A 230,686-nucleotide genomic window follows, 5' to 3' on the forward strand; every position below is an offset into this window, starting at 1 on the left:
AGCGGGCGACCATGCCGAGCAGCGCGGCGGCCTGGGCGGCGTGCAGGGCCGCCGTCGCGCCGCCGCCCGGAGCCGGCCGCCGGTCGGCCAGTTCGGCCAGGAAGTCGACGATCTTCAAGTCGCGCATGGCGGCATTCTGCCACCCCATGCGGTGCTCAATCGCGGTACATCGGCCGTGTGGCGTCCTCGGCGCCGCTCTGCGGCGGCAGGTACGGCGACGGCGCCTCACTGTAGGCGGGCGAGTAGACCGTCGGCTCGGCCATGGAGCGCCAGCGCGACGGGAAGAGCGAGACCACCAGCAGCGACACGCCGAGCACCAGGTGGAGTCCCGTGTAGGCGAGGGTGAGGTAGCCGGGCTCCAGGGAGTTGGGCAGCAAGTTATCCGGCGGCTGCCGCACGCCCAGCGCCGCCAGCAGGGGCAGGACGCCCAGGCCGGTGAACGCCAGGCCGCCGAGGAGTGAGGCGACGGGTGACAGCCGTGAACCGGCCAGGAACGCCAGGCCGATGCCGGTGGCGACCAGGACGCCCACCGCAGGCCAGGAGATCTGGAACGCCCTTGCGGCCTCCAGACGGAGCTCGCCGACGCCGAACCACAGCCCGGCGGCGACCAGGGGAGGAAGGAGCAGCCCGGCGACCACTCCGAGGACATGACGGGCACCGTTTGACATGACAAACCCCGTTTGTGTGGTTACGCCCCAACCTACCGTGCGCGCTCCCTCAGCGTGGGGTGGTCGTCGAGTCCAGCCAGGTGTCGATGAGCTTGGTGAAGTTCCTGCCGGTGTGCTGGTTGATCCACTTGGTGAACGACGCCCGGTCCTGGGTGGTGTTGCGGTGCTCCTGCGGCCACGCCGTGGTCATCGCGAAGAACTTCTTGTCGCCGAGCCGCTCCCTGATCTCGTGCAGCATGATCGCCGGGCAGTAGTAGACGTTGCTCTGCCCGAACGAGTCCCGCCGGTAGCGGGCCGGCGGACCGCTCTCCCGGCGGAGCTCGGCGTCCATGCGGCGGATGTTCGCGATGTAGGTGTCGATCGAGCCGCCCTGGTCGTCGGCGTGCCACTGCATCTCGAAGTACATGGCGAAACCCTCGTTCAGCCACATGTCACGCCAGGTGCGCGGGGTGACGGTGTCGCCGAACCAGTGGTGCGCCAGCTCGTGCGCCACCACCGACGGCTCCATGTAACGCGGGCCGAGCGCGATCATCTGCTGCGTCTCCATGCCGGAGTCGCTCGTCGCCACCAGGCCGGCGCTGGGGAACGGGTACGGGCCGAGCTTCATCTCCAGCCACTTCATGATCGCCGGCATCCGGCGGGCGACGGGGAGGGTCTTGGCCACGTCCTGCGGGCGAATCCAGTACGTGATCGGGATGCCGCGCGGGCCCTTGTCCTTGAACATGCGGAACTTGTCGGCGGCGAACACCGTCAGGTAGCTGGCCACAGGATCGGTCGACTCCCAGCGGAACGTGCTCGACCCGCCCTTCGTGCTCTTGCCCTTGTACGTGCCGTGCGCGACGCCCGACCAGCCCTTGGGCACCGTGATCGCCACGTCGTACAGCGCCTCGTCCGACGGATGGTCGTTGACCGGGAACCAGGTGAACGCCCCGAACGGCTCCTGCAGCGCCCACGCCCGGCCACCTTCGCCGGTGCGGAAGCCGAGGATGCTGATGTCCTTGCGCCGCTGCTTGGCGTCGACGGGCCGGGGCCGGCCGTGGTAGCGCACGGTCACGACGGCGCCTTCGCCGGCCTTCAGCGGTTTGGCCAGCGGGATGGTCAGGTCGTCCCCGGTCCGCCGCGGCCTGGCGCTCGTCCCGTTCACCGTGGCCTCGTCCACCTTCAACGCCCGCCCGAAGTCGACGGTGACGCCGGTGACCGGCTTGACCGCGCGGAGCGTCAGCTTCGCCGTGCCCGACAGCGTGCGGCTCGCCGGCTTCCAGTCCAGCGTCAGATCGTAGTGGAGCACGTCGATCGCCGGGTTGCCGTAGGCCGGGTACACCGGGTCCTTGACGGGCTGCGACCTGCCCTTCTCGTACGCGCTCAGGTCCACCTCGGGACGCGGCGCCTCGGCCACGGGCTTGGCGGACTGCGCCTGCCGCGTGGCGGGCGGGGGCGTGCTACAGCCCGATACGGCCAGCGAAAGGGTCAGAAGTAATAAAAGGGGCCTCCGCATTCGGGCAAAGGTAACGAACCGCCTCGTTACCTACAAGCGCTTTTCGTCAATCAGATCGTTTCTGCAAACTCCCTGTGAAGCGCGCAGCACCTCTTCACCCAGGGGCACGGGCACGGGCATCGTGGGCCGCATGAGATCCGCGATCCTGAAGACCGCAGCAAGCGCCTTAATCGTGCTCCTGCTGGGCACCGTGCCCGCGCAGGCCACGTCGAAGCCGGACCAGTTCGCGCTGCCCAACGGGTTCCAGCCGGAGGGGATCGCGATCGGGGGCGGGCCCTACGCCTACTTCGGCTCCCGCGCGACCGGTGACATCTACCGGGCAGACCTGCGCACCGGTAAGGGGTCGGTCATCAGCAAGGGCCCGGGCACGCCGTCGCTCGGGCTCAAGACCGACGGGCGCGGCCGGCTGTTCGTGGCCGGGGGGACGGGTGGCGACGCCCGCGTGATCGACCTGCGTACCGGGGAGGTCGTCAAGTCGTACAAGCTGACCACCGACCCGGCGTTCGTCAACGACGTCATCCTCACCGGGGGTGCGGCGTACTTCACCGACTCCCGCAACCCCGTCCTGTACAAGCTGGAGCTCGGCCGCGGCGGCGCGCTGCCCGGCGAGGCCGTCAAGATCCCGCTCAGCGGGGCCATTCAGTACACGACCGGCAACAATGCCAACGGCATCGCGATCAGCCCCGACCGCACGTCACTGCTGATCGTCCAGTCGAACACCGGCAAGCTGTTCGAGGCAGACCCGGCCACCGGCGTCACCACAGAGGTGGACCTGGGCGGCAAGCTGCTCACCAACGGCGACGGCCTGCTGCTGTCCGGCAGCACCCTGTACGCCGTGCTCAACCGCGCCAACACCGTCGCCGTCATCGGCCTGGCCGCCGACGGCTCGTCCGGGAAGATCGTCAAGCGACTGACCGATCCGCGCTTCGACGTCCCGACGACGGTCGCCAAGTACGGCCACCGCCTCTACCTGCCCAACGCCCGCTTCACCACCACGCCGACGCCTGACACGGCGTACAACGTGGTAGCGATCAAGCCCTGACCCCGGACGGGGGCGGGCCACCGCCCCCTCGGCCCAACTGCCTGCGCGCCTGCGGCCGGTCGGCCGCGCGCGCCGGCCGGGTGGCGGTGCTCGCGTCGCCCGCGGTGTCACGGTGCCGGGTTGTGGCGCCGGTATTCGGCAAGGCGGTGACGGGTCAGCGGGGCGGGCGGAGGGCGGCGAGCTGGTCCTCGAACGGCACGACCGTCTCCTCCTGGTCGGCCCGCGCGTGCGGCGCGCGGTGCCGGAGCAGGTCGGCCAGCTCCCCGGCGGCGCGTTCGATGCGCTCGCCCAGGCCGTCGGTGAAGGCGTCGCCCGCGCCGCCCCAGTCCTCCGCGGCCGCGTACACGGCGGTCGGGACGACGACGGCCCGCAGGTAGGCGAACAGCGGCCGCAGCGCGTGCTCCAGCGCCAGCGAGTGGCGCGCCGTCCCGCCGGTGGCGGCGATCAGCACGGGCTTGCCCACCAGCGCGGTGTTGTCGACCACGTCGAAGAACGACTTGAACAACCCGCTGTAGGAACCGCTGAAGATCGGCGTGACCGCGATGATCCCGTCGGACTCCGTGACCGCCTCGATCGCCGCGCGCAGCCGGGCGCCGGGGAACCCGGTCACGAACGCGTGCGCGACGTCCACGGCCAGCTCACGCAACTCGATCACCCGCGGCTCGACGGCCGCGAGCTCGGCCGGGCCCGCCGGCGGCGGCACGCGCCCGGCCGCGCGCTCCTCCGGCGCCTCCTGCTCCGCCAGTCGTCGGGTCACGGCCTCGGCGAGGCGGTCGGCGAGCAGGCGGGTCGAGGAGGGCTGGGTCAGCCCCGCCGTGACGACGACCAGCTTCATGATGTCCCCTTCCTCAGGCTTCGACGGTGGTGGCGGAGGCGGTGGTGACGGCGGCGGCCGTCTTGGCCGCGAGCAGGGAGTCGTGCGTGGGCGCGTCCGGCACCTCGGCCGGCCTGCCCTTGGCGAACTCGGCACGCAGCACCGGCACGACCTCCTCGCCGAGGATGTCGAGCTGCTCCAGCACGGTCTTCAGCGGCAGCCCCGCGTGGTCCATGAGGAACAGCTGGCGCTGGTAGTCGCCGAAGAACTCCCTGAACTGCAGCGTCCGGTCGATGACCTGCTGCGGGCTGCCCACGGTGAGCGGCGTCTCGGCCATGAACTCCTCCAGCGACGGCCCGTGGCCGTACACGGGGGCGACGTCGAAGTACGGGCGGAACTCGCGTACCGCGTCCTGGGAGTTCTTGCGCATGAACACCTGGCCGCCGAGCCCCACAATGGCCTGCTCGGGCGTGCCGTGCCCATAGTGGGCGTACCGCTGCCGGTAGAGGTGGATCAGCCGCATGAAGTGCTCCTTCGGCCAGAAGATGTTGTTGGCGAAGAAGCCGTCACCGTAGTAGGCGGCCTGCTCGGCGATCTCCGGGCTGCGGATCGAGCCGTGCCACACGAACGGCGGCACCTCGTCCAGCGGCCGCGGCGTCGAGGTGAAGCCCTGCAGCGGTGTGCGGAAGCGGCCCTCCCAGTCCACCACGTCCTCGCGCCACAGCCGGTGCAGCAGCGCGTAGTTCTCGATGGCGAGCGGGATGCCCTGCCTGATGTCCTGGCCGAACCACGGATAGACGGGCCCGGTGTTGCCCCGGCCCATCATGACGTCCACCCGCCCGCCCGCCAGGTGCTGCAGCATGGCGAAGTCCTCGGCGATCTTCACCGGGTCGTTGGTGGTGATCAGCGTGGTGGCGGTGGAGAGGACGAGGCGCTCGGTCTTGGCCGCGATGTAGCCGAGCATCGTCGTGGGGGAGGACGGCACGAACGGCGGGTTGTGGTGCTCGCCCGTCGCGAACACGTCAAGCCCGACCTCCTCGGCCTTGAGCGCGATCGTCACCATCGCCTTGATCCGCTCGTGCTCCGTCGGCGTCCTGCCGGTCGTGGGGTCCATGGTCACGTCACCCACGCTGAAGATTCCGAACTGCACTTTAGTCACCATCCATGACTGTTGAATCTTTGACGGCTACGGTAGCGCAAGGGCCTTCCGTGTTATTCCATCATCGGGCATGGTGGTCCGTGCGTGGTCAGAGCGCGTTGATGTCCGCCGGGCCGAGGATCCGCTTGGGCGCGCCCCGCTCGGCGACCGTGATCATGGCCTGTCCGATCCGCTCCGTCGTGGTCACCGCGGACGGGAAGAGCAGCCGGAACAGCGGGTACAGCGGCCGGCTCGCGACGTAGGCCAGCCGGTAGAGCCGGGTGCGCGAGGTGATGCCGTGCAGGGGCTGAATGAAGCCGGGCCGGAACATGTACGCCTGCAGCGGCAGCGCCAGCAGCGCGTTCTCGGTCTCCCCCTTCACCCTGGCCCACATCGCCGGCCCGTGGGCGTTCGTCCCGGCGCCCGACACGTACACGAACGTCGAGCCGGGATTGAGCCGCGCCAGGGTGTTCGCCACGGACAGCGTGTAGTCGTAGGTGATGTGCCGGTAGTTCTTTTCGCTCATCCCGGCCGACGAGACGCCCAGGCAGAAGAAACACGCGTCGAAACCCGTCAGGCGCTCCTCGATGGAGGCCAGGTCGAGCAGGTTGCCATGGAGGATGTGCCGCAGCTTGGGGTGGTCGATGCCCGTCGGGGAGCGGCCGACCGCGAGCACGGCCGACACCCGCTCGTCGAGCAGGCACTCCCTGAGCACGCCGCGCCCGACCATGCCGGTCGCCCCAAAGATGATCACGTTCACGCCGGGCTCGCTCCGATCGTCTCGCCGATGCCCTCAGGGAGAGGATATGGACTATGGCTGCATGGCCTTGGTCCGGTGCACGGCCTGGAGCAGCCCGATCGCCAGGAGCCCGGCGACCGTGGCCGAGCCGCCGTACGACACGAACGGCAGCGGCACGCCCACGATGGGCATGAGCCCCACCGTCATGCCCACGTTCACGAACGTCTGGAACGTCAGCCACGACACCACGGCCCCGGCCAGGACGGCCCCGTAGGGCGAGGCGCTGTGCCGCGCGATCGACAACCCCCGCCACAGCAGCACGCCGATGGTCAGCACGATGGCCGCGGCCCCGGCGAAGCCGAACTCCTCGCCCGCGACGGTGAAGATGAAGTCGGTGTGCTGCTCGGGCACGAAGTGCCCGGCGGTCTGCTCGCCGTTGAACAGCCCCTTGCCGGACAGGCCGCCGGAGCCGATCGCGATGCGCGCCTGCGCGGCGTTATACCCCACACCGCCCGGGTCGGCGCCCGGGTTGGCCAGCACGAGCAGCCGCTCCAGCTGGTACGGCCGCACCAGCCCCAGCTTCCACGCCGCCGCCCCCGCGCCCACGGCGCCCGCGACGAGCACCAGCAGCCACCGCTTGGGCGCCCCCGACACCAGCAGCGCCCCGCTCACCATGGCCGCGAACACCAGCATCGTCCCGAGGTCCGGCTGCAACGCGATCAACCCGATCGGCACCGCGGCCAGCACCAGCGCCAGCAGAACCCCGCCGAACCCGGGCCTGCTCTGCCCGTCGCGCAGCTCCGCCAGCGGCACCGCGAACGCCAGCGCCAGCGCCACCTTGGCGAACTCCGACGGCTGGAACTGCACTCCGGGCGCCAGCACGATCCACGAGTGCGCCCCGTTCACCCGAACCCCGAGCGGCGTCAGCACACCCGCCAGCGACACCAGCGCCAGCACGTACGCCAGCGGCACGTACGCCCGCAGCACCCGCAGGTCGCACCGCGACACGAACCACATGAGGACGAGCCCGAGCCCGACGCTCACCGCCTGCCTGATCAGCAGCCCGTAGTCGCCCTCCATCCGCGTGGCCGACCACACCAGCAGCAGCCCCACTACGGACAGGGCCAGGGCCAGCAGTGTCAGCGTCCAGTCCGGCGCGCCCAGCGTCGGCGCCCACACGACCCGCCGCTTCCCGGTCGCCACCGCGATCATCGCCGCTCCTGTGTTGAATGGTCGCGCTCACTCGGCCCTCGCTGGTCACGCAGGCTGCCGCTCTCGGGCCTGACCGTTCGCCGCTCGTGTTGAATGGTCGCGCTCACTCGGCCCTCCCTGGTCACGCAGGCTGCCGCTCTCGGGCCTGACCGTTCGCCGCTCGTGTTGAATGGTCGCGCTCACTCGGCCCTCCCTGGTCACGCAGGCTGCCGCTCTCGGGCCTGACCGTTCGCCGCTCCGCCAACCCGATGATGCCTTCCCATATGTCGCGCGCCGCCGGCGCCGCGCCTTCTGCGCCCCGGCCGCCCTCCGACAGCACGACGACGACGGTGTAGGCGGGATCCGGGGCGAACGAGGCGAACCAGGAGGTGTCCCGGTGCCCGAACGACTCGGCCGTCCCCGTCTTCCCGGCCACCGCGACCTTGCCGAACGGGAACCCCTTGAACGCGCCCTCCGCCGTGCCCTTCTTCGGCACCTGGCTCAGCGCGTTCCTGATGAACCGCAGCGTCTCCGCCGAGGCCGGCAGCCGCCCGGCCACCGGCGGCGTGATGGTGGTGACCGTGGTCCCGTCCGGCCGGACGACCTTCATCCCGACGCGCGGGCTGTGCAGCGTCCCGCCGTTGGCCACGGCCGCGTACGCGCGGGCCAGCTGCAGCGGCGTGACCAGCACGCCGCCCTGCCCGATGGAGAAGTTGGCCGCGTCGCCGCCCCGCCACTCGCCGCCGCCGCGGCAGTTCTCCTTGGCGATCGCGGTCAGGTACGCCGCCCGCCCGCGGTCGGCCATCTCCGGGTACCCCTTGGCGGCCCGGCGGCAGCTCTCCTCGCGGGTGGCCCGCCACAGCGCCTTCTTCGCGGCCCGATCGGGCACCGCGCCGGCCGCCTCACCGGGCAGGTCCACCCCCGTCGGTTTGCCGAAGCCGAACCCGCGCGCGGTCTTCTCCAAGGCCTCGGACCCCCGCTCCCACAGCTGGTCGGCCAGCCGGTAGAAGATCGTGTCGCAGGACTGGACCAGCGCCCCGTGCATGGTCATCAGGCCGAGGTCGGCGCTGGCGAAGTTCCTGAACACCCGGGTGCCCACCGTGTAGCCGCTGGGGCAGTCGTAGAACGCGCCGAGCCCGTACCCGGCGTTCGCGGCCGCCGCGACCGAGGCGACCTTCCACGTCGAGCCAGGCGCCCACTCGCCCTGCACGGCCTGCGACAGCAGCGGCAGCCGCTTGTACTCGCGGGCGGTCACGCCGTCGGTCCACACGGCCGGGTCGTAGGCGGGCAGCCCCGCCAGCGCGACCAGGCGGCCGGTCTGCGACTCCATCACCACGGCCGCGCCCGACTTCGCGCCGCTCGTGGTCAGCGCCCGGGCGACCGCCTGCTCGGCGATGGTCTGGATGCGGGAGTCGAGGCTGGTCACGAGCGTGTTGCCGGGCACGGGCGGGTCCTGGCGGAGCGTCCTGGTGACCTGCCCGGTGTTGTCCACGGCCACGTCGCGCCGCCCGGCGCGGCCGGCCAGCTCCCGGTCGTACACGCCTTCGAGCCCGTCACGGCCCTTGGCGCCCTGCACATACCCGAGGGTGTGCGCCGCCGCCGCGCCGAACGGGTAGACCCGCACCGGCCGCAGCTCCGTGCGCACGCCGGGGAAGTCCTGCTGCCGCTCGCTGATCTGCAGCGCGGTCTGCGCGGTGACGTCCTCGGCGACGGGGATCGGCTCGTACGGAGAGCCCTGCCAGCACGGCTGCGCCACCTCAGGCCCGCACAACCGGACCTTCTCCGCGATCTGCCGGTACGGCTGGTCCAGCACCTCGCCGAGGCGCTCCAGCACCGCCCGCCCGCCGTCGGGCTGGTGGGCTAGCGCCACCGCGTCCACCGTGACCACCGGCCTGGTCCGGTTCGTCACCAGCGGACGCCCGGCCACGTCCACGATCTGCCCGCGCACCGGCGGCACCGGCACGGTCCTGATCCGTACGTCCGCCGCGGCCCGCACGTACTCGGCCCCGCTGACCACCTGCAGGAACCACAGCCGCCCCACCAGCGTGGCCACCATCGCCACCACGACCAGCCGCAATACGAACAATCTGGCCTTAGACACGCCGCATCGCCACCCTCGGCTCGGCCTCCACGGAGTGCCGGCGGCGCAGCAACACGGGGCTCACCAGCGCCCCCAGCGCCACCGTCCACGCGAGCGTCCATGGCAGCGCCGCGAGCGCGGCCCGCCACGGCTCGTCGCCGAGCGCGACCGCCGCGCCGGCCTGCAGCAGCGTGCCGACGGCGGCGCCGGCCGCGCCTGCCAGGAGCGGATTGCGGTCCCGTGTCCGCCCTTCCGGCAGGGCAGCGCCCTCGCGCCAGCGGCCGGCCAGCAGGCCCGTCACCGCCAGCACCAGCGCCGTCCGCCCCACCGTGCCGTCGGCCGGCGGCGTCACGTCGGCGGCGAGCCCGGCGGCGAGCCCGGCCACGCAGCCCCAGACCGGCCCCCTGGACAGCGCCAGCCACACCACGGCGAGCACCACCAGGTCGGGACCGCCCCACGGCGACCTGTTGATCAGCAGCACCTGCAGCAGCGGGGCCAGGATGAGGAACAGCACCAGCACGGCTCACCTCCCTGCGCCGCCAACGGCGAAAGCACCGGCCGCATGGCTCACCTCCCGGTGTCGGGCACGATCACCGCGACCAGGTCGAGCGCGGACAGCCGGGCGGCGGGCCGCACCAGCGCCGTGCGCGTGGCCGCGCCGGGCGCCCGCTCGATCCGCGCGACCGTGCCGATGGGCAGCCCGGCCACGTACGGCCGGCCGCCGGCCGACCCGAGCGTCACCACCTGGTCGCCGACCTCGAGCGGCGCGTTGGGGTCGAACAGGCTCAGCCGCAGCAGGCCGTCGCCCGGCATTCCCGTCACGACGCCTAGCTCGCCGGAGGCCGCCATCCGCGCGCCCACCGACGACCCGGGATCGGTGATCAGCGACACGGACGCGGTGGCCGGGCCGGCCCAGCTGACCTTGCCCACGAGGCCGTCGGCGTTCAGCACCGTCACGTCGCGCGTCACGCCCGCCGCCGATCCCGCGTCGATGGTGACGTTCCTGCCCTGCCCGAAGCCGACCACGTGCGCGGAGACGCCACGATAGGGCGCCGGCGCCGCCGCCGGCGTGCCCTTGGCCCCGCCCGCGGCCAGCTCGGCCCGCAGGCGGGCGTTCTCCTGCTCCAGCGCCCGCAGGCGCCCCTCGCCGCCGACCGATCGGGTGACCGTGCCGATCGCGCTCTCGACCGTGCCGTACACGGTCGAGCCGGCCGCCCGCAGCGGCTCCAGCGGCATCAGCGTCCGGTCCACCACGACGAGCAGGACCGCGGCGAGTAACACGAGCAGGATGAGCGCCCGCTTCACCGCCGCGACCAATCGGGCAGCAGCACGTCCCGCATTGCCTGGAACCGCTCGACGCAGCGGCCCGCGCCCAGCGCCACCGAGTACAGCGGCTTGTCGACGACCCGGATCGGCATGCCGGTGGCCTGGCCCATCCGCTCGGCCAGCCCGCGCAGCAGGGCCCCGCCGCCGGTCAGCACGATGCCGTTGTCCAGCAGGTCGCCGGCCAGCTCGGCCGGGCACTGGTCGAGCGTCGTCTGCACGGCGTCGATGATGGTCTGCACCTGGTCCTCGATGGCCTCGCCGATCTCCTCCGAGGTCATCGTCGCCGTCTTCGGCAGCCCGCTGACCAGGTCGCGGCCGCGTACGGGGGCGCTGGCGTCCGGGGAGATGGCCCGCGGCGCGGCGGCCGGGAGGACGGCCTCCTGCCTGGGCCTGGACCGGAACGGATTCCACCGGCGCGGGGCGGCCGGCGGCTCGGGCTCCTCGTCGTCCACCACGATCGGCGGCACGGAGTCCGCACCGGCGGCCCCCACCCGGTGCCGGCCCCGGGGCGTGATCTCGGCATCCCGGGAGGGCGCGGGCCGCACCATGCCCAGATCGATCTTCAGCCGCTCGGCCGTACGGTCGCCGAGCAGCAGCGCGTGCTCTTTCTTGGCGTAGGTGATGACGGCCTCGTCCAGCTCGTCGCCGCCCACCCGTAGCGACTTGGCGACCACGACGCCGCTCATGGACACGATGGCGACCTCCGTGGTGCCGCCGCCGATGTCGACCACCATGTTGCCCGTGGCCTCGCCGACCTTCAGCCCGGCGCCGATCGCCGCGGCCATCGGCTCCTCGATGATGTGCACCCGCCGCGCGCCCGCCTCGTAGGCGGCCTCCTTGACCGCCCGCTGCTCGATGGAGGTGGTGCCGCTCGGCACCGCCACCACGATCCGGGGTTTGGCGAGGAACCTGCTGGGGTGCGCCTTCTGGATGAACATGCGTAACATGCGCTCCGCCGCGTCCAGATCCGCGATCACGCCGTCCTTGAGCGGCCTGATCGTGGCGATGTGCGGGGGAGTACGCCCCACCATACGTTTGGCCGCCTTGCCGACGGCCACGACGGTGTTCTTGTGAAGGTTGATCGCGATGACGGAGGGCTCGTTGAGCACGATGCCCTTCCTGCGGACGTAGACGAGAGTGTTGGCGGTGCCTAAGTCGACCGCTATGTCATGACCGAGAAGACCCAATGCGAATGCCATGTGCCGCACAGCCCTTTCGACCCGGTGGGGGGCAGGGGGACACTGCCCGCACTCGCGCTGCCCTCAGGGGTTTCACCACAAACGCAATATCTTTGTAGCGGCCCCATGACCGCAGGTCAGTCCCGGTCCTGCTCAGCGGGCGGTGCGCCAGCTCTGCTCCTCGACGAGCTCCGTGCTGCGCCATCCGGCGGGCGTGCGGCGCATGCGGTGGTGATACCAGCCGCCGCCGTGCAGGAAGCCCTCGGTGCCGGCCGCGACCATCTCGCGCGTCGGGGCGAGCGTGTCGGTGAAGGGCGCGCTCACCCGCGCCTGCCCTTCGTGGAAGTCGATCGTGGGGGCGCCGATCAGGTGCAGGCGGCCCGGCCAGTGGGAGAGCACCTCGGCCAGCCAGGCCTTGACCTCCTCCCGTGTGCCCTTGATGCCGCCCGCCGAGGTGTAGTCGATCAGCGCGTCGTCGCTGAACACCTCGTCGAGCAGCTCCCATCGGCCGGAGTCGATGGCGCGGGTGTAGCGGGCCAGCAGGTCCGCGATCTCCAAACGGTCGGCGATCTCCTGAGCGTCCATGGTGTGATCGTCGCGCTAGAAGCGCTCGGTGACCAGCCCGGACAACCGCTCCCGCGAGGCCCGAACGGTGAACGGCTCGCAGCCCGTGCAGAAGTAGCCGCGGCCGAAGGTGAACTCCACCGTGCCCTTGCCCAGGTTGACCAGCAGACGCTCGTTGTCCACGGTCACGGTCCGCGGAATCTGGCGGGCCGGCATGAGGGGCCGCAGCGCGGCGGCCAGCCGCCTCCTGCCCTCCGGGGTGAAGGCGACCGGGGCGAAGATCTCCCGCACGGTGATCGTCCGCCCCTCGGCCACGTCATAGGTGACCGCCCGCCAGTGCTCGCCCGCCAGCAGGTAGCGCACCGAGATCACCTGAGCGTCGCCGCGTACCACGACGTGGGTCCCGGTCACGCTCCCGTGGGCGGCCGGGTTCGCGCGGAGGTCGCGCAGCATGTCCTCGAGGTGGTCCCTGACCGGCGCGAACAACGCCGCGTTGACCCGCCGCGCGTCCCCGCCCGAGGCCCGCGGGTAGGAGATGTCGATCGTGAGCCGCGGCCGCTGCTCCCGCCAGGTGGCCGAGGTGATCATGAACGCGGGCGGGGCCCCTCGCGCCAGGGGCGCCGCCGCCACGGCGACGAGCACGGCGGCCCCGGCCAGCAGGATCTTTCTCGGCGGTCGCGGAGCCGCCACCCCCGCCACGACGAACGGCCCCGCCACGAACCCCGCCTGCAAGCCCGCCACGGGGTCCAGCGGCAGGCTCGCCAGCCCTCCCGCCACCACCGACGACCCCCACACGGCCGTCCACGAACGGAGCCCTTTCGTGTTCGATCGCCCCAGGACGAGGTAGGTCAGCCCGGCGAGCAGGACGACGTAGAGGGCGCCGGCGAGGTTCTCCAGCGGCGCTTGCGCCACGGACACGGCCGGGGCCGTCACGAAGACCCCGCTGTCGTGGACCTCGGCGTGCGGTTCGACGCCGAACCCGCGGACCGCCCCCGCCGCCACCACCACCGCCAGCGCCGCGCCGGCCGCTCGCGCGGCGGCCGCCAGGCGTTCCCGCCGGGCCGGCACGTGCTCGCGGACCTGCTCCTTCCAGGCCCGGTACCGCTCGGCCAGCGTCCCCCAGGTCTCCTCGTCCTCCAGCTCGACGATCCGTACGAATCTGGTCAAGCCGACCTGTGAGTGCACGATGAATAACAGCGCCGCCAACCCCGGCACGACGACTCCCGTGAAGAGCGCCGCCTCCCCGGCCGGGGAGATGCCCTGCAGCCGTTCGCCGGTCACCCCGTACGCGATCACGCTGCCCGCGTTCCAGCCCATCGCCGCCGCCAGCGCCAGCACGCCCACCAGCACCACGTAGTCGGAGGCGGGGAAGAGCCGGACGAGCCGCCCCCGTACCGCGAGATGGACGAGGACCGCCGCCGACGCCGCGAACACCGCCGTCACCGTCCACAACCACACCACGGCCGTCCTGCCCAGCACGGGGTCCGGCGGCGCGAGGAAGGCGAGCGCCCGCACCATCACCGGCGTCCCGTCGTCGTACGTGCGCCGCGTCAGCACGGGATAGCGCGAGGTCACGGCTATGCAGAAGTACGTCAGCGCGAGCGCCGCCCCCGCCACGAGCAGGCTCCACCGCCGATCGGGCCGCACCGGATCCGGCGGCGCGGGCTCGCGATCGTTCCCCGGGAGCAGGATCTGCAGCCCGGTGCCGGCCAGCGCGAGCAGCAGCGGCGGCACCGCGATCTGCGCGGGCTCGGCGACCAGCGCCGCGCCGATGTCGCGGGCGTACTCCACGGCCCAGGCCGGGTTCAGGGGGTCGGCGAGGAGCGGTTCCCGCATGCCGCGGTCGATCGCGACCACGGCCGCGTACACGATCGGGGCCGCGCACAGGGCGATCCACGCCAGGACGAACGCCCGCCCCGGCCGGCCCTCCACCGGTAATCGCCGCCGCAGCGACCCCTCCAGGTAGCTCGCCACGATGGCCGCCAGCACCACGGCCACCTGGTCGAAGTAGCCGGGCGAGAGCGGCAGCCAGGCCAGCAGCGGCTCCTGGTCCCTGATGAGAACGCTCCACACCAGCGCCCAGCCGAGCACCAAGCAGGGCAGCACCCACCGGCGCGGCCAGAACACCCGCTTGGCCGGCGGCGGGGGAGAGGCCGGCAGGGTGCGCGTCACGGCCAGCGCCGCGAGCGCCGCCACCAGCGCCGTCGCCATCCCCCAGGAGGCGGCGTACGGCGCGGGCTCGGCGAACGCCGACCCGCGCGCCCCCGCCCACGCCAGCACCGCGATCACGCCGGCGGGCCCGCCCGCCAGGCACCAGCAGGCCACCAGCCCCACCCTCGACGGCCCGAAGCCGGACCAGCGGAACGCCGCATACGCTCCCGCCGTGAGCGTCACCGAGAAACCCGCCAGCGTGACCAACGCGATCAGCACCGGCCCCTGGCCCAGTCCGGGGAACACCAGCGCCCCCGCGAACGGCCGGCCGAGCAGGAACCCGCCCACGGGCGGCAGGGCGGCCAGGCCCGAGACGGCGAACGCCGAACCCGCGGCCGCTAGCAGGAACATGCCAGTCGACTTCACCACGCCCCGGTAACTGCCCGCCCAGCGCCGACCCGTGCGCGGACCGGACAGCCGCCCACGTCAAAGGCGCTTCGCCCGCTGCCGGAGCAGTCGCGCCAGCCGGAAGGACGCCAGCACGCTCACGCCGCGGCCGGGACGGCGACCGCACGGCGGCGGCCCGCGCCCGAGACGCCGGCCTCGGCACCCCGGGGGCCATTCGGCTCCCGGGCCCTTCCCGGCCACAAAGCGAGAAGCCAGGTTCGTGATCGGCGAACCTGGCTTCTCGATGCAAAACGCGTGGACGATACTGGGATTGAACCAGTGACCTCTTCCGTGTCAGGGAAGCGCTCTCCCGCTGAGCTAATCGTCCTTACGAGGTGGCGACGGGATTTGAACCCGTGTGGACGGCTTTGCAGGCCGCTGCCTCGCCTCTCGGCCACGCCACCGAGCCGGAAGCTCCGAGCGGAAGACGGGATTCGAACCCGCGACCCTCACCTTGGCAAGGTGATGCTCTACCACTGAGCCACTTCCGCCTCCGCCCCGCCCGGGGCGACGAGAGAACTCTAGCGAATCCTGGCCGAGTCCCCAAACTGGAATATGCCCGCGCAGGTCAGCTGTGGCCGCCGTTGACCGTGACCCGCTGCCCGGTGATGAACGCGCCGCCGTCCGAGGCCAGGAACGACACCGCCGCCGCCACGTCCTCCGGCGTGCCCATCCGGCGCAGCGGCACCTCCTCCAGGTAGCCGCTCTGGTCGAGCCCTGTGTGCCGCTCCACGGGGATCCAGCCGGGCGCGACCACGTTGACCGTGACGCCGTACGGGCCCAGCTCGCGTGCCCACGCCTCGGTCAGCGCGTGCTGGGCGCTCTTGGCCGCGATGTACGCCGACATGCCGGGCAGGTTGCGGTCGACGACGTCGGAGCCGATCTGGATGACCCGGCCGCCGCCGCGCTCCCGCATGCCGGGCAGCACCGCCTGCACCAGCAGGGTGGGGCTCTTGACGAAGAAGCGGAGCTGGTCGAGGTGGGCCTCCCAGGTGAGGTCCTCCATCGGGATCAGAGGCTGCGGCCCGGTGGCGTTGGCCACCAGCACATCCACCGGGCCGAGGCGTCCGGCGATCCGCTCGACCAGGCCCGCCACGCCGCTCTCCTCGGTGACGTCGGCGAGGAAGCCCTCCGCGACGCCGCCGGCGGCGCGGAGGGCGTCCACGACCTGCTGGACGCCGTCGGCGTCCTTGCCGGCGTTGACGGCGACGGCCAGGCCGTCCGCGGCGAGCCTGCGCGCGATCACGGCTCCCAGGCCGCGGGAGGCGCCGGTGACAAGGGCTACTAAGGTCATGGAGGAGACCTTAGGTCAGCGGGCGGGCTGCAGATCCGCCGGGTGCGGCCCCTCGGTCTCCAGGCGATATTCCTGGCCGGAGACGGCGCGGTTGTCGTCGATGACCCGCTCCGACGGCGGCTGCTCCCCGCCCATGATGGCCTCCTGCATCCTCGAGAACCGCTCGTGGGCCTCCCGCACGTAGCCCGTCCCCAGCGTGGTCTGGTCGATCTGGGTGGCGATCAGGTCCCGGACGTAGGCCTTGTTCGGCTCGAATGTCACCGGCGGCGGCAGGGCCGGCGCCAGCACCTGGCCGGGCTCGCGGCCGTCGAACCGCTTGAACATCTCGGCCGCCAGCCGCAGGTGCTCCAGCTCCATGCTCAGGTGCAGCTCCCAGATGTGCTTCACCTTCGGGTCGGACTCGGTCTCCATGAACGAGTAGTACAGGTAGCACTCGTTGTACTCGTGGGTGAGCAGCATCTCCCACCAGCTCTCCCCGGGGTCCACGAGCGACTCGTAGTGGGTGACGTGCTCTTCCTCGATGAGCGCGATCTCCTGATAGAGCTGGCGGGCGATCGGCTCCATGTACATCGGGCCGACGTTCATGTAGAAGTTCATGGTCTGCTGCTCGGCCGCCATGATCGTCAGTGCGTGCAGGCGGGACAGCGGCTCGGTCGTGGCGCGGTCGTAGGGCTCCCGCACGTTGTCCACGGGGTCGCGGTGGTGCAGATAGGTGGGCCGTCCCGGCATCACCTCGGTGAGATTGTCGACGATCTTCCCGGCCTTGCGGTGCTCGATCATCTCGTACAGGTTGGCGTACCGGTAGAGGTGGTCGAAGTCCTCCAGCACGCCGAACTGGTAGGCCTGCCGCAGGTACGGGTCCGGCTCCATGCGCGCCACCCACGAGGTCAGGTCCACGGCGACCTGTTCGTAGGCGATGGTGGTCTCCAGCACCGAGGCGACGCCGGGCAGCAGCCAGTTGACCACCTTCTGCTGCTGGGCCTCGAGGTAGCGCACCCGGGCCAGCTGCCGCTTGGCCTCCAGGTCCGGACAGTGGCGGGCCAGCTGGTGACTGAAGAGGATCCCCTCCGTCTCGATGCCGTTCATGGTGATGATCCGGCACCGGGTGTACGGGTCGGCGTGGTCGGGATCGATGGGCGTGACATGGAGCTCACGCCAGTCGCGCAGCTGCTCGTCCAGCGGGATGCCCCGCTCCTGCAACGGGTCGAAGGCCATGTCGCCGCCCGTACCCGGCGCATTCTCCGCGTTAAGTCCTCCAACGGCCCGCGTTCGGTAAGGAAACGCGTGCCGTCCGCGGGCCCCGGGTAGGGCGCTGACGTGGCTGAACATGATGTGATCGACCTGCTGACGGCCCAGCACGCGCAGATCAGGGACCTGTTCGACGAGGTCGAGCAGGCGCCGCCGGACAAGGTGGAGGCGGCCTTCGGCCGGTTGACGCGGATGTTGTGCGTGCACGAGACCGCCGAGGAGGAGATCGTCCACCCGTACGCGCGCAGGAAGCTCGACAACGGCCAGGGCGTGGTCGCCGACCGGCTGCACGAGGAGAACCGCGCCAAGCAACTCCTCCTCGACCTGCACAACGACGGCGTGGACCACCCCCGGTTCTGGGAGCGCCTCGCCGACCTGCGCACCGCCGTCACGGCGCACGCGCGAGGCGAGGAGCGGTACGAGTTCGCGAAGCTGCGCGAGCGCACCTCCACGGCCGAGCGGCGGGCCATGGCGGCGGCGGTGCGGGCGGCCGAGAGCCTCGCCCCGGTGCGCCCGCACCCCGGCACGGAGTCCGCCACCAAGAACCTGCTGCTCGGAACGCCCCTGGCGGTGATGGACCGGGCCCGCGAGCTGATCCGCAAGGCCCTCGGAAAGGGATGACGGCATCCTTCGACGCCGGGCGAAATATCGGCGTACTACCGTCGGGAGCATGGAGCACATCGCCCGAGACGCCGACATCGCGCCCGTCGCCGCGCTCATCGCGGATCCGACCCGGGCGGCCATCCTGACAGCCCTGCTCGACGGGCGGGCGCTGGCGGCCGGCGAGCTGGCCAGAGTGGCGGGCGTGAGCGCGGCCACCGCCAGCGCGCACCTGGCCAGGCTGCTCGACGGCCGGCTGGTGGACGTCGTGCGCCAGGGCCGGCACCGCTACTACCGGCTGGCCGGGCACGAGGTGGCCGAGGTGCTGGAGGTGCTGGCCAGGATCAGCGCTCGCCCGCCCGTGCGCTCCCTGCGCCAGTCCCGGCAGGCCAGGATGCTGGAGGAGGCCCGCACCTGCTACGACCACCTCGCGGGCCGCGCCGGGGTGGGACTGCTCGACGGGCTCAGGGAGGGCGGCTACTACGCGGCGCACGACCTGACCGGCGCGGGCGAGCGGCTGCTCGCCGGGCTCGGCGTGGACGTGGCGGGCGCGCGGGGCTCGCGCCGGAGGTTCGCGCCCGAGTGCCTGGACTGGACCGAGCGCAGGTCCCACCTGGGCGGGGCACTGGGGGCGGCGGTCACCGAGGCGCTGTTCGACCGCGGCTGGTTCCGGCGCGGCAGCGTGCCCAGGGCAGTGATCGTCACCGATGAGGGCAGGGAGGGGCTGTCGGCATTGCTCCCAAGTAAGGAGCTAACATCGCATACGCCGGTTACCTAGCAAGTGAGAGAGACCCACCATGCGCGACAACGGAGTCGTGAACGTCGGCCCGGAACCCCTGACTTTCCATGACGTGATCGAGGTGGCCCGGCACGGGGCCGCCGTCCGGCTCACCGACGACGCGGTGGCCGCCATGTCGGCCGCCCGCCAGCGGGTGGACGAGCTGGCCGAGAGCCCGGTGCCCGCGTACGGCATCTCGACCGGGTTCGGGGCGCTCGCCACCCGCCACATCGACCCGGCGCTGCGCACCCAGCTCCAGCGCTCCCTCGTCCGCTCCCACGCGGCCGGCAGCGGCCCCGAGGTGGAGACCGAGGTCGTGCGCGCGCTCATGCTGCTGCGCCTGCGCACGCTCGCCTCGGGCCACACCGGCATCAGGCCCACCACCGCCAAGACCCTGGCCGCGCTGCTCAGCGCCGGGATCACGCCGATCGTGCACGAGTACGGCAGCCTCGGCTGCTCAGGCGACCTGGCGCCGCTGGCGCACGTGGCGCTCACGTTGATGGGCGAGGGCGTCGTACGGGACAAATCCGGAAATATGCTGCCCGCCGCCGAGGCGCTCAAGCAGGCCCACATCGAGCCTGTCGAACTGGCCGCCAAGGAGGGCCTGGCGCTCATCAACGGCACGGACGGCATGCTCGGCATGCTCGTCCTCGCCATCGAGGACCTCACCAGGCTCGTCAGGACCGCCGACGTGAGCGCCGCGATGAGCGTGGAGGCGCTGCTGGGCACCGACCGGGTGTTCATGCCGGAGCTGCAGGCGCTGCGCCCGCACCCGGGGCAGGCGCGCGCCGCCGCCAACATGATGAAGATCCTCAAGGACTCCGGCGTCATGGCCAGCCACCGCGACCCGGAGGCGTGCACCCGCGTCCAGGACGCCTACTCGCTGCGCTGCGCCCCCCAGGTCGCCGGGGCCGCCCGCGACACGATCGCGCACGCGGCGACCGTGGCCGGGTGGGAGCTGGCCAGCGCCGTCGACAACCCGGCCGTGCTGGCCGACGGCCGCGTGGAGTCCAACGGCAACTTCCACGGCGCGCCGGTCGCCTACGTCCTGGACTTCCTGGCCGTCGTGGCCGCCGACCTGGCCTCGATGTCGGAGCGCCGTACCGACCGGTTCCTGGACGTGGCGCGCAACCACGGGCTGCCCGCGTTCCTGGCCCACGACCCGGGCGTGGACTCCGGGCACATGATCGCCCAGTACACCCAGGCCGCGATCGTCTCCGAGCTGAAGCGGCTGGCGGTGCCCGCCAGTGTGGACTCGATCCCCAGCTCGGCCATGCAGGAGGACCACGTGTCCATGGGCTGGTCGGCCGCGCGCAAGCTGCGCAGGTCGATCGACGGCCTGACCCGGGTGCTGGCCGTCGAGGTCCTCACCGCCGCCCGCGCGCTCGACCTGCGGGCCCCGCTGGAGCCCGCGCCCGCTACGGCGGCCGTGGTCAAGGCGCTGCGCGAGACCGTGCCCGCCCCGGGGCCCGACCGCTTCCTGGCGCCGGAGATCGACTGCGCGGTGCGCCTGGTGGCCGACGGGGGAGTGGTGGCCGCCGCCGAGTCGGTCACCGGCCCTCTGGAGTGAGCGCCACGATCAGGTCCACCTCCAGCAGCAACCCCGGCATGAACAGCTTCGACACCTCCACGGTGGTGCTGGCCGGGGGAGTGCCGGTGATGTACCTGCGGCGCACCGCCCCGTATTCGGCTCGGGCGTCCATGTCCGTGAGGTAGGTCCTGATGAACGCGATGTCCTCGAACGTGGCGCCCTGATCGGCGAGGATGCGCGCGATGACCTCGAAGACGTGCTCGGCCTGGGCCGCCATCGAGCCCTCGCCGACCACCTTCCCGCTCTCGTCGAAGGCCGCCACGCCGGAGACGTAGAGCGTGTCGCCGGCGCGGACGGCGTGCGAGTACATGCCGTTCGTCGCCGGGATCGCCGGCACGGTGACCGGCACGGCACGCGGGGCGCGCCCGCCTCCCACGTGCTCCACGATGGCGGTCAGGTCCCGGTCACCGAACCCGGCCGCCCTCGCCTCCTGCAGCCGCTTGCGTGCCGCCGTGGCCAGCGACCCGCCCTCCCAGGCCCCCAGCTCCAGATCCTTGGCCGCGTGCGCCAGCGAGTAGCGGGTCTGCTCGGCCGGCACGCGTAGCCGCTCGGCCAGCACGCCCAGCGGGGTGCCCGACAACACCTCGATCAGCGCCTCGCGGTCCACGCCGTGCGCCTGGCCGTAGGCGTACGTCTCGGCCAGCAGCACCTGCGCGGGCACGATCGCGCTCATCACGGCGATCTTCATGGCCGCGCCCGCCCCCAGCGGCCCCAGCTCCCGCACGGTCCCGAGCGCCGACAACACCCCCCGGCAGCCCGAAAGTTCGCCACCGGCGAGCACGGTCAGCGTGCCGTCGGCGGCGGGGCCGACGCTGCCCAGCACCGGCGCGTCCACCAGGTTGATCGAGGAGGGCAGCAACGCACGCAACGCGCGCACCGCCTCCGGGCCGATCGTGGACATCTCGACCACCGTCGCGCCGGGCCGCAGCCCCGGCAGCGCCGCCGCCAGCACCTCGCGTACCGCGGCCGGGTCGCTGAGCATGGTGATGACCAGATCCGCGTCCTCCACGGCCGCCGCCGCGGAGATGCCGGTCCCGCGGCGCCACGTCGTCACCTTGTGCCCGGCCGCCAGGAGCCGCCGGGCCATCGGGACGCCCATGCGTCCCTGTCCGAGAAAAGCAATCTGTCCGAGAAAAGTCGCCATGGGGAAAGTACACCTGGATGCGAGGCATTCCACCACCGACTAGATTGCATACCAGCCATGCCTGATGAGAATGCCTTCGACACCGCGGCGCTCCGCCTCCTCGACGAGGTGGCGCGGAACGGGTCGTTCACCGCCGCCGCCGAGCTGCTCGGATACACCCAGTCGGCGGTCTCCCGCCGGGTCGCCGCGCTCGAACGCGCCGCGGGCGGGCCGCTCTTCGAGCGCCTGGCCCGCGGGGTACGCCTGACGCCCGCCGGCGCCGCCCTGCACCGCCACGCCGTCGCCGTGCTGGACCGCCTCGACCGCGCGGGCGAGGAGCTGGCCGCCATCCACGGCGGGCGGGGCGGGACACTGCGCGTCGGCGCGTTCGCCACCGCCAACGTGGACCTCGTCCCCAGCACCTTGAAACGCTTCGCCGCCCGGCGTCCCGATGTCGAGCTGCGCCTGACCGAGGGCCTCACCGCGCGGCTGATGGACCGGCTCAGAGAGGGGGCGCTGGACGTGGCCGTGATCAGCGACTACCCGGCCGGGCTGCCCGCAGGTCCGCCCCGCCCCGTGCCGCTGCTCGAGGACCGCCTGTTCGTGGCGCTGCCCGCCGGCCACCGGCTGGCCGCCGAGGACGAGGTGGATCTGCGGGACCTGGCCGGCGAGACCTGGATCGAGGCGGCCCCGCGCGGCCAGCCCACGCTGCTGGTCACCGCGTGCGCGGCCGCCGGGTTCACCCCACGCAGCGGGCTGCGGGTGGCGGAATGGATGGGCAAGTTCGCCTTCGTGGCTTCCGGGCTCGGGGTGACGCTCGTGCCGGAGCTGGCGGCGCGGGCCGTACCCGCCGATCTGGTGCTGCGGCCGCTGCGCGGGACGGCGCCGGTGCGGAAGGTGTACGCGGCCCTGCCCGGCGAGCCACTGCCCGCGGCGCTGGAGCTCGTCGAATTGCTGGGACAATGGGGGGCGTGTACGACGGCTTTGCCTACCTCGGTCACACCCTCGCCACCGGTCTGCGGGACGTGACCTCCGATCTTGGCGCGCTCGACGGCGAGGGCTGGTGGGCGGTTGTCGTCGACTACGAGGGCAAGGTGACGTGCGCCCGGTTCGACCAGGTCCGCCAGGCGCCCCTGCCCCGGCCGGCCGCCCCTTGGCACGGGCCGCACCCCGGCGAGTGGCGCAGCTCGCTCGACCGGACCGCGTACGAGCGTGGTGTGCGGGCCATCCGCGACTACATCGAGCAGGGCGAGGTCTACCAGGCCAACCTGTGCCGGATCCTGACCGCGCCCGTCCCGCCTGACGCCGACCCGCTCGCCCTGGCCGCGAGGCTCGCCACCGGAAACCCGGCACCCTACGGCGGCGTGATCCAGGTGCCCGGGCTCAGCGTGGTGTCGGCCTCGCCCGAGCTCTACCTGTCGCGCGACGGCGACGTCGTGGAGTCCCGGCCGATCAAGGGCACCGGCGCGACCGCCGGCGACCTGCTCGACAAGGACTACGCGGAAAACGTCATGATCGTCGACCTCGTCCGCAACGACCTGGGCAGGGTCGCGGCCGTCGGCTCCGTCGAGGTGCCGTCGCTGTGCGCGGTCGAGGCGCACCCCGGCCTGGTCCACCTCGTCTCCACCGTGCGCGCCCGGCTGGCGCCGGGGATGGGATGGCCGGAGCTGTTCGCGGCGACGTTCCCGCCCGGGTCCGTCACCGGCGCGCCCAAGTCATCGGCGCTGCGGATCATCAATGAGCTCGAACCAGCCCCCCGCGGGCCGTACTGTGGGGCTCTGGGCTGGGTCGACGCCGACCAGGGCAAGGCGGCGCTGGCCGTCGGCATCAGAACCTTCTGGATCTCGGACGGTCAAGGGGAGATCCGGTTCGGCACGGGAGCGGGCATAACCTGGGGCAGCGACCCCACACGCGAATGGCTCGAGACCGAGCTCAAAGCAGCCAGGCTCATCGCACTGGCGTCCACAGGAGGAAATGTATGAACATCCCTGTCTGGGTCAACGGGGAGCTGATCGACCCCGCACGTGCCACCGTCTCGGTGTTCGACCACGGGCTGATGGTCGGCGACGGCGTCTTCGAGACCATCAAGATCGTGAACGGGAAGTCGTTCGCCCTCACCCGGCACCTCGACCGGCTCAAGCTCTCCGCCCAGCGCATGGACCTGCCCGAGCCCGACCTCGAGGCCATCGCCGACGGCGTGGCCAAGTGCGTGGCGGCCGCGCCCGCCTGGGAGTTGGGCCGCATCCGCGTCACCTACACCAGCGGCCCCGGCCCGCTCGGCTCCGACCGCGGCGACCAAGGCACCACCGCCATCGTCATCGTGGACGAGCAGAAGCCGTTCCCGGCCACGGCCAACGTCGCCGTCGTGCCGTGGCCGCGCAACGAGCGCGGCGCCCTGGCCGGCGTCAAGAGCACCTCCTACGGCGACAACGCCAAGGCACTGCTGCACGCCAAGAAGCGCGGCGGCGGCGAGGCGATCTTCGGCAACCTCGCGGGCAACCTGTGCGAGGGCACCGGCTCCAACATCTTCATCGTCCGCGACGGCCGCCTGCTCACCCCGACCCTGGAGTCCGGCTGCCTGGCCGGCGTCACCCGGGCGCTGGTGCTCGAATGGTGCGGCGGCGAGGAGGCCGACGTGCCGCTGTCGGCTCTCTACGAGGCCGAGGAGGCCTTCCTCACCTCCACCACCCGCGACGTCCAGCCGATCAAGCTGGTGGACGACACCGAGCTGCCGCTCGCCCCCGGCCCGATCACCACCAAGGCGATGCGGGTCTTCGCCGAGCGGTCCGCCGCCGATCTCGACCCCTGATCCCGTCATCCGCGACGCGGCGGCCCGCCCCGGGACCGCCGCGTCGCTACATTTGATCTACATTTCCGCCGCCGGCCTCTGCGAAATCAACCGGCGGCGTTACGATTTCCGCAGAATCGCCTTCCGATCAACGGTGAGTGCACATGAGCGGGGAGGCCGGCGCGCCGCTGCCGCCCATTTCTGAAATGGGCGCGATCCTCACGGTCGAACGCGTGCTCGCCCGCACCCCGGCCCTCGCCGTCCGGCTGCCCATGATCCAGGCGTACGCCACCGGCTGCCTGCTCAACCTCGACGTCGTGGCCCGCAACGCCACCGCGCCCCGCACCCTGGCGTTGCAGCTCGACTCGGCGTTCTCCGGCGAGGAGAGCACGTCGCTGCACGTCATGCTGCGTTATCCGGACGGCGTCGAAGTGGACTCCGGCAAGGACCACGACTGCGCGCCGCCGAGCCTTTCCTGGTTCCCCGGAGGAGTGCGCGGCGACGCGTCGTTCACTCTTTACCAGATGCCCCTGTGGCTGTTTCCCCTGCCGCCGCCCCAGGATTTCCTGCTGACCGTGGAATGGCCGTGGGCCGGCATCGCACCCGAGTACGTCTGGCTCGACGGCGCCGCCATCGCGGGGGCGGCGGCGCGGTCGACGCATGCGTGGCCTCTGTAGGTGTGTCAGTAGCTCTTCTGGGTCTGGACGTTGAAGTCGTCCATCGTGACCTTCTCGGCCGGGTCGGTGAGCGGGTCGTCGATCTTCAGGACGTCCAGGCCCTGCGTGATGTCGCTGGAGTAGATGTAGCCGTTGTAGTAGTAAGCCGACCAGGAGCCGGCGATGACGCTGCCCTTGACCGGGCCGCGCTCGAAGTAGCCGATCTCCTTGGGGTTCGCCGAGTCGGTGAAGTCCCAGATCGACACGCCGCCCTGATACCACGCCTGCACCATGATGTCCTTGCCGGGCACCGGGATCAGCGAGCCGTTGTGCGCCACGCAGTTCTCCTCCCGCTGCTGCTCCCTCGGGATCTTGAAGTAGCCCCGCTTCTGCAGCTGGCCGTCCACCAGGTCGTAGACGGCGTTGGCGCCCTTCGTGTTCGGCGTGTTGCGGTCGCACGTAGCCTGGCCGCCGCCGCCCAGCTCGTCGCTGAACACCACCTTCGTGCCGTCGTTGTTGAACGTCGCCGAGTGCCAGATCTGGAAGTTCTCCCTGTCGGTGAGCTGCTGCAGCACCTTCGGCTTGATCGGGTCGGAGATGTCGAGCAGCACGCCGTCGCCGAAACAGGCGGCCGCGGCCAGCTTCTTCTCCGGGTAGGCGGTGATGTCGTGGCAGCCGGAGGCGAACTCGGAGTGCTGGCGCTCAGGGAAGATATCCGGCTTCGCCACGATTTTTGCGGATTGAGGTGAGGCTAGCGGGACTTCTACGACCTGGATGAGCTCGTGCGGTGCGGGGCAGGTCTCCGAATCGGGTTCAGGGCCGGGGGAGGAGACGTACACGTACAGGCTGTCCTGGCCGGGCACCATCGTGTGGGTGTGCGAGCCGCACTCGGTCTGGACGGCGCCCACGTACTTCGGGCTCTTCTTGTCGCTGACGTCGAAGATCCGCAGGCCTTCCCAGGACGGGTCGTTCTGGCTCGCGTCGCACTCCGGGCCGCCGACCGGCTCGTCGATGGACAAGATCAGCAGATTGTCGTGAATCGTGACATCGTTCTGCTGGGCCGGGCAGGCCACCTGGCTCACGACCTGCGGCTTCGTGGGGTCGGTGATGTCGTAGATGGAGAAACCGCCGAAGTTCCCCACGTACGCGTAGTCGCCCTGGAAGGCCAGGTCGGTGTTGATGTCGTCGGCCCCGGTGAAGGGCGCGGTCTTCGGCACGTGGGCGACGTGCTTGACGTTGTCACTCGTCATGACACCGCCGCCGCCGGCCGTGCCGGAGACGGTGGCGGCTGGAGCGCTGGTCTCCTGCAGTGCGGTCGCGGATGGCGCGGGCGGCTCCTGCGACGCCAGCGGGCCGGCCGCGCACGCGGAGGCCAGCATTAACGCCGTACCCACCACCGCTCCGCGGAACTTTGCAGAGATCAACGCATATCCCCTTTGTCTCGTAGTTCAGTATGGAAGCTATGTCAGCAGGTTCATGGCCGCGCACGGTGTTCGTCATAGTTATGGCGACTTTCGCCGTGGCTGCCTGCTCTCAGCAGCCCGTTCAGCACGTCGCGCCGGTTGGTACGGACGCGCCTGTCCTGGTGCCGGGGAGCCCCGGGGCCACGGCCCGTACGGCGATGCCGGGGGAGCGGATCGGGCAGCCGTCGAAGGCGGCCGTGGCCTCGGACGTGCGCTTCGCGGAGGCCATGATCCCCCACCACCGCCAGGCCCTGGAGATGACGTCCTTAGTGGACGACCGCACCACCACGCCGGCGATCCGCGCGTTCGCCCGCTCCATCACGACCGCCCAGACCCCGGAGATCAACGCCATGACCGGCTGGCTCGCCGAGCTGGGCCGTCAGGCGCCGGCCGGGCACGCGCACGAGCAGGCGGCGGGCTATGGGATGGCGACGACGCAGGAGCTCAACGCGCTGCGGGCCGCCCGAGGGGCCGCGTTCGACCGCCTGTTCCTTCAGCTGATGACCCGGCACCACGAGGGAGCGGTGAAGATGGCCGGCGAGGAGCTGGCCGGCGGGCGTGACCAGCGCATGCGGCTGCTGGCCAAGGACGTGTACTCGGGGCAGACCATCGAGATCGCCCGGATGAAGGAGGTCCTGAATTCCCTGCCGGCTTAGACCCTCTGACAGGGAGACGGTCCCTCCGACGGGAGGACGGTCTCTCCGGCGAGAGGACGGTCCCTCCGGCGGGAGGACGGGCGCCTCAACAGGGAAACGGCCCCGCCCGTCATGCGGGCGAGGCCGTCGGAGTGCCTATGATGTCTGGGCGCTCAAGAAGGCCACAGCATGTTCGTCAGCTCGGCGTCCAGATCCATGAAGTCGGTCTCGCGCCCCGCCGGCACCTTCTCGTAGGTCCGGTGCAGGAACTCGGTCAGCGGCGCCAGGGGCACTTCGAAGAGCGCCTGCCCGAACGGCGACGTGAGACTGATGTGGAGCGTGCGCTCGCCGTCGGCGCGGGCCGGCCACACCTGCACGTCGCCGTCGCCGACACGCCGCACGATGCCCACGGTCAGCAACTCGCGGGCGAAGATCCACTCGACCGGCTCGTCGTTCCCTACGTGGAAGGCCATGCGGATGGCGTACGGATCGTCGGCTGTGTAACTCAGTCCGGCGAGCAGGGGGACGGTAGTACGGTCGGGGACCACAAGCCGAAGGCCAAGCTCGGCGGAGACGGTGGTGCTGTTCATCGTCAGCCAAACCTTTTCGTCGTAGGTCCCCTCTTCGGGGCTTTCACTGCTCTGACGGACTTCGTCCTGAGCTATGACGCGGAACGAAGAAACCTGTAGGAAAGATTCCGCTTCAGGGGCCTTCTGTAACGCACATCACAGCTAGACATTTAGGCATCTACCAGGCTAAACGGCATCAATCGGGTCGTATTTGCAAGGGTTTTGCGTGCTGTGGAGCCTGTCCCGGAGTGGCCGACCATGAACGTTTCTCGCGAAAAGATCGCGATCGGCTCCTTCCGGAACACGACGATGGTATGCCACCGACCCCTGCCGCCGGTGGGCAACCGCCGCCTTTCACCTGAATCCCTCCCATCGCTCTCCCTGCTGCTTCTGTCATGCCCCCGCCGACCGCTTTCACTTCGCCAGCACGTGCCAGAGTGCGGTATGGTTTTCCCCGTCGGCACCGCAAGGGACCGGCAGGCGGGCGATTAGCTCAGCGGGAGAGCGCTTCGTTCACACCGAAGAGGTCACTGGTTCGATCCCAGTATCGCCCACACAGGTCAAGGGCCACACCCCACACGCGGGAGTGGCCCTTTTGATCTTTGTGCAGCAGCAAAGTGCAGCAGTCCCTACCCGTCAAGACTGTCGCCGAGGCGTCTGAGAGCGTTCCTGGTGGCCTCGGACGGAGCCTCACTGTAGATGTCCATCGTTACCGTGATTTTGCTGTGACGGAGGATCTGCATCGCCACACGGGGATGCACGTCAAGCGCGACCAGAAGCGAGGCGCACGTGCGCCGGGTGTCGTGGACCTTGATCGGCCGGACGTTGGCGCGCTTGCATGCGGTGTGGAAGTGCCGGTTGAAGTTGCGCGGCTCGTATGGCGTGCCGTACTTCGTCGTGATCACCAGATCGTTATCGCTCCAGACGTCACCCACAGCGCCTCTGTCGGCGGCCTGCTGTTCAGCGCGCTCCTTCAGCGCCATCACACACACGTCCGGGATCGGCAGTACGGCCGCCGAGCCTGGCGTCTTGGTTTCCCGATGGTGCAGCTGCCGGCCAACCCGTTGCAGTTGCCAGCTGATCGTCACTTCCCGCGCGTCGAGATCCACATCGTCCCAGGTGAGCCCGAGCGCCTCGCCACGGCGCAAGCCAAGAACCAGAATCAGCACGTATGCCACGAACAGCGGATCATGTACTTGCCGAGCAGACTCGAGGAATCGCCGTGCCTCCTCCACCGTCCACCAGCTCCTCTTAGGCTTACGCGGCGTCGGCAGCCTCACGGCGCCGGCCACGTTCTTGGCGATGATCTCTTCCGTGATGGCGATCCCGAGCGCGGCCCTGAGTGTGTCCCGGACGTCCTTGATCGTACGCGCGGCCAAGATCGCCTGGCAGCACTCGCCCAGAGCACAGCACCGCGGGTTACGCCGACTCGCGTCCTTACCGAGCGCGCAGCACTGGCACGTGTGACGCAGCGTGTTGAGCCACTCGCGGACGTGCTTGACCGTCAGCTTGTCCAGCCGCCGGTGGCCGAGTCCAGGGATGAGGTACAGGCGAGCGAAGGTCTCATATCTGGCGTACGTGGCGGGGGCGAGGTTGGGCTCGACGACTTCGCGCAGCCAGTAGGCGAGGAAGTCGGCCAGCTTGGGCACGTTGGAAGCGACCGTTTCCCCGCCTTGCACCTTGGCATGCAGCTCCAGCCAGGCCTTACGGGTCTCCTCGTACGTCTTCCGCTTGACGTACTTACGCTTGCGGCCACCGTCCGGCGTCGTCACCCAGACGAAGGCTCGGTAGCCACCTGGCACGGGGTAGATGGATCCTTCCCCGTTGCCGCGGCGGCTCACTCTGCCTGCCCTTCGGCGATCTTGTTGACGTACTCATCGACCCATTGCGGCAGGATGCGGCGATGCCGGCCGTCCTTGACGCTGCGGATCTGGCCGGACAGCACGAGGAACTTGGTCTTGGTCAAGCCGAAGCCGAGCATGTCAGCCACCTCCTTGGTGGTGTGCCAGCGTTTAGTGATCACAGTCATGGGCTTGCCTCCTTTCCTGGTGTGCCGCTTGGCGGCGCGTTGACGATCGACGTGGCCAGTACCGATTCGCCCGGGGTGTAGCCCTGGCCAGCGAAGCTCCAGTGCGCGAGCACCAGAGTGGTGCCGTCGTGTGGTTCGAGGCCGAGCTGGGCGCGGCGGTGTTCAGCGCGTTCATCGCGGATTGCGCCGAGCGTGGTCGAGTACACGCGGGATCGGGTGGAGAAGTGACCGCGGAAACCGAGCATGTGCGCCCACTTGCGAAGCCGCAGCCCGGTCAGCTCGGGATGCGTTTCGGGGTGGCCCAGCCGCCACGCGGTGCGAATCAGCCGGGCGGCGTGCGGCGTAGCACCGCGCTCGTGCAGGTTGGTCAGGTCGTGTGCGTGGACGCGCCGGTCGAGGGTGCCCGTGGTTTCGGCGGCTTTGGTGGCGTATTTGGCGATGTAGGCGGCCACGGCCTGTTCGGACAGGTGGCCGTCGAGGTCGCCGGTTTGGATGGGTTTGACGTCGACCTGCCGCCCCCAGACCAGCTCTGTGGTGGGTTGGCCGAGGTCTGGTGCTTTCAGTCGCACCGCGGCCACGGCCGAGTCGATCGCGTTCTGGAGCAGTTCCAGGCTGGCCCACGCCGGCGGTTCGGCCACGTCGGCCGGTTCGGTCGTGCGGCCGTCGAGACGGACGACGGCGTGGAAGTGCACGACGCCGCGGGCTTGGTATTCGGCGACCTTGGCGAACGACACCCGCACCGTCTTGTTGAACGCGGCATGGGTCAGCCCCGCGGCGGTGGCCAGGTGCCGGCGGAGGTAGATGGTGAAGCGGCGCCACAGCTCGCCTGCGTGGGCGTTCCACAGCACGTGCCCGATATAGTCGTAGGAGTCGGCATCCAGGGGTTGGCCGAGGCGCGAGTCGTCGGCTTTGTGGCGTTCAAAGCATGCCGGACCCGAGCGGCGGGGATGGCACACCCGGCGCACGCCGTCCTTGTCGGGGCCGCGATGCACCGGCCCGAACGACGGCGCGGTGAGCGTGAGGAACGCCCGCGGGTGAGCGCGCACGGTGGCCGGCACGCCCTTCTCCTCACCCAGGAGCCCGGCGCGGATCAGGTGGAAGGTGTCACGCCGGTACAGCTCCGCGCACGAGGTGCAGCGTGAGGCGCGACGGTTGCCGCACCGGATCAGGAGCTGTCCGTGCGGTTCGCTCGCGGTGCTGTAGCTGGAGAGCACGTGGCCGGTCGTCGCATCCAACGTCATGCTCTCCCCGGCCAGCCGTACCGGTTCGGCGCAGCCGCCGAGGCGGTGAACTTGCTCCAGCCAGCGGGACAGGTCCTTGCCGGAGCGCCGGGCCAAGTCGCGCACGACCGGCCCGACGCAGTCGGCGAGCAGCGTCGGTGTGCTCACTGGCCGCCCACTCCCGTGCCCTCGCAGTTGAAGCAGGCGATCACTTCCTCGTATATCTCGCCCTCGCTGTGACGTTCGCTGACAACGAGCTCGCCGGAGCCTTCACAGACTCGGCAGAAAGCAGGCATGTTCACCCTCGAACCCTCCTCACTTCGACGATCTCCACTCCAGGTCGGCAGGCATCGCATTGCCGGTCCGCAGGAAGACGACGGCCGCAGGCGATCAGTCGGTGTTGGCCCTTGGCCTTGACCTCGATCGGCCGTTGACAAGGCCCCCCGCTGTCAGCCGCCGTGACGTGCCGCGTGACGCTCCAGGGGTGGTCCTGGACACCGTCGGCGTAGGTTTCGGTCACGGCGATCCGGTAGCGGCTCACCGGCTGGCCTCCACCTCGCCTGTACCGCCGCATCGGCCGCAGACGGGATAGGTGCGATAGCCGCGGTCATCCCAGGTCAGCGGAATGGCAAGGTCGCCTTGCCCGTCACATGTGGGACAGGGGATGCGCTCGATGTCGGCCTTCATCGGCGCACCTCCGACGTGCCGGTGCCGTCGCAGCCGTCGCAGGGTCGGTAACCTCTGACGGCGCGCCGATCGAAGACTGAGCAGAGCAGCCACCCCTGGCCCCAGCAGCGTCCGCACTCCTGGGTGATCTTCTTTGTGGTCACTGTCCGCACCTGCGGCAAAACAGCGCCGCGTCGTAGTTCAGCGCGCGGCAGCGGCAGCATTCTCATGTGCCGGGTGTTATCGGCGGCAGCTCCGGCGCCGGGCCCGGTCACAGGTCGAGCCCTTCCAGGTCCTTGCCGGTGACGCGGCCCGTGCCGTGGCAGGTGGAGCACTCGTGCACGTAGATGCGGCCACGTCGCTTGCCGGAGCCGCCGCAGCGGGGGCAGCGCATGCTGGTGGGTTGTGTGTGCTGCATACTGGAACCTCCTTTGCTTGATGCCAGGTGATGGAGGCGCGCCCGGCGGGACGGACGTGAGCGGCCAAGCTGGAGACGTTCCGTGGGCGCGCGCCCTGGTTGATCACGATGTGGTAGCGGCGTTGAGTTCTGCTCGCGTGGAATTTCGGCAAACGGCGTTGAGTACCGCCAGGCAGCGCTCCTGTTCGTGCCGAGATCCGGTCCGTGTCGCTTTGTCGAATTCACGGACCGCCGCTTTGATTTTGTCTACTTGGGATTTCCGGACCATGTTTTCGCTCCCAGTTCTCGACCCGGCCCACCCGGCCTTGATTAGGCGAAGTTGACCCAGAACGAGTAACGGCAGTTGGGGCAGCCGACCTGCAATCCGGCCTCACCCACCAGCAACGCGTCAAAACGTGCGAGTCGGGTCTCGTAGCGGCAGTCGGGGCAGCTCACGCGCCTGTTGTTAATGCCTGTCGTGTTTGACATGCGACGGACCTCAGCATGCCCAACACTGAGAGGCGTGCTGGTTTGCATACCTGCTCAGGCTGTGACCCTTGTCACCGCACCCCTCACACACCCATCGGCCATAGGGTGCGACTTTGGGATCAAAGGCCCAGACGACGGTGCTGCCGCCCGCGGTGCGGTATGTAATTACCTCCTTCATCTTGCCTCCCTTCGCTTTTCTAGCGATCACATTTCGGGCATGTCCTCGTACGCACGTACAGGTAGCCTTTGCATATCGAGCAACGCACCGGTTGCTGCACCAGCGCAGCGTGTTGCGAGTCTTTCGCTCGGCTTCTTCTCGTGTTCCTCACGGCGGCATCGCGCTTTATCGTGCGCGGCATACTCGGGCGTGTTCGTTGGCCGCGCTCACCGGAGCGTGCCCGACTGCTTCCTTGCAGCCGTTACAGGTCCAATAGCCGTACTCGCTGGTCCTGTAGACGAACTCGACCGTGTTGCCGCCGACCGTCTCGAAAATGACTGTTTCGTTTTTCATCCCGGCCATGTCGTGTTCCTCTTCTTTTAGTCGCTCGGGTGGTTGTCGATCCCGGTGCCGTTGCAGTCTCGGCATGTCCGGCTTTCGGAGTCGATTCCGCTGCCGTTGCAAGTGCAGCATTGATATGAACCGAGTGGAATGTGGCGCCTGTTGCTGACCTTCATTTCGTCTTGTCGCCTCCTTTCTTGGGTTTGATGAGTGGCTTTCCGTGAGCCGCCCACCGGCTTTGGTGGGCGGCCGGACGCAATGTCACTCATCGGGTTGGGATAACTCCGTAACCGCCGCACACCTTGCAGGCTCGTCCTTCGTGAACGTAGCCTTTGCCGGTCTTCCACACCTTGTGCTCAAGAAGACCGCGGCCGGAGCACTTGCTGCAGGTCAATGGCTCGTTCGCTGGACTCTTACCGCGACGCAGTTTCATTTTTCACCTCCCATGCCATTCTTGTAGTGCCCGCCTTGTATCTCTTTAGCGCTTGCCTTTGCCTCCGCATCGGCCACAGTAGATATAGGTGCCGTTGGCGTAGGAGAAGCCACCTTCTCCTTTGCACCACCCGCATTCATTTTTGGCGACGGCGCCTTTCCTGTGCTTGCCCAGCATGTTCCCCTCCCTTGCAACCGATCGGACTTTGTCTCTGGTTTCGACCGTGCCCGTTCCGCCACAGATCCGGCACAGCCAGAAGCGCTGCACTTTCCATGACATGAACCAGCGCTTTTTCCTTGCCGCGCTGGAGTGGAGTCCGCGCCCGCCACATGCCGAACACGCCTGCACCGCTTCTGCCGGCATGGACTTCTGCGCCATTACAGGTGGCCTTTGCCTTGGCAGGTGAAGCACTTACGACGGACCTCCACGATGAGGAGCTGGCCGTTTTGCAGCCGCGACCGCATTTCGCCGATCTTGCCGATCCCGCGGCAGGTCCGGCATTGCCCACCTCTTGCCATGTCGAATTCTCCTTTCGAGTTATCCGGCAGAGATTCGGCCGGATTTCGGGTTTCAGGTCAGGACCGCGCTGAAGAAGATGGCCAGCTTGTCCGCGCCCGCCAGCACTCCGTCGAAGACGCCGTTGACGGCATCCGCCGCCTGAGCCGGACGCGTGAACAGGTAGAAGACGACGAACGCGATAGCCGCGTAGCCGAGCCAGCGCCGGAGCCGGAACATCAGCAGCCACCCCCGCTCACGGCGCCGTTGTAGCTGACCAGCGCCTGCCAGGCGTCCATGCACTCCTGGCTGATGGCCAGCGCTTCATAGGTGATCGGCCCGAAGTCGCGCGTGGTCTTGTAGTGCGCGCCACCACTGGCAGCCGAGCCGATCAGCTCGGCGACGCGGTCCACCGTGGCGCGTTCTTTGTCGTCGCTGTCGTCCACCACGTGCACCGTCAAGGTCGCGCCGTTGCTCGGCACGGGCACCCTGGGGTTGTCGGCCAGGAACCGCGCCAGGCTGCGCAAACCGGCGATGAACTCGGCGCGGACCGTGGAATCGGTCGTCATCATGAACTGTTGTCCTTTCGTCTTGACATAGTGGGGGGACTGGCTTTCCATGAGCCGCCCACCCGGGGAAGTGGTGGGCGGCCGGATGCAAGGTCAGTCGTCGTCCACGTGGCCGAGCAGGCTGGCCGCCAGCTCAGAAGTGATGTGCATGCGCGACCGCAGCAACTCCGCCGTGATGGGCCGGCCATGACTGGTGCGGTGCTCGGCGGCCAGGCGCCGTGCGTAGGCCAGCAGCGCAGGCGGCAAAGATGGGTCCACCTCCGCCGTGCTGCCGGCAGATGCAGTGGCGGCCTGTTCCAGCTCCGCAGGCGCCGAACGATCCGCCAGCGGTTCCGCGTGCTGGTCGACCCGGTCAAGCTGCACATGCCGAGTCGGTTGCGGATCGACATCGGCAGGCGCGAGGGACGGGTCTTCCCACACCAGGCCCATCTGTTCTGTGTCGGGTTCGGCCTCGTGCTGACCCGCGCGCCGTTCGATCATGGACATGGCGATCAGGAACGCCGCCGCCGGAGTCGCGGCCAGGATCCAGCCCCACGCGCTGCGCGGTGCTTCGGCCAGGTTCGCCGCCAGCGTCAGCACGATCCCGCCGGCCAGCACCAGCGACGGCCACGACATCAGCCCGCGGCGACGCCGGCCGGTGCGCTTGTCCCGCTGGATCTCCCGCGCGGCCATCACACACACCAGGTCGATACACACCGCCACCGCCCACGCCCGCCAGCCGTGCTGGCCGTACTTACGCGCCAGGCTGGAGATGTGATCGAACGACCCAACTGCCGCGATCAGCGCCAGCACCACCACCGGCCCCGAATCGGCCAGCCATGCCCGCAGTCGTCCCACCTTGCCCACCTCCCTTCGCCCTAACTGCGCACTTTGCAGGAGCAGCCCAGTTGCCGGCACCAGCCCGACGCGTTCGCCCACACCGGGTCATAGATCGCCCAGCCGCCTGGCTTGGCGCCGCCGGTATGCACCGCTCGCTGGTGGCCGCAGCCCCGGCACGCCTTCTCCAGCTCGTTCATGTCGTTCAGCTCCAGGCACCCGGACATCACCGGCCCTTCCGTCGCGACCGCTTCTCGGCATGGCTCCGCTACGGACTGGCGTGATCAGGGCTCACGCCCAGCCCGGGGAACCTCTCAGCCCGAGCTCAGACGGGCAGATCTTCCAGATCGGGATCGCTAAACTCGGCCAGCTCGTCCTCGGCCAGCTCGCCGGCATCACCTACGTCGATGGCGGGACCGCCGGTCAACAGCGCCCACGACGGCGTCAGATCGGCATACCGCTCCGCGGAGGCTTCGGCCTCCTCCTCCAGCACATGCACCGAACGAGCGTGATGCCAGCGGCTATCCGAGCCGATCACCACGGCCGTGCCCGGCCGGTCCGGTGAGATCTGCCGCGCAGCCGCGACCGCCCGCCGGTCCATGTCCCCCAGGCACATCTTGGCCGTCTCATCGTCGTTGACCATGTGGCAGATGCGGCCGGTCAACTGCGCGCGCAGCGCGGTCACGCCCTTACCCAGGTCCGAGCCGACCCGCTGCCCGCACACGAACAGGTAGATGCCGAACGCCCGGCCAAGCTGCGCGATCCGCAACAGCCTCGTGGCGACCGCGGCCACCTCATCCTTCTCGTTGTCCGGATCGGCCATCAAGAACAGCTCGGCCATCTCATCGACCAGCACCACCATCGGAATGGGGCGCGCTTCCTCCGGCAGCCGCGGATGCCAGATGTTCTTCACCCGGTACTGCCGACACAGCGCCATCCGCGACTTGATGATGCCGACCAGGTCAGCCAGCAGCTCGGCGCACTCGCTGCGTTCGGTGGCCAGCGCCGACAGCCGCGCCCGGTACGGCGTGAACTCCACCCCACCCTTCAGATCGAAGCCCACCAGCGCCACCGGTTGCGGAGCCAGCCCCACAATCAGCGCATTGGCCAGGTTCGACTTGCCCGACTGGGTCGCGCCCACGTTCAACCAGTGCGGCACCACCTTGAAGTCGACGACGTACGGATTGCCGTTGTCCAACAGGCCCACCCGCACCCGCAGCAGCCCATCGGCCATCACCTCAAGCCCGGCCACCGTCTCCAGCGGATCCACCAGCGTCGCCGCCAGCGTCACCCGGCCCGGACGCCACGACACCAACCGCACACTATGCACCCGCCACGCATGCGCCAGCTTGTCCAGCACATCCTCGTAATCCTCCGGCGTCTGCCCATCATGCAGCCGAGCCGTCACCTGGAACCCGAGCGGAGTCGGCCGAATCAGCCCCAGCCGCGGAGCCTTCTCCACCTGCACCCGATGCAGCTTGCGACGCTGCTTGACCATCAGCCCATGCATCACTCGCCACCGCCCATCGACCTCAGAGCGTTCTGGAACCCTTCCTCGTCCCAACCCTTGAAGTACGCGAGCATGCGACGCTGCTGCCACTCCGAGAGTGAATCCAGAATCAGGGACATCTCCTCATTGGTGAGCTTCCGCCCCTTCGGCGCCCCCATCACTCAGCCCCCCAACCGGGGAACCCCGGCACACTCCACCGCCAGCGACGCCGACGCTTCGACAACCCGCAGCCCGAGGCCACCGCCCGCCACGTGCCGTACACCATCACGGCCTTGACCGGGAAGCCCAGCACGTACCAGAACGACACCGGCGCCCAGCGCCGCCACGCCCGCAGGCACGCGCACACCGCCAGCACGCCTACGCCCAGCCAGATCAGGAAATCCGCCATACTAGAGCCCGTCTCCTTTCCTCTTGTTGGTGGTTGGAGACCCCGGAGCGGCCCAAGCTGTCCAGGCACAGCCGCTCCGGGACCCGAAACCTCTCACTGCGCACCACCGGCCACAGCCCTGTAGTGGCAGTACGCGCACAGCCACACGACCTCGTTGCGAGTAGCGTCGAACTGCTCGGCCAGGTTCCGCCCCGCGCCGCACTCGACACACCTCGCGGCCATCAGGCAGCCTTCTCCGTTGCCGGCCGAACCTGCTCGCAGCGGAAACCCATCCCCGCGCGGCCATTCATCTGCCAGAAGAAGCAGACCAGCCCCGTCAGGCGGACCTTGCTGCCCAGCGGGATCTGCGGGAACACCGCAGACGGGAACGTCACCGTGATCACCGGGTTGCGCCGGTCATCGTTCGGCATCGGCAGCAGCGGCAGCGTGTACAAGTCACGCCCCTCCGCATCCTTCTTCACCTCACCCGTCGCCCGATCCACGATCTTCGGCTCAGGCTCACCCGCGACCGTGAACGACAGGGACGACGTGTCCACCGGGATGTTTCGCATCGCCATGTGCTCCTTGGCTCGTCCTACCTCGGCATCTCTCAGCGTCCGAGGCTCTTGAGGCAACCATACTGCCTTTCCGATAGAGCAGCAAGGCTTGAGTAGAATGAAGCTGAGGCAATGTCGGATAAGTTCCTTATCGCCTACCCGGTAAGGTAGCTAGGTGAGGATCTTCCGCCACGCGAGCGAGGGACCAGGTGAAGGCCATGTCTGACCCGAACAGGTGGACAAGCACGTCGGCGTCCTATGTGCGCCCGCAAAAGCCGGGCCAAGCGGACCCTTGGGCGGAGGAGGCCGCTCAAGACGGTCGGGTCGGCTCCCACGTCATGCGTGAAGTCGTCGAGATCAGGCCACCCGCGGACATTGCTGCGGCCTTGGGGCTGGCAGACGGCGACACTGCGGTCGTTCGCCGTCGAGTCGTGCTACTCGACGAACAGCCGGTAGAACTCGCCGACTCCTACTACCCAGCCTTCATAGCGCGCGGGACCCGCCTGTCAGAGCCACGAAAGGTGCCAGGTGGCGCGGTCACGTTGCTGGCCAACCTGGGCTATCAACCTGTCCACGTCGAGGAGGACGTGACGGCCAGGCCAGCCTCCGTCGAAGAACAGCGGCTGCTTCAGCTCCCCAATGATGACTGGGTACTGGTACTCACTCGGCGATCAAGGGCCGAGGACGGCACACCGATTGAAGTGATCCAGATGACCATGGTTGCCCATGGTCGCCACCTGCGATACACGCTCACCCTCTAACAGAGAGGAGTTCTGCTTTGCCTAAGCATGCAGACAAACGACCTCGTCATCAGCAGATTGCCGCCGATCTTCGGGCGCTCATCATGGCCGGCACGCTGCCGCGGAACACGCAGATCCCATCCACACAACAGCTCGTCGACAAGTACGACGCTGCGAACGCCACGATTCAACGCGCATTGACGATATTGAAGAACGAGGGATATTTGTACGGCGTCCCTGGCAAAGGTGTTTTTGTGCGGGACAAGCAGCCCTTTGTCATCGATGTTGCTGCCTACTTCGCGCCATCTCCCGAAGGGTTCACCTACAAGCTGATAGACGTCAGGGAGGTACAACCTCCCGTCGAAGTCGTGGACGCCCTTGGGATAGCTCCGAACGAAACAGCGATCTTGAGGCACCGTCTTCTCTTGCATGCTGGCGAACCTATCGAACTGTCATGGTCCTACTACCCGGCAAGTATCGCGGCGGGTACACCGCTGGCCGAGCGAAAGAGGATCCGAGGTGGAGCCCCCCAGGCATTGGCCGATCTTGGTTACCCTCAGCAGAATCTCACCGATCAGATTTCCACTCGACCACCCACGCCAGAGGAAGTCGAGGGTTTGGAGCTACCAGAGGAAGTCCCCGTGATTCGGCAATTCCGGGTCATCTACAGCAACAACATGCAGCCCGTTGAAGCATCGATCCTTGTTAAGGGTGGCCACCTGTACGAACTTAAGTACAAGGTTGCGACGACGTGAGGCCATCGATACATCTACTGCCGATAACAATCTACAGGAGCTAACTATGGTTGAGCTCGACCAGCGCCACTCTGTGAGCGTCGCAGGCGTCGTTGTCGATGACGCTGGTCGAGCTCTGCTGACACGACGAGCCGACAACGGCGAATGGCAGGCACCCGGCGGCATACTCCAGATCGGCGAGACGATCATGCAGGGGGTATGCCGAGAGGTTTCCGAGGAGACGGGGCTCATCGTCGAGCCTTTGGCTCTCACCGGCATCTACAAAAACATGGCCCGCGGCATCGTCGCGCTCGTGTTCCGTTGCACGGCTACTGGCGGCCGGCTCTCGATCAACGACGAAGTCACCGCCTTCCAGTGGGCATCCGAAGACGAGATCCGCGACATGGTGACCGAAGCTTTCGCCGTCCGCATCCTTGACGCCCTCCACGAGGGGACACCCGCCATCCGGCACCACGACGGAGTCCGCCTCATATGACCCCAGGTCCCCCAGGTCGTGACAACACCGATGTCTTGGGACTGACCCGTCAAGCATGTCCCGGGACAGGACATCTGCCCCCAGGTCCCCAGATCGTGTCCCCAGGTCGGCCTGTTACAACTTTCCTCACGTCTTCAAGCCCGCCGCGCAGCGGCGGGCACACCGTGATCACGGGCAGGAGGCGTGTGCTGGACGTTCCCCGCAACGATGAAGATCGAGAAATGGCTGGCATGCAGACGCAGGGCTTTCACCGGAGTTCGGGGGGAGGATCGTCGGAGCTGGGACGGTGTTGCAGCACGGAGGCTCACCCGACCTCCACCAGCGCAGGATGATGACTACCAGGAGGACCAAGCGTCAGCCTGCCCAGCCCATCACCACCGGCCCCGCATTGCAGACACGCACCCCGCCGCGAAGGACAGTCGATCAGGCAGCCCGGCCCCTGCGCGCTCGCTCGCGGCGGGCTGCGGCCTTGGGGGCCGGTCCCGCCGCGGCGGCGCGCGTGCCGCAAGCGGCACCACCCAGGTAGTGATGGCCCAGGTACGGCTTCGCCGCGTCGCTCTCCTCCCAGATCTTTCACCAACCCAGCGCCCACGGTGAAGGCCACGGCACGCCACCCGAACGGCTCAACACGCCCACGACGAGGATGGCGAAAGCCCTCACACTCATAGGCACCGATCAAAAGTGAAGCGGCGAAAGCGCGACCGCGGGGAAGGCGAAAAGAAGGAATGGGGCTCCGCCCCAAACCCCGGCCCTCCTCGGAGATGGCCAAGATCGTGCAAATGTACAGGTCGGGTGGACGTTCCCCGTGGTCATCTCCTCGTCGGCCACCACAAGGGACACCAGACCAGCCACCCCAGGGCAAGCCGCCGCCTGCCGGCAGGACAACCAGCGCGCGAGGAAGCTCACCGGGACACATGTACACGCGAACGACGGCTTGCCCTGGCGCGTCCGGCCCGGTATGGCTACGCCTGCCCGACGAGGAGATGACCATAGCCCAACTCTCGCTAGAGATAACGCTGAGCTGACGCCATAATCCGTCGAACCTGTTCTTGAGAGAGCTCGTTCTCGTAGAAACGACTACTCAATGCCTCTTCTAGCCACGCTGGTCCCTTATGGCTTTGTACAAGGGGAGCTAGTCGTTCGAGTTCACCAGCACGGACCAGCACTATTCCGCACTCTTCAAGAGTGTCCAACATTCTATCCGCTGCTACGGCTGCTTCGCCCTTGAATGCGGCGACTCCGTAAGTCTTAAGCTCTTGCCAGGGACTTGCTTCACTTCGCAATGCTGCTTTTACATGGTCCGAGGTCTCTTTATCGTAAATCCTGTCTGACCTACTTTCTAGGACCAGCCTAACCTGCTCTAGGATGCGCCCACAAGTAACCTGAGCCCGCGGTCTCCTGAAGGGTTCCGTAGACACTCGATAGTCCCGATCAAGTTCGGGAGTCCAGGTGCCTCCTAGAGCGCCGAGCAGTCTTTGCACCTTGCTCTTTTCATTCAGTAGATCTATGTCTGGAACCACGACTACAGGCACGGACACACTATTGAGTGCCCCGACTAGCCGCACAAAGCCATCCTTGCCGCCAGCAGGCACAAACAGCACATCTCCTGGCGGGAACCCTAAAGCTGTAGTGGCATCCACATGGTCCAGAACAGCCTTATAATACCGACAATCTCGATCCCCTTCTGCAAGAACGACAATCCTATGAAATAGACCATCCAAGATATTTGTATATCGCAGAACGGGATCACTCCACAGCTCTTTGATGGCAGCTGGCTTAAGTTGATGAACGCGCGTACCGGACGATCGCCTATCTAGTCGGACAACTGACACTTCGGCTTGAGATTCAAGAAGCCCTATAAGCAGATTGCGATCATGTGTTGCCAAGATAACCTGCACGTCCCGCGCATGAGCCAAGTCGCCGAGAATCTTGCCGAGAATATTCGCTTGTGGTGGATGCAAGAACGCTTCCGGTTCATCAATTATGATGATCTGATACTGGGCTGTGACAATTGGCAGCAATAAACCCATAAAGCTTTTCATGCCGTCGCCTTGGTCGTGGAGAGATGGCAAGGCCGCTAGAGAATCCCGATATTCCTTCGTAATTTCAGTTATTAGCGGGGCGGGCACACTTGTCGTGCCGACTCTGAACTGAAGGTGTCCACCAAGTCGATCCAACGTTAGCGATTCCCTAAAGACCCTATAGTAAAGAGTGCACACCTCTTGCAGCAAGTTGACATCATCGCTCAACTTCTGTATCGGGTTTGTGGCTGGCATGCTAATGTCGCGTCGTTGCTCTTGCGGTTGGACCCAGCCGAGACGATTATGCGCATCCCCTTTATGTACTAGCAATGAGAATAGCGTCCCTATGCTGCCTGGGTATTGATTGTTGGTCCAAAAATGCCCCATTGTCGATTCTGACACCCCGCCGCCCGCAATGCCGCGATATATGGCGCCACCGCTTTCGAACGTCTTTGCGGCATGCTCATCCATCCACGCACGCACATCATCGATGCTGCCTTCTTGTGATATCGATATTTCTTGCACTATATGGAAATTGGTTGGGTTAGATCCTCCGACCCTATCGAGCTGTGCTGCGATCTCATTCAACAATGTTGATTTGCCCACATTGTTTCCTCCGACGACAACGCTCACGCCCCGTGATGGAAGATGTATTTCGGTTCCGTCAGTGGTGATCAGCTTGTCGATAGCAAGCTTAACTCTTTCGCTTCTGCCTTCTCCAGGCATTTAACTCCTTCTAGTGCGATTCGATCGCTAACACAATCTACTTATGGGTGCATTGAAAGCGCAGGACGGGCAGGACAACCAGCGCACGAGGAAGATCACCAGGACACATGTACACGCGAACGGCGGCTTGCCCTGGCGCTTCCCGCCCGGTCTGGCTACGCCTGCCCGACGAGGAGATGACCACAAAGACCACCCTCGCGGCGCAGTTTACGCCCACTACAAAGGTTCGGTGCGTTTCACTCTTCTGCCGACAGGCCGTACCGGCGTAATTGTTCCCCGGCTTCCTGGCCCTGCTCCATCAGGAAGCCAACCAACTGCTCGGCAGCGTGCCAGTCACCAGCATCGACGCGGGCACGCAGCTCCTCCACTCGGCCCTGCTCCACCAGCAGTTCGGCTAACCGGTCGGCAGCGTGCCAATCGCCGACATCAGCACGGGCACGCAGCTCCTCCACTCGCCCCTGCTCCACCAGCAGGTGGGCCGTTCGCTCAAGGTCCGCGTTGAAGGCTGCACGCAGCTCATCCTCTTGATCCTGCTTTCCCTCCAGCCCCACCAACCGCTCGCCTGTCAGGTTGGCGAGGTCGGCGAGGTCGGCGAGGTCGGGGCGGACACGCAACCTTGCTTCCGGGCCCTGCTCCACCAGCAGATTAAGCAACCGCACCTGTGCCAATATCTTTTCATTGGTGACGCGCAACCGCATCTGCGCTCTCCGCTCCTGTTCCACCAGCAGCATATGCAACCGCACGGCAGCTACCACGTCCCCAGCGTTGGCGCGAGCATGCAACTCCTCGTCTCGGCCTTGCTCCGCTAACAAATTAACCAGCCGTATGCTTGCAAGCACTTCATCGGCGGCGGTCCCGGTGTGCAACTCCGCCGCCCCGCCATGCTCGACCAACGGACTTAGCAATCGCAGGACAGCTACCACGTCCCCAGCGTTGGCGCGAGCATGCAACTCTTCCACTCGGCCCTGCTCCACCAACAGTTCAGCTAGCCGCTCGGCGGCATACCAGTCCCCAGCGTTGGCGCGGGCATGTAGATCCTCCTCCCGGCCTTGCTCCTTCAGGAGATCGACCAACCGCCTGTGGGCATAGTGCTCACCGGCATTAGCCCAGGCGCGCAACTCCTCCTCCCGGCCTTGTTCCACCAGGAGATCGACCAACCGCCTCAGGACATGGCGCTCACCGGCATTAGCCCAGGCGCGCAACTCCTCCTCCCGGCCCTGCTCCACCAACAAATCAACCAACCGGTCGACGGCATACTCGTCACCGGCATCAGCGCGAGCACGCAACTCCTCCACCCCGCTCTGCTCCACCAGCCAATCAACCAACCGTATCTGGGCATAAAGGTCGCCGGCATCGACCTGAGCCCGTAAGAGCGTGAGGCCCTCCTCCGTTCGCCCCTGCCGTAGCAGTAGATCGGCCAGCAACAAAGCGGCGTGCTTATTGCCACCATCGGCCGCATTTTGCAGGAGAGGTTCGGCGTAGCGGTACAACAGCCGATTTCTCGCAGCCATAGCAGCGCGAACCTGATCGCCGGGATCAGTCAAGTGCTCGCACAGCGATTGCCAGGTACTCGCTGGCACCTTGGTTGCTCGTCTCTGCCCTTCTGCGTACTGCTGCAGATAGTCGGCGACCAGATAGCCGCTGATTTGCCCCATGGTGTTCGATGTGCCGATTGGAGCCAGCGCTGCGGCGGCGCCTCTCAACCTCTGCGAAGAGTAGGCCAGCGCGGCCTCAAACCAGTTGGGTGGCGCATCCGCACGTTGACGTGGGTTGCAGTAGCCGGGCGCGGCGTCGCGTAGCAGATCCGCGCCCAACGGGGATCGCACACCCAGGCGAGTGATATCGATCGCAGCATTAAGTACTGCCAAGGCATACGGGTCCGCGCTGTGCCACCGCTCAATCAACTGCGGAGCAGCCGCGATCACTTGGGTAAGCCCATAGTCAGTTGACTCAAGGGCCAGAGCAATTCGGCGGTCACCGCACTGGGCTGCGGCGCGGGCTCGCTCGTATTCGGCGTCACTGAAGGAAGAGGCCAGACCCACGACGCTTGCCAAGCCCAGCACCTCGCGTTCAACAGCATACGGGTCGTCTCGGCCTGGGATGGGTTGAGTGGTATAAGCGATGTACCGATCTGGCCAGAGTGTGGCCACCAGCACAGCTCCTGCGTCTAGGAGAGTCCGGACGGTCCCGGCGCGCAACCCGGCTGGGCCGCCGAGGTAACGATGCAGCTCATCCAGCCACACCACCAGCCGTGCGGGTACGGCTGCGGCGGCCCGGTCCACCTGCTCGACATCAGCTGGCTGCAACAGCCACCACTGCGGTACCACCGCGCGGACCGCCTCGTAGGCGCAGCGGGTCTTGCCGACGGAGGAGTCGCCGACCAGGAGCACCAGCCCGCCTTGTTCGGAGGCGGTCTGGATTGACAGCGGCCACGACATACTCCCCATAGGCGGCCATTTAGCGCCCCACTGACGGCCACGGGATTCCCCACGTACGGCCAGATACCTCCCCGGTTCGTCCCGTCCAGACCTGGACGGTGATCATCGTCCGGGTGAAGAACAGCAGGGAGATCATGGAAATCCTTGAGGCATACGACCTCACGGGTAGTTACCGCGCTGCGGCCGAGCTGGCCGGGTGCGACCACCACACGGTGGCCCGGTACGTGAAGATGCGCGCTGCTGGGCAGAACCCGCAGGACAAGCGGTATCGGGAGCGGATGATCGATGCGTTCCTGCCGAAGATCGAGGAACTGGTGGTCCGCTCGAACGGGAAGATCCGCGCCGATGTGGTCCACAAGCGGCTGGTCGCGATGGGGTTCACCGGCGGGGAACGCACGACCCGGCGCACGGTGGCCGAGGCGAAGGCGCAGTACCGCGCGGGGCAGCGGCGGGTCTATCGGCCGTGGATCACCGAGCCGGGGCTGTGGCTGCAGTGGGACTGGGGATGGGGTCCGGTGATCAAGGGGCGGCAGACGATTCTGTGGTGTGCGTGGCTGGCCTGGTCGCGGTTTCGGGTGGTCATCCCGGTCTGGGACAAGACCATGCCGACGATTGCGGCCTGCCTGGATGCGACGTTGCGGCGGATCGGTGGGGTGCCGGCCTATGCGCTGACCGACAACGAGAAGACGGTCACCACTGACCACATCGCGGGGATAGCGGTGCGCAACCCGGAGATCGTGGAGATCGCCCGGCACTACGGCATGACCATCCGCACCTGCGTGCCGGCCGATCCGGAGTCCAAGGGCGGCAGCGAGGCGACGGTGCGCATCGCCAAGGCCGACCTGGTGCCCACCGAGGTCAACCTGCGGGAGGAGTACCGCACGTTCGGCCAGTTGGAGGCGGCCTGTCGGGCCTTCGGCGAGGAGGTCAACGGCCGGGTGCACCGGGTGACCAAGCGCCGCCCGGTCGAGCTGCTGGCCGAGGAACGGCAGCGGCTGCACCCGCTGCCCAAGCAGCCGTTCACTGTCGCCTTCGGCACCACTCGACGGGTCTGCTGGGACTCCACAATTTCGGTGGAGGCGGTGCGCTACTCGGTGCCCCACGAGCTGATCGACTCCCGCGTCTGGGCGCGTTTCCATGGCGATGAACTCGTCGTCACCGCCGTTGCCGCCGACGGCACCGCGCGCGAGGTCGCCCGGCACACCCGCGGCCAGGCTGGAACCCCCGTCATCGACGCCGCGCACTACCCGCCCCGGGAGAACAAGGAAGCCGACCGCACCCCGAAGGCCACCAGCGCTGAGGAGGCCGCGTTCTTGATGATCGGCCCCGGCGCGGCCACGTGGCTGGTGGAGGCCGCGACGGCGGGCACTCGCCGGGTCAAAGCCAAGATGGCCGAGGCCGTCGCCCTGGCCAAGCTCTACTCGACCGCCCAGGTCGACCGGGCACTCGGAACTGCCACGCTGACCGGCCGCTTCGCCGATGCCGATCTGTTGTCCATCCTGGACTACCAGGTCAAACACGCCAGCGACCAGCCCACCCGCGCCAGCGAGACCCATAGCCTGCAACCGGGCACCTCCGCCTGGGCCCACTTCGGCACCACCCCCACCGGCACCGATCTCGACGAGGACACCTTCTGATGGCCACCCCGCTGCGTTCCGTCCACGCCTCGACCGGCGACCCGCTCGCCGAGGCCGTCGAGCTCACCAAGCGGCTGAAGCTACCGCACATCCGCCGGGCGCTCGCTGATCTGATCCCCACCGCCAAGGCCCAGCGCTGGGATCCGGCCGAGGTGGTGCGCGTCCTGCTCGCCGAGGAAGCGGCCGGTCGCGACCGGGCCAACCTGCACACCCGCCGCCGGCGCGCGGGCTTCCCCGCAGGCAAGACCTTCGGCGACTGGGACGAGGGCGCCTCGTCCATCCCGCGCCCCACCCAAGATGCCCTCAAAAGCCTGGAATGGGTGCGAAGGCGGGAGAATCTGTGTGTCTGCGGGCCGTCGGGCACGGGAAAATCGCATTTCAGCGAGGCCCTCGGCCAGGCAGCGGTCGAGGCGGGGATGACGGTGGCCTGGTTCACCATCGAGGACCTCGGCGCCCTGGTCCGCCGTCACCGCGCCGACGACTCCATCGCCCGAGCGCTGGCCCGCGTCATCCGCTCCGATTTGATCATTGTCGATGACATCGGCCTGCTGCCGGTCTCACCAGACGCGGCCGAGGGCTTCTACCGGCTGGTCGACGCCGCCTATGAGCGCCGCTCGCTGGCCGTCAGCTCCAACCTGCACCCATCCGGCTTCGACGAGATCATGCCCAAGACATTGGCCACCGCCACCGTCGACCGACTCATGCATCACGCTCACATCGTGGTTACTCAGGGTGACAGCTTCCGGCTCACCCAGGCCACCTCAGGACAGGGCGTCAAGCCCTTCACCTGACCCACGCATCCATCAACGGCGGGGAGATATCTGGCCGCCGTTGGGGACACCCTCATGGCCACCAGCGTGTGAACTATCTGGCCGCCAGCGGGGAGAGCTCAAAGGCCATTGACACAGGATTAAGGTCCTTACCCCGCGGGACCCGGAGTCGACGTCGCGCTCGATATAGCCCGGCAGTTCGCCGATCGCGCCCAGGGCGTCGATCGCAGCGTGCACCCCCAGTCGGCGCGGATCAGTCCGCTCCACTCGCTTTAGCCCGTCCAACCCCGAAGGCGCCTCGGTCGAGGCACGAATACGCGCCTGCTGCCAGTCCATCCATTGTTCGCGTGGAACACCGCAGGCGCGTAGATAAGTGTCAAGTGTCTCTGCCGTCGGCCGGCCCGTCTTAAGCAGGCCACTGAGCGTGCTGGCTGGCAACCGGTCAGGTCGAGCCGCCTTGTCCAGCGCAGTATAGGGTCGGCCAGCCCGCAGCAAGTTCAGCGCGTCGGCCAGTTCCGCTGCTGTGTGCACGGTCGCAGGATCCACCCGGTCTGCGTCTTGTGCACCACTGGATACCCGCGCTGACTGTGGGACATCGGCATCTTCGTCCTGTCTCACGTTCCTGGCTCCTCACCCGGAGACGACCGTTAATCCGACAGGGTTTTGCGCCCTTCGGCACGGCATCCGAACTAGGCCGAACCTCTCACCCCACTATCCCTCCAAATAGCGACTTCCCGCTGTTCAACCTGCCGCAGCCCAGTTCAGGTCACAGCAGATTCCTTCGGACCACTACGCATCCGTTGCCGGACTCCGCGCCTGTGCGCTGCCATGACTCCATCACACGCGACGTCGGCCGACCCGCATCTCCCGCAACCTGAGGAGTCTGATCAATGCAACACCTGCCCGAGTGGGTCCCCGCCGCCACCGCTCTGATCAACCTCGTCACCGCCCTGATCAACCTCGTCACTGCCCGCCGTACCCAGTCAGATGGCACGAACGCAGACAAATCAACTGGCGGCTACTGACCGCTCCGGCGTGGCGATAGGTAGCGTCATGTAGGAAAGATCTCCCGCGCGAACCACGTTGGTCACCGCCGACGTGGTTCGTCGCTCTTAAGCGGAACCTTGAGGTGCAGCACCATCGTGCAGCAACCCCACCGGCCAAGGCTGACCACTCGCGATCTTCATGGGCGGCCTCACCGCTACAACGACCCTTATTGGCCTCTCTGCCACGAGTTCACACCGAAGAGGTCACTGGTTCGATCCCAGTATCGCCCACCAACGTCAGAGGCCACATCTCCAACACGGGATGTGGCCTCTTGATCTTCTGAGTGACAAAGTGAGTGACTTACGACTCCGGGAAGATCCGGTCCATCACGGTCGCACCCTCCTGGATCACGGGCCGGATCTGCTGTCGATAGACCTTCTCCGTCACGGCCGACCCTCCCGCGTGCCCGACGAGGCGGGCGATGTGCTCGATGGGGACGCCGTCAGCCGACAGTAGCGAGACGAAGCTGTGTCGGAGTTCGCGAGGAGTCCACTCCTTGCCAACCAGACCCGCCCTGGTGATGACGCGCCGAAACTCCCGCCGAACGTTGGCGGCACTGAGCTTGGTGCCCGTCCTAGTGGCGAAGACGAGATCGTTGTCTTCCCAGGCATCCCCCGCCGCTTCCCGGACCTTGGCTTGATGATTCCAGAGCTGCTGAAGCGCAACCACGCATCTCTGCGGGATCTTCAGAGTTCGGCGCGACTTGGCGGTCTTGGTGTCCCCACCGGCACGGTCGGATCTCCAGACGTAGATCCCGAACTCCTCATGCTGCCACCCGATCTCCTTGACAGTCGCCCAGGTCGAAGTCTTTTCATCGAGGGCGACGACGTAGGCCCATGGCAAGTCCCGGACCTCTTCGGTGCGAAGGCCGACGAGCAAGGAGACGAGGATGTAGGCGTGGAGCCAGGGTTTCGCCGTCTCGTTGGCCGCCAGCACCCGTGTGGCCTGGTCCATCGTGAGAGCCTTGGATGGCCGTCCCGTCTTGCCTTTGGGAAGCTCGCAGAGCAACACGACATTCCGCTTGACCTTGTCCCGAGCTTGAGCCCGAACGAGCGAGCGCTTGAGAATCGAGCGAAGCTCTTGGAGGGTCCGCGTACTGACCTCTTTGGACGTGCGAGCCAACCATCGATCTACATCATCGGCGGTGAGTTCCCGGAGCTTGCGCGCCCCAAGTTCCGGAATGATGTGCTTCTCAGCCAGGGTGCGCTTGGTCTTGACGGTGGATTCCGCACGACCGGAGAGACCGAACTCTAGCCAGTTCCGTACTGCTTCGCCGACGGTGTCTCGGCCGGAGGCGACGACAAGACCATCGTCGTGGTCGCGGAGCATCTCCTTGAGTTTGTTCTTGGCTTCGGTCTTAGTACGACCTCCGGCTTTGCGGGTGATGCGTCGGCCTGCCGGGGTGTAGCCGATGGTCACTTCAGCGATCCAGCGTTGCCGAGCTTCGCTCCAGTACAGGCCGCCGTCGCCATGTGCACGTTGCTTGGGCATCAGGCGGCCTGCGCTTCCTGCTCCAGGAGCTTGACGTAGTCAGCGATGGCGTCGGCCGGGACACGTCGAGCACGTCCGGCCTTAACGGTACGCAGGCGTCCAGCGCGAATCTCTTGGTAAAGGTAGCGGCGGGACAGACGCAGAACGACAACGGTTTCGTCGATGTCGTAGAGCGCTTGGCCCGGATAGTGGACGACCTTTCCTCGGGTGGGCATGGCTTGCTCCGTTCGCGGTCTGCGGGTTGGTCAGGCGGCGAGCGGTGTGGACGAGCTCTGTTCCCAGGTGTGGTGGGCGAGTTCTTCGTGTCCTGCTCGGGTGCGTTCGCGGGCTTGTGCCGCTGCCGTGTTGGCGAGGAGTTGGTCACCGGTGGTGTGCCAGCCGGTGCCTGCGTAGGTGAGGAAGCCGATGACGAGGGTGGTTTCGTCGGTTTTGGTGTCAAGGTTTGCTTGACGGTGGAATGGCGTTGTTTCGGGGTGTCCCTCTGGCCTTGGGTGGCCGTCGTTGAGGGCTTGTGCGCGTCTGTAGGCGGCTCGTTCTTCGCGGATGGAGCCGAAGGTGATCGAGTAGCGGCAGGCTTTGGTGAGGAAGTGTCCGCCGAAGCCGAGCATGTGCGCCCACCTGCGCAATCCGGCCCATTCGGGTGTTTGGCCGAGGGTCCAGGCGGCGGCGATGAGGCGTTCGGGGTGGGTGCCGTGGGGGTTGGCGTACAGGTCGATGGTGTCGGGGGTGAGTCGCCGGGAGGTATGGCCGGTGACTTCGGTGCCTTTGGTGGAGTATTTGGCGAGGTATGCAGCGACGGCCTGATCGTCGAGGGCGTCGCCGGAAGCCGACAGGGTGATGGGTCGAATCTCGTGTTGGCCACCCCAGGCAATGGGCCAGCCGTCGAGGCGAGTGGGGTGGGAGTCGGTGGTGTAGGCGATGGTGGTGGCGGCCAGGGTGACGGCGGCGATGATGTCGTCGGTGGTGATGCCGTCTGGGGGTGCGGTGATGGCGTCGGGGTTGTCGGGGTCGATGCCGTCCAGGCGGAGCAGGATGTGGAAGTGAACTGCGCCGCGTGCTTGGTATTCGGCGGCTTTGCCGTGAGAGAGCCGGATTTTGGGCAGGCCGCGTTGCCGAGCGAGCTGGTTGAGGTGGCGTTCGGCGTGTTGTTTGGTGCGGCGCCAGAGTTCTCCGGCGTGGTGGTTCCAGACGACGTGGTGGGCGTGGTCGTAGCAGTCGGCGCAGAGGGGCCGGCCAAGCTGTTCATCACCGGCGGCGTGGCGTTGCCAGCAGACCAGCGGGATCCCGTGCGGGCAGGTCGGGGCGTCGCGGCGGGCGTGGCAAGGGGCCGCTCGGCAGGTGCAGCGGGTTTTGTCGCGGCAGGTGCAGTGGCGCACATTGCGGGTGTGGACGAGGCCGAAGGAGGGGGCGGTGAGGGTGGCGAAGACGGCCGGGTGGGTGCGGACGCTGTCGGGGATGGTTTTTCCGCCGACGAGTCCGGCGCGTACCAGGTGGTAGGCGTCGTGTTGGTAGGTGGTGGCGCAGGCGGGGCAGACGGTGTGGCGTCGGTTGCCGCAGGCTTTGTAGATGACGCCGTCCGGCAGGGTCGTGGTGTGCCGGTGGGCGAGGATCTCACCAGTGTGGGTGTTGACGGTGGCGAGAGTGCCGTGGAGGCGGATCGGGTTCGTGCAGGCGGCGGCTGATTCGACGTGGCGGAGCCAGTCGGGGTAGTCGGGGCGTGCGGCGCGTTCCAGGGCGGTGCGGACGTGCTGGCGGGGTTCGTGCGCGAAGGGGCTGGACAGGTGGAGTTCGGTGTTCGCCCCCACGCCCGGGGCCAGGGAAGCGGTCCCGGGAGTGAGAGCCAGCGCCGAAGCGATGTCGAGCTGGATGGGCATGGGTTAGTGCTGTCCTTCCAGGGCGGGAGTGGGCAAGTGCAAGACCGGCAAAGCCGGGGTCCGCTCCTGGAGGGTGCGGTCGTCGGTGTGCGCATGGTCCTGGCGCTCGTGGCCGAGGGGCGCTACCGCAGGTTGAGGCGTGGTTTCCGGCTCAGCTTCAGGTGTGGTGGCCGTTTGGGGTGTCGCGGGTTCGGTGGTGGTGCGAGAGAGCACCAGCTTGGTGAGAGCGAGAAAGGCCAGAGCGGGGATGGCGGCGATTAGCCATCCGGTGGGGTGGGGTTTAGCAACGGCGATCTGTGCCGCGATGGACAAGATGGCCGACGCGATGAGTACGGCCATCGGGTAGGCGATGGGTTGGCCGTTGCGCTTGCGGCGTCGGACTTCCAGGCCGGAGGCGGTGGGGGTGAGTTCGGAGATGACGGCGTTGGCCCAGCCGAACCATTCGCCAGTTCCTTCGGGGCTGTTGGCCATGGTCCAGTCGTGGACGTGGGTGAAAGAGGCTGCTCCGGCCATGAGGCCGACCAGAAGCAGGATGAGGAGCTGGACGCGCGATTCGAGCTGTTCGCCGCGTTGAGCGTGGTTCAGCTGCATGTGAACCTCCACTGGTCGTGGCAGTCGTTGCATTCGCCCAGGGAACGGGCGATGTAGTAGGGCTTCTCAAGCCCGCAGGTGGAGCAGATCCGCCGGGCTCGCAGTGCCTTGTCGAGGGCGGCGAGCTGTGCCGGGGTGGCAGTGCGCTTGGGTTTGGCGAGGTCTTCGCGGTAGAGATAGGCGACGCGTCTGCCACGACGCCAGATGATCTGTGCGGCGATGTCTTGGCCGCCGGGACGAAGCTGCTTGGCGCGTAGCTGACGGACCGTGAGCAGGCCGGGTGGGGCCCACCGGTAGGGGTAGGTGGGCAAACCACCGTGTCGGATGCCGTCCGGGTCGTAGTTATCCAGGTAGACACCCTTGGTCTGGGTGACGTAGTCGAGCTGCGGAATGCGGATGCCGGTCATCGGTTGTCACCGCCCCAGCGCTGTTGGGCGGCTTGGCGGGTGAGACCGAGGGGACGGGCGATGTCGGCCCAGGAGTAGCCGTGCTCGGCGCGGAGCTGGATGACGGCTTGGGCGATGGCGTGGTCGAGTTCGGCGACGACGCCGGTGAGGTCGGCGAGGGCTTCGATGTCGCCTTCGGCGATGCGCTTGGTGTAGGCGCGGATGATGCGCTTGAGGAAGGCGGCGTAGTCGGGGTTTTCGATGGAGCGGCTCATGATGCGCTCCGCTTGGTGCGACGAGCGCGCAGGGCTTTGTCGAGGGCGTCGAGCTGCTTGCTGGTGGGCTTGCGCTTGGGTAGCGCGCGGGTGATGTCGTAGAGGTAGGCGACGCGGCCGCCTTTGCGCCACAGGATCTTGGCGACGGGGGCTTGTCCGCCGGGGCGCAGGCCGAGGGCGGCGAGTTGGCGTCGGGTCTTCAGGTGCTTGGGGGCCCACTTCCAGGGGTAGGTGGGCAGGCCGTATTGGCTGCCGGTGGGGTCGTAGAAGACGACCCGGGTACCGGGGGTGGCGTTGAGCCGGTCGAGCTGCGGTATCCGGGCAGCCGACGCGGGAATAGAGTGCATGACAGTTCTGCTCCTTTGCTTGGTCGCTGGGAGTGGACTTAGGAGGCGGGGGCCGGAGATCTTTGGCGAGAGGTCCGGCCCTCGCTTGCGTGTGTCAGTCAGTGCCGTCAGGCAGGGTGATGGGGTCGCCGCAGCAGGCGCAGTGCCAGCCGTCGGCGGCCAGATAAGTAGAGCGGCACTCTCCGTCGCACAGGACGAATTCGGCGGTGCCGTGGCTGTCGGTGCCGACGGTGAGTTGCGGAGAGCCGCAGACCGGGCAGGCCACGATCCAGGAGATCAGGCACATGGCGAGCACCTCGGCGCAGGCGGGGCAGTAGCAGCGCGAGTTTTCGCGTCTGCCGATGAGCCAGCCGGAAGATGTCGCGTTCAGGATGGGGATCATGTTGGAGCAGCGGTTGTCGCACTGAACCATCCAGTTGCGAAGGTCGGGGCTGCCGTTGGCGTGGTAGGCCTTGTGGATCACAGCGGCCTCCAGTGGGGGTCGTCGTAGGCGGAGGCCGGCACGGTCATCGCGGTCAGTTCTTCGCCGTTGTCGATGTCGTTCTTGAGCCAGAACATGGGCAGGAGCCAGGTGCAGGGGCGGCTGAGTTCGTCGTACCAGCGGGTGTGGTCGATGATTTCCGGGCTTTCGAGCCAGGTGATTGCGGCGGTGGAGTCAGCGGTCATTGATGTACACCTCCCGGCACCAGGTGCATTCCAGGGCGCTTTCGCGGCCTCGGTCGGTGGTGATGGTGATTTCGATGAAGGTGTCATTGCTGCACTCGACGCAGCACAGGGCGAGCACCTCCAGGTCGTGGGGTGGCTGGTCGGGCCAGGGCACCTCACTCAGGGCCGGGACCGTGTCGTGGTCGTGGGGCATGGTGGTTCTCCGTTCAAGCGGCGAGTTGTATGGGGTGCGGATCGCCGTTGCGGCGGATCCAGGTGACGTAGTCGACGAGCTGGTGGATCTGCGCGTCGGTCAGGTAGGCGGCTTTGACCAGGTGGGGGATGCCGCCTTCGGCGATGAGGTAGAAGACGCCGGGGGTTTCCGGGCTGATGGCTTGGGCGTTGAATCCGGCCGAGGCCCAGCCGTGGCCGAGGATGATGTCGGAGCTGTTGGGGGTGGTGCAGCGGAAGGCTGCCCGGTAGCCGAACAGGTCGCGTAGCGAGGTGGGGATGATGTCCACGCTGGGGCGCTGGGTGGCGGCGATGACCGGCATGGCGCAGGCTCGGCCTCGGGCGACCAGGTCGCGGACGAGGGCGATGAACTCTTTCTGCTGCTCGGGTGTGCCGGTGGTGGCGGTGTAGTAGGCGAGTTCGTCGATGAAGATGCCGATGACTTTGATGAGGTCGCTCGGCAGGAACTTGCGGCGGCCGTTCGCCAGCAGCCAGGAGTAGCGTCGGTCCATCACCTTTTGCAGGCGCCGCAGGACGCGAAGGCCCTTGTCGATGTCGGGGCCGACGAAGACGCCGCCGGTTGCTTCGGCGGCTTCCATCCACATCCCCAGTTCGACCCATTTGGGGTCGAGCAGGACCGGGGTGAAGTCGTGGCACAGGAAGGCGTGCCCGACGAGGTTTTGGATCAGTACGGATTTGCCGCCGCCGGGTTCTCCGGCGTCCAGCAGGTTGTGGTAGACCAGGTCGAGGTAGACCGGGTTGCCGAATTCGTCGATCCCGATGAACACCGGGTCGAACATGGACATGGACGGCGCTACCGGGATCGTGTCCGGGAGTTCGGGAAGAGCCGCGTGCATGGCAGCGTCACCTCTTACGTGTCTGAAGGCGCGATGTGAAGTGCTACCGGGAGGGGCAAAACAAGGGGCTTCTCCCGGTAGCGGACGACGCGTCAGATCCAGTCGAGGTCAGGGTTTTCCGTAGCCGTCTTGGCGGGGATGCCGGTGACGGCCGGGGGTCGGCCGTTCTTCCTGGCCGGACGCTCGGTGGTGTCGGTGTCGTCGGTTTCCGGCACGTCAGCGAGATCGAGCTGAGCCGGAACAGTTGGGACCGGCCGGGGTAGGGCCGGAACGTCGGTCGGCAGGTCCTCGGTGAGGGGGGAGCCGACCAGGCCGCCGAGGACATCGCGGCGTTTGATGTCCAGGTAGATGGCGGCGGAGTTGGAGGTGTGGGCCTTGGTCACGGTGACCGAGGCGGCCCAGCAGGCGACGGCGATTCTGTCGAGCTGGTTTTCGATCTGCTCCAGGGACAGGCCGGGACGCAGCCAGACCCAGACGCGTTCTCCGACCGGGATGGGCTTGGCCAGGCCGATGAAGGGCAGGTGGCCGTGCCGGTCGGCGGGCAGGAAGGAGTTGAAGCAGGTGCGCAGGCGGTGCCGGACGATGAGGCACCACAGCAGCGCCAGCGTGTAGCGGCGCACGGCCGGGACGAGGCCGATGGAGGCGATGGTGCTGGCGTAGATGACGCCTGTGATGATTGGGTTGATCTGGTCTTGGAGGTACACCCAGCCGCCGATCAGCAGCATGGCGAGGGTGATTTCCGGCAGCCACCACCAGATGGCGCGCAGGACGGGCCAGATGGCGATGATGCAGGCGGTGATGCCGCCGATGATGGTGCCGGCTATCAGGCCGAGGGGCACGGCGGCGAGCGGGTGCAGGTGTTGGGTGGCGATGACGGCGGTGAAGGGGCCGACGATGGCCATCACCACGTAGAAGGTGATCTTTGCGGTGCGCAGGTAGCTGTACTGCACGTTCTGTTGGATCACCGTGACGGAGTTACCGCGACGGCCGATGCCGCCTCTGTTGTTGTGGCGCGTGCCGAAGGTACCCTTGGACATGGCTCTCCTCCTGTCGAGGGTGGGGGGTTGAGGCGGGACCGTGGCGTGTGGCAACAGGCACGGTCCCGCTCGTGCGTTCAGGAATCCGTGAGTCCTGACGCGACGGGTGAACGACGCCTACAGGGCGTCAGGTTCGAGGCTGAAGTACAGAATGCTCAGCTCTTGTATGCCGAACTCTCGCTTGATGCGGGTTTCGACGATGTGGGTGAAGACAGCCAGACGGCTAGTTCCCGATTGCGCGTCGATGGTGCCGGTGACAGTCGCTTGGGCAGTACCCAAGACCACGGTCATGAGATACATGTACCGCGTGGTGGTTTGCGTGTTGGCGTTCATGCAGTCTCCGTTTCAACGGACGCTGACTGCTGCTCCCGGGCCGGGATCAGCCTGGATGTGAACATCAGCGCCGATCCCGAATCTCCGGTTGGTTGCCTGGAGATGTGGCAACGAATCTCCAGGTGATCTCTTTGTGCGATCTTCGACGATTCAGCTGACGAAGATCAGGAATGCGGTCTACTTGGTGGCCGAAGCACCAGCGAGCTTGATGTCAGCCGCGCGGAAGGCCACGCCGTTGCGACCGTTGGTCGCCCAAGGCAGTGCCTCCAGCTTGAACAGGGCGACCTGAGAACCAACGGTCACCGTGGGCCTTTCACCGGCCGTAGTGACGTTGATCATCTCGCCGCCCGTCTCGTCCAGCGCCATGACCTGCGTGACCCACATCGGTCGGCCGGTCTCCCGCTCGGACTTCTGACGCCCGTTCTGGTCGGACTTCTCTACCGCTTCCTTCGTCACCATGAACGACTTGCCGGTGACGTCGATGAAGAGCTTCACAGAGCTCACCTCCGGATCGAGGGCTACACCGCCTCTCGGTGCACTCCCCTAATGGACTTGTCCTCTATAGGACTCTTGGAGAGTTACATGTGCCCCACTTCTCGTCAAGTCCTCTATAGGAATATGCTTGGTGTCGGAGGAAATCTGTGACTGACGAACTCGGTGCAAAGGCACCCAAGTACCACCGAATCGCCGATGAGCTGCGACGCGACATCAGAGATGGCGTCTATCGGCCAGGCGACCGCCTACCAGCAGAAACCACACTCCTCGATCGCTTCCGATCCCAGCTGCCAAGCCTGAGCTTGCCGACGCTGCGCCAGGCCATCGCACTACTGCGCGCCGAAGGTCTCATCGAGTCCCGGCACGGTGTGGGAACGTTCGTGAAGGAAAACCGACGCCTGCAACGCCGCTCTCGTTCGCGGTACGGCAGAGCAAGAAGTGACAAGAAGCTTCTGACCTCACACCTTGAGCACGAGATCACGTTCGCCGGTACTGGCCCAGTGCCACCACACATCGCCGAAGCGGCAGGTCTTGACGAAGGCACCCAGATGGTCATCCGGCGCCGGACTCTTCGAGATCGGGAGACCCGGAAACCTGAAGAGCTCGGAGCAAGCTACCTCCCAATGGAGTACGCCAACGGCACCTTCCTTGAGGAGCCTTCGGTCGTGCCCAAAGCGCTCTTTCTCTGCATGGAGGACCTCAGCGGCAAGCAGTACGCGCACGCTCAGGATCAGTGGCTGGTTCGTGTCCCCACCGCCACCGAAAGCGATCTCCTTGACTTGGCCACCGGCAGCCAGGTCATCCATGTAATCCACGTCGCACGAGCCCACGATGGGGCTCTCTTGGAGGTCTCAGAATCCGTCTGGCCTGCCGATCGCATCGTGATCATCGACGAATACCCGATCACGCAAGAACCGGAGCCTCCTGACGTGCCGTCCGACATTTAGAAGGATCATCATGGATCACACCACGATCGAGCGCGTGCCCGAGGTCCGTAACCACTGGTGGTGGCGGCCCGGCTGGCGCGAAGGACGGCACTACTACGCGTGCCATCTTTCTTTTGAAGACCAACCCGAGCTTCACAGCCTGGTTGATCGTTACCAGGAAGCGTTGAAGACCTTCCCTGTTCTAGATCTCATCCCGCGCCCCTGGCTGCATCTCACCATGCAGGGCATCGGATTCACGGACGAGATCAGCAACGAGATGGTGGAGAAGATCGAGGACGCTGTTCGATCGGAGCTACGACGGACAACTCCTCCTGTCGTAACCTTCCATCGGCCAGTCATCGTGCCGGAAGCCATCTACCTACCAGCCGTGCCTGCAACGCAGATCCAGGAACTCCGAGCAGCCTGCCGCACGGCCATCACAACGGCGCAGGCCATAGAACCTGACTCACGCCCGTACCGTCCGCATGTCAGCGTCGCATACGTCAACACGGAGAGCGCGACCGAACACATTGCACAGGCCCTCGACATGATCGACGCGGACCCTGTCGAGGTCACTCTCTCGCACGTGTCGCTCATGGTGTTCCACCGTGATCGACGCATGTATGAGTGGACGAAAGCAATCCACATCCCCATCGGTTCGCCCCGCCTTCCACATCGGGCCATCCATTACCTGTGAGAACTTTCTTCTCATACTTAAAGCGGCCCTGACCGGGCCGCACGCGCCGCCGACGCGACGCGGGCCGGGCACTCCACTTGAGCTCCATGCCCGACCCGCAGAACGCCGGTCGGCTGGCGCGGACGAGAGTCAGGGCCGCATGGGTAGCGCACTACTCGGGTTACGGGGTTGAGCTCATCAGCGCATGCGGCTGCGCGCCACGGGGCTGGCCTTACTGCAAGCCTCCGGCGGGGGCACTCCGGCTCCGGGCAGGCCGCGATTGTTCCGTGTCGGTTGGGTTGCGGTGGAACCTGCCCGCCTGCCGTCGTCCCAGGGGCAAGCCCTAGCAGACCAGCCGCGGGGCCGCCTCCGCTCCATCACGGCCCTGGCGCCGGGCGCACGGCAGGGCAGCCCCGCGGCTGGCCCGCTACCCAACGGGTGGGACGACGGCAGACGGGCAGGACAGGCGTCCACCGTCGGAGGCGGGGACGATGATAGATGGGGAAGACAGACGACGACGCCCAATATAAGCTGGATAGGGTATCTATTGGCCATTAGGCAATCCCCTATCAATCCATTAAAACTCCAAAGGCGCATATTAGTGAATCCTGAAACTATGCTTGCAGAGCAGCAGGCAATCGAAGAGCTCTTAAATCACAACGGGCGGATAATAGAAATTCGCCAAGAACTCAAAAGTGCTCGGACATATCGATTCATCTTCATAACAGTATGGGGTGCTACGGCCGCCCTGCTCCCTGTTGTTATATTGGCCAATATTTTCACATGGGGAAGATATGACATGACACGCATTAACATTGCGTGCGTGCCAACAGTAATAGTGCTGGCGATCATTTCAGGCATACTTCTATACAGAAACAGTGAGTCCGAACTCCCCTCGTGGGAATCGACATATATAAACGATAGGCGTCTCAGGCTCGAAATCGCTGTAGAAAGAAAACGGCTCTATGCTGCGCGAACGAATCTTACGCCTTCAACCTCTAGGCACATCTACCGAGAAGGTGTGTCGCAGATAATTGAACAATATAGAATTGGGCAAAGATACTATCGCCGCGTTCATAATCTCCTGCAATCTCTAATAATTGTTGGCTCTCTGGCGTCGTCTACCGTAGCCGGACTGGCCGAAATTGAAGGTTTTCAGAAATGGGTACTCGTAGGAACCACCTTTGCTGTAGGGATAGCTTCGGGATTCACTGGATACTTTAAATTCCGAGAGCGGGGATTCTATCTTCAGCAGACCGCCGATGCCATTGATGAAGAGAAAAGCAGTCTAGAACTCCGTATTGGCCGATATGGTGGAGAAAGGGATCCCGAAAATGCAATTGGAGAGTTTGCTACACGAGTCGAAGCGCTTAGGAGCGAACAAAGGAAGCGAGAGCAACAGCTGGATCAGCCAACTGAAAACACACAACACTAAAATAACTCAAAACGTGACCCTGACCGAACGAGTGACAAACTGCGTGACATCCGGGACGCTCAACGAGGTCTGGCCGTGCACGTCGGTGCACTCTGATTGCAGCCTCTACCTGCGCACACGCCTGATCATTAAGTCCGGCTGTCTGCTTCACACCGAAGAGGTCACTGGTTCGATCCCAGTATCGCCCACACAGGTCAAGGGCCACACCCCACACGCGGGGAGTGGCCCTTTTGATCTTCCGAGTGACTGTGTGCAGCTCCGCCGCCCGACGGTGGCCGAGCTCCGTCGCTGACGCCGGTGAGGATCGACGACCTCCTGACGGCGCTCTGACCTCGCTCTCGCCCTAGCGGCCGCGCAGGATGAGGCTCACCTGCCTGCGCGGGCGTTTGGCGGCCCACGCCGCCCGCTCGTTCACCTGCGGGAACGGCTCGGCCGGCACGGGCACGCCGAGGAACGCACACAGCGGCTCCCACCCGTCCCGCACATCGAACACCAGCAGCCGCCCGGCCGGCAGCGCCGCCTTGACCTCGGCGGTGTGCCGCTCGTACACGCCGAGCACGTGGTCGCGGTCGTCGACGCGGCCGTCGAAGATCCGGTCGATGACGGTGGCCCTGGCCATGCGCGGGTAGAGCGCGAAGTCCGGCGCCCGCCACGCGATCAGCCGGCGCACCACCCGGCGGCGCAGGGGCAGCCGCTGCCGCTCGGCCAGGGCGCTGCGGAAGATGGTCTCGCTGACGCTGTCGTACCAGCGGCCGGGGTCGCGCACGGTCAGGACGACCTTGGCGTCCGGGTAGTGTGCGGTCAGCTCGCGCCAGTACGCCGAGGCCGGCCAGTCGACCGCCGACTGGAAGCCGCGGAACACCTCGTCCCAGTCCTGTGAGCGCCCCTCGCCGACGTCGAGCCACTGCCGCACCCGGTACGGCTCGGCGATGACCGACGCCATGTGATAGCAGGGACCGTACCCCAGCAGTTCGAGCGCCGCCTTCAGCGACCGCGTGCCCGTCCGGCCGAAACCCGCGCCGATCACCTTCACGGAGTCCTCCCGCGTCTCGCATCTCTGATGCGCCTCTGATCCGCGCCCTCTACCGTGAGTTCAGTTCTACGACGACCCGCCCCGGATGCCCAGAGGAGCCGGCCATGCTCTTCCCGCACCCCCTGTTCGACGCGCTGCGCGCAGCGCCCGGCACCCCCGCCTTCGAGCACGCCGGCCGCACCGTCTCGCGAGGCGAGCTGCTGGACCTCATCCGGCGGCTGACGGGCGCGCTGGCCGACGCGGGGCTGGGTCCCGGCCGGGCGGTGGCCGTGCGCACCTCCGTCACGCCCGAGGCCTTCGCCGCCCACATGGCCGCGCACGCGCTCGGCTGCCGCGTCGTGGGCATCCGCCCCGGATACGCCCCCGGCCAGCTCGCCCACGTGCTCGGCATGGACGTGGACATGGTGCTCGTGGATCCGGCCACCGCGGCGCCCGAGCTGTTCACCAAGCCCGCGCTGTCGCTGGGCCCGTGCGCGGGGGCGGTCGACCTGCTGGCGCACCCCGACGACGGCCGCCCGCTCACGGTGCAGGCCCGGCCGGACGACGTGGCCGCGCTGGTGTTCACCAGCGGCAGCACCGGGCGGCCCAAGGGCTGCTCGATCACCTACCGGGCGCTGAGCGAGCACTGGGCGTGGCAGCCGCGTGCCTGGGGGCCGGTCGCGGCCGCCCTCGCCCGGGACTTCGAGCGTTATCTGCTGTTCGGCACGCTCGCCAGCATGGTCGTGCTCGAGTTCGTCGCGCCGTGCCTGCTGGGCGGCGGCACGGCCGTGATCCCGGAGGAGGACGGGCGGCCGCTGTTCCCGTACGCGATCGAGCGTCACCGCATCACCGGGTCCATCATCACCGTGCCGAGGCTGTTCCAGATGGTGCGCCTGCTGGAGGAGCAGCCGGCGGACGTCGGCAGCCTGCGGGCGCTCATGGTGTCCGGCTCGCCGATCAGCGCCAAGCGGCTGGCCGCGGCGGCCGAACGGCTCGGCCCCGTCGTCTACCAGGGCTACGGGCAGACCGAGGCAGGCAACGTCGCCATGCTCACGCCTGAGCACATCGCCGCGGGCCGCGGGCTGGACTCGGTGGGCCGGCCGCATCCCGGGGTCGAGATCAGCGTGCGTGACGAGGACGGCTGGGAGCTGCCGCCGGGCGAGACGGGCGAGATCCACGTACGCAGCCCGTACGTGATGTCCGGCTACTGGGGCGAGGAGGAGGAGACCCGCGACACGCTGCGGAACGGCTGGCTCAACACCCGCGACCTCGGTCACGTGGACGACGGCGGCTTCCTGCACCTGGCCGGGCGGACCCGCGACGCGATCATGGTCAACGCGATGGTCGTGTACGCGGGACCGATCGAGCGCGCCCTGGCCGCCCACCCCGACGTGGACGAGGCGTACGTGGCCGGCGCTCCCGACGAGGACACCGGTGAGGCCGTGCACGCGTTCGTCGTCCCGGCGCCCGGCCGCGTCCCGGACTCCGCCGTCCTGTCCGCGCTGGTCAGGGCCGAGCTCGGCGACGACAGCGTGCCCAAGACGATCACGATGGTGCCCGCCGTGCCCGTCGCCGCCAGCGGCAAGCCGGACAAGCGCGCCCTGCTGGCCCGGTTTCTCTGAGCAATCTCTGAGAATTGCCCGCCCACACTGATGTTGTCCTTTCAACCACCTTGCCGTGAGCGGAGGCGTCAGTGCCGGACAACGCCCTGGACTACCTGGTGATCGGCGCGGGCCCGGCGGGCCTGCAGCTGGGGTACTTCCTGCACCGGGCAGGTCACTCGTACCGGATCCTCGAGGCGGGGCCGGCGCCGAGCCAGTTCTTCCGGATCTTCCCCCGCCATCGCACGCTCATCTCGATCAACAAGAAGCACACCGGCTGGGACGACCCCGAGCTCAACCTCCGGATGGACTGGAACTCGCTGCTGTCGGACGACCCGGGCCTGCTGTTCACCCGCTACAGCGACCGGTACTTCCCGCACGCCGACGACATGGTCCGCTACCTCGCCGACTTCGCCGAGCGCACCGGGCTGCGGATCTCGTACGACGCCCGCGTGGTCCGCGTCGAGCGGCCCCATGATCAGCGCGGGGCGTTCGTGGTGACCGACGAGCAGGGCCGCAGGTACGAGGCGCGACGGGTGATCGTCGCGACCGGCGTCACCCGCCCCAACCTCCCGCCCATCCCGGGCATCGAGACCGCCGACCGGTACGGCACCGCCTCCACCGACCCGGCGGACTACGTGAACCAGCGGGTGCTCATCATCGGCAAGGGCAACTCCGCGTTCGAGACGGCTGACAACCTCCTCGAGACCGCCGCGGTCATCCACGTCGCCGGCCCTCGTTCCGTCCGCATGGCCTGGCGCACCCACTACGTCGGCCACCTGCGCGCGGTCAACAACGGCCTGCTCGACACCTACCAGCTCAAGTCCCAGAACGCCCTGCTCGACGGCGACGTCAGGAACATCGCGCGCACGCCCGACGGCACCTACCTGGTCACGGTGGCCTTCGCCCGCGTCAACGAGGTCACCAAGGACATCCCGTACGACCGGGTGATCGTCTGCACCGGCTTCCGCTTCGACGCCTCGATCTTCGCCGACGACTGCCGGCCCGAGCTGGTGATCAACAACAGGTTCCCCGCGCTCACCCCCGCCTACGAGTCCGTCAACGTGCCCGGCCTGTACTTCGCCGGCACGATCACCCAGTCCCGCGACTTCAAACGCGGCACCAGCGGCTTCATCCACGGTTTCCGGTACGGCGCCCGCGCCCTCCACCGCATCCTGGAATCCCGCTACCACGGCGTCCCGTGGCCCGCCAGGATCCTCCCGGCCGAGCCAGGGCCGCTCGCGGCCGCCGTCATCGACCGGGTCAACCGCACCTCGGCCCTGTGGCAGCAGTTCGGGCTGCTGGCGGACGTGATCGTCATCGACGGAGCTCGCGGTGACGGCACCGCCCGTTACCTGGAGGAGCTGCCGTACGACCTGCAGGGCCCGCCGATCGGCGACCGCGGCCACTTCACCATCACCCTGGAGTACGGTCCCGACCACGACAAGGTGGACCCGTTCGACATCGAGGTGGCCCGCATCAGCCAGAGCGACGCGGCTCGCGCCCACGAGGGCCACTACCTGCACCCCGTGGTGCGGCACCACCGGCCGGGCAAGCCGCCGCTCGCCCACCACATCACGGAGAACCTGGAGAACGAGTGGACGTCCGAGGAGGTCCACGTCGAGCCGCTCCGGGCCTTCTTCGCCCGCCAGACCGCCTCCGTACCGGTCTGATCATGGACCAGTGGACCCTGCGCGGGTTCGAGGCCGAGGCCCGGGCCCGGCTCGAACCCGCGCACTACGACTACTTCGCCGGCGGCGCCGGGGACGAGGTCACGGTGCGGGCCAACGAGGCCGCCTTCGCCCGGCTCGCCCTGGTGCCGCGGGTGCTGCGCGGCGCCGCGAAGCTCCAGACCGACGTCACCCTGCTGGGCAGCCGCGCGGCCATGCCGGTGCTGGTGGCGCCGACCGCGTTCCACCGGCTCGCCGACCCCGAGGGCGAGCGGGCCACGGCCAGGGCGGTCGCCGCCGCCGAGACCATCATGATCGTCAGCATGGCCGCGACCGTCGCCATCGAGGACGTGGCGGCCGCGGCGCCGGGCGCCGAGCTCTGGTTCCAGCTGTACATCCAGCCCGACCTGGCCTTCACCGAGAAGATCGTGCGGCGTGCCGCGGCGGCCGGCTGCAAGGCGCTGGTCGTCACCGTGGACTCGCCCGTGCTCGGGCGGCGTGAGCGGGATCTGCGCAACGGCTTCCACGACCTGCCCGAGCACCTGTGCTGCGAGAACCTCAGAGACGGGGACCGGGTGCGGCCCATCGTCATGACTCCCGAGCTGTCGTGGGAGCACATCGACCGGCTCAGGGAGATGACGTCGCTGCCGATCGTGCTGAAGGGCATCACGCACCCGGCCGACGCCCGCCTCGCGCTCGACCACCACGCGTCGGCGATCATGGTGTCGAACCACGGCGGCCGCCAGCTCGACACCGCACCGGCCACGATCGACCTGCTGCCCGGCGTCGTCGCGGCCGTCGGCGGCGCCATGCCCGTCCTGCTGGACGGCGGCGTGCGGCGCGGCACCGACGTGCTCAAGGCCCTGGCGCTGGGCGCCGCCGCGGTCGCGGTCGGCCGGCCGGTCATCTGGGGTCTCGCGGCGGACGGACAGCGCGGGGTGTCGCGGGTGCTCGGCCTGCTCCGCGCGGAGATCGAGCACGCGCTCGTCCTGTGCGGCCGCGCGTCCATCCACGAGCTCGGCCCGGACATGGTGCGGCCATGGTGATCGCGATCGCCCTGGCGGTGGCCGTGCTGGCGAGCCTGCCGTGGTGGTTGCCCGGCCGCGTCGTCGCGCTGCGGGTGAAGGTCTTCAACCGCATCAACGGTGACGAGGACATTTCCGTACCTGGCGACCTGGTCGGTGTCGACCGGTTCAAGGAGGTCTACTCGCACCCGATGGCCGGCGGGCGCAGCAGGGGCGCGGCGCTGTCGGACCTGTTCTGGTACTGGCTGTCGCCCGGTCCCGAGATGCACCAGGAGCACCTGGAGGCGGGCGATCGCTACGACGCCGTGGCCAAGACCACCCGCGGGCTGCTCGCGGTGCCGCGCGCCGAGGCCGAGGAGCTCGCCCGCCGCTGCGCCGCCCGCACGCTGGACGGCGTTCAGGGCGAGGTGCGGCTGCGGGACCTGATGATGCCGATCTGGGCGGAGTTCTCCTACGAGCTGGTCTTCGCCGAGCCGTGCCCGCGCGAAGCCAGGGAGCTGATCGTCGGCAACGCCGACGACGTCGTCACCGCGCTCAAGTGCTGCGGCCTGCGCCACATGGAGCGCCGCCACCGCCTCACCCGCTACCTGCTCGGGCGGCTCTCCCGCGTCCGCATCCCGCTGCCGGCCGATCTGTCACCGCAAGAGCAGGCCTTCTATCTGCAGGGCACGTTCTTCAACACCGCCGTCGTGCAGATGTCGGAGGCCATGGCCCACGTGCTGATGGTCCTCGCCCAGCACCGGGAGGTCCAGGAGCGGGCCCGGCACGCCGGCCCCCGCTACCTCGACCACGTGATCGCCGAGACCCTGCGGCTCTACCCGTTGTTCGGCATCGCGCACCGCATCACCACCGGTGACATCGAGCTCGGCGAGCACACCACGATCCCCGCCGGGTCCGTGCTCTGCTTCAACTACCCGGCCTTCCACCAGGCCGGCGTGGCGTACCCGGACCGCTTCGACCCCGGCCGGTTTGAGCAGCCGGCCAAGGAGCTCAACCACATCCCGTTCGGCGTCGCCGCCAACCGTCCGTGTCCCGCGTGGCGGCTGGCGCCGATCATGATGCGCGCCGCCACCCGGGAGGTCCTGGGCAGGTACGCCCTCGCCTCGTCCGCCGCCCACACCCGGTCCCTGCCCAATCGGGGACCGTGCCTGCTCACCCCGTTGAACACTCCCGAACCCGCCCGCCCGAGCCCGGCGGCGCTGGCCTGGATGCGCCTGCGCGACCGCTGGGAGGACGTCTGGCGCAGCCTGGTCCAGCTCGTCCTCGGCACCTACATGGTGTGGGACGCGCGCAGGCGGCGCCTGTGCGAGCGCTACTTCCTCGACCGTTGAGCGGAGAAACCCCTATGCCCCTCCTGGCCCTGGTCACGGCACCCGACCCGAACCTCGCCCTGGTGCTCAAGGTCCTGCCCGCCCTCGTCGTCATCCTGATCACCTCGGCGATCTGCGGCCGGCTGGCGCTCATGGTGATGCAGCCGCGGGTGCTCGGCGAGATGGTCGCCGGCGTGCTGCTCGGGCCGACCCTGTTCGGCTGGCTGTTCCCCGAGGCCCAGGCCGCCCTGTTCCCGCCCGAGGTGCGGCCCGTCCTGTACGTGCTGAGCACCATCGGCCTGACCCTCTACATGTTCCTGGTCGGCGCGGGCCTCGACCACAGCGCCCGCACCCCCGGCGAGGTACGCAAGGCGTCCGTGCTGGCCGCCTCGGGCATCCTGCCCTCGCTGGCGCTCGGCGCCGGCGTGGGGCTGCTCCTCTACGACACGCTCTCGCGCCCGGACGTCAGCCCGTGGCACTTCGCCCTGTTCGTCGGCGGCGCGCTGTCGCTGACCGCGTTCCCCATGCTGGCCAGGATCCTGTACGAGCGGGGCCTGGAGAACTCCCCGATCGGCCGGCTCACCCTGCTGGCGGCCTCCATCGACGACGCCCTGGCCTGGTGCGTCCTGGCCGTCCTGTCCGCCGTGCACCTCGGCACCGGAGCCTCGGGAGCGCTGCCCACCATCGCGCTGACCGCGCTGTTCGCCGTCGTCATGCTCAAAGTCGTCGCCCCGCTGCTGCGGCCCATGGGCAGGACCGTGGCCCGCACCGGCCGGCTCGGCCCCACCGCCATGTACGCCGTCATCCTCATCCCGCTGACGGCCGGCTGGCTGACCGACTGGATCGGCGTGTACGCGGTCTTCGGCGGCTTCTTCGCCGGCCTGGCCATGCCCCGCGACCCGGCCTTCCGCGAGGTGCTGCACGGCCGCATGATGGAGGTCGTCTCCACGCTGCTGCTGCCGACCTTCTTCACCTTCTCCGGGCTCAACACCCACCTCGGCGGCATCGCCGGCGGCACGATGCTGCTGGCGTTCGGGCTGATCCTGGCCGCCGGGTTCTGCGGCAAATACTTCGGCTGCGCACTGGCGATGCGGGCGATCGGATTCGGCCGGCGGGAGTCGTACGCGGTGGGCGGGCTCATGAACGCCCGCGGCCTGATGATCCTCATTTTCATCAACATCGGCCTGGCCCAAGGCATGATCACGCAGGAGCTGTTCGCCATGCTCGTGCTCGTGGCCGTGCTCACCACCGCCGCCGCCCTGCCCCTCTACAAGCTGGCACTGCCGGATCGCCTCGAGCGGACGCTTGAACCTTTCGCGGAAAACGCCGTCCGTCCGGTCCAATCCGGAATGGCCTCGCAGGTCAGCCCCCCTGTGCCGGTTTCCGAACAGAGTGGACCTGGTAATTCCACGACCATGGTGTAAACGTGGTCTGGTGGCTGGGACATCGGGCACGGCCGACCTGCCCTCCCGTCGGCTGCTGCTGATCGAAGATGACCGCGAACTGGGGCACATGCTGGCCGACCTGTTCACCGAGCAGGGATACACGGTCGATCTGGCCTTGGAGGGGCAGCGGGGACTGCACCTGGGCCTGAGCCGCGGCTACGACGTGCTGATCGTCGACCGCGGCCTGCCCGCCCTGGACGGAATCGACCTGCTGCGGCGGCTGCGCCGGCAGGCGGTGACCACGCCCGCGCTCGTGCTCACCGCCTTCGGCACGGTCGCCGACCGGGTCGCCGGACTCGACGCGGGCGCCGAGGACTACCTCGTCAAACCGTTCGACGTCGAGGAGCTGCTGGCCCGGGTGCGGGCCCTGCACCGCAGGCACCTCGACCAGGCCGGCCTGCTGCCGCTCGGCGCGGGCTGGCTGGACTCCGAGGCGCACCTCGTACGGCTGCCGAGCGGGGAGCAGGTGACGCTGTCCGGGCAGGAATGCCGCTTGCTGCGCGCCCTGGCCACCCGGCCGCGGCAGGTGCACACCCGCCGGTCGCTGCGGCAGCGGGTCTTCGACGGCGCCCAGAAGGAATCCATCGTGGACACCTACGTGTACTACCTGCGCAACAAGCTGGGGCAGGGGGTCGTGTGCACCGTGCGCGGCGTGGGGTATCGCCTGGGTGAGCTGTGAGGGGCCGGTGGCGGCCCTTCGTGGCCGACCCGGGCCACGATCCGGAGCGGCGGCTGCTGGGCCGTGCGCGGCGGCGGCTCACCGTGCAGGTCGCCGGCGCGATCTCGGTCGTGCTCGCGCTGGTCGGCGTGCTCGTCCTGTGTTTCATGGAGCATCAGCAGAGCTCCTCCGCGCGGCGCGAGCTGGCCGCCGCGGCCGAGCGCGCCGACGTCGCCCAGCCGCCGTCGTGCGTGTGGTTGTACGAGCAGCGCGGCGGCACCGTACGGGCCTCGCCGGGCGCCCCGGCGGCACTGCCGGTGCACGCGGAGCTGGACCGGGTCGGCCGCGGCGGCCAGCCGCAGGTCACGCAGGCCGAGCTGGCGGGACACACCTACCTGATCCGCACCCAGCGCCGCGGCGACGCCGTCGTCCAGGCCGCGATGGACCTGCGTTACCAGGCCGCGGAACGCAGCAGGCTGCTGCGTACGCTCGCCGCCGCCGAGATCGCCGGCCTGCTGGCCGCCGTACTCGTCGGCCAGGTCATCTCCCGCCGCGCGATCGCCCCGCTCGGCGAGGCCCTGGCCCGGCAGCGGCGCTTCGCCGCCGACGTCAGCCACGAGCTGCGCACTCCGCTGACCCGGCTCAGCACCCGCGCCCAGCTGCTGGCGCGCAGGATGCGCGGCGGCACCGACCCCATCCTGCTCATCGACGAGGTGGACCAGCTCGTCACCGGCTGCAGGCAGCTCGGGGAGGTGGTCGAGGATCTGCTGCGGTCGGCCCAGCACAAGGAGCTGCGCCGGCCGTTCGGGCCGGTGGACCTGGCCGCACTGGCCGCCGAGACGGCCGAGGCCGAGAGCGCCCGCGCCCAGGCGCGGGGCGTGAGCATCGAGGTCAGGTGCGAGGGCTCCGGCGACCACGTCGTGCGCGGCGTGGAGTCCGCGCTGCGGCGGGTGGTCTCGGCGCTGCTGGACAACGCGCTCGGCCACACGAGCCCCGGCGGCCACATCTGGGTGACGCTCTCCAGCGACGCCGGCGTGGTGCGGTTGACGGTCAGGGACGACGGCGTGGGCCTCGACCCTGCCGACGCCGAGCAGCTGTTCACCCGGTTCGTGGGCGGCGGGTACGGGCTCGGGCTCGCGCTCGTCCGGGAAGTGGTGGACGGTCACCACGGCACCATCACCGCGGACGGCCGCCCCGGAGCGGGTGCCGTCTTCGTCGTCCGGCTCCCCGCGGACACCACGGGCCCGCCGCCCCGCCCCGAGCCGGAGCCCGCGCGGAGCTCGCGTAGGGATCCGCTGCCGGGGTAGCCGGAAGCGGATGCGCATCGAGGACTGGTTCCTCACCGCGGAGGAACGGGGTAACCAGGCGACCCGGCTCGAGCCCTGGTCGCCCGGCAACGACGTGCGCCCGCTCGTGCATGGCGCCACCTACTTCGCCGAGCTGAAGTCCCGCCTGGAGGCGCTGGGCAAGGATGACCTGCTGCTGTTCGCCGACTGGCGCGGCGACCCCGACGAGCGCCTCGCCCCCGACGGGCCCACCGTGGGCGCGGCGATGACGGCCGCGGCCGAGCGCGGCGCCGTCGTCCGCGGTCTCATCTGGCGCTCCCACCTGGACCGGCTGCGTTTCAGCTCGGCCGAGAACCGCCACCTGGGCGAGGAGATCGAGGTCGCCGGGGGCCAGGCCCAGTTGGACACGCGCACCAAGCCGGGCGGCTCCCACCACCAGAAGTTCGTCATCCTGCGCCACGACCGCGACCCCGAACGGGACGTGGCCTTCGTCGGCGGCATCGACCTGTGCCACAGCCGCCGCGACGACGCGGGCCACACCGGCGACCCGCAGTCCGCCCCGATGCCCGCCGCGTACGGCCCCCGCCCGCCCTGGCACGACGTCCAGCTCTCCATCAGCGGCCCCGCGGTGGCGCAGGCGGCGGAGGTGTTCTATGAACGCTGGCAGGACCCGGCCCCCGAGACCCGCGATCCGCTGCGTCGCCTGAGGGACCACGTCGAACGCCTCGACGACGCCCCCGCCCTGCCCGCGCCCGGACCGCCACCGCCCCGCGCCGGCCACCACACCGTGCAGCTGCTGCGCACCTACCCGGCGCTGCGCCGCGGTTACCCGTTCGCGCCGCACGGCGAGCGCAGCATCGCCCACGCCTACCTCAAGGTGCTGGCCCGCGCCCGCTCGCTGATCTACCTGGAAGACCAGTACCTGTGGTCGACCGACGTGATCGAGCCGTTCGCGCGGGCACTGGAGCGCCAGCCGGGGCTCCGCATGATCGTCGTCGTGCCGCGCCACCCCGACCAGGACGGCTGGTTGGCCGCTCCCGCCAGCCTGATCGGCCGCGCCGACGCGGTGCGGCGGCTGCGCGCGGCCGGCGGCGACCGGGTGACCGTCTACGACCTGGAGAACCACGCGGGCGCCCCGATCTACGTGCATGCCAAGGTGTGCGTGGTGGACGACGTGTGGGCCGAGGTCGGCTCCGACAACGTCAACCTGCGTTCCTGGACTTACGACTCCGAGCTCAGCTGCGCGGTCCTGGACGAGCATGAGGACCTGCGCCCACCCCGCGGCGCGCTGCGGTTCGCCCGCGACCTGCGGCTGACCCTCATGGCCGAGCACCTGGATCTGCCCTCGGACGAACACGACCGGTTGTGCGATCCGGTCGCCGCCTTCGAGGCGTTCGCGCGTGCCGCGTCCCGCCTGGAGGACTGGCACCGGCGCGGCGGCACAGGGCCGCGACCGCCCGGCCGGCTGCGCCCGCACCCGGCCCCGACCCTGTCGCGGCTCCAGAGACTGCTGGCCCTGCCGATGTACCGGTTCGCCATCGACCCGGACGGCCGCCCCCAGCCTCTGCGCCACTCAGGGCGTTTCTAGCCCGCCGCCCGCATCCGACGCTCCTCCTCCGCCGTCTGCCGGGCCTCCGCCGTCCGCCGCGCCACTGCCGCTCCCTTAGGACGGGCGCCGAAGTGCGGCGTGCGGGGTACGGGATGTGGGACGTCGCCGCCGCCAAAGGGCTCGCACCGGCGTGCGGCCCCGGTCGGGGGGACGTGTCGGGACATGGGCTACTGTGCGGCGGATGAGCGGACGAGGAGTTCTCATCACCGGCGCGTCCAGAGGAATCGGGCGCGCGATCGCGGCGGCGTTCGCCGAGCAGGGCGACCGGGTCGCGATCCACCACCGGGACTCGGCCGCCGAGGCAGGCGACCTGCTCGGCGGGCTGCCCGGCCAGGGCCACGCCGTCGTCCAGGCCGACCTGGCCGACCCCGAGGACGTGCGGCGCATGACAGACGCGGCGGCCGGGGCGCTCGGGCGGATCGACGTCCTCGTCAACAACGCCGGAATCTTCCTCCACCACCCCATCACCGACCTGACCTACGAGCAGTGGCAGGCCGCCTGGCGGCGCACCCTGGACGTCAACCTCGCCGGCGCCGCCAACGTCACCTGGTGCGCGCTCCAGCACATGCCCGCCGGCGGCAGGATCGTCAACGTCTCCTCGCGCGGCGCCTTCCGCGGCGAGCCCGACAGCCCCGCCTACGGCGCCAGCAAGGCCGGGCTGAACGCGTTCGGCCAGTCGCTGGCCATCGCCCTGGCGCCGCGCGGCATCGCGGTCGCCACCGTGGCGCCCGGCTTCGTCGAGACCGACATGACCAACGAGCACCTCAAGGCGCCGCGCGGCGACGCGATCCGGGCGCAGAGCCCGTTCGGCAGGGTGGCGCGGCCGGAGGAGATCGCCGCCGCCGTGCTGTATCTGACCTCGCCGGCCGCCGAATGGGCGAGTGGCGCCGTCCTCGACCTGAACGGCGCCTCCTACCTGCGCTGACCTGAGAAAGCACTGATCTTCGCGGAATCCGCGGCTATTGTGGCACTCAGGGCACTACGCGAACTCGCTCAGAGGGGGACGGTGTGGCCAGAGGCTGCGGCTTGGCGCTGGCGTCGATCGCCGCCTTCAGCGCGGTCGTCGTCACCGGCATCACCCTCTACGTGTGGGTCGGCCCCCCGGACGTGGTCCTCGCCGTGCTGCTCGCTCCGCTCATCCTGTGTGGCATCGTCGTCGGGCACGACGTGTCCCGGCGCAGAGCGTTCGCCGCCGAGGAGCGCCGCCTGCTCGCCAGGGAACGGGACCATGTCAGGCGCACCGTCGATCTCGTCATGGACCCGGCGCTGACCGAGGAGGAACGCCTGGCCGTCCTGGACTGCTTCATCCCCAGGCTCGCCGAGGACCAGCCGGACGCGCCCGGCCCGGAGCGGTGCGTGGTCGTGTCCGAGCTGTCCCTGCCCTCGCGGGCCCTGCTGGAACGCGCCAGGCAGGCCGTGAGCACCGTCTACTCCTCCCAGGTCATGCGCCGCCGCCTGCTGGACGGCCTGGCCAACGAGGTGCTGCTGCCCGGGCAGCTCTGGGAGATCGCGACACTGCTGCGGACACAGACGCACCTGCAGGAAGAGCAGCACCGGGCCAGGCAGGGCGTGGTGACGCCGGAGCTGCTGGCGGTGCTGGAGCCCCAGCAGGAGGCGCTGAACCGGTCCGTCGCCGCCGTCACCGCCAGGGTCGAGGGCCTGGAGCGGTACGCCCGCCGCGTCCAGGAGGCCGACGCCGCCCTGCGGGCCCGCGAGGCCCTGGACAACAACGAGAAATACCGCGCACTGCTGGCCCACACCGACGACGCCGACGGGATGCGCGCGCTGGCCGCCCACGGCGACGCGCTGGAGGAGACCCTGGCCAAGAGCGTCCGCGAGGCCATCGAGGCGGGCCAGACCCTCGCTCCCTGACCCGTACCGGTTGGGTCAAATCATCGTGTTCTGCCTATGCCGGATCATCCGCTCGTGCCTAAAGACGCGGATCAACCGGGTCAAGCGTCATCGACAACGACGAAACGCCCTGGCGACCATGAGAGGGACGGCCCTCGAAAGGAGATCTCCGCACCCCGCACGGCGAAGACCGCACATCCTGGCCACGGGAGAAGGAGACGGCATGAGCGAGAAGCACGGGCTCATGGTGCTCGGCCCGGCATTCCTGGCAGTCCTCGTTTATGGATCGCCGGCACTGGCAGAGGAGGAGCCCACCGAACCGGAATCCACGGTGACGGCTGACGACAGGGAGAAGCCGTACGGCTTCAGGATCCCGCCGCGGCCGCGGGAACGGCAGGAACCGCCCTCCGCACCCATCGAGGAAACGTCCGTCAAGATGAGGAAGGACGAGCGGGACGCGGTTCAGGTGGTGAACGAGTTCTGGGTGCGGAACTGGCCGAAGAACTTCACCGGGCCCTACAAACCGCCCACCGTGGTGGGTCCGTATGATCCCGCCTCCCCTGACCGGCCGACGTGCGGCGGCGAGCCGCTGGGCGCGCAGACCGCAATCTACTGCGGCGGCGAGGCCGACTACATCGCCTGGGACAAGGACTTCATCGAAGGGATCCCGAGCGAGGAGGGGAACACGTTCCCGTACTTGGTGGTCGCCCACGAATGGGGACACGCCATCCAGCAACGCATCCCGGGACAGGTCTGGAGGGGCTACGAGCTGCAGGCGGACTGCCTGGCCGGTGCGACGCTCGCCGGAGCGCACGAGGAGGGCCGGCTCGAGTGGGAGCCTCGAGATCCGGACAAGCTCTCCAGGGCTCTCACCCGGATCGCCGACAGTCATCCCTGGTCGAAGCCGGAGCATCACGGTGACGCCGAGCAGCGCGTCGCCTTCTTCGACCTGGGTCAGGAAGGCGTCCAGGCCTGCGTTCAGGAGCCGTGAACTCACCCACCGAATCCGTGGCGGGCGATGCGAGAGGCGCCGCATCGCCCGCCACTGCGTTGCGCACACCGGGAGGCGGCCGGGCGGACCCTGCAAGCCTTTCGCAAGTCGTCCCTCCTACGCTCGGTGCCCTCGGCAGCCACGGGAGACGAAGCCGGCCGCCGGGCTGTATCTGACGCCCATCAAGACGCTCTGACTCCTTGAGCGACTTGAGGCGACGGGACCAGCGAAACGGGAGACTTCATGTCCGACTCTCCGATGACCGCGGACGACGTGCTGCGCATCGCGGCCTACAAGGACCGCAGCCCGGCGCTCGAGGCCATGGTCATCGCCTACGCCTACCACCGCGTCGCCGGCGACCTGGCCGAGCACCTCGGCAAGGACGCCAACAACTGGTACTGCTACGCCACCTGGACCTCCAAGGCGGTGGGCGAGAGCCTCGACCTCACGCCCGCCTCGCCGTTCATCGAGGACTTCGGCCGCAAGCTGCGGGTGCCGCGCCGGTTCCGCCGGCTCTTCCGCGCCACGCTGCTCACCCTGCTCGGCCCCAGCTACCAGCTCGGCCTGGCGCTGGCCAACCGCGCGATCTTCCTCGAGACCGCGAGCCTCGCGGTCAACCTGTGGAACGACACGCCGGACCGGTTCCTGAAGGTGAGCCCGGAGTCGGACCTGACGCCGACGCCGCCCGAGTTCCTGACGGAGCTGCTGGAGCAGGCCGACGCCCGCTATTTGAAGGACGCGGCGCATCTGCTGCTGGAGGCCAAGGAGGCGACCGACCCGGCGGTGCGGGCCGAGCTGATGCTGGGCGCCAACATCGCGTTGTCGGCGTACGAGCAGAAACGTGCCCAGAAGGCCCTGGAACTGGTGCTCTACCGGCCGGTCAGGTGGCTGACCCGGGTGTCGTGGCGGTCGCTGCGTTCGATGATCATGCGCCGCCCGTTCCCGAGGTTCCGCCTGTACGCCGCCCGGCACGAGGACCAGCCGTGGCTGACCCGCACGCTGGAGGAGCTGTGGGCCGGGCTCTACACCCGCCACCTGTTCGCCGTGCAGACGCCGCTGAGCGACGTCAAGGTCGGCAAGCCGCTGACCGCGCCCGCGGGCGTGGACATGGCGAAGGTGTGGGCGCCGATCCAGCACGAGAAGGTGCGCAAGCTGGCGGAGGAGTTCATCACCGAGGACCAGGAGGCGTCCACGGCCGGGGTGGCCAACTGGGTGTCCTACCCCGACCGCATGCGCTTCATCGTCAGCTATTTCCGCGTCTACCAGCACGTGCGCGCCCTGTACGACGTGCCGTTCGACGACAAGGTCGCCGACGGGCTCGCCGAGGAGATGCGCCGCGGCCTGGTGCCGCAGGCCGTCAGCGAGATGTTCAAGAACGACCCCGCCCTGCCCACCGTCCGGCGCAAGGTCTACCGCTACCCGGCCGAGACGGACCCGGACGCGTACGAGATGGCGCACTTCGACTTCGAGCCGTTCCTGGAGGCGATCCCTCTTGACTCGGCGACCACATAGTTCAGTCCAGGAAGTCCCTGGTGATCTCGCGGGCCTGGAGGAGCCCGCGTAGCTTGGCGAAGCAGCGGGCTCGGGTGGGCCCGATGCTCCCTACCGGCCTGCCCAGCCTGCGGGCCACATCCACGTAGTGCGGCTCGGAGGTTTCCGTGAGCGCCCTGAACAGGACCCGCTGCGCGTCCGGCAGCGCCTCGACCAGCTCGTCCAGCGTGCCGGCCAGCCACGCCCTGGCCAGCTCCTTGTCCACGTCGTCCGTACTGCCCAGCGTGTCCAGGTCCGGGGTGCAGATCTCCTTCGTCTTCTTGGTGAGCTTCAGGCACTCGCGGAAGGCGATCGTGGCCAGCCAGCCGGCCATCCGCTGCCCGTCCGTCACGCTCTTGAGGTTCTGCCAGGCCAGCAGCCAGGTGGTCTGCAGCACGTCCTGGGCGTCCTCGTGGCCGAGCCTGAAGCGGCGGATGCGCGCCTTCAGCATCGGCGTGAACTCCTCGACCAGCCGCTCCCAGGCGAATGCGTCGCCGTCCTGCGCGGCCGACACGAGCGCGCCCGTGTCGAGGCGTTCGATGGTGTCCAACTGCATGTCCGACTCCCTGCCGGTCCGGGTACTCGGGGGGTCACTTCCGGCCGGCTACCCCACAGTCCGCCGGAAGATCGGCCGGGGCTGTTTCGGGCGTGACAGTCTGAATGTGGTCCTCGTCACATTTCGTAGATCGCTTACCGGATACTGTCCGGGCGTCGATTGCGGCCTAAAGTTCTTGCATGAACGGGCGCAGCGGGGCTCCACAGGACATCCAGCCGGTCGCCGCCGTGCTGGCGGAGATCCCGCTGTTCCGCGTACTCGGAGACAGCGGCATCCAGAGCACGGCGCGGGCCGGGCTGGCGCGGAGATACCGGTCCGGGCAGATCATCTTTCATCAGGGGGACCCGGGGGAGTCTCTCTACGTGCTGCTGGACGGCCTGGTGAAGGTCGTGTTCACCACCGAGCACGGCGACGAGATCGTGCTCAACATGCTCGGCCGCGGCGACACCTTCGGGGAGATGGCGCTGCTGGACGGCTCGCCGCGCTCGGCCTCGATCGTCACCGCGCGGCCGTCGTGGGTGTTCGCGCTGCCCAGGGCCCGGCTGCTGGAGCTGATGCGGGAGCATCCGGGGCTGGCCGACGAGTTCCTGCGCATGCTCGGGCACATGGTGCGCAGGCTCACCGGCCAGGCGGCCGATCTGGCCTTCCTGGACCTGGGCGGGCGGCTGGCGAAGCTGCTGCTGCAGCTGGCCGGCAAGCACGGCACCACCGAAGGCGTGGTGGATCTGCCGGGGCTGACGCAGTCGGATCTCGCCGCGCTGATCGGCGCGACGCGGCCGGCGGTCAACCGGGCCCTGCAGTCGCTGGTGTCGAGGCGCCTCATCGCCATCGAGGGCCGGACGATCACGCTGCTGGACGTCGCCGCCCTGCGCAAGCGGGGTGGGCTCTGACCGAATCTGGAGTACGGGGACCATGAACGATCGCAACGACGCCTACGAGCGCTGGCCGGAGGAGAGGTTCCGGCAGCTCAGGAAGCAGGCCGACCCGGCCGTCGACGAGGTGGTGGCCGCCTACCTGAGCGAGCAGCCCGAGGGGAGGGGCCCGCTGGAGCTGGTGCGGGCCGTGATCGAGGAGCTGGGGCGGGCCAAGCGGGAGGCCAGGGCGCCCTCGGGGGAGCCGCCCGCCTCCCGGATCTTCGACGCGCTCGACTTCACCAGTGACCTGCCCGACTGGGGCGACGACAAGGAGCTGCTGGCCAAGGGGCAGGCCGTGTTCGCCGACTACGGGCTCTACCAGTCGGCCGCGCTGTTCTGCAAGTGCCTGCCCATGGCGTACGTCGAGGTGTCCAGCGCCAAGGTGCTGGCCGGCGTGTCCAACCTCGCCACGCACAGCCTCACCCGCCGGGTCGCCGAGACCGGGCAGATGTTAGTCGACGTGATGGGGCTGAAGGCCACCGACAGCCTGCAGCCTGGCCGTCCGGGCCACACCACCGCGATCGGGCTGCGCATCCTGCACTCGTTCGTGCGCGCCCTGGTCGACGAGCGCTTCGGCGACACCTGGGACACCGAGCGGTTCGGGCCGCCGGTCAACCAGGAGCTCCTGCTGGCCACCATCTTCGACTTCTCCGTGGTCACGTGGGAGGCCCTGGAGAGCATGGGCGTGGTGCTGACGGACGAGCAGCGCGCCGCCCACCTCTACACGTGGAGCGTGTTCGGCCACCTCATGGGCGTGGAGGCGTGCCAGGACGGGCCGCTCACGCTCGACGACGTGGTGCCGGTCAGCGAGCGCCTGGGCCGGCTCTACGAGTCCAGCCCCGAGGGCCGCAGGCTGATGGCCAGGCTCCTGGAGGAGATGGAGGAGTTCATGCACCTGGGCTGGCGCAAGCTGCCCCGCAGCCTGGTGCACTGGGTCTTCCGCGACGCCCGATACGGCGCCGACCGGGTGCCGGAGCTGCTCGGCGTGCCACCGGCCGCGTGGTGGTTCACCGCCCTGTTCGCGGCGGCGCGGGCCGCGCACCGGCGTCCGTGGCTGGGCCGGCAGGCGGACTCCGTGGTGCGCTGGCTGGTGCGGCGGGCCGGGCGCGACATCGTGGTCGCCCTGGTCGACCGCCACTCGGGCGGGCAGGCGCCGTTCCGCATCCCCGCGGAGCTGGCCCGCGCCTGGCGGATCAAGCAGTCGAAGACCGCCGTGAAATCCCGCGAGATCCGCCACAGTGTCCGGCACAATATCCGGCAGAAGACAGTCGGGCGGAAGGGACTGCGCGCGTGACCGCCCCGCACGAGCCAGGCACGCTCACCACGGCGACGATCCTGTTCACCGACGTGGTGAGTTCCACCGCGCTGCGGATCAGGCTCGGCGAGGAGCGGGCCAACGTCGTCTTCCGCCGCCTCTATCAGCTGCTGCACTCTGTGGTGACGGCGAGCGGCTCGACGTTCACCAAGAGCCTGGGCGACGGGCTGATGGCCGTGTTCGACTCGGCGACCGCCGGGCTCGACGCCACCATCGCGGTGGAACAGGCGGTGGCGGACGAGAACGAGCGCGCGATGGAGAAGATCTCCATCAAGGCCGCGCTGGCCGCAGGTGATGTGTGCTGGGGACACGACGACGTCAGCGGGCTGCCGACGGTGGAGGCGGCCCGGCTGGTCGCCATCGCCGAAGGCGGCCAGGTGCTCTGCACCGACCTGGTGCGGCGGCTGGCCCAGGGGCGCAGCCGGCACGAGTTCAAGGATCTGGGGCGGCTGCCGGGCAAGGGGCTGCGCGAGCCGCTGCACACCTACGAGCTGCACTGGCAGAACGCCGACCACCACCAGAGCGGCGGGCTGCCCACCTGGCTGGACAGCGGGCACGAGCTGCCGTTCGTGGGCCGGGACGAGGAGCTGCGGGCGCTGGACGGCGAGCTGGCGGCCGCCGAGTTCGGCAGCGGCCTGGTGATCCTGCAGGGCGATCCCGGGGTGGGCAAGACGCGGCTGGCCTCCATGGTGGCCAGGCAGGCGCTCAAGCGGCAGTTCACGGTGCTGGCGGGGCGGTGCACGGATCCGGCGCGGCAGGCCTACGAGCCGATCGCCGGCGCCGTGGAGCGGCTGGCCCGCACCTCGCCCGCGCTGCTCCTGCGGGCCGGGGTCGACCAGCAGTGCGGCCAGCTGGTGCGCCTGGCGCCGTCACTCGGCGCGCCGCCGATGTCGCTGCAGGTGCCGCCCGCCACCGAGCCGGTCTCGGAGCGCTACCAGCTGATGGCGGCGGCCCGCACCCTGATCGAGCGGCTGGCCACCGTGCGGCCGGTGCTGCTGGTGATCGACGACCTGCAGTGGGCGACGCTGGAGTCGCTGCAGATGCTGGGCTCCCTCATGTACGACGCCGAGGCCATGCCGCTGCTCATCCTGGCCACGTCGCGGCCGGTGCCGGTCGAGTCCGCCATGCCGGAGCTGCACAAGCTGACCGCCGACGGCCGCGTCGTGCAGGTCTCGTCATTCGGCCTCGACGAGGTCTCCGACCTGCTGTCGCAGGTCCGCTCCGGTGGCGACCCCGAGCAGCTGCACCGGATCACCGGCGGCAACGCGTTCCTGATCAGCGAGGTGGCCAGAGAGCTGGCCGCGGGCAAGGATCTGGACGCGCTGGCCGTGCCCGACTCGGTCACGAGGATGGTGCTGGCCCGGCTGGCGCAGCTGCACCCGGACGCCAGGGACCTGATCAGCCTGCTGGCGGTCGGCGAGCGCATGGAGTCGGCCGAGTTGCGGCTGGGGCTGGGCCTGGACGAGGCGCGGTTCGTGGCCGCGGTGGAGGAGGCGCTGGGCGCCGGCCTGGTCACCATGTCGGGACGCGGCACCTGCCGGTTCTCCCACGAGCTGACCAGGAACGCTCTCTACGCCACGCTCTCACCGCCGCGTGCCGGGCTGCTGCACGGGCGGGTGGCCGACGCGTTGTGCCAGGCGGACCCGACAGCCATGGAGTCGCGACCCTACGTGGTGGCCGCGCACCTGCTGGCCGCCGCCGAGCACGGCCGCGACCCGGCCCGCGTCGGCGCGGCAGCGGAGGCGGCGGTGCGCGCGGCGCAGCACGCCTTGGCCGGGCTGGCGCACCGCGAGGCGGTCACCTGGTATCAGCGGGTGCTGGAGCTGCTCGAGGACTTCCCCGGCGCCAGCGTGGAGCGGCGCGCGGAGCTGCTGCTGGAGTGCGGCACGGCGATGTGGCTGGCCGGACATCCCGAGGCGCGCCCGACCCTGGTGGCGGCGGCGGACCTGGCCAGGGAGTGCGGCCGGGGCGATCTGATCGTCACGGCGGCGCTCGGCGGCGACCGCGGCTTCACCAGCATCTCGGCCGCCCCCGACGAGCAGCGCATCGCGTTGCTGACCGAGGCCAGGCGGCTGGTCGACTCCACCGACGTGAGCACCAGGGCGCTGCTGGCGGCCCATCTCGCCTCGGAGCTGATCTGGGCGCCCGACGGGGAGCGCCGCTTCGCGCTGAGCGACGAGGCCGTGGCGCTGGCCCGCAAGTCCGGCGACGCGCGCACGCTGGCCCTGGTGCTGTGCCTGCGCAGCCTCACCATCATCCCCGCCGATCCGCTGCACCAGCGCCACCGCGACGGCGACGAGATGCTGCAGGCGGCCCGCAGGACCGGCGACGACCTGGTGTTGTTCCACGGTTACATGCAGCGGACGCCTCCCGTCCTGGACAGCGGCGACGCGGCCCGCGCCGCCACGCTGCTGGACCAGGCAGACGAGCTGGCGCACCGGCTGGCGCAGCCATACCTCCACTGGCTGGTCGGCTACTCCAAGAGCGGGCTGACTCTCATGCAGGGCGATCTGGCGCAGGCGGAGGCGGAGGCGACGGCGGCCATGCGGCTCGGCTCGGAGATCGGCCGCCGCCTGGAGGCCGTGGCGATCTACTCCGAGCAGATCGCCGAGATCCGGCGGCTCCAGGGACGGTTGTGGGAGTTGCGTGACCGGCTGCGCCGCGCCGCCCAGGCGCCCCGCGTGGACCCCGTGCACGCGGTGCTGCGCTATCTCTGCGAGATGGGCGACGAGGAGGCCGGCCCGCTGCTCGATCGCATCCTGGCCGACCAGGGCGCGGTGCCGCCGCGCACCATGGGGCACCGGCCCGCCCTGGACAACCTGGCCGTGGCCGCCTCCCGGCTCGGGCGGGCGGACCTGGCCGCGCAGCTCTACGGCTCGCTGGCCGCCGAGGGCGAGACGTTCGGCCACAGCACGGTGGCGCACCACTGCGGGCACCACTACCTGGCTCACCTGTGCGTGACGATGGGCGACCTGCCGCGGGCCGCGGAGCACTTCGAGGCCGCGGCGGAGGTGCACGAGCGGAGGGAGGTGCCGCTCATGCTCGCCGAATCCCTGCTGGACTGGGCGGACCTCCTGGACGCAGGCCAGGTGAGCGGCCCCAAACCGGCGGACCTGCGCGAATGGTGTGCCTCCCTGCTGTCCGGCCGCGGCGCCCTCCTCCTGGAGCGCCGCCTGCGCTGACCTCATCCGCGGGTCATTCCTTCACCACGATCTTGCTGAGCACCACGAACCCGCCGAGCGCCCCCGCGGTGCCGGCGGCGGTCGTGGTGGTGAGGTTGACCACGAGATCATAGGTACCGGGGGCGAGCTGACCGCGCATCGGGATGGAGGCCGTATATCGGCCCGACCCCGGTGTGAAGGTCATCTCCACGGGGGGCGAAGGATGCCTCGACTCGCCACCGCCCAGCAGATCGGCGATGATCTCCAATTGCCAGCAGCCGGCCAGCCAGTCGATGAGCTCGCCGGTGACCTCCCAGCTCACGTCCACGGTCCACCCCTCGCCGCACCGCACGACGGTCGTGGGCTGCGCGCCCGGATCGACAACCTGGCCGTGGAGAGCACCGGCCAGCTGCTCGGCCGGTACCTTCATCACCTGGAAATCTCCGGTTGCCATCTGTTCTCCCTTCAGTGAGGACCGTGTCCCCGTGTGAAGGAGCAGAGAGCCGGCACCGGCGGTCAGATACGCGTCCTTCGGCGTGATGTCAGGACGGGCGCAGGCGCACGACATCGCGGTCGAGCCCGCCGACGCCGCCCACGCCGCCCACGCCGAGCAACTGCGTCGTCCGTACGAGCTCGGCGTGCAGCAGGTCGAGCACCCGCGTCACCCCTGCCTCGCCGCCGGCCATCAGTCCGTACAGATAGGCCCTGCCGATGAAGCACGCCCGCGCGCCCAGGGCGACCGCGGCGGCCACGTCGGCCCCGCTGCGGACGCCGCCGTCCAGGAAGACCTCCGTGCGGTCCCCGACGGCGTCCACCACCTCGGGGAGCAGCTCCAGCGGCGTGGGGGAGCGGTCGAGCTGCCGCCCGCCGTGGTTGGACACCACCAGGCCGTCCACCCCGACGGCGGCCAGGTCCTTGGCGTCGTCCACCCGCTGCACGCCCTTGACCAGCAGCTGCCCCTGCCACGCCGACCTGATCCACTCCAGGTCCTTGATCGTCACGGACGGGTCGAACATCACGTTCGTGATCCCGGCCAGGTCGTCAGGTGCGCCGTCCACTGTGGCGAACCTGAGCGGCTCGCTGGTGACGAAGTCGAACCACCACGCCGGCCGCCGCAGCGCCTGCAGCACACTGCGCCAGCGCAGTGACGGCGGGACCGTCAGCCCGTGCCGCACATCACGCAGCCGTGCCCCGGCCACCGGCACGTCCACGGTCACCACCAGCACGTCCATGCCTGCGTCCCTGGCCAGGGACAACGTCTCCAGGGTGCGGGCGCGCTCGCGCACGACGTAGAGCTGGAACCAGTTCCACCCGCCGGGCGCCGCGGCCGCCACGTCCTGGGCCGTTGTGGTGCCCATGGTGGACAGCGTGTACGGCACTCCGGCCCGCTCCGCCGCCCTGGCCACCGCCCGCTCGCCCGCCCGGTGCATCATCCTGGTGAACCCGGTGGGCCCGAGCACGACCGGCATCGCGATCCGCCGGCCCAGGATCTCGACCGCCGTCGGGGCCTCGGCGACGTCCCGCAGCACCCGCGGGCGGAACTCCACCCGCCCGAACGCCTCCACCGCCCTGGCCATCGACCGCTCACCCTCGGCGGCGCCGTCGACGTAGTCGAACACCATCCGGGGCGCCCGCTTCATGGCCAGCCGTCGCAGATCCTCGACATCGGCGGCGTCCGCCACCCGCCGCGCCCCGCCCAGCCGCGGCCAGCCGGGCAGAACGGTCCGCAGCTCCCGCCACCGAGGCAGGCGCCGTGGTTCCTTCGGTGCCGTGTCGATGCCCAGGACGCTACCAAAGTACGGTGGAGTGGTGATCGACGCCCCGCTCCCCACACGCCGGGTTCGCGGCACCGCCGACTCACGATCAATGCGTGGGGCCGCGGCCGGGTCAGACCGATCGAAGGCGGTGCGGTGGCGGTGAGTGACGCGGCGGGCCGGATGGGGGAGCCGGGAGCGGTCGCCGGGAGGCGGGATGGACGCGGCCACCGGTGGGCGGCACTGGCTCAGCGGTGGGAGGCGCTCGCGGGTGGCTCGCCGGCCGCGCGGGCCCTCGGCGCCGAGCTGATCGCCCGGTGGGCCGAGCCGCATCGCCGCTACCACGACCTGGCCCACCTGACAGCCGTGCTGGACGCCGTCGACGAACTGGCGGGCGAGGCCGAGGACCCGGCGGCGGTGCGCCTGGCCGCCTGGTTTCACGACGCGGTCTACGACGGCAGGCCGGGCTGGGACGAGGAACGCAGCGCCCAGCTGGCCCAGTCGCGGCTGCCCAGGTGCGGCGTGCCCGCGGCCCGGATCGGCGAGACCGCCAGGCTGGTACGCCTCACCGCCGCCCACGACACCCTGACCGACGGCGACGCCAACGGCGCGGTCCTGTGCGACGCGGACCTGGCCGTCCTGGGCCGCCCCGGGTACGACGCCTACGCGGCCGCCATCCGCCAGGAGTACGCCCACGTGCCCGACGACCTGTTCAGAGCAGGCCGCGCGGAGGTGCTGCGCCGCCTGCTGGCCGCGCCCCGCCTCTACCGCACCGCCCAGGCGGCAGGCCTGTGGGAGGAGCGCGCCCGCGCCAACATGACGGCCGAACTGGCCAGGCTCACGGCGGGTTCAGCGGGGTGAGTGGCGTTTGCGGCGACGCAGGCCCGCGGCGATCAGCCGCCGTAACAGCTCGCGCGAGCTGACCGCCTCGGCCCCCAGCGACACCGCCCGCGCGTGCACGGTCTCCGGCACGTCGTAGTGATCCCGGTCGAACGCCCGCGCCGGCACCCCCAGCCGTGCCGCGAAGTCGTGCAGCTCCTCCAGCGAGCGGTCGCTGACCAGGTGCGACCACATCAGGCCGCGCGGCCCCGGCCAGTGGGGAGGGTCGATGAGAACGGTCACGTCGTCAAGGGTAGGACCCTGCCGCGCACCTCGATCTCGCCCAGCCCCGTCACCACGACATCGGCCCCGCGATCACGTGGCTCGCTCCTGCGGCCGCCTTCCCCGGTCACCCCCACCACCAGCCCGAATCCGCCCTTCCTTCCCGCTTCGATCCCGGGCAGCGCCGCGGCCACCACCGCGATCTTGTCCGCGGGCAGGTCGAGCCGGCGCGCCGCCTCCAGGAACAGGGCGGGCTCCGGCATGCCGGGCAGGTTCATCAGGGCCGCGTCGTTCCCGTCGATCAGCACGTCGAACAGATGGGACAGGCCCGCCGAGTTCACCAGCTTGCGCCCGTGCAGGCTGGGGGACACGGCCCCGGTACGGGCGCCCCGCCGCCGCAGCTCGTGCAGCAGGGCGACCGTGGCCGGGAACGCGGCGACCCCGTACTTGTCCACCTGCGCGACGAAGATCTGATCCTTGGCCAGCCCCAGCCCGTGCACGGTCGGCGCGCCGGGCTCGTCGTCCGCCGACCCCTCGGGCAGCGTGATGCCGCGCGAGGCCAGGAACGTGCGGATGCCGTCCAGCCGCGGCCGCCCGTCCACATGGCGCAGGTAGTCGTCGCGGATGTCGAACGGTCCGGAGCGGCCGCGCAGGAACGCGTCGAAAACGTGCTTCCAGGCGGCCGCGTGCCCCCGCGCGGTATCGGTGACCACCCCGTCGGTGTCGAACACGACGGCGCTGATCCTCGCCAGGTCGATGACAAGCTCGCTCACAGTGCGAACGTAACCGCTCTACCAGGCGACGGGTAGCTCCTTGACGCCGTAGACGATGGCGAGCTCCCTGAACGGCACCTCGCCCTCGATCCGCAGCGTCGGAAACCGGCGCAGCAGGGCGCGGAAGGCGATGCGCATCTCCATCTGCGCCAGCGGCGCGCCGACGCAGCGGTGGATGCCGTGGCCGAACGCCAGGTGCGAGACGTCCCGGCCGGGCCGGATCTCGTCGATGTCCTCGCCCAGGGCCGGGTCGCGGTTGGCGCCGATCAGCGAGCACAGGACCAGCTCGCCCTTCTTGATCGTTACCCCGTGCAGCTCCAGGTCGTCGCGGGCGAAGCGGGGGAAGGCCACCTGCACGACCGACATGTAGCGCAGCAGCTCCTCGACCACGTCGTTGACGTAGCCGTCGACCTCGCGCACCTTCGCGGCCTGCTCCGGGTTCTGCAGCAGCCACAGCGTGCCCAGCGCGAGCATGCTGGTGCTGGTGTCGTGCCCGCCGGTCAGCAGGCCGTCGGCCATGCTGGCCAGCGTGCGGTCGTCCAGCTCGTCGCCGTGGTCGCGCAGGAGCTGCCCCAGCAGGCCCTCGCCGGGGTTCTGCCGCTCCCTGGCGACCAGCTCCGTCAGGTACGTCATCGCGTCGTTGATCGCCTGCAGCGACGCCTCGGGCCCGGCCGTGAAGTCGAAGCGGTCTTTGCTGATCTTGACGAATCCGGCGCGCTCGTCATACGGCACGCCCAGCAGCTCGCACACCACCAGCGACGGGATCGGCAGCGCGAACTCCTCGAACAGGTCCACCGGCATGCTCTCGGCGCCCTTGGCCTCGATGCGGTCCAGCGCCTCTTCGACCATGGCCTCGATGCGCGGCTCCATCCTCCGCAGGCGCCGCATGGTGAACTCGGGGGTGAGGAACTTGCGCAGGCGGGTGTGCTCGGGCGGGTCGCGGAAGCCGAGGCCGCCCGGGTCCTCCTGGTTGGAGCCGAGACCGATGACGCCCGCGAAGTCGTTGCTGAAGCGCTCGTGATCGCCGAGCACGGCGCGGACGTCCTCCCAGCGGGTGACGAGGTAAACCGTCTGATCGCCGGGGATCTCCATCGGGAAGACCGGGTGCTCGGCCCGGATGCGTCCGAGCTCGTCCACCGGGTCCAAGCCGTCGCGCATGAACTGGACGAGCGGGAACTCATTGTCTGACATCGATATCCGTCCTGCTGGATACATCGCACGATCTTGGGATAAATCCCTCGATCGATGGTCCCATCCAGAAGCGCGTTCGGTGCCCTCCGAAAGGACGAATTTTTGTCTCAGACCTGCGACGATCACCGCCTCGTCAGCCGCCGTGACCTCACCCCGACGGCCGGCAGGGCAACGCGACACACCGGTGATGGTGGGAATCAGGAGCAAACTGAGGAAGCCGTTTGCGTTTCGCGTACAAGATGGCGACATTCTGCGATGATCTCGTCGCATAGAGCCGGAGCCACAGCCATCACGGATAGTGACAGATGCCGACATTCGAGGAAATAGCAGGCTTCGTCAGCGAGAAGCCGCTCGCCACCGCTGTCATCGCGCTGCTCGGCCTGGCCGGGCTGGCGCTCGCGTTCCTGGTGCTCAGGGTCGCGTGGAAAGCCGCAGCCTGGCTGCTCGCCAGATACGTCGCCCCGCGTCCGGTCGAGGACGTGCTGACCATCATGGCCGCCTCCATCGCCACGGGCGTGTCCGCGCAGGGTATGTGGCGCTTCTCACAGGATGTGCTGGGGCTCGACGGGCCGCTCAGGTTACTGCTGTTCGCGTTCATTGAGATCGCGATCATCACGAGCGCCGTCCGCGCCCGCCGCAACATGCGCGAGAACTTCTCCGCCGGCATCGACGGCATCGCCGTGTGGGCGCTGACCTGCCTGACCGCGGTGTTGTCCAGCATGGACGCGCGCAGCCTGCCCGAGGCCGTGTTCCGGCTGGCCGCCCCGCTGGTGGCGGCCTGGCTGTGGGAGCGCGGCATGGCCATCGAACGCCACCGCATCCGCGGCACCGGCCGCATCAACTGGCGGCTCACGCCCGAACGGGCGCTGGTCAGGCTCGGGCTGGCCGAGGTCAGCGACCGTACGACCAGCGAGGTCGACGCGCACCGCAGGCTCACCCGGGTCGCGCTGGCCGCCAAGCGGGCCAAGGCGCTGCGCGAGGGCGGGGCTTCCGACCGCAAGATGCGCCACGCGCTGGCCAGACTCGACAAGGCCATGGACCAGGCCGTCGAGCACACCGGCCTGGCCGTGGACCCGGCCCGGCAGGAGGCGCTGCTGGCCCAGATCGCCGCGCTCTACAACACCTCCGCGCTCATCGACGCCGACCCCCGCGTGCCCTGGGAGCCCGAGGCCGACCACCACCCGGTTCCCGCCCGCCCGGCGCTGCCGCCCGCACTGGCCGAGCTCGTCAACGACGAGGACGAGGACGTCGAGGTGCTCGACACCACCCCGCAGGTCGTCTCCACCGCCGAGCGCGCGGCGCAGATCCGGGCCGCCCGCGAGTTCTGGGACCGGCAGATCGCCAAAGGAATCGTGCCGCGTACCGTGGACATCGCTCAGGAGATCGGCATCTCGCTGGCCACGGCGCGCGAGTATCGTGCCCTGTGGAAGCTGGAGCCGCAGGCGCACGCCATCATCGAGGCGCTGTACCAGCAGCACGGCATCGTGGACACCGGCGCCTTCCCCGTGCTCGGAGCCGACGGGAGGGTGCTGACCAAGCACTGAGGGCACCGGGGGAGCACACGCTTGCGGGAGCGCACACTCGATCGCGTCAGGAAACTCCTGGCCAAGGCCGAACGCACCGACAACGACCACGAGCGGGCCACGTTCATGGCGGCGGCTTCGGCGCTCATGGCCAAGCACGGCATCGACGCGCTCCCGCCCGCCGGCACGCGGCAGGTGCCCGGCGACCGGATCGTCACCCTGCCGGGCCCGTGGGCCGGGGAGAAGGCCCGCCTCGTGAGCCTGGTGGCGCAGGCCGTGCGCTGCCGGCCGCTGCTCATCGGGCGGGGGGACGGAGGGCAGCGGGTGCACGTGTTCGGGTTCGCCGCCGACCTGGAGCGCGCCGACCTGCTGGCGACGTCGCTGCTGCTGCAGATGGCCTCCGGGCTGGCGCGCGTACGGGTCCCTGAGGACGTCACGGCCGTGCGGGCGTATCGGCGGTCGTGGCTGCTGGGGTTCACCGACGAGGTTTACAGGCTGCTGTGCGCGGCCGAGTCGCGGGCCGAGGCCGACGCCGCCGGCACGGGCACCGAGCTCGTGCTGGCCGATCGGCGTGGCGAGGTGGAGCGGGCGGTCGCGGCCCACTACCCGAACATCAGGATGAGCGTGCCCCGCACCAGTGGCTCCGGGTACCGCGCCGGCGTGGCCGCCGGTCGCCGCGCCGACCTCGGCCGCACCGGTATGCCGGCCGCCACGGCCCGCGAGCTCACCTGACGAGGGAAATACGTTCTGGCGCCCATGCGCAGCGCCAATCACGAACTGATCGCATTCACTGTGCGCGAATGATCATCCTTGGCGAAGATCCGTCATGCGTTTACGCTGTGATCGTTTTGTCTTCCGCCTACGGAGTGATCATGGGTTTAGCACGGACGAGCATCACCGCCCTGGCCGGCGCTCTCATCGTGGCGTCCGCGGGGCAGGCAGCAGGCGCGAGCCCGGCCGCGGCAGACGCGTGCCCGGCGACCACCGACCAGTGGCAGGCCGTCGATCTGGGAGTGATCGGCCGCGCGCTCGACATCAATGACCAGGGGCAGATCGCCGGTTGGGCAACCAACGCGGCAGGCCGTTCCCAGGCGATGATCTGGGACGACGGCCAGGTCATCGACGTGGGCACCCTCGGAGGTCCCACGAGCAGCGCATCGGCCATCGACGAGGACGGCCGTGTCGTCGGCAACAGCTACACGGCGGACAGCAAGGGCCACGGCTTTCTCTGGCACAACGGGACGATGGAGGATCTGGGCAACTTCGGCGCGCTCACCTTTCCCAGGGACGTCAGCCAGGGCGTCATCGTCGGCGACTACGTCGGCCTGCAGCCCGACGGCACCCGGCGCACTCATGCCTTCGTGATCCGGAACGGTGTCAAGACCGATCTCCATGTGGTCGCCGGCAGCGGGGCCTCAGACGTCAACAAGGCCGGCCAGATCGCCGGCACGCACCGCCGCACTGAAACGGTCGGCCTGCCGGCGGACCAGCAGACGCAGCGCGCCTTCCTCTGGGAGAACGGCGCCGTCACGGAGCTGGGCACGCTGGGCGGAATCTGGAGCCAGGCCAGCGGCCTCAACAATCACGGCCACGTCGTCGGCCAGTCGGCGCTTGGCGCGGACGGCGTGCTCCAGGCCGGATTCGTGTGGAGCCGCGAGACCGGCATGCGCTCCATCGAGGACGGCGACGGCCTGGCATGGCCGGCGGCCATCAACGACAACGGTGTGATCGTCGGAACGCACGCCTGCGACGCGGCCGGCGGCGCCGCCCACCCGGCGGTGTGGACCGACCCTGTGCACGCGCCGGTCCGGCTGCCGGACCCGGCGGGAGGTTCGGGGACGGCCGCCAACGCCATCAACACCAACGGGGAGATCGTCGGGACGGCGATGTACCCCAGCAATCAGCAGCACGCCGTCCTCTGGAGGCCCAACGCCGCCGGCTGACCCCGTGACCCTTCGCCCCGCTGGCCGCGCGGGGCGGAGCACAGGGCCTGGTAAGCCCTTTCCGGAGCTCCGTTTGGGCCGGCGGGGATCGGGCATAAGCGCGCACACGGAACGCCTCACGATGAGGATAGGCATCCCGTGAACGCATCCCCCCGCCTCATCACCGCCGACGACCTCCGCGACCTCGCCCGTGACCTCCTGGTCGCGGCCGGCGCGCCCGCCGGCACCGCGGTGACGGTCGCCGCGTCCCTGGTCGAGGCCGACCTCGCCGGGCACGGCTCGCACGGCGTGCGGCGGCTGACGCCTTACCTCGACGGGATCGAGGCAGGCGTGATCGTGCCCGACGCCCGCCCCGAGGTGGTCTCGCGCCGCGGCGCCACCGCCGTCGTCTCGGGGCGGCGCGGCTTCGGGCAGGCCGCCGCCCGGCTGGCCGCAGGCGAGGCGGCGCGGCTGGCCCGCGAGCACGGCACGGGCGTCGTCGCGATCAGGGAGTGCAACCACGTCGGCAGGCTCGGCGAGTACGCCGAGTCGCTGGCCGCACGGGGCCTGATCGCGCAGGTCGTCGGCAACGCCGACCCCACCGTCGCCCCGTACGGCGGGCGCCGCAGGATGCTCGGCACCAACCCCATGGCCTGGGCCGTGCCCCGGGCCGCCGGCGCGGCCGTGGTCATGGACTGGGCCACCGCCGCCATGGCCGAGGGCAAGCTGGGCCTGCTGCGCGGGACCGGCTCGCCGGCCCCGGAAGGGGTGCTCGTGGACCCTGGCGGCCGTCCCTCCACCGACCCGGACGACTTCTACCGGGGCGGGGCGCTGCTGCCGTTCGGCGGCCACAAGGGGTACGGCCTGAGCGTCCTCATCGAGCTGGTCGGCGGCCTGCTCACGGGCACCGGCACCGCCTGCTCGCCGGAGTACGACGGCACGTTCGGCACGGTGATCAGCGCGGTCGACATCGCCGCCTTCGTCCCCCTGGAGAGCTACATCGCCCAGGTCGAGACCTTCTGCGAGGCCCTGCGTGCCTCCGGCCCCGGCGTGGTCGTGCCGGGCGAGCCCGAGACCGAGGCACGTACGGCGCGGCTGAAGGAGGGGATCCCGGTGCCCGCCCCGGTGTGGGCGGAGCTGGCGGCGCTCGCCTCGCGACTCGGCGTTCCGTAGGCGCAAACCCCGCGGCCTATGGAGGGCCGCTGGACGCGGCCCACCCTGGCCTGACACGCCCCCGGAGGAGGTTAGATGTCCGCCACACCCGAGTTGAAGCGCGTCGTCCTGGGCGCCCTCGTCGGCACCGCCCTGGAGTGGTACGACTTCTTCATCTACGGCACCGCCGCCGCCCTCGTCTTCAACCGGCTGTTCTTCACCCAGGCCGACCCGGCCGCGGGCACGATCGCCGCGTTCGCCACGTTCGGCGTGGGGTTCGTGGTGCGGCCGTTCGGCGGCGTGTTGTTCGGCCACCTCGGCGACAAGATCGGCCGCCGCTCCACGCTGATCATCACGACCGTCATCATGGGCGTGTCCACCGGCCTGATCGGCCTGCTGCCCACCTACCCCGCCATCGGCGTGGCGGCGCCCATCCTCCTCACGCTCCTCCGCGTCTGCCAGGGACTCGGGGCGGGCGCGGAGTTCGGCGGCGCGGCCACGCTGCTGGCCGAGCACGCCCCGCCGGGACCGCGCGGCTACTACGCCTCCTACGCCCAGACCGGCGTGCAGATCGGCCTCGTGCTCGGCACGTCGGCGTTCCTGCTGGTGCGGCTCCTGCCCGAGGAGGACTTCCTGTCCTGGGGCTGGCGGCTGCCGTTCCTGGTGAGCTTCGCGCTCATCGGGGTGGCCCTGTACGTGCGGCTACGGGTGGCCGAGTCGCCGGTGTTCCGCGACATGGAGCGGAGCCGTGAGATCGTCAAACTGCCGATCAGGGACGCGATCGTCCGCTACCCGCGCAACTTCCTCATCGGGGTCGGGGCGCACATCTGCGACACGGCCGTGGTGTACACGCTGTCCACGTTCAGCGTCGCGTACGCCATCGCCGAGCTCGGCCTGTCCAACCGGACGGCGCTGCTGGGCGTCATCCTGTTCGGGCTGACCGTGATCGTGCTCCAGCCCGTGTACGGGCATCTGTCCGACCGGGTGGGGCGGCGGCCGCTCAACCTGTTCAGCGTGGTGTTCGTGGCGCTCTTCGTCTACCCGTACTTCCTCATGGTCGGCACCGGCGTGCCCATGGTGGTGTGGCTCGCCATGATGATCATGGGGGCGTTCGGGTTCGCGCCGCAGGTGGCCGTGCAGCCGGTGTTCTACGCCGAGTTGTTCGGCGCCCGGGTGCGCTACACCGGGTTCGCCGCCTCGCGCGAGCTGGGGGCGGCGCTGGCCGGGTTCTCGCCCCTGATCGGCGCGGCGCTCGCGGCGCGGCTCGACGGGGCTCCGTGGCTGGTCGCGGCGTTCCTGATCGCGACGGCGTTGATCTCGTTCGGGGCGTTCTGGGCCTCGCGGGAAACCAAGGATCTGGACATCGCGGCCGTCGACCCGGTGCGGCGTCCTGTCGTGGAGGAGTAGGTCATGGACATCAACGGCAGCGTCGCCGTGATCACCGGCGGCGGCACCGGCATCGGCGCGGCCGTCGCCGAAAGCCTGGCCAGGAAGGGCGCGGAGGCCGTGGTGGTCAACTACTCGCGCTCGGCGGCGGACGCCCAGGCGACCGTCGCCCGCCTGGCCGGCCTGGGCTGCAAGGCCGAGGCCATGGCCGCCGACGTGGCCGACGACGCCGCCGTGCGGCGCATGGCCGAGCGGGTCCGCGACCGGTACGGGCGCGTCGACGTGCTGGTGTGCAACGCGGGGACGACCAAGTGGGTGCCGTTCCCCGACCTGGAGGGGCTCACCGACGACGTGTGGCGGCACGTCATGGGCGTCAACCTCATGGGGCCCTTCTACTGCGCCCGCGCCTTCGCCTCCGACCTGCGGGCCGCCCACGGCGCCATCGTCAACGTGTCCTCCATCGCCGGGATCCTCGCCACCGGCTCCTCGATGGCGTACGGCGTCAGCAAGGCCGCCCTGATCCAGCTCACCCGTGACCTGGCGGTCGCCCTGGGACCTGAGGTGCGGGTGAACGCGGTCGCGCCCGGCATCGTGGCGACCCGCTGGCACATCGACCGGGTGGGGCAGCAGGGGTTCGCGGAGATGACGGCGCGGGAGGAGGCCAAGGCGCCGCTGCGGCGCACGGCCCAGCCCGAGCACATCGCCCAGATGGTGACCGCCTTACTGGAGGCGGACATGGTGACGGGGGAGGTGCTCGTGGGCGACGGCGGCCGCCACCTGACCTACTGACGCCACTGCCCGTGCTGCGCCGCCCGTGCTGCGCCGCCCGCGCTGCGCCGCCCGTGCTGCGCCGCCCGTGCTGCGCCGCCCGTGCTGCGCCGCCCGTGCTGCGCCGCCCGTGCTGCGCCGCCCGCGCTGCGCCGCCCGCGTTGCGCCGCCCGCGTTGCGCCGCCCGCGTTGCGCTGTGCTGCGTTGCCTCGTCCGTGGCGCCTGGCTGCCCCGCTGCTTTCGTGTGGGACGCAGCCAGCGCCGTGGCGGTGTGCTCCTGGGCGGTGCGGAGGGTCAACGGCGCGTGCGTTCGGCGGAAGCGCCCGGGTGGCCGTCCGAGGCGGTGGGCCATCGGACAACAGGCGAGCCGAACCGCGGGTGTCCGATGGCAGTCGGAAAAGGGGCCAGGGCCGGCGGTCAGCTGAGGGCGGCGGAGACCAGGGAGCGGGCCTCTTCCTGGACCTTGGCCAGATGGTCGGGCCCGCGGAAGGACTCGGCGTAGATCTTGTAGACATCCTCCGTCCCCGAAGGCCGCGCCGCGAACCAGGCGCTCTCCGTCGACACCTTCACCCCGCCCAGCGACGCCCCATTCCCCGGGGCGGCCGTCTGCACCGCCGTGATGGGCTCGCCCGCCAGCGACGACGCCGTCACCTGCTCGGCCGACAGCTTCCCGAGCACGGCCTTCTCCTCACGCGTCGCCGGCGCGTCCACCCGCGCGTACGCCGGCTCGCCGAACCGCCCCACCAGCTCCTTGTAATGTGCGCTCGGCGACTTGCCGGTGACGGCCAGGATCTCCGACGCCAGCAGCGCCAGGATGATCCCGTCCTTGTCGGTCGACCACACCGACCCGTCCCGCCGCAGGAAGGACGCCCCGGCGCTCTCCTCGCCCCCGAACCCGAGCGACCCGTCCAGCAGCCCCGGCACGAACCACTTGAAGCCCACCGGCACCTCGTACAGCCGCCGCCCCAGCGACTGGGCGACCCGGTCGATGATGCCGCTGCTGACCATGGTCTTGCCGATCCCGGCGTCGGACGGCCAGCCGTCACGGTGGGTGTACAGGTAGGAGATGGCGACCGCCAGGTAGTGGTTGGGGTTCAGCAGCCCGCCGTCCGGGGTGACGATGCCGTGGCGGTCCGCATCGGCATCGTTTCCTGTGGAAATATCGTATTTGTCCCGGTTGGCGATCAGCGACGCCATCGCGTACGGCGACGAGCAGTCCATCCGGATCTTGCCGTCCCAGTCGAGCGTCATGAACCGCCACGTGGGATCGACGAGGGGGTTCACCACGGTCAGGTCCAGGCCGTGCCGCTCGGCGATCTCCCCCCAGTACGCCACGCTCGCCCCGCCCAGCGGATCGGCCCCGATCCGCACCCCGGCCGACCTGATCGCGTCCAGGTCCAGCACCGACGGCAGGTCGTCCACGTACGAGCCGAGGAAGTCGTACCGGCCCGCCCTGTCCAAGGCCTTCGTGTACGGGATCCGCCGCACGGCGCTCATGTCGCTCAGCAGCCGGTTGGCCCGATCCTGGATCCACGAGGTCGCGTCGGTGTCGGCGGGCCCGCCGTGCGGCGGGTTGTACTTGAACCCGCCGTCCGCCGGCGGATTGTGCGACGGCGTGATCACGACGCCGTCCGCCAGCCCCGACCTCCGCCCCCGGTTGTGCGCCAGGATGGCGTGCGAGACGGCGGGCGTGGGCGCGTAGCCGTCTCGCGTGTCGATCAGCACCTCGACCTCGTTGGCCGCGAACACCTCCAGCGCCGACACCCGCGCAGGCTCCGACAGCGCGTGCGTGTCGATGCCCAGGAACAGCGGCCCGTCCGACCCCTGCTCGCGCCGGTATTCGCAGATGGCCTGGCTGGTGGCCAGGATGTGGTCCTCGTTGAACGCGGTGTTGAACGACGAACCCCGGTGCCCCGACGTGCCGAACGCGACCCGCTGCCCCACCTCCTCCGGATCGGGACGCAGGGCGTAATAGGACGTCACCAGCCGGGCGACGTCGACCAGGTCGGCAGGCTGAGCGGGCTGTCCGGCGCGTTCGTGGGTCATGTAGGCCACTTTACAAACGTGCTCGGCTCCGGGGGATGACCGTATGGCGGCCGGGGAATGTAGATTCGCGTCAGCCACCAGAACGGAGTTCTGTAACTATGCGTTACGGGTATTATCTCACCGAGCCCAAAGGATCCGACCCTGTCGGCGGCCTCCGCGACCAGATCGCGCAGGCGGCGGAGGACGGTTTCTCCTCGGCCTGGCTCTCCAACATCTTCGGCCTGGACGCGCTCACCGCGCTGGCCGCCGCCGGCGCGCAGGCGCCCCCCATCGAGCTGGGCACCGCGGTCGTGCCGACGTACCCGCGCCACCCGGCCGTGCTCGCCCAGCAGGCCATGACCACCAACGCCGCGCTCGGCGGGCGGCTCGCGCTCGGCATCGGGCTGTCGCACAAGATGGTCATCGAGGGCATGTACGGCTACGACTTCGAGCGCCCGGGCCGGCACATGAAGGAATACCTCGACGTCCTGCTCCCGCTCAGCCGGGGCGAGCACGTCAAATACCAGGGCGAGACCGTCAAGGCGAATCTCAGGCTGACCACGCCGGGAGCGGGCTTCCCCGTGCTGGTGGCCGCGCTGGGGCCGCGCATGCTCAAACTGGCCGGCACCGTGGCCGACGGCACCGTCCTGTGGATGACCGGGCCCAAGACCGTCGCCGAGCACGTCGCGCCCACGATCACGGCGGCCGCGGCCGAGGCGGGCCGCGAGGCGCCGCGCATCGTCTGCGCGCTGCCCGTGTGCGTCACCGACGACCCCGACGCCGCCGTCACCCGGGCGAACGAGATCTTCGCGGTGTACGGGCAATTGCCGTCCTACCGTGCCATGCTCGACAGGGAAGGCGCGGCCAATCCCGGCAACGTGGCCGTCATCGGCGACGAGAAGGCCGTGCTGGCCCAGCTCGAAGAGCTCGAGCGGGCCGGGGTGACCGATTTCGTGGGGTCCGTGTTCAGCAACAAGGAACGCACTCGGAACCTGCTAATCGGCGCGGCGCGGGGCTGATCGGTAGACATCTCAATAAAATCCGGCAAGGTGAAGGGCGTGCTGCAAGGCATCGATGTGTCTAATTGGCAGGGCTCCGTCGACTGGACCGGCCACGCAGAAGCCGGAGTGGCCTTCGCCTTCGCCAAGGCCACCGAGGGCGGCGACTGGACCGACAAGTTGTTCGCGCGCAACTGGAACGGCATGCGCGAGACCTGGTTGGTCTGCGGCGCCTACCACTTCGCCAGGCCCAAGGGCGACCCCATCGAGCAGGCCCGCCACTTCCTGGACACCATCAGGGCGGCCGGTGGGCTGCGCCGCGGTGACCTGATCGCGCTCGACCTGGAGGAGGACGACGGTCTGCGGCCGGAGCGGGTCGCCAGGTTCGCGCGCCGCTGGTGCCACTTCGTCGAGCGGCACGGCCGGGTGCGGCCGTTCGTGTACACGTACTACTCGTTCGCGAACCGCGGAAACTGCGCGGGCCTGGCCGAATACCCGCTCTGGATCGCGCACCCGGAGCGGCCCCGCGGCCAGCCCCTCGTGCCCAGGCCGTGGCGGGACTGGACCATCCACCAATACGTCAACAGCCCGATCGACCGCAACGTCTTCCACGGCACCCGCAAGGAGCTGACAAAGCTGGGCTTTCACCCGCGATAGCATCGGTGTTCACCACTGAAGCAGCCCCGGCGCCGGGCGCCGGGGCGATCCCAAGGGAGTCACCGTGTCAGCCGAGCTACGCATCACCCTCGCCGGAGCCGAGCGTGTGGTCGCGGCCGGCACGACGGCCGGTGAGGCGCTCGAGGCCGACGGCCGCACGGTCGTCGCGGCCAGGGTCAACGGCGAGCCGCGCGACCTGGCCTGCGTTCTGGCCGAGGGCGACGTCGTCGAGGCGATCGAGGCCTCCAGTGAGGAAGGCCGGGCCATCGTCCGCCATTCCACCGCCCACGTCATGGCGCAGGCGGTGCAGGAGCTGTTCCCCGAGGCCAAGCTGGGCATCGGGCCGCCCGTGGACAACGGGTTCTACTACGACTTCGACGTCGAGCAGGCGTTCCACCCCGACGATCTCAAGCGCATCGAGAAGCGCATGCGGGAGATCGTCAAGGAGGGGCAGCTGTTCTCCCGCCGGCCCGTCAGCGACGAGGAAGCGCGTGAGGAGCTGGCCGCGGAGCCTTACAAGCTGGAGCTGATCGGGCTCAAGGGCGGGGCCGCCGATGAGGAGTCGGTCGAGGTCGGCGCGGGGCAGCTGACGATCTACGACAACCTCGACCCCAAGACCGGCGACCTGAAGTGGAAGGATCTGTGCCGCGGCCCGCACGTGCCGTCCACCCGGTCGATCCCGGCGTTCAAGCTCATGCGCGCAGGCGGCGCCTACTGGCGGGGCAGCGAGAAGAACCCGCAGCTGCAGCGCATCTACGGCACCGCGTGGGAGTCTCGCGACAAGCAGGACGAATACCTCAAGCTACTGGAGGAGGCCGAGAAGCGCGACCACCGCAAGCTCGGCGCCGAGCTCGACCTGTTCAGCTTCCCGCCGGAGCTGGGCAGCGGCCTGCCGATCTTCCATCCCAAGGGCGGGATCATCCGCAAGGAGATGGAAGACTACATGCGCCGGCGGCAGGCCGAGGCGGGCTACGAGTTCGTCAACACGCCGCACATCACCAAGTCGTCGCTGTTCGAGACCTCCGGCCACCTGCCGTGGTATGCCGAGGACATGTTCCCGGCATTCGAGCTGGAGGGCATCGAATACCGCGTCAAGCCGATGAACTGCCCGATGCACAACCTGATCTACCGGGCGCGCGGACGCTCCTACCGCGAGCTGCCGCTGCGGTTGTGCGAGTTCGGCTCGGTCTATCGCTACGAGAAGTCGGGCGTGGTGCACGGGCTGACCCGCGTGCGCGGCATGACGCAGGACGACGCGCACATCTACACCACCAGGGAGCAGATGGCCGATGAGATCAAGTCGCTGCTGAGGTTCGTGCTCAGCGTGCTGCGCGACTTCGGTCTGTCGGACTTCTACCTGGAGTTGTCCACCCGCGACGAGTCGGAGAAGTTCATCGGCGACCCGGCGGAGTGGGTGGAGGCCACCGAGGCCCTGCGCCAGGTCGCCACGGAGTCGGGGCTGACGCTGGTGGACGACCCGGGTGGGGCGGCCTTCTACGGGCCGAAGATCTCCGTGCAGGCCAAGGACGCGATCGGCCGCACCTGGCAGCTGTCCACGATCCAGCTCGACCTCAACCAGCCCAAGCGCTTCGGCCTGGAATACCAGGCGGCCGACGGCTCCCGGCAGACCCCGGTCATGATCCATCGGGCGCTGTTCGGCTCCGTCGAGCGCTTCCTCGGCGTGCTCACCGAGCACTATGCCGGCGCGTTCCCGCCCTGGCTGTCGCCGGTGCAGGTGGTGGGCATCCCGATCGCCGAGGCGCACGTGTCCTACCTGCAGGACGTGGCGAAGAAGCTGGCCGAGCGCGGCGTCCGGATCGAGGTGGACACCGCCGACGACCGGATGCAGAAGAAGATCCGCAACGCGCAGAAGGCCAAGATCCCCTTCATGCTGCTGGCCGGTGACGACGACATCGCCAACGGGGCGGTCTCGTTCCGCTACCGCAGCGGGGAGCAGAAGAACGGGGTGCCGGTGGACGAGGCGATCGCCGAGATCGTCGACGCCGTCGAGCGGCGCGTCCAGGTCTGACGACAAGGAATGGCGGAGCAGCCGCGCTGCTCCGCCGCTCCTTCCTGGTCACTTGGCCAGCGGCTGGCCCTGCTTGTCCGTGAACTTGCCGATCAAGATCATGATGAAGTCGATCAGCACCCACACGCCGAGACCGCCGAGCGTGATGAGCTGGAGGATGCCCGTCCCGATCTTGCCGACGTAGAAGCGGTGCACGCCGAGCGCACCCAGGAAGAAGCAGAGCAGGACGGCCACGAGCCATGACTTGGTCATGAGGGATTGCCTTTCGGTTGGGGGGACCCGCCGGGAGCAGGGCATGGCATGGCGCGCCCGACCGGCGGTGCCTGCGGGAAGCATCGACCGCAGGGCATGAAACCTTAGCAAGATCCACGGGCCGTCGCATACGTTTCCGGATTTGTCGAGTTACTGAGGGTAAGTCGCGTTATTGGGTGAATAGGCGGAATATCACGGCCGGGCGGCCGCCGAAGCGCTCCGCCTCCTGGCGGGCGAAGCCCTCGATGAGGGTGCGAGCGTAGGTCTCGGGGTCCTCGTCGGTGAGAGCCTCGATGTACGCACGGTGCTCCATGAGCGACCGCACGCCCCGCTCCAGCCCGTCGGTGACGTCCACGGCGTGGGTGGGGGTGTCGCTGCCGGCGACGGCGACCCAGCGGACGCCGTTCCAGGGGGCTGCGTCGGTGTCCGGAAATATCCACCTATTGCCCGCATCTCCGGCGGCGTCCAGGACCGCCCGCCCCACCGCACGATGATCCGGGGTGTTCCAGTACGTGCCGCCCCACGTGTCGGCCGGGTTCAAGGTGATCACCAGCTCGGGGCGGTGCCTGCGGATGGCGGCGGCGATGTCCCTTCGGAGCGCGGTGCCGTACTCGATGACGCCGTCCCGATGGTCGAGGAACTCCACGCTGCTCACGCCGACCACGGCGGCGCTGGCCCGCTCTTCACGCTCGCGCATCACGCCGCTCTTGCCGGGGTCGAGCGTGTCGATGCCCGCCTCGCCCCTCGTGGCGATCACGTACGCGACCTCCCGCCCGGCGTCGGTCCAGATGGCGACCGCGGACGCGCAGCCGTACTCGAGGTCGTCGGGGTGGGCCACGATGGCCAGGGCGCGTTGCCAGTCGTCCGGCATGGGGTCGAGTTGATCGGTTGTCATGGCTCAACACCATAGGCAGCGCCGGCGTGACGCGGAACGAGGAGCGTCCGACGGCTCGGCGTACGACGCCGTCGCGCCTGCCGGTCGCCGCGCCCACCGGTGGTGGCGCCTGCCGGCGGCGTCTGCCCGTCGCCGCGCCCACCGGCCGTCGTGCCCGCTGGCGGCGTCTGCCGGTCGGCGCGTCCACCGGCCGTCACGCTGCAGGAAGGACCTCGGTCGATGACCGGACGCGCTCTGCGCACGTGTGCGGCGGCCCCGACGTGGGCCGCCCAGGTGTGGCGTGCCGGTTGTGTGGGCCGTCCGGTTGTGTGGGCCGTCCGGTCGTGTGGCGTGCCGGTCGTCGTGTGGTGCGGCGGTCGTGTGGCGTGCCGGTCGTGTGGTGCGGCGGTCGTGTGCTGTGCGGCGGTCGTGTGCTGTGCGGTTGTGTGGTGCGGCGGTCGTGCGGCCGGAGGTGGTCGTCGCCAGGTGTGCGAGGTAACCGTTCCGGCCGCAGGCGGACCGTGGTCTGCGTCGTGGTGGTCAGGGGGCCATGGTGGCGTCGTCGGCCGACGGGTCTTCGGCGCGGGCGGGGCGGCCCTCGCCCGGGAGGCGGACGTCGTCGACCGTCACGTTGACCTCCATGACCCGCATGCCGAGCATCCGGCTCACGCTCCTGGCCACGTTCATCTTGACCTCGGTGGCGACCTCCATCACCACGTGGCCGTACTCCACCACGATCGTCAGGCTCACGGCCACCTGACGGTCCTGGATCTGCGCGCTGACGCCCTGGGTGCCGCGCCGCGAGCCGATGCCGATGCGGTCGCGTACGGACTCGAAGGCGCGCGCCAGATCGCCGCCCATGTCGGCGACCCCGGCCACTTCGAGCGCCGCCAGGGCGGCGACCTTCTCCACCACCTCGTCGGCGACCTTGATCCGCCCCTTCACCATCGCGCCGGACGGATAAGGCGCTGTGGGCTCGGGGATAGGCCCGTCCGCCTGCAGCGCCGAATTGTCGGCGTTGTCGGTGTTCTCGGCTTCGGCGGGCGGTACGGAATGCTCTGCTAAAGCTTCGCTCATCACGGCCTCCTCTAGGCGAATGCTCAGGATTGTGCCGGAAGAGCATCCCGTTTGTCCGTGGTCCTATGCTGCTAGTTATGCACGATCAGGCAGGGGCAGGGGCCCCGGACAACTTCGACCGTCTGTGGACCCCGCATCGTATGGCCTACATCAAGGGTGAGAACAAGCCGACCGGCACCGGCCCCGACGACGGGTGCCCGTTCGACGCGATCCCCAAGATGAGTGACGAGGACGGCCTGATCGTCGCCAGGGGCCAGAGCGTCTACGCGGTGCTCAACCTCTACCCGTACAACTCCGGCCACCTGATGGTCGTCCCCTACCGGCACGTGTCCGACTACGACGAGCTGCGTCCGGACGAGCTGGTCGAGATGGGGGAGTTCACGCAGAAGTCGCTGCGGGCCCTGCGCAAGGCCAGCGGCGCGCAGGGTTTCAACGTCGGCATGAACCTCGGCCACGTGGCAGGCGCGGGCATCGCCGCGCACCTTCACCAGCACGTCGTCCCTCGGTGGGGCGGCGACACGAACTTCATGCCGGTCGTCGGCCAGACCAAGGTCCTGCCTCAGCTACTTCGTGACACGCGCCAGCTGCTCGCCGACGCCTGGGACTGACTGCTCCCGCCGCATGAGCACGCCGATGCCGGTGGCCAGCAGGAGTGGTATGGCCAGCGCCAGCGCCATCGACAGCACGGCCGCGCCCGAGTCGTTGACGAGCATGCCGACCACGCCGCTGACCAGCGTGCCGATCAGGCCGGCCCGCAGTGCGCGGGAGTGCTCGAACGCCGCCGGCACCACTCCGGCCGAGGCCTGCTCGGGCCGCAGGATCGCGTACACGAGGAACGCCACGGCCACGATGACGATCGGCATCAGGTTGGGGTTGAGCAGCGTGCCGAGCATGGCCTGCAGCTTGCGCCAGATGACGTCGAGCGCCTCGCCGGTCAGCACCTGGCCCACGAACCTGCCCAGGTGCGTCTGCTCGTTGGCCGGCCTCAGATAGTTGATCCAGGCGAACGTCATCACGATCACCCCGCCGGCCACGCAGAACAACGCCAGCTTCACCAGCGACACCCGCCGGCCCGACAGGATGAGCGCGGTCACCGCGATGCCCGGCACGAACGCGATGACGCCGCCGAAGTCGCTGCCCAGCCCGGACCCGCCGAGCACCATCGCGGCCGCGCCGAGCCCCACGATCGCAGCCAGGCCGATCTTTCCGGGCCAGCGGTGCGCGATCATCGTCGTGGTCAGCAGCGTGCCGGTCGCGAACAGTGCGAACGGGATGTTGCCGAGCCCGAAGTAGCGGGCGCCCTGCTCGGCGCTGAAGCCCATGAAGCTGTTGAGCTGGAGCGTCGTGCCGGTCAGCAGGTCGCCGGCGAGCGTGAGCGCCGTGACGCCCGCGACCACGGCCAGCGGGCCGAGCGGCCGGCGCCGCCATGGCCCGGCCAGCGCCAGTGCGGTGATCGCCGCCCACCAGGCCAGCATGCCGCCGAACAGCTCCAGGTGGGTGGACCACGGCAGCAGGTTGACCAGGAACGAGGTGACGGGCAGGGCCGCCAGCGCCGTCGCGGCCGCGCGTATCCAGGGCAGTTGCTTGCGGCGGCGCAGCAGCAGGAACGCCAGCACGTAGAACAGGACCTGCAGGACCGCCAGGGCGGTGAAGTATTGTCCCTTCGCCGAGCGCATCGTCTGGGCGGTGGCGTCGGCGCGCTGGAGGTGCTCGAAGGTGGCGCCGTTCTCGCCGGCCTGCACCGGCACGCCCACGACCGTGGTGGGCACCGCCACGCCGAGCTTGGTCAGCGCGGTGGAGGTCAGGTCGGGCAGGATCGAGATGTCCTCGCGGCGGGTGGAGGCGGCGCCGAGCAACCGACCCTGCGCGCCGGGCTCACGCAGCGCGGCCACCCGCAGGTGGGGCACGGAGCCGTGGTCGGACAGGCCCGCGAGCAGCACCGTCGTGTCGGCGGGCAGGACCGACAGCAGCGCGCCCGCCTTGGCGTCGGCCAGGCGCAGTGCCTCGCGCCGCTGGGCCGCGGTGAGCTGGTCGGGCACCTTCGGCAGCCGGTCGCCGGTCAGGTAGGGGCGGATGAGGTCGTCCACGTCCATGGCGATCATCCGGCACTTCTCCAGGTCGGCGGTCCTGACCTGGAGCGGCGAGGCATGGTAGTGCTGAACGGCGCCCTGCCGGTCGGCCAGCCCGAGCGCGGCGCCCGGGCCGATGGCGATCGAGCACTGCCCGGCCGCCTTCAGCGACTCTCCGAGGATGCCGGCGTTACGCTGGCCGGCCACGTCGATGAGGTAGCGGTAGTCGGGGATGACGGCGCCCTCGCCCTGCTGCTCGGGCACCGGCGGCGCGCCGCAGCCGTAGCCGACGGCCGACCTGGTGCCCGCCGAGACGGTCAGCCAGCCGTCGTAGGGGCAGGTCACGTTGCCGACGGTGCGGACCGACAGCGAGCCGATCGCGCTGGATGCGGCCAGCTCCCAGAGGTTGGGGGTGTCGGCCTGGGTGAGGTCGTTCCAGTGCAGCCCGGACACCCCGATGAGCGCCACCCGGCCCGTCTGGCCGCGAGACTGCGCCGTCCGGCCCGCGAGGTCATGGACCGGCGCGGTGCCGTCGTCCACCTGCGCCATCCGACCGGCGCCCTCGTCGGCCCGTGCCGCCCCCGCGAACAGCCCCAAGCCGGTCAGCAGCTGGCCGAGCAGCACGGCCAGCACGACTACCGCGCGCCTCACCCCGATGACCTCCCGCGATCGATGATGTCCGTGGCACGGTAGAGGACGCTCGCCTCCAGGCGCCACAAGCCCGCGACTACCCTCTCACGAACCGAGGGTGTGCCGAGGCGACGTCGGCGTGGGAGCCGCGCTGCTCTGCCGGTCCTCGCACGGCGCGGCCCGCCACCCTGATGGGCGGCGGGCCGGATGGGGCTCGATCAGCTGCGGCGCAGTGGTCAGAACGCGTCGACCTTCACCTTGACCGGCGTGCTCTCGTTGTGCAGGCGGTCGAGCGAGGTGATCAGGTAGGTCCCCGGAGCCTTCACCGCGTACGACGGGTCGGAGACGACCGTGACCAGGTTACGGGCGTCCGCGGCCTGGCAGTCCGCGCCTGACTCCGGCAGCTGGTAGACCGCGTACGCGCGGGCCCCGGCCGACGGCGTCCAGGTCATCGTCGAGCCCGTGGCCTTGGCACCCGCCGGCTGGGCAAGGGCCTTCGCCCCGGCCGGCGCGGCCGGGGCCTGGCCGCCGCGCTCCTTCATGAGCGGCAGCAGGGCGGGGCGGCCGTAGTGCTCCTTGGCGACCCGGTCCATCGCGCCCAGCGGGTTGGTGAGCAGCTGTTTGGCGCTGAAGTAGACGTCACCGTCCACCTGCTTGTGCTTGCGGTTGAGTGTCAGGTGCGCGGCCATCTCCTCGGGCCTGGTCCAGGCCTTGTCGTCCGTGGCGCCGACCCGGTAGAGGGCCTGCCCGATGTACAGGTGCACGTCGGAGCCCTTGACGGCCTGCGCCCACCACGGAGCCAGCACCTTGTAGTCGGCCGCCTTGAAGCCGCGCGGCCAGTAGAGCTGCGGCATGACGTAGTCGACGGTGCCCGACTCGATCCAGGCCTTCGCGTCCGCATAAATCGAGTCATAGGCCGACATGCCGTTGGTGTTGGATCCGGACGGGTCATTCGACTTGTTACGCCAGATACCGAACGGGCTGATGCCGAACTTGACGTGGTTCTTCCGCGTGTGGACGGCCTGGTCCACCTCGGCGACGAGCGTGTTGACGTTGCCGCGCCGCCAGTCGGCCAGGCTCTTGCCCTTGCCGTACCTTGTAAAGGCGGCCTTGTCGTTGAACTGGCCGCCCTCGCCCGGGTACGGGTAGAAGTAGTCGTCGAAGTGCACTCCGTCCACGTCGTAGCGGTCCACCACGTCCGTGATGACCTTGACGACGTGCTGGCGCACCTGCGGCAGACCCGGGTTGAAGTAGAGGCGGTCACCGTATTTGACCGTCCAGTCCGGGTGCTGCCTGGCCGGGTGGTTGGCGGGCAGCTTGGAGACGTCGGCGTCGTAGGAGGCCCGGTAAGGGTTGAACCAGGCGTGGAACTCCAGGCCCCGCTTGTGGGCCTCGTCGATGAGGAACGGCAGCGGGTCCCAGCCGGGATCCTTGCCCGCGGTGCCCGTGAGGAACTGCGACCAGGGCTCGAGCGACGACTTGTAGAGCGCGTCGGAGGCGGGCCGCACCTGGACGAAGACGGCGTTGAAGTTGCGCTTGGCGGCGCTGTCCAGGATCTTGACGTATTCGGCCTTCTGCCGCTCGGCGGACAGCCCGCTCCGCGAGGGCCAGTCGATGTTCTTGACCGTGGCGATCCAGACGCCCCGGAGCTGGCGCTTCGGGTAGCGGGCGTCGGCCGTGCAGGCGGCCACGGGGGTGGCGGCGGTGGTCGTCTTCTTCTTGCTCGCCGCGGGGCTCTCGCTCGCACCGGGGCCGAACGCGTAGGCGGCGGAGGCGGTGACGACGGCGAGGGCTGCGGCGGCTAGGAGTGGGCGTCCAGTTCGCATAATGCCACCCAGTGTGACATCTGCTCAGGGATGGTCGGTACGAAAAACCGAAATGAAGTCGTGATGTCTTTGTGACAATACTCCATGGCTGGGCCGGGAGGGACCACAGCTTTCCCTCCCGGCTCCTCAGCTCATCCGAGCCCTCTCCTCGAGGCTCAGTCCTCGGCCGCCACCTTGGAGGCGAGGTTCGGCGGCAGCGGCTCGTAGCGCAGGAACGAGCGCGTAAAGGTGCCCGTGCCGTGTGACATGGATCTCAGGTCGATGGCGTAGCGCGTTATCTCCAGCTCGGGCACCTCGGCCTTGACCAGGGTGCGTCCGGTGCCGACGGGCTCGGTCCCGAGCACGCGCCCGCGCCGCGACGACAGGTCGGACATCACCGATCCCACGTGGTCGTCGGCCACCAGCACGGAGAGCTCGTCCACCGGCTCGAGCAGCAGGGTCGGCACCTTCGCCGCGGCCTCCTTCAGCGCCAGCTGGCCGGCGATCTGGAAGGCCATGTCGGAGGAGTCCACCGAGTGCGCCTTGCCGTCGTACAGCGTGACGCGCACGTCGACCATTGGATAGCCGGCGACGACGCCCCGCTCCATCTGGGCCCGCACGCCCTTCTCCACCGATGGGATGAACTGCCGGGGCACCACGCCGCCCACGATCTTGTCCACGAACTCGAACCCGCCGCCGGACGGCAGGGGCTCCACCTCGAGGTGGCAGATCGCGTACTGGCCGTGACCGCCGGTCTGCTTGACGTTGCGGCCCATCGCCTGGCACTTGCCGCCGAAGGTCTCGCGCAGCGGCACCCGCAGCTCGATCCGCTCGACCTCCACGCCGTGCCGCTTGGACAGCCGGTCGAGCAGCACGTCGGTGTGCGCCTCGCCCATGCACCACAGGACGAGCTGGCGGGTCTCGGCGTTGTTCTCCAGCCGCAGCGTGGGGTCCTCGGCCACGAGCCGGCCGAGTGCCTGCGACAGCTTGTCCTCGTCGGCCTTGGACTTGGCCCTGATCGCCACGGGCAGCAGCGGGTCGGGCATGGCCCAGGCGGTCATCAGCAGCGGCTGCTCGACGTCTGACAGCGTGTCGCCGGTCTCGGCCCGCGACAGCTTGGCCACCGCCACGATGTCGCCGGCCATGCCCTTGGCGGCGCCGCGCTGCTGTTTGCCCAGCGGGCAGGTCAGGGTGCCGATGCGCTCGTCCACGTCGTGGTCCTCGTGGCCGCGGTCGGCCAGGCCGTGCCCGGACACGTGCACGGTCATGTCGGGGCGCAGTGTGCCGGAGAAGACGCGGACGAGGCTGATGCGGCCCACGTACGGGTCGCTGGTGGTCTTGACGACCTCCGCCACGAGCGGCCCGTCCGGGTCACAGGCGATGCCCTTGACCGGTTTGCCGGACAGGTCGGTGATCTCCGGCATCGGGTGTTCGAGCGGCGACGGGAAGCCCTGGGTGATGACCTCCAGCACCTCCTGCATGCCGACGCCCAGCCCGCTGCAGAGCACCGGGTAGAAGCTGCCGCGTGCGACGGCCTTCTCCAGGTCCTCGATGAGGACCTTGGTGTCCATCGGCTCGCCCTCGAGGTATCTCTCCATGAGCGTCTCGTCTTCGCTCTCCTGGATGATGCCCTCGATCAGGGAGCCGCGGTATTCCTCGATCTGCGTCTCGTACTCCGCGCCGGGCTCCTTCTCGATGCGGGCGCCGGTCGCGTAGTTGTAGAACTTCTGGGTGAGCAGCCCGATCAGCCCGTTGACATGCCCGTTGGTGATCACCGGCAGGTAGAGGGGCGCCACGCCGTCGCCGAAGACGTCCTGGCAGGTGGCGAGCACCTCGTCGAAGTCGGCGCGCTGATGGTCGATCTTGGTGATCACGACCGCCCGCGGCATGCCGACCTGCGCGCACTCTTCCCAGAGCATCTGGGTGAGCCCGTCGATCCCGTCGGATGCCGACACCACGAACAACGCGGCGTCGGCCGCGCGCAGCCCGGCCCGCAGATCGCCCACGAAGTCGGCGTAGCCGGGGGTGTCGAGAAGGTTGATCTTGATTCCGTTGTGCAGCAGGGGGGCCAAGGCGAGATTGACCGACCGCTGTTGCCTGACCTCGACCTCGTCGAAGTCGCTGACCGTGTTGCCGTCCTCAACCCGTCCCGGGCGCTGAATAGTGCCCGTGGCGGCCAGCAGCTGCTCGACGAGAGTCGTCTTACCTGCTCCTGAGTGGCCGACCAGCACGACATTGCGTATCGCATCCGCCCTGTCGGCCGCGGGTGCCCTGCCCGCGGCTCCTGCGGCGCCTCCCGTGTTTCTTTCCGCCACGTCGCCTCCCGCGTCGTCGGTTTGTTTCCAACGCCGCGCCCGCGCGGAAGCTTGGCAGAAACCGCATGGACGCGGTGTGTTCACCAAATACCCGTGTGGCGGATATCACAAGAGGTGGAGGGCAAAGAAAGTTGTCAGGTCTTGATGGCCTACGATCGGACCGCGATGCTCAAACTCCTGCGCCCGGCCATGACCCGGATACTCACCCCGCTGGGCAGGGCCCTCGTGGGCCGCGGGATCGGCCCGAACGCCGTCACGGCGATCGGCACCCTCGGCACCGTCGTGTCCGCCCTGACCTTCTTCCCCCTGGGCCACCTGACCGTGGGGGCCCTTGTGATTACCGTCTTCGTGCTGTTCGACCTGCTCGACGGCGTGGTGGCCCGGCTCGGCGGGAAAGGGGGCAGCACCTGGGGCGCGTTTCTGGACTCGACGCTCGACCGGGTCGCCGACGCCGCCATCTTCGCCGGCCTGATCTTGTATTTCGTGTCCAGACAGGACACGCTGATGGCCTCGGTGACGCTGGTCTGCCTGATCGCCGGAACCCTGGTGTCCTACGCCAAGGCCAGGGCCGAGGGGCTCGGGCTCACGGCCGACGTCGGGCTGGCCGAGCGACCGGAGCGGCTGGTCGTGGCGCTGGTCGCGGCCTGCTTCTCGGGGCTCGGTGTGCCGTACATTCTGCCTGCGGGGATGTGGCTGCTGGCGGCGGCCAGCGTGATCACCGTGGGGCAGCGGGTGATGGCCGTTTACCGGCAGACGAGGGAGAAATGAGCGAGAAGGCGTCGTTCGGCGATCGCGTCGTGGCCGCGGGTTTCGCGGCCGGCTGGAAGCTCGTGCCGCTGCTGCCCGAGCGCCCGACGGCCGCGGTGTTCGGCTTCCTGGCCGACCGGGTGTGGGCCAGGCGCGGCAAGTCGGTGCGCCGGCTGGAGTCCAACCTGGCCAGGGTGACCGGACTCGACGTGGGCAGCCGGGAGCTGCGCGAGCTCACCAGGGCGGGCATGCGCTCGTACTTCCGCTACTTCCACGAGATCTTCCGGCTGCCGTCCATGAAGACCGAGGAGATCGTGCGGCGCACGCATGTCATCGGCGCCGAGCACGTCCACGACACCGTGGCGGCCGGGCGGGGCGTGGTGCTGGCGCTGCCGCACATGGGCAACTGGGACCAGGCCGGCGCCTGGCTGGTGGGCGTGGGCCATCCGTTCACGACCGTGGCCGAGCGGCTCAGGCCGGAGTCGTTGTTCCGCCGCTACGTGGCCTTCCGCGAGGGGCTCGGCATGGAGGTGCTGCCGCTGACCGGCGGCGACGGCCACAACTTCGCCTCGCTGGCCATCCGGGTGCGCAAGGGCGGCGTGGTGTGCCTGCCCGCTGAGCGCGATCTGACCAAGAGCGGCGTCGAGGTGCGCTTCTTCGGCGCCACCACGAAGGTGCCCGCGGGGCCGCCGCTGCTGGCCGTGCAGACCGGGGCCGCGCTGCTGCCGGCGATCGTCTACTTCGTCGACGGCGACTGGGGCATCCACATCCACGAGGAGGTCCCGGTCCCGCAGGAGGGCACCCGGCAGGAGAAGGTCGCGGTGGTGGCGCAGCGGCTGGCCGACGTGTTCGAGAAGGGCATCTCCGAGCATCCGGAGGACTGGCACATGTTGCAGCGGCTCTGGCTGGAGGACCTGCCTGCTCAGAAGGTCGGCCCATGAAGGTCGGCATCGTGTGTCCCTATTCATGGGACATGCCCGGCGGAGTCAAGCAGCACATCGACGACCTGGCGCAGGCGCTGATCGCGCAGGGGCACGACGTGTCGGTGATCGCGCCGGCGGCCGACGACGACGAGCTGCCCCCATATGTGACGGGAGCGGGGCGGGCGGTGCCGGTGCCGTACAACGGGGCGGTGGCCAGGATGTCGTTCGGCTTCCTGTCGGCGGCGCGGGTGCGGCGGTGGGTGCGTACGGGCCGGTTCGACGTGCTGCACATCCACGAGCCGCTGATCCCGAGCCTGGGCGTGCTGGCGTGCTGGGCGGCGAAGGGGCCGATCGTGGCCACGTTCCACGCGTCGTGGTCGCGCTCGCGGGCCATCGCGGTGGCCGAGCCGCTGCTGCAGAGCGCGCTGGAGAAGCTCAGCGGCCGCATCGCGGTCTCCGACGCGGCCCGCAAGAGCCTGGTGGAGCAGTTCGGCGGCGACGCGGTGCTGATCCCGAACGGCGTGACCGTCTCCCGTTACACCGAGGCCGAGCCGCTGGACGGGTGGGGTCCCGATGGGGCCACGATCGGCTTCCTCGGGCGGATGGACGAGGAGCGCAAGGGCCTGCCGATCCTGCTGGAGGCGTTCACGGCGCTGGCGGCCGCGCGGCCGGAGGTGAAGCTTCTCATCGCCGGTCCCGGCGACGAGAAGGACGTGTTCGAGCGGGTGCCCAAGCGCTTCCACGACCGGGTGACGGTGCTGGGCATGGTGAGCGAGGCCGACAAGATCCGCGCCTACCACTCGGTCGACGTGTTCTGCGCGCCCAACACGCGGGGGGAGAGCTTCGGCATCGTGCTGGCCGAGGCCATGGCCTCCGGGGCCACCGTGCTGGCCAGCGACATCCCGGCCTTCCGCAGGGTGCTCGGCCAAGGCCAGGCGGGCGCGTTGTTCGCCAACGGCGACGCCGGCTCGCTGGCGCGCGAGGCGGCCGCGCTGCTCGACGCGCCGGAGCGCCGTGCCAAGCTGGCCGCGGAGGCGCTGGTGGCGGTCAGGAAATACGACTGGTCCACGGTGGCGCGGGACGTGGTGCGCGTGTACGAGACGGTCACGACGAGCGGCGCGGGCCGCGTGGAGGAGGACCTGTGACCGCGGGCGGCCGGGGGGATGAGCTGTGACCTCCACCATGGTCATTCTGATCGTGGGCATCGTCGTGGTGCTCATGGCGGTGTACGTCTCCTGGCGGGCCGGCCGGCTCGACCGCCTGCACATCCGCCTGGAGCTGGCCCGCGAGTCGCTGGACGCCGCGCTGATGCGGCGCCGCGCGGTGGTGCTGGAGCTGGCCGGCGCGCGCCTGCTGGACCCGGCCACGTCGCTGGTGCTGGCCGCGGCCGCCCATGAGGCCAGGAGCGCCGGGCCCGAGGAGCGTGAGCACGCGGAGAGCGACCTGTCGCGGGCGCTGCGGGCGGCGGTGGACCAGGAGCGGTTCAGGGAGAAGCTGTCGGAGTCGCCTGGCGGCCGCGACCTGCTGGAGGAGCTCGACACGGCCGTGGCCAAGGTCGTCTACTCACGGCGCTTTTATAACAATGCGGTGGCGGTCACCCGTTCGGCGCAGCGCCGCTGGCTAGCGAGAACCCTGCGCCTGGCGGGTCATACGGAGTATCCCGATTTCTTCGAAATTGATGACAATCCGCCTGCGACTATGGCAACTGAATGACCTGATTTGGGGAAGCCAGTAAGCTTCATCCGGTTTTCGGGCTGAAGCGAGGAGTGTTGCAGGTGCGGCTACCCCGGATGATCACGCTCACACTTGCCGGAGCGGCCGTGCTGCTGCCCGTCGCGGCCTGCTCGTCGGACGAGCCGGCTCCAGGCAAGGTGCCACAGGCCGCTACCGTGGCGCCGAGCGAGGAGCCCGCCGAGGTCGAGGCGCACCCGTTCACCGGCAAGCCGTACGACGCGCTCAAGCCGGTGCTCGCCGTGAAGATCGAGAACACCGCGGCGGGCAAGCCCCAGCTGGGGCTGAAGAGCGCGGACATCGTCTACATCGAGCAGGTCGAGGCCGGGCTGACCCGGCTCATGGCGATCTTCTCCTCCAAGCTGCCGGCCAAGGTGGGCCCGGTCCGCAGCGCCCGCATCTCCGACCTGCACATCGCGCCGATGTTCGGCAAGCCGGCCTTCTCCTACTCGGGTGCGCAGACCCTGATGTTGCCGCTGATCGCCGAGGCGTCGCTGTTCGACGTCGGAGACACCCGCAACCCGGGGGCGTACTTCCGGCAGCCGGGCCGCTTCGCCCCGTACAACCTGTTCGCCAACACCAAGCAGCTGGTGGCCAAGGCGCCCAAGGCCAGCAAGGCCAAGGACGTCGGCTTCACCTTCGGCGACGCGCCGGCCGAGGGCGGCGTGGAGAAGAAGGCGTACACCGTCAAGTGGCCCGCCGCGCGCTTCACCTTCGCCTGGTCCGAGCAGCGCAAGATGTGGATGATCTGGCAGGACGGCAAGAAGGACATGGCCGCCGAGGGCGGGCAGCTCGGCGCGCCGACGATCGTCATCCAGTACACCAAGACGGAGCGCTCGCAGTTCCACGACAAGAACGACAGCTACACGCCGCTGGTGCACACCACGGGCAAGGGCTCGGCGATCGTGCTGCGCGACGGTAAAGCTTTCAAAGCCAAGTGGGAACGGGAATCGGAGAAGGACGGCACGACGTTCACCACGGAGAGCGGCGAGCCGATGAACTTCGCCCCCGGCCAGGTCTGGGTGGCTCTCGCCAGCCGCAAGCCCGTGATCCCCTGATCATCCTGTACAAGCTGGGCGACAAATCCTGACATCTTGGCATGTCGGGGTGGGAGTCCATCAGGACCTACCATGGGCTTGATAACTTACCGATTCGCCCTTGAGAGCCCGTGAGGAAGACCGTGTCCAGCAGCACGCCCCAGACCCCGCCGACCACTGGCCCCGTCACCGGAACCGCCCGCGTCAAGCGAGGCATGGCCGAGATGCTCAAGGGCGGCGTCATCATGGACGTCGTCACGCCCGAGCAGGCCAAGATCGCTGAGGACGCCGGCGCGGTGGCCGTCATGGCCCTCGAGCGCGTGCCCGCCGACATCCGCGCGCAAGGCGGCGTGTCCCGGATGAGCGACCCGGACATGATCGACGGCATCATCAACGCCGTGTCGATCCCCGTCATGGCCAAGGCCCGCATCGGCCACTTCCTCGAGGCCCGGGTGCTGCAGTCGCTCGGCGTGGACTACGTCGACGAGTCCGAGGTGCTCACCCCGGCCGACTACGCCAACCACATCGACAAGTGGCAGTTCACGGTGCCGTTCGTGTGCGGCGCCACCAACCTGGGCGAGGCGCTGCGCCGCATCACCGAGGGCGCGGCCATGATCCGCTCCAAGGGCGAGGCGGGCACCGGCGACGTCTCCAACGCCGTCACCCACATGCGCACTATCCGCGCCGAGCTCAAGCGGCTGGCCTCGCTGCCCGAGGATGAGCTGTACGTGGCCGCCAAGGAGCTGCAGGCCCCCTACGAGCTGGTGGCCGAGGTCGCCAAGGCCGGCAAGCTGCCGGTCGTGCTGTTCACCGCGGGCGGCATCGCCACCCCGGCCGACGCCGCGATGATGATGCAGCTGGGCGCCGAGGGCGTGTTCGTCGGCTCGGGCATCTTCAAGTCGGGTGACCCGGCCAAGCGCGCCGCGGCCATCGTCAAGGCCACCACGTTCCACGACGACCCCGACGTCATCGCCAAGGTCTCGCGCGGCCTGGGCGAGGCTATGGTCGGCATCAACGTCGACGACATCCCGCAGCCGCACCGCCTGGCCGAGCGCGGCTGGTAGTCCGGCGCGTCGTTGCAGGCCACGGACCTGCCTCCAGTGAGATGATCACTGCGGGCGGGGGCGCTGCCGGACGACGGTGACGACGGAAATTTCCGAAAGAGGCGACATCCGCGAAGGATGTCGTCTTTTTCGTGTTGTGCGGTGTTAACTACGCAGTCATGATCGTCAGTAAGGCTACGGGAAACCCCCTCACCCTCGATCGTCCCAGGAGCCACTGATGCCCAAGCTGAACCGCCGGCATTTCCTCGTCACCGGCTTAGCGGCAGGCGCCGCGGCGGCCATCCCGGCCACCGCCGCGCACGCCGACGATCCGGATCCTGCCGCCGAAACCGCCCAGAGCCTGGCCTCGCGCGGGCTGCGCACCGACCCGTTCACGCTCGGCGTCGCCTCCGGCGATCCCGACCACGAGGGCTTCGTGTTGTGGACCAGGCTCGCCCAGGAGCCTCTCGCCGAGGACGGCCTCGGCGGCATGCCGCAGCGCCCGTTCCCGGTGCTGTGGCAGGTGTACGCCGACGAGCGCCTTCGCCGCGTCGTCCGCTCCGGCGTGAGCGTGGCCGCGCCGGAATGGGGTCACAGCGTGCACGTCGAGCTGCAGAACCTCAGCTCCGACCGCGAGTACTGGTACCGCTTCCGCGTCGGCCCGTACGTCTCGCACGTCGGCCGCACCCGCACGGCCCCGCACCCGCTGTCGTACGGCGGCGGGCTGGCCATGGCCTTCGTCTCCTGCGCGCAGTTCGAGCACGGCTACTTCACGTCCTACCGCAGGCTGGCCGAGGAGCACCCCGACCTGATCCTGCACCTGGGCGATTACCAGTACGAGTACACCAAGAACACCTACAACATCCCCGGCGGCAACATCCGCCACCATGAGGGCCCCGAGACCGAGACCCTGGCCAACTACCGCCAGCGCCACGCCCAGTACAAGGCCGACCCCGACCTGCAGGCCGCGCACGCCGCCGCGCCGTGGCTGGTGGTGTGGGACGACCACGAGCTGGACAACAACTGGGCCGACGAGGTGCCGGAGCGGCCCGAGATCCCCCAGCCGAACTTCCTGTCCCGCCGCGAGGCCGCCTTCCGCGCCTACTACGAGAACATGCCGCTGCGCCGCACCTCCATCCCGCGCGGCATCGACATGCAGCTCTACCGGCGCATCCGCTGGGGCAGGATGGCCACCTTCCACATGCTCGACACCCGCCAGTACCGCGACGACCAGGGCTGCGGCGACGGCTACAAGGACTGCCCGGCCTCCATCGACCCCGCCCGCTCGATCACCGGGGCCGAGCAGGAGGCGTGGCTGCTGGACGGGTTCCGCCAGTCGCGGGCCCAGTGGGACATCCTCGGGCAGCAGGTGTTCTTCGCCCAGCGTGACAACAACGCCGGGCCCGCCAAGGTCACCAGCCAGGACGCCTGGGACGGCTACGTGGCCTCCCGGCGCCGCATCACGCAGGGCTGGGTCGATGCGCAGGTGCGCAACCCCGTGGTGCTGACCGGCGACGTGCACGCGCACTGGGCCAGCGACCTCAAGCTCGACTACGACGACCCGACCGGGCCGTCGGTGGGCTCCGAACTGGTGGCCACGTCGATCTCCACCGGCGGGAACGGGACCGACTCCGACCCGGCCACGCATCCGTTCCTGACGATCAACCCGCACCTGAAGTTCTACAACAACCAGCGCGGATACGTGCTGACGAAGATCGAGCGTGAGCAGATGGCGGCCGACTTCAAGGTCGTGCCCCGGGTCACCGATCCCGGCGCCGAGGTCTACACCCGGGCCACGTTCGTCATCGAGGACCGGGTGCCGGGGGTGCAGCAGACGTACCTGCGGCCGCTCGACCCGACGATCCTGCGCAGGCAGCCGATGACGAGCGAGGAGACCGTCCGCCTGGAGACCGAGCGCCCCTAGCGACCACACCGGCCCGGCCGCCGTCGCGGCCGGGCTGTGGTCCTCCTGCTCAGGCGCACCGTCGGCGCCAAGGCGGTGCCCGCTCACTAGGATGTCCGACCATGGTGGGACATGTCCTGCTCCTTGTGGCCGGATTGCTGGTGGCGCCCGCGCGTGCCGATCTGTCGGTCATGACCTGGAACGTCTGCACCGGCACCAACTCCGCCTGCCGCCTCTACCGGGCGAGCGCGCTCGAACTGGCCGAGACGATCGGCACGTACGCGCTCGACCAGCCGGTCAAACCCGACGTGATCTTCCTGCAGGAATTCTGCACAGGTGCGACCGGCACGCTGGAGCTCTGGCTGGAGCAACGCACCGGCCGCGGCTGGACGATCGGCTCGTGGGGCCTGCAGTCCGCGGACGGCGCCCCGTACGCCTGCCACCCCGACCGCCTCGGCCGCCCGCGCGGCGCGCAGAGCATCGCCGTCGCGGTGGCGGGCGACGCCGCCACGTTCGAGATCCATCCGCTGCCCGCCCCGCCCTGGTATGTCAAGCGCGCCGCCGTCTGCGCGACCATCCCCGCCAGGAAGGTCCACGCCTGCGGCACCCACCTGTCCTCCGGCGCCCAGTACGACGACCGGCAGCCCGGCGCGCCCTACCGGACCAGGCAGCTGAAACGACTGCTGGAGGTCGTCGCCAAGCCCGGATACCGGACGATCGCCGGAGGCGACCTCAACGTCTCGCCCCCGGACGGTGGGTACGGCAGCGCCGCCGGCCGCCGCGCGGTCGCGCCGTGGTACCGGGCGTATCAGGAATGCGACCAGCGCGGCGCGCGGCGCACCGGACGCTGGAGCCGCGAGGGCAAGAAACTCGACTACCTGTTCGCCCCGAAAGGCACGGTGCGGCGCTGCCACGTCGACCGCCGCGTCATCCTGTCCGACCACAAACCCGTCTACGCCAAGCTGGCCCTGTAGGCGCGGACTGCGTCCGCCACCTGCAGCGCGCCGCTGAACGCGCGCCGCTGAAGGAAGATGCCAGGCCATCCTGGTGTTGAATGGTCGGTACCCGCACCCGAACGGAAGGATCGACTGTGCCCACGATCGGCGTACTCGCTCTCCAAGGAGACGTGCGCGAGCATGTGCGCATGCTTCAGGAGGCAGGCGCGACGGCCCATGCCGTCCGCAGACCGGCCGAGCTGGACGCGGTCGACGGACTCGTCATCCCCGGCGGCGAGTCCACCACCATGTGGAAGCTCGCCGAGACCTTCGACATGCTCCAGCCGCTGCGGATGCGGATCAAGGAGGGCATGCCCGCCTACGGTTCCTGCGCCGGCATGATCATGCTGGCCGACAGGATCGAGGACGGCATCGCCGGGCAGCAGACGATCGGCGGCATCGACATGGTGGTCAGGCGCAACGCGTTCGGCCGCCAGGTGGACTCGTTCGAGGAGGATCTGGACTTCGCGGGCGACCGGGTGCACGCGGTGTTCATCCGCGCTCCCTGGGTCGAATCCGTCGGCGGCGATGTCGAAGTGCTGGGCCGGTGCGAGCCTGGGGATAGGATCGTCGCGGTCCGTCAAGGTCCGCTGCTCGCGACATCGTTCCACCCCGAACTCACCGGGGACGCTCGCGTGCACCGTTACTTCGTAGACATGGTTAGGGAGCTCTAAGTAATGTCCGGCCACTCCAAATGGGCGACGACGAAGCACAAGAAGGCAGCGCTCGACGCCAAGCGGGGCAAGCTGTTCGCCAAGCTCATCAAGAACATCGAAGTGGCGGCCCGCACCGGTGGCCCTGACCCGGACGCCAACCCCACCCTCTTCGACGCCATCTTCAAGGCGAAGAAGAACTCCGTGCCCAACGACAACATCGAGCGGGCCCGCAAGCGCGGCGGCGGTCTGGAGGCCGGCGGCGCCGACTGGCAGACGATCATGTACGAGGGTTACGCGCCGGGCGGCGTCGCGGTGCTCATCGAGTGCCTCACCGACAACCGCAACCGCGCCGCCTCCGAGGTGCGCGTCGCGCTGACCCGCAACGGCGGCTCCCTGGCCGACCCCGGGTCCGTGTCCTACATGTTCAACCGCAAGGGCGTCGTCATCGTGCCCAAGAACGGGCTCGACGAGGACACCGTGCTGATGGCCGTGCTGGAGGCGGGCGCCGAGGAGGTCAACGACATGGGTGACTCCTTCGAGGTCGTCTCCGAAGCCGGGGATCTGGTGCCGGTGCGCAAGGCGCTGCAGGAGGCCGGGATCGACTACGACTCGGCCGAGTCGAGCTTCCTGCCGACGATGAGCGTGCCGCTGGACGAGGAGGGCGCCAAGAAGGTGTTCCGCCTCATCGACGCGCTGGAGGACAGCGACGACGTGCAGAACGTCTTCGCCAACTTCGACGTCAGCGACGCGGTGCTGGAGCGCCTGGGCGCCGAATAGCCGCCTTCTCCGCAAAGCTCTGGGGCCCGTTCCTGCCGGGCCCTGGCTCTTGCATGCTCAGTTCCGTGCGGTTTCCTCGTGTGGGATCCAAGCCCGGGGCCCGTGGCGACCTTGAGATGCGCGCGAGGCCGGTGGCGGCGTAGGGTCGGGCGACGTGACTTCCCCCACCCCACCGCAGACGTCCTACCGGGCGCTCGGCTGGCTGCTGGCCGTGCCCGCCCTCTTCGGCGCGCTCATCACGCTGGTGCTGCCGACGGCGCAGACGATCTGGCTCAGCTTCCAAAGCGGCGGCGTTCTCAAGGAGAGCACCTATGCGGGGATGTCCAACTACGGTGAGGTGCTGGGCGACGACGCGTTCTGGCGGGCGCTCGGCTTCACGCTCTCGCTGACCGTCGTGCCGCTGCTCGTGGCCGTGGTCGTGGCGCCGCTGCTGGCGGCGGCTCTCGACTGGGGCGGCGCCTGGACGCGGCGGGCCGGGCGGATCGTGCTGTCCCTCGCGATCGTCACGTTCTCGCCCGTGGGCGTGGCGGCGGCCTGGATCCAAGGCCTGAGGCGGGAGGCGTCCGGCCTGGTCGCCCTGGCGCAGGGGCTGAGCGAGCCGGACACGGCGCCGGGCGCGCTGCGCCTGATCGTCGCCGCGGCGACGTTCGGCGTGGTGTGCTCGCTGGCGGTCATCGCGTTCCTGCCCACCCTGCGCGGCGGCACCGTCGCGCCCGCCATGCTCGTCGTCGGCGTGCTCGTGGCGCTCGCCACCGTCGCCGTCGGCCTGCAGACCTTCTCGATCGGGCTGGTCCTCACCAACGGAGGCCCTCAGCGCTCCACAGGGACCCTCGCGGGCCTCCAATACGACTTCGCCTTCAGGATGGCCCAGTTCGGCCGTGGTGCGGCCGTTGCGACGCTCACAGGTGCAGCCCTCGGCGTGCTGGGGATCGTCGCCACCGTCGTCGTCGCGGCCTCCCGGCTACGCATCACGCTCGCGCCTGCCGGCGGCACTCCCGCCCCTCCGGCCCCTCAGGCCTTCGCGCGTCCGGACGCCTGGCCGCAGGGCTCCGCGCCGCTGCCCGATGGATCCGCCGCCGCCGCACCTTCCGGCTCCGGCGGCTCGGACCGGCCGCCGAAGACGGCCGGGGTGGTGGTCGGGGTGGCGGCGCTGGTCCTCTTCCTGGCCGTGGGGATCCTGCTGTCCTGGCCCTGGATCTCCGGCGTGCTGGGCTCGCCCGGCAGTGCGGCGGGCGGGCTGCGTACGCAGGTCAACACCTGGGTGCCCGCCGTCGCCGGCGCGCTGGTGTCGGTCGGGGTCTCCTACCTGGCCGCTCTCGGGATCGGCGGTCTGCGGCCGCTCGGGCGCGGGAGCGAGTGGCTGCTGCTGGTGTTCGCGCCCTGGCTGTTCGTCGGCACCGGCCCCCTCGGCGTGGCGAACTGGCAGAACATGCGCAACCTCGGCCTGGTCGACACCTTCCTCGCGCTCTTCCCGCCCCTGCTGGTGAGCGTGCCGGCCCTGCTGGTGCTCACCCTGCTGTGCAAGGGACTGGCAGAGCGGAACGACAGGGACTTCTTCAGCGGTGTCGTCCTGCCCTCGCTGCCCATGGCCGGCATCCTGGTGGGCGCCGTCGCGCTGGTGAACGCCCAGGACCTGCTCTGGCCGCTGCTGGTCGCCCAGCAGCCCGGCCTGTTCACGGCGCCCGTCGCCCAGGTGAACGAGCTCGGCCGGTACGCCGTCGCCTCACCCGGTGTCGGCGTCACCACGCCGCTGCTCGTGGTCGTCGTCGCGCTGGCCATCGTGGTGGCCGCTCAGCTGCTCTATCTCGACCGGCTCGCCGTACGCGCAAATGGTTCGCGGCGCCGTATCCCGGCTGCGTAAGTTGGATCATTGTGGATATTCGCGATCTGACTCCGGAGGACCTCGACGACGTCCTCGACATCCGGAAGCGCTCGTTCGGCCCGCTTTCGGCTGCTGACGCCGAGCGCTGGCGTCGCTCGACGATCCCCTTGCTCGGCGAGGGCCGCTATCTCGGCGCCTTCGACGGCTCCAGGCTCACGGCCGCGGCCCGGCTGCGGCAGTTCACGCAGTGGTGGCACGGCAGGCCGCAGCCGATGGCCGGGATCGCGGGGGTCACCGTGTCGCCCGAAGATCGCGGGCGCGGCGTCGGCACGCTGATCATGCGGGCCGTCATCGACCGGGCCGTGGCGCTCGGCGACGCGGTCTCCGTGCTCTACCCCGCCACAACGCCGATCTATCGGGCCCTCGGCTACGAGCACGCCGGGGCGCAGCACAACGTGCGCCTCCCGGCCGAGGCGCTGCGGCAGATCCGCCCCTCCGGGCAGGTCAAGCTGAGCAGGATGGGGGCCGGCGACGGCGCCGAGGTCATCTCCGTGCTGCACCGCGTCCACGCCGCCGCCCGCGCCAGCGGTCCGGTCTCCTGGGACGAGCGCACCTGGAACCTGTGGCTCGAGGACGAGGACGACTTCCTCTACCTCGCCGACGACGGCTTCCTGATCTACCGGTGGAAGGGCGACGACATCCAGGTCGACAACCTCGTCGCCGGATCCGCGGAGACCGCCAGGACGTTGTGGTCCCTGGTCGGCACCGCCTCCTCGATCGCGCAGCACGTCCTCGCGCCCGTGGCGCCTGACGACCCGGTGCTGTGGCTGCTGCGGGAGCGGGGCAAGGAGCACGTCAAGCAGGTGCGCTGGATGTTCAGGGTGCTCGACGTGGCCGCCGCGATCGAGCGCAGGGGATATCCGCTGCCTGTGAGCTGCGAGGCCGTCGTCACCGTGGAGGACCCCGTGCGGGGTGGCGGCACGTGGCGGCTGGAGTTCTCTGGCGGGTCCGGCGCCGCCACGCCGGTGGGGGAGTCCGGCGCCGGCGCGCCGGGCGCGGTGCTCGGCGCGAACGGCCTGGCCGCCCTGTACTGCGGGGTTCCCACGAGCACGCTGCGGCTGGCCGGGCTCATGTCCGGCGACGACCGGTACGACGACGCCCTGGACGCCGTCTTCGCCGCCAAGCCGTACATGCTCGACTACTTCTGACAGGCTGTCCCGGGCGTGGGGTGTGTCTGTGACGGCATGCCGATGGCGGCTGTCCCGTGTGGGGCTCGCGTCAGAGGCGGTCGGCCGGGCGTTTCACGGTGCGCGGCCACCTCGGCCGGGGTAGAGTCTGGTGCCGAACAGGTGTTCGGCGGCGCGGGAGGGACAGGCCGGTGCGGGTGATGGGCGTCGATCCGGGGCTGACCCGGTGCGGTCTGGGCGCCGTCGAGGGGCGTCCGGGCGCGCCATTGACGCTGGTGGGCGTCGGAGTGGTCCGCACCGGCGCGGACGAGGAGCTCGGCACGCGGCTCGTCGGCATCGAGGCGGGGATCGAGCAGTGGCTCGACGACATCCGCCCCGACGCGGTGGCGGTCGAGCGGGTCTTCAGCCAGCACAACGTACGCACCGTCATGGGCACCGCCCAGGCCGCCGGCATCGCCGTGCTGTGCGCGGCCAGGCGGGGCCTGCCGGTGGCGCTGCACACCCCGTCCGAGGTCAAGGCCGCCATCACCGGCAGTGGCACCGCCGACAAGAAGCAGATCGGCGCCATGGTGACCCGCCTGCTGCGGCTGCCCGAGATGCCCAAGCCCGCCGACGCCGCCGACGCGCTCGCGCTGGCCATCTGCCACGTGTGGCGCGGCGGCGCCCAGTCCCGCCTCGCCGAGGCCCTGGCCCGGGCCACACGAAAGGACGTCAGGCGATGAACGCGTCGGTCACGATGAGTCATGCGGCGGGTCGCCCGTGGGATCGCGCCGTGCGTGGTCCGCAGGGTCGTGCGGCGGGTCGCCCGCTGGATGGCGTGGTGCGTGGTCCGCTGGGTCGTGCGGCGGGTCGCCCGCTGGGTCGCGTGGTGGGCCGCCTGCTGGATCGCGCGGCGAGTCGAGTGGCGATCGTGTCAGGTGCGGAGGGTGAGCTGTGATCGCGTCGGTGGCGGGACGGGTGGCGGCGATCGCGCCGGACGGGGCGGTGATCGAAGTCGGTGGGGTCGGCATGCTCGTCCACTGCACCCCGGGCACGCTCGCCACGCTGCGCGTCGGGGAGGCGGCCCGGCTGGCGACGTCGCTGGTGGTGCGCGAGGAGTCGCTCACCCTCTACGGCTTCGCCACCGACGACGAGCGGGCCGTGTTCGAGCTGCTGCAGACCGCCAGCGGCGTCGGGCCCAAGCTGGCCCTCGCCATGCTCGCCGTGCATACGCCCAACGCGCTGCGGGTGGCTGTGGCCGGCGCCGACCTCAAGGCGCTCACGCAGGTGCCGGGCATCGGGCAGAAGGGCGCCCAGCGCATCGTGCTGGAGCTCAAGGACAGGCTCGGGACGCCCGAGGAGGCCGTCAACGCCGCGCTCAACGGAGAGCGGCGGGTGGCGGTGTGGCGGGAGCAGGTCCACTCGGGGCTGGTGGGGCTCGGCTACTCCAGCAAGGACGCCGACGAGGCGCTCGCCGCCGTGGAGCCGGACGCCGACGCCGAGCTCGCCGCCGGCCGCCAGCCCCAGGTCGCCGCTCTGTTGAAGGCGGCGCTTCGATCGCTGAGCGTGCGATGATCGCGTTCCGGTCCTGTTCCGGTGGCGCTGTTTTCTCTGTAGGCAAGGCCGCCTCGCCCCGTCGCTGCGCGGTGAGTGCTGAGGGCCATACGGTGAGAACTTCGGACCCTGAGGTTGGCGATCCGGTGAGGGGGTGTGGTGGGCGTGGGATTTGAGCGTGAGCTCGTGTCGGCCGATGCCGCGGGCGACGAGCTGCAGATCGAGGCGGCCCTGCGGCCCAAGCGGCTCGGCGAGTTCATCGGCCAGGGCCGGGTGAGAGAGCAGCTGTCGCTCGTGCTCGAGAGCGCCCTTCGCCGGCGGCGGCCGCCCGATCACGTGCTGATGAGCGGGTCCCCGGGACTCGGCAAGACCACCCTGGCCATGATCGTCGCGGCCGAGCTGAACGCGCCGCTCCGCATCACCTCGGGCCCCGCGCTGGAGCGGGCCGGCGACCTCGCCGCCATCCTGTCCACGCTGGCCGAGGGCGAGGTGCTGTTCATCGACGAGATCCACAGGATGGCCCGGCCCGCCGAGGAGATGCTCTACCTCGCCATGGAGGACTTCCGGGTCGACATCGTCGTCGGCAAGGGCCCGGGCGCCACCGCCATCCCGCTCGACATCGCGCCGTTCACCCTGGTCGGCGCCACCACCCGGGCCGGGCTGCTGCCCGCCCCGCTGCGCGACAGGTTCGGCTTCACCGCCCACATGGACTTCTACGAGGCGGCCGAGCTGGAGCAGGTGCTCTACCGCTCGGCCAAGCTGCTCCGCCTCGACCTCCCCGCCGAGGGCGCCCACGAGATCGCCAGGCGCTCGCGCGGCACGCCCCGCATCGCCAACCGCCTGCTGAGACGCGTACGCGACTTCGCCGACGTGCGGGCCGACGGCGTGATCAACCGAGAGATCGCCGCCGCGGCGCTCAACCTCTACGAGGTGGACGCCGAAGGGCTCGACCGGCTCGACCGGGCGGTGCTGGGCGTGCTGCTGAAGAAATTCGGCGGCGGCCCGGTCGGCCTGTCCACGCTCGCCGTGGCCGTGGGGGAGGAGCCGGAGACGGTCGAGGTGGTGGCCGAGCCGTTCCTCGTACGCCAAGGTCTGCTGGCCAGGACGCCGCGCGGCCGGGTGGCGACCGCGGCCGCGTGGGCGCACCTCGGTATGACACCACCACCGGATGCGTTCGGAGCGTCACTTTTCGGCTGATCACAGAACGGTTGCAACCGTTTCAAATCGGGAACTTCCCCGCGCGCCGAAACGCTGCCTCGTTGCCGCGTTTCGCAACAAGCGCCTACACTCCGTGGCTTGGCTGGCTGTGTAGGCTGACGGGCTGAGCGGCGCGGCCCGAAGCAACGCACGGAATTTCCGGCGCGAGGCCGGTGTCAACTTTTTGTACGGCAATGAAAGGTCGCCCCTTATGGACATGGGACAACTCGGTAGCATCCTGCCGCTGATTCTTCTGGTGGTGGTGTTCTACTTCCTGCTGATCCGCCCCCAGCGCAAGCGCCAGCAAGAGGCGATCAAGATGCAAAACTCCCTGGCGCCCGGCACCCGCGTCATGACCACGACCGGTCTGTTCGCGACCGTTGTCTCGGTGGACAATGAGGACGTCGTCCTCGAGGTCGCGCCCGGCATCGAAACCCGCTGGGTGAAGGCCGCGATCGGCCGCGTCGTCGCCCCCGGAGAGCCTCCGGCGGCAGGGGAGCGGGACGCGGACGAGTCCGGGGAGGACACGAACGAGTCCGAGCCCAGCGCGGATCGCAACGACGGTCAGGACACCAACACCAAGCAGTCCTGACTAAGCTCTGCGACAAACCTCTATCCGAAAGAACTGACGACCAGTGGCCCGACCGACCAGCCGCCACAGCCGACCGGGGCGAACGCTCCTGGTGCTGCTGGCGCTCATCCTCGCCCTGGGCGGGACGATGTTCCTGCAGAAGGCGTATACGCCCAAGCTTGGACTCGACCTCGCCGGCGGCACGACGGTGACCCTGTCCCCCGTGACGCAGAACGGTGCCTCTCCTCCTGAGGAGATCATGGACCGCGCGGTCAACATCATCCGCGACCGGGTCAACGGCACCGGCATCTCCGATGCGGAGGTCGCCAAGTCAGGCGACAACATCATCATCTCCATCCCGGGCGTCGGACAGAATGAGGCCATCCAGCTGGTCGCCACCACCGCGGAGCTGCGTTTCCGCCAGGTGCTCGCCCTGCAGGCCACGCAGATTCCGCAGGAGCTGGCCACCAACGCTCCCACGCCGGCCGCCTCGCCCTCGGCTTCCGCGACGGGGTCGGCCAAGCCGTCCCCGTCGGCGGGCTCGCCGGCGCCCAGCGCCTCTCCGACGGGCAAGGCCCTGTCGTCGGCGCTGACCGCGCCAACCCCGAGCGCGCAGCCGACGGCCACGCAAGCCGGCCAGAAGCAGGACAAGAAGGGCCAGAACGCCAAGGCCACGCCGACGGCGAGCCCGACCGCCCCGGCCAGCACGCCGCCTGCTGAGGACCCCAACGCCGGGATCAACACCGAGGGCATCGACCCCGCGGTGCTCAAGCAGTTCCAGGCGCTCGACTGCGCCGACCCCAAGAAGCGCGGCCAGGGCGTCCAGGACGACCCGAAGAAGCAGTTCGCCGCCTGCGATGCCAACGGCAGCGCCAAATACGTCCTCGACGTCGCCAGGGTCGTCGGCACCGACATCGACACCGCCTCCGCGGGCATCCGCCAGGGCACCACCGAGTGGATCGTCCAGCTCGACTTCAAGAGCAAGGGCGCGGGCGAATGGGGCAAGCTCACCACGGAGGCCTACAACGCGCAGGCGCCGCGTAACCAGGTCGCGGTCGTCCTCGACGGCGTCGTCATCACCGCGCCCAACATCATCAGCCCGATCCCCGGCGGCCGGGCCGAGATCACCGGCGGCTTCACCCAGGCCAGCGCCACCACGCTGGCCGACCAGCTGAAGTACGGCGCGCTGCCGCTGAAGTTCAACCGCAGCTCCGTCGACACGGTCTCCTCGACCCTGGGCCAGGACCAGCTGCGGGGCGGCTTGATCGCGGGCGTCATCGGGCTTGCGCTCGTGGTGCTCTACTGCCTGCTCTACTACCGCGGCCTGGGCATCGTGGCGGTGCTGAGCCTCGTGGTGGCCACGGTCATCACGTACACGTCGGTGGTCGTGCTGGGCACGAACGCCAACTTCCGGCTGTCGCTCCCGCACATCATCGGCTTGGTGGTCTCGATCGGCATCACCGCCGACTCCTTCATCGTCTACTTCGAACGCATACGTGACGAGATGAAGGAGGGGCGGCGCACGCTCCGGGCGGCCGTCGAGGTGGCCTGGGTCCGTGCCCGGCGCACGATCCTGATCGCCGACGCCGTCATGTTCATCGCCGCGATCGTGCTCTACTTCCTGGCGGTGGGCGGTGTGGCCGGGTTCGCGTTCGCGATGGGCCTTACCACGCTGATCGACGTCGTGGTGGTGTTCCTGTTCACGAAGCCGTTCATCGCCATGCTGGCGAAGGTGAAGTTCTTCGCCAAGGGGCACCCGCTGTCCGGTCTCGACGCCGAGCGTATGAGCGAAGTCAGCAGCACGACCGGCCGCACGACCACTCCGCAGGAGGCCTGAGATGGGACTCGCGCGTCGCCTCTATCGCGGCGAGATCGACGTCGACTTCGTCGGCAAATGGAGGCTGTGGTACAGCCTGTCCGGCTTCCTGCTGCTCGTGTCGCTGGCCGGTCTGCTGTTCAACGGCCTCAACCTGGGCGTGGAGTTCAAGGGCGGCACGGTCTACTCGTTCAAGGCCCCGACGGCCACCGTCGAGACCATCCGCGAGTCCATCCGCGAGGAGGGCGTGCACCAGGTGATCGTCCAGTCGGCCGGCGACGGCTGGCGGGTGACCACCGAGAGCCTGTCGGAGGACACCCGGGCACAGGTGCAGTCCGAGATCGCCAAGGACTTCAACACGCCGGCCGGCGAGGTCAGCATCCAGGCCATCGGCCCGTCCTGGGGCGGTGAGGTCTCCCAGCAGGCCTGGATCGGCCTCGGCGTGTTCATGGTGGCGATCATCCTGTATCTGTCGATGGCGTTCGAGCCGAAGATGGCGCTGGCCGCCATCGTCGCGCTCATCCACGACCTCGTCATCACGGCCGGCATCTACGCCTGGTCGGGGTTCGAGGTCACGCCGGCGACGCTGCTCGGCTTCCTGACCATCCTCGGTTACTCGCTCTACGACGCGGTCGTGGTGTTCGACATGATCAAGGAGGTCACGGCCAAGCTGGGGCACACGTCGAAGATGACGTACTCGATGGCGGCCAACAACGCGCTCAACCACACGCTGATCCGGTCGCTCAACACCTCGCTGGTCGCGATCCTGCCGGTGGCGGCGATCTTGTTCATCGGCACCACGCTCCTTGGCGCGGGCACGCTGAAGGACCTGTCGCTGGCCCTGTTCGTCGGCATGATCGTCGGCACGTACTCCTCGCTCTGCGTGGCCACGCCGCTGCTGGTGACGCTGAAGGAGCGCGAGCCGAAGTACCAGGCCATCGCCAGGAGGCTCGCCTCCACGGGTGGTGGCAAGAAGGGTTCCAAAAGCGCCGCGGTAGCCAAGGGGTAGCCCGTACCGCATAGCCGACGCCCTCGCCCGTGACCGGGCGGGGGCGTCGCGTTGTGACCGGCCCAGGGCTGGGCGGCGACCGGGAACGGGGCGGGTCCGGTCCGCTTGGGGGCCGGAATGCATCATCATGGAGCCCGGCACACGGCCGGTGGAGAGAGGCGAGGAAGCCATGAGCGAGCTGAGCACGATGATCTTGGATCGGATCCGGGACATCCCGGATTACCCGAAGCCGGGAGTCATGTTCAAGGACATCACCCCGCTTCTGGCGGACCCTGTGGCGATGGCCGCCGTGGTGGAGGAGCTGGCCGGGCTGCACCAGGTGGACAAGATCGTGGGGATCGAGGCGCGCGGGTTCATCCTGGCCGCGCCGGTGGCGTACCGGGCGGGGGCCGGGTTCGTGCCGGTGCGCAAGAAGGGGAAACTGCCCGCCGCGACCCTCGAAGAGTCCTACGATCTGGAATACGGCTCCGCCACCATCGAGGTGCACCGTGACGCTTTCGCGCCCGGTGACCGGGTTCTCATCGTCGACGACGTGCTCGCCACGGGCGGCACGGCGAAGGCGGCCGTGGAATTGGTGGAGAGGGCCGGCGCCGAGGTCGTGGGCATCGCGGTGCTGATGGAGCTGGCATTTCTCAAGGGCCGGGAGCGTTTGCCGGGAGTGGAGTTGCATTCCCTGGTGATCGTCTGAGCCCGGCCGGCGACAGCCGGGCTTTGCCACCTGGATACACTGGGGGATCTGGACTCGAACGTGAGGAGCCAAATCGCGTGAGGAGTCATTGCGGGAGGAGTCTGTGTGCCCCGTGATGCGGTCGTGCCCGACGTAACCGACTCCGGCAGTGCCGAGCCGAGCGGCGTGCCGGCGACGCGCCGGCGGCGGTTTGGGGGTGGGGCCATGAACCCGGTGCTGGAGCCGCTGTTCCGCACGGTCCGCGCCACCCACCCCAAGGCCGACCTGCGCGTGATCGAGCGTGCCTACGACGTCGCCGCCTACCACCACCGCGACCAGAAGCGGAAGTCCGGCGACCCGTACATCACGCATCCGCTCGCCGTGGCCACCATCCTCGCCGAGCTCGGCACCGACGACGAGACGTTGTGCGCGGCGCTGCTGCACGACACCGTCGAGGACACCGCCTACAGCCTCGACGAGCTGCGCGGCGACTTCGGCGAGACCATCGCGTCCCTGGTCGACGGCGTCACCAAGCTGGACAAGGTGAAGTTCGGCGACGCCGCCCAGGCCGAGACCGTACGCAAGATGGTGGTCGCGATGGCGCGCGACATCCGCGTGCTGATCATCAAGCTGGCCGACCGGCTGCACAACATGCGCACCATGCGCTACCTGCCCGAGCACAAACGGCACCAGAAGTCCCGTGAGACCCTGGAGATCTTCGCGCCGCTGGCCCACCGCCTGGGCATGAACACGATCAAGTGGGAGCTCGAGGACCTCGCCTTCGCCATGCTCTACCCCAAGCGCTACGACGAGATCGCGCGCATGGTGTCGGAGCGGGCGCCGCGCAGGGACCTGTTCCTGCAGGAGGTCATCGAGAAGGTCTCCGGCGACCTGCGCGAGGCGAAGATCCGCGCGGTGGTCAAGGGCCGGCCGAAGCACTACTACTCGGTCTACCAGAAGATGATCGCGCGTGACGTGGCGTTCGACGACATCTACGACCTGGTGGGCATCCGCGTCCTGGTCGACACCGTGCGCGACTGCTACGCGGCGCTCGGGACCATCCACGCCCGGTGGAATCCGGTGCCCGGGCGGTTCAAGGACTACATCGCGATGCCCAAGTTCAACATGTACCAGTCGCTGCACACGACGGTGATCGGTCCCGAGGGCAAGCCGGTGGAGCTGCAGATCCGCACCCACGCGATGCACCACAGGGCCGAGTACGGCGTGGCCGCGCACTGGAAGTACAAGGAGGAGGTCGGCGGCTCGGGCCCTCCCGGCAAGGTCAAGCCGGGCAGCGACATGGCCTGGCTGCGCCAGCTCCTCGACTGGCAGAAGGAGACCTCCGACCCGGGCGAGTTCCTGGATTCGCTGCGCTTCGACCTGTCGGTCTCCGAGGTCTACGTGTTCACCCCGAAGGGGCAGGTCATCGCGCTGCCCGAGGGGGCCACTCCCGTCGACTTCGCCTACGCCGTGCACACCGAGGTGGGTCACCGCTGCATCGGGGCCCGCGTCAACGGGCGGCTGGTGCCGCTGGAGTCGCGGCTGGGCAACGGTGACACCGTCGAGATCTTCACCTCCAAGTCGCCGGACGCCGGGCCGTCGCGCGACTGGCTGAAGTTCGTCAAGTCGGGCCGGGCCCGCAACAAGATCCGGCAGTGGTTCTCCAAGGAGCGCCGCGAGACCGCGATCGAGGCGGGCAAGGAGGCCATCGGCCGCGCCATGCGCAAGCAGGGGCTGCCGCTGCAGCGGCTGATGTCCGGCGAGGCGCTGCTGGCCTTGGCCCGCGACCTGCGCTACCCCGACGTGTCGGCCCTGTACGCGGCCGTGGGGGAGGGGCACATCGCGGCGCAGGCCGTCGTGCAGAAGCTCGTGGCCTCGATCGGCGGCGTCGACAGCGCCGAGGAGGACATCGCCGAGACCGCCCTGCCGACCCGGCTGCGCGGCCGCCCCCGGGGCGGCGGCGCGGGCGTCGTGGTGGCGGGGGACGCCGACGTATGGGTGCGTCTGTCGAAGTGCTGCACCCCGGTGCCCGGTGACGAGATCGTCGGATTCGTCACCCGCGGGCACGGAGTGTCCGTGCACCGGGGCGACTGCACCAACGTGCAGCAGCTCAAGTCGCAGCCGGACCGGCTGGTGGAGGTCAGCTGGTCGCCGAGCGACGACAGCGTCTTCCTGGTGGCCATCCAGGTGGAGGCGCTGGATCGGCCGCGCCTGCTGTCCGACGTCACCCGGACGCTGTCCGACCAGCACGTCAACATCCTGAGCGCTTCGGTCACGACGTCGCGGGACCGGGTCGCGATCAGCAAGTTCACGTTCGAGATGGGGGACCCGAAGCACCTGGGGCACGTCCTGAAGGCCGTGCGCAGCATTCAGGGGGTCTTCGACGTCTACCGGGTCAGCGGAGCCGGCAGCTGACCGACGGCCCCTCGCGGGGCTTCGGTCCTTTCGCTCGGGCTCGGCAGGCGAGGGTGGCCCACTCTGGACCGCTGCGTTGGCAGGGCGCCGTGGGCGCTGCCGCGTGGTGCCGGCCGATGCCGCCACCGGATCACCGTGCTGCCGATCAGAGGCTTCGGGGCTTGACGTCCATCTGGGGCGCCGGCCGCCGAGCCGCCGGACCGGGCCGTGCCGGCGGGTCAGCGGGGGCGCAGGTCGGGGAGGTTGACGACGATGGCCTCCTGGGTGCTGCGGGCGATCACGACGACCGCCTCCTGAGCCGGGTCCGGGTTCTCCTCGCGATGAGGCACGTACGGCGGCACGAAGACGTAGTCGCCGGGCTTGGTCTCCAGCCGCACCTCCCGCGCTCCCTCCAGGAACACGAACGACGGCGTGCCGCTGACCACGTAGATCGCCGTCTCCGACGCCCCATGGTGATGATCGGAGGACCGGGTGGCCGGCGCCACGTGCGTCTGCCCCATCCACAACCGCGCCGACCCGGCGGTGGCCCCGCTGATGGCCGCCAGCCGCCGCATGCCCGAGCTCTGCGCCGTGCCGCCCGAGAGCCCCTCTGCGGGCACGTGACGCAGCGGCCGGTGAAACGGGTCGCCCTCGGCCCGATAGCCCTCCCAGAGCCGCCCTCCCGCCCCCTCAAGCACATCTGAGGCCACGGCGGCCAGCCGTGCCGGGTCGTCGTGCGCGGCGAGCAGCTCGGCGGCCAGGTCCGGGTCGTGCGCGCGGAGCTCGCGCAGCAGCCACTTGCCGCTGCCCTGCCACCTGCGCCCGAACCCCAGCGCCATCCTGGCCGTCTCCTGCACCACCTGCCACCGGATGAACGTCTGCTCGCCGGGATCGATCGCCCCCGACAGGTCGTCCAGGAGGTCGGAGAGCGCGTATCTGGCCCGCTCGGCCTCTGTGTCCGTCAACCCGCCCGGGCCGGCCGCCAGGCGCTCGCTCAGGGCCGTCTGGAGGTCGCTGGCCCGGCCGCTGGTCCGGTCGGTCAGCACCGCGCCCTCGGCGCACATGCGCGCCAGGGTCGGCTGCCGCCGGTCGAAGTCCTTGTCGAGGTAGGCGTGCAGGCTGGTCTCGCTGTGCACGAACAGCTCGACCGGCCACCCGCGCCAGCGCAGCGACTCGCGATAGGGGACGGGCAGGCCGTCGAGCACCACGACGACGTCCAGGTCCGACGTGCTGGTGCGCTGCTCGGTGAGCACGCTGCCGCCGACGAAGGCGTACAGGGCCCCCGGGAACATCTCCTCGACGAGAGCGCGAGCGACGCTGACGGGATCCATGGCGCAAGCCTAGATCGCAGGCCGCTTCGCGTGCCGCCCGATTCCCCACGATCGGGCGGGAAGGCGACGTCAGCTGAACTCGGCCAGCGTCCGCTCGGCCTCCTCGAGCCAGGAGCGGCGGGCCACCAGGGCTTCCTCGGCCTCCTTGACGTCCTTGGCACGCCCGGCCGCCTGCGCCTTGGCCAGCCGCTTCTCCAGCTGCTCGATCGAGGTGCGCAGCTGGTCGACCGTGCTCTGCGCGCGGGCCCTGGCCTCAGGGTTGGACCGCTTCCACTCGGCGTCCTCGGCCTTGCGCACGGCCTCGTCGACCTTGCGCAGCCCGCCCTCGAGCCGGTCGCGCTGCTCGCGCGGCACCGGGCCCGCGGCCTCCCACCGCTCCAGGATGTGCCGCAGCGCGCCCCGGGCCGTACGTACGTCGGTGACCGGGAGAATCTTCTCCGCCTCGGCCAGGAGCTCCTCCTTGACCTGCGCGTTGGCCGCCAGCGAGGCGTCCCGCTCGGCGAAGACCGCCGACCGGGCCTGGAAGAACTGGTCCTGCGCGGCCTTGAAGCGGGCCCACAGCTCGTCCTCGGCCTCCCGCGAGGCCCGCCCTGCGCTCTTCCACTGCTGCATCAGCTCGCGGTAGACGGCCGCGGTCTGGCCCCAGTCGGTGGAGTCCGCGAGCGCCTCGGCCTCGGCCACGATGCGCTCCTTGGCCGCGCGGATGCCCTCGCGCTGCTCGTCCAGGCCCGCGAAGTATTGCTTGCGCCGCTTGGCGAACGCCGTGCGGGCGGCCGACAGCCGCTTCCACAGCGCCGCCTCGGTGACCCTGTCGATGCGGTCGGCGGCCTTCCACTCCTCGACCAGCTGGCGCAGCCGCTCGCCGCCCGACTTCCAGTGGGTAGTCTCGTCGGCGATCCGCTCGGCCTCGCCGACGATGCGCTCCTTGACCGCCCTGGCCTCGGCGCGCGCGTGATCACGGGCCGCCTTGACCTCCTCGCGGCGCTGGGCGACCAGCTCCGTCAGGCCGTCCAGGCGGGTGGTCAGCGCGGCCAGGTCGCCGATGGCATGGGCGTCCGCGACGGCCTCGCGCAGCTTGGCGATGCTGGCCTCGGCCTGCGCCGGTGCCAGATCCGTGCCCCGAACCCGCTGCTCGAGCAGCTGAACCTGGCCCGCCAGCTCGTCGTACTTGCGATGGAAGTACGCCAGTGCCTCTTCGGGTTCACCGGCCTGCCAGGAGCCGACGGCCCGCTCTCCCTCAGCCGTACGCACGTAGACGGTGCCGTCGTCGTCTACCCGGCCCCACGGGTCGGTGCTCACCGTGTCCTCCCGCACTATCCATCAGACCCTTCGGGACTACTTCGTCCCTAGTTTGTATTACGTCAGCTCTTGCCGGCGATTGTCACGTCTTTGATTTCGACGGATTGCTTCGGTGCTCCCGTCCCGTCCCCCATGTCGGCGATGACGCCTGCTTTGCTTACCTTGTCCAGGATGTCGAGCCCCTTGGTGATCGTACCCACCGGCGTGTAAAGCGGGTCGAGTTGGATGTCTCCGAAAACGAGGAAGAACTGGCTTCCCGTGCTGCCCGGCGCCTGGGTTTTGGCCATCGCCATCACGCCGCGCTTGTACTGGGCACCCTGCAGGTTCTCCTCGGCCATGACGAAACCGGGGCCGCCCGAGCCGTCCTGGCTCTTGCCGTCGGCCTTGGCGGTCGGGTCGCCGCACTGCAGCATCGGGAACTTGTCGCTGCCGAGCCGGTGGCACTTGCTGCCGTCGTAGTACTTCTTCTTCGCCAGGAATTCCAGCGAGTTGGTCGTGCAGGGCGCCTTGGCGTTGTTGAGCTCGACCACGATGTCGCCCTGATTGGTCTTGAACGTCATCGTCTTCGTGGCGGGCGTGGTCTTGACGCTCTTCGGCGGCATGCCGACGTCCTTGACCTGCCCGCCGGCGGTGTCCTTGACATAGTCGCAGGTGCCGGTCGCCGCGTCGTACGGCTTCGGCCCCGTGCTCGCGCTCGGCGCCGCCGTGGCGGTGTCGGCGGCCGACGCCGAGGGCGTGGCGGCCGCTTCCGTGGTTTGATCACCGCCGCCCAGCAGGGCGACCGCCGCCACGATGCCGCCGACCACGATCACCACGCCCACAGTGGAGCCGATGATCGCCGTGCGCTTGGCCTTCTGCTCGCGCTCGACACGGCGCTGCATCTGCCGTTCGTAGTGCTCACGCGCCAGCTGCTTCTGCCGGTCCTTCCCCGTGGCCACCGCTTTGCCTCCCATAGTCAATCAACTGAGGTGGGCGAATCGTATCGGCCAATGGGTAATGATTCGCAGCCCGGCGACCCGCACCGGTACCCTTCGGTTACATTCCCATTGGCTTTTCGACGAGATCACCTGAGGCAGATGCTCATCGCCGGCTTCCCCGCAGGGGCCTTCCAGACCAATTGTTACGTCGTCGCGCCTGCCGCCGGTGAGGAGTGCGTCATCGTCGATCCAGGTCAGGACGCGACCGAAGCCGTCGACGAGCTGCTGCGCGAGCACCGGCTCAAGCCGGTCGCGGTCCTGCTCACCCACGGTCACCTCGACCACGTCTGGTCGGTCGCCCCGGTGTGCGGCGCGCGCGACGTCCCCGCGTGGATCCATCCCGAGGACCGCCACCTGCTGAGCGACCCGGCCGCGGGCTGGTCCGACACGAGCGCCTCGCTGTTCGGCGGCCTCACGCTGAGCGAGCCCGACGACGTGCGCGAGCTGACCGACGGCGCGGTCCTCAAGCTGGCCGGCCTCGAGCTCGTGGTGGACCACACGCCCGGCCATACCAGGGGGTCGGTGAGCTTCCGGCTGCCCGATGACGAGGTCATGTTCTCGGGCGACCTGCTGTTCGCCGGCTCCATCGGACGCTCTGACCTGCCCGGGGGCGACTACCCGACGATCCTGCGCAGCCTGGCCGCCAAGTGCCTGCCGCTGCCTGACGATACGGTCGTCCTGCCGGGCCACGGACCACAGACCACGATCGGCCGCGAGCGCGCTACCAACCCATACTTGAAAGAAGCAGCGCCGCACGCCGGTCCCACACGAGGGATCTAATGAGCTTCCAAGCACCCAAAGGCGTCAAGGAGTACGTCCCACCGCAGGCCTCGACGTTCTACGCGATTCGCGGAGCGTTCGCGGAGACGGCCAGGCGTGCGGGCTACGCCTACCTCGAGACTGCGGTTTTCGAGGACACCCAGCTGTTCGCGCGCGGCGTCGGCGAGTCCACCGACGTCGTGAGCAAGGAGATGTACACCTTCACCGACCGCGGCGGCAGGTCGCTGACGCTGCGCCCGGAGTTCACCGCCGGCGTGCTGCGCGCGGTCCTGGAATATGGCCTGCACCGCGGCCAGCTCCCGGTGAAGGTCTGGACCGACGGCCCGGTCTTCCGCGCCGAGGCGCCTCAGGAGGGCCGCTACCGCCAGTTCTACCAGCTCGACCTGGAGGCGATCGGCAGCGAGGACCCGGCCGTCGACGCCGAGACCATCGCGCTGGCCTGGCAGTGGTACTCCGCGCTCGGCCTCACCCAGGTGCGGTTGCTGCTCAACTCGCTGGGCTGCAAGGAATGCCGCCCGGCTTACCGCGCCCGGTTGCAGGAGTTCCTGCGCGCGCTCGACCTTGACGAGGCCACCAGGGCCCGAATCGAGATCAATCCGTTGCGCGTGCTCGACGACAGGCGCCCCGAGGTCCGTGCGCAGCTGGAGGGAGCGCCGCTCATCGGCGACCACCTCTGCCCTGCCTGCAAGGCCTACCACGACCGGGTCAAACAGCTGCTGGCCGACCTCGGCGTCTCGTGGGAGGACGCGCCCAGGCTGGTGCGCGGGCTCGACTACTACACCCGCACCACCTTCGAGTTCGACCACCCGCTGCTGGGCGCACAGTCCGGCATCGGCGGTGGCGGCCGCTACGACGGGCTCTCCGAGGCCATCGGCGGGCCACCGTTGCCCGGCATCGGCTTCGGCCTCGGCCTCGACCGCACGGTGATCGCCATGGAGAGGGAGGGCATCGCGCTCGCCGCCCCGCCTCGGTGCGAGGTGTACGGTGTGGCGCTGGGCGACGAGGCGGCGCGCGCCATGTTCAAGCTCGTGAACGAGCTGCGCGCGGCCGGTGTCGCCGCCGACATGGCCTACGGCGGCAAGGGGCTCAAGGGCGCCATGAAGGGCGCCGACCGTTCGGGCGCCGCGTTCGCGCTGATCCTGGGCGATCGCGACCTGGCCGCCGAGGCCGTGCAAGTGAAAGACCTGACCACCGCTGACCAGACCGAGGTGCCCTTGGCCGAGGTCGTCGAATTCTTGAAAGGGAAAGTGCAGTGATCCGCACGCATACGGCCGGGTCGCTCCGCGAGGAGCACGCCGGGCAGCAGGTGACGCTCGCGGGATGGGTGGCCCGCCGCCGCGACCATGGCGGCGTGGTCTTCATCGACCTGCGTGACGCCTCCGGCTCGGCGCAGGTGGTCTTCCGCGAGGAGGACCACGCCCACGACCTGCGCGCCGAATACTGCGTGAAGGTCGTCGGCGCGGTCCGCCTGCGCCCCGAGGGCAACGAAAACCCCGACCTGCCCACCGGCAGGATCGAGGTCGTGGCCGACACGGTGGAGGTGCTGAGCGAGTCGGCGCCGCTGCCGTTCCCAATCGAGGGCAACGTGGGCGTGTCGGAGGAGGCGCGGCTGAAATACCGCTACCTCGACATCCGCCGCCAGCAGGTGGCCACTGCGATGCGCACCCGCTCCAAGGCCACCTACCTCGCCAACGAGGTCATGCACGAGCTCGGCTTCGTCTACGTCGAGACGCCCACGCTGACCCGCTCCACCCCCGAGGGCGCCCGCGACTTCCTCGTGCCGGTGCGCCTGCAGCCCGGCAACTGGTATGCCCTGCCGCAGTCGCCCCAGCTGTTCAAGCAGTTGCTGCAGGTGGGCGGGCTCGAGCGTTACTACCAGCTTGCCAAGTGCTACCGCGACGAGGACCTGCGGGCCGACCGGCAGCCGGAGTTCACCCAGATCGACGTCGAGATGTCCTTCGTGGACCAGGAGGACGTCATCGAGGTGGGCGAGAAGCTGATCGGCCGGCTGTGGAAGGAGATCGCCGGCTACGAGCTGCCCACGCCGCTGCCGCGCATGACGTACGCCGACGCCATGGCCCGCTACGGCTCCGACAAGCCCGACCTGCGCTTCGGCCAGGAGCTGGTCGAGATGACCGCCTACTTCGCGAACACGTCGTTCCGCGTCTTCCAGGCCGAATACGTCGGCGCGGTCGTCATGCCGGGCGGCGCCTCGCAGACCCGCAAGGAGCTCGACGGCTGGCAGGAGTGGGCCCGCTCGCGCGGCGCCAAGGGCCTGGCCTACGTGCTCGTGCAGGAGGACGGCACGCTCGGTGGCCCGGTGGCCAAAAACCTGTCCGAGGAGGAGGCCGGCGGGCTGGGGGCCAAGGTCGGCGCCAACCCGGGTGACGCGATCTTCTTCGCGGCCGGCCCCCGGCACTCCTCCCGCGACCTGCTCGGCGCCGCCCGCCTGGAGATCGGCCGGCGCTGCGACCTGATCGACGAGTCGGCGTGGTCGTTCCTGTGGGTCGTCGACGCCCCCATGTTCGAGCCGGTGCACGACGAGGTGGGCCGCGAGATCGGCTGGACGGCCGTGCACCACCCGTTCACCGGTCCCAAGCCGGAGTGGGCCGACAACTTCCAGGACCACCCGGGCGAGGCCCTCGCCTACGCCTATGACATGGTGTGCAACGGCATGGAGATCGGCGGCGGCTCGATCCGTATCCACCGGGCCGAGATGCAGCAGCGCGTCTTCGACGTGCTCGGCATCTCCAAGGAGGAGGCCGAGAGCAAGTTCGGCTTCCTGCTCGAGGCGTTCAAGTACGGCCCGCCGCCGCATGGCGGCATCGCCTACGGCTGGGACCGGATCTGCATGCTGCTGTCCGGCGGCGACTCGATCCGCGACGTGATCGCCTTCCCGAAGACGGCCTCCGGCTTCGACCCGCTCACCGCCGCGCCCACGCCGATCACGGCCGACCAGCGCAAGGAGGCGGGCGTCGACGCCCAGCCCAAGGCCTGAACGACGGCCGCTCAAGGCGTGAACGCAAGAACGGCAGGCGCCCGCGTCGCGGGGCCTGCCGTTCTTGTGTCTCCTACTTGACCGTGACGCTCTTGATCACGATCGGCGTCTTCGGGGCGGTGGAGCCGCCGTCGCCGGTGATGTCGTCCTCGTTGACGGTGACGCCGTCCTTGGCGATCTTCTCGATGATCTCCAGGCCCGACTTCACCATGCCCAGCACCGAATACTGCGGCTCGATCTGCGCGTTCTCGTCCGACATCGAGATGGCGAACTGGCTGCTGTTCTGGCCGGCCGCGTCCTGAGGCTGGGTCAGGAACACCACACCCCTGGTGTACGGCACCACGCCCACGGCCTCGTCGCCGAACACGTACCCCGCGGTGCCCAGGCCGTCCGTCGGGTTCTTGCCGTCCGCCTTGGCCTGAGGGTCGCCGCACTGCAGCAGGAACAGGCCGGTCGTCTCCGGCGTCGCGAGGCGGTGGCACTTGGTGTTGTCGTAGAACTTCTTCTTGGCCAGGAACGCCATGGAGTTCACCGAGCACGGGGTGGCGTTCGCGTCCACGTCGATGACGATGTCACCGTGGTTGGTCTTGATCGTCATCGTGCTGAGCTTCAGGTTGGGCTTCTTGCCGGGCATCCCCACGTACTTGTTCGGAACCGAGTCGTCCCGCTTGTACGTGCACGACACCGAGCCCGCCTTCTTCGGCGGCGTGGTGCTCGGGAGCTCTGTCGGCGCGGGGGCGGAGGCGGACGCCGACGCGGACGCCGAGGGCGTGCTCGCCGCCGAGGCCGCCTCACCGCCATCCTTGCTGACCAACGTGGTCGCGGCGAAGATGCCGCCCGCCACCACTACGACGGCCACGCCCGCGCCGATGAAGGTGTTCCGCCTCGCCTTGGAGGACTGCTCGGCCGCGGCGCGCTCCTTCTGCCGCTCCTTGTGCTCCCGCGCCAGCTCGCTCTTGCGGTCGTCGTCGCCGCTCACCGCTTGTCTCCTTCATCTTTGCCGTCACATGACCAAACAACTCCGCGCATGCTACCGGCCTCCGATATGTGCCGGACGTAAGTGGCGAAAGCCGTGATGTGCGACTTGTGAGGTCGCGAACCATATGGTGCTCACATTCGTAGTTGAAATGAGCACTAAGGAGCCCCCATGTTCGACCAGATCCTGGGCCTCCCGGCCCACCCCCTGATCATCCACTTCGCCGTCGTGCTGACCCCGCTCCTCGTCGTCGCGGCCGCCGTCTACGCGCTGCTGCCGCGCTGGCGGCCGTACGTGGCCTGGGCCGTCGTCCTGCTCTGCCTGGCGGCGCCCGCGGCCGTCTACGCGGCCAAGGAGAGCGGCGAGAGCCTCAAGGCGGCCCGCTTCGCCACCGCCGGCGGCGAGGTGGGCGCCCGCATCTCCACCCACCAGAGCTTCGCCAACCCCTTGCTGCTGTCGGTGCTCGGGCTCGCCGCCGCCGCCCTGCTGCTGGTGTACGCCACCCGCCCGGCCCGCGACTCCGTGGGCGGCGACCGGTTCGGCCGCGCCGCGACGCTGACCCTGTCGGGACTGACGCTGGCGCTGGCCGGAGTCGCCAGCTACTACGTCTTCCGCGCTGGCGACTCCGGAGCGAGAGCCGTGTGGGGGCTGTAATCTCGCGTTGTGGAGAGCGTCTCTGACTGGCTGGGAGTGCCAATCGTGGTCGCGCCCTGGTGCCGATGTCGGCCCGTTGGTGCGCGTCCCTCCGGACGCTGGCCCACCAGGCCGGGGCCGGATGGGGGAGGGCACTCCGCGTCGCCTGGGCGCGGAGCGTTTACAGTTCGTAACTGTATGATTACTGTGGATCGCGAGTCAAGTGGATAGCCTGTTCGATTCGGCGGCTGAGGAGGCCACCCCGCAGCCCCTCGCGGTGCGCATGCGCCCGCGCACGCTCGACGAGGTGATCGGCCAGCGGCACCTGCTCGGCCAGGGCACCCCGCTGCGGCGCCTGGTCGAGAGCGAGGCCCCCATGTCGCTGTTCCTGTGGGGCCCGCCGGGCACCGGCAAGACCACGCTCGCCTACGTCGTCTCCAACGTCACCAAGCGCCGCTTCGTCGAGGTCTCGGCCGTGTCCGCCGGCGTCAAGGACGTGCGGGCCGCCATCGACAACGCCCGCCGCGAGCTGGGCATGACCGGGCGGCAGACCGTGCTGTTCGTGGACGAGGTGCACCGCTTCAACAAGGCACAGCAGGACGCCCTGCTGCCCGCCGTGGAAAACCGCTGGGTCACCTTCATCGGGGCGACCACCGAAAACCCGTTCTTCTCGGTCATCTCGCCGCTGCTGTCGCGCTCGCTGCTACTGACGCTGGAGTCCCTGTCCGAGGACGACATCCGCGTGGTGCTGGAGCGGGCCGTCGCCGACCCGCGCGGCCTGGACGGCCGCGTCACCCTCGCGCCCGAGGCACTGGAGCATCTCGTACGCCTCGCGGGCGGCGACGCGCGCCGGTCGCTGACCTACCTTGAGGCTGCGGCGCTGCTGGCCGACGACGTCACGGTCGAGGTCGTGGAGAAGGCCGTCGACAAGGCCGCCGTGCGCTACGACCGGCAGGGCGACCAGCACTACGACGTGATCAGCGCGTTCATCAAGTCGATGCGCGGCTCGGACGCCGACGCCGCACTCCACTATCTGGCCCGCATGATCGAAGCGGGCGAGGACCCGCGCTTCATCGCCCGCCGCATCGTCATCTTCGCCTCCGAGGACGTCGGCATGGCCGACCCCACCTGCCTGCAGACCGCCGTCGCCGCCGCGCAGGCAGTGCAGCTCATCGGCCTGCCCGAGGGGCAGATCAACCTGGCGCACGCCGTCATCCACTGCGCCCTGGCCCCCAAGTCCAACGCCGTCGTCAAGGCCATCGGGGCCGCGATCGGCGACGTGCGCCGCGGCCTGATCGGCCAGGTGCCCGGCCACCTGCGCGACGCCCACTACCCAGGGGCCGCCAAGCTGGGCCACGGGGACGGCTACAAATACCCGCACGACTTCGACCACGGGCTCGTCCGCCAGGACTACGCGCCCGAGCAGGTCCGCGAGCGCCGCTACTACGAGCCGACCCGGCACGGCGCCGAGGCCCCGGTCGCCGACCGCTGGGCCAAGATCCGCGACTTCCTGCGCGCAAAGCCGGACGCATAGGTGAAAGCCGTACTAAACAGCTGTTCACGGGGAATCACCACCGTGTGAAGGCGACCGTTACCTCCGGTGGCGGCCTGTTCGGCCCCACATCGATCACCTGGCGCATCCACACCGAGCCGCTCGCCTTGCCGGCGGTGCTGCGCGCCTTCCAGCTGCAGGCCCTTCATCCCCGCACCATCCGCGGCATCGCCCAGAACTGTCTGCTCGACGACCCCGAGGTGGCCCGCGAACGGCTGCGGCGGCAGCTCGCCTACCTCACGGTGCGCACGTTCGGCACCCGCGAGCAGGCCGAGCAGGCCGCCGAGCGGGTGCGCCGCGTGCACGCCCGCCTCATCGGCCTCGACACCGACACCGGCACTCTGTTCCGGGTGGACGACGAGGAGAACCTGCGGTGGGTCCACTGCGTGGAGACCTCCTCGCACCTGGAGGTGGCTCTGCGCGCCGGCGTGCCGCTCACCGGCGCGGAAGCCGACGCCTATGTGGCCGAGCAGCGGCGCAGCGCGAGTCTCGTCGGGCTGCGGGACGTGCCGGGCGACGTGCCGGAGCTGCGCGATTACCTCGAGGGCATGCGCCCGTACCTGTCGGCCACCGACGAGGCGCGCGACGCGCTGCGCCGCAGCCTCAGCCCGCAACTGTCATTGCGCATTCTGTGTCTATGGTCGCGCTCGCACGGGGCTCCGCTGGTCACGCAAGCTGCCGCTCTCCGCCCCAAGCTCGCCGCTCCGCTACTGACAGCGCCGCTGGCGCTCGGCTCGCTGCCCGCCGCGGGCGCCCTCGCCTTCGCCACGCTGCCCGAGTGGGCCAAGGAGATGTACGGCTGTCACGCGGGCAAGGCCACCGAGTACGCGGCCGGCACGGCGCTCAAGGCGTTGCGCGTGGCGGCGGCCGCCCTGCCGGATCGGCTGGTCGCGCCGGAGATCAGAGCGGCCCGCGGGCTCATGCGCGCGCTCGCGGGCGCGCCGGGAGCGGACGTGGCGGCCTGAGGCGGCTCGTCGTCCTCACCGATGTTGTCGCTCGGACGCGATAGGGTCGTGCCGTTCCGGCCCAGCGTACGAGGGAGAGAGCGGATGCTTACCGCTGGAGAGGTCGCCGGGCTGATCGCGGCCACGGGCTGGATCGTCCTGGTCTGCGTTCTCGCCATGGTGCTCGTCAAGCTCGCCAGGCTGCTCACGGAGACCACCAAGGCGGTCGCCGACCTCAACAACCGCCTCACGCCGCTGCTGGACGACCTGAGCGTCACGGTCAGCGAGACCAACAGGCAGCTGATCGCCGTCGAGGCCATCGCCAGGGACGTCAAGCAGGTCAGCGGCCACGCGGCCAAGCTCAGCGCGGTGACGCAGACGGTCTTCACCGGACCGCTGATCAAGGTGTCGTCGCTGACCTACGGCGTGCGGCGCGCCATCGAGGCCCGCCGGCCGCGCAGAGCCGTGCCGAGGCGGACGCGATGATCAGAAGGCTGTTCTACCTTTCGCTCGGCGCGTTCCTCGCCATGTGGGTGATGCGCAGGCTGCAAGCGCTCCATCCCAACCATGTCATCCACAGGACTGCGGACGGTGCGGCAGGCATGCTCCGGCAGGTGAGAGACTTTACCTCTGACGCGCTAGGCGAGGCCGCCGAGCGCGAAACCGAGTTGCGGGCACGCTTCGGGCTCGACAACGTTGAAGACAACAACTGACTAAACGCAAAGGATGGCCATCATGGAGTCGGCAGAGATCGCCCGCCGCTTCCTGCGCTTCTTCGAGGAGCGTGGGCACAAGATAGTGCCCTCGGCCAGCCTGATCGCTGAGGACCCGACGCTTCTCCTGGTCAATGCGGGTATGGTGCCGTTCAAGCCGTACTTCCTGGGGCAGCGCAAGCCTCCGGCGTCACGGCTGGCCACCGCGCAGAAGTGCGTGCGCACCCCCGACATCGACGAGGTCGGCAAGACCACCCGGCACGCGACGTTCTTCCAGATGCTGGGCAACTTCTCCATCGGCGACTACTTCAAGTCCGAAGTGATCCCTTTCGCGTGGGAGCTGCTCACCAGGTCCGAGTCCGACGGCGGCTTCGGCTTCCCCGAGGACAAGCTGTGGGCGACGGTCTACCTCGAGGACGACGAGGCCTACGACCTCTGGCGCAACAAGGTCGGCCTGCCCGAGCACCGCATCCAGCGCCGCGGCCTGGAGGACAACTACTGGCACATGGGGGTGCCAGGCCCGGGCGGCCCCTGCTCGGAGATCTACTACGACCGCGGCGCCGAATACGGCAAGGAGGGCGGTCCGGTCGCCGACGAGGACCGCTACCTCGAGGTGTGGAACCTCGTCTTCATGCAATACCAGCTCAGCCAGGTCCGCACCAAGGTCGACTTCGACGTGGCGGGCGAGCTGCCGGCGAAGAACATCGACACCGGCATGGGCCTGGAGCGCATGGCGGCGATCCTGCAGGGCGTCGACAACATCTACGAGATCGACACCACCTACAAGATCCTCGACAAGGCGGCCGAGCTCACCAAGACCCGTTACGGCCGCGACCACCGCTCCGACGTCAGCCTGCGGGTGATCGCCGACCACGTGCGCACCGGCACCATGCTGGTGGCCGACGGCGTCATGCCCGGCAACGAGGGCCGCGGTTACGTGCTGCGCCGCATCCTGCGCCGTTCGGTGCGCAACCTGCGCCTGCTCGGCTCCGGCGACGAGCGCTATATGCACGAGCTCACCGACGTCGCGATCAACGTGATGGGCGAGCAATACCCCGAGCTCAAGGCCGACGCGCCGCAGATCCACGGAGTCATCGACGCGGAGGAGGCCTCCTTCCTCGGCACGCTGCGCACCGGCACCGCGATCTTCGACGTGGCCGTCGAGGAGACCAAGCGCAAGTCCGGCACCACGATCCCCGGCGACCAGGCGTTCAAGCTGCACGACACCTACGGCTTCCCGATCGACCTGACGCTGGAGATGGCGGCCGAGCACGGGCTCAAGGTCGACGAGGAGGGCTTCCGCCGCCTCATGAAGGAGCAGCGGCAGCTGGCCAAGGCCGACGCGGCGGCGAAGAAGACCGGCAACGCCGACATCTCCGTCTTCGGGCAGCTGCTCGAGGCGGCAGGCAAGATCGAGTTCCTCGGCTACGACCAGACCGAGGCCGACACCAGCGTGGTGGGCATCCTGGTGGACGGCGCGTCCGTCCCCGCGGCGGGCGCGGGCTCGACCGTGGAGGTGGTGCTCGGGCGCACCCCGTTCTACGCCGAGGGCGGCGGCCAACTCGCCGACCAGGGCGTGATTCGCACCAGCGGCGCCGAAGTCGAGATCGTCGACGTGCAGTCCCCGCTGCCCGGGCTCGTCGTGCACCGCGGCAAGGTCCGCAGCGGCGAGCTGAGGGTCGGGGACGAGGCGCAGGCCGAGATCGACATCGAGCGCCGCCGCGCGATCTCCCGTAGCCACAGCGCGACCCACCTCGTCCACCGCGGCTTCAAGAACGCGCTCGGCGAGACCGCGGCGCAGGCCGGCTCGGAAAACTCGCCCGGCCGCTTCCGTTTCGACTTCACCGCATCGGGCGCGGTCCCGGCCAGCGTGCTGCGCGACGTCGAGGACGAGGTCAACGCGGTGCTCATCAACGACCTCAAGGTCAACGCCTTCTACACCTCGCAGGCGGAGGCCAGGGCGATGGGTGCGCTGGCGATGTTCGGCGAGAAATACGGCGACGAGGTCCGCGTGGTCGAGATCGGCGACTACTCGCGCGAGCTGTGCGGTGGCACCCACGTGCACAGCTCCGGCCAGCTCGGCCTGGTCAAGGTGCTGGGCGAGCAGTCGGTCGGCGCGGGCGTGCGCCGCGTCGAGGCGCTCGTCGGCATCGACGCGTTCCGGTTCCTGGCGCGTGAGAGCGTGCTGGTCAACCAGCTCACCGAGCAGCTCAAGGCGCGTCGCGAGGAGTTGCCTGAGCGCATCGACGGCATCGTCACCCGGCTGCGCACGGCCGAGAAGGAGCTGGAAAGGCTCCGCTCGGCGCAGGTGCTCGAGGCGGCCGGTGATCTGGTGGCCCAGGCTCGTGACCTGCGGGGAGTCTCCGTCGTGACACACCGCGCGCCTGATGGCACCGGCCCCGATGACCTGCGTAAGCTCGCGCTTGATGTGCGTGGCAGGTTCCCGGCCGACCGGCCGGCGGTCGTCCTGATCGCCGGCGTCCCCTCCGACCGGCCCGTGGTGGTTGCCGCGGTCAACGAGGCGGGGCGCGAGCGGGGGCTCAAGGCCGGACAGCTGGTCGGCGTCGCCGCCAAGGCGCTTGGGGGTGGCGGCGGTGGCAAGGACGATGTCGCGCAAGGCGGTGGCACACGACCGGAGGCGATCGGCGACGCGCTGCGCCTGGTTGAGGAGGCCATCGCGGGGCAGCTCGGCTGACATGAGGTTCGGTTCACGGATCGGCGTGGACGTCGGCTCCGTACGCGTCGGCGTGGCCCGCAGCGACCCTTCGGGGCTGCTGGCCACGCCAGTCGAGACAGTCAAGCGGGGCAAGGGCGACCTCGACCGCATCGCCGCGATCGTCGCCGAGCACGACGCGATCGAAGTCGTGGTGGGACTGCCCACCTCGATGTCGGGCCGCGAGGGGCAGGCGGCCACGCTGGCCCGCCAGTTCGCCACCGCTCTGGCCGCCCGGCTCGCGCCGACGCCCGTACGGCTCTTCGACGAGCGGCTGACCACGGTAGCCGCCCAGCAAGGACTGCGGGCCAGCGGCGTGAAGGCCAAGAAACAGCGTGGCGTCGTCGATCAGGCGGCGGCTGTCGTGCTGCTGCAGGATGCGCTCGACTCCGAGCGTGCCACGGAAAGACCACCAGGCAGGCCCGTCGCACCGCCCCCGGCGGACGACGGACCTGCCCGATGAGCGGGCGATTCACGGGGCAGGTCGGCACGGCGGCGACGGCGGGGGGCCGGTCGGCCGGGCGTGTGAGGGGGACGTCGAACGCGTCCCCCATGAGCGGGCACGCAGGTGCGGCGCCGATGGCGAGCCTTCCCAGGACGCGCGCGAGAGTGGCGCCGATGGCGGGCCTTCCCGGGACGCGTGCGAGAGTGGCGTTGATGGCGGGCCTTCCCGGGACGCGCGGGTGTGTGGTCGCAGGCCGGAGGGGCCAGGCGTTTGGCGGGGTGGTCGCATGAGCGGCGACGGCACCGGCGGACGCGCGCCGAATGACCCTCGTGAGGAGGAGCAGGGCGACGTCGGCGACGTGATCCCGTTCCAGGCCGACGACGACCCGCCCGAGGAGGCCGGGTCACAGGGTGGCGAGCGGGCCGAGCCCGAGGGCTCCCAAGACCGCGAGGGCTCCCAAGACCGCGAGGGCTCCCAAGACCGCGAGGGCTCCCAAGAGCGCGAGGGCTCCCAAGAGCGCGAGGGCTCCCAAGAGCGCGAGGGCTCCCAAGAGCGCGAGGACTCTCAGGAGCGCGAGGACTCTCAGGAGCGCGAGGACTCTCAGGAGCGCGAGGACTCTCAGGAGCGCCAGGACCCTCTGGAGGGGGAAGATGCCGAGGCGGACGACGTCCGGCTGCCGGCGCCCCGCAAGCAGGCCATGCGCACGGTCGCCCTGGTCTCAGCCGGCCTGATCGCGGCGGTGGTGGCACTGGCGCTAGGGGCGTTCGCGGTGCTCAAGCCGTACCTCAGCCCCGACGACTTCGAAGGCCCCGGCAGCGGTGCGGTGACCGTGCGGATCACACCCGGCTCCAGCGCGGAGGCCATTGGCTCGGCGCTCGCCGAGGCCGGGGTGGTGGCGAGCACGCAGTCGTTCGTCCGCGCGACGGAGGATCGCGCGGTGGCCGACCGGCTGCGGCCCGGGCACTACCGCCTGCGCAAGGGCATGGCCGCGGGCGCCGCGCTCGACCTGCTGCTCAGCCCCGCGTCCAGGGTGGTGCGGCGGGTCACTGTGCCCGAGGGCATGCGGGTGAGCGAGGTGCTGCCCCGCCTCGCCCGCCAGGCCGGGCTGCCGCTCAAGGACCTGCAGAGCGTGGACAAGGCCCTGGTCGGACTGCCCAAGTACGCGCCCGGGCTCGAAGGGTTCCTCTTCCCCGCCACGTACGAGATCGAGCCAGGGGACACGGCCGTGGACGTGCTCGCCGCGATGGTCGAGCGCTTCGGCGTCGCGGCCAAGAAGGTGCGGCTGGCCGAGCAGGCGGCGCGCGTGAAGCTGACGCCGCTGGAGGCCGTCACGGTGGCCAGCCTGATTCAGGCGGAGGGCGGCACTGACGAGGACTATCCCAAGATCTCCCGAGTGATCTACAACCGGCTCGCGAAGGGCACACCGCTCGAGATCGACAGCACCGTCCTGTACGCGCAGAACCGGCGGACACTGAGAGTAACGGAGCGCGATACCAAGGTGGACTCCCCCTACAACACCTACCGCCGCAAAGGACTGCCGCCAGGACCCATCGCCAATCCCGGGGAGAAGGCGCTGATGGCGGCCTTGCACCCGGCCAGGGGCGATTGGTACTGGTTTGTAACGACGGATCCGGCGCATAGAATCACCAAATTCACCAACAAAGAGAGCGAGTTCGTGAGATACCGGGAAGAGTTGAACAAGAACCTCGGGGCGAGCTGATGGCCGACGGGACCCCCTCCGTCCCCACGCAAAAGCTCCAACGCGGGGCATGCGTCCTCTTTCCGTCCCCTAGCATGGCTACCCAGAGTGATCTCCGCCGGTCATGGCAGCATGTCCGGCGGTTCCCCCAGTTCCACTCGGTAACCCCTGCCGGTTGGGCACTTCCGCTTGACGCCTGGCCGGCAGTACCGGGAGATTGGCCAGCGAACCTATGAACGATCTCGATCTGAACACGCTGCTCGGCGCCGAAGACGACGAAGGTCAGACCAGGCGCCGCACCCGAGGCTCCGGCAAACGTGGCAACGGCCGCAGACGGCGCAGGCGCCGCAACCGGGGTCGATTCATAGCGCCACTGCTCGCCTTCGTCGTGCTGGCGGGCATCATCGGCGGCGGCGGATACTACGGCTACCTTTGGCTCAGCGACGCCCTCGTCCCCGACGACTACACCGGTCAGGGCACCGGCGAGGTCGTCATTGAGATCAAGGACGGGCAGAGTGCCTCGGAGGTGGCCGAGGAGCTGGAGCGGCAGGGGGTCGTAAAAAGCGCCAGGGCGTTCACCAACGCGATCGCCAACGCCGGCAAGAGCGCCTCGCTGCAGCCGGGCTCGTACAAGCTGCGCAAGCAGATGTCGGCGGCCTTCGCCGTAACGATGCTCGTCCCGGAGAACCGGCTGCTCGCCAAGGTGACGCTCAAGGAGGGCCTGCGGCTGTCCGACACGCTCACCACGCTCGCCAAGGAGACCGGCAAGCCGGTCAAGGAGTTCACCTCCGCGGCCAAGGACGCCGAGGATCTGGACCTGCCGTCGTATGCGAAGGGCAAGCTCGAGGGCTACGCCTTCCCCGCCACGTACGACTTCCAGCCCAAGTCCACCCCGAAGCAGATGCTGGCGGCGATGGTCAAGAGGTTCAACCAGACGGCCGAACAGATGGACCTCGAAGGCGGCGCCAAGGAGCTCGGCCACACGCCGCACCAGATCATGGTCATCGCGAGCATCGTGCAGGCCGAGGCGGGCCGGCAGGAGGACATGGCGAAGATCGCCCGCGTCATCTACAACCGGCTCGAGCGCAAGCCGCAGATGAAGCTGGAGATGGACAGCACGGTGATGTACGCGCTCGGCAAGTACGGCACAGCCGCCACCTTCGCTGAGACGAAGACCAGACACCCGTACAACACCTACCAGAACCTGGGCCTGCCGCCCGGCCCGATCTCCAACCCCGGCGACCACGCCATCGAGGCGGCGCTGAACCCGGCGAAGGGGGATTGGCTCTGGTTCATCGCCACCGACCCCAACAGCAACGTCACCAAGTTCGCCTCAACGGAGGCTCAGCGCCAGGCGCTTCTCGCCGAATACAAGAACAACGGCGGCTGACCGAGCCGTCCGCGCTCGCCGCCGCCCACCCGCTGAGATGGGTGGGCGGCCGACCGGGCCCGGTGCCTGAAGCCCGAGGGCCGGATCTTGCGGTCATGGGTCCCGCGAGAGGGCACCATGATCGCCACCGTGCCCGCCCGTTGCAAGGCCCTTCGGCCGCCCTGTGCCGGTAGGGGGTGCCGGGCGTAGCTGTGCCGGTAGAGGTGCCGGGCGTTGAGCTTGCCGTACACCCGCGCGGTGCCCGTGAAACTGGGCCGGCCCCGTGTATGTGGCGGGACCCCCGGTGCGAGGGTGGGCGGGCGGTGACAGGGCTGAGCTGCTGGGCGGTGCCGGGCTTGCGATGCTGGGCGCCGCGTTGGCGATAGGGTCGTCGTGTTCGTTCGGAAGGAGTGCGGATGCGAGCCGCCGTGTTGGGATCGCCCATCGCTCATTCGCTCTCGCCCTACCTGCACAGGGCCGCCTATCAGGCGATGGGCCTGGACGGGTGGAGCTACGAGGCGCTCGAATGCGACGAGGCACGGCTGCCGGGCCTGCTGCGCGAGCTGACACCCGTGCGCGGGCAGGGCCAGGAGGACGGTGACGCCTGGGCGGGGCTGTCGCTGACCATGCCGCTCAAGCGGGCCGTGCTGCCGCTGCTCGACTCCGTCTCAGAGCTGGCCGTGGAGGTCGGCGGCGCCAACACGGTGGTGTTCCGCGACGGACTGCGGCACGGCGACAACACCGACGTCTACGGCATCGAGCAGGCGCTGGCCGAGGCCGGAGTGCCCGCGCCGCGGTCGGCCACCGTGCTGGGCGGAGGAGCCACCGCGGCCTCCACGCTCGCGGCCCTGCGCAACCTCGGGCTGTTCTCGACGACCCTGCTGGTACGCGACCCGGCGCGGGCAGGCGAGACGGTGGAGGTGGCGGAGCGGCTCGGCGTGGCGCTGGCGGTGGAGACGTTCGACAAACTCGACGCCCTCACCGGGGTGGACCTGGTGGTGTCCACGCTGCCGAGCGGCGCCGCCGACGCCTTCGCCGACCGGCTGGCCCGGGTCCCCGCGCTCTTCGACGTCGTCTACTCACCCTGGCCGACCAGAGCGGCGGCGGCCGTGCAGGCGGCGGGCGGCACGGTGGTCGGCGGGTTCCCGATGCTGCTGCACCAGGCGGCGCGGCAGGTGGAGTTGATGACCGGCCGGACGGATGTGCCGGTGGAGGCCATGCGTGCGGCCGGTGAAGCGGAGATCCTCAGGCGGGCGGCCAGTCGAACGGATTGATCGTTTTCACGCCGAGCCCAGCGAAGTCCTTGACGTTGCGGGTCACGAGGATCCAGTCGTGCGTGCGTGCGGTGGCGGCGATCAGGCCGTCGACGATCGGGAGCGGCCGTATGGCATGCAGCCGCCCCCATTCCTCGGCCACGGCGGCGGTGACCGGTAGGATCCGGGTCTTGAACTCGCGCTGGAGACGAGCCAGCCAGCTGTCGTAGCCGCCTGCTCGTGCCGGATCGCGGCGCCGCAGCAACTCGACGCCCTTGCGGATCTCGCCGAACACCATGACGCTCACGTAGAGGCCCGGCCCGTTGACGGTGTCGAGCCACGCCTGCATGTTGGCGTCCCTGGTGCGCTTGGTCATCTCCGACACGACGTTGGTGTCGAGGATGTAGCTCATTCGATGCCCTCGAAGTCGATGTCCCGCATCTCGGTGCTCTTGTCTCGAGCGAGGTCCAGGTCGCTCAGGTCAGGACCGGAGAGCAGAAACTCCTTGAAGCCCGGCTTCGGCTCCTGGCTCTTGAGCTGGCGATATTCCTCCATGTCGAGGATCACCGCCACATCGCGCCCGTGCCGCATGACGATCTGCGGCCCCTCGTCATGTGCTCTGCGAACGACCTCGCTGAACCGCTGCTTGGCCTCTTGCAGCTGCCATTTGGTCGCTTCGAGCTGTTCTCCTGTCATATGACTCCATTCTGACTATTTTCCTGGACAGAATTCTAGGGGAAGGTGTCGGGCCAGCGGGGAAGATTCGAGGACGCTACGTGGTTGTGGTAATGTAGCTCTCTGATCGGTCCGGCATGCACTGCTGGACGCGCAAGCGGAGGTCTCCCTCCCACCCGAGTCGCCGAAAGGTGTCCGGGTCCAGGATCACGCCGGACTACTCCGGGGAGCTCGAGGCCACGAAAGCCACAGAGCTCAGTGGCCCCGCATGCGCGACGTGCGGGGCTTTTCGCGTCAGGAAGCGCGGAAGGCCCTCGGCACGACGAGCACGTAGGGATCGCAAACCTAGGAGGCCCCATCAGCACTGAGCCCCGCATCAACGAGCGTATCCGAGTTCCCGAGGTTCGCCTCGTGGGCCCGAACGGCGAGCAGGTAGGCATCGTCTCGATTCACGACGCCCTGAAGCTCGCCCAGGAAGCCGACCTTGACCTCGTCGAGGTCGCGGCCACGGCTCGACCGCCCGTGTGCAAGCTCATGGACTACGGCAAGTTCAAGTACGAGTCCGCGATGAAGGCGCGCGAGGCGCGCAAGAATCAGGCGCACACGATCATCAAGGAGATCAAGCTCCGGCCGAAGATCGACCCGCACGACTACGAGACCAAGAAGGGTCACGTGGTGCGGTTCCTCAAGGCGGGAGACAAGGTCAAAGTCACGATCATGTTCCGCGGGCGCGAGCAGTCCCGGCCGGAGCTGGGCTTCCGGCTGCTGCAGCGGCTCGCGGACGACGTCCAGGAGCTCGGCTTCGTGGAATCCCACGCCAAGCAGGACGGCCGTAACATGATCATGGTGATCGGTCCGCACAAGAAGAAGGCCGAGGCCAAGGCCGAAAAGGCCGCAGCCAGGGCACAGCGTGGCAGCGAGGACGCTTCCGTACAGGAAGGATGACCCGCGGTTGGGGTTAGCCTTACAAAGCACCCCGATTCAGCCACCGGGACGACGAAAGACGCCGCGACCGGGTCGGCCAGCACCGGCCCGGCCACCGGCACGACCGAAACGAGGAGAGACGGCGACATGCCGAAGATGAAGACGCACAGTGGTGCGAAGAAGCGGTTCCGGCTGACCGGCACCGGCAAGATCAAGCGTCGCCGTGCCAATCGCGCCCACTACAACGAGTGGAAGTCGTCCACGCTGACGCGCCGTCTCAAGAATGAAGTCGTCCTTTCCGACGCCGATTCCAAGAAGATCAAGAAGCTGCTCGCCAAGTAGCGCGAACTTTCCCCGGGGAGAAGAAACATGGCACGCGTGAAGCGGGCGCTCAACGCCAAGAAGAAGCGCAAGGTCGTCCTCGAACGGGCTACCGGTTACCGTGGCCAGCGGTCACGTCTTTACCGCAAGGCCAAGGAGCAGATGCTCCACTCGATGACGTACGCCTACCGGGACCGTAAGGACCGCAAGGGCGCGTTCCGCCGTCTGTGGATCCAGCGGATCAACGCCGCGGCCCGCCAGAACGGCATGACGTACAACCGTCTGATCCAGGGCCTGCGCCTGGCCAACATCGAGGTCGACCGCAAGATCCTCGCCGATCTCGCGGTGAACGACATTCAGACCTTCGCCACGCTCGTCGAGGCCGCCAAGAAGGCGCTGCCGGCGAACGTGAACGCTCCGGCCGCGAGCTGAAGCACCACAGAGGGGCCCACCGGCTGACGGTGGGCCCTTTGCCGTATCCACAGGGGGAGAGCATGGCCGGGTCCGAGCTGACCAACGTGAAGTCGCCGCGGGTCAAGGCCGCCCGGCGCCTCACCAAGCGGGCCTTCCGGGAGCAGGACCGCAGGTTCCTGGCCGAGGGCCCGCAGGCGGTACGCGAGGCGCTGCGGCTCGACGGCGTCACCCTGGAGCTGTTCAGCACCGCCGAGGCCGAGCTGCGCCACCCCGAGCTGATCACCGAGGCGACGCTCAAGGGCGTGCCCGTGCACCGGGCCAGCGGCGAGGTGATGGCCGAGCTGTCACAGACGGTGACCCCGCAGGGGCTGCTGGCGGTGTGCACGCTCGTGCACGTCCCCTTGGACGAGGCGCTGGAGGAGCCGCCGCGCCTGGTGGCGGTGCTCGCGCACGTTCGTGACCCGGGCAACGCCGGCACTGTGATGCGGGTGGCCGACGCGGCCGGCGCGGACGCGGTGGTGTTCACCGATGCCTCCGTCGATCCGTACAACGGCAAATGTGTGCGCGCCAGCGCCGGCAGCATTTTTCATCTGCCGGTCGTCATCGGTGCACCGGTCAGTGCCACTGTGCGTCAACTGAAGGAGCGAGGCTTGCGGGTGCTGGCGGCAGACGGCGCGGGCAAGCATACGCTCGACGACGTCGACCTGTCGGGCCCCACCGCGTGGATCTTCGGCAACGAGGCTTGGGGACTGCCGGAGGAGATACTGGCCGAAGCGGATGATGTGGTCAGAGTGCCCATCTACGGACAGGCTGAAAGTCTCAACCTGGCCACCGCGGCGGCGGTATGCCTTTACTCCTCCGCTAGGGCTCAGCGAGTGTCCTAGGCGGCCGGAAACCCGCTATTGTCGGCGTTGTAGGCGGAGGAGGCGAGGTCGTGCACGGTGCGGAAACCGACGGGCAAGTAGTGGCCGCCGCGTGCACGATAGCCATCGACGACCTTCCCGACGGTCTCATCGTGACCGACCGATATGGGTGCGTGCTGGCCGTCAACCGGGCCGCGGCCCGGCTCACCGGCGTGGCCATGGAGCGCGCGGTCGGCCGCCACATGAACGACGTGTTCCCGTTCCGCGACCACGACGGGCGCGACTGGTGGAAGGCGGTCGACCCCGAATGCGGGCTGCGCACCCGTAGCCGGGTGCCGGAGCGGCCGCTGCACCTGCCGGGCGGGCAGGAGCTCCACGTCACCGCGAGGCTCGTACGCGAGCCGGAGCGCGGTGGCGAGGTCGAGCGGGTCGCGATCACCCTGCGTGACGGCGGCGCCCGCGCCCGGCTGGAGCGCAGCCGCGCCGACCTGGTCTCCACCGTGGCCCACGAGCTGCGCTCGCCGCTGACCAGCGTCAAGGGCTTCACCGCGACCCTGCTGGCCAAGTGGACCCGTTTCACCGACGAGCAGAAGCGGGTGATGCTCGAGACCGTCAACAACGACGCCGACCGCGTCACCAGGCTCATCACCGAGTTGCTCGACGTCTCCCGCATCGAGTCCGGGCGGCTGGAGGTGCGCCGCCAGGTCGTCGACATCCCCGCCAGGGTGCGCAGGCTCATCGCGGGCCGGGTCGCGGCAGGCGAGGCGGAGGACCGCTTCCACCTGATCGTGGGCGACGACCTGCCCGAGATGTGGCTCGACCAGGACAAGCTCGACCAGATTCTGGGTAACCTGGTGGAAAATGCGCTGCGCCACGGGCGCGGCACCGTGACAATCGAGATCGAGTCCGTGGGATGGGGAGTTGCCGTGTCGGTGCGCGATGAGGGCGAGGGCATCGAGCCCGAGCTGGCCCCGCGCGTCTTCCGGCAGTTCTGGCGGGGCGGCAACAGCCGCAGGCGCGGCGGCACCGGTCTCGGGCTGTTCATCGTCAAGGGCCTGGTCGAGGCGCACGGTGGCACCATCACCGTGCAGCGGGCGCCCGAGGGCGGGGCGGAGTTTCGATTTACCGTGCCCACCGGCACGCCCGACTTCGCCTCGTCTATGTGACAAGCGGAATGCGGGCTCGGTGGGCGGGCCCCACTAGACTCTTTTCCGCTCAAGCCCTGGATACGGAGCTCACTCTTGTCTGACTACGACCCCGTCGAGGTGACACCGCTGCATGCCGATGAGGTGTCGCGCATGGAGGCCGACGCCATCGCGGCGATCAAGGCGGCCGACAGCCTCGACGCACTCAAGCAGGCCAGGCTGGCGCACGCGGGCGACCGCTCGCCCATCGCCCTGGCCAACCGCGAGATCGGCGCCCTGCCGCCCGCCGCCCGCGCCGAGACCGGCAAGCGCGTCGGCGCCGCCCGCAAGGCGATCAGCGAGGCGCTGGCCGCCCGCCAGGCCGAGCTGGAGGCCGAGCGGGACGCTCGGGTGCTCGTCGAGGAGACCGTCGACGTCACCCTGCCCTGGGACCGGCGGCCGCGCGGCGCCCGTCACCCGCTGACCACGCTGCAGGAGCGCATCGCCGACGCGTTCGTCGCGATGGGCTACGAAGTGGCCGAGGGGCCCGAGCTCGAAGGCGAGTGGTTCAACTTCGACGCGCTCAACATCGCCAAGGATCACCCGGCCCGCTCCGACCACGACACGTTCTTCGTGGGCTCCACCGAGTCGGGCATGGTGCTGCGCACGCAGACCTCGCCGGTGCAGATCCGCGCGCTGCTCCAGCGCGAGCTGCCGGTCTACGTGATCTCGCCGGGCAAGACGTTCCGCACCGACGAGCTCGACGCCACCCACACACCGGTCTTCCATCAGACCGAGGGCCTGGCCGTGGACGAGGGCCTGACGACGGCCCACCTCAAGGGCACGCTCGACCGGTTCGCCGAGGTGATGTTCGGCAAGGGCATCACGACGCGCTTCCGGCCCAACTACTTCCCGTTCACCGAGCCGTCCGCCGAGATGGACCTCAAGTGCTTCGTCTGCCGCGGCGCCTCGGCGACCCCCGGCAACCCGCCCTGTCGCACCTGCAAGTCGGAGGGCTGGATCGAGTGGGGCGGCTGCGGCATGGTCAACCCGCGCGTGCTCATCGCGTGCGGCGTGGACCCCTCGCGCTACTCCGGGTTCGCCTTCGGCATGGGCATCGAGCGGACTCTGATGTTCCGCCACAATGCCGAGGACATGCGAGACATGATCGAAGGAGACGTGCGCTTCACGCTCCCGTTCGGAATGGAGATCTGATGAAGGTCCCGCTTTCCTGGCTGCGGGAGTACGTCGATCTCCCGGCGGTCACCGCCCACGAAGTGGCCGACAAGCTCACCATGGCAGGGCTCAAGCTCGAGTCGATCACCTCGCACGGCCACGACGTCAAGAACGTCGTGGTCGGCGAGGTGCTCGAGATCGAGGAGCTGATCGGCTTCAAGAAGCCGATCAGGCACTGCAAGGTCGAGACCGGCGAGGCGACGCCCCGCGAGATCGTCTGCGGCGCCACCAACTTCGTGGCCGGCGACCGCGTGCCGGTGGTGCTGCCCGGCGGCGTGCTGCCCGGCGGGTTCGAGGTCGGGGCGCGCAAGACGTACGGGCGCATGTCCGAGGGCATGATCTGCTCCGAGCGGGAGCTCGGGCTGAGCGACGAGCACGCCGGCATCATGGTGCTGCCGCCGGACACGCCGATCGGCGCCGACGTCGTCGAGCTGCTCGGTCTGCGTGACGACGTGATCGAGCTGGAGATCACGCCCGACATCGGCTACGCCCTGTCGATCAGAGGCGTGGCCCGCGAGGCGGCGACCGCGTTCGGGGTGGCCTTCCGCGACCCCGCCGCCGTTGAGCTGCCCACCGAGACCGGCCCGGCGTGGCCGGCGTCGATCGCCGACCCGACCGCCTGCGACCGGTTCGTGCTGCGCGAGGTCACCGGCTTCGACCCGGCCGCGTCCAGCCCGCTGTGGATGCGGACCCGCCTCACGCGGGCCGGCATGCGGCCGGTGTCGCTGGCCGTCGACATCACCAACTACCTGATGCTGGAGCTCGGCCAGCCGCTGCACGCGTTCGACCGGTCCAAGCTGAGCGGCGAGATCGTCGTACGCCGGGCCCAGCCGGGGGAGCGCCTGGAGACGCTCGACCACGTTGTCCGTGAGCTCGACCCCGACGACATCCTCATCACCGACCGGTCGGGCCCGATCTCGATGGCGGGCACCATGGGCGGCCTGGAGACCGAGATCTCCGACGAGTCCACTGACATCGTCATCGAGGCCGCACACTTCTCCGCCACCGGCATCTCGCGAGAGTCCCGCCGGCACGGGCTGGTGTCCGAGGCGTCCAAGCGATTCGAACGCGGAGTGGACCGGGAGCTGCCGCTCGTCGCCTCCTGGAGGGCGGTGCAGCTGCTGGCCGAGCTCGGCGGGGCGACCGTCCAGCCCGGGGTCACCCACGCCGAGGTCGAGGTGACGCCGCCGCGCATCGCGATCCCGTCCGGCTACCCGAGCGTCGTGGCCGGGGTGAGCTACTCCAAGGACACCGTGGTCGCCCGGTTGCGGCAGGTCGGCTGCGTCGTCGTGGACGGCAACGATCCCGCGGTGCGCAAGGGCGGCGTCGACCCGACCGGGGTCGTGACCGGCGGCGCGCTCGCGGCCAAGCTGGCCGTCAACGGCGACGACATGATCACGGTGACGCCGCCGTCGTGGCGGCCCGACCTCACCGACCCCAACGACCTGGCCGAAGAGGTCATCCGGCTGGAAGGCTACGACACCCTGCCGTCGGTGCTGCCCAGCGCCCCGGCCGGAGCAGGCCTCACCGAGGGACAGCGGCTGCGCAGGCGGGCCGGCCGGGCGCTGGCCGAAGGCGGCTACGTCGAGGTGCTCAGCTACCCGTTCATCAGCGCCGACGACTTCGACCGGCTGTTGCTGCCCGCCGAGGACGCGCGACGCCACGCCATGCGGCTGGCCAACCCGCTGTCGGAGGACGAGCCGCTGATGCGCACCACGCTGCTGCCGGGGCTGCTCAAGACCCTGGTACGCAACGTCGGGCGCGGCTTCACCGACGTGGCGCTGTTCGAGACCGGGGCCGTCTACCGGCCGCGCGAGGGCGCTCCGGAGGTCGCGCCGGTGCTCGGCGTCGAGCGCAGGCCGACCCTCGAGGAGCTGGCCTCGATCGAGGCGGCGCTGCCCGACCAGCCGATGCGGGTCGCGGTCGTGCTGGCCGGCGAGTTCGAGCGGTCCGGCTGGTGGGGCGGCGGCCGTCAGGCCACGTGGGCCGACGCCGTGCAGGCCGCGCGGCTCGTGGCGACGGAGGCCCGGCTCGAGCTGTCGGTCACCGCCGACCAGCACGAGCCCTGGCACCCCGGGCGTTGCGCCGCACTCTACGTGGGCGACACGCTCGTCGGGCACGCCGGCGAGCTGCACCCGCGCGTGATCGAGGCCTACGGGCTGCCGCCGCGCACCGTGGCGATGGAACTCGAGCTGTCGCGCTTGGAGCCGGCCATGCCGGGGCCCGTCGACGCGCCTGCCGTGTCCTCGTATCCGGTGGCCACGCAGGACGTGGCACTGATCGTGCCCGACTTCACGCCGGTCGCGGACGTGGAGTCGGCCCTGCGCGACGGGGCGGGGGAGCTGCTGGAGTCGATCCGGCTGTTCGATGTCTACGCCGGGGAGCAGGTGGGTGAGGGGAACAAGTCGCTCGCCTACACGATGCGGTTCCGGGCGGCTGACCGGACGTTGACGGTGGAGGAGACGACGGCGGCGCGGGACGCGGCGGTGGCCATGGCGGCCGATCGTGTGGGGGCTCAGCTGCGGAGCGCCTGAGCCTGGGAAAGGGCCGGTACGGCGGGATGCCGTGCCGGCCCTTTCGTTCAGATGCGGTCGAGCTCGGTGAGGTCGATGTCCAGGTCGAACGGAACGGGTCAGCCGCAATCTGTCTCGATGGATGCCGGTGAGGGCATAGGAGCGAGTGGCGGGGTCGAGCTCGTAGACGTAGACGACCGCTCGGCCGGTGTCGGTCTCGACCCGCCAGAAATGCCGGATCCCGGCCTCTGCGTAGAGGAGCGGCTTGCGCTTCCTGTCGCGGGACCTGGTGTCCTGAGTGACGACTTCAACCGCCAGTTGGACGTCTTGCGCGAGGTAGAAGGTCTCGTCCAGGCTTTTGTGAGCCTCGGCGCGGATGACAATGACGTCCGGTTCGGGGCGTTGATCCTCGTCGAGGATGACGGTCATCCGGCTGCACACGAGGAGATGGTCGGGGGCTGTGCGGTCCAACACGGAATGGAACAGCATCAGGACCCGGCAGTGGATGTCGGTTTGCGGGGCGAAGAAGACCAGGCTGCCGTCGATCAGTTCAGAGTGGTTGGGCAGTCCTGGGAGGTGATCGAGATCCTCGGCCTTGAACCCCTCAGGGGGTGGGATGACCCAGGACGGGAGGCAGTCAACATCCTCTTCCGCGGTTGTCATAGCGCAACGTCAGCGTGCTGATACGGTGCGTGCTCAGATGTTCACCTCTTCATACCGGGTTGGCGGAATTCGGTCGCATGACGCAATTGCTGGTGTTCGGCGAGCGTGAGGACGCCGAGGAAGTCGCGGAGACGCTGGGTGAGTGGTTCCCTCAGTTCGGGGTGCCGCGGGTGGTGCGCGAGACGCTCGCCGGCGAGGACGACGTGGAGGACGCGCAATGGGTGGTTGTCGTCGAAGGGCCCGGTGAGGACGCACTGGCGAAGGTGGATCAGCTAGTGGAACAGTACGACGGGTGGCGGGAGGCGGGCTGAGTCCCGCTCGCATGCGGTCGATCTCGGTGAGGGTCGTGGCATGAGATGTGCGGTCTCACGACCGCGTACGCCGCTTACGCGGGTGACGCCCGTACGGCCAGGTGAAGCCGTGCGGGTCTCCCCTCGACCGTGTTGGACACTCCGCTGCCCGAAGGCGTCCGCGCCCTGTTTCGTCGCTGCTCCAGAGTTGTCTGCTGACGCGGCCCGCCGCGGTTTCATGGGACAAGCCCCGGCCTTCAGACCGGGGAGCGAGTGACGCTGCAACGCTACCAATCACGCTTAGTATATGCACAACTACAGATCGAGGCAGGGCAATGTGTTCGTCCGGTGCGAACGGCTCTCCCGTCGCGGCCCGGATCGGGGCAGAGTAGCGGCATGCGTATCGCCGTGCTGTCCGACATCCATGGTGTGCTGCCCGCGCTCGAAGCCGTGCTGGCCGAGCCCGACGTGGCTACCGCCGACCTCATCGTGCTGACCGGGGACATGGCGGCGGGGCCGATGCCGGTGGAGACGCTCGACGTGCTCGTGGCGCTGGGGGAACGGGCGCTGTGGGTGAGCGGGAACGCCGACAGGGAGCTCGTGGAGGTGGCCCAGGGGAAGATGCATCCTCGTGCGGTCACTCAGTGGGCGGGCGAGCAGTTGCGGGGCGATCAGGTCGAGGTGCTGGCTGGGTTGCCGGCGCGGCAGGTGGTCGAGCTCGGGCGGCTCGGGGCGACCTTGTTCGTGCACGGCACACCGCGCAGCGACGAGGAGGTGATCCTGGTCGACAGCTCGCTGGAGCGGTGGGGTGAGGTGCTGGCGGAAGAGACGGCCGGGACCGTGGTGCTGGGGAACACGCACATGCCGTTCGTGCGGCTGGCTGATCGGGTGCTGGTGGTCAACCCGGGTTCGGTCGGCATGCCGTACGGGAAGGATGGGGCGCACTGGGCGTTGCTGGACGGCGAGACCGGGGCGGTGGCCCTCCGGCGCACCCCGATGGACAGCGAGCGGATGGCCCGGCGGCTGGTGGCCGAGAACGGGTTCGACGGGATCGAGGAATGGGTGGCGGAGTACGTGACCAGCACCTATTCCGATGCCGAGGCGTTGCGGGTGTTCGCCAAGGCCGAGAACCGTTAGGACTCCTGGGCTGCCGGCTCTTGCCTGCGGGCCTTTTCCGCCAGGGCGTGCTCGTCGGTCCTGGCGTCGTAGCGGCGGAACCTCGGCAAGGCCGTGGCCAGCGCCAGGACGGCTCCCACGCACAGCATGCCGCCCGCGGTCAGCGAGAAGCGGGTGCCGCCGAAGTTCGCCATCAGGCTGGCCCGGGCGTTGCCGAGCATGGGGCCGCTGGCGTACGACAGGAGCTCGATGCCCGCCAGGCGGCCGCGCAGCTCTCGTGGGATCGTCTGGTTCCACATGGTCATCCGGAAGATGCCGCTGACCATGTCGGCCGCGCCGGCCAGCGCGATGCAGACGAAGACCAGCCACACGTTGGGGGCGAGCCCCGTCAGGGCCACCGCCACGCCCCACAGCGTCGCGGCGACGATCACGCCCAGGCCCTGCCGCTGCACCCGGGCCGTCCAGCCGCCGGTGAGGGAGGCGATGAGCGCACCGACCGCGGCGGCCGAGTACAACAGCCCGAGCGCCTGTGGCGCACGAAGCTCGTCGGCCAGGAAGGGGAAGAGCGCCGTCGCCATGGCGAACACCATGGCCGCGATGTCGACCAGGTACGTCCCCATCAGGTCGCTACGCCCCACCGCGTACCGCACACCTTCGACCAGCGATTTCAGCGACGCGGGCGCCGCGTCCTCGGCGGGCGGCAGGGATCTGATCCGCCACAGCAGCGCCAGCGACAGCAGGAACGTCACCGCGTCCACCCCGTACGCGGCCGCCGCGCCGGCCGACGTCACCAGGAGCCCGCCGAGGGCGGGGGCCACGATGGCGCCGAAGTTCCAGCGCAGGCTCGCCAGCACCGCCGCCGCGCCCTGGTGCTCGTGCTTGACGACCTGCTGAAGCACCGCCTCCAGGCTGGGCCGCTGCAGGCAGGCGATGCCGGTGGAGATCGCGCCCACCACGTACAGGACCCAGACCTGAGGGTTCGGCAACATCGCGTTGACCGTGAGAGCGGCCGAGGTGACCAGGAGGCCCAGCTCGCTCAGGACGATGATCTTGCGGCGGTCGAGGGCGTCGGCGAGGGCGCCGCCCCACAGGCCGCACACCACCATCGGCACGAACTCCGCCAGGCTCACCAGCCCGACCGCGAGGTAGGAGTCCGTCAGCTCCTTCATCTGGTACGGCACCGCCACCAGGGTGATGAACGTGCCGAACATCGTGATGACCCCGGCCCCGAACAGCAGGCGATAGTCGCGGGAGTCGCGGAGCGGGCTCAGGTCGATGGAAAGGTGACGAAGAAGGCGTCTTACTCGATCGGGCACGAGGTCCGATTGTCCGGCGGAAGCTGCGGTCCCCGCAAATCGTTTTCCCGCACAACGGACATGCGAAGGCCCCGGGGTGACCGGGGCCTTGGTTTCGGGGTCAGGCGGTGGGGACCTTGTCGAGGAACCCGAGGACCTTGCGGATCCTGCCGTCCGCGGCCAGCTCCACGACGTCGAAGCCGACCGCGACCGGCTCCCCGCCCGCCGGTCCGAGGTGCCAGGTGAACCTGGCGATGTTGTGGTGGGCCTCGAAGACGTGTCCGGCGCTGAACACGAGGCCGGGGAACATGCCCTGGGCGCCCTCGATCACCGCGGCGATCCCGGCGTGACCGGCCATGTCGGCCAGCGGGTCGGTGTACGTGGCGTCCTCGGTCCACAACTCGGCCACGGCCTTGGTGCGGGCGTCGGCGTCGGTCTCGTTCCAGGCGGCGATGTAGCGGTCGACAAGAGTGGTGTCCATGGTGATCTCCCTTACTGGTTGCGGGCCTTGCGCAGGCCCATGATCTGCAGCTCGGCGAACCCGGCCACGGCCAGCGCCTGGGCGATGGCCCAGATCGCGCCGATCGTGGTGAAGCCGACCGCCCCGCTGATGACGGCCGCGACGCTGCCCAGGGTCCAGATGATGTTCAGGGCGATCACGGCCCTGGTGGCGGCCGGGCTGATCGCGCGGCGGGTGGCCAGCAGGCCGACCGCGGCGCCGTACACGAACAGGAAGACGCCGATCCCGCGCAGCAGGCCCGCCTCGGGGCCGAGCAGGGCGGCGACGGGGCCGGCGAAGGCCAGGTAGACCAGCCCGTTGCCGCCGGTGACGACGGCGTCGGCGGCCAGCGCCAGGCGCAGGAACTTCAGGCGGTCGGTCGTGACGCTCAGAGCGGTCATATCGGCTCCCTCGGTGGTTCGGTGCGACACCTGAAAGATGTCAGCCACCGCATAGGGGCCGCGATTACGCCAGAGGTAAGCGCAGGTGGTGATTCGCTGCTTCACCTGCGGCAATGGTCATGGTGTGACGCTCGTCACGGACCAGCGGTTCCGAGGATCTCCTGGCGCAGGCGGGTCTTGAGGATCTTGCCGCCGGGGTTGCGGGGCAGCTCGCCTTCGCGGAACCAGAAGTGGACCGGGATCTTGAACGTGGCGATCCGGCCGGCCAGGAACGCCTGCAGCTCCTCCGAGGTGACGGACTGCCCGGGGGCCAGGCGGATGACGGCGCCGACCTCTTCTCCCAGCTCTTCGTGCGGCACCCCGATCACGGCCGCGTCGTCGACCGCCGGGTGCTCGAACAACGCCGCCTCCACCTCGGCGCAGTAGACGTTCTCGCCGCCCCTGATCACCATGTCCTTGGCCCGGTCCACGATGTAGACGAAACCCTCTTCGTCGATCTTGGCCAGGTCGCCGGTGTGCACCCACCCGTCCACGAACGTCTGCGCCGTGGCCTCCGGCTTGTTCCAGTAGCCGAGGATCACGTTCGGGCCGCGCAGGCACAGCTCGCCCACCTCGCCGGGCGGCAGCTCGTTGTCCATCGGGTCGACCACGCGCACGTCCACCACGGGCACCGGGCGGCCGATGCTGTCGGGCCTGGCCCGGTAGTCGGCGCCGCCGTTGCCGATGGCCAGCGCGGTCGTCTCGGTCATGCCGTAGCCGTTGGAGGGGGCGCGGTTGGGGAGGTTCTCGGTGATGCGCTCCAGCAGCTTGGGCGGGGCAGGGGCGCCGCCGTAGCCGAGGGTGGCCAGCGACGACAGGTCGTACTTGCCGAAGTCGGGGTGGGACATGAGCTGCCACGCGCTGGTGGGCACGCCGATCATGGCGCTGATCTTCTCCCGCTCGATCAGGCGCAGCGCCTGCTCGGGATCCCACTTGTACATGAGCACCAGTCCGCCGCCGCTGAACATCGTCGTCGTCATGGCCGAGAAGCAGCCCGTGACGTGGAAGAGCGGCACGGTCAGCAGCGTCACGCGGCGCGTTCCCGCCGCCGCCGCGAGGTCCTTGCCGGCCAGCGCGAGCGCGTGCATGAGCCCGTAGGCCACGGTCATGGGCGACTGGCCCAGGTTGCGGTGGCTGCCCAGCGCGCCCTTGGGGCTGCCGGTCGTGCCGGAGGTATAGAAGATCGTGGCCGGGTCGTCCGCGGACAGCTCCACGCCGGGCAGCTTCACGTCGGCCGCGACCTCGCCCAGCACCTCGTCGAAAGCACGCGCTCCGGCCGGTGGCTCGCCCCTTGTGACGATCAGCGGCACTCCCGTCGAGGCGAGCCGCGCCGCCCGCTCGCCGTCCGCGATCAGCACCTTCGCGCCCGAGTCACGCACGCCGTAGGCCAGCTCGGCCTCCGTCCACCAGGCGTTGAGCGGTACGGCCACGGCCCCGGTCGCCAGCACCGCCGAGAACGAGACCACCCATTCCGGATAGTTGCGCATCGCCACGGCCACCCGGTCGCCCTTACGTACGCCGTAGTCGTCCACCAGCCGGTTGGCCAGTGTGGCGGCGCGGCGGAAGTGGTCCTCGAAGGTGATCTGCTCGTCCTCGTAGACGAGGAAGACCTTCTCGCCGTGGAACCTGCTCATCTCCAGCAGGGCGCGGAAGTGGGCGGGTGCGTGTTTCCACGTGCGTACCCCGGTGTCGCCGATCTCCTCTATCTCGAAGAGCTGGCCGGGGCCGGTGAGCTGCTCCTGGACCTGGGCGTGCGTGAGGGACATCTGCAGAACGCTCCCCGCGGTGGACGATTATTCTGGGTAAATCACTGTACCGACCGGTAGGTACGTCGCGCTAGAACCCCGCGGCCGTGAAAGTTTCATCGTTGTGCCGATAGTTTCTGCTGCCCAACTGCTGCTTTGGTGGCTGCCCGCGACTGGCATTGACCGCTGACTTGCATGTCAATACCGTCTGCGGTGCGATCCAAGCGGGATCGAAACTTTCGGGTCGAGTGCCTGCCTCCGGAGGTAGATGTTCGTGCTGTCGTCCTCGTTCGCCAGAGTCCTCGCCTTGGCGGGGATGTCTTTAGCCTTCCTCCTGCCCGCCAGTTCGGCCGACGCGTCGGCGTCCCTGCGCACGCACGCCTCCGCCAAGGGCAAGTTCATCGGGGCGGCGCTCGCCACCAGCCCGCTGTCCAATGAGACCTCCTACCGCAATATCGCGGCCACCGAGTTCAGTCAGGTCACTGCCGAGAACGCGATGAAGTGGGACGCCACCGAGCCCAGTCAGGGCCAGTTCAACTTCTCCGGCGCCGACGCCATCGTCAACTTCGCCACCCAGAACAACCAGCAGGTCCACGGCCACACCCTGGTGTGGCACAGCCAGACCCCGAGCTGGGTGCAGAACCTCGGCGCCAGTGCCATGCGCACCGCCATGCAGAACCACATCAGCCAGGTCGTCGGCCGCTACGCCGACAACGCGACCGTGGTCTCGTGGGACGTGGTGAACGAGATCTTCGACGACAACGGCGGCTGGCGCAGGTCGTTCTGGTACAACACGCTCGGCCAGAGCTTCGTCGCCGACGCCTTCCGCGCCGCTCGCGCCGCCGACCCCAACGCCCGGCTGTGCATCAACGACTACAACGTCGAGGGCATCAACGCCAAGAGCACCGCGATGTACAACCTGGTCTCGTCGCTGCGCCAGCAGGGCGTGCCCGTCGACTGCGTGGGCTTCCAGGGGCACCTCGCGATCCAGTACGGCTTCCCGAACGACCTGCAGCAGAACCTGCAGCGCTTCGCCGACCTCGGCGTCCAGGTCCGCATCACCGAGCTGGACATCCGCATGCAGACGCCCAGGAACGCCACCAAGGACGCGACCCAGGCCACCTACTACCGCAACGTCGTCAACGCCTGCCTGGCCGTGACCGCCTGCGCAGGGGTGACCATCTGGGGCTTCACCGACAAGCACTCGTGGGTGCCGGGCACCTTCCCAGGCGAGGGCGCCGCGCTGATCTACGATGAGAACTACCAGCCGAAGCCGTCGTACAACGCCGTGCACGACGCGCTGGCCGGCGGCACCACCACCGACACCACGCCGCCGACCACGCCGGGCACGCCCACGTCGAGCAACGTGACGTCCAACTCGGCCGCCCTGACCTGGGCCGCCTCCACCGACAGCGGCGGCAGCGGGCTGGCCGGCTACAACATCTACCGCGAGCAGGGGGCCACCGACACGCTGCTCGGCCAGAGCTCCACGAACTCGACCACGCTGACCGGGCTGAGCTCCGAGACCCAGTACCAGGTCTACGTGCGGGCCCGTGACGGCGCCGGCAACCTGTCGGGGAACTCGCCGCTGGCCACGTTCACGACGCTGTCGGGACCGGGTGGCGGGGGCCCCTGCACCGCGGCCGGCACCGTGCAAACCCAGTGGAGCACCGGGTACGTGGTGCAGCCGGTGACCGTCACCAACACCGGCACGTCCGCCATCACCGGCTGGACCGTCACCTTCACCCTGCCCGCCGGCCACACGCTCACCGGCTCGTGGAACGCCGACGTGACGGTGAGCGGGCAGACCGTCACCGCGAAGAACGCGGGTTACAACGGCAACCTGGCCCCGAACGCGAGCACCAGCTTCGGGTTCCAGGTCAGCCGGCCGAACGGGAACACTCAGACGCCCTCCGGATACACCTGCGCCTGATGTTCCGCGAATCCCCTGGGCGCTTCTCCTGCCGCCCAGGGGATTCTCTCTGCCGAAGATATTGACAATTAAACCGTCGAGGTCTGTCGTTCGCCATAGGAGGTGAACGGCATGAACGAATGGGATGCCACCTCGTACGCGGGCAAGGACACCATCCTGCGGGTCGTCAGGGACGAGGCCGATCGGCTGTTCGCGCTGGCCGAACCGGAGGAGGCATGGGAGGCGCCGACCGCCTGCCCAGGCTGGACGACGCGGGACGTGGTCGCGCACATCGTCGACACGACCGAGGGATACTTCGCCGCGTTCGACGCGGCCCGCCGTGGCCAGGACTTCGGCACGGCGTACGGGCTGCCCGGCATGGGCGATCGGGTCAACGAGCAGGCCGTGGCGCTGCGCGGGATCCCGCAGAAGGAGCTGCTCGACCGGCTCAAGACGGACTTCGAGCACATGCAGGCGATCCTGCGCGAGCTCGGCGAGGACGAATGGGCCGGGCTCACCGTCCCGCACTTCTACATGGGGCCGCTGCCCGCGTACTTCTACGCGGCAGGCCAGCTCATGGACTACGCCGTGCACTCCTGGGACATCCGGCAGGGGACCGGACGGGCGCACGGGCTGTCGGGGGAGGCGGCCGATCTGCTGGTGCCGTTCATGTTCGTGCTCTGGCAGTCCACGATCAGGAAGGAGGCGGACCTGACGACGCCGTTCGAGCTCGGCATCCGGGTGGGCGGGGTCAACGGCGGGGACTTCCGCGTGTCGGTGGGGACGGGCGGGATGACGTACGAGCAGGGTGACCTGGGCGGGTTGCCGACCGTCCTCGAGTTCGACGCGGGGAGCATGGTGCTCACGACGTTCGGGCGCAGCAACGCCGGCACCGTCAGGGGCGACCTGGCGATCGCCGACCGTTACCTGAACCTGTTCTTCCGCATCTAGAGCCGCGGGCCGCCGGTACGTATGCCGGCGGCCGCGTGCCGTTACGGTTGGCCCGTAATGTGGGGTGATGACAGATCGGGAAGTGGCCGTTCTCATCGGCCTGCAGGCTTCCGGTAAATCCGCCTTCTACCGGCGATGCCTGGCCTCCACTCATGCCCATGTGACCAAGGACGATTTCCCCAACGCGCGGCACCGGCAGCGCCGCCAGCTCCGTCTGATCCGTGAGGCGCTGGAGGAGGATCGGAAGGTGGCGGTCGACAACACCAATCCTTCGCCCGAGGAGTGGCGGCCGTTGATCGTGGCCGGGCGGGAGCACGGGGCGCGGGTGGTGGCCTATTGGTTCCCGCCGAACCTGAAGGGATCCCTCCAGCGCAACGCGGAACGGCTCGGCCGGGCGCGTGTGCCGGAGGTGGGCGTCTTCTCGACGTTCAGGCGGCTGCGGCGCCCCCGGGTGGCCGACGGGTTTGACGAGGTGTCCGTGGTGGAGTTCGACGGGCGCGGCGGCTTTCTCGTGCGGAGGGAGGAGGGATGAGGGTCGACCGGTTGGAGGCGGGGATGCGGGCGCGGGAGTGGTTTCACTCGCTGACGCTGCTGCCCGGTGCGTGGGCGATCGTGCGGGTGGATGGGCGCGCATTCTCCCGCTACACGGAAGGCCGCTTCGACAAGCCTTTCGACGTGCGCTTCCGCGAGTTGATGGCAGTCGCGGCGCGGAGCCTGCTGGAGGAGTTCCAGGGGTGTTACGCCTATGCGCAGAGCGATGAGATCTCCCTCGTGCTGCCTCCCTCCTTTGACCTGTTCGGGCGGGAGGCGGAAAAGCTGGTGTCGATCTCGGCAGGCGTGGCGTCGGCGGCCTTCACGCACGCGGCGGGCGAGCCGGTGCATTTCGACAGCAGGGTCTGGCTGGGCAGCTCGGTGGAGGACGTCGTCGATTACATGTCGTGGCGGCAGGCCGACGCCGCCAGATGCGCACTGAACGGCTGGTGCTACTGGACCTTGCGCAGGGACGGCAGGACGGCGCGGCAGGCCGGCAAGCTGCTCGAACACACCACGGTCGCCGACAAGAACGAGCTGCTGTTCCAGCACGGCGTGAACTTCAACGAGCTGCCTGCCTGGCAGCGCCGCGGCATCGCCTTGTGGTGGGAGACGCACGACCATCAGGGGCACGACCCCATCCGCGGCGTGGACGTGGTCACCCAGCGGCGGCGGGTGCACGTGGAGTGGGATCTGCCCATGAAGGACGACTACCGGCGGCTCGTGGAGCGGCTGGTCACCGGCTGACCGCCGGCAGCGGTCGCGGAGCTCGCTCAGCGCTCACCCCAGGTCGTGCCCTCCGGCCGCCGGCAGCTGGTGCTTGGCCACGCGCGCGGTGGGCGTCCGAGGCAGGGCGTCCAGCCGCTGCCAGAACCTCGGCACCTTGTACGGAGCCAGCCGCGCGGCCGTCCAGTCACGCAGGGCCGCCAGGTCCAGTTCGCGCCCAGGGGCCGCGACCACGAACGCCTTCACCTCCTCGTCCGTCAGCTCGGACGGGACCCCGATCACCGCGCATTCCAGCACGTCGGGGTGGGCTTCCAGGGTCTCCTCGACCTCCAGGGGCGAGAGGTTCTCGCCGCGGCGCCGGATGACCTCCTTTTTGCGGGCCACGAACGTGTAGGTGCCGTCGGGGTTGGCCGTCACCAGGTCTCCGGTGTGCAGCCAGCCGTCCTTGACGGCCCTGGCGGTTTCATCGGGCATGCCCCAGTATCCGGGGGTCACGGCGGGGTTGTGCAGGAGCAGCTCGCCGTCCTCCGCCACCCGCGCGTGGTTGATCGTGCCCAGCGTCGGGTGCTGGCGCGGGGTGCCGAGCGTCTCGTACGGTCGGGCGCCGCGGGGCCAGATCAGCCCGTACGGGGTCTCCGACAGGGCGTAGCCGACGACGATCTCCAGGCCGAAGCGGCGCTCGATCTCCAGCTGCCGTTCGCGGGCCGGAGCCGGGCCCGTGTAGCAGAGCTTGAGCGGGTTGTCGGCGTCGTCCGGCCTTTCCGGCTGCCGCATGAGGATCTCCAGCATGGCGCCGATCGCGTTGAACTCGGTGGCGCCGTACCGCCGGGCGTCGTCCAGGAAGGAGCCGGCCGAGAAGCGGGGCAGGAGGACCAGGCCGGCGCCGCAGGACAGCGAGCCCATGACCGAGTAGGCCGGGGCGTTGATGTGGAACAGCGGCAGCGACGTCATCAGGCGGTCCGCGCCGGTCAGGCCGAGCCAGTGGGCGAAGCCCTGGCCGGCCAGCGCATACGCCCGATGGGTCTGCATGACCAGCTTGGAGCGGCCGGTCGTGCCCGAGGTGGGGATGAGAACGGCCAGGTCGTCCGGCCGCACCAGGTCCGTCGGCAGCTCGGCGGGCTCCGGCCACGGGCCGGGGTCACGGATGACGTGGGCCGGTTTCGCCTGCTCGATGAGGGCGTTGAGCTCGTGGTCGGTGCTGCGGGGGTTCACCGGGAGCGTGACGGCGCCCAGCGTCGTCAGCGCGAGCCAGCAGATCAGGTCGCGCGGCGTCGTCCTGGCCACGAGCATGACGACGTCGCCGTGCCGCACGCCCCGCGCGGCCAGGGCCTGCGCCTCGCCGCCCACCAGGGCGGCGGCCTCGGCGAACGTGATCATCGAGTCGCCGTGCAACCAAGGGCCGTCACAGCAGGCGGCGGCGAGCACCTGCGGGATCGTAGCCGGGAGCGATCCGGGAGTCGTCAAGGCTCCAGTGTGATCCCTTCGCGCCTGAGGTCCTCGATGATGCCGTCCACCAGGCGGGTGGCGACCGTGTGGCGCAGCTCGCCGTGGTCACGCAACTCGCGCACGGCGGGAACGGGATCCGGGTCGGCGAACAGCCGCTCATCGGCGTAGTCCACCGGCCGGCCGGTCGGGTCGATGGTCCACCAGGACGCCTCCAGCGCGATGCCGTTGGGGTCGCTAAAGTAGATCGACCGCAGGAACCCGTGGTCGATGACGTCAGTGACCTCGCACCCATGCGCCTTGAGCCGGTCGCGCATCCGGTTGAGCGCGTCCTCGTCCGGCAGGTGCAGCGACAGGTGATCGAACTGCGCCGCCTTGGCGTACGGCACGCCCGCGGGCTTGGCGAAGCTGTCGAGGGGCTGGTCGGCGTATTCGAAGAAGGCGACGGTGTTGCCCGGCGCCACCTCGAAGAAGTAGTGCTTGAACGAGGGCACGGCAAGAGTGGTGACCAGGCGGGCGCCGAGCACACCGTGCCAGAACCGCACGGTGGCGTCCATGTCCGCGGTCACCAGGGCGAGATGGTGCACGCCGCGCCAGTGCACCGGATCTGGGGTCGCAGCCATGCGTCAACCGTACGCCTTTCAACTATCCCTGGTAAGTGAGGACTACCTGCCCTCAGCCCTTCACCGAGCCGGCGAAGCTGAAGGAGCCGGCCAGGTATTTGTTGACCGCGACGTAGAGGACCACGGCCGGGGAGGTGTAGAGGATGGAGAAGGCGGCCAGCTGACCGTAGGCGACCTGGCCGTACTCGGAGAAGAACGTGAAGACGGTGACCGCGGCCGGCTGCTTCTCCGGGGTGTCGAGCAGGACGAACGGGGCGAAGAAGTTGCCCCACTGGCCGACGAAGACGAAGATCGCGACGACGGCGATGCCCGGGGCCATCAGCGGGCCGACGACGGCCGTCAGGGAACGGATCCAGCCGGCCCCGTCGACCCAGGCCGCCTCCTCCAGGTTCACCGGCACGCCGTCCATGAAGTTCTTCATCATCCAGATGGAGAACGGCAGCGAGCTCGCCGTCAGGAACAACACCATCGCCGGGACGGAGCCGTACAGGTTGAAGCGGAAGAACATCGCGTAGACCGGCACCAGGATCGCGGTCACCGGCAGCCCGGTGGTGAACAGCAGGGTCAGCATGAAGTGGCGGCGGTAGCGCAGCTGGTAACGCGACAGCGGGTACGCCGCCAGGCCAGACACCAGGACGGTCAGGATCGCCGTCGAACCCGAGATGACGATCGAGTTGATCAGCGGAAGGATGATCGTCTCCCAGGTCAGGACGGCTTTGAAGTTGTCCAGGGAGAAGGTGAGCGTGGGCGTGGCGGACAGGGTGGCCTCCGGCTGGACCGAGGCGATCAGCACCCACAGGAACGGCCCCAGGAAGGCCAGGGCGATGAGCAGCAGGGCCAGCACCGCCGCGCCCCTCGCGGCCAGCCGCGTCATGCGTCCTCCACCTTGATCAAACGCAGGTAGATCAGCGAGAACAGGGCTCCGATCACCAGCATGACGAGGGCGATCGCGGAGCCGTAGCCGATCTCGAAGTAGCGGAACGCCTGCTCGTACATGTACAGCGGCGTCGTCTGGCTGGCCGTCCCCGGGCCGCCGCCGGTAAGGGCGTAGATGAGGCCGAAACTGGCCAGGGTCTGCAAGGTGATCAGCATGAGGTTCGCCATGATGGAGCGGCGGATCAGCGGCAGCGTGATGTGCAGCAGGCGGCGGCCTGGCCCGGCGCCGTCCACCGCGGCGGCCTCCACCAGGTCGGCGGGGACCTCCGAGAGCGCCGCGGAGTACACCAGCATCGAGAACGCCGTGCCGCGCCAGATGTTGGCCAGGATGACCGCGAGCATCGGCGCCGTGTAGAGCCATTCCTGCTCGATGCCGAGCACCGTGTTGAGCGTGCCCTCCTCGGCCAGGAACGAGAACCAGCAGGCCGCCGCCACGACCTCCGGCACCACCCAGGCGGCGATCACGACGCCGTTGACCACGCTGCGCGTCACCCGGCCGCGGCCGCGCTGGAGCAGGGCGATGATCAGGCCCAGGGTGTTCTGGCCGATGACGGCCGAGCCGATGACGAAGACGAACGTCAGGAAGAACGAGTTGAGGAAGGTCGGGTCGCCGAAGAGCTTGATGAAGTTGGCCAGGCCCACGAATCGCGAGTTCACCGACGCCGAGCCGGTGAGCGTCTCGTTCGTGAACGCGATGTAGACGCTCCAGAGGATGGGCCCGGCCAGGAACAGGGCCAGGATGACCAGGGCCGGGCCGAGGGGGAGGAGCCAGCGCAGGACCCCGCGCCGCGCCGGGCCGCGCACGGGCGGGCTCGTCACGGGCGGGGACTGCGGCGCGGTGGCGACTGTCATCGGGCCAGGACCTTGTCGGGGCCTCCCACGGCGGAGGGCAGCGCCTGGACGTACGCGGCCGTCGCCTCCTCAGGGGTCTGCGCGCCCGTCGTGACCGCCTCCATGGCCTCCTGGACCTCGGTGGACACCTTCGGGTATTCCTCGAAGGCGGGCCGGTAGTGGGTGACCGAAGCCAGGTCGGTCCAGAACTTGATGCTCGGATTGCCCTCGCTGTACTTCGGGTCGGCGGCCACGTCCTTGCGGGCGGTGAGGTCGCCGGTGCCGACCGAGTACGCCGTCGAATTCTCCTTGTTGGTGGCCACCGTGATGAAGTCGAACGCCTCCTGCTTGTTCTTGGCGTAGGCGCTCATCGCGATCACCCAGCCGCCCGACATGCTGACCGCGCCCGGCGGCTCGCCGTTCTGCGTCGGCATGCGCGTCCAGCCCATCTTCTCCGTCCACTCCGGCCACGGCTTCGTGCCGGTCGCCTTCCACGCGGAGGACGCCCAGGCGCCGTCGAGGGAGATGCCGAGCTCGGCGCCCGGGAACCACTCGAACGTGATCTTGTCGCCGAGCTTGGCGTTGTGCGCGTCGGCCTGCTTGGGGCCGAGTTCCTCGCGGTAGATGGTGTTGATGAAGGTCAGCGCGTCGGTGAAGTTCTTGCCGCCGGCCACCCACTTCTTCTGCGTCTCGTCGTAGAGGGTGCCGCCGGGGGTGCCGTACAGGAGCATCTCGAAGCCCTGCATGGTCGACGCCTCGCCGTGGATCTTCGTGGAGTACATGGCGAAGGGGATGACGCCGGGGACCTTCTGCTTGATCGTACGGGCCGCCGTCAGCACGTCGTTCCAGGTCTTCGGCTCCCACGGGACCGGCAGCCCGGCCTTGGCGAAAACGTCCTTCTGATACCAGAGACCGCGCGTGTCCGTGCTGATCGGAACGCCGTAGACCTTGCCGTCACCGCCCATGGCGGCCTGCTTGACCGAGTCGGGGAACTGGCTGCTCCAGTCGGGCCACTTGGCCAGGTAGTCGTCGAGCGGGGCCAGCTTGCCCGCCGCGACGTCCGCGTTGACCTGGAACGTGTCGTGGTAGTAGACGTCGGGCGCCGAGTCGGGGGAGCGGTTGAGCAGGGCCAGCTTGGTGTAGTAGGCCTCATTGGTGCCCTGGACCGCGGTCAGCTTGACCTTGACGCCGGGGTGGGCGGCTTCGTACTGCGTCTTCGCGCCGGTGAGCATCTTCTCCAGATGCGGCCACGTCGGCTCGACCCTGTAGAGGACTTCGAGTTCCTTGCTGCCGGAGGTGTCCTGCGCGGGGTCGGCGCCGCAGCCGGCGACGACCGCGAGGAGCAGGAGGGAACCGGCCAGCGGACGTTTCATCACGACCTCCCCGTGTTGCCTTGGGTTGAACGTGACGGTAAATCTTTTTGATTTACTAAGTCAATACTTTGTGTTGACATATTGACATGCAGCTCGGCACGAACCTGCCCAAGATCGGCAGCTACAACCGGGCCGTGGTGCTGGAGGCCGTCCAGGCCTCCGACGGCATCAGCCGGGTGCAGATCGCGGCCCGCACCCGGCTCACCGCGCAGACGGTCTCCGTGATCGTGCGCAGGTTGCTGGAGGAGGGCCTGGTCGTGGAGGACGGCTCGGCGCCGTCGAGCGGCGGCAAGCCGAGGACGATCCTGCGCGTCGATCCGGCCGCCGGGTACGCGGTCGGCGTGCACTTCGATCCGAAGGAGATCTCGTGCGTGCTCGCCGACCTGGCGGGGCGACCGGTGGCCCGCTCGCACCTGGCCGTGCGGCCGGGGCTCAAGCCGGAGGCGGTCATCCGGCAGATGGCCAGGGCGGCGCGACGGATTCTGCGTGAGGCGAGGGTGCCGGACGGGAAGGTGCTGGGGGTGGGGCTGGCCTGTCCCGGGCCACTGGACGGGGACGGCGTGATGGTGTCACCGCCGCGGCTGCCGGCGTGGGAGCAGGTGCCGATCAAGAAACTGCTGCGGGAGCACACACGGTTCCCGGTGACCGTGGACAACGACGCGACCGCCGCGGCGATCGGGGAGCGGTGGGCCGGGATCGCACGGACCACGCCCAGCTTCGCCTACCTCTATCTGGGGACCGGCATCGGCGGCGGGATCTTCCTGGACAACCAGGTGTATCGGGGGCGGTCGATGAACGCTGCCGAGTTCGGGCACATCACGGTCGAGCCGGACGGGCCCGAGTGCCACTGCGGGAATCGCGGGTGCGTGGAGGCGATCTGCTCACCGAGCGCCATCGAGGCCGCGATGGGGGGACATTTCTCGCATGCCGACATTTGCGCTGCCGCCGCGCGAGGGCAGGCCGCGGCGCGCGAGGTGATCGAACGGGTGGCGGGGCGGCTCGCCGATGCCGCCGTGAGCGTGGTGAACATGCTGGACATCGACCTGCTGGTGCTCGGCGGGCCCGCGCTCAGGGAGGTGGGAGAGATCTACCGGGAGGTGATCGCGGCGGCCACGGCGAGCCGGGCGCTGGCCCGGCGGCTGCACACCGTGCGCGTGGAGACTTCGCCGATCGCCGCGGACGCCGCCGCGATCGGCGCGGCCTCACTGGTCTTCCACGCCACGTACGCGCCCAGGCTGGCGACCACCCTGCTCGGCGGCTGAGTTTGCTGGCGGGTTTACGACAAGTCGGGATCTGGCCACGCCGACCTCATGGACAATGGCTGATCAGGATGGCTAGGAATTCGGTATTCATGCTTACCGATTCTGTGGAGGTCGTCCATGCCGCGTGGGACAGGGCGATGGCGGCGGAGCACCGTGGTGGTGGGCGTCCTGGCCATGATCGCCGCGCCGCTCTCGGTGCCTGGCGCGCACGCGTCCGCCGCGTCGCTTCCGGTTTCCGGCGCGGCGAGCGACGAGATCACGCTGATCACCGGTGACCGGGTGCGGGTGACGGCCGTGGACAGCGAGCACAGCACGGTGACGGTCACCCCGGCGCCGCGGGCCGACGGCTCCGTGCCGACGTTCCAGGTGCTGGAGGCGGACGGCGCGGTGAGCGTCATCCCCGACGACGTGGCCGCCTTGGTGCCGGAGCGGCTCGACAGCGCGCTGTTCGACGTGACGGAGCTGGCCGGGCAGGGGTACGGCGCCGACCTCCCGCTGATCCTGGACTACGCGGGGCCCACGCCCAAGGCCGCGATCCCGGCCGTGAAGCAGGTCCGGACGCTGGAGAGCATCGGCGGCGCGGGCGTCACGGTGGCCGCGGCCGACGCCCCCAGGCTGGGTGCCGAGCTGACGAAACTGGCCCGGGCCCGAGCCGCGGGAGCGCTGGCGGGCGTGTCGAAGATCTGGCTCGACCGCAAGGTCAAGCCGGCGCTGGAATACAGCGTCCCGCAGATCGGCGCTCCCGCGGCGCGGGCCGCCGGGTACGACGGCGCGGGCACGACCGTGGCCGTGCTCGACACCGGCGTGGACGCAGAACACCCCGACCTCGCCGGCCGGGTCGCCGACCGGCGCGACTTCGCCGGCGCGAACGTCACGGACGACCCCCACGGCCACGGCACCCACGTGGCCTCCACGGTCGCGGGCGCCAAGGGCGTCGCGCCCGGCTCGCGACTGATCAGCGGCCGCGTGCTGGACTCCACCGGCCACGGCCTGTCGTCCTGGATCATCGACGGCATGGAATGGGCGGCCGGCGAGCAGCACGCCCAGATCGTCAATCTGAGCCTCGGCGCCCGCGAAGCGGGCGGCCCGCTCACCGACGCGCTCTCGCGGTTGACGAAGCAGCACGGCACGCTGTTCGTCGTGGCGGCCGGCAACGACGGCTGCGACCAGTGCGTGGGCACCCCCGGCGACGCCCCCGAGGCGCTGACGGTCGGCGCGGTGGACCGGGAGGACCGGCTCGCCGGCTTCTCCAACCGCGGCCCCATCGCCGCCGACCAGGCCGTCAAACCGGACGTGACCGCGCCAGGCGTGGGCATCACCGCGGCCGAGCCCGGCGGCGGTCACGTCGCGATGTCCGGCACCTCGATGGCCGCTCCGCATGTCGCGGGCGCCGCCGCGCTGCTGCGCCAAGCCCGTCCTGGTATCACAGGCGGCGAGCTGAAATCCCTGCTCATGGCCACCGCCGCAGCGGGCAGGGAAATCCCGGTCGACGCGCAGGGCGCGGGCCGCATCGACGTGGCCGCCGCGCTCAAGAGCTCCGTCGTGGCCTCGCTCGGCTCGGCCCACTTCGGCCGGCTCGGCACGGGCGAGCGCAAGAGCATCACCGTGACCTACCGCAACCTCGGCCAGGCACCTGCCGAGCTGGACCTGACCAGCGGCGCGGCGTTCACGGTCGAGCCCGCGAAGCTGACCGTCCCCCCGTCGGGGACGGCCGAGGCCACGGTCACGGTCACGGCCGCCGAGCCGGGCCGGCTGCGCCAGGAGCTGACGGCCGCCGTCGCGGGCGGCCCGCCGGTGCGCACCCTGCTGACGGGAGTCGTCGAGGACCGGCGCGTCGAGCTGCGGGTACGCGGCATCGCCAGGGACGGCCGCGTCGCACGCGGCGGCTTCACCGTGCTCAACCTCGACGAGGGCACCCTGGTCGGCCGGGTGCTCCCCGGGAACCCGGCGCAGCCGTGCACCGACCAGAAGTACGGCACCGGCACCTGCCTGCTGGTCAAGCCCGGCACCTACTCCGTGCTCGGCCACGTCTTCACCATGCCGGCCACCCAGGACAGCACCGCCGCCGGCAAGCCGCTCAACGAGAGCCTCCTCGGCGACCCGGAAATGGAGATCACCGAGAACACCGAGGTCGTGCTGGACGCCCGCAAGGCCGTCGAGGTCGAGATCGAGACGCCCGATCACAAGACCAAGCGGAACACCGGCGCGGCCGCCGCCCTCATGTGGTACCGCTCCGGTGAGCAGGGCACCGCGCTACGCGGCGGCACCACGATCTCGCCCGGCGCGCACATCGAGGAGCGGCTGTTCGTCCAGCCCACCAGGAAGGTCACCAAGGGCGTCTTCACCGTCGCCACCCGCTGGCGACTGAAAGCTCCGGACATCGCCCTCACCGCGCCGGGACTTCGCCTGGAGCCGCAGTACGTGGACCCGGTCCAGTTCAGCGACTTCTCCACCGAATACCCGCGCCTGGACGGCACCCGGCTGCTCATGGCCGTGGACGCCGGCCGAGGCACCGCCGAGGAGATCCAAGCCCGCGATCTGAAGGGCAAGCTGGCCGTCATCCGGCGCACCGACGGCGTGCCGGTCTCCGCCCAGGCCAACGCTGCCGCGGCCGCCGGGGCCGCGATGGTGGCGGTCTACAGCGACCGGCCCGGCGCCGACGTCACCACCGGCGGCAACAAGGTCAAACTCGCCGTCCCGACGGTCCGGCTCACCCACGAAGAGGGTCTGCGGCTCATCGAGCGGCCGGTGCCGGTCCTGGCCAAGGGTGTCGTGGCCAGCCCGTACGTGTACGACCTCTACCTGCGGGAGAAGGGCCGAGTTCGCGACCGGCTCCAGTACGTGGTCCGCGCCGGCGAGCTGGCCAGGATCGAGACCGGCTACCACAGCCAGCTCACCGATGACGTGACCGTGAACGAGGCACGGTACGCCTTCGAACCCTGGGACACCCTGTCGATCTCCACCAACCACCCCATGGCCAAGGTGCCGCGTACCCGGGTCGACTACGTCACCCCCGACCCCGAGGTGCGGTGGACGACGGCGGCGACCAGCCCGGAGCGGCCCTACAACAACATGTGGCCGCACCCGGACACCCCGCGCGTCTCGGTCTCCTCGCCCGACTTCCGCCCCTACCAGGCGGGGGAGCGGGTGAGCCGCACGGTGTTCAAGCAGCCCCTGCTGCCGGGCGTCAACCCGCGCAACCCGCTGCGCAGGGAGGGCGACCGGTTGCGGATCTCCATGCAGGGTTTCGTGGACGCAGGCGGCAATTACGGCGAGGCGTACACCAGTCCGTACGAACGCGGCCTGAAGACCAGCTTCCGGCTCTATCGGGACGACACGCTGCTGGTGCAGACGAACCACCTGCCGTCGGGGACGGCGACGCTGCCGGCCGGGCGGTCGGCGTACCGGATCGAGTACGACCTGGCCAACGAGGCCGAGTGGGCCAGGATGTCCACCCGCACCAAGGCCGTCTGGACGTTCAGCTCGGAACGGGCCGCGCAGACCACGGTGATCCCGCTGCTGCTGGCCACGTTCGACGCACCGGTGGACCTGAAGAACCAGGCCACCTCCCGCAGGCTCGGCGTGACCCTCTCCCACCAGGAGGGCGCAGAGCAGAGCGCGGTCAAGAGCGTGTCGCTGGAGGTGTCGTACGACGACGGCGCCACCTGGCGGCCGGCCCGCCTGCGCGACAAGGGCGACCGGAGCTACGAGACCACGCTGGACCGGTCGCCCTCTGGATTCGTCTCACTGCGGCTCACCGCCGCCGACGTCGCAGGCAACTCGCTGACGCAGGAGGTGATCCGCGCCTACGCGGTGCGCTGAGCGCGCGGTCAGGGCCCGCCCGGGATCGCGGCCAGCAGCTCCCGGGTGTAGTCGTCGGCGGGACGGTCGAAGATCTCGTCGGTCGTGCCGCTCTCCACGATCCGCCCGTCGCGCATCACGTGCACCGCATCGGAGATCATCCGTACCACGGCCAGGTCGTGGCTGATGAACAGGTAGCTCAGCCCGAGCTCCCGCTGCAGCTCGGCGAGCAGCTCCAGGATCTGCGCCTGGACGATCACGTCGAGCGCCGAGACGGCCTCGTCGAGCACGACCAGCTCCGGCGAGAGCGCCAGCGCCCGCGCGATGGCCACCCGCTGGCGCTGGCCGCCGGACAACTCGTGCGGCAGCCGCTCGCCCAGCGAGGCCGGCAACGACACCTTCTCCAGCAGCTCGGCGGCGCTCTTGCGGCGCTCGGCCGCCGTGCCGACGCCGTGCACGCGCAACGGCTCCATGATCGACTTCTCGACGGTGTAGCGGGGGTCGAGCGAGGCGTACGGGTTCTGGAACACCGGCTGCACCCGCCGGCGGAACGCGAACAACTCACGCCGCCCGAGCCCGGCCAGGTCCGTGCCGTCGAAGCGGATGCTGCCCGCGGTGGCGTCGTCCAGCCCGAGCAGCAGGTTCGCGGTCGTCGACTTGCCGGAGCCCGACTCGCCCACGATCGACACGGTACGGCCCTTCGGGATGGTGAACGAGACCGCGTCCACCGCGGTCAGCTCCTCACCCGTGCCCCTGATCGGGAACACCTTGCGCAGGCCGTCGACCACCACCAGGTCCTCCGCCGCCGTCTCCGGACGGGCCACTCGCACCGACGACAGGCTCGGCACGGCCCGCAGCAGCCGCTTGGTGTAGTCGTGCTCCGGCTCGGCCAGGATCCGCGCCGCCGGCCCGGTCTCGACGATCTCGCCCTGGTACATGACGGCCACGACATCGGCCCGCTCGGCCGCCAGCGCCAGGTCGTGCGTGATGAGGAACACGGCCGTGCCCATGTCCGCGGTGAGCCGCTCGAGCTGGTCGAGGATGCGCCGCTGCACGGTCACGTCCAGAGCCGAGGTCGGCTCGTCGGCGATGAGCAGCCGCGGCCGGCAGGCCAGCCCCATGGCGATCAGCGCCCGCTGCCGCATGCCGCCGGAGAACTCGTGCGGGTACTGCCCGATCCGCCGCGCCGGGTCGGGGATGCCCACCATGTCCAGCAGCTCCAGCACGCGTGCCCGCGCCGCCTTCCCGGTGGCCACGCCGTGCACCTCCAGGGCCTCGGCGATCTGGTCACCGATGCGTAGCAGCGGATTGAGGTTGGACATGGGGTCCTGCGGGACCAGGCCGATGCCGGCGCCGCGGATCGCGGTCATCTCCCGCTCGCTCGCCGTCGCCAGGTCGTGTCCTTCGAACACGACCCGGCCCGAGGTGATGCGGCCGTTGTCCGGCAGCAGCCGGTTGACCGCGGCGGCCGTGGTGGACTTGCCCGATCCCGACTCGCCGACCACCGCGACCGTCTGGCCCGGCATGATCTCCATGGAGACGTTCTTGACGACGGTGACGTCCTGCCTGCGGGTGCGGAAGGCGACCGACAGGTCGCGGATCTCCAGAAGCGGGCTGCTCATGCGGTCCTCGATCGTTGCGTGGTGGCCTGCAGCAGGCGGTGCCAGAGGTCCTCGGCCGGCGTCGGGGCGCCCGCGACGAGCAGGCGGTTGCTCGCCACGACCAGGGAGACGTCGCGGCCGGGCACGAAGCCGATCGCGCAGCCCACGTGGCCGGGGTGGCCGAGCACCGTGACCGTCTCGCCCGCCAGGTCCAGGGAGTAGCGGCGGAAACCGAGCGCCTGCTCGGGGTCCGGCCCCGGGGCGAAGAACTCCCGGGCGACCTCGGGCCGCCACAGCCGGTCGTGCTCCTCGTACCGGGACAGCGCGGCGCAGTATTTGAGCAGGTCGGGCACGGTCGAGAACAGCCCGGCGTGCCCGCCGACCCCGTCGAGCGCGTAGTAGGCGTTGCCGTCGGCCACTTGGCCGAGCACGGGCTCGCGCCGCCAGCGGGTGAAGTCGGTGCTGCGGTACGGGACCGGGTACGGCCTTCCGGTGTCGAGCATGGTCATCTCGACCCGGTCGTCCAGGGCGCTCATGGCCACCTCGGTGCCCGTGGGGCGGGCGTACGTGGTCTGGGTGAGCCCGAGCGGCCGGGTGACGAGCTCGGCCACCGCCCGGTCCAGCCGCAGCCCGGTCGCGGCCGTGATGATCCGGCCGAGCAGGATGAAGCCGAGGTCGGAGTAGTGCCGCGCGCGGCCGGGCCGGTAACGCGGCGGCGGTGGCTGCGCCTGGATGTAGAGCGGCCACCATTCCCACAAACCGCCCCGGTGCAGGAGCAGCTCCCGCACGGTGATCGCCTCGTACGACCGCGGCAGGTACGCGCTCAGCGGCGCGTCCAGGTCCACCAGCCGCTCCGACACCAGGCGCATGAGCGCCGTCGTGGTCGCCACGATCTTCGTGACGGAGGCCAGGTCGTGGTAGGTGTCCAGGGTCATGGCCGCCTGGCCCGAGAGCTCGCCGCCCTCCACGCGCACGGTCCGGTGCCCGGTGCACTCGGTCAGCTCGAACCAGGGCGTGCGCGCGGCCATGACCAGGCCGGGGGGCTCGTCCGGGCTCATCGGGTCAGCACCAGCGAACGCGGCGGCTCGGCCATCGGGGCGGGCAGGACGAGCGGGCCCGCGCCCGGCGTCAGCGTGCCGAGGACGCGGGCGGCCCGCGCGCCCGTCCCGCCGGGCACCGTGCCGGGCAGACCGTGCGCGGTCAGCCAGCCGATCAGGGCGAACGCGATGGCCTCCTTGTCGTCGGCGGGCGCGCCGAACGCGTCGGACGGCGCCACCTCCACGCCGGGCAGTGCCGCGCGCAGCCCGCGCATGATGACGAGGTTGCGGCATCCGCCGCCCGAGACGACCAGGGCGCTGACGCCGGCGGCACGCACGTCGTCGGCGACGGTGCGCACGGTCAGCTCGGTGAGCGTCGCCACTAGATCCGCATCGCCGATCGTGCCGGTCACCGCCGGATCCAGGTCACCGGCGGCGCCGGTCGCCGCCGAGCCGGTGCCGTCGGCCCGCAGACCCGCCCTGGCCAGCGCGGCCTCCACATATCCCAGGTGGAACAGCTCCTTGCCGGTGCTCTTGGGGGCGGGCAGCCGGTAGTAGGGCTCGTCGAGCAGCACCTCCAGCAGCCGGGCGTCGACGCGCCCCGACGCCGCGATCGCGCCGTCCTCGTCGAACCCCCGGCTGTTCAGCCGCCGGCTCGTCACCACGGCGTCGATCAGCGCGTTCGCCGGGCCGATGTCGTAGGCGAACAGCTCGCCCCCGCGCACGACGGTCATGTTCGCGATGCCGCCCAGGTTGAGCGCTCCGGCCCCGCCGGGCTGCCCGCCCAGCAGCAGCCCGTCGAGCACCGACACCAGCGGAGCCCCGTGCCCGCCCGCCGTGATGTCGCGGATGCGCACATCCGACAGCACGGGAACGCCGGTTCGCTCGGCGATCCACGCGGGCTGCCCGATCTGCAGCGTGCCTCGCGCCTGCGAACCCTCCACCCAGTGGAACACCGTCTGCCCGTGCGACACGATCAGATCGACGGGACCGCCCCGCTCGATCGCCTCGGCGGCGGCCGCGGCGAAGCTCTGCCCGATGAGCGTGTCCAGCACGCACACCTCCGCCAGCGTCGTCCTGGCCGGCGGCAGCGCCGCGATCAGCCTGGCCCGCAGCTCGCCGGTGTACGGCGTGCTCGCCGTGTGCCCCACCCGGCCCTCCAGCACCTCACCGGCACGCGAGAAATCGACGACGGCCACGTCGATCCCGTCGTGCGAGGTGCCGGAGATCATCCCGAGAACCCTCATGAGCGCCTTCCTCGATTACGCGGGTCAAGCGTGTCACGCAGGCCGTCACCCAGCAGATTCAACCCCACCACGAGCAGCACGACGACCGCGCCCGGCGCGATCAGCGTCCACGGGGCCACGAACACCAGGCTGCGCGCCTCGAAGATCATCGAGCCGAGCGACGGGGCCGGCGGCGGCGTGCCCAGGCCCAGGAAACTCAGTGACGCCTCCGTTAGCACCGCCCACGACAGCGACAGCGCCACCTGGACCACGATGATCGAGGTGATGTTCGGCAGCACGTGCCGCACCATGATCTGCGCGCGGCTCAGGCCCGTGGCGACCGCCGCCTTCACGTACTCGATCTCCCTGAGCGACAACACCGGGCCGCGGGTGACGCGGATGAAGATGGGCACGTACACGATGGCGATCGCCACGGCGATCGTGAACCAGTTGCGGTCCAGCACCGCGGCCAGCGACAACGCCAGCAGCAGCGGCGGGAACGCGAACAGCACGTTCGTCACCCCGCCGATCGCCCCGTCGGCCCATCCGCGGTAGAAACCCGACACGAGCCCGCCGAGCGTGCCGATCACGGTCGCGAACGCCACCGCCACGACCGCGATGAGCGCCGAGTTCCCCACCCCGGCCGCCACCCGCGAGAAGACGTCCCTGCCGAACTGGTCGGTGCCGAACAGGTGCGCGCCCGACGGCGACTGGAACCGCGCCGGCGGGTTCTGCGCGATCGGGTCGTACGGCAGCAGCCCGAAGTACGCCAGCACCGCCACCCCGGCCAGCACCACGAGGATGACCGAGCCCGCCAGCGCGGCGGGACTCCTGCGCAGAGCCGTCACGACGCCCTCACCCGCGGGTCGATGATCCGGTAGAGCACGTCGGTCAGCAGATTGACCAGCACGAACGCCAGCGCGATCACCAGCACCGTGCTCTGCACCACCGCGTACTCCTTCTGCTGGATGCCCAGCAGCACCTGCCGGCCGATGCCCGGCACCGAGAAGATCTGCTCGACCACGACCGCGCCACCGAGCAGGTAGCCGAACTGCAGGCCGGTCATCGTCACGATCGGCACGAGCGCGTTGCCGAGCACGTGCCTGACCTGCAGCAGCCGCTCCGGCACCCCCTTGGCGCGGGCGGTGCGCACGAAGTCGTGCGAGCGCACCTCCAGCACCGCCGCCCGCGTGGTGCGCAGGATCGGCGCCGCGATCCCGAAGCCGAGCACGAGCGCGGGCAGCACCATCTGCTGAAGGTTGAGCAGCGGATCCTCCAGCAGCGTCGCGAAGCCCTGCCCGTTGGGGTTGAACCCGAACGACGCCGCGAAGATCGACAGCAGCGTCGTGGCCAGGAGGAACGCCGGGATCGACAGACCCGCCAGGCTCACCGCCTGCCCCACGGCGTCCCGTGGGGCGCCGGCCTTCGACGCCGACAGCATGCCGAGCGGCACGCCGATCAGCAGCGCCAGCGCGATCGACAGCACCGCCAGCTCGAACGTCACCGGCAGCGACTGCGACGTCAGGTCGAGCACGCTCTGCTGGTTACGCGCCGAGTAGCCCAAGTTCCCCGTGACCATGTTGCCCAGCCACGAGAAGAACTGCGTGACCAGCGGCTGGTCGAGGCCGTAGTAACGCTCGAGCGCCGCCCGCTGGGCGGGGGTGAGCGCGGCGGCCTCGGTGCCGAGCCCCGCCGTGATCTGGTCGCCGGGAATCGCCCGGAGCATGACGAACACGAACACGGCCACCCCGAAGAGAGTGCCGAGCGTGCCCGCCACACGCCGGACGACGCGATTGCGTAGGAGAGCACGCATCAGGACGCGGACGTGGTGCGCAGATACTGCAGCGAGCCGTTGGCCATGGGCGTGAAGCCCTGCACGCCCGCGGTCGTGGCCGTGTAGGTGTAGCCGGAGAACAGCCAGATCCAGGCGGCGTTGTCCTCCAGATGGGCGGCGACCTGGTCGTAGATCGCCTTGCGGGCGGCCTGGTCGGTGGTGGCCTTGCCCTCGGCGAACAGCCGGTCCAGCTCGGGGGAGCTGTAGCCGGCGACCTTGTTGAGGTTGCCCTTGCTGGTGAAGTAGCGGCCGTAGGAGCCGTCGGGGTCGGGGCGGCCGCCGTTCAGCGCGACGGCCGCGTCGAAGTCGGCGGCCACCCAGCGGTCCACGAACGCCCCCGACTCCAGCACCTCCAGCTCCAGGTTGATCTTGGCTTCGGCTAGCTGGGCCTTGAGGTTTTGCGCCTCGTTGACGGACGTCGCGTACTCGCCCTGGGAGACGATGGCCTTGACGGTCACCCCGCCTGACTTGCCGGCCTTGCTCAGGTAGTCGGCGGCCTTGGCGAGGTCGCGGCTGGGGCAGGGGCGCTTGTTCGGGTCCGACTTGAACGCGGTGGCCGTGATGGGCCCGGTCACCTCGCCCTCGCCGAGCGCGGCGGTGTCGAGCACCTGCTTGCGGTCGATCGCGCACTGGACGGCCAGGCGCACATTGACGTCCTTCAGGTCGCCCTTGCGCGCGTTGAGCTGGAGCACGTGGTAGCTGAGCTGCGGCGTCTTGGCGACCGTGATCGTGCCGCCGCCCTCGGCGGTCTGGGCGACCAGCGGGTCGTTGAAGACCGCCAGCTGCACGTTGCCCGACTGCATCGCCGAGACGATGGACGACTCGTCGGGGATCACCCGGAACTCGACCGTGGGGACCTTCGGCTTCTCACTGCCCCAGTAGGTGTCATTCCTGGCGAGGGTGATCGATTGGCTGGGCACGCGCTTGCTCAGCGTGAACGGCCCGGTGCCGTTGGGGGTGGCGTTGAGCTTCTCCTCGGTGTCGTCGGAGGACAACATCGCCATGTTGACCGTGGCCAGGTTGGCGGGCAGCGCGGCGTCGGGCCCGGTCAGGCTCAGCACCACCGTGGCCGGGTCGGGCGCCTCGACCGACTTCACCGATGACAGCGACGCCATGGCCACCGCCGCCGTGGCCTCGTCCATGATCTTGTCGAGGGAGTGCTTGGCGTCCTTGGAGTCGAACGCGCTGCCGTCGGCGAAGGTGACGCCCTGCCGGAGCTTGAGCGTGAGCGTCTTGCCGTCATCGGAGGTCTCCCACGACTCGGCCAGCCCGGGCACCACGTTGAGGTCCTTGTCGAACTCCGTGAGCGTCCCGTACAGGTTCTGCAGCACGTTGACGGCCTGGAACTGGGTGGCCTTCCAGGGGAAGAGCGTGTCCGGGTCGGAGGTGACGCCGACCACGAGACCCTTCGCGGCGCCCGTGCCTGTGCCGGCGCCGGGCCCGGGCCCGGAGGAGGATGAACAGCTGGTGAGGGCGATGGACAGCGCCGCCGTGAGGGCGACCGTGGAGAATGCGCCACGGGGCATGTGGCCTCCTCAGGCAGTAGGTCATAAAATTACGCAGACCTTACCACTGGGGTATTTTCTTTTCCCTCCCAGGATGGATGACGATGGCCGAGGACGACGGCACCTTGCTGATCCGCATCCGCGCCGCCATGCCCGCCCTGCGGCCGTCCGAGCGGCGCATCGCGGAGGCGTTCGCCGGGGACCCGGCCGCGGCGGCGAACCTGTCCATCGCGGACCTGGCCGCCCGCTGCGCCACCTCCACGACGTCCGTGGTGCGCTTCTACCGGCGCATGGGGTACGCCCGCTACCAGGACTTCAGGATCGACCTGACCCGGGCGGTGGCCAGGGAGGAGCTCGCCACGTCGAGCCTGCCGGAGGCGTCCGGCGACATCGACCGCCACGACAGCCTGGAGGGCATCGTCTCCAAGGTGGCGATGAACGAGACGTTGTCCATCGCCGACACCGCCCGTTCGCTGGACATGAAGGCCCTGGCCGAGGCGGTGGCGCTGCTGGGGGCCGCCCGCAGGATCGACACGTTCGGCGTGGGCGCGAGCGCGCTCGTCGGGCTCGACCTGCAGCAGAAGTTGTCCCGCATCGGGCGCACCGCGATCAACTGGCACGACCCGCACTCGGCCTGGACCTCGGCCGCCACGCTCGACGGCACCTGCGTCGCGGTGGCGGTCTCGCACACCGGCGCCACCGTGGACACGGTCGAGTTCCTGTCGATCGCGCGCAACTCGGGGGCCGCCACGGTCGCGATCACGAACTTCCTGGACTCGCCACTGGCCCGCGCGGCCGACGTGACGCTCACCACGGCCGCACGGGAGACTCAGTTCCGCTCCGGTGCCCTGGGCAGCCGCATCGCCCAGCTCATGGTGGTCGACTGCCTGTTCACCGGGGTCGCGCAGGCCTCCTACGACGAGTCGATGGAGGCGCTGCGCGCCACGTACGCGGTCGTGCACGGCCGCGTGGTCAAGCGCGCCTAGTTTCCTCGCAGCATGTTCACAGACCGGATTCACCTGGGGTTCACTGGATATCTCTACCTTGTAGGGCCATGAGCTGGAAGTACCGGGCCAACGCGACGCTTGAGGGCCTGACGGGATACACCTTGACGCGGCGGCTGGGCAAGGAGCCGCCCAAGCCGCCTCCACCGAAGCCTCCGCTGGAGTTGCAGCGGCTCCCGGGTGACACGGTGCGCCCGCCCGTCGACCCGGTGCACGACCGGCTGCTGCGCGAGCCGGCCTTCCTGCTGTCGTCCGTGCGGTCGGGCTCCACGCTGCTGCGGGTCATGCTCAACAGCCATTCGCAGGTGCACTCCCCGATCGAGACGCACTTCCGGCGGATCACCATCGGCCTCGGCACCGACCCCGTGCGGCAGGCGATGGAGGCGCTCGGCCACACCCACAGCGACATCGAGCACATCGTCTGGGACCGCATGCTGCACCGGGAGCTGACCCGCAGCGGCAAGCCGGTCCTGGTGGAGAAGACGCCGAGCAACGTGTTCGTCTGGCGGCGCCTGGCGACCTGCTGGCCGGACGCGCGTTTCATCTTCCTGCTGCGCCACCCGATGTCCATCGTGCAGTCCTGGCATGAGGCCGATCCCGAGAAGCGGCCGATGGAGGAGGCCGTGCCGCGCACGATGAGCTACATGACCTACCTGGAGGAGGCCCGTACCCACCTCGACGGGCTGACCATGCGGTACGAGGACCTGGTCGCCGACCCGGAGGCCGAGCTGCGCCGGCTCTGCCTGTTCCTCGGCCTCGAATGGGAGCCGGGCATGCTCACCTACGGCAACAAGGACCACGGCGGCTTCGTCAAGGGCATCGGCGACTGGCGGGACAAGATCCGCACCGGCACCGTCGTCGCCGGGCGGCCGCTGCCGACTCCTGACGAGGTGCCGGACGCCCTGCACGAGATCTGCCGGAAGTGGGAGTACCTGTCCTGACCAGACCCAGTCCGCACGGTAACCGTTTCAGGTCTGTGACAGAGTTTCGTGCGCCATTTGCCCGCTGTTCGCCTTGGGCTTCGATATGGTGCCCGTCGTGATCAACGGGCCCTCGCGCCGCGCTTTACTAGCCGGAACCCTCGCCAGTCTCGCCGTCCCATCGGCCGCATCGGCCGCCGACCCTGACGGCCTGCCGTCGCGTCCCAACATCGTCGTCATCCTGGCCGACGACCTTGGCTGGGGTGAGATAGGAGTGCAGGGCCAGCGACTGATCAGGACGCCGAACCTGGATCGGATGGCGGCCGAGGGCGTCAGGTTCGAGGCCGCGTACTCGGGGGCGCCGCTGTGCGCCCCCTCACGCTGCGCCCTGCTCACGGGGCTGCACGCCGGGCACGGCACCGTACGCGAGAACCCCGAGGGCGGGCCGCAGCACGCGCTCACCGACGCCGACGTCACCTTCGCCGAGGTGCTGCAGCTGTCCGGCTACCGGACGGCCTGCATCGGCAAGTGGGGCTTCGGGCCCGAGCTGGCCGGTCAGGTCTCGCACCCGAACATGCGCGGGTTCGACGAGTTCTTCGGCTACATCGGCCACCGCCACGCCCACCAGTACTTCCCCAAGTACCTGTGGCACAACGGGGCCAAGGTGCAGCTGGACGGCACGTCGTACGCGCCGCACCTGTTCCGCGAGCAGGCGGTCGAGTTCATCCGGCAGGGCGGCGAGGACCCGTTCCTGCTCTACTTCGCCAGCACCCTGCCGCACTCGCCGAGCGTGATCGCCGGCGACGCCGGGCCGTACGAGGACATGCCGTGGAGCGGTCCCAACCGCCGGCACGCCGCGCAGGTGGCCAGGCTCGACACCGACGTCGCGGCGCTGCTGCGCGCGTTACGCCAGGCGGGCGTGGCCGAGCGCACGCTCGTGCTGTTCACCAGCGACAACGGCCCGCACCGGGAGAAGGGCGTGACGCCCGCGCTGTTCAACTCCAACGGACCGTTCCGCGGTGACAAGCGCGAGGTGTACGAGGGCGGCATCCGCGTGCCGATGATCGCCTGGTCGCCGCGGCTGCGGCCGCGCGTGGTCAAGCAGCCGGTGGCCTCCTGGGACGTGCTGCCGACGCTGGCGGACCTGGCCGAGGTGCCGGCCCCGGCGAACCTGGACGGGCTCTCCTTCCGCGGCCTGCTCACCGGCGCGGGCGCGCCCAAACACGAGCACCTGGTGTGGAACCGGCCGCGCAAGGCCCAGGCCATCCGCCGCGGCCGGTGGAAGGCCGTCAGATTGGCCCCCAACATCGGCGGCGCCGGGCCGGAGGGCCGGATCGAGCTGTACGACCTGGCCGCCGACCCCGGGGAGCAACGCGACCTCGCCGTGGCGCGGCCCGACCTGACCGACGAGCTGATGACCGCGCTGGACGCGTCGATCGGACCCGACCCGCGGATCCCGTACGGGCTGAAGACGGAGATCGTCGGCAACGAGGTCGTCGTGACCCTGCACAACGGCTCCACCGTGCCGTGGAACGAGGTCAAGCTGGGGCTCGACGGACCGCGCCGGGTCCGCGCGCACACCGTGGCGCGGGTGGACCCGGGGATGTCGATCGCGGTCGGCTTCCCGCTGCCCGCGGGGAGCCGCAGCCGCGTCGTCGCCCTCGCCGACTTCGAGTCAGGCGGCCGCTCGCACCTGTTCCGCAAGGTGCACCGCAGGAGCGCCTTCCCCGCCGACGTCGTCACCCCCTGAGCCCCCACCCGGTCTCAGGGGAGACAGCCCACGTATGCGAGGGCCTGCTTCAGCAGCACCCCCTGCCCGCCGGGCATCTCCTGCTGCACCATCGGCGAGGCCGCCTCCTCGGGCGTGAACCACACCAGGTCCAGCGCGTCCTGCCGGGGCCGGCAGTCGCCCGCGACGGGCACGATGTAGGCCAGGGACACGGCGTGCTGACGCGGATCGTGGTACTGGGTGACGCCCGGCGTCGGGAAATACTCGGCGACCGTGAACGGCTGCGGAGACGCCGGGATGTGCGGGAGCGCCACCGGGCCGAGGTCCTTCTCCAGGTGACGCAGGAGCGCGTCGCGGACCCGCTCGTAGTACAGCACCCGGCCCGAGACGAGCGCCCGGCTGACCGTTCCATCCGACGCGATGCGCAGCAGCAGGCCGACGCGGGTGACCACGCCGGTGTCGTCGACGCGCACCGGCACCGCGTCGACGTAGAGGATCGGCAGCTGGCCGCGGACGGACTCAAGCTCTTCCGGCGACAACCAGCTGGGCGTCGTTTCGGTCTTTTCGGTCATTGGCTGATCGTACGTCCCCCCGACCTACCGGCGTACCCGGGCCGGCTCCGGCAGGGCACGACCGGCCAGCCACGACGCCGTGCAGATGACCAGCACGAAGCCCAGGAAGGGCAGATACTCGACGATCTTACGGTTCATTGGAGATCACGCTCCGCTCTCGCTCTCGCCAGCCGCTTGCGCTGCGGCTGGACGGTGTACGTCGGGTCGTTCGCCGACTCCGTTCCTGCGTGGAAGATCCCGAATCGGGTGCAGGCCGATCCCGCCAGCAGCGCCGCCCCCGCCGCGACGGCCGCGATCCTGCTGCGCCGGCCGAAGGCGATCCCGGCTAGCGCACCGCCCAGCGTCAGCGCCTCGCCCGCCCACAGCAGCCTGCTGCGTTTGAGCGGCACGGCCTGCGGCCCGAGCCGCCGCTCCATCCGGAGGGCGGCGGCGCACCCGGCGGCGGCGCCCAGCAGCGCCACCCGCCGGGCCGGGCCCGCCTCGGCCAGGGGCGCGGCCAGCATGCCGAGCCCGCCCGCCGCCGCGGCGGCCGAGCCGGCGAACAGGAACGGCATCTCGCGGTAGCCCTCGTGCCAGACGGGCACGGCGGTGTCGCAGACCAGCGCGGCCGTATAGGTGGCCACCGCGGGCCCGGCCAGCCCGGCTCCGATCGTGGCCGCCCGGCCCAGCCGGGGGAGACGCCCCGTCAGGGCGGTGGCGGCCGCGCAGGCGGCTGGCGGGCCGTACGCGGTCAGGAGCCACGTGCCGACGCTCATCGGCGAGGTCACCTTGAACACGCGCAGCATGTTGACGAACCGCTCGGGGCGGCCGAGGTCGTGGATCAGCGAGTAGAGCGACCCGCCGAGCGCGCACAGCGCCCCGGTCTTGGCCGCCCTGGCCAGGCGCGGCCGGCCGGTCAGCTCGGCGGCGGCGGCCAGCGTGGACGAGGCCCCGGCCAGGCCGCCGAGGAACAGGTATCCGGCGATGTCGGGGGCCTGCCACGTCGGCTCGTTCAGCACCGGCAGGCCGTAGTAGGAGCCTGCTCGCGGCTTGGCCGTCGCGGGGCGCAACGGCCTGGGTCCCGCGGACCCCGGCGTGGCCTCACGTTCGGTCCGCACCTCGGCCGAGCCGTCCAACCGCACGTCGGTCTGGCTCATGATCTCCTCCGTCCTGGGGCCGCCGAGCCCAAGAGGGCTGAGCTCACCGCCTCCGCGCCGGCCGGCCGCCGTAGCAGGGCCGCGGCGGTCATTCCCGCCATCAGGGCGAGGGCCGCGGCGCCGGCGTGGCGCCACATCGACGGCAGGTCTCTGGTGGTCACCACCGGGTCGGGTGGCAGGCCGTACACCTCGGGCTCGTCGAGCAGCAGGAAGAACGCCCCCATGCCGCCCACGCCGTCACCGGTGTCGTGGCCGTACAGCCGCGCCGAGGTGACCCCGGCCCCGCGCACCTGCTCCAGCCGCCGCTCCGCCCGCTCGCGCAACTCCTCCAGGTCGCCGAACTGGATGGAGTCCGTGGGGCACGTCTTGGCGCAGGCCGGCTCTTGCCCCGCCCCCAGCCGGTCGTAGCACATGGTGCACTTGGCCGCCGTGCCGCCCTGCTCGCGCTCCCGCTTGCCGATCACCCCGAACGGGCAGGCCGGCACGCAGTAGCCGCAGCCGTTGCACACGTCCTCCTGCACCACCACCGTCCCGTGCTCGGTGCGGAACAACGACCCCGTCGGGCACACGTCCAGGCAGGCGGCGTGCGTGCAGTGCTTGCACACGTCGGAGGCCATCAGCCAGCGGAAGTCCTGGTCGTTCAGCCCGGGCTCCTGGTGGCCGAGCGGCCGCCGCTGCTCGATGAACGCCACGTGCCGCCAGGTGTCGGCCCCGAGGCCCACCGTGTTGTCGTACGACATGCCGGTGAAGGTCAGCCCGTCCTCGGGGACGGCGTTCCACTCCTTGCACGCCACCTCGCACGCCTTGCAGCCGATGCAGACGCTGGTGTCGGTGAAGAACCCCACCCGCCCGGCGCCGATCGCCTCGTCCAGGTCGAAGGCCATGGCTCAGGCCTCCATTCCGGTGTCGCCGGTGACTCCGGCCCGCTGCCGGTAGGCCAGGACGAGCTCGGGCAGCGCCGCGCCGCGTGGCCGCCGCCCCGGCCGGATGTCCGCCGACAGCGCCTTGACCTCCTGGATGTGCGAGTTGGGGTCCAGCGAGATCGACGACAGCTCGTTGGCCGCATCGCCCCTGGCCAGGCCGTTCGGCCCGAAGTGGAACGGCAGGCCGATCTGGTGCAGCGTGCGCCCGTTCAGGTGCAGCGGCGCGATCCGGTCGGTGACCAGCACCCTGGCCTCGATGGCGTTGCGGGCCGTGATGATCGTGGCCCAGTCGCCGTGCACCAGCCCCCGCTCGGCGGCCAGCTCGGGCGACACCTCGCAGAACATCTCCGGCTGCAGCTCGGCCAGGTACGGCGTGTGCCGGCTCATGCCGCCCGCGGTGAAATGCTCGGTCAGCCGGTAGGTCGTCACCACGTACGGGAAGACCGAGGCGCCCGGCTCGTCCCCGCTCGGGTGATACCGGTTGTCCTCGTGCGGGTAGAGCCTGCGGGCCGGGTTGCGCTGGTGCCCGTACAGGGGGTTGGCCACCGGCGAGTCCTGCGGCTCGTAATGCGCCGGCAGCGGCCCGTCCACCACCCCGGTGGGCGCGAACAGCCAGCCCTTGCCGTCGGCCTGCATGATGAACGGGTCGATGCCCGACAGCGCCGCCGCCCCCCGCGCGTCCGGCGGCGGCCGGTAGTCCGGGCTCTTGTCCACCTCGAAGTCGGGCACGTCATAACCGGTCCACCGGCTCCCGTCCCACCAGACGAGCTTCTTGCGCTCGCTCCACGGGCTGCCGTCCGGCTTGGCCGAGGCCCGGTTGTAGAGGATGCGCCGGTTGGCCGGCCACGCCCACGCCCATTCGGCGGCGATCCAGTCCTGCTCGGCGGCGGGTTTGCGGCGGGCGGCCTGGTTGACGCCGCCGGCGCGCACGCCGCAGTAGATCCAGCAGCCGCACGCGGTGGAGCCGTCGTCCCGCAGCTCGGCGTAGCCGGACAGCGGCCGTCCCTGCGCGTCCCGGCCGTTGATCTCGGCCTGCACCGCCTCCGCGTCCGGCTCGGCCGTCGGGCCCTCGACCGGGTAGTCCCAGGTGAGGTCGAGCACGGGCCGGTCCATCGGGTCGTCCGAGTCGGCCAGCTTCTCCCGGATGATCCGTCCCAGGTGGTACATGAACCACAGGTCGCTGCGGGCGTCCCCCTCAGGCTCGACGGCCTGGTGGTGCCACTGCAGCAGCCGGTTGGTGTTGGTGAAGCTGCCGCTCTTCTCGGTGTGCGCGGCGGCGGGCAGGAAGAACACCTCGGTGCGGATGTCCCCGGTACGCAGCTCGCCCGTCTCGAGCTCCGGGCCGTCCTTCCACCAGGTGGCGCTCTCGATCAGGTTGAGGTCGCGCACCACCAGCCAGTCCAGGTTCGCCATGCCGAGGCGCTGCATCCTGGCGTTGGCCGAGCCGACGGCCGGGTTCTCGCCGAGCAGGATGTAGCCCTTGCAGGTGCCGTCGAGCTGCGCCAGGACCGTGTCGTACGTGCTGTGCGACCCCGTCAGCCTGGGCAGGTGGCCGAAGGCGAAGTCGTTGTCCGGCCGCGCCGCCTCACCCCACCATGCCTTGAGCAGACTCACCAGGTAGGCGGGCATATTGGCCCAGAACCCCTTGGGCGGGGCGTCGGCGTGCAGGAAGTCGCGCAGCCGCTCGTGCTCGTGCGCGTACGGCATCGGGATGTACCCCGGCAGCAGGTTGAACAGGGTCGGGATGTCGCTGGAGCCCTGGATGCTGGCGTGCCCGCGCAGCGCCTGGATGCCGCCGCCCGGCCGGCCGATGTTGCCCAGCAGCAACTGCAGGATGCTCGCCGTGCGGATGAACTGGGAGCCGTCACTGTGCTGCGTCCAGCCCACGGCGTAGACGAACTCCGCCGTCTTGTCCGGCCCGGAGTTCTCCGTCAGGTGCCGGCACACCTCCTCGAACAGCCGGCGCGGCACCCCGCACGTCTGCTCCACCATCTCCGGCGTGTAGCGGGCGAAGTGGCGGCGCAGGATGCTGAGCACGCAGCGCGGATGCCGCAGCGTCTCGTCGCGCTGCGGGGTGCCGCCCATCGGCGCGCCGAGTCCGCCATGCGCCTCCGCGTGGCCCGCCCGCCGCTCGAAGTCCTGGTCCCTGGCGCCGGCCGCGGGGACCACCTCCATGCCCTCGTACTGCCAGGTGCCGTGGTCGTAGGTGTGGGTGCCCGGGTCGAAGCCGGAGAACAGGCCGTCGAGGTCCTCGGCGTCGCGGTAGTCCTCGCGCAGGATGGTGGCCGCGTTGGTGTAGTCGACCACGTACTCGCGGAAGAAGAGCTCGTTCTCCAGCACGTGGTTGATGATCCCGCCGAGGAAGGCCACGTCGGAGCCGGCCCGGATGGGCACGTGCAGGTCGGCCAGCGCGCTGGTGCGGGTGAACCGCGGATCCACGTGGATGATCACAGCGCCGCGCGCCTTGGCCTCCATCACCCACTGGAAGCCCACCGGGTGGGCCTCGGCGAAGTTGGAGCCCTGGATGACCACACAGTCGGAGTGCTGCAGGTCCTGCATGAACGTGGTGGCGCCGCCCCGCCCGAACGATGTGCCCAGGCCCACCACGGTCGAGCTGTGGCACACCCGTGCCTGGTTCTCGATCTGCACCACGCCGAGCGCCGTCAGCAGCTTCTTGATGAGGTAGTTCTCCTCGTTGTCCAGCGTGGCGCCGCCGAGGCTCGCGATGCCCATGGTGCGGGCGGTGCGCCGGCCGTCCCGCTCCCACTCCCAGGTCTCGCGCCGGGTGGCGATGATCCGGTCGGCCACCATGTCCATGGCCGTGTCCAGATCGATCTCCTGCCAGTCCGGCGCACCCGGCGGCCGGTGGAGCGCCTTGCGCTGACGGCCGGGCGCGGTGGTGAGCTGGAGGCTCGCCGCGCCCTTCGGGCACAGCCGTCCCCTGCTGACCGGCGAGTCCGGGTCGCCCTCGATCTGGACGACCTTTCCCTCCCGTACGTACACGTTCTGGGCGCAGCCCACCGCGCAGTACGGGCACACCGACTTGACCACCCGCTCGGCGTCGGCGGTTCGCGCCCGCAGCCGCTCCGTATGGGCGGACTTCACCGCCTGTCCCCGCCCATACCGGTCTCTGCCGGTCAGCTGCCGCAGCAGCGGCCACGCGAAATCCATGACACCCCCCGATGCCCCTGGTCCGACTCTTGCCCGAACCGGACAGAGCGAAAACCAAGGTCAAAGGGGGTCAGAAGACGCGCGAGGCAGCCTCGTCCCATGCGCCGGCGTCGCCGGAGGGCTCGTAGCGGCGCAGCGGCTCCGCCGCGGCCACCAGCGACCGCATCTCCGCCAGGTCGGAGACCAGCCCCGCCGCGCGCGCCTGCACGAGCACGTTGCCGAACGTGGTCGCCTCCGCGGGACCGGCCACCACCGGCAGCCCGCAGGCGTCCGCGGTCAGCCGGCACAGCAGCTCGTTGCGGGACCCGCCGCCCACCAGGTGCACGACCTCCACGTCGCGCCCCGACAGCTCGACGGCCTGCCGGATGGCCTGCCGGTGCCCGAGCGCCAGGCTCTCCAGCACGCACCGCACGTACGCCGCCGGGGTGGCCGGCGGTCGCTGCCCGGTGCGGCGGCACTCGGCCGCGATCCTGGCCGGCATGTCGCCCGGCGGCAGGAACACCGGCTCGTCCGGGTTGACCACGGCCGCGAACGGCCGCTCGCCCGCCGCCGCCTTCAGCAGATCGCCCAGGTCGGAGCCGGGCCAGGCGCGCAGGCACTCCTGCAGCAGCCACAGCCCCATGACGTTGCGCAGGTAGCGGACGGTGCCGTCGATGCCGGCCTCGTTGGTGAAGTTCGCGGCGCGGCTGTCCGGCGTCAGCACCGGACCCGGCAGCTCCACCCCGGCCAGTGACCACGTGCCGCAGGAGACGTACGCGAACGCCGGCCCGGTGGCGGGCACCGCGACCACGGCCGAGGCCGTGTCGTGCGAGCCCACCGCTCTGACCGGCGCCGACCAGCCGATCTCGGCGGCCACGTCCCGGCGCAGCCCGCCGACCGCCTCGCCCGGCTGCCGCAGCGGCGGGAAGATCCCGGACGGCAGCCCCAGCCGCTCGATCAGCGGGGTCGCCCACGTCCTGGTGCGCACGTCGAGCAGGCCCGTCGTCGAGGCGTTGGTCACCTCCGCGCCCAGCTCGCCGGTCAGCCAATAGCCGAGCAGGTCGGGGATCAGCAGCATCGTGGCCGCCTGGTCCAGCCGGTCGGCCAGCAGCTGGTAGATCGTGTTGAACGGCAGCACCTGCAGCCCGGACACCTCATACAGCGCCTCGGCGCCGACCTCTTCGGCCACCCGCTCGGCCACGCCCTGCGTGCGGTCGTCGCGATAGTGCACCGGGTTGCCCAGCAGCGCGCCGGACTCGTCCAGCAGCCCGTAGTCGACCGCCCACGAGTCCACGCCGATCGACGACACCGGGCCCGCGGCACGCAGGCCCGCCAGGATCTCGCGATAAAGGCCGAGGATGTCCCAGTAGAGGCGGCCGGCCACGCGCACCGGGCCGTTGGGGAAACGATGCGCCTCGGTCAGCTTCAACCCGTCGGACAGATCGGCCAGCATCACCCGGCCACTGGAAGCTCCGAGGTCCACGGCGGCGAAACGGCGGCTCATTGGGTCGACTCCCTGGCGACCAGCTCCGGCTGGAACATGATGTGCTGGTGGGCGTGCGTCTCGGGGTTGTCGCACTCGTCGAGCAGCAGCTCGGTGGCGATGCGGCCGAGCTGATAGGTGGGCTGGCGCATCGAGCTCAGCGACACCGTCGAGGCGGCGGCGAACTCGATGTCGTCGTAGCCCATCAGCGCCACGTCCTCGGGCACCCGCACCCCGGAGCGGAGCAGAGCCCGCAGCATGCCGAGCGCGAGCAGGTCGTTGGCGCAGAACACGGCCTCCGGCAGGGGGCCGCCGGCCATCAGCTCGGCGGCCGCCTTCTCGCCCGCGCGGGCCGTCATCGTCGCGACCTCCACCACCCGCAGCTCGCCGGCGTCGAGCCCGACGGCCCGCATGGCCGCCTTGGCGCCCTCACGGCGCTCCACGCACTGCCTGATCGTCAGCGGTCCGGTGATGTAGGCGATGCTGCGCGCACCCTTGGACAGCAGGTGCGCGACGGCGGCGCGGCCGCCCGCCACGTCGTCCACGGCGACGGCGCACTGGTCGGGCCGGTGCGCCGGGTGGTCGACCAGCACCACGCTGATGTTGTGCTCGCGCATCCGGTCGAGTCTGGCCGGGTCCTCGCCGGACGGGGTGATCAGCACGCCGCGCACCCGGTGCTCGGCCAGCACCCGCAGGTTGCGGTCCTCCTTGTCCTGCGAGCCCGCCGAGTTGCCCAGGATGACGGCGTAGCCCAGCTCGCTGGCCACGTCCTCGACCCCGGCGGCGACCTCCGTGAAGAACGGGTTGCCGATGTCGATCACGCTCAGGCCGATCGTCCTGCTGTGCCCGGCACGCAGCGTCGAGGCCGAGCCGTGCCGGACGAAGCCCAGCTCGCTGATCGCCGCCTCCACCCGCTCCCGCGTGGCGGGAGCGACTTTGCCTGGCCGGTTCAGTACGTTGGAGACCGTGCCGGGGGAGACGCCGGCGTGCGCGGCGACGTCCTTAATGCTGACCATGGCCATGGGGCCCAATTAAAACGTACAAACGCACAGGACGCCACATGGCCGCCCCTACATCGCCCGGTCCAGGGGAACCAGGCGATGGCTGCGGCGCGCCCTCCTGGCAGGTCCTGGCGACGGCCGGGCGAAGCTGCCGCCTAAAGCATTGAATCGGTTCACCCGGAGCGATGCCTGCGGGCGCACGAGGAGTGGTGGGGAAGACGGCGGCGACAGTGATTTCTTACGCCCTGACCTGGAGCTACGCTCTCACGCTGGCGTAAAGGTCTTGTGCGGCAGGCGCGAGGAACGTTTTAATCCCCCGTACACGCAGGCGTAACAAGCTGTGAGCGCTAACAGTTACTCGAAAGGCAGGCTCATGCCGGATGTCATCGCCTATGGCGGCGACTGGAATCCCGAGCAGTGGCCCGAGGAGACGTGGGAGCAGGATGTCGCGCTGATGCGCGAGGCCGGCGTCAACAGGGTCAGCGTCGGGATCTTCTCCTGGTCGATGCTGGAGCCCGTCGAGGGGGTGTTCGACTTCGGCTGGTTCGACCGGGTGATGGACCTGCTGGCCGCGAACGGCATCCAGGCCAACCTGGCCACCCCGACGGCCTCTCCGCCGCCGTGGTTCTCCGACACCTACCCCGAGGCGCTACCGGTCGACGCCGACGGGCGGCGGCTCTACCACGGCAGCAGGCAGGGCTTCTGCCCCAGCTCGCCGATCTACCGCGAGAAGGCGCTGCGGATCGCCGAGCAGGTGGCCCTGCGCTACCGCGCGCACCCGGCGCTGGCCCTGTGGCACGTGCACAACGAGTACGGCTGCCACAACGCCCGCTGCTACTGCGACACCTCCGCCGCGGCGTTCCGCGCCTGGCTGCGCAACCGCTACGCCTCTCTGGACGAGCTCAACGACGCGTGGGGCACCGCCTTCTGGTCACAGCGCTACAGCGACTGGGCCCAGATCCTGCCGCCCCGCGCCACCCCCAGCTTCCCCAACCCGGGGCAGCAGCTCGACTTCCGCAGGTTCAGCTCCGACGCACTCGTCGAGCTGTACGTCGCCGAGCGCGACCTGCTCAAGTCGATCAGCCCGGACGTGCCCGCCACCACGAACCTGATGGCGGGCGCGCACTGGGACATGGACTGCTGGTCCTTCGCCGACGAGCTCGACGTGGTCTCGACCGACCACTATCTGGTCGGGGCCCGCGCCGAGCCCCACATCGACCTGGCCTTCGCCGCCGACTACGCGCGCTCGCTGAACGGCGGGCGGCCCTGGCTGCTGATGGAGCACTCGACCAGCGCCGTCAACTGGCAACCCCGCAACCTCGCCAAGGCGCCCGGCGAGCTGCGCCGCAACTCCCTGCAGCACCTGGCCAGGGGCGCCGACGGGATCATGTTCTTCCAGTGGCGGGCCTCCCGCGCCGGCGCCGAGAAGTGGCACTCGGCGATGCTGCCGCACGCCGGCACCAACACCAAGATCTTCCGCGAGGTCGCCGCGCTCGGCGCCGAGCTGGCCGGGCTCTCCGACGTCGCAGGCAGCACCGTCAAGGCCGACGTGGCGATCCTGCTCGACCACTCCAGCGTGTGGGCCCAGGACCATCCCGCCCAGCCGACGGCGGACCTGGACCCGGTCGAGGAGGCCAAGCGCTGGCACGCCGCCCTGTGGCGGGCGGGCGTCACCTGCGACCTGGCCCGGCCCGAGTCCGACCTGTCCGGCTACCGCCTGGTGCTGGTGCCCGCGCTCTACCTGGTGAGCGACGCGGGGGCGGCCAACCTGGAGGACTTCGTCCGCCGGGGCGGGGTCGCGCTCGTCGGGCCGTACAGCGGGATCGTGGACGAGCACGACCGGGTGCGGCTGGGCGGCTACCCGGGGGCGTGGCGTGACCTGCTCGGGGTGACGGTCGAGGAGTTCTTCCCCCTGGACGGGCCGATCCGGCTGGCGTCGGGGGCGACGGGGACCGTATGGAGCGAGCTGGCGCACGCCGGCGGGGCGAAGGTCCTGGACACCTACGCCACCGGCGAGCCCGCCTGGACCCGCAACTCCTGGGGCGACGGGGCCGCGCACTACCTGACCACCCGGCTGGACGACGAGGCGCTGGCCGAGGTCGTGGCCGCCGTCTGCGCCGAGGCGGGCGCCGAACCCGTCGCCAAGGCAGGCCCGGGTGTGGAGGTGGTGCGGCGCTCGCACCCCGACGGCCGCTCGTTCCTGTTCGCGATCAACCACACGGAGGAGGACGCCGTCGTGACGACCCCTGCGGGGGACCAGGTGACCGTGCCCGCCGGCGACGTCGTCGTCCTCCCCGCCTGACATCCGAGCCGCGGCGCTCAGCCGCCCGCGGCCCGGCATACCCGTTGGGAAAGCGCTTCCAGGCGCCGTCCCATCGATCACCCCCCTTCCCGTACGGAGGTGCACCCCCAATGTCCGAAATCTCGCGACGTGATGCGTTAAAGGGAATGGCCGTCGCCGGAGCGGCCGTCCCGCTGGCCTCGATGCTGGAGTCGCCCGCCCTGGCCGCCCTGGACATCCCCGACGTCAGCCTGCGCTGGCTGGAGGGCAAGCCCGCCGAGGCCCCCGGTACCACCTGGGGCGTCCCCTGGCCCAAGGGCACGGTGCCCAAGGAGCAGCAGTTCGCGCTCACCGCCGCCGACGGCGCGGCCGTGCCGGTGCAGACGTGGCCGCTCGGATACTGGCCGGACGGCTCGCTCAAGTGGACGGCCCACGCCACGGGCCCCGGCACCCCCGTTGCCGAGACGTACACGCTGCGGCCCGGCGCCGCGGCCGCTCCGGCCAAGCCGGTCACGGTCAAGGACGAGAAGCAGTACGTGGACGTGGACACCGGCGTGATCCGGGTCCGCGTCCGCAAGGGCGGCAGCGAGCTGATCTCCCAGATCTGGCGCGGCGAGACCGAGATCGCCCGAAAAGGACAGCTGGTCAGCCTCAGGCAGAGCAAGATCGACGACGGCGACGACCGCACCACCGAAGTGGACTCCTACCTCAGCGACATCGCCAAGGTCGAGGTCGAGCAGTCCGGCCCGGTGCGCGCCGTGATCAGGATCGAGGGCCGCCACACCTCCAAGAAGGGCAAGTCCTGGCTGCCGTTCACGGTCCGGCTGTACTTCTACGCCGGCGCGGAGAGCGTGCGCATGACGCACACGTTCGTGTTCGACCGTGACGGTCAGAACGACTTCATCGCCGGCCTCGGCGTGCGCTTCCGCGTCCCGATGCGGGACGAGGCCTACAACCGGCACGTCCGCTTCGTCGGTGACGGGCACGGCCAGCTCGCCGAGGCGGTCAAGGGCATCACGGGCCTGCGCCGCGACCCGGGCCTGGCCGTCCGCAAGGCGCAGGTGGCCGGCCAGAAGCTGCCGGACATCGCCACCTGGGACACCCGGGTGAGCAGCCGCGTCCACCTGATCCCGGACTGGGGCGACTACACCCTCTCCCAGCTGTCCTCCGAGGGCTTCACGCTGAAGAAGCGCACCAAGAAGGGGTACGGCTGGGTCGCCGTCGACCAGGGCAAGCGGGCTTCGGGCTTCGGCTACGTGGGCGGCGTGGGCGGTGGCTTCGCGTTCGGCATGCGCGACTTCTGGCAGCGCCACCCCGGCCAGCTCGACATCCGCGGCGCCGCCTCCGAGGAGGCCGAGGTCACGGTCTGGATGTGGTCGCCGGAGGCCGGGCCGATGGACACCCGCTTCTACCATGACGGCCTCGGCCAGGACACCTTCCCTGAGCAGATCGAAGGCCTCAACATCACCTACGAGGACTACGAGCCCGGGTTCGGCACGCCGCTCGGCATCGCGCGGACGACCGAGCTGACCTTCTGGGCTGTGGCCGCCACCCCCGACGCCGCACGGCTCGGCGCGATGGCCGACGCGGTGCGCACGCCGCCGCTGATCATCGCCCCGCCCGAGCACTTGGCCGCCGCCAAGGTGTTCGGCGGCCTGTTCACCCCGGTCGACCGGTCCACCCCGGAGAAGAAGACCATCGAGGACCGGCTCGACTTCCTCTTCGACTACTACAAGAAGCAGGTCGAGCAGCGCCACTGGTACGGCTTCTGGGACTACGGCGACATCATGCACACGTTCGACGAGGACCGTCGCGTGTGGCGCTACGACATCGGCGGCTACGCCTGGGACAACTCCGAGCTCTCGCCGGACCTGTGGCTCTGGTACGCCTACCTGCGCTCGGGCCGGGCCGATGTCTTCCGCTTCGCCGAGGCGATGACCCGGCACACCGGCGAGGTGGACGTCTACCACCTGGGCCCGTGGGCCGGGCTCGGGACCCGGCACAACGTCCAGCACTGGGGGTGCAGCGCCAAGCAGCAACGCATCTCGACGGCCGTCTACCGGCGCATCTTCTACTTCCTGACCGCCGACGAGCGCACCGGGGACCTGATGCGGGCGCTGGTGGACTCCGACAAAACGTTCATGGCGCTCGACCCGCTGCGGAAGATCCGCACGGCGCCGTACACGCCGAACCCGGAGGCGCTGGCCATCGGCCTGGGCACCGACTGGAGCGGCCTGGCCGCCGCCTGGCTCACCGAATGGGAGCGCGGCGGCGACCCGATCGCCGAGAAGAAGCTCAAGGCCACGATGCGGACCATCGCCGCGATGCCCAACGGGTTCGTCACGGGGGAGGGGCTCTACAACATCAACACCGGTGAGTTCGCGGCTGCCGCGAAGAAGGTGGCGGTGTCTCATCTGTCGGCCATGTTCGGGCAGGTCGAGATCTGCGCCGAGCTGATCGACCTGGTGGACATGCCGGACTTCGAGAAGGCGTGGCTCCAGTACTGCCGGCTGTTCAACGCCACCAGGGCCGAGCAGGCGGCCGAGACCGGGGCCCACTTCGGCAACCTCATCCTCAAGCAGGGGCACTCCAGGCTCACGGCGTACGCGGCGGTCCGGCTGAAGCGCGACGACCTCGCCACCCGCGCCTGGACGGAGTTCCGCACCGGCGACGGGTACGCCCCGACCCTGCCGTGGAAGTCCGAGAAGGTCGGCACCACGCTCAACCCGACCGACGAGGCGGCCTGGGTCTCCACCAACACCACCGCCCTGTACGGCCTGGCCGCCATCCAGAACCTGGCCCTCGTGGGCGACAAGCTCCCCAGATGACCGATTAAAACGTGTCACCACCCCCGGCTGACCTCGTGGTCAAGCCGGGGGCCGGGGACGCATTGACAGCGAGCACCAGGAATCATAGTTTCCTGCACGGAGGATTAAAACGTTTTGAAGGGAGTGTCAGTGCAACGCGTCTGCTTCCTGCTGAAAGTCCGCCCGGAGCGGCTGGCGGAGTACCGCGAACGCCACCAGAACGTCTGGCCGGACATGCGAGAGGCGCTGTCGCGCACCGGCTGGCACAACTATTCGCTCTTCCTCAGGGATGACGGCCTGCTCGTGGGCTACCTGGAGACCGAGGACTTCGAGGCCGCCAAGAAGGCCATGGCCGAGACGGACGTCAACGCCCGCTGGCAGGCCGAGATGGCGCCCTTCTTCGAGGACCTCGACGGTCGCCCCGACGAGGGCATGGCGCCGCTGACCGAAGTGTTCCACCTGGATTGATCGGGGAGTTCATGACTGACATCAAGGCCGCGCTACGGGCGCAGCACATCGAGACGCCGTCCTGGGCGTACGGCAACAGCGGCACGAGGTTCAAGGTGTTCGCCCAGCAGGGCGTGCCGCGCGACCCGTACGAGAAGCTCGCCGACGCCGCCCAGGTGCACGCCTACACGGGGGTGGCACCCACGGTCGCCCTGCACATCCCGTGGGACAAGGTGGACGACTACGCCGACCTGGCCCGGCATGCCAAGGACCTGGGCGTCGGCATCGGCGCGATCAACTCCAACGTCTTCCAGGACGACGACTACAAGCTCGGCAGCGTCACCAACCCGGACCCGCGGGTGCGGCGCAAGGCCACCGACCACCTGCTCGAGTGCGTGGACATCATGGACGCCACCGGCTCCGACACCCTCAAGCTGTGGTTCTCCGACGGCATCAACTACCCGGGTCAGGACGACATCCGCGCCCGCCAGGACCGGCTGGCCGAGTCCCTGGCCGAGGTGTACGCGCGCCTGGGCGAGGGCCAGCGGTTCCTGCTGGAGTACAAGCTGTTCGAGCCCGCCTTCTACGCCACCGACGTGCCGGACTGGGGCACCGCGTACGCGCACTGCGTCAAGCTCGGCCCCAAGGCGCAGGTGGTCGTAGACACCGGGCACCACGCGCCGGGCACCAACATCGAGTTCATCGTGGCGTTCCTGCTGCGCGAGGGCAAGCTCGGCGGCTTCGACTTCAACTCCCGCTTCTACGCCGACGACGACCTGATGGTGGGGGCGGCGGACCCGTTCCAGCTGTTCCGCATCATGTTCGAGGTGGTGGGCGGTGGTGGCTTCGACCCTGAGCTCAACGTGGCCTTCATGCTCGACCAGTGCCACAACATCGAGCCGAAGATCCCCGGCCAGATCCGCTCGGTCATGAACGTCCAGGAGGCCACCGCCAAGGCCCTGCTGGTCGACCGCGAGGCTTTGGCCGCGGCGCAGAACGAGGGCGACGTGCTGGGCTCGAACGCCGTGTTCATGGACGCCTACAACACCGACGTGCGGCCGCTGCTCGCCGAGCTGCGGGAGGAGATGGGCCTCGCGCCCGACCCGATGGCCGCGTACGCCAAGTCCGGATATTTCGAGAAAATCGCCGCCGAGCGTGTCGGCGGACAGCAGGCCGGCTGGGGGGCCTGAAGCACCATGGATGTCATCAACGAACTGCTGGAACGCTCGCACCGCCTGGGAGCCGACCCGCGCAACACCAACTTCGCCGGCGGCAACACCTCGGCCAAGGGCAGTGAGTCCGACCCGGTGACCGGCGAGGACGTCGAGCTGCTCTGGGTCAAGGGCTCCGGCGGCGACCTGGGCACGCTCAAGGAGTCCGGCCTGGCGGTGCTGCGCCTGGACCGGCTGCGCGCGCTCAAGGGCGTCTACCCGGGCGTCGAGCGCGAGGACGAGATGGTCGCCGCGTTCGACTACTGCCTGCACGGCAAGGGCGGGGCGGCCCCGTCGATCGACACGGCCATGCACGGCCTGGTCGAGGCGGGCCACGTCGACCACCTGCACCCCGACGCGGGCATCGCCATCGCGACCGCCGCCGACGGCGAGGAGCTGACCAGGCGCGTCTTCGGCGACCGCGTGGTGTGGGTGCCGTGGCGGCGGCCCGGCTTCCAGCTCGGCCTGGACATCGCCGCGATCAAGGACGCCAACCCGCAGGCGATCGGCTGCGTCCTCGGCGGCCACGGCATCACCGCCTGGGGCGCCACGTCCGAGGAGTGCGAGTCCCGCTCGCTGGAGATCATCCGCACCGCGGAGGCGTACCTCGCCGAGCACGGCCGGCCCGACCCGTTCGGCTCGGTCGTCTACGACACGCTGCCGGAGGCCGAGCGGCACGCCCGCGCGGCCGCGCTGTTCCCGGTCATCCGCGGCCTGGCCTCCACCGACGTGCGCACGGTCGGCCACTACACCGACACGCCCGAGGTGCTGGACTTCGTCTCCCGCGCCGAGCACCCGAGGCTGGCCGCGCTGGGCACGTCCTGCCCCGACCACTTCCTGCGCACGAAGGTCGCGCCGCTGGTGCTCGACCTGCCGCCGGACGCGCCGCTGGAGCAGGCCGTCGAGCGGCTGCGTGAGCTGCACGCCGCCTACCGCGAGGACTACACCGCCTACTACGACCGGCACGCCACCCCCGACTCACCGCCGATGCGCGGCGCGGACCCGGCCATCGTGCTGGTGCCGGGCGTCGGCATGTTCTCCTTCGGCAAGGACAAGCAGACTGCCCGGGTGGCCGGCGAGTTCTACGTCAACGCCATCAACGTCATGCACGGCGCCGAGTCCGTCTCCACCTACGCGCCCATCCCCGAGTCGGAGAAGTTCCGCATCGAGTACTGGGAACTGGAGGAGGCCAAGCTCCGCCGCATGCCCAAGCCCAAGCCCCTGGCCACACGCGTGGCGCTGGTCACCGGCGGCGGCTCGGGCATCGGCGCGGCCACCGCCCGCCGCCTGGCCGCCGAGGGCGCCTGCGTGGTGATCGCCGACCGCGACCTGGCCGCCGCCGAGAAGGTGGCCGAGGAGATCGGCGCGAGCGCGTACCGGGTGTCCGACGTGGCCGTGGCCGCCGGCGTGGACGTCACCTCCGAGGAGCAGGTCGTCGCCGCGGTACGCGCGGGCGTGCTGGCCTTCGGCGGCGTGGACCTGATCGTGAACAACGCCGGCCTGTCGCTCTCGCGCGCGCTGCTGGAGACCACCCTCGCGGACTGGGACCTGCAGCACGACGTCATGGCGCGCGGCTCGTTCCTGGTCTCCCGCGAGAGCGCCCGGGTGATGATCGACCAGGCCATGGGCGGCGACATCATCTACATCTCCTCCAAGAACGCCGTCTTCGCCGGGCCGAACAACGTCGCCTACGGCGCCGCCAAGGCCGACCAGGCCCACCAGGTCCGGCTGCTCGCGGCCGAGCTGGGCGCCCACGGCGTGCGCGTCAACGGCATCAACCCCGACGGCGTGGTCCGCGGCTCAGGCATCTTCGCCTCCGGCTGGGGCGCCAACCGCGCGAAGGTCTACGGGGTCGAGGAGGAGAATCTCGGTGAGTTCTACGCGCAGCGCACCCTGCTCAAGCGCGAGGTGCTGCCCGAGCACGTGGCCGCGGCCGTCTTCGCCCTCACCGGCGGCGACCTGACCCACACCACGGGCCTGCACATCCCGGTGGACGCCGGCGTGGCCGCCGCCTTCCTGCGCTAGGCGTAGGAGGCGACGAGCCCGACCAGCATCCCCGCGACGCCGGCCGCCGTGATCAGCCAGCCTCCGATCACGGCGGCCCGCCGCCCCCTGCGTGCGCCCGCCCAGTACATGATCACGTACGGCAGGAAGCCCAGTCCGCCGAATCCGACCGCCGGCAACGTCAGAGCGGCGAGCACGCCCATCGTCCCTGCCGGAACGGCCCGATCTCCTTCGGGCGTGAGCTGCGCCCGCTTGACGTCCCCCGCCGAGGAGTCCGGCGAGGCGTCCACCGGCATGGGAGCGCCCCCCGAGTCCGGGCTGAACAACCCCTTGCAGTCGTAGCGTCCCTCGCCCAGGTCCTCGCACGAGATCACCTGCAGCGTGCCCGGTGTGCCGATCCGGCCCGTCGCGAGCTCCAGATCTCGTACGACGAACACCATCGGCATCAGGCACACCACGAGCCAGAGCAGCACGAGGATGACCTTCCCCACCCGCCCAGGGTCCCTCCCCGCGGGTGTGACGAACTGCACATCGGGCAAGAAATCGCTCATAGGCTCATCATTCTGCCTGCGACTTGGGTTTCACCTGCAGCCTGCTGGGACGACCGGCTTGCACATCCATCCTGAGCAGTGCATCATCTTCACAAGCAAGGTCATGAGCAGTTATGCATGAATATGCAGGAGGATGGGATGAGGGCGGCGATCGCCGGAGCCAGCGGCTATGCGGGGGGCGAGCTGCTGCGGCTCCTGCTCGGCCATCCCGAGTTTGAGATCGGCGCGCTCACCGCGGCCTCCAGCGCGGGCAGCCGCCTGGGCGCCCACCAGCCCCATCTGCCGCAGCTGGCCGACCGGATCATCGAGGACACCACGGCCGGCGTGCTCGCCGGCCACGACGTCGTCTTCCTGGCGCTGCCTCACGGCCATTCGGCCGCCGTCGCCGCCCAGCTCGGAGCGGACACGGTCGTGGTGGACTGCGGCGCCGACCACCGGCTCGCCGACCCGGCCGCCTGGCAGGAGTTCTACGGCGGCGAGCACGCGGGCACCTGGCCCTACGGGCTGCCCGAGCTGCCGGGACAGCGCGACGCCCTGCGCGGGGCCACCCGGATCGCGGTCCCCGGCTGCTATCCGACCTCGGTCCTGCTGGCCCTGTTCCCGGCGTTCGCCGCCGGGCTGGCCGGGCCCGACGTGGTCGTGGTGGCCGCCAGCGGCACCAGCGGCGCGGGCAAGTCGCTCAAGCCCAATCTGCTGGGCAGCGAGGTCATGGGCTCGGTCAGCGCGTACGGCGTGGGCGGCGTGCACCGGCATACCCCCGAGATGGAGCAGGGCCTGTCGGCCGTCGCCGGCACGCTGGTCCGGGTGTCGTTCACCCCGACGCTGGCCCCGATGAGCCGCGGCATCCTCGCCACCTGCACCGCCCCCGCCACGCCCGGCCTCACCCAGGAGTCGCTCAGGGCGGCGTACGAGGTGGCGCTGAAGGACGAACCGTTCGTCCGGCTCCTGCCCGAAGGGGTCTGGCCGGCCACCGCCATGACCTACGGCGCCAACACCGCCGCCCTGCAGGTGACGCTCGACGAGCGCGCGGGCCGCGTGGTCGCCGTCATCGCCATCGACAACCTCACCAAGGGCACGGCCGGAGGCGCCATCCAAAGCGTCAACCTCGCCCTCGGCCTGCCGGAAGAGCTCGGCCTCCCCCTGGCAGGAGTCGCACCGTGACCTCCGCCGTGGCGGCCAAAGGCCCCCGACCGGGTGGTTCGCGGTTCGCGGCCGGTGCCTGGAGGGCCGAGCTGAGCACCATGTCCTGGGACTCCACGTTTACTCGCAGGCGCGCAACGGTGCGGCTGACGAAGGAGGAAGTGTGAGCGTTACAGCGCCACTAGGTTTCAGAGCCGCGGGTGTCGCCGCCGGGATCAAATCCGCCGGCGCCCGCGACCTGGCCCTCGTCGTCAACGACGGGCCCAGCCGCGCCGCCGCCGGCGTCTTCACCGCCAACCGCGTGAAGGCCGCCCCCGTGTTGTGGTCGCAGCAGGTCCTGGCGGGCGGCCGGCTGCGAGCCGTGGTGCTCAACTCCGGCGGCGCCAACGCCTGCACCGGCCCGGAGGGTTTCCAGGACACGCACGCCACCGCCGAGAAGGTCGCCGCGGCGCTCGAGGACTCGGCGGGCGAGGTAGCGGTCTGCTCGACCGGCCTGATCGGCGAGCGCCTGCCGATGGAGGCGCTGCTGTCCGGCGTCGACACCGCCGCCACCCAGCTGTCCCGGGACGGCGGCCTGGCCGCGGCCGACGCCATCCGGACCACCGACACGGTCTCCAAGATCTCTTTCAAGCGGGCCAACGGCTACATGGTCGGCGGGATGGCCAAGGGCGCGGGCATGCTCGCCCCGGCCCTCGCGACCATGCTCTGCGTGATCACCACGGACGCCGACGTGACCAGCGACGAGCTCGACACGGTGCTCCGCAAGGCCACCGCCAAGACGTTCGACCGGCTCGACACCGACGGCTGCATGTCCACCAACGACACCGTGCTCCTGCTGGCCAGCGCCGCCTCCGGGGTCAAGCCTGACCTGGCGGAGTTCGAGCAGAAGGTCACCGAGGTCTGCGCCGACCTGGCCAGGCAGCTCCTGGTGGACGCCGAAGGCGCCAGCAAGGCCATCGCCATCGAGGTGATCGGCGCCCACTCCGAGCAGGACGCGGTCAAGGTCGGCCGCTCCGTCGCCCGCTCCAACCTGCTCAAGTGCGCCATCCACGGCGAGGACCCCAACTGGGGCCGCGTCCTGGCCGCGGTCGGCACCACCGACGCCGTCTTCGAGCCCGACCGGCTCAACGTGGCGATCAACGGCATCTGGATCTGCCGCGGCGGCGCGGTCGGCGACGACCGCTCCAAGGTGGACATGCGCCCCCGGGACGTGACCATCACGATCGACCTGTCGGCCGGGCCGCACACCGCGACCGTGCACACCACGGACCTGACGGCCGACTACGTCCACGAGAACTCGGCGTACAGCTCATGAGGCTCTCCACCGCCCAGACGAAGGCCGAGGCCTTGATCGAGGCGCTGCCCTGGCTGACCCGCTTCCACGGCGCGACGGTCGTCATCAAGTACGGCGGCAACGCCATGACCGAAGAGGCGCTCAAGGAGGGCTTCGCCGAGGACGTCGTCTTCCTGCACCACGTGGGCCTGCGCCCGGTGGTCGTGCACGGCGGCGGCCCGCAGATCAGCAGCGCGCTGGACAAGCTCGGCATCGAGTCGACGTTCACCGCCGGCCTCCGGGTCACCACGCCCGAGGCCATGCAGGTCGTCAGGATGGTACTGACGGGCCAGGTCAACCCCGAGATCGTGGGCCTGGTCAACCGGCACGGCCCGTTCGCGGTCGGCATGTCCGGCGAGGACGCCCACCTGTTCACCGCCGTGCGCAAGCACGCGCTCGTGGACGGCGAGCCGGTCGACATCGGCCAGGTCGGCGAGATCATCAAGGTCGACCCCGGCGCCGTCAAGGCCCTGATCGACGACGGCCGCATCCCCGTGGTCTCCAGCGTCGCCAGGGGAGACGACGGCCAGATCTACAACGTCAACGCCGACACCGCCGCCGCCGCGCTGGCCGTGGCGCTCCAGGCGCAGAAGCTGATCGTGCTGACCGACGTCGAAGGCCTGTACGCCAACTGGCCCGACGACACCGACGTGATCGACAGCCTCACCGCCGACGAGCTGGAAACGCTCATGCCCACGCTGTCCAGCGGCATGGTCCCCAAAATGGAGGCCTGCCTGTCGGCGGTGCAGGGCGGCGTGCCGCAGGCCCACGTGCTCGACGGTCGCGTGCCCCATTCACTGCTGCTAGAGATCTTCACCAACGAAGGAATCGGAACGATGGTGATGCCCTGATGGACCTATATCAGAGGTTCGAAAAGGTGTTCATGCCCAACTACGGCATCCCGCCGGTCGCGCTGGCGCGCGGCGAGGGCTGCCGTGTGTGGGACGTGGACGGCAAGCAATACCTCGACTTCATCGGCGGCATCGCGACCAGCTCGCTCGGCCACGCGCACCCCGCCCTGGTCGAGGCCGTGTCGACGCAGGTCGCCACCATCGCGCACACGAGCAACCTGTTCCTGCACGAGCCCGAGGTGCTGCTCGCCGAGAAGCTCATCGCCCTGCTGAACGCCCCCGCCCGGGTCTTCTTCGCCAACTCCGGCACCGAGGCCAACGAGGCGGCGTACAAGCTGGCGCTCAAGTACGGCCGCCGCGAGGGCCGCTCCTACTTCGTCGCCGCCGAGAACGGCTTCCACGGCCGCACGATCGGCGCCCTGTCGCTGACCGGCAAGCAGTCCATCCGCGACCAGTTCGGCCCGTTCCCCGTCGATGTGCGCTTCGTCCCCTACGGCGACGCCACCGCGCTCAAGGAAGCCGTGACCGGCGACTGCATCGCGGTCTTCCTGGAGCCCACCCAGGGCGAGGCCGGCGTGGTGCCCCCGCCGGCCGGCTACTTCGAGGCCGCCCGCGAGATCTGCGACTCGACCGGCGCGCTGCTGGTGGCCGACGAGATCCAGTCGGCGATCGGGCGTACCGGGCACTGGTTCGCCCACCAGGCCGACGGCGTCACGCCCGACATCCTGACCCTGGCCAAGGGACTGGGCGGCGGCATGCCGATCGGCGCCTGCGTCGGCTTCGGCGAGGTCGGCAAGCTGTTCGCGAAGGGCGACCACGGCTCGACCTTCGGCGGCAACCCGGTCTCCTGCGCCGCCGCCCTGGCGGTGCTGGACACCCTGGACCTCGACCACGTGAAGACCGTTTCCGCACGTCTGCGCGACGGTCTGGAGGCCGTCGGCCATCCGCTGCTGAAGGGCGTCCGCGGCCGCGGCCTGTGGCTGGCCGCGGTCCTGAACGAGCCGCGCTCGGCCGACGTCCAGAAGGCCGCCGCGAACGCCGGCTTCCTGGTGAACGCCCTCCAGCCCGACGCCGTGCGCATCGCCCCGCCGCTGGTGGTGACGGCCGACGAGGTGGACGCCTTCGTGGCCGCGTTCCCCGCGATCCTGACGGAGGCCGCCCGATGACCAGGCACAGCGCGGACTCGGCGCAAATCAGGCACTTCCTGAGGGACGACGACCTCTCGCCCGCCGAGCAGGCGGAGGTCCTCGACCTCGCCGCCGCGATGAAGAAGGACCGGTTCGGCTACCGGCCGTTCGAGGGCCCGCAGACGGTCGCGGTGCTGTTCGACAAGCCGTCGGCCCGCACCCGCGTCTCCTTCCACACCGGCATCGGCGAGCTGGGCGGCCTACCGCTGGTCGTGGACAACGTCTCGGTCCTGATGGGCCGCGGCGAGCCCACCGCCGACCTCGCCAGGGTGCTCGACCGGCAGGTCGCCGCCATCGTCTGGCGGACCACCGGCCAGGAGCTCATCGAGGAGATGGCGGCCCACTCCCGCGTGCCGGTCGTCAACGCGCTCACCGACGAGTTCCACCCGTGCCAGATCCTCGCCGACCTGCAGACCGTCCGGGAGCACCTGGGCAGGACCGCCGGGCTCACGCTGACCTACCTCGGCGACGGCGCCAACAACATGGCCCACTCCTACCTGCTCGGCGGCGCCACGGCCGGGATGCACATCCGCATCGCCGCCCCGGCCGGCTACCAGCCCGACGCGGTCATCCTCGACCAGGCCGCCGCCATCGCCGCCAAGACGGGCGGCTCGGTGGTCGCGCTGTCGGACCCGGTCGCCGCCGTCCAGGGCACGCACGTGATCGCCACCGACACGTGGGTGTCGATGGGCCAGGACGGCAAGGAGCAGCGGGTCCGCGACCTCATGCCGTACCAGGTCAATGGCGAGCTGCTCGAGCACGCCGCGCCCGACGCGATCGTGCTGCACTGCCTGCCGGCCTACCGCGACTACGAGATCACCGACGCGGTGCTCGAAGGGCCGCGCAGCGTCGTGTGGGACCAGGCCGAGAACCGGCTGCACGCGCAGAAGGCGCTGCTGCACTGGCTGGCGACACACCGATGACCATTCCGATGACCAAAGCGGCCAGGCAGCAGAGGATCACCGATCTGCTGCGGCGGCAGGCCGTGCGCTCCCAGCCGGAGCTGGCCAAGCTCCTCGCCGACAGCGGCGTCGAGGTCACCCAGGCCACGCTCTCGCGCGACCTGGACGAGCTCGGGGCGCTCAAGCTGCGCGCGGAGGACGGCTCGCTGGTGTACGCGCTGCCCGGCGAAGGCGGCGGGCGGATCCCGCTGGCCCGGGTGGGCACCGGCGAGTCCCCATCGGCGAGGCTGCAGCGCGTCGCCGAGGAACTGCTGGTCAGCGCCGAGGCCTCGGCCAACCTGGTCGTCGTGAAAACCCCTCCGGGGGCGGCACAGTTCATGTCCTCCGCGATCGACCACGCCGACTGGGAGTCCATCCTCGGCACGGTGGCGGGCGACGACACCATCCTCGTCATCACCCGCGACCCGGCAGGCGGGCCGGCGGTCGCCGACGCCCTCCTGAAAGTCGCCGCCCGGCGTAGTTTGGAGCAGAAATGACCGAGCGCGTGGTCCTCGCCTACTCCGGCGGGCTCGACACCTCCGTCGCCATCCCCTACCTCGCCGAGAAGATGAACGCCGAGGTCGTCTGCGTCGCCGTGGACCTCGGCCAGGGCGGCGAGGACATGGAGGCGATCCAGAAGCGGGCCATCGACTGCGGCGCCGCCGAGTCGGTCGTGGTGGACGCCAAGGAGGAGTTCGCCGCCGACTTCTGCGTGCCCGCGCTGCAGGCCAACGCCCTCTACATGGACCGCTACCCGCTGGTGTCGTCGCTGTCGCGCCCGCTCATCGTCAAGCACCTGGTGTCGGCGGCCGAGCAGTTCGGCGGCACCGTCGTCTCGCATGGCTGCACCGGCAAGGGCAACGACCAGGTCCGCTTCGAGGCAGGCCTGGCCGCGCTGGCGCCCGGCCTGAAGGTCGTCGCGCCCGCCCGCGACTTCGCCTGGACCCGCGACAAGGCCATCGAGTACGCCGAGGCCAAGGGCCTGCCCATCGAGACGTCGAAGAAGAACCCGTTCTCCATCGACCAGAACCTCTGGGGCCGCGCCGTCGAGACGGGCTTCCTGGAGGACATCTGGAACGGCCCGACCGAAGAGGTCTACGCCTACACCGCCGACCCGTCCCAGCCGAAGGAGCCGGACGAGGTCGTCGTCACCTTCGAAGCTGGCGTCCCGGTCAAGATCGACGGGCGGCCGCTGACGCCGTACCAGATCATCGACGAGCTCAACAAGCGCGCCGGCGCCCAGGGCGTCGGCCGGATCGACATGGTCGAGGACCGGCTCGTCGGCATCAAGTCCCGCGAGGTGTACGAGGCGCCGGGCGCCATCGCGCTCATCACGGCCCACATGGAGCTGGAGAACGTCACCGTCGAGCGCGACCTGGCCCGCTTCAAGCGCGGCGTCGACCAGCGGTGGAGCGAGCTCGTCTACGACGGTTTGTGGTTCTCGCCGCTCAAGGACGCCCTCGACGCGCTTATCGCCGAGGCCCAGAAGCACGTCTCCGGCGACATCCGCATGACGCTGCACGCCGGCAAGGCCACCGTCACCGGCCGCCGCTCCGAGGAGTCCCTGTACGATTTCTCGCTGGCCACGTACGACACCGGCGACACCTTCGACCAGTCGCTCGCCAAGGGCTTCGTCCAGCTGTTCTCCCTCCCCGCGAAGATCGCCGCGGCGCGGGACGCGAGGAAGGGCTGATTGCACTAATGTCGCGGGGGATACAGGAGGAGAAGATTACGGTGAGTGATGGCAAGCCGATGCGGCTGTGGGGCGGGCGGTTCGAAGGAGGCCCGGCCGACGCGCTGACCCGGCTGTCGGTGAGCGTGCACTTCGACTGGCGGCTGGTGCCGTACGACCTGGCGGCGTCCAGGGCGCACGCGCGCGTGCTGCACAAAGCGGGGCTGCTGAACGACGAGGAGCTCGAGCGCATGATCGGCGCGCTCGACGACCTGGAGCGGGCCTGCAAGGCGGGCGAGTTCCGGCCGACGGTCGCCGACGAGGACGTGCACACCGCGCTGGAGCGCGGCCTGCTGGAGCGGCTCGGCTCGCTCGGCGGCAAGCTCCGCGCCGGCCGCTCGCGCAACGACCAGATCGCCACCGACCTGCGTCTCTATCTCCGCGACCACGCCCGCACGATCGTCTCCCGGCTGGTCGAGCTGGAGACGGCGCTGATGACCCAGGCCGCCGAGCACGCCGAGACGGCCGCGCCCGGCATGACGCACCTGCAGCACGCGCAGCCGGTGTCGTTCGGCCACCAGCTGCTGGCGCACGTGCACGCCTTCACCCGCGACATCGACCGGCTCATCGACTGGGACAAGCGCGCCGCGATCTCCCCGCTCGGCTCCGGCGCGCTGGCGGGCTCGTCGCTTCCGCTGGATCCGCAGGCTGTGGCGCAGGAGCTGGGCTTCTCGGCGGCCGCGCCCAACTCCATGGACGCCGTCGCCGACCGGGACTTCGCGGCCGAGTTCCTGTTCGCCGCCGCCCTGATCGGGGTGCACCTGTCGCGGCTGGGCGAGGAGATCGTCCTGTGGGCCTCGCAGGAGTTCCGCTGGATCGAGATGGACGACGCCTACTCCACCGGCTCGTCGATCATGCCCCAGAAGAAGAACCCCGACGTGGCCGAGCTGGCCCGCGGCAAGTCAGGGCGGCTGATCGGCAACCTGATGTCGCTGCTGACCACGCTCAAGGGCCTGCCGCTGACCTACAACCGCGACCTGCAGGAGGACAAGGAGCCGGTCTTCGACACCGTCGACACGCTCCTGCTCGTCCTGCCCGCGATGGCCGGGCTCGTGGCGACCATGCGGGTCAACACCGCCCGCCTGGAGGCCTCCGCCCCCGACGGGTTCGCGCTCGCCACCGACCTGGCCGAGCTGCTGGTGCGCCGCGGCGTGGCGTTCCGCGAGGCCCACGAGGCCGTCGGCCACCTGGTGGTGTGGTGCCAGGTGCACGACAAGGACCTCGGCGAGCTCACCGACGACGAGCTGGCCAAGGTGTCGCCGCACCTCACGCCCGACGTGCGCGACGTGCTCAACGTGCCCGGAGCCCTCGCCGCACGCAAGGCGCACGGCGGCACTGCCCCCGACCGCGTACGCGACCAGCTCATCGCGCTCCGCGAAGCGGTCGACGCGCAGGCGGCATGGGCGGCGGGCAGCTGAGCTCCGCCCCGCTGCCGCGGAGCTTCTTCGACAGGTCGTCGCACGAGGTGGCGCCCGACCTGCTCGGGCGCGTCCTCGCGCACGGCGACGTCGCCGTGCGCCTGACCGAGGTCGAGGCGTACGGCGGCCCGGGCGAGGACCCGGCGGCGCACACCTACCGGGGCAGGACGCCCCGCAACGCCGTCATGTTCGGCCCGCCGGGCCACCTGTACGTGTACTTCACCTACGGCATGCACTTCTGCGCCAACCTCGTCTGCCTGCCCGACGGCTGCGGCTCGGCCGTGCTGCTGCGGGCGGGCGAGGTGGTGGCGGGTCTCGACGAGGCACGCCGGCGGCGCAACGGCGGGCGCGCGGCGGACAGCGCCGGCCGCAGGTCCATCCCCGATCGGGATCTCGCCCGGGGCCCCGCCAGGCTCGCGGTGGCCCTCGGCCTCCTGCGCGAGCACAACGGCCTTGACGCGATCTGGGAAGGCCCGCCGGACCTGGCCGGCGGGGACGGCGCCCGCCGGCTGACCGGCCGGCCCCACACAGCGGCCATGATGCTCGAAGGCGACCCGGCCGACCCCGCCTCGATCAGGTCAGGGCCTCGCACCGGCATCTCGACGGCCAAGGAGGTGCCGTGGCGGTTCTGGATCGACGGCGACCCGACCGTGTCGCCGTACCGAGCTCACGTGCCGCGCCGCCGCAGCGCCGCCGCCACCTCCGTGGGAGAGGCGCCCAGCTCGTGAGGACTGAAGACGTGCAGGTGATCACCCGTGTCGATCTCCAGCATCCCGCTGCGCAGCCCCCACCTCCTGCGGACGTCGACCTTGATGTCCCAGATCGCCTCCCAGGGCACGTGCCGCTTGCCCGCGAACCCGTGCACCACGGTGATCCCGCTCTCGTCGGCCGCCAGCCGCACCGGAACGATCAGGTCACGCAGCCCCATCGCCCCCACCAGGACGGCCGCGGGGACGGCTAGGATCACGCCGCGGACATCGCCTGCCAACCACCAGTAAACGGCGAGTCCGGCGCATACCAGACCCCCTAAGATCTTGAAAACGGCCAGCTCGCGACGGACCCTCCACATGGAGACAGAGCGTATCCAAGTGGCGGTCAACCCAAGCGATCAGGCACGCTTGTAACACCCAACGTCCAACGTCTCAATGAAAGCCGGCACCGTGATCGACATTCTCGATGACCTCGCGTGGCGAGGCCTGATCGCTCAGTCCACCGACCTCGACGCGCTGCGTGCGTCCATGGCCAAGGGACCGATCACGGTCTATTGCGGTTTCGACCCGACCGCGCCCTCCCTGCACGTCGGCCACTTCGTGCCGCTGCTCACGCTGCGCCGCCTGCAGCGGGCCGGGCACCGCCCGATCGGACTGGTCGGCGGCGCCACCGGCCTGATCGGCGACCCGAGCGGCCGCAACACCGAGCGCTCCCTGAACGCGACCGAGGTCGTCGCCGAATGGGTGGAGCGCCTGCGCGGGCAGGTCGGCCGGTTCCTCGACTTCGACGCCCAGCCCAACGCCGCCCTCATGGTGAGCAACCTCGACTGGACCGGCGAGCTGAGCGCCATCGGCTTCCTGCGCGACATCGGCAAGCACTTCCCGGTCAACCGCATGCTGGCCAGGGAGTCGGTCTCCGCGCGCCTGCAAGGTGAGGGGCTGAGCTACACCGAGTTCAGCTACCAGATCCTGCAGGCCAACGACTACCTCGAGCTGCACCGCCGCTACAACTGCACGCTGCAGATCGGCGGCAGCGACCAGTGGGGCAACCTCACGGCGGGCGCTGACCTGATCCGCCGCGTCGAGGGCGCGCACGTCCACGCGCTCACCCTGCCGCTGATCACAAAGGCCGACGGCACCAAGTTCGGCAAGACGGCGGGTGGCGCGCTCTGGCTCGACCCGGAGATGACCTCCCCCTACGCCTTCTACCAATACTTCCTCAACTCCGACGACCGCGACGTGATCCACTACCTCAAGGTGTTCACGTTCAAGAGCCGCGAGGAGATCGAGGCCCTGGAGAAGGCCGTCGCCGAGCGGCCCTTCGCCCGCGAGGCGCAGCGGACGCTGGCCGAGGACCTGACTGAGCTGCTGCACGGCAAGGAAGAGCTCGACGCGGTCGTGGCGGCCTCCAAGGCGCTCTTCGGCCAGGGTGCTCTGGAAGACCTGCCTGCCTCGACGCTGGCGGCCGCGCTGGCCGAGGTGCCCAAAGCCGAGATCGCCGCGCTGGGGGCGCCGTTCGTGGACCTGCTGGCCGACAGCGGCCTGGTGGAGTCGAAGTCGGCGGCCCGGCGGGCGGTCAAGGAGGGCGGGGCATACCTCAACAACGTCAAGATCACCGACGAGACGTACGTGCCGGCCGCCGACGACCTGCTGCACGGGCGCTTCATGGTGCTGCGGCGCGGCAAGAAGTCGATCGGCGGCGTCGAGGTCGGCTGACAGGCGCTTGTGCCAAGCGGGCCTTTCCAGCGGCGGAAGGCCCGCTTCGGCGTAGTAGGAGGTGTTTTCGCAGACGGTCGGGTCCGTCGGTGAACTCTCAGCAGTTCAGCGACGCATGAACAGCGCCACGGTGAGGCCCGGCAGATCCCCGGAGTGCTTGGCCATGCTGAGCTCGAACCCCGCCTCTTTCACCTCTCCGACGCGAGAAATCCCGTCACCCTCCAGCCCCGATTTCTTCGTCCCCCGCCATACCACCCAGACCCGTTCCCGCCCGTCCAGCGCCGCGGAGACATCGGACCGCTCGGGATAACCGAACCCGTCGGGGTGGGGCGCGACACCGATCCGCAGCACATCGACCGGCATCAGGGAGTCCGCGTAGTAGTCGAATCCCCGGCGCACCTGGCTCTGCCCGAACACGATCGCATCGTCCGGCTCGGCCTTGATCACGCGAAGGGCCCACGGGATGTTCTCGAAGCGCCCGTTCTCCTCCCGGATCTCCACGTGATCAGGAAAGGCCAGCCCGGCCCCGAGCAACACGACCACCACCCCCGCGACCACGGGGAAGCGCGGGATGGCGGCCACGGCCAGCCCCGCCAGCAGCGCCAGAGCCGGCGCGGTCACGAAGAGATACCGGTCCACATAGACCGGGGTGAGCAGGTGAGACACCGCGAGAAGCAGCAGCGGCGGCAAGATCAGCCACCCCGCCAGCGCGAGCGCCCACGCCCTGTCCCTGCCGCCCGCCGATGAGCCCGCGCCCCCCGCGGGTGATCCCGCGGCATCCGCCGGTGAGCCCGGGTCCCCAGCTCCACGCCGGCCCGCCCACAACAGCGCCGCGCCGGCCAGCGCCATCGCGAGCAACAACACACCGAGCGCCGTCGTCCCGGCCGCCATCTTGGGGAACTTCAGCCATACCTCAGGCCCGCGCTGCGGGATCCAGCTGATCGCGTGCCGCTCGCCGTACCCGATCAGTCCCAGCACCACGGCAGGCACGAAGCCTGCGGCGAGCGCGCCCAGCATCGGCGCGAGCACCGCCCGGCGGGCCAGCGCCACGTGGGCGGGCAGCGCCAGCACAGCGAACAGATGCGTCGAGCACACCAGCGCGATCGCCACCCCGTACACCACCCACCGCCTGCCCTCCGGACGCTCGAGAGCCCGGTGCAGCGCCCAGAAGGAGAACACGACGGCCGCGGCCGCGAACGCGTACGACCTGGCGAAAGCCCCGAGGTAGGACACCGACGGCAGGGTCGCGAAGACGGCGGCCGCGATCACGCCGGCGCGGGTGGAGTGCAGGCGCCGCCCCAGGTCGGTCAGGAACCAGGCCGCCACGCCGATCGCGATCGCCGACGGCAACCGCAGCCACAGCTCTGCCGTGCCGGCCTTCATCCAGAAGTGCATGAACAGGTAGTACGGCAGGAAATGGCCGTCGATGTGCTGCGCCAGCTCCCACATACCCGCCAGCGATCGCGAGGCGAAGCTGATGGTGGCCAGCTCGTCGCCGTTCAAGGTGGCGGAACCCGTTCCCGAGAAGGCTGCGCCGCCCGCGAGCAATGCCATCCACCACGGGGTTGACCTGCGGAGACGTTGGGCGGGACGAGCGGGGGGTGCAAGAGTGGCGGCAGTGGTCACCGGGGCAGGATACGCGGCGTAAGGGCGGTCAAATGGCAGATGTGATCGCCGGCCGCCTCATTGGCCTCATTGGCGCGAATCACCTCGGTGTCACTGACTGGTGGTGCGTGTCGGCTTCATAACGATCACAACGCGCCGCTCCGCATCGCCGACCGGTCGCTCGTACTCCAAGCCGTAGCGCGTGGCCAGCACGTCGAAGAAGTCACCCGACGAATCCGGCTCAACCCGCTCGACCACGCCTCGGATCTCCAGATAGCGGTACGGCCTCTCGGGGTCGTTGATCGAGATCGCCAGGTGCGCGTTCTGGGTGACATTTCGGTGCTTGCGGCGGTCCGTCGTGGTCGTGAATCGCAGGAACTCCCCGTCCCACACTGTCCAGACCGGATTCACGTTGGGCGTGCCGTCCGGCTCGATCGTCGCCAGGTGGGCGAACAGCGGTCGCTCCAGCAGGTCCAGGTGGCTCTTCGGAATCATTGCTCCCTCTTCTCCTTCAGCGCCTGATCTTCAGCGAGCTGAGCTTATCAAGGTTTTGATGATTATCAAGGTTCGTATCATTGTATGAGGTTGTATTGTCCGGGCATGGGGATGCCCGCAGGTGACCGGCTCGGCATAGACATCAAGCGTGCCGAGCAGTCGCTCATGGCCGCCAAGCAGCTGGCCGTCAGGGCCGCCGGGTTGACCGTCCCTCAATACGCGGCGCTGCTCGCGCTTGCCGACAGTCCCGGAATCTCAGGCGCCGCGCTGGCGCGGGCCTGCCTCGTGACGCCGCAGGCCATGACGGTCGTGCTCAAGAACTTGGAGGAACGCGGCCTCATCGAGCGTTCGCCGCATCCCTGGCATCGCAACGTCCTCGAGACACGGCTCACGGAGTCCGGGCGTGCGGCAGTGGAAGTGGCGGACGAGAGGGCCGTGGTGATCGAACGGGCCATCGCGGATGAGTTCACCGAGGGGGAGCGTGCGACGTTGCGCGAGTTGCTGGCCCGATGTGAGCAGGCCATCGGGCGCGGGGCGGCGCAGCTGTGAACGGCCCGTGCCTGGCGATTTGACGTGTCGCGAATCGCGACCTAATCTTTGACTTCGCCCCGGGAGTGAGCCGGACGCCGATCAGGCGGACGGGCCCCGGACAAGCCCCTTGAAATGACGAACCACTCGGCAGAGTCGCTTCGGCGTGCTCGAGCCCGAGTCGTTCCTGGGTGTGCCGCAGTCACCGGAAAATCGGTTGATTCGACAAGCTCTGGATGGAACGGTAAGTTACGAGGGTTGCCCCGGAAACGGGGCGCACCATCCTAAGCAGGTTGGGCAGTGCTTCTCAAGTCTCACGATTTGACACGGCACTTTCTCGCCTGATAAGATGATGGGGACGAAACTGTCGCCTCCGACTCGAGATCGCAAGATATCGATGAGGATGTACGCGTCCGTTTCTTGAGAACTCAACAGTGTGTTAAAAGCCAGTGCATGTGCATCACACATGTATGACCCCGTCATTTTTGACGGTTATTGCTTGGATGATTCATCCGAACATGATCATTGTTTGGAGAGTTTGATCCTGGCTCAGGACGAACGCTGGCGGCGTGCTTAACACATGCAAGTCGAGCGGAAAGGCCCTTCGGGGTACTCGAGCGGCGAACGGGTGAGTAACACGTGAGCAACCTGCCCCTGACTCTGGGATAAGCCCGGGAAACTGGGTCTAATACCGGATACGACCGCCTCCGGCATCGGGTGGTGGTGGAAAGTTTTTCGGTTGGGGATGGGCTCGCGGCCTATCAGCTTGTTGGTGGGGTAGTGGCCTACCAAGGCGACGACGGGTAGCCGGCCTGAGAGGGCGACCGGCCACACTGGGACTGAGACACGGCCCAGACTCCTACGGGAGGCAGCAGTGGGGAATATTGCGCAATGGGCGGAAGCCTGACGCAGCGACGCCGCGTGGGGGATGACGGCCTTCGGGTTGTAAACCTCTTTCAGCAGGGACGAAGTTGACGTGTACCTGCAGAAGAAGCGCCGGCTAACTACGTGCCAGCAGCCGCGGTAATACGTAGGGCGCAAGCGTTGTCCGGAATTATTGGGCGTAAAGAGCTCGTAGGTGGCTGGTCGCGTCTGCCGTGAAAGCCCGCAGCTTAACTGCGGGTCTGCGGTGGATACGGGCCGGCTAGAGGTAGGCAGGGGCAAGTGGAATTCCTGGTGTAGCGGTGAAATGCGCAGATATCAGGAGGAACACCGGTGGCGAAGGCGGCTTGCTGGGCCTTACCTGACGCTGAGGAGCGAAAGCGTGGGGAGCGAACAGGATTAGATACCCTGGTAGTCCACGCTGTAAACGTTGGGCGCTAGGTGTGGGGGTCTTCCACGATCTCCGTGCCGGAGCTAACGCATTAAGCGCCCCGCCTGGGGAGTACGGCCGCAAGGCTAAAACTCAAAGGAATTGACGGGGGCCCGCACAAGCGGCGGAGCATGTTGCTTAATTCGACGCAACGCGAAGAACCTTACCAAGGTTTGACATCACCCGGAAAGCTCCAGAGATGGGGCCCTCTTCGGACTGGGTGACAGGTGGTGCATGGCTGTCGTCAGCTCGTGTCGTGAGATGTTGGGTTAAGTCCCGCAACGAGCGCAACCCTTGCTCCATGTTGCCAGCACGCCTCTTCGGGGGTGGTGGGGACTCATGGGGGACTGCCGGGGTCAACTCGGAGGAAGGTGGGGATGACGTCAAGTCATCATGCCCCTTATGTCTTGGGCTGCAAACATGCTACAATGGCCGGTACAGAGGGTTGCGATACCGCGAGGTGGAGCGAATCCCTAAAAGCCGGTCTCAGTTCGGATTGGGGTCTGCAACTCGACCCCATGAAGTCGGAGTCGCTAGTAATCGCAGATCAGCAACGCTGCGGTGAATACGTTCCCGGGCCTTGTACACACCGCCCGTCACGTCACGAAAGTCGGCAACACCCGAAGCCCGTGGCCCAACCAGCTTGCTGGGGGGAGCGGTCGAAGGTGGGGCTGGCGATTGGGACGAAGTCGTAACAAGGTAGCCGTACCGGAAGGTGCGGCTGGATCACCTCCTTTCTAAGGAGCATCTTCACCCATCGCCACCGAATGTGTGGTGGGGTGACAGCTCACTAGTGGAGCACTGGCTACTCGGCACAACATGGTCGCTGGCCGGCTAGTACCGCCTGCCCCCTTCGGGGGTGGGAGTGGGAACGGCGGTGCGGGGGGCGTGGGGTGTCGGACACACTGTTGGGTCCTGAGGGAACGGGCATTGCGCTCGGTTTCTTCGGACACAGGACCGGTGAACAGCTCGCGGTTGCGGGTTGGGATCCGGTTGCTGTTTGTTGTTTGAGATTTGCATAGTGGACGCGAGCATCTTTGTGGCCAAGTTTTTTAGGGCACACGGTGGATGCCTTGGCATCAGGAGCCGATGAAGGACGTGGGAGGCTGCGTTAAGCCTCGGGGAGTCGCCAACCAGACGTTGATCCGGGGATGTCCGAATGGGGAAACCTAGCACCAGTCATGTGGTGTTGCCTCCGCCTGAATGTATAGGGCGGTTGGTGGTAACGCGGGGAAGTGAAACATCTCAGTACCCGTAGGAAGAGAAAACAAGAGTGATTCCGTGAGTAGTGGTGAGCGAAAGCGGATGAGGCTAAACCGGGCGTGTGTGATAGCCGGCAGGCGTTGCACGTCCGGGGTCGTGGGACCCTCTGGCAGTCTCTGCCGAGTCTGCAAGAAGTGATAAACCTTCGAGGTAGTTGAAAGCTCTGGGAAGGGCTGCCGTAGACCGTGAGAGCCGGGTAGGCGAAATCTTGAAGGCTTCTTGAGGGGATCCCAAGTAGCACGGGGCCCGAGAAATCCTGTGTGAATCTGCCAGGACCACCTGGTAAGCCTAAATACTCCCTGGTGACCGATAGTGCACGAGTACCGTGAGGGAAAGGTGAAAAGTGCCCCGGTGAGGGGTCGTGAAAGAGTACCTGAAACCGTGTGCCTACAAGCCGTAGGAGCTTACATGAGGTTCGCCTTGTGTGTGATGTGACTGCGTGCCTTTTGAAGAATGAGCCTGCGAGTTATGGTGTGTGGCGAGGTTAACCCGTGTGGGGGAGCCGTAGCGAAAGCGAGTCTGAAGAGGGCGTTTGAGTCGCATGCTGTAGACCCGAAGCGGAGTGATCTACGCATGGGCAGGTTGAAGCTCAGGTAAGACTGGGTGGAGGACCGAACCCACCAGGGTTGAAAACCTGGGGGATGATCTGTGTGTAGGGGTGAAAGGCCAATCAAACTCCGTGATAGCTGGTTCTCCCCGAAATGCATTTAGGTGCAGCGTCACGTGTTTCTTGCCGGAGGTAGAGCACTGGATGGCCGATGGGCCCGACAAGGTTACTGACGTCAGCCAAACTCCGAATGCCGGTAAGTGAGAGCGTGGCAGTGAGACTGCGGGCGATAAGGTTCGTAGTCGAGAGGGAAACAGCCCAGATCACCGACTAAGGCCCCTAAGCGTGTGCTAAGTGGGAAAGGATGTGGAGTCGCAGAGACAACCAGGAGGTTGGCTTAGAAGCAGCCACCCTTGAAAGAGTGCGTAATAGCTCACTGGTCAAGTGATTCTGCGCCGACAATGTAGCGGGGCTCAAGCACACCGCCGAAGTCGTGGCACTGACAGCTATGTGCTGTTGGTGGGTAGGGGAGCGTCGTGCAGCCGGTGAAGCAGCAGAGTGATCTAGTTGTGGAGGCTGTGCGAGTGAGAATGCAGGCATGAGTAGCGAATCGAGGGTGAGAAACCCTCGCGCCGGATGACCAAGGGTTCCTGGGGCAGGCTAATCCGCCCAGGGTAAGTCGGGACCTAAGGCGAGGCCGACAGGCGTAGTCGATGGACAACGGGTTGATATTCCCGTACCCGCTTCAATGCGCCCATATCGAACCTCGTGATGCTAAGAGTCCTTAGCTCGGGTTGTCCTTCGGGACGGCCGTCAGGGTGAACGCTCGGACCGATCGGGTAGTAGGTAAGCGATGGGGTGACGCAGGAAGGTAGTCCAGCCCAGGCGATGGTTGACCTGGGGTAAGCATGTAGGGCGGAACGTAGGTAAATCCGCGTTCCATTCAGCCTGAGATGTGATGCCGAGCCGATTGTGGTGAAGTGGATGATCCTATGCTGCCGAGAAAAGCCTCTAGTGAGTGTTGTGGCGGCCCGTACCCTAAACCGACTCAGGTGGTCAGGTAGAGAATACTAAGGCGATCGGGTGAACTGTGGTTAAGGAACTCGGCAAATTGCCCCCGTAACTTCGGGAGAAGGGGGACCTCTGCTGGTGATCGGACTAGCTCTGTGAGCTGGTGGGGGTCGCAGTGGCCAGGGGGAAGCGACTGTTTACTAAAAACACAGGTCCGTGCGAAGTCGTAAGACGATGTATACGGACTGACGCCTGCCCGGTGCCGGAACGTTAAGGGGACCGCTTAGTCAGCTTCGGTTGGCGAAGGTGAGAACTTAAGCGCCGGTAAACGGCGGTGGTAACTATAACCATCCTAAGGTAGCGAAATTCCTTGTCGGGTAAGTTCCGACCTGCACGAATGGCGTAACGACTTCCCCGCTGTCTCAACCGCAGACCCGGCGAAATTGCACTACGAGTAAAGATGCTCGTTACGCGCAGCAGGACGGAAAGACCCCGGGACCTTCACTACAGCTTGACATTGGCGTTTGGAGCGTCTTGTGTAGGATAGGTGGGAGACTGGGAAGCTCGGACGCTAGTTCGGGTGGAGTCATTGGTGAAATACCACTCTGGTCGTTTTGAACGTCTAACCCTGGTCCGTGATCCGGATCGGGGACAGTGTCTGGTGGGTAGTTTAACTGGGGCGGTTGCCTCCTAAAGAGTAACGGAGGCGCCCAAAGGTTCCCTCAGCCTGGTTGGCAATCAGGTGTCGAGTGTAAGTGCACAAGGGAGCTTGACTGTGAGACTGACGGGTCGAGCAGGAGCGAAAGCTGGGACTAGTGATCCGGCATCGGCATGTGGAAGCGGTGTCGCTCAACGGCTAAAAGGTACCCCGGGGATAACAGGCTGATCTTCCCCAAGAGTCCATATCGACGGGATGGTTTGGCACCTCGATGTCGGCTCGTCGCATCCTGGGGCTGGAGTAGGTCCCAAGGGTTGGGCTGTTCGCCCATTAAAGCGGTACGCGAGCTGGGTTTAGAACGTCGCGAGACAGTTCGGTCCCTATCCGCTGCGCGCGCAGGAGACTTGAAAGGGGCTGTCCCTAGTACGAGAGGACCGGGACGGACGAACCTCTGGTGTGCCAGTTGTACCGCCAGGTGCACGGCTGGTTGGCTACGTTCGGAAGGGATAACCGCTGAAAGCATCTAAGCGGGAAGCTCGCCTTGAGATGAGGTCTCCCACCACGAGAGTGGGTAAGGCCCCCGGTAGACGACCGGGTTGATAGGCCGGAGGTGGAAGCGCGGTAACGCGTGGAGCTGACCGGTACTAATAGGCCGAGGACTTGACCACAAAGCATAATGCTTTGGTGTGTGCTGCGCTCTGTTACTCTTCGCCGGGTCCGGAGCTGCGCCACACCAAAGAAATTCTTGCTCGCGTCCACTATGCAATTCTGAGACAGCAAACAGGCTGTTTCTCAGGGTTACGGCGGTTATGGCGGGAAGGAAACACCCGGTTACATTCCGAACCCGGAAGTTAAGCTTCCCTGCGCCGATGGTACTGCACTCGGGAGGGTGTGGGAGAGTAGGTCACCGCCGGACAATCTTTGATGAGAAAGGCCCCCGACCAGCACGGTCGGGGCCTTTCTCTTTTTTGGGGTAAGAAACGCACATGCTGCCGGCGAATCGTCTGAGTCCGCCGAAACAGATGATGCGAGATTTGCAGGCGAGGACATCCTGCAGTTACGGAAACGACTTGCGTTGTCGCGCTGCGTGGCGACAGTGTGAGCGGCGGTCGAACACCTGAGTGATGGCAAGCAAGCTGGGTGGGTCGCCGCTGCTCGCCGTCGGACTGACGGAGCACGCGCTTGCCCAGCCCGGAAGCGTACCGATCATCCGTATAGCCTCATGGTTGCGGCGGCTGGGATCCTGCGGATTCAACCGTGGGGAGCGCTTCCATTCGTGAGTGCGTAACGTGATGGCTAGGCGGTCTTGGCTCGTGAGCGTTTATGGGCCGGCCCCTTCATGGACTTGAGTCGGGCTCGTGGACGTTCTCCGGCTTGCTAGGCTGGAAGAACCGGGCCACCCCACGGGTGGCCTTCGTCGCGTAAGGCCCGAGGACGGGCGGCGACCAGCCACGGTGGACCGTCGTTGTGAGTCCGCTGGTTGAGCCCAACGAAATGGACCAGAAGTGAACAGAGATAACGGACCGGACGGCGGACAGCGCGGGCGCGGCGATCAAGAGGACAGGCGCTCTGGCGGGAGCGACAGGAGCGGCGGGTACGGCTCTCGCGGGCGAGACTCCGGCGGCGGCGACCGACCGTTCCGTTCCGATGACAGGGGACGCTCCTCCGGCCCCGGCGACGACAGAGGCTCGCGGCGGGACGAGGGCCGGGACGACCGGGGCGCGCGTCGTGAGGGCGGATACGGCGATCGCCGCGAGGGCGGCCGATTCGGCGGCCGTGGCGAGAGCGGCGGCGGGTACGGTGATCGGGGCGCCAGGCGCGAGGGCGGGTTCCGCGACGACCGCGGGCCGCGTCGTGAGGGTTCGGAGCGCGGATCCCGCGGTGATGACCGCCCCACCTACCGTGACAGGGACGACCGCGGCGGGCAGCGCGAGGGTGGCGAGCGGCGTCCGTTCCGGGATCGGGATGACCGTGGGGCGCGTCGTGACGGCGGTTCCGGTGAGCGTCGCGAGGGCGGCGGTTACGGCGCCCGGCCTGGCGGCGGGTTCCGTGACGACCGCGGTCCGCGGCGAGAAGGCGGTTATGGCGACCGCGGTCCGCGGCGCGAGGGCGGTTTTGGCGACCGCGGTCCGCGGCGCGAGGGCGGTTTTGGCGACCGCGGTCCGCGGCGCGAGGGCGGTTTTGGCGACCGCGGTCCGCGGCGCGAGGGCGGTTTTGGCGACCGGGGTCCCCGGCGAGAAGGCGCTTATGGCGACCGTGGTCCGCGGCGCGAGGGCGGATACGCAGACCGCGGCCCCAGGAGCGAAGGCGGCGGAGGCGGCGACGCACGTGGCGGGCGGCGTGAGGGCGATGAGCGGCGTCCGTTCCGGGATCGGGATGATCGTGGGGCGCGTCGCGAGGGCGGTTCCGGCGACCGGCGCGAAGGCGGCTACGGCGATCGTGGTCCGCGCAGGAGCGGCGGTTTCCGTGACGACCGAGGGCCACGTCGTGAGGGCGGTTACGGTCCCCGGCGCGAGGGCGGCTACGGCGATCGTGCTGCCCCGCGCGAGGGCGGCCTCCGTGATGACCGCGGAGGCGGTCGTGAAGGTGGGTTCCGCGATGATCGTGGTCCTCGTCGCGAGGGCGGGTTCGGCGGTGATCGTGGTCCTCGTCGCGAGGGCGGGTTCGGCGGTGATCGTGGTCCTCGTCGCGAGGGCGGGTTCGGCGGTGATCGTGGTCCTCGTCGCGAGGGCGGGTTCCGTGACGATCGTGGTCCGCGTGGCGAGGGCGGTCGTGACGATCGGGGTCCTCGTGGCGAAGGTGGCTTCCGCGACCAGCGGGGTCCGCGCCGTGAGGGTGGATACGCGGACCGAGGCCCTCGGCGCGAGGGCGGCTTCCGCGAGGACCGCGGTCCGCGGCGAGAAGGCGGTTTTGGCGACCGCGGTCCCCGGCGCGAGGGCGGTTATGGCGACCGCGGTCCCCGGCCCGAGGGCGGCCAGCGGCCGTCACGGCCGTTCTCGCGTGACGACCGCGACCGGCGGGACGAGCGTTCCGGGGAGGGCACTCGCGCCAGGTATGGCAGGTCCGACCGGGAGAGCGAAGCGCCGCAGCGTGAGCGGCTGCCGGAGGTGGCGCCCGACATCACAGCGGACGAGCTGGACAAGGAAGTGCTGGAGGAGCTCCGCTCCCTGCCCGGCGACCTCGCCGACCTCGTCGGTCGGCACCTGGTCGCCGCTGAGCGGGCACTGGAGGAGGACGACGCCGACCGGGCGCACGAGCACACGAAGGTGGCGCGCAGGTTCGCCGCCCGCATAGGTGTCGTGCGGGAGGCCGCCGGCATCGTCGCGTACCGCGCGGGGCACTTCTCGGAGGCGCTGAGCGATCTGCGGGCGGCGCGGAGGCTGACGGGGTCGGAGGCGTACCTGCCCGTCATGGCTGACTGCGAGCGCGGGCTCGGCCGTCCGGAGCGGGCCATCGACCTCGTACGGTCGCCGGAGGCCGAGCGCCTCGACCGGGCCGGGCGCATCGAGCTGACCATCGTCGAGTCCGGCGCCCGCCGCGACCTGGGCCAGCACGACGCCGCCGTGATCACCCTGCAGCGCCTGCCGGAGCTGCGTGACCCGCAGCCGAAGCCCTGGTCGGCACGGTTGGCGTTCGCGTACGCGGACGCGCTGGCCGAGGCCGGGCACACGGAGGCGGCGACCGACTGGTTCGGCCGGGCGATGGCGTTCGATGACGACGGCGAGACGGACGCCGCCGAGCGGTACGCCGAGCTGACCGGCGCCGTCATTGAGGACGTCGAGGAGGACTTCGACGACGAGGACGACTTCGACGACGCAGGCGTGGCCGAGAGCGGGAGCGCTGCCGAGGCGGAGGAGGACGTGGACGAGGCCGAGGCCCTCGCCGAAGCAGGCGACCTCCTGAAGGAGGAGCCCGAGCCCGCCGACACCCAGGGTGGGGAAGCGGAGGACATCGAGCCTGCCGAGGCCTTGGACGGCACCAAGCCTGCCGAGGAGGGCGTGGACGGCTCGGAGCCTGAGGAAGTTCTCGACGGCTCAGAGCCTGAGGAGGTTCTGGACGGCTCAGACGTGGACGAGCAGAGCTCCGACGATTCCGGAGCCGAGCAGAGTGCCCCTGGCGCGGCGGCGCAGGCGGAGACTCCGGGCATCACGCCGGCGTTCATCGAGCCCGACTTCGGCGCCAGGCCGGACGAGGACGACGAGCCCACCCAGAGCCGCTCCAAGTCCGACGACTAGGCCGGCGGCCTCGCGCTCCGCCGTACCGCGACCATGCGGTGCGGCGGAGCACGGCCACGTGATCGCTGAACGGGGATCCCTCTGAGCAGCTGTCTTTGATCAGCGGCTGGTCAGGGCGCGTGAGACCGCCATGCGTCGCGAGGCAGGCTCATGGTGGTCGACGCCCACCACGTGCCGGCGACGCATGTCGCCTGAGGGTCGGCGCTCTCGGTGCGAAATCCCAATCGTTCGTACAGCCGCATGGCGCCGGCGTTGTGCGAGTAGACGCCCAGGTTGACCCGCTGAATGGCCGGGGAGGCGAAGGCCTCGCCGAGCGCGGCCTCCACCATGGCCTCGCCATATCCCCGCCCCCTGACCGCAGGTGAGACCAGGACCATGCCCAGCCGCACCGATCGGCCGGACGGCTCGGTTCGCAGCAGGAAGTGGCCCACCGGTGTCCCGTCGGGGCCGACGGCGACGTGGGAGCGACGGCTGGGGTCCGACGCGTGGAAGGCGGAAAGCTGGCGCGCGTCAAACGGCCAGGTGAATCCGGTGTTGCCGGACCAGGTGATGAGCGCCTCCAAGCTATCGATCCACGAGGCCACACTCACGGCGTCGGCAGGCGCGAACGCGCGAAGCTCAATCACCTGATCATACGTACCGGAACCGTCTCATTCCGGTCAATTGATCTCGCACGCGTAGGGTGCCGCCGTCAGGTGGCCGAGGGGCGTGGTGCGGATCTCGCCAGTTTCGCGGCCTTGAGCCGGAGATATCGCTGTTCGGGCCCACTGGTGGTGCGGCGGGCGGCGCTCTCGTAGCACTCCCGGGCCTGGCTCGGCTCCCCCGCCAGCTCCAGCAGGTGCCCGCGGACGGCCTCCAGCCGGTGCTGCCCGGCCAGGCGGGGGTCATCGTCCAGATAGGACAGGAACGTGAGGCCGGCGCGCGGACCGTGCACCATGGCCACCGCGACTGCCCGGTTGAGCGTCACGACCGGGTTGTCGGTCATCCGTTCCAGCAGGTCGTACAGGCCCAGGATCTGCCGCCAGTCGGTGTCGCCCGCGGTGGCCGCCTCGGCGTGCACCGCCGCGATCGCCGCTTGCACCTGATACGGGCCGAGGTCGGCGTGGGACATGGCGTGGGTCACCAGTGCGATGCCTTCGTCGATCTCGTCCCGGTCCCAGGCGCCGCGGTCCTGCTCGGCGAGCGGTACGAGGGCGCCGCTCGCGTCGGTCCTGGCGGCGCGGCGGGCGTGGACGAGCAACATCAGGGCGAGCAAGCCTGCCACCTCACCGTCATCCGGGAGAACACGATGCAGCATCCGGGTCAGCCGGATCGCTT

207 protein-coding genes, 4 tRNA genes, 3 rRNA genes and 1 pseudogene (2 of these 215 running past the window's edge) are annotated in these 230,686 nt (G+C 69.4%); 116 read left to right on the plus strand and 99 right to left on the minus strand.

Annotated features, from left to right (window positions below):
• The 3 genes in view from OHA25_RS31705 to OHA25_RS31715 are tightly spaced (at most 49 nt apart) and all read right to left on the minus strand, a layout consistent with a single transcriptional unit that may run on beyond the window.
• On the minus strand, positions 1-127 hold the start of the coding sequence (locus OHA25_RS31705) for a cyclodeaminase/cyclohydrolase family protein (protein WP_327580618.1). Its footprint begins 479 nt before the window's first position; 127 of the gene's 606 nt are visible here — the first part of the coding sequence; it begins with the start codon at positions 125-127; the stop codon falls past the left edge of the window.
• Between the two features lie 28 nt (positions 128-155).
• Positions 156-668: a hypothetical protein gene (locus OHA25_RS31710; RefSeq protein ID WP_327580619.1), complete on the minus strand. Its 513-nt coding sequence runs from the start codon at positions 666-668 to the stop codon at positions 156-158.
• Between the two features lie 49 nt (positions 669-717).
• Positions 718-2,163: a M1 family metallopeptidase gene (locus tag OHA25_RS31715; protein WP_327580620.1), complete on the minus strand. Its 1,446-nt coding sequence runs from the start codon at positions 2,161-2,163 to the stop codon at positions 718-720.
• Between the two features lie 130 nt (positions 2,164-2,293).
• Between OHA25_RS31715 and OHA25_RS31720 the strand changes: the two genes are divergently transcribed.
• The gene (locus OHA25_RS31720) at positions 2,294-3,205 is read left to right on the plus strand and encodes a superoxide dismutase (protein WP_327580621.1); all 912 of its coding nucleotides are present in this window, start codon (positions 2,294-2,296) and stop codon (positions 3,203-3,205) included.
• 154 nt (positions 3,206-3,359) lie between these two features.
• On the opposite strand, the gene OHA25_RS31725 is transcribed toward OHA25_RS31720, so the two are convergent.
• The 15 genes from OHA25_RS31725 to OHA25_RS31795 all read right to left on the minus strand — a co-directional run bounded on the left by OHA25_RS31725 (position 3,360) and on the right by OHA25_RS31795 (position 17,342).
• A complete protein-coding gene (locus OHA25_RS31725; protein ID WP_327580622.1) occupies positions 3,360-4,040 on the minus strand; it encodes an FMN reductase in 681 nt (226 codons plus the stop codon).
• Between the two features lie 13 nt (positions 4,041-4,053).
• Positions 4,054-5,169, minus strand: coding sequence for an LLM class flavin-dependent oxidoreductase (locus OHA25_RS31730; protein WP_327580623.1), 1,116 nt, complete (start codon positions 5,167-5,169; stop codon positions 4,054-4,056).
• A gap of 97 nt (positions 5,170-5,266) precedes the next feature.
• Positions 5,267-5,917, minus strand: a complete 651-nt coding sequence (locus OHA25_RS31735; RefSeq protein WP_327580624.1) for an NAD(P)H-binding protein — start codon at positions 5,915-5,917, stop codon at positions 5,267-5,269.
• A 51-nt stretch (positions 5,918-5,968) separates the two neighbouring features.
• Complete coding sequence (rodA, locus tag OHA25_RS31740; protein ID WP_327580625.1) at positions 5,969-7,108, minus strand: rod shape-determining protein RodA; 1,140 nt, start codon at positions 7,106-7,108, stop codon at positions 5,969-5,971.
• A 121-nt stretch (positions 7,109-7,229) separates the two neighbouring features.
• On the minus strand, positions 7,230-9,188 hold the full coding sequence (mrdA, locus tag OHA25_RS31745; protein WP_327580626.1) for a penicillin-binding protein 2: 1,959 nt from the start codon (positions 9,186-9,188) through the stop codon (positions 7,230-7,232).
• The gene (locus tag OHA25_RS31750) at positions 9,181-9,687 is read right to left on the minus strand and encodes a rod shape-determining protein MreD (protein WP_327580627.1); all 507 of its coding nucleotides are present in this window, start codon (positions 9,685-9,687) and stop codon (positions 9,181-9,183) included. The genes mrdA and OHA25_RS31750 overlap by 8 nt, the downstream gene beginning before the upstream one ends.
• Positions 9,688-9,734: 47 nt before the next feature.
• Positions 9,735-10,472, minus strand: coding sequence for a rod shape-determining protein MreC (mreC, locus tag OHA25_RS31755; protein ID WP_327580628.1), 738 nt, complete (start codon positions 10,470-10,472; stop codon positions 9,735-9,737).
• Complete coding sequence (locus tag OHA25_RS31760; RefSeq protein WP_327580629.1) at positions 10,469-11,692, minus strand: rod shape-determining protein; 1,224 nt, start codon at positions 11,690-11,692, stop codon at positions 10,469-10,471. Before OHA25_RS31760 ends, mreC begins: the two co-directional genes overlap by 4 nt.
• Positions 11,693-11,824: 132 nt before the next feature.
• Positions 11,825-12,256: a nuclear transport factor 2 family protein gene (locus tag OHA25_RS31765; protein ID WP_327580630.1), complete on the minus strand. Its 432-nt coding sequence runs from the start codon at positions 12,254-12,256 to the stop codon at positions 11,825-11,827.
• A gap of 15 nt (positions 12,257-12,271) precedes the next feature.
• Positions 12,272-14,812, minus strand: a complete 2,541-nt coding sequence (locus OHA25_RS31770; RefSeq protein ID WP_327580631.1) for a hypothetical protein — start codon at positions 14,810-14,812, stop codon at positions 12,272-12,274.
• A gap of 277 nt (positions 14,813-15,089) precedes the next feature.
• A tRNA-Val gene (locus OHA25_RS31775) sits at positions 15,090-15,161 on the minus strand.
• Positions 15,162-15,166: 5 nt separating this feature from the next.
• Positions 15,167-15,237: transfer RNA gene (locus tag OHA25_RS31780), tRNA-Cys, on the minus strand.
• Positions 15,238-15,252: 15 nt separating this feature from the next.
• Positions 15,253-15,324: transfer RNA gene (locus OHA25_RS31785), tRNA-Gly, on the minus strand.
• 77 nt (positions 15,325-15,401) lie between these two features.
• Entirely contained in the window at positions 15,402-16,127 is a 726-nt protein-coding gene (locus tag OHA25_RS31790; protein ID WP_327580632.1) for an SDR family NAD(P)-dependent oxidoreductase, read from the minus strand.
• 15 nt (positions 16,128-16,142) lie between these two features.
• Positions 16,143-17,342: a hypothetical protein gene (locus tag OHA25_RS31795; protein ID WP_327580633.1), complete on the minus strand. Its 1,200-nt coding sequence runs from the start codon at positions 17,340-17,342 to the stop codon at positions 16,143-16,145.
• A 102-nt stretch (positions 17,343-17,444) separates the two neighbouring features.
• Here OHA25_RS31795 and OHA25_RS31800 point away from each other — a divergent pair, with 102 nt between their 5' ends.
• The 3 genes from OHA25_RS31800 to hutH are packed head-to-tail and all read left to right on the plus strand — an operon-like array spanning position 17,445 to position 20,323.
• Positions 17,445-17,996, plus strand: a complete 552-nt coding sequence (locus OHA25_RS31800) for a hemerythrin domain-containing protein (protein WP_327580634.1) — start codon at positions 17,445-17,447, stop codon at positions 17,994-17,996.
• 49 nt (positions 17,997-18,045) lie between these two features.
• Complete coding sequence (locus tag OHA25_RS31805; protein ID WP_327580635.1) at positions 18,046-18,753, plus strand: ArsR/SmtB family transcription factor; 708 nt, start codon at positions 18,046-18,048, stop codon at positions 18,751-18,753.
• 19 nt (positions 18,754-18,772) lie between these two features.
• Positions 18,773-20,323, plus strand: coding sequence for a histidine ammonia-lyase (gene hutH, locus OHA25_RS31810; RefSeq protein WP_327580636.1), 1,551 nt, complete (start codon positions 18,773-18,775; stop codon positions 20,321-20,323).
• On the opposite strand, the gene OHA25_RS31815 is transcribed toward hutH, so the two are convergent.
• Entirely contained in the window at positions 20,304-21,488 is a 1,185-nt protein-coding gene (locus tag OHA25_RS31815) for a Rid family hydrolase (protein ID WP_327580637.1), read from the minus strand. The genes hutH and OHA25_RS31815 overlap by 20 nt on opposite strands.
• Positions 21,489-21,545: 57 nt before the next feature.
• On the opposite strand from OHA25_RS31815, the gene OHA25_RS31820 reads away from it, so the two are divergent.
• From OHA25_RS31820 to OHA25_RS31835, 4 genes are all read left to right on the plus strand, one after another.
• Positions 21,546-22,496, plus strand: coding sequence for a LysR family transcriptional regulator (locus tag OHA25_RS31820; RefSeq protein ID WP_327580638.1), 951 nt, complete (start codon positions 21,546-21,548; stop codon positions 22,494-22,496).
• A complete protein-coding gene (locus OHA25_RS31825; RefSeq protein ID WP_327580639.1) occupies positions 22,430-23,449 on the plus strand; it encodes a chorismate-binding protein in 1,020 nt (339 codons plus the stop codon). Before OHA25_RS31820 ends, OHA25_RS31825 begins: the two co-directional genes overlap by 67 nt.
• Complete coding sequence (locus OHA25_RS31830) at positions 23,446-24,276, plus strand: aminotransferase class IV (protein WP_327580640.1); 831 nt, start codon at positions 23,446-23,448, stop codon at positions 24,274-24,276. Before OHA25_RS31825 ends, OHA25_RS31830 begins: the two co-directional genes overlap by 4 nt.
• Before the next feature lie 143 nt (positions 24,277-24,419).
• Positions 24,420-24,932: a hypothetical protein gene (locus OHA25_RS31835; RefSeq protein ID WP_327580641.1), complete on the plus strand. Its 513-nt coding sequence runs from the start codon at positions 24,420-24,422 to the stop codon at positions 24,930-24,932.
• 5 nt (positions 24,933-24,937) lie between these two features.
• On the opposite strand, the gene OHA25_RS31840 is transcribed toward OHA25_RS31835, so the two are convergent.
• Positions 24,938-26,290: an LVIVD repeat-containing protein gene (locus OHA25_RS31840; protein ID WP_442942215.1), complete on the minus strand. Its 1,353-nt coding sequence runs from the start codon at positions 26,288-26,290 to the stop codon at positions 24,938-24,940.
• A gap of 125 nt (positions 26,291-26,415) precedes the next feature.
• Here OHA25_RS31840 and OHA25_RS31845 point away from each other — a divergent pair, with 125 nt between their 5' ends.
• On the plus strand, positions 26,416-27,030 hold the full coding sequence (locus tag OHA25_RS31845) for a DUF305 domain-containing protein (RefSeq protein ID WP_327580643.1): 615 nt from the start codon (positions 26,416-26,418) through the stop codon (positions 27,028-27,030).
• A gap of 152 nt (positions 27,031-27,182) precedes the next feature.
• On the opposite strand, the gene OHA25_RS31850 is transcribed toward OHA25_RS31845, so the two are convergent.
• A complete protein-coding gene (locus tag OHA25_RS31850) occupies positions 27,183-27,599 on the minus strand; it encodes an SsgA family sporulation/cell division regulator (protein WP_020547189.1) in 417 nt (138 codons plus the stop codon).
• Between the two features lie 461 nt (positions 27,600-28,060).
• On the opposite strand from OHA25_RS31850, the gene OHA25_RS31855 reads away from it, so the two are divergent.
• Positions 28,061-28,132 (plus strand) — tRNA-Val (locus OHA25_RS31855).
• A 75-nt stretch (positions 28,133-28,207) separates the two neighbouring features.
• On the opposite strand, the gene OHA25_RS31860 is transcribed toward OHA25_RS31855, so the two are convergent.
• From OHA25_RS31860 to OHA25_RS31925, 14 genes are all read right to left on the minus strand, one after another.
• Positions 28,208-29,350 carry a tyrosine-type recombinase/integrase gene (locus tag OHA25_RS31860; RefSeq protein WP_327580644.1) on the minus strand — a complete coding sequence of 381 codons (1,143 nt, stop codon included), beginning with the start codon at positions 29,348-29,350 and terminating at the stop codon, positions 28,208-28,210.
• Between the two features lie 65 nt (positions 29,351-29,415).
• Entirely contained in the window at positions 29,416-29,607 is a 192-nt protein-coding gene (locus tag OHA25_RS31865; RefSeq protein WP_327580645.1) for an excisionase family DNA-binding protein, read from the minus strand.
• Complete coding sequence (locus tag OHA25_RS31870) at positions 29,604-30,995, minus strand: replication initiator (RefSeq protein WP_327580646.1); 1,392 nt, start codon at positions 30,993-30,995, stop codon at positions 29,604-29,606. Before OHA25_RS31870 ends, OHA25_RS31865 begins: the two co-directional genes overlap by 4 nt.
• Before the next feature lie 369 nt (positions 30,996-31,364).
• Positions 31,365-31,514 carry a hypothetical protein gene (locus OHA25_RS31875; RefSeq protein ID WP_327580647.1) on the minus strand — a complete coding sequence of 50 codons (150 nt, stop codon included), beginning with the start codon at positions 31,512-31,514 and terminating at the stop codon, positions 31,365-31,367.
• A 250-nt stretch (positions 31,515-31,764) separates the two neighbouring features.
• A complete protein-coding gene (locus tag OHA25_RS31880) occupies positions 31,765-31,911 on the minus strand; it encodes a hypothetical protein (protein ID WP_327580648.1) in 147 nt (48 codons plus the stop codon).
• Positions 31,912-32,722: 811 nt separating this feature from the next.
• Positions 32,723-32,899: a hypothetical protein gene (locus OHA25_RS31885; RefSeq protein WP_327580649.1), complete on the minus strand. Its 177-nt coding sequence runs from the start codon at positions 32,897-32,899 to the stop codon at positions 32,723-32,725.
• A gap of 982 nt (positions 32,900-33,881) precedes the next feature.
• Complete coding sequence (locus OHA25_RS31890; protein ID WP_305920623.1) at positions 33,882-34,046, minus strand: hypothetical protein; 165 nt, start codon at positions 34,044-34,046, stop codon at positions 33,882-33,884.
• Positions 34,046-34,378, minus strand: a complete 333-nt coding sequence (locus tag OHA25_RS31895; RefSeq protein ID WP_327580650.1) for a hypothetical protein — start codon at positions 34,376-34,378, stop codon at positions 34,046-34,048. The genes OHA25_RS31890 and OHA25_RS31895 overlap by 1 nt, the downstream gene beginning before the upstream one ends.
• Before the next feature lie 90 nt (positions 34,379-34,468).
• Positions 34,469-35,212: a DUF2637 domain-containing protein gene (locus tag OHA25_RS31900; protein ID WP_327580651.1), complete on the minus strand. Its 744-nt coding sequence runs from the start codon at positions 35,210-35,212 to the stop codon at positions 34,469-34,471.
• 20 nt (positions 35,213-35,232) lie between these two features.
• Positions 35,233-35,421 carry a hypothetical protein gene (locus tag OHA25_RS31905; protein ID WP_327580652.1) on the minus strand — a complete coding sequence of 63 codons (189 nt, stop codon included), beginning with the start codon at positions 35,419-35,421 and terminating at the stop codon, positions 35,233-35,235.
• A gap of 95 nt (positions 35,422-35,516) precedes the next feature.
• A complete protein-coding gene (locus tag OHA25_RS31910; RefSeq protein ID WP_327580653.1) occupies positions 35,517-36,689 on the minus strand; it encodes an FtsK/SpoIIIE domain-containing protein in 1,173 nt (390 codons plus the stop codon).
• 169 nt (positions 36,690-36,858) lie between these two features.
• Positions 36,859-37,089 (minus strand): hypothetical protein, encoded by a 231-nt coding sequence (locus OHA25_RS31915; protein ID WP_327580654.1) that lies wholly within the window; start codon positions 37,087-37,089, stop codon positions 36,859-36,861.
• 93 nt (positions 37,090-37,182) lie between these two features.
• On the minus strand, positions 37,183-37,311 hold the full coding sequence (locus tag OHA25_RS31920; RefSeq protein WP_327580655.1) for a hypothetical protein: 129 nt from the start codon (positions 37,309-37,311) through the stop codon (positions 37,183-37,185).
• A complete protein-coding gene (locus OHA25_RS31925) occupies positions 37,311-37,646 on the minus strand; it encodes an SCO3933 family regulatory protein (protein ID WP_327580656.1) in 336 nt (111 codons plus the stop codon). Before OHA25_RS31925 ends, OHA25_RS31920 begins: the two co-directional genes overlap by 1 nt.
• A gap of 317 nt (positions 37,647-37,963) precedes the next feature.
• Between OHA25_RS31925 and OHA25_RS31930 the strand changes: the two genes are divergently transcribed.
• Genes OHA25_RS31930 through OHA25_RS31940 form a run of 3 tightly spaced genes read left to right on the plus strand, consistent with a single transcriptional unit; the run spans position 37,964 to position 39,595 of the window.
• Positions 37,964-38,386, plus strand: a complete 423-nt coding sequence (locus OHA25_RS31930) for a GntR family transcriptional regulator (RefSeq protein WP_327580657.1) — start codon at positions 37,964-37,966, stop codon at positions 38,384-38,386.
• Positions 38,387-38,403: 17 nt separating this feature from the next.
• Positions 38,404-39,120 carry a GntR family transcriptional regulator gene (locus OHA25_RS31935; RefSeq protein WP_327580658.1) on the plus strand — a complete coding sequence of 239 codons (717 nt, stop codon included), beginning with the start codon at positions 38,404-38,406 and terminating at the stop codon, positions 39,118-39,120.
• Between the two features lie 46 nt (positions 39,121-39,166).
• The gene (locus OHA25_RS31940) at positions 39,167-39,595 is read left to right on the plus strand and encodes an NUDIX hydrolase (RefSeq protein WP_327580659.1); all 429 of its coding nucleotides are present in this window, start codon (positions 39,167-39,169) and stop codon (positions 39,593-39,595) included.
• Positions 39,596-40,599: 1,004 nt separating this feature from the next.
• On the opposite strand, the gene OHA25_RS31945 is transcribed toward OHA25_RS31940, so the two are convergent.
• The gene (locus OHA25_RS31945; RefSeq protein WP_327580660.1) at positions 40,600-42,342 is read right to left on the minus strand and encodes an ATP-dependent nuclease; all 1,743 of its coding nucleotides are present in this window, start codon (positions 42,340-42,342) and stop codon (positions 40,600-40,602) included.
• A 236-nt stretch (positions 42,343-42,578) separates the two neighbouring features.
• Positions 42,579-44,780 (minus strand): hypothetical protein, encoded by a 2,202-nt coding sequence (locus OHA25_RS31950; protein ID WP_327580661.1) that lies wholly within the window; start codon positions 44,778-44,780, stop codon positions 42,579-42,581.
• A 113-nt stretch (positions 44,781-44,893) separates the two neighbouring features.
• Between OHA25_RS31950 and istA the strand changes: the two genes are divergently transcribed.
• From istA to OHA25_RS31965, 3 genes are all read left to right on the plus strand, one after another.
• The gene (gene istA / locus OHA25_RS31955; protein ID WP_327591067.1) at positions 44,894-46,417 is read left to right on the plus strand and encodes an IS21 family transposase; all 1,524 of its coding nucleotides are present in this window, start codon (positions 44,894-44,896) and stop codon (positions 46,415-46,417) included.
• Positions 46,417-47,208 carry an IS21-like element helper ATPase IstB gene (gene istB / locus OHA25_RS31960; protein ID WP_305925671.1) on the plus strand — a complete coding sequence of 264 codons (792 nt, stop codon included), beginning with the start codon at positions 46,417-46,419 and terminating at the stop codon, positions 47,206-47,208. The genes istA and istB overlap by 1 nt, the downstream gene beginning before the upstream one ends.
• Positions 47,209-48,077: 869 nt before the next feature.
• Positions 48,078-48,212: a hypothetical protein gene (locus OHA25_RS31965; protein WP_327580662.1), complete on the plus strand. Its 135-nt coding sequence runs from the start codon at positions 48,078-48,080 to the stop codon at positions 48,210-48,212.
• A 322-nt stretch (positions 48,213-48,534) separates the two neighbouring features.
• On the opposite strand, the gene OHA25_RS31970 is transcribed toward OHA25_RS31965, so the two are convergent.
• The 14 genes from OHA25_RS31970 to OHA25_RS32035 all read right to left on the minus strand — a co-directional run bounded on the left by OHA25_RS31970 (position 48,535) and on the right by OHA25_RS32035 (position 56,796).
• Entirely contained in the window at positions 48,535-49,725 is a 1,191-nt protein-coding gene (locus OHA25_RS31970; RefSeq protein ID WP_327580663.1) for a tyrosine-type recombinase/integrase, read from the minus strand.
• Complete coding sequence (locus tag OHA25_RS31975) at positions 49,725-49,940, minus strand: helix-turn-helix domain-containing protein (protein WP_327580664.1); 216 nt, start codon at positions 49,938-49,940, stop codon at positions 49,725-49,727. Before OHA25_RS31975 ends, OHA25_RS31970 begins: the two co-directional genes overlap by 1 nt.
• 30 nt (positions 49,941-49,970) lie before the next feature.
• Entirely contained in the window at positions 49,971-51,599 is a 1,629-nt protein-coding gene (locus OHA25_RS31980; RefSeq protein ID WP_327580665.1) for a replication initiator, read from the minus strand.
• Positions 51,600-51,602: 3 nt separating this feature from the next.
• Positions 51,603-52,190 (minus strand): hypothetical protein, encoded by a 588-nt coding sequence (locus OHA25_RS31985; RefSeq protein ID WP_327580666.1) that lies wholly within the window; start codon positions 52,188-52,190, stop codon positions 51,603-51,605.
• Complete coding sequence (locus OHA25_RS31990) at positions 52,181-52,597, minus strand: RRQRL motif-containing zinc-binding protein (RefSeq protein WP_327580667.1); 417 nt, start codon at positions 52,595-52,597, stop codon at positions 52,181-52,183. The genes OHA25_RS31985 and OHA25_RS31990 overlap by 10 nt, the downstream gene beginning before the upstream one ends.
• Positions 52,594-52,851, minus strand: a complete 258-nt coding sequence (locus OHA25_RS31995) for a hypothetical protein (protein ID WP_327580668.1) — start codon at positions 52,849-52,851, stop codon at positions 52,594-52,596. Before OHA25_RS31995 ends, OHA25_RS31990 begins: the two co-directional genes overlap by 4 nt.
• Positions 52,848-53,198 (minus strand): RRQRL motif-containing zinc-binding protein, encoded by a 351-nt coding sequence (locus OHA25_RS32000; protein WP_327580669.1) that lies wholly within the window; start codon positions 53,196-53,198, stop codon positions 52,848-52,850. Before OHA25_RS32000 ends, OHA25_RS31995 begins: the two co-directional genes overlap by 4 nt.
• 94 nt (positions 53,199-53,292) lie before the next feature.
• Complete coding sequence (locus OHA25_RS32005) at positions 53,293-53,661, minus strand: hypothetical protein (RefSeq protein ID WP_327580670.1); 369 nt, start codon at positions 53,659-53,661, stop codon at positions 53,293-53,295.
• Complete coding sequence (locus OHA25_RS32010; protein WP_327580671.1) at positions 53,658-53,864, minus strand: hypothetical protein; 207 nt, start codon at positions 53,862-53,864, stop codon at positions 53,658-53,660. Before OHA25_RS32010 ends, OHA25_RS32005 begins: the two co-directional genes overlap by 4 nt.
• Positions 53,854-54,057 carry a hypothetical protein gene (locus OHA25_RS32015; protein WP_327580672.1) on the minus strand — a complete coding sequence of 68 codons (204 nt, stop codon included), beginning with the start codon at positions 54,055-54,057 and terminating at the stop codon, positions 53,854-53,856. Before OHA25_RS32015 ends, OHA25_RS32010 begins: the two co-directional genes overlap by 11 nt.
• Positions 54,058-54,070: 13 nt before the next feature.
• A complete protein-coding gene (locus OHA25_RS32020; protein ID WP_327580673.1) occupies positions 54,071-54,931 on the minus strand; it encodes an FtsK/SpoIIIE domain-containing protein in 861 nt (286 codons plus the stop codon).
• A gap of 92 nt (positions 54,932-55,023) precedes the next feature.
• Complete coding sequence (locus OHA25_RS32025; protein WP_327580674.1) at positions 55,024-55,968, minus strand: hypothetical protein; 945 nt, start codon at positions 55,966-55,968, stop codon at positions 55,024-55,026.
• Positions 55,969-56,085: 117 nt separating this feature from the next.
• On the minus strand, positions 56,086-56,301 hold the full coding sequence (locus OHA25_RS32030; protein WP_327580675.1) for a hypothetical protein: 216 nt from the start codon (positions 56,299-56,301) through the stop codon (positions 56,086-56,088).
• Between the two features lie 177 nt (positions 56,302-56,478).
• Positions 56,479-56,796: a hypothetical protein gene (locus tag OHA25_RS32035; protein ID WP_327580676.1), complete on the minus strand. Its 318-nt coding sequence runs from the start codon at positions 56,794-56,796 to the stop codon at positions 56,479-56,481.
• Positions 56,797-56,942: 146 nt separating this feature from the next.
• Between OHA25_RS32035 and OHA25_RS32040 the strand changes: the two genes are divergently transcribed.
• The 3 genes from OHA25_RS32040 (at position 56,943) to OHA25_RS32050 (ending at position 59,833) form a co-directional block, all read left to right on the plus strand.
• Positions 56,943-57,743, plus strand: a complete 801-nt coding sequence (locus OHA25_RS32040) for a GntR family transcriptional regulator (protein ID WP_327580677.1) — start codon at positions 56,943-56,945, stop codon at positions 57,741-57,743.
• 10 nt (positions 57,744-57,753) lie between these two features.
• Positions 57,754-58,419: a 2'-5' RNA ligase family protein gene (locus OHA25_RS32045; RefSeq protein WP_327580678.1), complete on the plus strand. Its 666-nt coding sequence runs from the start codon at positions 57,754-57,756 to the stop codon at positions 58,417-58,419.
• Between the two features lie 595 nt (positions 58,420-59,014).
• Positions 59,015-59,833, plus strand: coding sequence for an SLATT domain-containing protein (locus tag OHA25_RS32050; RefSeq protein ID WP_327580679.1), 819 nt, complete (start codon positions 59,015-59,017; stop codon positions 59,831-59,833).
• A gap of 343 nt (positions 59,834-60,176) precedes the next feature.
• On the opposite strand, the gene OHA25_RS32055 is transcribed toward OHA25_RS32050, so the two are convergent.
• Positions 60,177-60,866: a sulfotransferase family protein gene (locus OHA25_RS32055; RefSeq protein WP_327580680.1), complete on the minus strand. Its 690-nt coding sequence runs from the start codon at positions 60,864-60,866 to the stop codon at positions 60,177-60,179.
• A gap of 104 nt (positions 60,867-60,970) precedes the next feature.
• Between OHA25_RS32055 and OHA25_RS32060 the strand changes: the two genes are divergently transcribed.
• From OHA25_RS32060 to OHA25_RS32115, 12 genes are all read left to right on the plus strand, one after another.
• Complete coding sequence (locus tag OHA25_RS32060) at positions 60,971-62,467, plus strand: class I adenylate-forming enzyme family protein (RefSeq protein ID WP_327580681.1); 1,497 nt, start codon at positions 60,971-60,973, stop codon at positions 62,465-62,467.
• 71 nt (positions 62,468-62,538) lie between these two features.
• Positions 62,539-64,119: an NAD(P)-binding domain-containing protein gene (locus tag OHA25_RS32065; RefSeq protein ID WP_327580682.1), complete on the plus strand. Its 1,581-nt coding sequence runs from the start codon at positions 62,539-62,541 to the stop codon at positions 64,117-64,119.
• Positions 64,120-64,121: 2 nt separating this feature from the next.
• On the plus strand, positions 64,122-65,162 hold the full coding sequence (locus OHA25_RS32070) for an alpha-hydroxy acid oxidase (protein WP_327580683.1): 1,041 nt from the start codon (positions 64,122-64,124) through the stop codon (positions 65,160-65,162).
• Positions 65,156-66,472 carry a cytochrome P450 gene (locus OHA25_RS32075; protein ID WP_327580684.1) on the plus strand — a complete coding sequence of 439 codons (1,317 nt, stop codon included), beginning with the start codon at positions 65,156-65,158 and terminating at the stop codon, positions 66,470-66,472. The genes OHA25_RS32070 and OHA25_RS32075 overlap by 7 nt, the downstream gene beginning before the upstream one ends.
• 14 nt (positions 66,473-66,486) lie before the next feature.
• The gene (locus tag OHA25_RS32080) at positions 66,487-67,875 is read left to right on the plus strand and encodes a cation:proton antiporter (RefSeq protein WP_327580685.1); all 1,389 of its coding nucleotides are present in this window, start codon (positions 66,487-66,489) and stop codon (positions 67,873-67,875) included.
• A 10-nt stretch (positions 67,876-67,885) separates the two neighbouring features.
• Positions 67,886-68,575: a response regulator transcription factor gene (locus OHA25_RS32085; protein ID WP_327580686.1), complete on the plus strand. Its 690-nt coding sequence runs from the start codon at positions 67,886-67,888 to the stop codon at positions 68,573-68,575.
• Positions 68,572-69,861, plus strand: a complete 1,290-nt coding sequence (locus OHA25_RS32090; RefSeq protein ID WP_327580687.1) for a sensor histidine kinase — start codon at positions 68,572-68,574, stop codon at positions 69,859-69,861. Before OHA25_RS32085 ends, OHA25_RS32090 begins: the two co-directional genes overlap by 4 nt.
• A 10-nt stretch (positions 69,862-69,871) precedes the next feature.
• On the plus strand, positions 69,872-71,428 hold the full coding sequence (locus OHA25_RS32095) for a phospholipase D family protein (RefSeq protein WP_327580688.1): 1,557 nt from the start codon (positions 69,872-69,874) through the stop codon (positions 71,426-71,428).
• 202 nt (positions 71,429-71,630) lie between these two features.
• The gene (locus OHA25_RS32100) at positions 71,631-72,374 is read left to right on the plus strand and encodes an SDR family NAD(P)-dependent oxidoreductase (protein WP_327580689.1); all 744 of its coding nucleotides are present in this window, start codon (positions 71,631-71,633) and stop codon (positions 72,372-72,374) included.
• Between the two features lie 83 nt (positions 72,375-72,457).
• Complete coding sequence (locus OHA25_RS32105; RefSeq protein WP_327580690.1) at positions 72,458-73,321, plus strand: hypothetical protein; 864 nt, start codon at positions 72,458-72,460, stop codon at positions 73,319-73,321.
• A 202-nt stretch (positions 73,322-73,523) separates the two neighbouring features.
• Positions 73,524-74,291: a hypothetical protein gene (locus OHA25_RS32110; RefSeq protein WP_327580691.1), complete on the plus strand. Its 768-nt coding sequence runs from the start codon at positions 73,524-73,526 to the stop codon at positions 74,289-74,291.
• 243 nt (positions 74,292-74,534) lie between these two features.
• Complete coding sequence (locus tag OHA25_RS32115) at positions 74,535-75,803, plus strand: hypothetical protein (protein WP_327580692.1); 1,269 nt, start codon at positions 74,535-74,537, stop codon at positions 75,801-75,803.
• A gap of 1 nt (position 75,804) precedes the next feature.
• On the opposite strand, the gene OHA25_RS32120 is transcribed toward OHA25_RS32115, so the two are convergent.
• Positions 75,805-76,377, minus strand: a complete 573-nt coding sequence (locus tag OHA25_RS32120) for an RNA polymerase sigma factor (RefSeq protein WP_305921635.1) — start codon at positions 76,375-76,377, stop codon at positions 75,805-75,807.
• A 179-nt stretch (positions 76,378-76,556) separates the two neighbouring features.
• Between OHA25_RS32120 and OHA25_RS32125 the strand changes: the two genes are divergently transcribed.
• The 3 genes from OHA25_RS32125 to OHA25_RS32135 are packed head-to-tail and all read left to right on the plus strand — an operon-like array spanning position 76,557 to position 81,788.
• Positions 76,557-77,267 (plus strand): Crp/Fnr family transcriptional regulator, encoded by a 711-nt coding sequence (locus tag OHA25_RS32125; RefSeq protein WP_327580693.1) that lies wholly within the window; start codon positions 76,557-76,559, stop codon positions 77,265-77,267.
• Positions 77,268-77,289: 22 nt separating this feature from the next.
• The gene (locus tag OHA25_RS32130) at positions 77,290-78,585 is read left to right on the plus strand and encodes an oxygenase MpaB family protein (protein ID WP_327580694.1); all 1,296 of its coding nucleotides are present in this window, start codon (positions 77,290-77,292) and stop codon (positions 78,583-78,585) included.
• Entirely contained in the window at positions 78,582-81,788 is a 3,207-nt protein-coding gene (locus OHA25_RS32135; RefSeq protein WP_327580695.1) for an ATP-binding protein, read from the plus strand. The genes OHA25_RS32130 and OHA25_RS32135 overlap by 4 nt, the downstream gene beginning before the upstream one ends.
• 13 nt (positions 81,789-81,801) lie before the next feature.
• On the opposite strand, the gene OHA25_RS32140 is transcribed toward OHA25_RS32135, so the two are convergent.
• Positions 81,802-82,221 (minus strand): hypothetical protein, encoded by a 420-nt coding sequence (locus tag OHA25_RS32140; RefSeq protein WP_327580696.1) that lies wholly within the window; start codon positions 82,219-82,221, stop codon positions 81,802-81,804.
• 88 nt (positions 82,222-82,309) lie between these two features.
• Entirely contained in the window at positions 82,310-83,617 is a 1,308-nt protein-coding gene (locus OHA25_RS32145) for an alpha-hydroxy acid oxidase (protein WP_327580697.1), read from the minus strand.
• Between the two features lie 87 nt (positions 83,618-83,704).
• Here OHA25_RS32145 and OHA25_RS32150 point away from each other — a divergent pair, with 87 nt between their 5' ends.
• Complete coding sequence (locus OHA25_RS32150; protein ID WP_442942216.1) at positions 83,705-84,382, plus strand: HD domain-containing protein; 678 nt, start codon at positions 83,705-83,707, stop codon at positions 84,380-84,382.
• Here the strand turns inward: OHA25_RS32150 and OHA25_RS32155 are convergent.
• From OHA25_RS32155 to OHA25_RS32165, 3 genes are read right to left on the minus strand one after another with little or no spacing between them, the layout of a single operon-like run.
• Complete coding sequence (locus tag OHA25_RS32155; protein ID WP_305921642.1) at positions 84,371-84,643, minus strand: DUF4031 domain-containing protein; 273 nt, start codon at positions 84,641-84,643, stop codon at positions 84,371-84,373. The two genes, OHA25_RS32150 and OHA25_RS32155, sit on opposite strands and share 12 nt — an antisense overlap.
• Positions 84,640-85,395, minus strand: a complete 756-nt coding sequence (locus OHA25_RS32160; protein WP_327580699.1) for an HAD family hydrolase — start codon at positions 85,393-85,395, stop codon at positions 84,640-84,642. Before OHA25_RS32160 ends, OHA25_RS32155 begins: the two co-directional genes overlap by 4 nt.
• An 18-nt stretch (positions 85,396-85,413) precedes the next feature.
• Complete coding sequence (locus tag OHA25_RS32165; RefSeq protein ID WP_327580700.1) at positions 85,414-86,586, minus strand: cytochrome P450; 1,173 nt, start codon at positions 86,584-86,586, stop codon at positions 85,414-85,416.
• A gap of 305 nt (positions 86,587-86,891) precedes the next feature.
• Between OHA25_RS32165 and OHA25_RS32170 the strand changes: the two genes are divergently transcribed.
• From OHA25_RS32170 to OHA25_RS32195, 6 genes are all read left to right on the plus strand, one after another.
• Positions 86,892-88,130: a hypothetical protein gene (locus tag OHA25_RS32170; RefSeq protein WP_327580701.1), complete on the plus strand. Its 1,239-nt coding sequence runs from the start codon at positions 86,892-86,894 to the stop codon at positions 88,128-88,130.
• Positions 88,131-88,151: 21 nt separating this feature from the next.
• Entirely contained in the window at positions 88,152-88,841 is a 690-nt protein-coding gene (locus tag OHA25_RS32175; protein ID WP_327580702.1) for a DUF2786 domain-containing protein, read from the plus strand.
• A 140-nt stretch (positions 88,842-88,981) separates the two neighbouring features.
• The gene (locus OHA25_RS32180; RefSeq protein WP_327580703.1) at positions 88,982-90,052 is read left to right on the plus strand and encodes a hypothetical protein; all 1,071 of its coding nucleotides are present in this window, start codon (positions 88,982-88,984) and stop codon (positions 90,050-90,052) included.
• A 138-nt stretch (positions 90,053-90,190) separates the two neighbouring features.
• On the plus strand, positions 90,191-91,204 hold the full coding sequence (locus OHA25_RS32185) for an Ldh family oxidoreductase (protein WP_327580704.1): 1,014 nt from the start codon (positions 90,191-90,193) through the stop codon (positions 91,202-91,204).
• A gap of 75 nt (positions 91,205-91,279) precedes the next feature.
• Complete coding sequence (locus tag OHA25_RS32190; RefSeq protein WP_327580705.1) at positions 91,280-92,590, plus strand: MFS transporter; 1,311 nt, start codon at positions 91,280-91,282, stop codon at positions 92,588-92,590.
• Between the two features lie 3 nt (positions 92,591-92,593).
• Positions 92,594-93,358 carry an SDR family NAD(P)-dependent oxidoreductase gene (locus OHA25_RS32195; RefSeq protein ID WP_327580706.1) on the plus strand — a complete coding sequence of 255 codons (765 nt, stop codon included), beginning with the start codon at positions 92,594-92,596 and terminating at the stop codon, positions 93,356-93,358.
• Between the two features lie 396 nt (positions 93,359-93,754).
• Here OHA25_RS32195 and pgm read toward each other — a convergent pair whose 3' ends face one another.
• Positions 93,755-95,383, minus strand: a complete 1,629-nt coding sequence (gene pgm, locus OHA25_RS32200; RefSeq protein ID WP_327580707.1) for a phosphoglucomutase (alpha-D-glucose-1,6-bisphosphate-dependent) — start codon at positions 95,381-95,383, stop codon at positions 93,755-93,757.
• A gap of 98 nt (positions 95,384-95,481) precedes the next feature.
• On the opposite strand from pgm, the gene OHA25_RS32205 reads away from it, so the two are divergent.
• The 3 genes from OHA25_RS32205 (at position 95,482) to thrS (ending at position 99,046) form a co-directional block, all read left to right on the plus strand.
• On the plus strand, positions 95,482-96,381 hold the full coding sequence (locus tag OHA25_RS32205; RefSeq protein ID WP_327580708.1) for a TIGR03564 family F420-dependent LLM class oxidoreductase: 900 nt from the start codon (positions 95,482-95,484) through the stop codon (positions 96,379-96,381).
• Positions 96,382-96,420: 39 nt separating this feature from the next.
• Positions 96,421-97,017 carry a glycoside hydrolase family 25 protein gene (locus OHA25_RS32210; RefSeq protein WP_305921653.1) on the plus strand — a complete coding sequence of 199 codons (597 nt, stop codon included), beginning with the start codon at positions 96,421-96,423 and terminating at the stop codon, positions 97,015-97,017.
• Positions 97,018-97,081: 64 nt separating this feature from the next.
• Positions 97,082-99,046: a threonine--tRNA ligase gene (gene thrS, locus OHA25_RS32215; RefSeq protein ID WP_327580709.1), complete on the plus strand. Its 1,965-nt coding sequence runs from the start codon at positions 97,082-97,084 to the stop codon at positions 99,044-99,046.
• 48 nt (positions 99,047-99,094) lie between these two features.
• On the opposite strand, the gene OHA25_RS32220 is transcribed toward thrS, so the two are convergent.
• From OHA25_RS32220 to OHA25_RS32230, 3 genes are all read right to left on the minus strand, one after another.
• A complete protein-coding gene (locus tag OHA25_RS32220) occupies positions 99,095-99,298 on the minus strand; it encodes a TM2 domain-containing protein (RefSeq protein ID WP_305921655.1) in 204 nt (67 codons plus the stop codon).
• A gap of 169 nt (positions 99,299-99,467) precedes the next feature.
• Entirely contained in the window at positions 99,468-100,193 is a 726-nt protein-coding gene (locus OHA25_RS32225; RefSeq protein WP_327580710.1) for a PIG-L deacetylase family protein, read from the minus strand.
• A 519-nt stretch (positions 100,194-100,712) separates the two neighbouring features.
• Positions 100,713-101,249, minus strand: coding sequence for an Asp23/Gls24 family envelope stress response protein (locus tag OHA25_RS32230; protein ID WP_327580711.1), 537 nt, complete (start codon positions 101,247-101,249; stop codon positions 100,713-100,715).
• Positions 101,250-101,326: 77 nt separating this feature from the next.
• Here OHA25_RS32230 and OHA25_RS32235 point away from each other — a divergent pair, with 77 nt between their 5' ends.
• Positions 101,327-101,857, plus strand: a complete 531-nt coding sequence (locus OHA25_RS32235) for an HIT family protein (RefSeq protein ID WP_305921658.1) — start codon at positions 101,327-101,329, stop codon at positions 101,855-101,857.
• Here the strand turns inward: OHA25_RS32235 and OHA25_RS32240 are convergent.
• From OHA25_RS32240 to OHA25_RS32250, 3 genes are all read right to left on the minus strand, one after another.
• On the minus strand, positions 101,813-103,969 hold the full coding sequence (locus OHA25_RS32240; protein ID WP_327580712.1) for a hypothetical protein: 2,157 nt from the start codon (positions 103,967-103,969) through the stop codon (positions 101,813-101,815). The genes OHA25_RS32235 and OHA25_RS32240 overlap by 45 nt on opposite strands.
• A gap of 215 nt (positions 103,970-104,184) precedes the next feature.
• Positions 104,185-105,774: a glycoside hydrolase family 10 protein gene (locus tag OHA25_RS32245; RefSeq protein ID WP_327580713.1), complete on the minus strand. Its 1,590-nt coding sequence runs from the start codon at positions 105,772-105,774 to the stop codon at positions 104,185-104,187.
• A 155-nt stretch (positions 105,775-105,929) separates the two neighbouring features.
• Positions 105,930-108,068: an elongation factor G-like protein EF-G2 gene (locus tag OHA25_RS32250; protein ID WP_327580714.1), complete on the minus strand. Its 2,139-nt coding sequence runs from the start codon at positions 108,066-108,068 to the stop codon at positions 105,930-105,932.
• A gap of 144 nt (positions 108,069-108,212) precedes the next feature.
• Here OHA25_RS32250 and pgsA point away from each other — a divergent pair, with 144 nt between their 5' ends.
• The 20 genes from pgsA to OHA25_RS32350 all read left to right on the plus strand — a co-directional run bounded on the left by pgsA (position 108,213) and on the right by OHA25_RS32350 (position 130,097).
• Entirely contained in the window at positions 108,213-108,836 is a 624-nt protein-coding gene (gene pgsA, locus OHA25_RS32255; protein ID WP_327580715.1) for a phosphatidylinositol phosphate synthase, read from the plus strand.
• Positions 108,833-109,756, plus strand: a complete 924-nt coding sequence (locus OHA25_RS32260) for a phosphatidylinositol mannoside acyltransferase (protein ID WP_327580716.1) — start codon at positions 108,833-108,835, stop codon at positions 109,754-109,756. Before pgsA ends, OHA25_RS32260 begins: the two co-directional genes overlap by 4 nt.
• On the plus strand, positions 109,753-110,883 hold the full coding sequence (locus tag OHA25_RS32265; RefSeq protein WP_327580717.1) for a glycosyltransferase family 4 protein: 1,131 nt from the start codon (positions 109,753-109,755) through the stop codon (positions 110,881-110,883). Before OHA25_RS32260 ends, OHA25_RS32265 begins: the two co-directional genes overlap by 4 nt.
• A gap of 37 nt (positions 110,884-110,920) precedes the next feature.
• On the plus strand, positions 110,921-111,451 hold the full coding sequence (locus OHA25_RS32270; protein WP_442942217.1) for a hypothetical protein: 531 nt from the start codon (positions 110,921-110,923) through the stop codon (positions 111,449-111,451).
• Positions 111,452-111,513: 62 nt separating this feature from the next.
• Positions 111,514-112,527 carry a DUF3048 domain-containing protein gene (locus OHA25_RS32275; RefSeq protein WP_327580719.1) on the plus strand — a complete coding sequence of 338 codons (1,014 nt, stop codon included), beginning with the start codon at positions 111,514-111,516 and terminating at the stop codon, positions 112,525-112,527.
• 110 nt (positions 112,528-112,637) lie between these two features.
• A complete protein-coding gene (gene pdxS, locus OHA25_RS32280) occupies positions 112,638-113,570 on the plus strand; it encodes a pyridoxal 5'-phosphate synthase lyase subunit PdxS (RefSeq protein ID WP_305921667.1) in 933 nt (310 codons plus the stop codon).
• A 217-nt stretch (positions 113,571-113,787) separates the two neighbouring features.
• Positions 113,788-115,473: an alkaline phosphatase D family protein gene (locus OHA25_RS32285; RefSeq protein WP_327580720.1), complete on the plus strand. Its 1,686-nt coding sequence runs from the start codon at positions 113,788-113,790 to the stop codon at positions 115,471-115,473.
• Between the two features lie 101 nt (positions 115,474-115,574).
• Complete coding sequence (locus OHA25_RS32290; protein ID WP_327580721.1) at positions 115,575-116,426, plus strand: endonuclease/exonuclease/phosphatase family protein; 852 nt, start codon at positions 115,575-115,577, stop codon at positions 116,424-116,426.
• 80 nt (positions 116,427-116,506) lie between these two features.
• Positions 116,507-117,121, plus strand: a complete 615-nt coding sequence (gene pdxT / locus OHA25_RS32295; RefSeq protein WP_327580722.1) for a pyridoxal 5'-phosphate synthase glutaminase subunit PdxT — start codon at positions 116,507-116,509, stop codon at positions 117,119-117,121.
• 3 nt (positions 117,122-117,124) lie between these two features.
• Positions 117,125-117,880 carry a YebC/PmpR family DNA-binding transcriptional regulator gene (locus OHA25_RS32300; protein ID WP_327580723.1) on the plus strand — a complete coding sequence of 252 codons (756 nt, stop codon included), beginning with the start codon at positions 117,125-117,127 and terminating at the stop codon, positions 117,878-117,880.
• Positions 117,881-118,034: 154 nt separating this feature from the next.
• Positions 118,035-119,741, plus strand: coding sequence for a hypothetical protein (locus tag OHA25_RS32305; RefSeq protein ID WP_327580724.1), 1,707 nt, complete (start codon positions 118,035-118,037; stop codon positions 119,739-119,741).
• Positions 119,742-119,752: 11 nt separating this feature from the next.
• Entirely contained in the window at positions 119,753-120,910 is a 1,158-nt protein-coding gene (locus OHA25_RS32310) for a GNAT family N-acetyltransferase (RefSeq protein WP_327580725.1), read from the plus strand.
• A 170-nt stretch (positions 120,911-121,080) separates the two neighbouring features.
• Positions 121,081-121,611 carry a crossover junction endodeoxyribonuclease RuvC gene (gene ruvC, locus OHA25_RS32315; protein WP_305921673.1) on the plus strand — a complete coding sequence of 177 codons (531 nt, stop codon included), beginning with the start codon at positions 121,081-121,083 and terminating at the stop codon, positions 121,609-121,611.
• Positions 121,612-121,822: 211 nt separating this feature from the next.
• Positions 121,823-122,443, plus strand: a complete 621-nt coding sequence (gene ruvA, locus OHA25_RS32320) for a Holliday junction branch migration protein RuvA (protein WP_327580726.1) — start codon at positions 121,823-121,825, stop codon at positions 122,441-122,443.
• Between the two features lie 144 nt (positions 122,444-122,587).
• The gene (gene ruvB, locus OHA25_RS32325) at positions 122,588-123,619 is read left to right on the plus strand and encodes a Holliday junction branch migration DNA helicase RuvB (RefSeq protein ID WP_327580727.1); all 1,032 of its coding nucleotides are present in this window, start codon (positions 122,588-122,590) and stop codon (positions 123,617-123,619) included.
• A 217-nt stretch (positions 123,620-123,836) separates the two neighbouring features.
• Positions 123,837-124,211, plus strand: a complete 375-nt coding sequence (gene yajC / locus OHA25_RS32330; RefSeq protein ID WP_327580728.1) for a preprotein translocase subunit YajC — start codon at positions 123,837-123,839, stop codon at positions 124,209-124,211.
• A gap of 43 nt (positions 124,212-124,254) precedes the next feature.
• Positions 124,255-126,027, plus strand: coding sequence for a protein translocase subunit SecD (gene secD / locus OHA25_RS32335; protein WP_327580729.1), 1,773 nt, complete (start codon positions 124,255-124,257; stop codon positions 126,025-126,027).
• Position 126,028: 1 nt separating this feature from the next.
• Complete coding sequence (gene secF / locus OHA25_RS32340; RefSeq protein ID WP_327580730.1) at positions 126,029-127,015, plus strand: protein translocase subunit SecF; 987 nt, start codon at positions 126,029-126,031, stop codon at positions 127,013-127,015.
• Between the two features lie 169 nt (positions 127,016-127,184).
• Entirely contained in the window at positions 127,185-127,703 is a 519-nt protein-coding gene (locus OHA25_RS32345; RefSeq protein ID WP_305921678.1) for an adenine phosphoribosyltransferase, read from the plus strand.
• A gap of 105 nt (positions 127,704-127,808) precedes the next feature.
• The gene (locus OHA25_RS32350) at positions 127,809-130,097 is read left to right on the plus strand and encodes a RelA/SpoT family protein (protein WP_371825891.1); all 2,289 of its coding nucleotides are present in this window, start codon (positions 127,809-127,811) and stop codon (positions 130,095-130,097) included.
• A gap of 218 nt (positions 130,098-130,315) precedes the next feature.
• On the opposite strand, the gene OHA25_RS32355 is transcribed toward OHA25_RS32350, so the two are convergent.
• From OHA25_RS32355 to OHA25_RS32365, 3 genes are all read right to left on the minus strand, one after another.
• Positions 130,316-131,407 carry a cupin domain-containing protein gene (locus tag OHA25_RS32355; protein ID WP_327580731.1) on the minus strand — a complete coding sequence of 364 codons (1,092 nt, stop codon included), beginning with the start codon at positions 131,405-131,407 and terminating at the stop codon, positions 130,316-130,318.
• Between the two features lie 69 nt (positions 131,408-131,476).
• Positions 131,477-132,706 (minus strand): DUF349 domain-containing protein, encoded by a 1,230-nt coding sequence (locus OHA25_RS32360; RefSeq protein WP_327580732.1) that lies wholly within the window; start codon positions 132,704-132,706, stop codon positions 131,477-131,479.
• A 62-nt stretch (positions 132,707-132,768) separates the two neighbouring features.
• The gene (locus tag OHA25_RS32365) at positions 132,769-133,644 is read right to left on the minus strand and encodes a peptidylprolyl isomerase (protein ID WP_327580733.1); all 876 of its coding nucleotides are present in this window, start codon (positions 133,642-133,644) and stop codon (positions 132,769-132,771) included.
• A gap of 138 nt (positions 133,645-133,782) precedes the next feature.
• Here OHA25_RS32365 and OHA25_RS32370 point away from each other — a divergent pair, with 138 nt between their 5' ends.
• Genes OHA25_RS32370 through aspS form a run of 3 tightly spaced genes read left to right on the plus strand, consistent with a single transcriptional unit; the run spans position 133,783 to position 137,461 of the window.
• On the plus strand, positions 133,783-134,463 hold the full coding sequence (locus tag OHA25_RS32370; protein ID WP_327580734.1) for an MBL fold metallo-hydrolase: 681 nt from the start codon (positions 133,783-133,785) through the stop codon (positions 134,461-134,463).
• Entirely contained in the window at positions 134,463-135,719 is a 1,257-nt protein-coding gene (gene hisS, locus OHA25_RS32375; RefSeq protein WP_327580735.1) for a histidine--tRNA ligase, read from the plus strand. The genes OHA25_RS32370 and hisS overlap by 1 nt, the downstream gene beginning before the upstream one ends.
• Positions 135,716-137,461 carry an aspartate--tRNA ligase gene (gene aspS / locus OHA25_RS32380; protein WP_327580736.1) on the plus strand — a complete coding sequence of 582 codons (1,746 nt, stop codon included), beginning with the start codon at positions 135,716-135,718 and terminating at the stop codon, positions 137,459-137,461. Before hisS ends, aspS begins: the two co-directional genes overlap by 4 nt.
• A gap of 73 nt (positions 137,462-137,534) precedes the next feature.
• Here aspS and OHA25_RS32385 read toward each other — a convergent pair whose 3' ends face one another.
• Complete coding sequence (locus tag OHA25_RS32385) at positions 137,535-138,440, minus strand: peptidylprolyl isomerase (protein WP_327580737.1); 906 nt, start codon at positions 138,438-138,440, stop codon at positions 137,535-137,537.
• 168 nt (positions 138,441-138,608) lie between these two features.
• On the opposite strand from OHA25_RS32385, the gene OHA25_RS32390 reads away from it, so the two are divergent.
• From OHA25_RS32390 to OHA25_RS32435, 10 genes are all read left to right on the plus strand, one after another.
• Complete coding sequence (locus OHA25_RS32390) at positions 138,609-139,091, plus strand: DUF2231 domain-containing protein (RefSeq protein ID WP_327580738.1); 483 nt, start codon at positions 138,609-138,611, stop codon at positions 139,089-139,091.
• Between the two features lie 202 nt (positions 139,092-139,293).
• Entirely contained in the window at positions 139,294-140,604 is a 1,311-nt protein-coding gene (locus tag OHA25_RS32395; protein ID WP_442941925.1) for a replication-associated recombination protein A, read from the plus strand.
• Between the two features lie 44 nt (positions 140,605-140,648).
• Complete coding sequence (locus OHA25_RS32400; protein WP_327580739.1) at positions 140,649-141,587, plus strand: oxygenase MpaB family protein; 939 nt, start codon at positions 140,649-140,651, stop codon at positions 141,585-141,587.
• Between the two features lie 84 nt (positions 141,588-141,671).
• Positions 141,672-142,052: a DUF948 domain-containing protein gene (locus tag OHA25_RS32405; protein WP_327580740.1), complete on the plus strand. Its 381-nt coding sequence runs from the start codon at positions 141,672-141,674 to the stop codon at positions 142,050-142,052.
• Positions 142,049-142,279: a hypothetical protein gene (locus tag OHA25_RS32410; protein WP_327580741.1), complete on the plus strand. Its 231-nt coding sequence runs from the start codon at positions 142,049-142,051 to the stop codon at positions 142,277-142,279. The genes OHA25_RS32405 and OHA25_RS32410 overlap by 4 nt, the downstream gene beginning before the upstream one ends.
• A 22-nt stretch (positions 142,280-142,301) precedes the next feature.
• A complete protein-coding gene (gene alaS / locus OHA25_RS32415; RefSeq protein ID WP_327580742.1) occupies positions 142,302-144,974 on the plus strand; it encodes an alanine--tRNA ligase in 2,673 nt (890 codons plus the stop codon).
• A 1-nt stretch (position 144,975) separates the two neighbouring features.
• Positions 144,976-145,455, plus strand: coding sequence for a Holliday junction resolvase RuvX (ruvX, locus tag OHA25_RS32420; protein WP_327580743.1), 480 nt, complete (start codon positions 144,976-144,978; stop codon positions 145,453-145,455).
• A 268-nt stretch (positions 145,456-145,723) separates the two neighbouring features.
• Positions 145,724-147,157, plus strand: coding sequence for an endolytic transglycosylase MltG (gene mltG / locus OHA25_RS32425; protein ID WP_327580744.1), 1,434 nt, complete (start codon positions 145,724-145,726; stop codon positions 147,155-147,157).
• A gap of 211 nt (positions 147,158-147,368) precedes the next feature.
• A complete protein-coding gene (mltG, locus tag OHA25_RS32430) occupies positions 147,369-148,526 on the plus strand; it encodes an endolytic transglycosylase MltG (RefSeq protein ID WP_327580745.1) in 1,158 nt (385 codons plus the stop codon).
• 395 nt (positions 148,527-148,921) lie between these two features.
• Positions 148,922-149,779: a shikimate dehydrogenase gene (locus OHA25_RS32435; RefSeq protein ID WP_327580746.1), complete on the plus strand. Its 858-nt coding sequence runs from the start codon at positions 148,922-148,924 to the stop codon at positions 149,777-149,779.
• Here OHA25_RS32435 and OHA25_RS32440 read toward each other — a convergent pair.
• Both OHA25_RS32440 and OHA25_RS32445 read right to left on the minus strand, forming a co-directional pair.
• On the minus strand, positions 149,751-150,170 hold the full coding sequence (locus OHA25_RS32440) for a type II toxin-antitoxin system VapC family toxin (RefSeq protein ID WP_327580747.1): 420 nt from the start codon (positions 150,168-150,170) through the stop codon (positions 149,751-149,753). The two genes, OHA25_RS32435 and OHA25_RS32440, sit on opposite strands and share 29 nt — an antisense overlap.
• Complete coding sequence (locus OHA25_RS32445; RefSeq protein WP_327580748.1) at positions 150,167-150,454, minus strand: type II toxin-antitoxin system Phd/YefM family antitoxin; 288 nt, start codon at positions 150,452-150,454, stop codon at positions 150,167-150,169. The genes OHA25_RS32440 and OHA25_RS32445 overlap by 4 nt, the downstream gene beginning before the upstream one ends.
• A 354-nt stretch (positions 150,455-150,808) precedes the next feature.
• Between OHA25_RS32445 and infC the strand changes: the two genes are divergently transcribed.
• From infC to OHA25_RS32480, 7 genes are all read left to right on the plus strand, one after another.
• Complete coding sequence (gene infC, locus OHA25_RS32450; RefSeq protein WP_327591069.1) at positions 150,809-151,378, plus strand: translation initiation factor IF-3; 570 nt, start codon at positions 150,809-150,811, stop codon at positions 151,376-151,378.
• 126 nt (positions 151,379-151,504) lie between these two features.
• A complete protein-coding gene (gene rpmI, locus OHA25_RS32455) occupies positions 151,505-151,699 on the plus strand; it encodes a 50S ribosomal protein L35 (RefSeq protein ID WP_043622108.1) in 195 nt (64 codons plus the stop codon).
• Between the two features lie 27 nt (positions 151,700-151,726).
• Positions 151,727-152,110: a 50S ribosomal protein L20 gene (gene rplT / locus OHA25_RS32460; RefSeq protein WP_127934456.1), complete on the plus strand. Its 384-nt coding sequence runs from the start codon at positions 151,727-151,729 to the stop codon at positions 152,108-152,110.
• Between the two features lie 62 nt (positions 152,111-152,172).
• Positions 152,173-152,976: a TrmH family RNA methyltransferase gene (locus tag OHA25_RS32465; protein WP_327580749.1), complete on the plus strand. Its 804-nt coding sequence runs from the start codon at positions 152,173-152,175 to the stop codon at positions 152,974-152,976.
• 50 nt (positions 152,977-153,026) lie between these two features.
• Positions 153,027-154,121: a sensor histidine kinase gene (locus OHA25_RS32470; RefSeq protein WP_305921697.1), complete on the plus strand. Its 1,095-nt coding sequence runs from the start codon at positions 153,027-153,029 to the stop codon at positions 154,119-154,121.
• Between the two features lie 132 nt (positions 154,122-154,253).
• Positions 154,254-155,294: a phenylalanine--tRNA ligase subunit alpha gene (gene pheS / locus OHA25_RS32475; RefSeq protein WP_327591070.1), complete on the plus strand. Its 1,041-nt coding sequence runs from the start codon at positions 154,254-154,256 to the stop codon at positions 155,292-155,294.
• Positions 155,294-157,849 (plus strand): phenylalanine--tRNA ligase subunit beta, encoded by a 2,556-nt coding sequence (locus OHA25_RS32480; RefSeq protein WP_327580750.1) that lies wholly within the window; start codon positions 155,294-155,296, stop codon positions 157,847-157,849. Before pheS ends, OHA25_RS32480 begins: the two co-directional genes overlap by 1 nt.
• A 162-nt stretch (positions 157,850-158,011) precedes the next feature.
• Here the strand turns inward: OHA25_RS32480 and OHA25_RS32485 are convergent.
• A pseudogene (locus OHA25_RS32485) lies at positions 158,012-158,491 on the minus strand (Uma2 family endonuclease); the annotation flags it as partial.
• 77 nt (positions 158,492-158,568) lie between these two features.
• Here OHA25_RS32485 and OHA25_RS32490 point away from each other — a divergent pair.
• Both OHA25_RS32490 and OHA25_RS32495 read left to right on the plus strand, forming a co-directional pair.
• Positions 158,569-158,802, plus strand: coding sequence for a hypothetical protein (locus OHA25_RS32490; protein ID WP_327580751.1), 234 nt, complete (start codon positions 158,569-158,571; stop codon positions 158,800-158,802).
• Positions 158,803-159,177: 375 nt separating this feature from the next.
• A complete protein-coding gene (locus OHA25_RS32495) occupies positions 159,178-159,918 on the plus strand; it encodes a metallophosphoesterase family protein (RefSeq protein WP_327580752.1) in 741 nt (246 codons plus the stop codon).
• Here the strand turns inward: OHA25_RS32495 and OHA25_RS32500 are convergent.
• The 4 genes from OHA25_RS32500 to OHA25_RS32515 form a co-directional block, all read right to left on the minus strand.
• The gene (locus OHA25_RS32500) at positions 159,915-161,213 is read right to left on the minus strand and encodes an MFS transporter (protein WP_327580753.1); all 1,299 of its coding nucleotides are present in this window, start codon (positions 161,211-161,213) and stop codon (positions 159,915-159,917) included. The two genes, OHA25_RS32495 and OHA25_RS32500, sit on opposite strands and share 4 nt — an antisense overlap.
• A 100-nt stretch (positions 161,214-161,313) precedes the next feature.
• Complete coding sequence (locus tag OHA25_RS32505) at positions 161,314-161,673, minus strand: nuclear transport factor 2 family protein (RefSeq protein ID WP_327580754.1); 360 nt, start codon at positions 161,671-161,673, stop codon at positions 161,314-161,316.
• Positions 161,674-161,684: 11 nt separating this feature from the next.
• Positions 161,685-162,092, minus strand: a complete 408-nt coding sequence (locus OHA25_RS32510; protein WP_327580755.1) for a hypothetical protein — start codon at positions 162,090-162,092, stop codon at positions 161,685-161,687.
• Between the two features lie 134 nt (positions 162,093-162,226).
• Positions 162,227-163,897 (minus strand): class I adenylate-forming enzyme family protein, encoded by a 1,671-nt coding sequence (locus OHA25_RS32515; RefSeq protein ID WP_327580756.1) that lies wholly within the window; start codon positions 163,895-163,897, stop codon positions 162,227-162,229.
• A gap of 247 nt (positions 163,898-164,144) precedes the next feature.
• Here OHA25_RS32515 and OHA25_RS32520 point away from each other — a divergent pair, with 247 nt between their 5' ends.
• From OHA25_RS32520 to OHA25_RS32535, 4 genes are all read left to right on the plus strand, one after another.
• Entirely contained in the window at positions 164,145-165,809 is a 1,665-nt protein-coding gene (locus OHA25_RS32520; RefSeq protein ID WP_327580757.1) for an endo-1,4-beta-xylanase, read from the plus strand.
• 111 nt (positions 165,810-165,920) lie between these two features.
• On the plus strand, positions 165,921-166,739 hold the full coding sequence (locus OHA25_RS32525) for a maleylpyruvate isomerase family mycothiol-dependent enzyme (protein ID WP_327580758.1): 819 nt from the start codon (positions 165,921-165,923) through the stop codon (positions 166,737-166,739).
• Between the two features lie 67 nt (positions 166,740-166,806).
• Positions 166,807-167,271 (plus strand): AAA family ATPase, encoded by a 465-nt coding sequence (locus tag OHA25_RS32530; protein WP_327580759.1) that lies wholly within the window; start codon positions 166,807-166,809, stop codon positions 167,269-167,271.
• The gene (locus OHA25_RS32535; RefSeq protein WP_327580760.1) at positions 167,268-168,017 is read left to right on the plus strand and encodes a tRNA(His) guanylyltransferase Thg1 family protein; all 750 of its coding nucleotides are present in this window, start codon (positions 167,268-167,270) and stop codon (positions 168,015-168,017) included. Before OHA25_RS32530 ends, OHA25_RS32535 begins: the two co-directional genes overlap by 4 nt.
• 33 nt (positions 168,018-168,050) lie before the next feature.
• Here the strand turns inward: OHA25_RS32535 and OHA25_RS32540 are convergent, their stop codons facing one another.
• The 5 genes from OHA25_RS32540 to OHA25_RS32560 are packed head-to-tail and all read right to left on the minus strand — an operon-like array spanning position 168,051 to position 173,202.
• Positions 168,051-169,460 carry an AMP-binding protein gene (locus OHA25_RS32540; protein ID WP_327580761.1) on the minus strand — a complete coding sequence of 470 codons (1,410 nt, stop codon included), beginning with the start codon at positions 169,458-169,460 and terminating at the stop codon, positions 168,051-168,053.
• Entirely contained in the window at positions 169,457-170,062 is a 606-nt protein-coding gene (locus tag OHA25_RS32545; RefSeq protein ID WP_327580762.1) for a VOC family protein, read from the minus strand. Before OHA25_RS32545 ends, OHA25_RS32540 begins: the two co-directional genes overlap by 4 nt.
• Positions 170,063-170,114: 52 nt before the next feature.
• Complete coding sequence (locus tag OHA25_RS32550) at positions 170,115-170,936, minus strand: carbohydrate ABC transporter permease (protein WP_327580763.1); 822 nt, start codon at positions 170,934-170,936, stop codon at positions 170,115-170,117.
• On the minus strand, positions 170,933-171,850 hold the full coding sequence (locus OHA25_RS32555; RefSeq protein ID WP_327580764.1) for a carbohydrate ABC transporter permease: 918 nt from the start codon (positions 171,848-171,850) through the stop codon (positions 170,933-170,935). The genes OHA25_RS32550 and OHA25_RS32555 overlap by 4 nt, the downstream gene beginning before the upstream one ends.
• Positions 171,847-173,202 carry an extracellular solute-binding protein gene (locus tag OHA25_RS32560; RefSeq protein ID WP_327580765.1) on the minus strand — a complete coding sequence of 452 codons (1,356 nt, stop codon included), beginning with the start codon at positions 173,200-173,202 and terminating at the stop codon, positions 171,847-171,849. Before OHA25_RS32560 ends, OHA25_RS32555 begins: the two co-directional genes overlap by 4 nt.
• An 86-nt stretch (positions 173,203-173,288) precedes the next feature.
• Between OHA25_RS32560 and OHA25_RS32565 the strand changes: the two genes are divergently transcribed.
• Both OHA25_RS32565 and OHA25_RS32570 read left to right on the plus strand, forming a co-directional pair.
• A complete protein-coding gene (locus tag OHA25_RS32565; RefSeq protein WP_327580766.1) occupies positions 173,289-174,464 on the plus strand; it encodes an ROK family transcriptional regulator in 1,176 nt (391 codons plus the stop codon).
• Positions 174,465-174,581: 117 nt separating this feature from the next.
• Positions 174,582-178,286 (plus strand): S8 family peptidase, encoded by a 3,705-nt coding sequence (locus tag OHA25_RS32570; protein ID WP_327580767.1) that lies wholly within the window; start codon positions 174,582-174,584, stop codon positions 178,284-178,286.
• 8 nt (positions 178,287-178,294) lie between these two features.
• Here OHA25_RS32570 and OHA25_RS32575 read toward each other — a convergent pair whose 3' ends face one another.
• From OHA25_RS32575 to OHA25_RS32600, 6 genes are read right to left on the minus strand one after another with little or no spacing between them, the layout of a single operon-like run.
• Positions 178,295-179,887, minus strand: a complete 1,593-nt coding sequence (locus OHA25_RS32575) for an ABC transporter ATP-binding protein (protein WP_327580768.1) — start codon at positions 179,885-179,887, stop codon at positions 178,295-178,297.
• Positions 179,884-180,924 carry a serine hydrolase domain-containing protein gene (locus OHA25_RS32580; protein ID WP_327580769.1) on the minus strand — a complete coding sequence of 347 codons (1,041 nt, stop codon included), beginning with the start codon at positions 180,922-180,924 and terminating at the stop codon, positions 179,884-179,886. The genes OHA25_RS32575 and OHA25_RS32580 overlap by 4 nt, the downstream gene beginning before the upstream one ends.
• On the minus strand, positions 180,921-182,150 hold the full coding sequence (locus OHA25_RS32585; RefSeq protein WP_327580770.1) for an anhydro-N-acetylmuramic acid kinase: 1,230 nt from the start codon (positions 182,148-182,150) through the stop codon (positions 180,921-180,923). The genes OHA25_RS32580 and OHA25_RS32585 overlap by 4 nt, the downstream gene beginning before the upstream one ends.
• Positions 182,147-182,977, minus strand: a complete 831-nt coding sequence (locus tag OHA25_RS32590; protein WP_327580771.1) for an ABC transporter permease — start codon at positions 182,975-182,977, stop codon at positions 182,147-182,149. The genes OHA25_RS32585 and OHA25_RS32590 overlap by 4 nt, the downstream gene beginning before the upstream one ends.
• Positions 182,974-183,906, minus strand: coding sequence for an ABC transporter permease (locus OHA25_RS32595; protein WP_327580772.1), 933 nt, complete (start codon positions 183,904-183,906; stop codon positions 182,974-182,976). The genes OHA25_RS32590 and OHA25_RS32595 overlap by 4 nt, the downstream gene beginning before the upstream one ends.
• A 35-nt stretch (positions 183,907-183,941) precedes the next feature.
• Positions 183,942-185,489: an ABC transporter substrate-binding protein gene (locus OHA25_RS32600; protein WP_327580773.1), complete on the minus strand. Its 1,548-nt coding sequence runs from the start codon at positions 185,487-185,489 to the stop codon at positions 183,942-183,944.
• A 77-nt stretch (positions 185,490-185,566) separates the two neighbouring features.
• On the opposite strand from OHA25_RS32600, the gene OHA25_RS32605 reads away from it, so the two are divergent.
• The 3 genes from OHA25_RS32605 to OHA25_RS32615 all read left to right on the plus strand — a co-directional run bounded on the left by OHA25_RS32605 (position 185,567) and on the right by OHA25_RS32615 (position 189,142).
• Positions 185,567-186,454, plus strand: a complete 888-nt coding sequence (locus OHA25_RS32605; RefSeq protein WP_327580774.1) for a MurR/RpiR family transcriptional regulator — start codon at positions 185,567-185,569, stop codon at positions 186,452-186,454.
• A 68-nt stretch (positions 186,455-186,522) separates the two neighbouring features.
• Positions 186,523-187,413 (plus strand): sulfotransferase, encoded by an 891-nt coding sequence (locus OHA25_RS32610; RefSeq protein ID WP_327580775.1) that lies wholly within the window; start codon positions 186,523-186,525, stop codon positions 187,411-187,413.
• 97 nt (positions 187,414-187,510) lie between these two features.
• Positions 187,511-189,142 carry an arylsulfatase gene (locus tag OHA25_RS32615; RefSeq protein WP_327580776.1) on the plus strand — a complete coding sequence of 544 codons (1,632 nt, stop codon included), beginning with the start codon at positions 187,511-187,513 and terminating at the stop codon, positions 189,140-189,142.
• Between the two features lie 14 nt (positions 189,143-189,156).
• Here OHA25_RS32615 and OHA25_RS32620 read toward each other — a convergent pair whose 3' ends face one another.
• The 6 genes from OHA25_RS32620 to OHA25_RS32645 all read right to left on the minus strand — a co-directional run bounded on the left by OHA25_RS32620 (position 189,157) and on the right by OHA25_RS32645 (position 197,407).
• Positions 189,157-189,693 carry an NUDIX hydrolase family protein gene (locus OHA25_RS32620; RefSeq protein WP_327580777.1) on the minus strand — a complete coding sequence of 179 codons (537 nt, stop codon included), beginning with the start codon at positions 189,691-189,693 and terminating at the stop codon, positions 189,157-189,159.
• 134 nt (positions 189,694-189,827) lie between these two features.
• The gene (nrfD, locus tag OHA25_RS32625; protein WP_327580778.1) at positions 189,828-190,829 is read right to left on the minus strand and encodes an NrfD/PsrC family molybdoenzyme membrane anchor subunit; all 1,002 of its coding nucleotides are present in this window, start codon (positions 190,827-190,829) and stop codon (positions 189,828-189,830) included.
• The gene (locus tag OHA25_RS32630) at positions 190,826-191,713 is read right to left on the minus strand and encodes a 4Fe-4S dicluster domain-containing protein (protein ID WP_327580779.1); all 888 of its coding nucleotides are present in this window, start codon (positions 191,711-191,713) and stop codon (positions 190,826-190,828) included. The genes nrfD and OHA25_RS32630 overlap by 4 nt, the downstream gene beginning before the upstream one ends.
• A 3-nt stretch (positions 191,714-191,716) precedes the next feature.
• On the minus strand, positions 191,717-194,923 hold the full coding sequence (fdh, locus tag OHA25_RS32635) for a formate dehydrogenase (RefSeq protein ID WP_327580780.1): 3,207 nt from the start codon (positions 194,921-194,923) through the stop codon (positions 191,717-191,719).
• 70 nt (positions 194,924-194,993) lie between these two features.
• Positions 194,994-196,406, minus strand: a complete 1,413-nt coding sequence (locus OHA25_RS32640) for a rhamnulokinase (RefSeq protein WP_327580781.1) — start codon at positions 196,404-196,406, stop codon at positions 194,994-194,996.
• On the minus strand, positions 196,403-197,407 hold the full coding sequence (locus OHA25_RS32645; protein ID WP_327580782.1) for a LacI family DNA-binding transcriptional regulator: 1,005 nt from the start codon (positions 197,405-197,407) through the stop codon (positions 196,403-196,405). Before OHA25_RS32645 ends, OHA25_RS32640 begins: the two co-directional genes overlap by 4 nt.
• 352 nt (positions 197,408-197,759) lie before the next feature.
• On the opposite strand from OHA25_RS32645, the gene OHA25_RS32650 reads away from it, so the two are divergent.
• From OHA25_RS32650 to OHA25_RS32670, 5 genes are all read left to right on the plus strand, one after another.
• Complete coding sequence (locus OHA25_RS32650) at positions 197,760-199,688, plus strand: beta-galactosidase (RefSeq protein WP_327580783.1); 1,929 nt, start codon at positions 197,760-197,762, stop codon at positions 199,686-199,688.
• 110 nt (positions 199,689-199,798) lie between these two features.
• Positions 199,799-202,495, plus strand: a complete 2,697-nt coding sequence (locus tag OHA25_RS32655) for an exo-rhamnogalacturonan lyase family protein (RefSeq protein ID WP_327580784.1) — start codon at positions 199,799-199,801, stop codon at positions 202,493-202,495.
• 129 nt (positions 202,496-202,624) lie between these two features.
• The gene (locus OHA25_RS32660; RefSeq protein ID WP_305921734.1) at positions 202,625-202,942 is read left to right on the plus strand and encodes an L-rhamnose mutarotase; all 318 of its coding nucleotides are present in this window, start codon (positions 202,625-202,627) and stop codon (positions 202,940-202,942) included.
• An 11-nt stretch (positions 202,943-202,953) separates the two neighbouring features.
• A complete protein-coding gene (rhaI, locus tag OHA25_RS32665; RefSeq protein ID WP_327580785.1) occupies positions 202,954-204,111 on the plus strand; it encodes an L-rhamnose isomerase in 1,158 nt (385 codons plus the stop codon).
• A 6-nt stretch (positions 204,112-204,117) separates the two neighbouring features.
• Positions 204,118-206,157 carry a bifunctional aldolase/short-chain dehydrogenase gene (locus OHA25_RS32670; protein WP_327580786.1) on the plus strand — a complete coding sequence of 680 codons (2,040 nt, stop codon included), beginning with the start codon at positions 204,118-204,120 and terminating at the stop codon, positions 206,155-206,157.
• Here the strand turns inward: OHA25_RS32670 and OHA25_RS32675 are convergent.
• Complete coding sequence (locus OHA25_RS32675; RefSeq protein WP_305921737.1) at positions 206,154-206,687, minus strand: hypothetical protein; 534 nt, start codon at positions 206,685-206,687, stop codon at positions 206,154-206,156. The genes OHA25_RS32670 and OHA25_RS32675 overlap by 4 nt on opposite strands.
• 123 nt (positions 206,688-206,810) lie before the next feature.
• On the opposite strand from OHA25_RS32675, the gene argC reads away from it, so the two are divergent.
• From argC to OHA25_RS32720, 9 genes are all read left to right on the plus strand, one after another.
• Entirely contained in the window at positions 206,811-207,848 is a 1,038-nt protein-coding gene (gene argC / locus OHA25_RS32680) for an N-acetyl-gamma-glutamyl-phosphate reductase (RefSeq protein WP_442942218.1), read from the plus strand.
• A 142-nt stretch (positions 207,849-207,990) separates the two neighbouring features.
• Entirely contained in the window at positions 207,991-209,142 is a 1,152-nt protein-coding gene (gene argJ / locus OHA25_RS32685; protein WP_327580788.1) for a bifunctional glutamate N-acetyltransferase/amino-acid acetyltransferase ArgJ, read from the plus strand.
• Complete coding sequence (argB, locus tag OHA25_RS32690) at positions 209,139-210,011, plus strand: acetylglutamate kinase (protein ID WP_305921740.1); 873 nt, start codon at positions 209,139-209,141, stop codon at positions 210,009-210,011. Before argJ ends, argB begins: the two co-directional genes overlap by 4 nt.
• Positions 210,011-211,177, plus strand: a complete 1,167-nt coding sequence (locus OHA25_RS32695) for an acetylornithine transaminase (protein WP_327580789.1) — start codon at positions 210,011-210,013, stop codon at positions 211,175-211,177. Before argB ends, OHA25_RS32695 begins: the two co-directional genes overlap by 1 nt.
• Entirely contained in the window at positions 211,174-212,121 is a 948-nt protein-coding gene (argF, locus tag OHA25_RS32700; RefSeq protein WP_305921742.1) for an ornithine carbamoyltransferase, read from the plus strand. Before OHA25_RS32695 ends, argF begins: the two co-directional genes overlap by 4 nt.
• Positions 212,118-212,636 (plus strand): arginine repressor, encoded by a 519-nt coding sequence (locus OHA25_RS32705; protein WP_327580790.1) that lies wholly within the window; start codon positions 212,118-212,120, stop codon positions 212,634-212,636. Before argF ends, OHA25_RS32705 begins: the two co-directional genes overlap by 4 nt.
• Positions 212,633-213,832: an argininosuccinate synthase gene (locus tag OHA25_RS32710; RefSeq protein WP_327580791.1), complete on the plus strand. Its 1,200-nt coding sequence runs from the start codon at positions 212,633-212,635 to the stop codon at positions 213,830-213,832. The genes OHA25_RS32705 and OHA25_RS32710 overlap by 4 nt, the downstream gene beginning before the upstream one ends.
• Positions 213,833-213,840: 8 nt before the next feature.
• Entirely contained in the window at positions 213,841-215,289 is a 1,449-nt protein-coding gene (gene argH / locus OHA25_RS32715; RefSeq protein ID WP_327580792.1) for an argininosuccinate lyase, read from the plus strand.
• On the plus strand, positions 215,271-216,017 hold the full coding sequence (locus tag OHA25_RS32720) for a DNA-3-methyladenine glycosylase (protein WP_327580793.1): 747 nt from the start codon (positions 215,271-215,273) through the stop codon (positions 216,015-216,017). The genes argH and OHA25_RS32720 overlap by 19 nt, the downstream gene beginning before the upstream one ends.
• Here OHA25_RS32720 and OHA25_RS32725 read toward each other — a convergent pair.
• Complete coding sequence (locus OHA25_RS32725) at positions 215,957-216,358, minus strand: PH domain-containing protein (RefSeq protein ID WP_327580794.1); 402 nt, start codon at positions 216,356-216,358, stop codon at positions 215,957-215,959. The genes OHA25_RS32720 and OHA25_RS32725 overlap by 61 nt on opposite strands.
• A gap of 91 nt (positions 216,359-216,449) precedes the next feature.
• On the opposite strand from OHA25_RS32725, the gene tyrS reads away from it, so the two are divergent.
• A complete protein-coding gene (gene tyrS / locus OHA25_RS32730; RefSeq protein WP_327591071.1) occupies positions 216,450-217,715 on the plus strand; it encodes a tyrosine--tRNA ligase in 1,266 nt (421 codons plus the stop codon).
• A gap of 105 nt (positions 217,716-217,820) precedes the next feature.
• Here the strand turns inward: tyrS and OHA25_RS32735 are convergent, their stop codons facing one another.
• On the minus strand, positions 217,821-219,269 hold the full coding sequence (locus OHA25_RS32735) for a glycosyltransferase family 39 protein (protein WP_327580795.1): 1,449 nt from the start codon (positions 219,267-219,269) through the stop codon (positions 217,821-217,823).
• A gap of 162 nt (positions 219,270-219,431) precedes the next feature.
• Positions 219,432-219,815: a PPOX class F420-dependent oxidoreductase gene (locus OHA25_RS32740; RefSeq protein ID WP_305921749.1), complete on the minus strand. Its 384-nt coding sequence runs from the start codon at positions 219,813-219,815 to the stop codon at positions 219,432-219,434.
• Positions 219,816-219,920: 105 nt separating this feature from the next.
• Between OHA25_RS32740 and OHA25_RS32745 the strand changes: the two genes are divergently transcribed.
• From OHA25_RS32745 to OHA25_RS32765, 5 genes are all read left to right on the plus strand, one after another.
• Positions 219,921-220,364: a MarR family winged helix-turn-helix transcriptional regulator gene (locus OHA25_RS32745; protein WP_327580796.1), complete on the plus strand. Its 444-nt coding sequence runs from the start codon at positions 219,921-219,923 to the stop codon at positions 220,362-220,364.
• 505 nt (positions 220,365-220,869) lie between these two features.
• A 16S ribosomal RNA gene (locus OHA25_RS32750) occupies positions 220,870-222,392 on the plus strand.
• Between the two features lie 304 nt (positions 222,393-222,696).
• Positions 222,697-225,802: ribosomal RNA gene (locus OHA25_RS32755) — 23S ribosomal RNA — on the plus strand.
• 131 nt (positions 225,803-225,933) lie between these two features.
• A 5S ribosomal RNA gene (gene rrf, locus OHA25_RS32760) occupies positions 225,934-226,050 on the plus strand.
• Together the 16S, 23S and 5S rRNA genes form the textbook arrangement of a ribosomal RNA operon.
• Before the next feature lie 2,191 nt (positions 226,051-228,241).
• A complete protein-coding gene (locus OHA25_RS32765; RefSeq protein ID WP_327580797.1) occupies positions 228,242-229,369 on the plus strand; it encodes a hypothetical protein in 1,128 nt (375 codons plus the stop codon).
• A gap of 110 nt (positions 229,370-229,479) precedes the next feature.
• On the opposite strand, the gene OHA25_RS32770 is transcribed toward OHA25_RS32765, so the two are convergent.
• Together OHA25_RS32770 and OHA25_RS32775 are read right to left on the minus strand one after the other, a co-directional pair.
• Entirely contained in the window at positions 229,480-229,995 is a 516-nt protein-coding gene (locus OHA25_RS32770; protein ID WP_327580798.1) for a GNAT family N-acetyltransferase, read from the minus strand.
• Positions 229,996-230,060: 65 nt separating this feature from the next.
• Positions 230,061-230,686 carry the 3' portion of an RNA polymerase sigma factor gene (locus OHA25_RS32775; protein WP_327580799.1) on the minus strand. Its footprint extends 637 nt past the window's final position, so only the last 626 of its 1,263 coding nucleotides appear in the window; its start codon lies off the right edge, out of view; its stop codon occupies positions 230,061-230,063.

Origin of the sequence: Nonomuraea sp. NBC_00507, from assembly GCF_036013525.1 — a bacterium.
Classification (GTDB): Bacteria; Actinomycetota; Actinomycetes; order Streptosporangiales; family Streptosporangiaceae; genus Nonomuraea.

Bases quoted from the DNA above. Each gene is read 5' to 3' on its own strand.
- OHA25_RS32010 (WP_327580671.1), bottom strand. From the start codon at position 53,864: ATGACCGCTGACTCCACCGCCGCAATCACCTGGCTCGAAAGCCCGGAA.
- OHA25_RS32170 (WP_327580701.1), top strand. From the start codon at position 86,892: ATGCCGACATTCGAGGAAATAGCAGGCTTCGTCAGCGAGAAGCCGCTC.
- OHA25_RS31975 (WP_327580664.1), bottom strand. From the start codon at position 49,940: ATGCCCACCCGAGGAAAGGTCGTCCACTATCCGGGCCAAGCGCTCTAC.
- OHA25_RS31830 (WP_327580640.1), top strand. From the start codon at position 23,446: ATGAACATCCCTGTCTGGGTCAACGGGGAGCTGATCGACCCCGCACGT.
- OHA25_RS31815 (WP_327580637.1), bottom strand. From the start codon at position 21,488: ATGGCGACTTTTCTCGGACAGATTGCTTTTCTCGGACAGGGACGCATG.
- OHA25_RS32535 (WP_327580760.1), top strand. From the start codon at position 167,268: ATGAGGGTCGACCGGTTGGAGGCGGGGATGCGGGCGCGGGAGTGGTTT.
- OHA25_RS32120 (WP_305921635.1), bottom strand. From the start codon at position 76,377: ATGCAGTTGGACACCATCGAACGCCTCGACACGGGCGCGCTCGTGTCG.
- OHA25_RS32270 (WP_442942217.1), top strand. From the start codon at position 110,921: ATGGTCATTCTGATCGTGGGCATCGTCGTGGTGCTCATGGCGGTGTAC.
- OHA25_RS32445 (WP_327580748.1), bottom strand. From the start codon at position 150,454: ATGACAGGAGAACAGCTCGAAGCGACCAAATGGCAGCTGCAAGAGGCC.
- OHA25_RS31965 (WP_327580662.1), top strand. From the start codon at position 48,078: ATGCAACACCTGCCCGAGTGGGTCCCCGCCGCCACCGCTCTGATCAAC.
- OHA25_RS31715 (WP_327580620.1), bottom strand. From the start codon at position 2,163: ATGCGGAGGCCCCTTTTATTACTTCTGACCCTTTCGCTGGCCGTATCG.
- OHA25_RS32510 (WP_327580755.1), bottom strand. From the start codon at position 162,092: ATGACCGCTCTGAGCGTCACGACCGACCGCCTGAAGTTCCTGCGCCTG.
- mltG (WP_327580745.1), top strand. From the start codon at position 147,369: ATGAACGATCTCGATCTGAACACGCTGCTCGGCGCCGAAGACGACGAA.
- pgm (WP_327580707.1), bottom strand. From the start codon at position 95,383: ATGACCCACGAACGCGCCGGACAGCCCGCTCAGCCTGCCGACCTGGTC.
- OHA25_RS32440 (WP_327580747.1), bottom strand. From the start codon at position 150,170: ATGAGCTACATCCTCGACACCAACGTCGTGTCGGAGATGACCAAGCGC.
- OHA25_RS31850 (WP_020547189.1), bottom strand. From the start codon at position 27,599: ATGAACAGCACCACCGTCTCCGCCGAGCTTGGCCTTCGGCTTGTGGTC.
- OHA25_RS32655 (WP_327580784.1), top strand. From the start codon at position 199,799: ATGTCCGAAATCTCGCGACGTGATGCGTTAAAGGGAATGGCCGTCGCC.
- OHA25_RS31710 (WP_327580619.1), bottom strand. From the start codon at position 668: ATGTCAAACGGTGCCCGTCATGTCCTCGGAGTGGTCGCCGGGCTGCTC.
- OHA25_RS32640 (WP_327580781.1), bottom strand. From the start codon at position 196,406: ATGAGCCGCCGTTTCGCCGCCGTGGACCTCGGAGCTTCCAGTGGCCGG.
- OHA25_RS31795 (WP_327580633.1), bottom strand. From the start codon at position 17,342: ATGGCCTTCGACCCGTTGCAGGAGCGGGGCATCCCGCTGGACGAGCAG.
- OHA25_RS31915 (WP_327580654.1), bottom strand. From the start codon at position 37,089: ATGGCGGATTTCCTGATCTGGCTGGGCGTAGGCGTGCTGGCGGTGTGC.
- OHA25_RS31820 (WP_327580638.1), top strand. From the start codon at position 21,546: ATGCCTGATGAGAATGCCTTCGACACCGCGGCGCTCCGCCTCCTCGAC.
- OHA25_RS32670 (WP_327580786.1), top strand. From the start codon at position 204,118: ATGGATGTCATCAACGAACTGCTGGAACGCTCGCACCGCCTGGGAGCC.
- OHA25_RS32095 (WP_327580688.1), top strand. From the start codon at position 69,872: ATGCGCATCGAGGACTGGTTCCTCACCGCGGAGGAACGGGGTAACCAG.
- OHA25_RS31925 (WP_327580656.1), bottom strand. From the start codon at position 37,646: ATGGCGATGCGAAACATCCCGGTGGACACGTCGTCCCTGTCGTTCACG.
- OHA25_RS32265 (WP_327580717.1), top strand. From the start codon at position 109,753: ATGAAGGTCGGCATCGTGTGTCCCTATTCATGGGACATGCCCGGCGGA.
- OHA25_RS32115 (WP_327580692.1), top strand. From the start codon at position 74,535: ATGTCCGACTCTCCGATGACCGCGGACGACGTGCTGCGCATCGCGGCC.
- OHA25_RS31940 (WP_327580659.1), top strand. From the start codon at position 39,167: ATGGTTGAGCTCGACCAGCGCCACTCTGTGAGCGTCGCAGGCGTCGTT.
- OHA25_RS31920 (WP_327580655.1), bottom strand. From the start codon at position 37,311: ATGGCCGCGAGGTGTGTCGAGTGCGGCGCGGGGCGGAACCTGGCCGAG.
- rhaI (WP_327580785.1), top strand. From the start codon at position 202,954: ATGACTGACATCAAGGCCGCGCTACGGGCGCAGCACATCGAGACGCCG.
- OHA25_RS31835 (WP_327580641.1), top strand. From the start codon at position 24,420: ATGAGCGGGGAGGCCGGCGCGCCGCTGCCGCCCATTTCTGAAATGGGC.
- OHA25_RS32195 (WP_327580706.1), top strand. From the start codon at position 92,594: ATGGACATCAACGGCAGCGTCGCCGTGATCACCGGCGGCGGCACCGGC.
- OHA25_RS32230 (WP_327580711.1), bottom strand. From the start codon at position 101,249: ATGAGCGAAGCTTTAGCAGAGCATTCCGTACCGCCCGCCGAAGCCGAG.
- OHA25_RS32110 (WP_327580691.1), top strand. From the start codon at position 73,524: ATGAGCGAGAAGCACGGGCTCATGGTGCTCGGCCCGGCATTCCTGGCA.
- mltG (WP_327580744.1), top strand. From the start codon at position 145,724: ATGAGCGGCGACGGCACCGGCGGACGCGCGCCGAATGACCCTCGTGAG.
- OHA25_RS32630 (WP_327580779.1), bottom strand. From the start codon at position 191,713: ATGGCCTTCGACCTGGACGAGGCGATCGGCGCCGGGCGGGTGGGGTTC.
- OHA25_RS32025 (WP_327580674.1), bottom strand. From the start codon at position 55,968: ATGTCCAAGGGTACCTTCGGCACGCGCCACAACAACAGAGGCGGCATC.
- OHA25_RS32735 (WP_327580795.1), bottom strand. From the start codon at position 219,269: ATGGCATTGCTCGCGGGCGGCGCAGCCTTCTCGGGAACGGGTTCCGCC.
- OHA25_RS32610 (WP_327580775.1), top strand. From the start codon at position 186,523: ATGAGCTGGAAGTACCGGGCCAACGCGACGCTTGAGGGCCTGACGGGA.
- OHA25_RS31805 (WP_327580635.1), top strand. From the start codon at position 18,046: ATGGAGCACATCGCCCGAGACGCCGACATCGCGCCCGTCGCCGCGCTC.
- OHA25_RS32300 (WP_327580723.1), top strand. From the start codon at position 117,125: ATGTCCGGCCACTCCAAATGGGCGACGACGAAGCACAAGAAGGCAGCG.
- secF (WP_327580730.1), top strand. From the start codon at position 126,029: ATGGGACTCGCGCGTCGCCTCTATCGCGGCGAGATCGACGTCGACTTC.
- OHA25_RS32000 (WP_327580669.1), bottom strand. From the start codon at position 53,198: ATGCACTCTATTCCCGCGTCGGCTGCCCGGATACCGCAGCTCGACCGG.
- OHA25_RS32605 (WP_327580774.1), top strand. From the start codon at position 185,567: ATGACGATGGCCGAGGACGACGGCACCTTGCTGATCCGCATCCGCGCC.
- OHA25_RS32520 (WP_327580757.1), top strand. From the start codon at position 164,145: ATGTTCGTGCTGTCGTCCTCGTTCGCCAGAGTCCTCGCCTTGGCGGGG.
- OHA25_RS32675 (WP_305921737.1), bottom strand. From the start codon at position 206,687: ATGAGCGATTTCTTGCCCGATGTGCAGTTCGTCACACCCGCGGGGAGG.
- OHA25_RS32235 (WP_305921658.1), top strand. From the start codon at position 101,327: ATGCACGATCAGGCAGGGGCAGGGGCCCCGGACAACTTCGACCGTCTG.
- OHA25_RS32645 (WP_327580782.1), bottom strand. From the start codon at position 197,407: ATGGCCATGGTCAGCATTAAGGACGTCGCCGCGCACGCCGGCGTCTCC.
- OHA25_RS32550 (WP_327580763.1), bottom strand. From the start codon at position 170,936: ATGACGCGGCTGGCCGCGAGGGGCGCGGCGGTGCTGGCCCTGCTGCTC.
- OHA25_RS32525 (WP_327580758.1), top strand. From the start codon at position 165,921: ATGAACGAATGGGATGCCACCTCGTACGCGGGCAAGGACACCATCCTG.
- argH (WP_327580792.1), top strand. From the start codon at position 213,841: ATGTCGCGGGGGATACAGGAGGAGAAGATTACGGTGAGTGATGGCAAG.
- OHA25_RS32020 (WP_327580673.1), bottom strand. From the start codon at position 54,931: ATGCACGCGGCTCTTCCCGAACTCCCGGACACGATCCCGGTAGCGCCG.
- OHA25_RS31910 (WP_327580653.1), bottom strand. From the start codon at position 36,689: ATGGTCAAGCAGCGTCGCAAGCTGCATCGGGTGCAGGTGGAGAAGGCT.
- OHA25_RS32070 (WP_327580683.1), top strand. From the start codon at position 64,122: ATGGACCAGTGGACCCTGCGCGGGTTCGAGGCCGAGGCCCGGGCCCGG.
- OHA25_RS32405 (WP_327580740.1), top strand. From the start codon at position 141,672: ATGCTTACCGCTGGAGAGGTCGCCGGGCTGATCGCGGCCACGGGCTGG.
- OHA25_RS32060 (WP_327580681.1), top strand. From the start codon at position 60,971: ATGCTCTTCCCGCACCCCCTGTTCGACGCGCTGCGCGCAGCGCCCGGC.
- hisS (WP_327580735.1), top strand. From the start codon at position 134,463: ATGAGCTTCCAAGCACCCAAAGGCGTCAAGGAGTACGTCCCACCGCAG.
- hutH (WP_327580636.1), top strand. From the start codon at position 18,773: ATGCGCGACAACGGAGTCGTGAACGTCGGCCCGGAACCCCTGACTTTC.
- OHA25_RS32100 (WP_327580689.1), top strand. From the start codon at position 71,631: ATGAGCGGACGAGGAGTTCTCATCACCGGCGCGTCCAGAGGAATCGGG.
- OHA25_RS31875 (WP_327580647.1), bottom strand. From the start codon at position 31,514: ATGAAGGCCGACATCGAGCGCATCCCCTGTCCCACATGTGACGGGCAA.
- OHA25_RS32245 (WP_327580713.1), bottom strand. From the start codon at position 105,774: ATGCGAACTGGACGCCCACTCCTAGCCGCCGCAGCCCTCGCCGTCGTC.
- OHA25_RS31980 (WP_327580665.1), bottom strand. From the start codon at position 51,599: ATGCCCATCCAGCTCGACATCGCTTCGGCGCTGGCTCTCACTCCCGGG.
- OHA25_RS32570 (WP_327580767.1), top strand. From the start codon at position 174,582: ATGCCGCGTGGGACAGGGCGATGGCGGCGGAGCACCGTGGTGGTGGGC.
- OHA25_RS31845 (WP_327580643.1), top strand. From the start codon at position 26,416: ATGGCGACTTTCGCCGTGGCTGCCTGCTCTCAGCAGCCCGTTCAGCAC.
- alaS (WP_327580742.1), top strand. From the start codon at position 142,302: ATGGAGTCGGCAGAGATCGCCCGCCGCTTCCTGCGCTTCTTCGAGGAG.
- OHA25_RS31945 (WP_327580660.1), bottom strand. From the start codon at position 42,342: ATGCCTGGAGAAGGCAGAAGCGAAAGAGTTAAGCTTGCTATCGACAAG.
- OHA25_RS32130 (WP_327580694.1), top strand. From the start codon at position 77,290: ATGAACGATCGCAACGACGCCTACGAGCGCTGGCCGGAGGAGAGGTTC.
- argC (WP_442942218.1), top strand. From the start codon at position 206,811: ATGCAGGAGGATGGGATGAGGGCGGCGATCGCCGGAGCCAGCGGCTAT.
- OHA25_RS32600 (WP_327580773.1), bottom strand. From the start codon at position 185,489: ATGCCCCGTGGCGCATTCTCCACGGTCGCCCTCACGGCGGCGCTGTCC.
- OHA25_RS32560 (WP_327580765.1), bottom strand. From the start codon at position 173,202: ATGAAACGTCCGCTGGCCGGTTCCCTCCTGCTCCTCGCGGTCGTCGCC.
- OHA25_RS32575 (WP_327580768.1), bottom strand. From the start codon at position 179,887: ATGAGCAGCCCGCTTCTGGAGATCCGCGACCTGTCGGTCGCCTTCCGC.
- OHA25_RS31840 (WP_442942215.1), bottom strand. From the start codon at position 26,290: ATGCTGGCCTCCGCGTGCGCGGCCGGCCCGCTGGCGTCGCAGGAGCCG.
- OHA25_RS32585 (WP_327580770.1), bottom strand. From the start codon at position 182,150: ATGAGGGTTCTCGGGATGATCTCCGGCACCTCGCACGACGGGATCGAC.
- OHA25_RS31970 (WP_327580663.1), bottom strand. From the start codon at position 49,725: ATGCCCAAGCAACGTGCACATGGCGACGGCGGCCTGTACTGGAGCGAA.
- OHA25_RS32225 (WP_327580710.1), bottom strand. From the start codon at position 100,193: ATGACAACCGATCAACTCGACCCCATGCCGGACGACTGGCAACGCGCC.
- OHA25_RS32495 (WP_327580752.1), top strand. From the start codon at position 159,178: ATGCGTATCGCCGTGCTGTCCGACATCCATGGTGTGCTGCCCGCGCTC.
- OHA25_RS32355 (WP_327580731.1), bottom strand. From the start codon at position 131,407: ATGGATCCCGTCAGCGTCGCTCGCGCTCTCGTCGAGGAGATGTTCCCG.
- OHA25_RS32075 (WP_327580684.1), top strand. From the start codon at position 65,156: ATGGTGATCGCGATCGCCCTGGCGGTGGCCGTGCTGGCGAGCCTGCCG.
- OHA25_RS32220 (WP_305921655.1), bottom strand. From the start codon at position 99,298: ATGACCAAGTCATGGCTCGTGGCCGTCCTGCTCTGCTTCTTCCTGGGT.
- OHA25_RS32290 (WP_327580721.1), top strand. From the start codon at position 115,575: ATGGTGGGACATGTCCTGCTCCTTGTGGCCGGATTGCTGGTGGCGCCC.
- OHA25_RS32695 (WP_327580789.1), top strand. From the start codon at position 210,011: ATGGACCTATATCAGAGGTTCGAAAAGGTGTTCATGCCCAACTACGGC.
- pheS (WP_327591070.1), top strand. From the start codon at position 154,254: ATGGAGGCCGACGCCATCGCGGCGATCAAGGCGGCCGACAGCCTCGAC.
- OHA25_RS31825 (WP_327580639.1), top strand. From the start codon at position 22,430: ATGGGGGGCGTGTACGACGGCTTTGCCTACCTCGGTCACACCCTCGCC.
- OHA25_RS31865 (WP_327580645.1), bottom strand. From the start codon at position 29,607: ATGACTGTGATCACTAAACGCTGGCACACCACCAAGGAGGTGGCTGAC.
- OHA25_RS32545 (WP_327580762.1), bottom strand. From the start codon at position 170,062: ATGGCTGCGACCCCAGATCCGGTGCACTGGCGCGGCGTGCACCATCTC.
- OHA25_RS31950 (WP_327580661.1), bottom strand. From the start codon at position 44,780: ATGTCGTGGCCGCTGTCAATCCAGACCGCCTCCGAACAAGGCGGGCTG.
- OHA25_RS32015 (WP_327580672.1), bottom strand. From the start codon at position 54,057: ATGCCCCACGACCACGACACGGTCCCGGCCCTGAGTGAGGTGCCCTGG.
- OHA25_RS31765 (WP_327580630.1), bottom strand. From the start codon at position 12,256: ATGGACGCTCAGGAGATCGCCGACCGTTTGGAGATCGCGGACCTGCTG.
- OHA25_RS32390 (WP_327580738.1), top strand. From the start codon at position 138,609: ATGTTCGACCAGATCCTGGGCCTCCCGGCCCACCCCCTGATCATCCAC.
- OHA25_RS32205 (WP_327580708.1), top strand. From the start codon at position 95,482: ATGCGTTACGGGTATTATCTCACCGAGCCCAAAGGATCCGACCCTGTC.
- OHA25_RS32050 (WP_327580679.1), top strand. From the start codon at position 59,015: ATGCTTGCAGAGCAGCAGGCAATCGAAGAGCTCTTAAATCACAACGGG.
- OHA25_RS31890 (WP_305920623.1), bottom strand. From the start codon at position 34,046: ATGTTCCGGCTCCGGCGCTGGCTCGGCTACGCGGCTATCGCGTTCGTC.
- OHA25_RS32515 (WP_327580756.1), bottom strand. From the start codon at position 163,897: ATGTCCCTCACGCACGCCCAGGTCCAGGAGCAGCTCACCGGCCCCGGC.
- OHA25_RS31995 (WP_327580668.1), bottom strand. From the start codon at position 52,851: ATGAGCCGCTCCATCGAAAACCCCGACTACGCCGCCTTCCTCAAGCGC.
- OHA25_RS32620 (WP_327580777.1), bottom strand. From the start codon at position 189,693: ATGACCGAAAAGACCGAAACGACGCCCAGCTGGTTGTCGCCGGAAGAG.
- ruvX (WP_327580743.1), top strand. From the start codon at position 144,976: ATGAGGTTCGGTTCACGGATCGGCGTGGACGTCGGCTCCGTACGCGTC.
- OHA25_RS31990 (WP_327580667.1), bottom strand. From the start codon at position 52,597: ATGACCGGCATCCGCATTCCGCAGCTCGACTACGTCACCCAGACCAAG.
- rplT (WP_127934456.1), top strand. From the start codon at position 151,727: ATGGCACGCGTGAAGCGGGCGCTCAACGCCAAGAAGAAGCGCAAGGTC.
- OHA25_RS31930 (WP_327580657.1), top strand. From the start codon at position 37,964: ATGCGTGAAGTCGTCGAGATCAGGCCACCCGCGGACATTGCTGCGGCC.
- OHA25_RS32150 (WP_442942216.1), top strand. From the start codon at position 83,705: ATGGGGGAGCCGGGAGCGGTCGCCGGGAGGCGGGATGGACGCGGCCAC.
- OHA25_RS32725 (WP_327580794.1), bottom strand. From the start codon at position 216,358: ATGTGGAGGGTCCGTCGCGAGCTGGCCGTTTTCAAGATCTTAGGGGGT.
- OHA25_RS32555 (WP_327580764.1), bottom strand. From the start codon at position 171,850: ATGACAGTCGCCACCGCGCCGCAGTCCCCGCCCGTGACGAGCCCGCCC.
- OHA25_RS31790 (WP_327580632.1), bottom strand. From the start codon at position 16,127: ATGACCTTAGTAGCCCTTGTCACCGGCGCCTCCCGCGGCCTGGGAGCC.
- OHA25_RS32285 (WP_327580720.1), top strand. From the start codon at position 113,788: ATGCCCAAGCTGAACCGCCGGCATTTCCTCGTCACCGGCTTAGCGGCA.
- OHA25_RS32650 (WP_327580783.1), top strand. From the start codon at position 197,760: ATGCCGGATGTCATCGCCTATGGCGGCGACTGGAATCCCGAGCAGTGG.
- pdxT (WP_327580722.1), top strand. From the start codon at position 116,507: ATGGTCGGTACCCGCACCCGAACGGAAGGATCGACTGTGCCCACGATC.
- fdh (WP_327580780.1), bottom strand. From the start codon at position 194,923: ATGGATTTCGCGTGGCCGCTGCTGCGGCAGCTGACCGGCAGAGACCGG.
- OHA25_RS31895 (WP_327580650.1), bottom strand. From the start codon at position 34,378: ATGATGACGACCGATTCCACGGTCCGCGCCGAGTTCATCGCCGGTTTG.
- OHA25_RS32530 (WP_327580759.1), top strand. From the start codon at position 166,807: ATGACAGATCGGGAAGTGGCCGTTCTCATCGGCCTGCAGGCTTCCGGT.
- OHA25_RS31880 (WP_327580648.1), bottom strand. From the start codon at position 31,911: ATGCAGCACACACAACCCACCAGCATGCGCTGCCCCCGCTGCGGCGGC.
- OHA25_RS32410 (WP_327580741.1), top strand. From the start codon at position 142,049: ATGATCAGAAGGCTGTTCTACCTTTCGCTCGGCGCGTTCCTCGCCATG.
- OHA25_RS31760 (WP_327580629.1), bottom strand. From the start codon at position 11,692: ATGGCATTCGCATTGGGTCTTCTCGGTCATGACATAGCGGTCGACTTA.
- OHA25_RS32745 (WP_327580796.1), top strand. From the start codon at position 219,921: ATGGGGATGCCCGCAGGTGACCGGCTCGGCATAGACATCAAGCGTGCC.
- OHA25_RS32435 (WP_327580746.1), top strand. From the start codon at position 148,922: ATGCGAGCCGCCGTGTTGGGATCGCCCATCGCTCATTCGCTCTCGCCC.
- OHA25_RS32720 (WP_327580793.1), top strand. From the start codon at position 215,271: ATGGGCGGCGGGCAGCTGAGCTCCGCCCCGCTGCCGCGGAGCTTCTTC.
- OHA25_RS32125 (WP_327580693.1), top strand. From the start codon at position 76,557: ATGAACGGGCGCAGCGGGGCTCCACAGGACATCCAGCCGGTCGCCGCC.
- OHA25_RS32045 (WP_327580678.1), top strand. From the start codon at position 57,754: ATGGATCACACCACGATCGAGCGCGTGCCCGAGGTCCGTAACCACTGG.
- argF (WP_305921742.1), top strand. From the start codon at position 211,174: ATGACCAGGCACAGCGCGGACTCGGCGCAAATCAGGCACTTCCTGAGG.
- yajC (WP_327580728.1), top strand. From the start codon at position 123,837: ATGGGACAACTCGGTAGCATCCTGCCGCTGATTCTTCTGGTGGTGGTG.
- rodA (WP_327580625.1), bottom strand. From the start codon at position 7,108: ATGATCGCGGTGGCGACCGGGAAGCGGCGGGTCGTGTGGGCGCCGACG.
- OHA25_RS32165 (WP_327580700.1), bottom strand. From the start codon at position 86,586: ATGTCAGACAATGAGTTCCCGCTCGTCCAGTTCATGCGCGACGGCTTG.
- OHA25_RS32565 (WP_327580766.1), top strand. From the start codon at position 173,289: ATGCAGCTCGGCACGAACCTGCCCAAGATCGGCAGCTACAACCGGGCC.
- OHA25_RS31885 (WP_327580649.1), bottom strand. From the start codon at position 32,899: ATGGCCGGGATGAAAAACGAAACAGTCATTTTCGAGACGGTCGGCGGC.
- OHA25_RS32180 (WP_327580703.1), top strand. From the start codon at position 88,982: ATGGGTTTAGCACGGACGAGCATCACCGCCCTGGCCGGCGCTCTCATC.
- OHA25_RS32480 (WP_327580750.1), top strand. From the start codon at position 155,294: ATGAAGGTCCCGCTTTCCTGGCTGCGGGAGTACGTCGATCTCCCGGCG.
- rpmI (WP_043622108.1), top strand. From the start codon at position 151,505: ATGCCGAAGATGAAGACGCACAGTGGTGCGAAGAAGCGGTTCCGGCTG.
- OHA25_RS32345 (WP_305921678.1), top strand. From the start codon at position 127,185: ATGAGCGAGCTGAGCACGATGATCTTGGATCGGATCCGGGACATCCCG.
- OHA25_RS31720 (WP_327580621.1), top strand. From the start codon at position 2,294: ATGAGATCCGCGATCCTGAAGACCGCAGCAAGCGCCTTAATCGTGCTC.
- OHA25_RS31725 (WP_327580622.1), bottom strand. From the start codon at position 4,040: ATGAAGCTGGTCGTCGTCACGGCGGGGCTGACCCAGCCCTCCTCGACC.
- argB (WP_305921740.1), top strand. From the start codon at position 209,139: ATGAGGCTCTCCACCGCCCAGACGAAGGCCGAGGCCTTGATCGAGGCG.
- pgsA (WP_327580715.1), top strand. From the start codon at position 108,213: ATGGCCTACGATCGGACCGCGATGCTCAAACTCCTGCGCCCGGCCATG.
- OHA25_RS32080 (WP_327580685.1), top strand. From the start codon at position 66,487: ATGCCCCTCCTGGCCCTGGTCACGGCACCCGACCCGAACCTCGCCCTG.
- OHA25_RS31985 (WP_327580666.1), bottom strand. From the start codon at position 52,190: ATGCAGCTGAACCACGCTCAACGCGGCGAACAGCTCGAATCGCGCGTC.
- OHA25_RS32580 (WP_327580769.1), bottom strand. From the start codon at position 180,924: ATGAGCCCGGACGAGCCCCCCGGCCTGGTCATGGCCGCGCGCACGCCC.
- OHA25_RS32710 (WP_327580791.1), top strand. From the start codon at position 212,633: ATGACCGAGCGCGTGGTCCTCGCCTACTCCGGCGGGCTCGACACCTCC.
- OHA25_RS32740 (WP_305921749.1), bottom strand. From the start codon at position 219,815: ATGATTCCGAAGAGCCACCTGGACCTGCTGGAGCGACCGCTGTTCGCC.
- OHA25_RS32705 (WP_327580790.1), top strand. From the start codon at position 212,118: ATGACCATTCCGATGACCAAAGCGGCCAGGCAGCAGAGGATCACCGAT.
- OHA25_RS32260 (WP_327580716.1), top strand. From the start codon at position 108,833: ATGAGCGAGAAGGCGTCGTTCGGCGATCGCGTCGTGGCCGCGGGTTTC.
- OHA25_RS32505 (WP_327580754.1), bottom strand. From the start codon at position 161,673: ATGGACACCACTCTTGTCGACCGCTACATCGCCGCCTGGAACGAGACC.
- OHA25_RS32190 (WP_327580705.1), top strand. From the start codon at position 91,280: ATGTCCGCCACACCCGAGTTGAAGCGCGTCGTCCTGGGCGCCCTCGTC.
- OHA25_RS32465 (WP_327580749.1), top strand. From the start codon at position 152,173: ATGGCCGGGTCCGAGCTGACCAACGTGAAGTCGCCGCGGGTCAAGGCC.
- OHA25_RS32140 (WP_327580696.1), bottom strand. From the start codon at position 82,221: ATGGCAACCGGAGATTTCCAGGTGATGAAGGTACCGGCCGAGCAGCTG.
- OHA25_RS32370 (WP_327580734.1), top strand. From the start codon at position 133,783: ATGCTCATCGCCGGCTTCCCCGCAGGGGCCTTCCAGACCAATTGTTAC.
- OHA25_RS32490 (WP_327580751.1), top strand. From the start codon at position 158,569: ATGACGCAATTGCTGGTGTTCGGCGAGCGTGAGGACGCCGAGGAAGTC.
- istB (WP_305925671.1), top strand. From the start codon at position 46,417: ATGGCCACCCCGCTGCGTTCCGTCCACGCCTCGACCGGCGACCCGCTC.
- OHA25_RS32030 (WP_327580675.1), bottom strand. From the start codon at position 56,301: ATGAACGCCAACACGCAAACCACCACGCGGTACATGTATCTCATGACC.
- nrfD (WP_327580778.1), bottom strand. From the start codon at position 190,829: ATGAGCCAGACCGACGTGCGGTTGGACGGCTCGGCCGAGGTGCGGACC.